General features: G+C 50.9%; 184 protein-coding genes (1 of these 184 cut by a window edge). 90 read left to right on the forward strand and 94 right to left on the reverse strand.

Annotated elements, in window-relative coordinates:
- Positions 1–259: 259 nt before the first annotated feature.
- Positions 260–1,891, reverse strand: coding sequence for an L-glutamate gamma-semialdehyde dehydrogenase (gene pruA / locus ABD852_RS19695; RefSeq protein ID WP_345032059.1), 1,632 nt, complete (start codon positions 1,889–1,891; stop codon positions 260–262).
- A gap of 173 nt (positions 1,892–2,064) precedes the next feature.
- On the opposite strand from pruA, the gene thrC reads away from it, so the two are divergent.
- Entirely contained in the window at positions 2,065–3,363 is a 1,299-nt protein-coding gene (thrC, locus tag ABD852_RS19700) for a threonine synthase (RefSeq protein ID WP_345032060.1), read from the forward strand.
- Between the two features lie 155 nt (positions 3,364–3,518).
- Here thrC and ABD852_RS19705 read toward each other — a convergent pair whose 3' ends face one another.
- Positions 3,519–5,321 carry a tetratricopeptide repeat protein gene (locus ABD852_RS19705; RefSeq protein ID WP_345032061.1) on the reverse strand — a complete coding sequence of 601 codons (1,803 nt, stop codon included), beginning with the start codon at positions 5,319–5,321 and terminating at the stop codon, positions 3,519–3,521.
- Positions 5,322–5,593: 272 nt separating this feature from the next.
- Between ABD852_RS19705 and ABD852_RS19710 the strand changes: the two genes are divergently transcribed.
- On the forward strand, positions 5,594–5,764 hold the full coding sequence (locus ABD852_RS19710; RefSeq protein WP_345032063.1) for a hypothetical protein: 171 nt from the start codon (positions 5,594–5,596) through the stop codon (positions 5,762–5,764).
- Between the two features lie 108 nt (positions 5,765–5,872).
- On the opposite strand, the gene ABD852_RS19715 is transcribed toward ABD852_RS19710, so the two are convergent.
- The 13 genes from ABD852_RS19715 to ABD852_RS19775 form a co-directional block, all read right to left on the reverse strand.
- On the reverse strand, positions 5,873–7,480 hold the full coding sequence (locus ABD852_RS19715) for an Ig-like domain-containing domain (RefSeq protein WP_345032064.1): 1,608 nt from the start codon (positions 7,478–7,480) through the stop codon (positions 5,873–5,875).
- A gap of 21 nt (positions 7,481–7,501) precedes the next feature.
- Positions 7,502–8,302 (reverse strand): class I SAM-dependent methyltransferase, encoded by an 801-nt coding sequence (locus ABD852_RS19720; RefSeq protein ID WP_345032066.1) that lies wholly within the window; start codon positions 8,300–8,302, stop codon positions 7,502–7,504.
- 104 nt (positions 8,303–8,406) lie between these two features.
- Positions 8,407–10,269, reverse strand: coding sequence for a tRNA uridine-5-carboxymethylaminomethyl(34) synthesis enzyme MnmG (gene mnmG / locus ABD852_RS19725; RefSeq protein WP_345032068.1), 1,863 nt, complete (start codon positions 10,267–10,269; stop codon positions 8,407–8,409).
- A 32-nt stretch (positions 10,270–10,301) separates the two neighbouring features.
- A complete protein-coding gene (gene ybeY / locus ABD852_RS19730) occupies positions 10,302–10,718 on the reverse strand; it encodes an rRNA maturation RNase YbeY (protein ID WP_345032069.1) in 417 nt (138 codons plus the stop codon).
- A 218-nt stretch (positions 10,719–10,936) separates the two neighbouring features.
- On the reverse strand, positions 10,937–14,320 hold the full coding sequence (locus tag ABD852_RS19735; protein ID WP_345032070.1) for a DUF4175 family protein: 3,384 nt from the start codon (positions 14,318–14,320) through the stop codon (positions 10,937–10,939).
- Between the two features lie 35 nt (positions 14,321–14,355).
- Positions 14,356–15,162 carry a tryptophan synthase subunit alpha gene (gene trpA / locus ABD852_RS19740; protein ID WP_345032072.1) on the reverse strand — a complete coding sequence of 269 codons (807 nt, stop codon included), beginning with the start codon at positions 15,160–15,162 and terminating at the stop codon, positions 14,356–14,358.
- Positions 15,159–15,461 carry a Dabb family protein gene (locus tag ABD852_RS19745; RefSeq protein WP_345033154.1) on the reverse strand — a complete coding sequence of 101 codons (303 nt, stop codon included), beginning with the start codon at positions 15,459–15,461 and terminating at the stop codon, positions 15,159–15,161. The genes trpA and ABD852_RS19745 overlap by 4 nt, the downstream gene beginning before the upstream one ends.
- Positions 15,462–15,631: 170 nt before the next feature.
- Positions 15,632–15,832 carry a hypothetical protein gene (locus tag ABD852_RS19750; protein ID WP_345032074.1) on the reverse strand — a complete coding sequence of 67 codons (201 nt, stop codon included), beginning with the start codon at positions 15,830–15,832 and terminating at the stop codon, positions 15,632–15,634.
- A 131-nt stretch (positions 15,833–15,963) separates the two neighbouring features.
- Entirely contained in the window at positions 15,964–16,650 is a 687-nt protein-coding gene (gene trmD, locus ABD852_RS19755) for a tRNA (guanosine(37)-N1)-methyltransferase TrmD (protein ID WP_345033156.1), read from the reverse strand.
- Entirely contained in the window at positions 16,640–17,194 is a 555-nt protein-coding gene (gene rimM / locus ABD852_RS19760; protein WP_345032075.1) for a ribosome maturation factor RimM, read from the reverse strand. Before rimM ends, trmD begins: the two co-directional genes overlap by 11 nt.
- Before the next feature lie 143 nt (positions 17,195–17,337).
- Positions 17,338–17,904 (reverse strand): 30S ribosomal protein S16, encoded by a 567-nt coding sequence (locus ABD852_RS19765; RefSeq protein ID WP_345032077.1) that lies wholly within the window; start codon positions 17,902–17,904, stop codon positions 17,338–17,340.
- A 108-nt stretch (positions 17,905–18,012) separates the two neighbouring features.
- Positions 18,013–19,047: a uroporphyrinogen decarboxylase gene (gene hemE, locus ABD852_RS19770; RefSeq protein WP_345032079.1), complete on the reverse strand. Its 1,035-nt coding sequence runs from the start codon at positions 19,045–19,047 to the stop codon at positions 18,013–18,015.
- Between the two features lie 106 nt (positions 19,048–19,153).
- Complete coding sequence (locus ABD852_RS19775; protein WP_345032082.1) at positions 19,154–19,546, reverse strand: DUF1573 domain-containing protein; 393 nt, start codon at positions 19,544–19,546, stop codon at positions 19,154–19,156.
- A 234-nt stretch (positions 19,547–19,780) separates the two neighbouring features.
- Here ABD852_RS19775 and ABD852_RS19780 point away from each other — a divergent pair, with 234 nt between their 5' ends.
- Positions 19,781–22,189, forward strand: a complete 2,409-nt coding sequence (locus ABD852_RS19780; RefSeq protein ID WP_345032084.1) for an alpha-ketoacid dehydrogenase subunit alpha/beta — start codon at positions 19,781–19,783, stop codon at positions 22,187–22,189.
- A gap of 346 nt (positions 22,190–22,535) precedes the next feature.
- On the forward strand, positions 22,536–28,595 hold the full coding sequence (locus ABD852_RS19785) for an alpha-2-macroglobulin family protein (protein WP_345032086.1): 6,060 nt from the start codon (positions 22,536–22,538) through the stop codon (positions 28,593–28,595).
- A 42-nt stretch (positions 28,596–28,637) separates the two neighbouring features.
- On the opposite strand, the gene ABD852_RS19790 is transcribed toward ABD852_RS19785, so the two are convergent.
- From ABD852_RS19790 to ABD852_RS19805, 4 genes are all read right to left on the reverse strand, one after another.
- A complete protein-coding gene (locus ABD852_RS19790) occupies positions 28,638–29,660 on the reverse strand; it encodes an isoaspartyl peptidase/L-asparaginase family protein (RefSeq protein WP_345032088.1) in 1,023 nt (340 codons plus the stop codon).
- 132 nt (positions 29,661–29,792) lie between these two features.
- Positions 29,793–30,401 (reverse strand): hypothetical protein, encoded by a 609-nt coding sequence (locus tag ABD852_RS19795; RefSeq protein ID WP_345032090.1) that lies wholly within the window; start codon positions 30,399–30,401, stop codon positions 29,793–29,795.
- 79 nt (positions 30,402–30,480) lie between these two features.
- Complete coding sequence (ychF, locus tag ABD852_RS19800; RefSeq protein WP_345032093.1) at positions 30,481–31,581, reverse strand: redox-regulated ATPase YchF; 1,101 nt, start codon at positions 31,579–31,581, stop codon at positions 30,481–30,483.
- Between the two features lie 189 nt (positions 31,582–31,770).
- On the reverse strand, positions 31,771–32,094 hold the full coding sequence (locus ABD852_RS19805; protein ID WP_345032095.1) for a DUF3276 family protein: 324 nt from the start codon (positions 32,092–32,094) through the stop codon (positions 31,771–31,773).
- Positions 32,095–32,364: 270 nt separating this feature from the next.
- On the opposite strand from ABD852_RS19805, the gene ABD852_RS19810 reads away from it, so the two are divergent.
- Positions 32,365–32,760 (forward strand): septal ring lytic transglycosylase RlpA family protein, encoded by a 396-nt coding sequence (locus ABD852_RS19810; RefSeq protein ID WP_345032096.1) that lies wholly within the window; start codon positions 32,365–32,367, stop codon positions 32,758–32,760.
- 15 nt (positions 32,761–32,775) lie between these two features.
- Positions 32,776–33,690, forward strand: coding sequence for a DUF58 domain-containing protein (locus tag ABD852_RS19815; RefSeq protein WP_345032097.1), 915 nt, complete (start codon positions 32,776–32,778; stop codon positions 33,688–33,690).
- A gap of 8 nt (positions 33,691–33,698) precedes the next feature.
- On the opposite strand, the gene ABD852_RS19820 is transcribed toward ABD852_RS19815, so the two are convergent.
- Positions 33,699–35,075, reverse strand: coding sequence for a thioredoxin-like domain-containing protein (locus ABD852_RS19820; RefSeq protein ID WP_345032099.1), 1,377 nt, complete (start codon positions 35,073–35,075; stop codon positions 33,699–33,701).
- Positions 35,076–35,148: 73 nt separating this feature from the next.
- On the opposite strand from ABD852_RS19820, the gene ABD852_RS19825 reads away from it, so the two are divergent.
- Positions 35,149–35,925: a YdcF family protein gene (locus ABD852_RS19825; protein ID WP_345032101.1), complete on the forward strand. Its 777-nt coding sequence runs from the start codon at positions 35,149–35,151 to the stop codon at positions 35,923–35,925.
- Here ABD852_RS19825 and pfkA read toward each other — a convergent pair.
- On the reverse strand, positions 35,922–36,899 hold the full coding sequence (pfkA, locus tag ABD852_RS19830; protein ID WP_345032103.1) for a 6-phosphofructokinase: 978 nt from the start codon (positions 36,897–36,899) through the stop codon (positions 35,922–35,924). The genes ABD852_RS19825 and pfkA overlap by 4 nt on opposite strands.
- Positions 36,900–37,182: 283 nt before the next feature.
- Here pfkA and ABD852_RS19835 point away from each other — a divergent pair, with 283 nt between their 5' ends.
- Positions 37,183–39,687: a hypothetical protein gene (locus tag ABD852_RS19835; protein ID WP_345032104.1), complete on the forward strand. Its 2,505-nt coding sequence runs from the start codon at positions 37,183–37,185 to the stop codon at positions 39,685–39,687.
- Here the strand turns inward: ABD852_RS19835 and ABD852_RS19840 are convergent.
- Both ABD852_RS19840 and ABD852_RS19845 read right to left on the reverse strand, forming a co-directional pair.
- The gene (locus ABD852_RS19840; protein ID WP_345032105.1) at positions 39,675–40,757 is read right to left on the reverse strand and encodes an aminotransferase class I/II-fold pyridoxal phosphate-dependent enzyme; all 1,083 of its coding nucleotides are present in this window, start codon (positions 40,755–40,757) and stop codon (positions 39,675–39,677) included. The two genes, ABD852_RS19835 and ABD852_RS19840, sit on opposite strands and share 13 nt — an antisense overlap.
- A gap of 25 nt (positions 40,758–40,782) precedes the next feature.
- Positions 40,783–41,661 carry a diacylglycerol/lipid kinase family protein gene (locus tag ABD852_RS19845; protein WP_345032107.1) on the reverse strand — a complete coding sequence of 293 codons (879 nt, stop codon included), beginning with the start codon at positions 41,659–41,661 and terminating at the stop codon, positions 40,783–40,785.
- Between the two features lie 179 nt (positions 41,662–41,840).
- Between ABD852_RS19845 and ABD852_RS19850 the strand changes: the two genes are divergently transcribed.
- Positions 41,841–42,275: a YybH family protein gene (locus tag ABD852_RS19850; protein ID WP_345032109.1), complete on the forward strand. Its 435-nt coding sequence runs from the start codon at positions 41,841–41,843 to the stop codon at positions 42,273–42,275.
- Between the two features lie 237 nt (positions 42,276–42,512).
- A complete protein-coding gene (locus ABD852_RS19855) occupies positions 42,513–43,544 on the forward strand; it encodes a formylglycine-generating enzyme family protein (protein ID WP_425568826.1) in 1,032 nt (343 codons plus the stop codon).
- 4 nt (positions 43,545–43,548) lie between these two features.
- On the opposite strand, the gene ABD852_RS19860 is transcribed toward ABD852_RS19855, so the two are convergent.
- The 3 genes from ABD852_RS19860 to ABD852_RS19870 form a co-directional block, all read right to left on the reverse strand.
- Positions 43,549–44,247 (reverse strand): hypothetical protein, encoded by a 699-nt coding sequence (locus ABD852_RS19860; RefSeq protein ID WP_345032110.1) that lies wholly within the window; start codon positions 44,245–44,247, stop codon positions 43,549–43,551.
- A gap of 31 nt (positions 44,248–44,278) precedes the next feature.
- Positions 44,279–45,040, reverse strand: coding sequence for an LVIVD repeat-containing protein (locus ABD852_RS19865; RefSeq protein ID WP_345032111.1), 762 nt, complete (start codon positions 45,038–45,040; stop codon positions 44,279–44,281).
- A gap of 94 nt (positions 45,041–45,134) precedes the next feature.
- A complete protein-coding gene (locus tag ABD852_RS19870) occupies positions 45,135–45,668 on the reverse strand; it encodes an LVIVD repeat-containing protein (protein ID WP_345032113.1) in 534 nt (177 codons plus the stop codon).
- A 151-nt stretch (positions 45,669–45,819) separates the two neighbouring features.
- On the opposite strand from ABD852_RS19870, the gene ABD852_RS19875 reads away from it, so the two are divergent.
- Entirely contained in the window at positions 45,820–47,184 is a 1,365-nt protein-coding gene (locus tag ABD852_RS19875; protein ID WP_345032115.1) for a dihydroorotase, read from the forward strand.
- 78 nt (positions 47,185–47,262) lie between these two features.
- Here ABD852_RS19875 and ABD852_RS19880 read toward each other — a convergent pair whose 3' ends face one another.
- The 3 genes from ABD852_RS19880 to rhaM form a co-directional block, all read right to left on the reverse strand.
- Positions 47,263–48,606: an FGGY-family carbohydrate kinase gene (locus tag ABD852_RS19880; RefSeq protein ID WP_345032117.1), complete on the reverse strand. Its 1,344-nt coding sequence runs from the start codon at positions 48,604–48,606 to the stop codon at positions 47,263–47,265.
- A gap of 94 nt (positions 48,607–48,700) precedes the next feature.
- Positions 48,701–49,987, reverse strand: a complete 1,287-nt coding sequence (locus ABD852_RS19885) for a sugar isomerase (RefSeq protein ID WP_345032118.1) — start codon at positions 49,985–49,987, stop codon at positions 48,701–48,703.
- A 44-nt stretch (positions 49,988–50,031) separates the two neighbouring features.
- Positions 50,032–50,325, reverse strand: coding sequence for an L-rhamnose mutarotase (gene rhaM / locus ABD852_RS19890; protein ID WP_345032120.1), 294 nt, complete (start codon positions 50,323–50,325; stop codon positions 50,032–50,034).
- Between the two features lie 214 nt (positions 50,326–50,539).
- Here rhaM and aroB point away from each other — a divergent pair, with 214 nt between their 5' ends.
- Positions 50,540–51,571: a 3-dehydroquinate synthase gene (gene aroB, locus ABD852_RS19895; protein ID WP_345032122.1), complete on the forward strand. Its 1,032-nt coding sequence runs from the start codon at positions 50,540–50,542 to the stop codon at positions 51,569–51,571.
- Between the two features lie 219 nt (positions 51,572–51,790).
- Entirely contained in the window at positions 51,791–52,360 is a 570-nt protein-coding gene (locus ABD852_RS19900; protein WP_345032124.1) for a DUF4136 domain-containing protein, read from the forward strand.
- Positions 52,361–52,387: 27 nt separating this feature from the next.
- Here ABD852_RS19900 and ABD852_RS19905 read toward each other — a convergent pair whose 3' ends face one another.
- The 5 genes from ABD852_RS19905 to ABD852_RS19925 form a co-directional block, all read right to left on the reverse strand.
- Complete coding sequence (locus tag ABD852_RS19905; protein ID WP_345032125.1) at positions 52,388–53,335, reverse strand: N-acetylornithine carbamoyltransferase; 948 nt, start codon at positions 53,333–53,335, stop codon at positions 52,388–52,390.
- A 44-nt stretch (positions 53,336–53,379) separates the two neighbouring features.
- Positions 53,380–54,516 (reverse strand): aspartate aminotransferase family protein, encoded by a 1,137-nt coding sequence (locus ABD852_RS19910; protein ID WP_345032126.1) that lies wholly within the window; start codon positions 54,514–54,516, stop codon positions 53,380–53,382.
- A gap of 12 nt (positions 54,517–54,528) precedes the next feature.
- Positions 54,529–55,533 (reverse strand): N-acetyl-gamma-glutamyl-phosphate reductase, encoded by a 1,005-nt coding sequence (gene argC, locus ABD852_RS19915; RefSeq protein ID WP_345032128.1) that lies wholly within the window; start codon positions 55,531–55,533, stop codon positions 54,529–54,531.
- Positions 55,534–55,572: 39 nt separating this feature from the next.
- Positions 55,573–56,778 carry an argininosuccinate synthase gene (argG, locus tag ABD852_RS19920; protein ID WP_345032129.1) on the reverse strand — a complete coding sequence of 402 codons (1,206 nt, stop codon included), beginning with the start codon at positions 56,776–56,778 and terminating at the stop codon, positions 55,573–55,575.
- Between the two features lie 140 nt (positions 56,779–56,918).
- Positions 56,919–57,626 carry a GNAT family N-acetyltransferase gene (locus ABD852_RS19925; protein WP_345032130.1) on the reverse strand — a complete coding sequence of 236 codons (708 nt, stop codon included), beginning with the start codon at positions 57,624–57,626 and terminating at the stop codon, positions 56,919–56,921.
- Between the two features lie 331 nt (positions 57,627–57,957).
- Between ABD852_RS19925 and aat the strand changes: the two genes are divergently transcribed.
- Positions 57,958–58,566: a leucyl/phenylalanyl-tRNA--protein transferase gene (gene aat, locus ABD852_RS19930; RefSeq protein WP_345032132.1), complete on the forward strand. Its 609-nt coding sequence runs from the start codon at positions 57,958–57,960 to the stop codon at positions 58,564–58,566.
- Positions 58,567–59,105: 539 nt separating this feature from the next.
- Here aat and ABD852_RS19935 read toward each other — a convergent pair.
- Together ABD852_RS19935 and ABD852_RS19940 are read right to left on the reverse strand one after the other, a co-directional pair.
- On the reverse strand, positions 59,106–59,741 hold the full coding sequence (locus tag ABD852_RS19935) for a hypothetical protein (RefSeq protein ID WP_345032133.1): 636 nt from the start codon (positions 59,739–59,741) through the stop codon (positions 59,106–59,108).
- 30 nt (positions 59,742–59,771) lie between these two features.
- Positions 59,772–60,965: a THUMP-like domain-containing protein gene (locus ABD852_RS19940; protein WP_345032134.1), complete on the reverse strand. Its 1,194-nt coding sequence runs from the start codon at positions 60,963–60,965 to the stop codon at positions 59,772–59,774.
- Between the two features lie 195 nt (positions 60,966–61,160).
- Here ABD852_RS19940 and ABD852_RS19945 point away from each other — a divergent pair, with 195 nt between their 5' ends.
- From ABD852_RS19945 to ABD852_RS19960, 4 genes are all read left to right on the forward strand, one after another.
- On the forward strand, positions 61,161–62,672 hold the full coding sequence (locus tag ABD852_RS19945) for an MFS transporter (RefSeq protein WP_345032135.1): 1,512 nt from the start codon (positions 61,161–61,163) through the stop codon (positions 62,670–62,672).
- Between the two features lie 5 nt (positions 62,673–62,677).
- Positions 62,678–62,890 (forward strand): DUF6814 family protein, encoded by a 213-nt coding sequence (locus ABD852_RS19950; RefSeq protein WP_345032136.1) that lies wholly within the window; start codon positions 62,678–62,680, stop codon positions 62,888–62,890.
- 68 nt (positions 62,891–62,958) lie between these two features.
- Positions 62,959–64,848: an acetate--CoA ligase gene (gene acs / locus ABD852_RS19955; RefSeq protein ID WP_345032137.1), complete on the forward strand. Its 1,890-nt coding sequence runs from the start codon at positions 62,959–62,961 to the stop codon at positions 64,846–64,848.
- A 61-nt stretch (positions 64,849–64,909) separates the two neighbouring features.
- Positions 64,910–65,599 (forward strand): 3-keto-disaccharide hydrolase, encoded by a 690-nt coding sequence (locus tag ABD852_RS19960; RefSeq protein WP_345032138.1) that lies wholly within the window; start codon positions 64,910–64,912, stop codon positions 65,597–65,599.
- 3 nt (positions 65,600–65,602) lie between these two features.
- On the opposite strand, the gene ABD852_RS19965 is transcribed toward ABD852_RS19960, so the two are convergent.
- Genes ABD852_RS19965 through ABD852_RS19980 form a run of 4 tightly spaced genes read right to left on the reverse strand, consistent with a single transcriptional unit; the run spans position 65,603 to position 69,847 of the window.
- Positions 65,603–65,992, reverse strand: a complete 390-nt coding sequence (locus tag ABD852_RS19965) for a hypothetical protein (RefSeq protein ID WP_345032140.1) — start codon at positions 65,990–65,992, stop codon at positions 65,603–65,605.
- A gap of 43 nt (positions 65,993–66,035) precedes the next feature.
- Positions 66,036–68,477 carry a penicillin acylase family protein gene (locus tag ABD852_RS19970; protein ID WP_345032141.1) on the reverse strand — a complete coding sequence of 814 codons (2,442 nt, stop codon included), beginning with the start codon at positions 68,475–68,477 and terminating at the stop codon, positions 66,036–66,038.
- A gap of 36 nt (positions 68,478–68,513) precedes the next feature.
- On the reverse strand, positions 68,514–69,413 hold the full coding sequence (locus tag ABD852_RS19975) for a DUF1338 domain-containing protein (RefSeq protein ID WP_345032142.1): 900 nt from the start codon (positions 69,411–69,413) through the stop codon (positions 68,514–68,516).
- An 11-nt stretch (positions 69,414–69,424) separates the two neighbouring features.
- Positions 69,425–69,847 carry a nuclear transport factor 2 family protein gene (locus tag ABD852_RS19980; RefSeq protein WP_345032143.1) on the reverse strand — a complete coding sequence of 141 codons (423 nt, stop codon included), beginning with the start codon at positions 69,845–69,847 and terminating at the stop codon, positions 69,425–69,427.
- Between the two features lie 116 nt (positions 69,848–69,963).
- On the opposite strand from ABD852_RS19980, the gene ABD852_RS19985 reads away from it, so the two are divergent.
- The gene (locus tag ABD852_RS19985; protein WP_345032144.1) at positions 69,964–75,462 is read left to right on the forward strand and encodes an alpha-2-macroglobulin family protein; all 5,499 of its coding nucleotides are present in this window, start codon (positions 69,964–69,966) and stop codon (positions 75,460–75,462) included.
- Between the two features lie 253 nt (positions 75,463–75,715).
- Positions 75,716–76,039 (forward strand): hypothetical protein, encoded by a 324-nt coding sequence (locus ABD852_RS19990; RefSeq protein WP_345032146.1) that lies wholly within the window; start codon positions 75,716–75,718, stop codon positions 76,037–76,039.
- Here ABD852_RS19990 and ABD852_RS19995 read toward each other — a convergent pair.
- Both ABD852_RS19995 and ABD852_RS20000 read right to left on the reverse strand, forming a co-directional pair.
- On the reverse strand, positions 76,036–77,481 hold the full coding sequence (locus tag ABD852_RS19995; protein WP_345032147.1) for a DUF5723 family protein: 1,446 nt from the start codon (positions 77,479–77,481) through the stop codon (positions 76,036–76,038). The genes ABD852_RS19990 and ABD852_RS19995 overlap by 4 nt on opposite strands.
- Positions 77,478–79,397 (reverse strand): RecQ family ATP-dependent DNA helicase, encoded by a 1,920-nt coding sequence (locus ABD852_RS20000; RefSeq protein ID WP_345032149.1) that lies wholly within the window; start codon positions 79,395–79,397, stop codon positions 77,478–77,480. The genes ABD852_RS19995 and ABD852_RS20000 overlap by 4 nt, the downstream gene beginning before the upstream one ends.
- Before the next feature lie 157 nt (positions 79,398–79,554).
- Between ABD852_RS20000 and ABD852_RS20005 the strand changes: the two genes are divergently transcribed.
- Positions 79,555–80,838 carry a D-alanyl-D-alanine carboxypeptidase/D-alanyl-D-alanine-endopeptidase gene (locus tag ABD852_RS20005; protein WP_345032150.1) on the forward strand — a complete coding sequence of 428 codons (1,284 nt, stop codon included), beginning with the start codon at positions 79,555–79,557 and terminating at the stop codon, positions 80,836–80,838.
- A 15-nt stretch (positions 80,839–80,853) separates the two neighbouring features.
- Here ABD852_RS20005 and ABD852_RS20010 read toward each other — a convergent pair whose 3' ends face one another.
- Positions 80,854–81,834 carry a toxin-antitoxin system YwqK family antitoxin gene (locus ABD852_RS20010; RefSeq protein WP_345032152.1) on the reverse strand — a complete coding sequence of 327 codons (981 nt, stop codon included), beginning with the start codon at positions 81,832–81,834 and terminating at the stop codon, positions 80,854–80,856.
- 98 nt (positions 81,835–81,932) lie between these two features.
- Between ABD852_RS20010 and fcl the strand changes: the two genes are divergently transcribed.
- Positions 81,933–82,874 (forward strand): GDP-L-fucose synthase, encoded by a 942-nt coding sequence (gene fcl / locus ABD852_RS20015; RefSeq protein ID WP_345032153.1) that lies wholly within the window; start codon positions 81,933–81,935, stop codon positions 82,872–82,874.
- A gap of 181 nt (positions 82,875–83,055) precedes the next feature.
- The gene (locus tag ABD852_RS20020; protein ID WP_345032156.1) at positions 83,056–83,529 is read left to right on the forward strand and encodes an Lrp/AsnC family transcriptional regulator; all 474 of its coding nucleotides are present in this window, start codon (positions 83,056–83,058) and stop codon (positions 83,527–83,529) included.
- Positions 83,530–83,579: 50 nt separating this feature from the next.
- Here the strand turns inward: ABD852_RS20020 and ABD852_RS20025 are convergent, their stop codons facing one another.
- Positions 83,580–84,803 carry a tetratricopeptide repeat protein gene (locus ABD852_RS20025; protein ID WP_425568832.1) on the reverse strand — a complete coding sequence of 408 codons (1,224 nt, stop codon included), beginning with the start codon at positions 84,801–84,803 and terminating at the stop codon, positions 83,580–83,582.
- 117 nt (positions 84,804–84,920) lie between these two features.
- Here ABD852_RS20025 and hpt point away from each other — a divergent pair, with 117 nt between their 5' ends.
- The gene (gene hpt / locus ABD852_RS20030; protein ID WP_345032161.1) at positions 84,921–85,463 is read left to right on the forward strand and encodes a hypoxanthine phosphoribosyltransferase; all 543 of its coding nucleotides are present in this window, start codon (positions 84,921–84,923) and stop codon (positions 85,461–85,463) included.
- 48 nt (positions 85,464–85,511) lie between these two features.
- The gene (locus tag ABD852_RS20035; protein WP_345032163.1) at positions 85,512–86,909 is read left to right on the forward strand and encodes an MBL fold metallo-hydrolase; all 1,398 of its coding nucleotides are present in this window, start codon (positions 85,512–85,514) and stop codon (positions 86,907–86,909) included.
- 14 nt (positions 86,910–86,923) lie between these two features.
- Here ABD852_RS20035 and ABD852_RS20040 read toward each other — a convergent pair whose 3' ends face one another.
- Positions 86,924–87,637, reverse strand: coding sequence for a response regulator transcription factor (locus ABD852_RS20040; RefSeq protein ID WP_345032164.1), 714 nt, complete (start codon positions 87,635–87,637; stop codon positions 86,924–86,926).
- A gap of 51 nt (positions 87,638–87,688) precedes the next feature.
- Positions 87,689–88,933, reverse strand: coding sequence for a sensor histidine kinase (locus tag ABD852_RS20045; RefSeq protein ID WP_345032165.1), 1,245 nt, complete (start codon positions 88,931–88,933; stop codon positions 87,689–87,691).
- A 301-nt stretch (positions 88,934–89,234) separates the two neighbouring features.
- Here ABD852_RS20045 and ABD852_RS20050 point away from each other — a divergent pair, with 301 nt between their 5' ends.
- Complete coding sequence (locus ABD852_RS20050) at positions 89,235–89,615, forward strand: DUF1573 domain-containing protein (RefSeq protein ID WP_345032167.1); 381 nt, start codon at positions 89,235–89,237, stop codon at positions 89,613–89,615.
- Positions 89,616–89,880: 265 nt separating this feature from the next.
- Here ABD852_RS20050 and ABD852_RS20055 read toward each other — a convergent pair whose 3' ends face one another.
- The 3 genes from ABD852_RS20055 to ABD852_RS20065 form a co-directional block, all read right to left on the reverse strand.
- On the reverse strand, positions 89,881–91,248 hold the full coding sequence (locus tag ABD852_RS20055) for an ATP-binding protein (RefSeq protein WP_345032169.1): 1,368 nt from the start codon (positions 91,246–91,248) through the stop codon (positions 89,881–89,883).
- Positions 91,249–91,260: 12 nt separating this feature from the next.
- Entirely contained in the window at positions 91,261–91,962 is a 702-nt protein-coding gene (locus ABD852_RS20060) for a response regulator transcription factor (RefSeq protein ID WP_345032170.1), read from the reverse strand.
- Positions 91,963–92,138: 176 nt separating this feature from the next.
- A complete protein-coding gene (locus tag ABD852_RS20065; protein WP_345032171.1) occupies positions 92,139–92,525 on the reverse strand; it encodes a hypothetical protein in 387 nt (128 codons plus the stop codon).
- 176 nt (positions 92,526–92,701) lie between these two features.
- Between ABD852_RS20065 and ABD852_RS20070 the strand changes: the two genes are divergently transcribed.
- From ABD852_RS20070 to ABD852_RS20085, 4 genes are read left to right on the forward strand one after another with little or no spacing between them, the layout of a single operon-like run.
- Positions 92,702–93,046 carry a hypothetical protein gene (locus ABD852_RS20070; RefSeq protein WP_345032172.1) on the forward strand — a complete coding sequence of 115 codons (345 nt, stop codon included), beginning with the start codon at positions 92,702–92,704 and terminating at the stop codon, positions 93,044–93,046.
- Between the two features lie 13 nt (positions 93,047–93,059).
- Positions 93,060–93,806 (forward strand): 3-oxoacyl-[acyl-carrier-protein] reductase, encoded by a 747-nt coding sequence (gene fabG / locus ABD852_RS20075; RefSeq protein WP_345032174.1) that lies wholly within the window; start codon positions 93,060–93,062, stop codon positions 93,804–93,806.
- An 11-nt stretch (positions 93,807–93,817) separates the two neighbouring features.
- Positions 93,818–95,896 (forward strand): VWA domain-containing protein, encoded by a 2,079-nt coding sequence (locus ABD852_RS20080; protein ID WP_345032175.1) that lies wholly within the window; start codon positions 93,818–93,820, stop codon positions 95,894–95,896.
- A gap of 50 nt (positions 95,897–95,946) precedes the next feature.
- Positions 95,947–96,795, forward strand: a complete 849-nt coding sequence (locus tag ABD852_RS20085; RefSeq protein ID WP_345032176.1) for a DUF2279 domain-containing protein — start codon at positions 95,947–95,949, stop codon at positions 96,793–96,795.
- Positions 96,796–96,836: 41 nt separating this feature from the next.
- On the opposite strand, the gene ABD852_RS20090 is transcribed toward ABD852_RS20085, so the two are convergent.
- The 3 genes from ABD852_RS20090 to ABD852_RS20100 form a co-directional block, all read right to left on the reverse strand.
- Positions 96,837–97,838 (reverse strand): ThuA domain-containing protein, encoded by a 1,002-nt coding sequence (locus tag ABD852_RS20090; RefSeq protein ID WP_345032177.1) that lies wholly within the window; start codon positions 97,836–97,838, stop codon positions 96,837–96,839.
- Between the two features lie 414 nt (positions 97,839–98,252).
- Entirely contained in the window at positions 98,253–99,863 is a 1,611-nt protein-coding gene (locus ABD852_RS20095) for a glycoside hydrolase family protein (RefSeq protein WP_345032178.1), read from the reverse strand.
- A gap of 120 nt (positions 99,864–99,983) precedes the next feature.
- On the reverse strand, positions 99,984–100,616 hold the full coding sequence (locus ABD852_RS20100; protein WP_345032180.1) for a Crp/Fnr family transcriptional regulator: 633 nt from the start codon (positions 100,614–100,616) through the stop codon (positions 99,984–99,986).
- A 124-nt stretch (positions 100,617–100,740) separates the two neighbouring features.
- Here ABD852_RS20100 and ABD852_RS20105 point away from each other — a divergent pair, with 124 nt between their 5' ends.
- The 27 genes from ABD852_RS20105 to ABD852_RS20235 all read left to right on the forward strand — a co-directional run bounded on the left by ABD852_RS20105 (position 100,741) and on the right by ABD852_RS20235 (position 140,133).
- Positions 100,741–101,337 (forward strand): NifU family protein, encoded by a 597-nt coding sequence (locus ABD852_RS20105; protein ID WP_345032182.1) that lies wholly within the window; start codon positions 100,741–100,743, stop codon positions 101,335–101,337.
- 18 nt (positions 101,338–101,355) lie between these two features.
- On the forward strand, positions 101,356–102,615 hold the full coding sequence (locus ABD852_RS20110; protein WP_345032183.1) for a metallophosphoesterase: 1,260 nt from the start codon (positions 101,356–101,358) through the stop codon (positions 102,613–102,615).
- A gap of 177 nt (positions 102,616–102,792) precedes the next feature.
- Positions 102,793–103,374 (forward strand): RNA polymerase sigma factor, encoded by a 582-nt coding sequence (locus ABD852_RS20115; RefSeq protein ID WP_345032185.1) that lies wholly within the window; start codon positions 102,793–102,795, stop codon positions 103,372–103,374.
- A 343-nt stretch (positions 103,375–103,717) separates the two neighbouring features.
- Complete coding sequence (locus ABD852_RS20120; protein WP_345032187.1) at positions 103,718–107,311, forward strand: TonB-dependent receptor; 3,594 nt, start codon at positions 103,718–103,720, stop codon at positions 107,309–107,311.
- A 12-nt stretch (positions 107,312–107,323) separates the two neighbouring features.
- Positions 107,324–109,042 (forward strand): RagB/SusD family nutrient uptake outer membrane protein, encoded by a 1,719-nt coding sequence (locus ABD852_RS20125; RefSeq protein WP_345032188.1) that lies wholly within the window; start codon positions 107,324–107,326, stop codon positions 109,040–109,042.
- Between the two features lie 118 nt (positions 109,043–109,160).
- Positions 109,161–111,248 (forward strand): outer membrane protein assembly factor BamB family protein, encoded by a 2,088-nt coding sequence (locus ABD852_RS20130; RefSeq protein WP_345032190.1) that lies wholly within the window; start codon positions 109,161–109,163, stop codon positions 111,246–111,248.
- Positions 111,249–111,306: 58 nt separating this feature from the next.
- Positions 111,307–112,380, forward strand: a complete 1,074-nt coding sequence (locus ABD852_RS20135; protein ID WP_345032191.1) for a ThuA domain-containing protein — start codon at positions 111,307–111,309, stop codon at positions 112,378–112,380.
- 91 nt (positions 112,381–112,471) lie between these two features.
- Entirely contained in the window at positions 112,472–113,782 is a 1,311-nt protein-coding gene (locus ABD852_RS20140; RefSeq protein WP_345032193.1) for a FecR family protein, read from the forward strand.
- 227 nt (positions 113,783–114,009) lie between these two features.
- Entirely contained in the window at positions 114,010–117,495 is a 3,486-nt protein-coding gene (locus tag ABD852_RS20145; RefSeq protein ID WP_345032195.1) for a TonB-dependent receptor, read from the forward strand.
- A gap of 19 nt (positions 117,496–117,514) precedes the next feature.
- Complete coding sequence (locus ABD852_RS20150) at positions 117,515–119,134, forward strand: RagB/SusD family nutrient uptake outer membrane protein (protein WP_345032197.1); 1,620 nt, start codon at positions 117,515–117,517, stop codon at positions 119,132–119,134.
- A 79-nt stretch (positions 119,135–119,213) separates the two neighbouring features.
- Positions 119,214–120,314: a formylglycine-generating enzyme family protein gene (locus tag ABD852_RS20155; RefSeq protein WP_345032199.1), complete on the forward strand. Its 1,101-nt coding sequence runs from the start codon at positions 119,214–119,216 to the stop codon at positions 120,312–120,314.
- A gap of 67 nt (positions 120,315–120,381) precedes the next feature.
- A complete protein-coding gene (locus ABD852_RS20160) occupies positions 120,382–121,422 on the forward strand; it encodes a Gfo/Idh/MocA family protein (RefSeq protein ID WP_345032200.1) in 1,041 nt (346 codons plus the stop codon).
- Between the two features lie 35 nt (positions 121,423–121,457).
- Complete coding sequence (locus tag ABD852_RS20165; RefSeq protein WP_345032202.1) at positions 121,458–122,480, forward strand: Gfo/Idh/MocA family protein; 1,023 nt, start codon at positions 121,458–121,460, stop codon at positions 122,478–122,480.
- Positions 122,481–122,483: 3 nt separating this feature from the next.
- Positions 122,484–123,260, forward strand: a complete 777-nt coding sequence (locus ABD852_RS20170) for a PIG-L deacetylase family protein (protein WP_345032205.1) — start codon at positions 122,484–122,486, stop codon at positions 123,258–123,260.
- A gap of 32 nt (positions 123,261–123,292) precedes the next feature.
- Positions 123,293–124,225, forward strand: coding sequence for a sugar phosphate isomerase family (locus ABD852_RS20175; protein WP_345032208.1), 933 nt, complete (start codon positions 123,293–123,295; stop codon positions 124,223–124,225).
- Between the two features lie 39 nt (positions 124,226–124,264).
- Positions 124,265–127,273, forward strand: coding sequence for a PVC-type heme-binding CxxCH protein (locus ABD852_RS20180; protein WP_345032209.1), 3,009 nt, complete (start codon positions 124,265–124,267; stop codon positions 127,271–127,273).
- Positions 127,274–127,366: 93 nt separating this feature from the next.
- Complete coding sequence (locus ABD852_RS20185; RefSeq protein ID WP_345032212.1) at positions 127,367–128,269, forward strand: Gfo/Idh/MocA family protein; 903 nt, start codon at positions 127,367–127,369, stop codon at positions 128,267–128,269.
- A 74-nt stretch (positions 128,270–128,343) separates the two neighbouring features.
- Positions 128,344–129,177, forward strand: a complete 834-nt coding sequence (locus tag ABD852_RS20190; RefSeq protein WP_345032214.1) for a class I fructose-bisphosphate aldolase — start codon at positions 128,344–128,346, stop codon at positions 129,175–129,177.
- Between the two features lie 54 nt (positions 129,178–129,231).
- Positions 129,232–130,362: a Gfo/Idh/MocA family protein gene (locus ABD852_RS20195; protein WP_345032216.1), complete on the forward strand. Its 1,131-nt coding sequence runs from the start codon at positions 129,232–129,234 to the stop codon at positions 130,360–130,362.
- A gap of 31 nt (positions 130,363–130,393) precedes the next feature.
- Positions 130,394–131,425 carry a carbohydrate kinase family protein gene (locus ABD852_RS20200; RefSeq protein ID WP_345032218.1) on the forward strand — a complete coding sequence of 344 codons (1,032 nt, stop codon included), beginning with the start codon at positions 130,394–130,396 and terminating at the stop codon, positions 131,423–131,425.
- Positions 131,426–131,569: 144 nt separating this feature from the next.
- Entirely contained in the window at positions 131,570–133,009 is a 1,440-nt protein-coding gene (locus ABD852_RS20205) for a neutral/alkaline non-lysosomal ceramidase N-terminal domain-containing protein (RefSeq protein WP_345032221.1), read from the forward strand.
- A 150-nt stretch (positions 133,010–133,159) separates the two neighbouring features.
- Positions 133,160–133,915 (forward strand): creatininase family protein, encoded by a 756-nt coding sequence (locus ABD852_RS20210; protein WP_345032224.1) that lies wholly within the window; start codon positions 133,160–133,162, stop codon positions 133,913–133,915.
- A 7-nt stretch (positions 133,916–133,922) separates the two neighbouring features.
- On the forward strand, positions 133,923–135,128 hold the full coding sequence (gene gluP / locus ABD852_RS20215) for a glucose/galactose MFS transporter (protein WP_345032226.1): 1,206 nt from the start codon (positions 133,923–133,925) through the stop codon (positions 135,126–135,128).
- A 10-nt stretch (positions 135,129–135,138) separates the two neighbouring features.
- Positions 135,139–135,435 (forward strand): UxaA family hydrolase, encoded by a 297-nt coding sequence (locus tag ABD852_RS20220; RefSeq protein WP_345032228.1) that lies wholly within the window; start codon positions 135,139–135,141, stop codon positions 135,433–135,435.
- Positions 135,416–136,630 (forward strand): UxaA family hydrolase, encoded by a 1,215-nt coding sequence (locus ABD852_RS20225; RefSeq protein WP_345032230.1) that lies wholly within the window; start codon positions 135,416–135,418, stop codon positions 136,628–136,630. Before ABD852_RS20220 ends, ABD852_RS20225 begins: the two co-directional genes overlap by 20 nt.
- 73 nt (positions 136,631–136,703) lie before the next feature.
- A complete protein-coding gene (locus tag ABD852_RS20230; protein WP_345032232.1) occupies positions 136,704–139,571 on the forward strand; it encodes a hypothetical protein in 2,868 nt (955 codons plus the stop codon).
- 265 nt (positions 139,572–139,836) lie between these two features.
- Complete coding sequence (locus tag ABD852_RS20235) at positions 139,837–140,133, forward strand: hypothetical protein (RefSeq protein ID WP_345032235.1); 297 nt, start codon at positions 139,837–139,839, stop codon at positions 140,131–140,133.
- Positions 140,134–140,195: 62 nt separating this feature from the next.
- Here ABD852_RS20235 and ABD852_RS20240 read toward each other — a convergent pair whose 3' ends face one another.
- The 3 genes from ABD852_RS20240 to ABD852_RS20250 are packed head-to-tail and all read right to left on the reverse strand — an operon-like array spanning position 140,196 to position 145,881.
- Entirely contained in the window at positions 140,196–141,578 is a 1,383-nt protein-coding gene (locus tag ABD852_RS20240; RefSeq protein WP_345032236.1) for a c-type cytochrome domain-containing protein, read from the reverse strand.
- Positions 141,579–141,616: 38 nt separating this feature from the next.
- Positions 141,617–143,122 (reverse strand): DUF1501 domain-containing protein, encoded by a 1,506-nt coding sequence (locus tag ABD852_RS20245; protein ID WP_345032238.1) that lies wholly within the window; start codon positions 143,120–143,122, stop codon positions 141,617–141,619.
- Positions 143,123–143,133: 11 nt separating this feature from the next.
- Positions 143,134–145,881: a DUF1553 domain-containing protein gene (locus ABD852_RS20250; RefSeq protein ID WP_345032239.1), complete on the reverse strand. Its 2,748-nt coding sequence runs from the start codon at positions 145,879–145,881 to the stop codon at positions 143,134–143,136.
- Between the two features lie 268 nt (positions 145,882–146,149).
- Between ABD852_RS20250 and ABD852_RS20255 the strand changes: the two genes are divergently transcribed.
- The 5 genes from ABD852_RS20255 (at position 146,150) to miaA (ending at position 154,452) form a co-directional block, all read left to right on the forward strand.
- Positions 146,150–147,529 (forward strand): Fic family protein, encoded by a 1,380-nt coding sequence (locus tag ABD852_RS20255; RefSeq protein WP_345032241.1) that lies wholly within the window; start codon positions 146,150–146,152, stop codon positions 147,527–147,529.
- 231 nt (positions 147,530–147,760) lie between these two features.
- Complete coding sequence (locus tag ABD852_RS20260; RefSeq protein ID WP_345032242.1) at positions 147,761–148,588, forward strand: amidohydrolase family protein; 828 nt, start codon at positions 147,761–147,763, stop codon at positions 148,586–148,588.
- A gap of 34 nt (positions 148,589–148,622) precedes the next feature.
- Complete coding sequence (locus ABD852_RS20265; RefSeq protein ID WP_345032244.1) at positions 148,623–150,974, forward strand: hypothetical protein; 2,352 nt, start codon at positions 148,623–148,625, stop codon at positions 150,972–150,974.
- A 37-nt stretch (positions 150,975–151,011) separates the two neighbouring features.
- The gene (locus ABD852_RS20270) at positions 151,012–153,396 is read left to right on the forward strand and encodes a hypothetical protein (RefSeq protein ID WP_345032245.1); all 2,385 of its coding nucleotides are present in this window, start codon (positions 151,012–151,014) and stop codon (positions 153,394–153,396) included.
- 147 nt (positions 153,397–153,543) lie between these two features.
- Complete coding sequence (gene miaA, locus ABD852_RS20275) at positions 153,544–154,452, forward strand: tRNA (adenosine(37)-N6)-dimethylallyltransferase MiaA (protein ID WP_345032246.1); 909 nt, start codon at positions 153,544–153,546, stop codon at positions 154,450–154,452.
- Positions 154,453–154,455: 3 nt separating this feature from the next.
- On the opposite strand, the gene ABD852_RS20280 is transcribed toward miaA, so the two are convergent.
- From ABD852_RS20280 to ABD852_RS20300, 5 genes are all read right to left on the reverse strand, one after another.
- Positions 154,456–155,403: an OmpA family protein gene (locus ABD852_RS20280; RefSeq protein WP_345032247.1), complete on the reverse strand. Its 948-nt coding sequence runs from the start codon at positions 155,401–155,403 to the stop codon at positions 154,456–154,458.
- A gap of 166 nt (positions 155,404–155,569) precedes the next feature.
- On the reverse strand, positions 155,570–156,496 hold the full coding sequence (locus ABD852_RS20285; protein WP_345032248.1) for an aspartate carbamoyltransferase catalytic subunit: 927 nt from the start codon (positions 156,494–156,496) through the stop codon (positions 155,570–155,572).
- Between the two features lie 114 nt (positions 156,497–156,610).
- Entirely contained in the window at positions 156,611–158,332 is a 1,722-nt protein-coding gene (locus ABD852_RS20290; protein WP_345032250.1) for a RagB/SusD family nutrient uptake outer membrane protein, read from the reverse strand.
- A 113-nt stretch (positions 158,333–158,445) separates the two neighbouring features.
- Positions 158,446–162,009, reverse strand: a complete 3,564-nt coding sequence (locus ABD852_RS20295; RefSeq protein ID WP_345032252.1) for a SusC/RagA family TonB-linked outer membrane protein — start codon at positions 162,007–162,009, stop codon at positions 158,446–158,448.
- A gap of 27 nt (positions 162,010–162,036) precedes the next feature.
- Positions 162,037–162,975, reverse strand: a complete 939-nt coding sequence (locus tag ABD852_RS20300; RefSeq protein ID WP_345032254.1) for a FecR family protein — start codon at positions 162,973–162,975, stop codon at positions 162,037–162,039.
- 234 nt (positions 162,976–163,209) lie between these two features.
- Here ABD852_RS20300 and ABD852_RS20305 point away from each other — a divergent pair, with 234 nt between their 5' ends.
- The 5 genes from ABD852_RS20305 to ABD852_RS20325 all read left to right on the forward strand — a co-directional run bounded on the left by ABD852_RS20305 (position 163,210) and on the right by ABD852_RS20325 (position 167,672).
- On the forward strand, positions 163,210–163,686 hold the full coding sequence (locus tag ABD852_RS20305; protein WP_345033159.1) for an RNA polymerase sigma factor: 477 nt from the start codon (positions 163,210–163,212) through the stop codon (positions 163,684–163,686).
- A 165-nt stretch (positions 163,687–163,851) separates the two neighbouring features.
- Complete coding sequence (locus ABD852_RS20310) at positions 163,852–165,228, forward strand: high affinity choline transporter 1 (protein WP_345032255.1); 1,377 nt, start codon at positions 163,852–163,854, stop codon at positions 165,226–165,228.
- 53 nt (positions 165,229–165,281) lie between these two features.
- Positions 165,282–165,722: a type II 3-dehydroquinate dehydratase gene (aroQ, locus tag ABD852_RS20315; protein WP_425568827.1), complete on the forward strand. Its 441-nt coding sequence runs from the start codon at positions 165,282–165,284 to the stop codon at positions 165,720–165,722.
- Positions 165,719–166,774, forward strand: a complete 1,056-nt coding sequence (locus ABD852_RS20320; protein ID WP_345032256.1) for a pyridoxal-phosphate-dependent aminotransferase family protein — start codon at positions 165,719–165,721, stop codon at positions 166,772–166,774. Before aroQ ends, ABD852_RS20320 begins: the two co-directional genes overlap by 4 nt.
- A 205-nt stretch (positions 166,775–166,979) precedes the next feature.
- Positions 166,980–167,672 carry an NUDIX hydrolase gene (locus ABD852_RS20325; RefSeq protein ID WP_345033161.1) on the forward strand — a complete coding sequence of 231 codons (693 nt, stop codon included), beginning with the start codon at positions 166,980–166,982 and terminating at the stop codon, positions 167,670–167,672.
- On the opposite strand, the gene ABD852_RS20330 is transcribed toward ABD852_RS20325, so the two are convergent.
- The 3 genes from ABD852_RS20330 to porW are packed head-to-tail and all read right to left on the reverse strand — an operon-like array spanning position 167,659 to position 173,343.
- Positions 167,659–168,807: a glycerate kinase gene (locus tag ABD852_RS20330; protein WP_345032258.1), complete on the reverse strand. Its 1,149-nt coding sequence runs from the start codon at positions 168,805–168,807 to the stop codon at positions 167,659–167,661. The genes ABD852_RS20325 and ABD852_RS20330 overlap by 14 nt on opposite strands.
- 47 nt (positions 168,808–168,854) lie before the next feature.
- The gene (locus ABD852_RS20335; protein WP_345032260.1) at positions 168,855–171,149 is read right to left on the reverse strand and encodes a penicillin-binding protein 1A; all 2,295 of its coding nucleotides are present in this window, start codon (positions 171,147–171,149) and stop codon (positions 168,855–168,857) included.
- 28 nt (positions 171,150–171,177) lie between these two features.
- Positions 171,178–173,343, reverse strand: a complete 2,166-nt coding sequence (porW, locus tag ABD852_RS20340; RefSeq protein WP_345032261.1) for a type IX secretion system periplasmic lipoprotein PorW/SprE — start codon at positions 173,341–173,343, stop codon at positions 171,178–171,180.
- A 476-nt stretch (positions 173,344–173,819) separates the two neighbouring features.
- Between porW and uppS the strand changes: the two genes are divergently transcribed.
- The 6 genes from uppS to ABD852_RS20370 all read left to right on the forward strand — a co-directional run bounded on the left by uppS (position 173,820) and on the right by ABD852_RS20370 (position 181,133).
- Positions 173,820–174,575, forward strand: a complete 756-nt coding sequence (gene uppS, locus ABD852_RS20345; RefSeq protein WP_345032263.1) for an undecaprenyl pyrophosphate synthase — start codon at positions 173,820–173,822, stop codon at positions 174,573–174,575.
- A complete protein-coding gene (gene bamA / locus ABD852_RS20350) occupies positions 174,575–177,181 on the forward strand; it encodes an outer membrane protein assembly factor BamA (RefSeq protein WP_345032264.1) in 2,607 nt (868 codons plus the stop codon). The genes uppS and bamA overlap by 1 nt, the downstream gene beginning before the upstream one ends.
- A 51-nt stretch (positions 177,182–177,232) precedes the next feature.
- Positions 177,233–177,790, forward strand: coding sequence for an OmpH/Skp family outer membrane protein (locus ABD852_RS20355; RefSeq protein WP_345032266.1), 558 nt, complete (start codon positions 177,233–177,235; stop codon positions 177,788–177,790).
- Positions 177,791–177,908: 118 nt separating this feature from the next.
- Positions 177,909–178,529 carry an OmpH/Skp family outer membrane protein gene (locus ABD852_RS20360; protein WP_345032268.1) on the forward strand — a complete coding sequence of 207 codons (621 nt, stop codon included), beginning with the start codon at positions 177,909–177,911 and terminating at the stop codon, positions 178,527–178,529.
- 246 nt (positions 178,530–178,775) lie between these two features.
- Positions 178,776–179,327, forward strand: coding sequence for an OmpH/Skp family outer membrane protein (locus ABD852_RS20365; RefSeq protein WP_345032270.1), 552 nt, complete (start codon positions 178,776–178,778; stop codon positions 179,325–179,327).
- A 189-nt stretch (positions 179,328–179,516) separates the two neighbouring features.
- Positions 179,517–181,133 (forward strand): hypothetical protein, encoded by a 1,617-nt coding sequence (locus tag ABD852_RS20370; RefSeq protein ID WP_345032272.1) that lies wholly within the window; start codon positions 179,517–179,519, stop codon positions 181,131–181,133.
- Between the two features lie 66 nt (positions 181,134–181,199).
- Here the strand turns inward: ABD852_RS20370 and ABD852_RS20375 are convergent, their stop codons facing one another.
- Both ABD852_RS20375 and ABD852_RS20380 read right to left on the reverse strand, forming a co-directional pair.
- A complete protein-coding gene (locus ABD852_RS20375) occupies positions 181,200–181,955 on the reverse strand; it encodes a lipoprotein signal peptidase (protein ID WP_345032274.1) in 756 nt (251 codons plus the stop codon).
- Positions 181,956–181,967: 12 nt separating this feature from the next.
- The gene (locus ABD852_RS20380; protein ID WP_345032276.1) at positions 181,968–183,155 is read right to left on the reverse strand and encodes a proline dehydrogenase family protein; all 1,188 of its coding nucleotides are present in this window, start codon (positions 183,153–183,155) and stop codon (positions 181,968–181,970) included.
- Between the two features lie 441 nt (positions 183,156–183,596).
- Here ABD852_RS20380 and ABD852_RS20385 point away from each other — a divergent pair, with 441 nt between their 5' ends.
- Positions 183,597–184,697, forward strand: coding sequence for a chorismate mutase (locus ABD852_RS20385; protein WP_345032278.1), 1,101 nt, complete (start codon positions 183,597–183,599; stop codon positions 184,695–184,697).
- A 58-nt stretch (positions 184,698–184,755) separates the two neighbouring features.
- Here the strand turns inward: ABD852_RS20385 and ABD852_RS20390 are convergent, their stop codons facing one another.
- The gene (locus tag ABD852_RS20390; protein ID WP_345032279.1) at positions 184,756–185,499 is read right to left on the reverse strand and encodes a polyprenol monophosphomannose synthase; all 744 of its coding nucleotides are present in this window, start codon (positions 185,497–185,499) and stop codon (positions 184,756–184,758) included.
- Between the two features lie 19 nt (positions 185,500–185,518).
- Positions 185,519–185,863 carry a DUF4296 domain-containing protein gene (locus tag ABD852_RS20395; RefSeq protein WP_345032281.1) on the reverse strand — a complete coding sequence of 115 codons (345 nt, stop codon included), beginning with the start codon at positions 185,861–185,863 and terminating at the stop codon, positions 185,519–185,521.
- Positions 185,864–185,937: 74 nt separating this feature from the next.
- On the opposite strand from ABD852_RS20395, the gene ABD852_RS20400 reads away from it, so the two are divergent.
- Genes ABD852_RS20400 through ABD852_RS20415 form a run of 4 tightly spaced genes read left to right on the forward strand, consistent with a single transcriptional unit; the run spans position 185,938 to position 189,366 of the window.
- Positions 185,938–186,828, forward strand: coding sequence for a DUF58 domain-containing protein (locus ABD852_RS20400; RefSeq protein ID WP_345032283.1), 891 nt, complete (start codon positions 185,938–185,940; stop codon positions 186,826–186,828).
- A gap of 3 nt (positions 186,829–186,831) precedes the next feature.
- Positions 186,832–187,791 carry a hypothetical protein gene (locus ABD852_RS20405; RefSeq protein WP_345032286.1) on the forward strand — a complete coding sequence of 320 codons (960 nt, stop codon included), beginning with the start codon at positions 186,832–186,834 and terminating at the stop codon, positions 187,789–187,791.
- A gap of 4 nt (positions 187,792–187,795) precedes the next feature.
- Positions 187,796–188,779, forward strand: coding sequence for a vWA domain-containing protein (locus ABD852_RS20410; protein ID WP_345032288.1), 984 nt, complete (start codon positions 187,796–187,798; stop codon positions 188,777–188,779).
- Complete coding sequence (locus ABD852_RS20415; protein WP_345032290.1) at positions 188,779–189,366, forward strand: ribonuclease HII; 588 nt, start codon at positions 188,779–188,781, stop codon at positions 189,364–189,366. The genes ABD852_RS20410 and ABD852_RS20415 overlap by 1 nt, the downstream gene beginning before the upstream one ends.
- Positions 189,367–189,431: 65 nt before the next feature.
- Here the strand turns inward: ABD852_RS20415 and ABD852_RS20420 are convergent, their stop codons facing one another.
- From ABD852_RS20420 to ABD852_RS20540, 25 genes are all read right to left on the reverse strand, one after another.
- Positions 189,432–189,947: a DUF2480 family protein gene (locus tag ABD852_RS20420; protein ID WP_345032292.1), complete on the reverse strand. Its 516-nt coding sequence runs from the start codon at positions 189,945–189,947 to the stop codon at positions 189,432–189,434.
- 73 nt (positions 189,948–190,020) lie between these two features.
- Complete coding sequence (locus ABD852_RS20425; protein ID WP_345032293.1) at positions 190,021–190,626, reverse strand: IMPACT family protein; 606 nt, start codon at positions 190,624–190,626, stop codon at positions 190,021–190,023.
- A complete protein-coding gene (locus ABD852_RS20430; RefSeq protein ID WP_345032295.1) occupies positions 190,613–191,797 on the reverse strand; it encodes an MFS transporter in 1,185 nt (394 codons plus the stop codon). The genes ABD852_RS20425 and ABD852_RS20430 overlap by 14 nt, the downstream gene beginning before the upstream one ends.
- Positions 191,798–191,879: 82 nt before the next feature.
- Complete coding sequence (locus ABD852_RS20435; protein ID WP_345032297.1) at positions 191,880–193,046, reverse strand: MraY family glycosyltransferase; 1,167 nt, start codon at positions 193,044–193,046, stop codon at positions 191,880–191,882.
- A gap of 167 nt (positions 193,047–193,213) precedes the next feature.
- Positions 193,214–193,960, reverse strand: a complete 747-nt coding sequence (locus ABD852_RS20440) for a glycosyltransferase family 2 protein (RefSeq protein ID WP_345032299.1) — start codon at positions 193,958–193,960, stop codon at positions 193,214–193,216.
- Between the two features lies 1 nt (position 193,961).
- Positions 193,962–194,531, reverse strand: coding sequence for a WcaF family extracellular polysaccharide biosynthesis acetyltransferase (locus ABD852_RS20445; protein ID WP_345032301.1), 570 nt, complete (start codon positions 194,529–194,531; stop codon positions 193,962–193,964).
- A complete protein-coding gene (locus ABD852_RS20450; protein ID WP_345032304.1) occupies positions 194,485–195,417 on the reverse strand; it encodes a glycosyltransferase family 2 protein in 933 nt (310 codons plus the stop codon). The genes ABD852_RS20445 and ABD852_RS20450 overlap by 47 nt, the downstream gene beginning before the upstream one ends.
- Positions 195,418–195,434: 17 nt before the next feature.
- A complete protein-coding gene (locus ABD852_RS20455) occupies positions 195,435–196,595 on the reverse strand; it encodes a glycosyltransferase (protein ID WP_345032307.1) in 1,161 nt (386 codons plus the stop codon).
- Complete coding sequence (locus ABD852_RS20460; protein WP_345032310.1) at positions 196,592–197,743, reverse strand: glycosyltransferase; 1,152 nt, start codon at positions 197,741–197,743, stop codon at positions 196,592–196,594. Before ABD852_RS20460 ends, ABD852_RS20455 begins: the two co-directional genes overlap by 4 nt.
- Positions 197,743–198,708, reverse strand: a complete 966-nt coding sequence (locus ABD852_RS20465; RefSeq protein ID WP_345032313.1) for a hypothetical protein — start codon at positions 198,706–198,708, stop codon at positions 197,743–197,745. Before ABD852_RS20465 ends, ABD852_RS20460 begins: the two co-directional genes overlap by 1 nt.
- A 47-nt stretch (positions 198,709–198,755) precedes the next feature.
- A complete protein-coding gene (locus ABD852_RS20470; RefSeq protein WP_345032316.1) occupies positions 198,756–199,934 on the reverse strand; it encodes an acyltransferase family protein in 1,179 nt (392 codons plus the stop codon).
- A 43-nt stretch (positions 199,935–199,977) separates the two neighbouring features.
- Positions 199,978–201,312, reverse strand: a complete 1,335-nt coding sequence (locus tag ABD852_RS20475; RefSeq protein ID WP_345032318.1) for a hypothetical protein — start codon at positions 201,310–201,312, stop codon at positions 199,978–199,980.
- Complete coding sequence (locus ABD852_RS20480; RefSeq protein WP_345032321.1) at positions 201,309–202,214, reverse strand: glycosyltransferase family 2 protein; 906 nt, start codon at positions 202,212–202,214, stop codon at positions 201,309–201,311. The genes ABD852_RS20475 and ABD852_RS20480 overlap by 4 nt, the downstream gene beginning before the upstream one ends.
- Before the next feature lie 3 nt (positions 202,215–202,217).
- Positions 202,218–203,174 carry a hypothetical protein gene (locus ABD852_RS20485; protein WP_345032324.1) on the reverse strand — a complete coding sequence of 319 codons (957 nt, stop codon included), beginning with the start codon at positions 203,172–203,174 and terminating at the stop codon, positions 202,218–202,220.
- 7 nt (positions 203,175–203,181) lie between these two features.
- A complete protein-coding gene (locus ABD852_RS20490) occupies positions 203,182–203,847 on the reverse strand; it encodes a DUF5672 family protein (RefSeq protein ID WP_345032326.1) in 666 nt (221 codons plus the stop codon).
- The gene (locus ABD852_RS20495) at positions 203,847–204,830 is read right to left on the reverse strand and encodes a glycosyl transferase (RefSeq protein ID WP_345032329.1); all 984 of its coding nucleotides are present in this window, start codon (positions 204,828–204,830) and stop codon (positions 203,847–203,849) included. The genes ABD852_RS20490 and ABD852_RS20495 overlap by 1 nt, the downstream gene beginning before the upstream one ends.
- Positions 204,827–206,047: a glycosyltransferase family 4 protein gene (locus ABD852_RS20500; RefSeq protein WP_345032332.1), complete on the reverse strand. Its 1,221-nt coding sequence runs from the start codon at positions 206,045–206,047 to the stop codon at positions 204,827–204,829. The genes ABD852_RS20495 and ABD852_RS20500 overlap by 4 nt, the downstream gene beginning before the upstream one ends.
- A gap of 52 nt (positions 206,048–206,099) precedes the next feature.
- Entirely contained in the window at positions 206,100–206,759 is a 660-nt protein-coding gene (locus ABD852_RS20505) for an acetyltransferase (protein WP_345032334.1), read from the reverse strand.
- A gap of 75 nt (positions 206,760–206,834) precedes the next feature.
- Positions 206,835–207,533: a WbqC family protein gene (locus tag ABD852_RS20510; RefSeq protein ID WP_345032337.1), complete on the reverse strand. Its 699-nt coding sequence runs from the start codon at positions 207,531–207,533 to the stop codon at positions 206,835–206,837.
- A 20-nt stretch (positions 207,534–207,553) separates the two neighbouring features.
- Positions 207,554–209,581 carry an ArnT family glycosyltransferase gene (locus tag ABD852_RS20515; RefSeq protein ID WP_345032340.1) on the reverse strand — a complete coding sequence of 676 codons (2,028 nt, stop codon included), beginning with the start codon at positions 209,579–209,581 and terminating at the stop codon, positions 207,554–207,556.
- An 11-nt stretch (positions 209,582–209,592) separates the two neighbouring features.
- Positions 209,593–210,684, reverse strand: coding sequence for a DegT/DnrJ/EryC1/StrS family aminotransferase (locus ABD852_RS20520; protein ID WP_345032342.1), 1,092 nt, complete (start codon positions 210,682–210,684; stop codon positions 209,593–209,595).
- Positions 210,677–211,936 (reverse strand): ABC transporter ATP-binding protein, encoded by a 1,260-nt coding sequence (locus ABD852_RS20525; protein WP_345032345.1) that lies wholly within the window; start codon positions 211,934–211,936, stop codon positions 210,677–210,679. The genes ABD852_RS20520 and ABD852_RS20525 overlap by 8 nt, the downstream gene beginning before the upstream one ends.
- A gap of 21 nt (positions 211,937–211,957) precedes the next feature.
- Positions 211,958–212,788: an ABC transporter permease gene (locus tag ABD852_RS20530; RefSeq protein ID WP_345032347.1), complete on the reverse strand. Its 831-nt coding sequence runs from the start codon at positions 212,786–212,788 to the stop codon at positions 211,958–211,960.
- Entirely contained in the window at positions 212,778–213,869 is a 1,092-nt protein-coding gene (locus ABD852_RS20535; RefSeq protein WP_345032351.1) for a hypothetical protein, read from the reverse strand. The genes ABD852_RS20530 and ABD852_RS20535 overlap by 11 nt, the downstream gene beginning before the upstream one ends.
- Before the next feature lie 12 nt (positions 213,870–213,881).
- Complete coding sequence (locus ABD852_RS20540; RefSeq protein ID WP_345032352.1) at positions 213,882–216,359, reverse strand: SLBB domain-containing protein; 2,478 nt, start codon at positions 216,357–216,359, stop codon at positions 213,882–213,884.
- A gap of 273 nt (positions 216,360–216,632) precedes the next feature.
- Between ABD852_RS20540 and ABD852_RS20545 the strand changes: the two genes are divergently transcribed.
- From ABD852_RS20545 to ABD852_RS20555, 3 genes are read left to right on the forward strand one after another with little or no spacing between them, the layout of a single operon-like run.
- Positions 216,633–218,513 carry a DNA topoisomerase IV subunit B gene (locus ABD852_RS20545; RefSeq protein WP_345032353.1) on the forward strand — a complete coding sequence of 627 codons (1,881 nt, stop codon included), beginning with the start codon at positions 216,633–216,635 and terminating at the stop codon, positions 218,511–218,513.
- 56 nt (positions 218,514–218,569) lie between these two features.
- The gene (gene pheA / locus ABD852_RS20550; RefSeq protein ID WP_345032355.1) at positions 218,570–219,643 is read left to right on the forward strand and encodes a chorismate mutase; all 1,074 of its coding nucleotides are present in this window, start codon (positions 218,570–218,572) and stop codon (positions 219,641–219,643) included.
- An 11-nt stretch (positions 219,644–219,654) separates the two neighbouring features.
- On the forward strand, positions 219,655–221,712 hold the full coding sequence (locus ABD852_RS20555) for a TonB-dependent receptor (RefSeq protein ID WP_345032356.1): 2,058 nt from the start codon (positions 219,655–219,657) through the stop codon (positions 221,710–221,712).
- 93 nt (positions 221,713–221,805) lie between these two features.
- Here ABD852_RS20555 and ABD852_RS20560 read toward each other — a convergent pair whose 3' ends face one another.
- Positions 221,806–222,084: a DUF983 domain-containing protein gene (locus ABD852_RS20560; RefSeq protein ID WP_345032358.1), complete on the reverse strand. Its 279-nt coding sequence runs from the start codon at positions 222,082–222,084 to the stop codon at positions 221,806–221,808.
- Between the two features lie 308 nt (positions 222,085–222,392).
- Positions 222,393–223,862 (reverse strand): M48 family metalloprotease, encoded by a 1,470-nt coding sequence (locus tag ABD852_RS20565; protein ID WP_345032359.1) that lies wholly within the window; start codon positions 223,860–223,862, stop codon positions 222,393–222,395.
- Between the two features lie 244 nt (positions 223,863–224,106).
- Between ABD852_RS20565 and ABD852_RS20570 the strand changes: the two genes are divergently transcribed.
- The 9 genes from ABD852_RS20570 to rplV form a co-directional block, all read left to right on the forward strand.
- Positions 224,107–224,904 (forward strand): lysophospholipid acyltransferase family protein, encoded by a 798-nt coding sequence (locus tag ABD852_RS20570; protein ID WP_345032360.1) that lies wholly within the window; start codon positions 224,107–224,109, stop codon positions 224,902–224,904.
- A gap of 140 nt (positions 224,905–225,044) precedes the next feature.
- Positions 225,045–227,165 carry an elongation factor G gene (fusA, locus tag ABD852_RS20575; RefSeq protein WP_345032361.1) on the forward strand — a complete coding sequence of 707 codons (2,121 nt, stop codon included), beginning with the start codon at positions 225,045–225,047 and terminating at the stop codon, positions 227,163–227,165.
- 105 nt (positions 227,166–227,270) lie between these two features.
- Positions 227,271–227,576: a 30S ribosomal protein S10 gene (gene rpsJ, locus ABD852_RS20580; protein ID WP_345032364.1), complete on the forward strand. Its 306-nt coding sequence runs from the start codon at positions 227,271–227,273 to the stop codon at positions 227,574–227,576.
- A 263-nt stretch (positions 227,577–227,839) separates the two neighbouring features.
- A complete protein-coding gene (rplC, locus tag ABD852_RS20585) occupies positions 227,840–228,460 on the forward strand; it encodes a 50S ribosomal protein L3 (RefSeq protein WP_345032366.1) in 621 nt (206 codons plus the stop codon).
- A 5-nt stretch (positions 228,461–228,465) separates the two neighbouring features.
- Complete coding sequence (rplD, locus tag ABD852_RS20590) at positions 228,466–229,101, forward strand: 50S ribosomal protein L4 (protein ID WP_345032368.1); 636 nt, start codon at positions 228,466–228,468, stop codon at positions 229,099–229,101.
- The gene (rplW, locus tag ABD852_RS20595) at positions 229,098–229,385 is read left to right on the forward strand and encodes a 50S ribosomal protein L23 (RefSeq protein ID WP_345032369.1); all 288 of its coding nucleotides are present in this window, start codon (positions 229,098–229,100) and stop codon (positions 229,383–229,385) included. Before rplD ends, rplW begins: the two co-directional genes overlap by 4 nt.
- A 40-nt stretch (positions 229,386–229,425) precedes the next feature.
- Positions 229,426–230,250 carry a 50S ribosomal protein L2 gene (gene rplB / locus ABD852_RS20600; protein ID WP_345032371.1) on the forward strand — a complete coding sequence of 275 codons (825 nt, stop codon included), beginning with the start codon at positions 229,426–229,428 and terminating at the stop codon, positions 230,248–230,250.
- Between the two features lie 7 nt (positions 230,251–230,257).
- Positions 230,258–230,536: a 30S ribosomal protein S19 gene (gene rpsS / locus ABD852_RS20605; protein WP_345032373.1), complete on the forward strand. Its 279-nt coding sequence runs from the start codon at positions 230,258–230,260 to the stop codon at positions 230,534–230,536.
- Positions 230,537–230,578: 42 nt separating this feature from the next.
- Positions 230,579–230,686: the 5' portion of a 50S ribosomal protein L22 gene (rplV, locus tag ABD852_RS20610; protein ID WP_345032375.1), read on the forward strand. The gene runs 255 nt beyond the window's last position; the window shows 108 of its 363 coding nt (coding positions 1–108); the start codon lies at positions 230,579–230,581; the stop codon falls past the right edge of the window.

Here is a 230,686-nt window from a genome sequence, read left to right on the forward strand (position 1 = left end):
CTTGCATGTATTAGGCCTCCCGCTAGCGTTAATCCTGAGCCAGGATCAAACTCTCCGTTGTAAAATGATCTGATATTTGTAGTCCGAAGACTTACAAGGTTCTTACTTATTTGGCTTACTTCATCATTTCAAAGAACTAGCCCGCTTTCGACCGTGTGTCTCAATTGGGAATGCAAAGGTAGGTGCTTTTTTTTAAGTTGCATCATTTCCCCCCAAAAAAATTAATCTTTTTTTTGAGATTTTTTTTAATCACCTGATATCAAGATTCTTGCATAAACGGATATCTGAAGTCTACCGGCGAAACAAAGGTCTCTTTGATCGTTCTGGACGACACCCAACGGAGCAAATTCTGCATCGCACCGGCCTTATCATTCGTTCCGGAAGCCCTCGCTCCGCCGAATGGCTGCTGCCCGACCACCGCACCCGTGGGTTTATCATTGATATAAAAGTTGCCCGCTGCGTTCGATAATCGGTCCGCCGCATGCGCTACCACTTCCCTGTCATTGCAGAATAACGCGCCCGTCAGCGCATAGGGCGAAGTCCGGTCCACCATCGAAATTACCTGCTCGAAATCCGATGGTTCAAATACAAAGACAGTCAGCACCGGACCGAAGATCTCCTCAACCATGGTTCGGTAATAAGGATCTTTTGTCACCAGCACGGTTGGCTCAACAAAGTACCCCGTCGATTTATCCGCATTCCCACCCCAGAGGACTTCCAGGCCGTCTTCTTTTGCCTGCGACAGGTACCCGGCTATTTTATCGAAAGCCCGTTCGTCTATCACAGCATTCACAAAGTTCCTGAAATCTTCAACCGGGCCCATTTTTACCTCCTTCAGCATGGCAACTATTTCTTTCCTTATATCAGGCCACCGATCAGAAGGAATATAGGCGCGGGAAGCCGCAGAGCATTTCTGGCCCTGGTACTCGAAAGCACCCCGTACCAGCGCAGCAGCAACCGGGAGAGGATCGGCCGACGAATGTACCAAAACAAAGTCCTTTCCACCGGTTTCTCCCACTATCCTCGGAAAACTGCGGTACTTCGGGAGATTGTTCCCTATGGTCTTCCAAATCTCCCGGAAAACTGCGGTACTACCCGTAAAATGAAGCCCGGCAAAAGACTCGTGTTCAAAAATAACTTTACCGGCATCCGGACCGTCCACCAATATCATATTAATAACACCATCCGGCAGCCCCGCTTCCCTGAAAATCTGCATAATCAGATTCGCAGCATACAACTGACTAAAGGCTGGCTTCCACACCACCACGTTTCCCATGAGCGCCGGGGCCGCCGGTAAATTCCCGGCAATAGCCGTGAAATTAAAAGGTGTAAGCGCAAAAACGAACCCCTCCAGCGGCCTGTATACCATGCGATTCCAGCAACCTGGCGACGACGACGGCTGATCGGCATAAATCTGCGTCATGAAAGCTACGTTAAAACGTAAAAAGTCGATCAGCTCACAAGCTGAATCTATTTCAGCCTGGTAAGCGTTCTTAGACTGCCCCTGCATGGTGGCGGCATTGAGCTTGTACCGGTACGGCCCGGCTATCAGGTCGGCCGCTTTTAAAAAAATAGCGGCCCGGTGTTCCCAGGACATCGCTGCCCAGGAAGATGATTTTGCCAGCGCGGCATCGATCGCCTTTCTGACATCTTCTTCTGTCCCTATATGGTAGTGTGCCAGCACATGCCGATGGTCGTGCGGCATGGTGACATTTTCTCTCACTCCCGAGAAAACCTGCTCCGAACCTATATATTGCGGTATCTCCGTCACGCTCTCACGTGCCTCCGCCAACGCTCTTTTAAGATTAGCCCTGTCGGCCGACCCCGGCGAATAAGAGCGGACAGGTTCGTTAACCGGAATCGGAGCTTTAAAGAATGCATGAGTTGTCATAAAAATGTTGATGAATGTTTGGTTTGTGATGGTCGCTTACGAGGTAAGTTAGCACTTTTTATCCTAAAAGGCGGCATATCAGGTCCCTCCGGGGAGCAGAATTCACCGGGCTGATGAAGCAACAGCGTTTATTTCACTAATTTTGCAGCCCGGAAATCATTATCTGAATACCCATGCAATTTCACAGTACAAAAAACCAGAATCTAAAAGCTTCTCTGGAGGAGGCAATCTTCAAAAGCCTGCCGGCAGACAACGGGTTGTACATGCCCGACGCTATTCCAAACTTACCGAAGCGTTTTCTGGAGGCTTTGCCTGACCTCTCATTCAATGAGATTGCAGAAGAGGTAACACTAAATCTCCTCGGCGACGATCTTACAAAAGCCGAAGTACAGCAAATTGTAGGGCGCGCCTTTGATTTCTACGCCCCCGTGGTGCCGCTTACAGACGATCTCTATGTACTGGAGCTTTTTCACGGGCCTTCGATGGCCTTTAAGGACTTCGGAGCCAGGTACATGGCGTCGCTCATGTCGCATTTCCTGAGCAAATCCGATAAAGAGATACATATCCTGGTCGCTACCTCCGGTGACACCGGCGGCGCAGTCGCGCAAGGCTTTCATGGTGTGCCCGGCATCAGGGTTACCATCCTCTACCCTTCCGGAAAGGTGAGTGAAATACAGGAAAAACAATTGACCACACTCGGAGGGAACGTAACGGCACTGGAGGTAAACGGTACTTTTGACGACTGCCAGTCTTTGGTAAAACAGGCTTTCCTCGACCAGGAACTTAATCGAAAATTCAACCTTTCCTCGGCAAATTCAATTAACATTTCGCGGCTGATTCCCCAATCCTTCTATTATTTCAGCGCTTATGCCCAGCTCGCCAAGTCGGGAAAACCCGTTGTATTTTCGGTACCTTCGGGAAATTTCGGCAATCTGAGCGCAGGACTTCTTGCGTGGAAAATGGGTTTGCCGGTCGAAAAATTCATCGCCGCAACTAACCTTAACAATGTCGTCCCCAGGTACCTCGACTCCGGCAGCTACCACCCCGAGCCGTCGGTGGCAACCCTGTCAAACGCAATGGACGTAGGTAACCCCAGTAATTTTGTACGCCTCAGCAGACTTTTGAACGATGACCTGCATACGACAAGAAATATGGTAGCCGGTTATTACTTTGACGACCGGCAGACGCAAGCCGCAATGCGGGAAGTTAACGAACTTTTCGATTATGTTGTATGTCCGCACACGGCGGTAGCTTACCTGGGCCTGAAAGATTTTCTTGGAAACCGGGCTGGCCAGGTTAACGGCATATTTTTATCGACCGCTCACCCGGCGAAATTCCTGGAGCTCGTGGAAGACACACTCGGGCAAAAAATCACAATTCCTGAAAATCTGGAGAAATTACTGTCTAAGGAAAAAAAATCTATCAAAATGAGCGCATCCTTCGCGGATTTTAAATCCTGGCTCCTTCAATAGCCCTGTTAAAAAACAACATTATAACTGGCTTATTTAAAGCAGTTTAAATACAAATCAAACGGATTTACGATCATTTTGATGCCGCTTAGAATTGAAAATTCAGCTCTTGTCCGCACCACGGGCCGTTCTGAGCAATTCTAAGCGGCATCTTTTGATCAGTTAATTACGTCACCGCGCAGCATCCGGTAACGCTTTCTCGCATCCGCTACAAAAATACTCGCCGGGTACTTGTCCATGAGCTCCTGGTACAAACGCATTGCATCTTCTTTACGATTCAGCTTACTTTCGTAGAGCTGCGCAAGTTCATACATGGCATTGTCGGCCAGAATGTCATAAGAAAAATCTTTAATTATTTTAAGCAACATCTTCTCGGCTTCTTCATTTCGGTCAAGCCGGATCAGGACAGAGGCCTGCATCCAGAGAATTTCATCGGCGAGCGCATGGTCCTTGTAATCGGTATATAGCACCGAGAGCGAATCAAGCGCCTTATCGTACTGATGTTGAAAAAGCAGCAATTCTGCAGCTGCATACCCGCGCATCGCGTCTTCGGAGCTGTCCATACCGGTATTGTCCAGAATCAACATACTGAGTATACTCGCATCGTTGGCTATCTCGCGGGAAGTTGCCTTCTTCAGCACATTCAATACCGATCGCGCCAGGTCGAACTCACCTTTGAAATAATAGAGGCGGGCATTTCTCAACTTCGCCTCATACCCAAGGGCATTGTCTTTCTGCGATTTTTCGACTTGTGAATATAACAATGAGGCTTCCCAGGGCTCACCGTTCAGCAGGTAAATATCGCCGAGGTCAAGTTTACAGGCATCGGCAAACTGCGGCTGCGTTTTGCCGAGGTCAACTGCTTTGCTAAGCAATGTCACGGCCCTGGCGGGTTCGTTCAGGTAAAACGCGTAGAGCTTGGCCATGTTGCGGATTGCTTCCAGGGCATTGATGTTTGTATCGTAAGCAGCCAGAAACTTTTCATATTCGCCAATCAGCTTGCGTACGTCCTCGAGCCGGACGGGATAAGCGCGCTTGATCTGCTCCTCCTGTACAAGCAATGCCATACGGCGCGCGTAGGGATAAATCTCGGTTTCCTGATATTCCTTTTGCAAATATTCGTACATCTTCAACGCATTGGCATAGTCCTGGTTCTGTACAGCTAGAGTAGCCAGGTTAATGATGCGGGCGCCATTGCTTTTCAAACGCTTATCCAGCGATCTCTCCTGAAGAAAAGCCTTGTAAAAATCCTTTCGCTGAATCTGAAGCCAGACCAGCAGCTCGTTATAATAAACTTCATTAGGCTGGGCCTGAATCTGTTCATAGAGCATACGCTCCAGGATATCCCCGTCTTTTTCGTCTTTCAGAAAGTCCTGTAACAAATTTTGAACGACTTCAGTGCTTCGCACCATTCTTCCGTAGCCGAGGAGTTCTCCAATCATTTTCGTCTTATCACCCATCTCCTGGTAGATCGCCGCAAGTTCCAGCGCATACAGGGCCGGGTTACGCAAGCGTTCCCGGGCGATCTGGATAATTTTCCGGGCATAGTCGGGGTTCCCGGCCTTCCTGAAGTCTTCTATGAACTGCGGGTGTAGATCGGGTCGTTTTTCAAGGATTTGGAGCGTCTCGTCGAATTTCTGGCCTGCCTGGATGTCTTTTCCTTGCTGTGCCAGCAGCGAACCCCATTGAAAAGAGTAGAAGGCGGATCTTTCGGGCTCGGTTCTGATCCTGTTCCTGAAAAATCTGACCGCTGCATCCCCTTTTTTCGCCTTCACAGCGCACGAAGTGTACCTGGACAGTAAATCCTTCGAGAACTGTGCTTCCAGTGCTTTCTCGGCGAAATTTATACCCTTTTCACAATCAGACTGGCGGAAGTATTCAATCGCAAGTTCTGCGTCCGACTGGGCAGACACCAGGCCGGAACCGGATATCAACAGGAAAAAGAAAAGAATAGGTCTCATGCACATGTGCCTTTTCCGGTAATGCTTAATAAGAATATATATTTAAAATTAGTAATTATTATGGTTTATTACTGCTGTTGATATGTGGACAACCTGTCGATGCACATTTCATTCACATTTTTCAACGGTATTTGTGGATAAGTTTTGGAGTGAAAGGCTTCTTTTTGAGTTTGTTAACAGATCAGCTTTTTTTTAATGTGGATAGCTTTGTTAACAGGAGGTTCTGTGGATGAAGCGTGGTTTGGAGTGGGTATAAACCGGTAGTTATCTACATGGAGATTTTTGTGGACAGGTTATGCACGCGATATGGCCACTTATCAACGGGTTATCGTCAGCCCGTCAGATTTTATACACCGGAAATCCGGGTTATCAACACAGTTATCCACAGTGTTGGAGACGGGAGCGGCGGGTTTGACGAACAGGCTGCCGGCGGCGTGAACTGAATTTATGGATGTGGATATCCGGTAGAAAAGCCCGTTGTGTACACCAATTACCCGTACTTCCGGGCCTTCAAACGGCCCGGAAGTACGGGTAATTGGTGTAATTCGTAGTTAGCGCGAGGGAATGGTGAAGTAGTTTTCTTCGTATTCGAAGTTACTTTTGATAATCAGCTCGGACGGGTATACCAGGATTTTTTCCGGCTGCTGTTTCCTTTTGAAATTCCCGGTATCCCAGCGGCCGTTGCGGTTATCGTCGAGAATAAGGCGCATCCGGTAGTTTCCGGGTTTGATGTTCCGGAAAACAAAGGGGGATGTGTTGACTTCTGAAATTACGTTTTTAAAGTCTTTGTCGAGTAGCTCAATGAAGAAGCTACGACCGGAGGGGTTTTGTACGGTCCCGCGGATAATGCCGAAATCGGCTGGTTTAAGGATGTTGTATTTATAGGTGGTAGCGGGAATCGAGTCGTTTTCGATGCTTATGAAAGCGCCTTTCGCTATTCTGATAACGACACTGTCTTTGGCTTCTGTGGCTGCCTTCAGCTTTAGAAGCGTCCGGTCTCTGTTCCACGTAAAGCTGGTATTTTGTTGGGCTACAGTGATCATGCTGTCAGCTGTGATGGTAAGCATAGTACTGTCGAAATTCAGTATAGGTTTGCTGAGTGCCAGTTCCAGGTTCAGAAGGGGCTCTATTGCTTCGCTGGTTGGGGGGGTGTTTTTTATCGACGTGGGAGAAGGTTGTTTTTCCTTGCCGCGCTGTGGAAGGAACATTATTTTCTGGTCGAAGGTGAGCTCGTATCCCAGTGAGTCCCGGACTGTGATGGAGGCGCGTATTGTGTCGGTCTGAGCCGGTATATTGTAGAACTTTAGCTGGGTGGGCGACTCCAGCTGGTAGTGCAGATTGGGGCCCTGATGAAAATCTACTGCGGCGCTGTCCATGCCCTTGTTGAATACCAATGTGTAGTCGTTTACCTTGGGAATGGTCCGTTGGATTTTGGGTTCGGTGACGTCGGAGTGAAAGAGTGAGAGCTGATAGTTATTGGTGTCACTTTTTACCTGGACAATAGTATCGATAAAGGCTATTGACTCATCTTTGGGGTTGTAGAGCAGGTTTTTGTTTTTGTCGGTGAGAGCAATGAGCAGGTAGTTGGCTAGTTGCGTATTTTCAATGCTGAAGCGGCCACTGCTATCCGTTTTAGAGAAGTAGTAGGGTTTGATGCGTTCGGGCGTGAGCGTATCGCTCAGTCGGTAGAGGCCTACCAGTGCATCAAAGACCGGTTGATTTGTGCGTATATCTTTTACCGTTCCATAGACTCTTCCCGAGTCTATGAGGGCTCCGGTGCCGAATACAAGCTTGAGATTCTGGGCCGGATTCCTTTCCGCCTGGTCTTTGATACCGTCGCCGAAGTTGAGTGTGTAGGTGGTTGAATCGGCGAACGGCTTTTTGAATTTAAGGATAACTGTTTCGTTTTTTACCAGTGGTGTATAGGTGTTGTCGGTCTCAGGTGTGATGATTAATTTTTGCATGAGATTGTCGATGACCACGTACTCGTCGAAGGTAAGGGTGATTACATTTTCCTTGAAATTGGTAGCCTTATTAACGGGGTGACTGGCCACCAGCTTCGGTGGAATTTCGTCTTTTTTTCCACCGGTGGGGGCTACTTTTTGTGCGCATTGAAAGCACACCAGTGAGGCGAGAATGAGCGCGGCTAGTCTATTCAAGGCGGTACGGGTAAACCGGTTTTACTTTTTTTGAACGATATAAATTAGACTTGAAGTATTCGCGTTGTGAAGTGCCGTTCCGTAGCCTTTGAGGTTGGAAAGCGTTCCGCGGACCAGGGCCTCTGCGGGTTTGTTTTTTCCGTATTTGTACTTCGTGCTGAGCAGGCTTACATAGTAGGCGTCAAATAGCATACACCGCGTTCCTACAATTGAGAAGCCGTAATGCTGAAGCAGTTTTGCCATGGTGGACCTGGTAAAATGGTACAGATGCCTGGGCACATCGTAGGCAGCCCAGTACTCCCCGTAGGCCGCGGCGTCGTAGGATTCTGGATTTGGTACCGCGATAAAAAGCGCACCTTTGGAATCCAGGTGCTGGTGTATCCAGTTTAGTGTTTCGTCCAGGCGATGCACATGTTCCAGCACATGCCACATGGTCACGCTGGTGAAGTGGTTGTCCCGGAGGGCGGGGTCAAAAACAGATGGGAGAACATTGCCTGCATTCTTTTTCAGCGCAATTTGTCGGGCGTCGGCATCCGGTTCTGTACCCCATGTTTCCCAGTTTTTCTGCTTCACCGCCGAGAGGAAAAAGCCGGTAGCGCATCCTATATCAAGTACTTTTTTTTGTGGGTTTCCATCATACTTGTTGAGCAGGTTTATTTTTTCCCTGACGGCAAAATTCCTGACTGCATTGTATACCTTCGCCAGCGTGGAATCTGGGTTGTCGTGATGCGAAAGATAGGAGTCGTCATCGTAGTATGCGCCTATTTGTGCTTCGTCCGGACGGGGGTTTGTGAAAAGGAATGAACATTTTTCACACCGCACTATCGCAAATGTTCCATGTGAAACACTATGATCTGTGACTTGCAAATGGGGCGAAAAGTGGGTGCCCTTGCAGACGGGGCAAGCAGTTAAAAGTTCTAGTGACATTACCTCCCGAGATGAATAATCAGTACTGAAATATCGGCCGGGCTTACCCCGCTAATGCGGGACGCCTGCCCTATTGTCGACGGTTTTAATTTGGATAGCTTTTGTTTTGCCTCTATAGAAAGCGCCGGAATTTGGTGATAGTTGAATGCTTCCGGAATAGCGTGATCCTCCATCCGTTTCATTTTACCTACCATTAATTTCTCCTTCTCGATATAGCTGGCGTATTTTACTTCTATTTCTGCGTGTTCGCGGCTTTCGTCGGAGAATCCAGAAATAAACGAGGCGAAATTCTCATCCAGTTTTGCCAGTTCTTCTATCCCGAGCTGTGGACGTTTTAAAAGCTGTTCGAGGCTCGTTTTTTCACGAATCTGGGAGAGACCGAATTGTTCCAGGCGGGAATTTACCTGTTCGGGCGCCACTTTTTCTTTCTGAAGCATGGTTACAATTTTCGTTGTAGCTGCTGTCTTTTCTTCCAGGTTTTTCCGTCTTTCTTCGGAGGCGAGTCCAAGTTCGAGGCCTTTTGGCGTGAGGCGTATATCAGCATTGTCCTGGCGGAGAAGTGTGCGGTACTCTGCCCGTGAAGTAAACATCCGGTACGGTTCTTCGGTGCCTTTATTAATGAGATCATCAATAAGGACGCCAATGTAAGCTTCGGATCTTTGCAGGGTAAACGGACTTTTTTCGTGCGCATTCTGATGGGCATTGATACCCGCAATTAATCCTTGTCCGGCAGCTTCTTCATACCCGGTGGTTCCGTTAATCTGCCCGGCGAAAAAGAGGTTTTTTACCAGCGAGGTTTCGAGCGTACTGGTCAGTTGCGTGGGCGGGAAATAGTCGTATTCAATTGCGTATCCGGGCCTGAACATTTTCGCATTTTCAAACCCTGGTATTTTTCGCAATGCCTGGTATTGTACATCCTCCGGGAGTGATGTGGAGAACCCGTTTACGTAGACTTCTACGGTGTCCCATCCTTCGGGCTCCACGAAAATCTGGTGGCGGTCTTTGTCGGCGAACCGGTTGATTTTATCTTCCACCGAAGGACAGTACCGTGGGCCAATGCCCTGTATCCTGCCGGTAAACATCGGCGATTTTTCAAAGCCGGCCCGTAGTATTTCGTGGACGGATTCATTGGTGTAGGTGATCCAGCAGCTCCGTTGTTTGGTAAGATGCGGCGTGTTTGTATAGGAGAATTTGGCAGGATGTTCATCGCCAAGCTGCTCTTCCATCAGGGCGTAGTTGAGCGAGCGCCCGTCAAGTCTGGGCGGGGTACCGGTCTTCATGCGACCCGCTTCAAAGCCGAGTTTGACGAGTTGTTCGGTGATGCCTTTGGCGGCTCGCTCCCCTGCCCTGCCGCCGCCGAAGTTTTTCTCACCGATGTGAATGATCCCGTTAAGAAAGGTGCCATTGGTGAGGACGACGGTTTTAGCTTCTATAGTAATTCCCAGTGAGGTGACTACGCCGGTTACAGTTCCGCCTTCTATTTTGAGGCCGGTTATGGTTTCCTGCCAGAAGTCTACATTGGGGTTGTCCTCCAATGTCTGGCGCCACAGCTGTGCAAATAGCATCCGGTCGCTCTGGCATCTCGGGCTCCACATGGCGGGGCCTTTCGAGCGATTGAGCATCCTGAATTGGATCATTGACCGGTCGCTGATGATACCTGACTGTCCGCCAAGCGCGTCAATTTCCCTTACAATCTGTCCTTTCGCTACTCCGCCCATCGCCGGGTTGCATGACATCTGGGCGATGGTCTGCATATTCATGGTTGCCAGCAGAACCTTGGAACCCATTGTGGCAGCAGCAGAAGCCGCTTCACATCCGGCGTGCCCGGCCCCCACAACAATTACATCGTATTTCGGAAACATCTTATTTTACTTTCGTTCCACGTGGAAACAATTCAATTGAACTTCGATAAATAGTAGTTTTCTTTCTCCCGCATCAAAACCCGGTCGCCGTCTGAGTGGTCATCATAGCCGCATAGATGCAGGACCCCGTGGGCCAATACCCGCCTCAATTCTTCGTCAACAGCCACCGACTGCGCATCCGCATTATCTCTTACCCGGTCTATGCTTATAAAGATGTCACCTTCCAGCTCTTCTTCCGCTTCGCTATTATCGAATGTAATAATGTCGGTGTAATAGTCGTGAGACAAATGGGTACGATTCATTTCAAGCAAATATTCGTCCGAGCAGAAAATATAGTTCAGGTCGCCCAGCACATACCCTTCGCTTTCCGCTATGTCTTTCACCCATTTTTTGGTTTTAACCGGTGAAACGACTTTGTATACTATATCTTCCAAAAAGAATCGAACCATTCTGTTCTGTAATATTTCTTATAAAGAACTGATTTTCAATATTTTATGTTATTTATATACGGGTACAAACTGACAAACTCCCCTGGTTTCACCCAGACTGGCTCCTCCCTTCAATGCCTTCGTATATACGGGAACTATTATTTCGCCGCAAAGGTACGAAACCAATTGTTTACAATAACGAATGTGGTAAAAGGGCGTCTGCCGCTGAAGCCTTATAATTACCTGGATATGGCGCCCTGGAAATACTGGTCAGCCTCCTTCTTGTAAAAAGGCGTGAAGTTGGGCGGTACGGTCCTTAATAGTTCCGTTTGCTGTGATTTGTTCCTGATATATTCCTCCAGCGCCGGAGGGGGCTGCCGCTGAATTTCTCTGGCGGTTTCACCTTTGCGCTCGTTGTCTTCATCTTGCTCGCGCAAAGCTTTTTCAGATTCCAGCAGCCGCGTTACCATCTCTTCGTTGCGCCTGATCAGTTCCGGGTCCACTTTCTTGTTCACAATCTGCGTTTCCGATTTTTCCATTTGCTCCAAAATCTCTTTCAGCTCTTTTCCGTACTGGTCACCGAAGCCGGCCCCTTTCTGCTCATCTAACATCTTGCCTAACATCTCCCTGATTGCAGCCTGTTCGGCGGCCATGCGGGCGAGCTCCTCGGACATGCCCCGCTCACCATTCTTGCCCTTGCCGAGCTGCTTCATTTTTTCATTCAGCATTTGCTGCATCTCTCCCGGGCTAGGCCCCCCTTCTTCGCCCTCGCCGGTACCCGGCATTTTCATGGCGTCGGCCAGCGCCTTCTGCAATTGCGCATACAGGTCGCTGAGCATCAGGGCGAGGTTGTTGACAGAGGTCATAGCGAACTGTTGGTTGGACGCAATATTTGGCAACCGCCGGTCACGAATGTATTTTACGCTTTCATCCATGTAATATTTCATGTTGCCCACTTCGCGGGTGACGAAAGATTTCACTTCGCGAAGCCGGTTGGCGAGGGCATAGAGGCTATCTTCCACTATTTTCGAATCATCCTGCAGCTTAAGTTGTTTTTGTGCAAGCCCCACAAAGCGGGGATCGCTCAGATGTACGCCCCGGAAGTCTTTCATCAGCTGTTCCTGGTCGACAGACAGCGCATGTACATTTTCCAGGATATCCCGGAGCGCGTCCATGTTCTCCATCATTTGCATCTGCTGGCTCTTCTGATTTTGGTCCATCAGTGCCTGCGCAATGTTACGCATGGATTTTGCCGACTTCTTTTGTGACTGCCCGGCCTCCCGGTTCTGCTGTTTACCCAGCTGTTGTTTGCTCTTTTCCTGCGCTTCACGGGCATTTTCCTGTTCAGCCTTCCTCGTATCTGTTTTTTTGCCGATCTCCTCTCCTAGCCGCTCTAAATCGGCCAAACGGTCACGAATTTCTTTGAATTCCTTTCCAATATTGTCCTGTTCCTGCTGCAAACCCGCCTGCCGCTCGTTTTTCTCGGTGGGTTGTTGGTCTGCGGTGCTGTCTTTGTCGTCTTCGGCGCCCTTTTGGCGCGGGTCTTTCTCCGCCGGGTTTTCGGTTTTTTCAGCCAGTTCCTCCTGCTTTTCGGCGAGCTCCTCCAACTCTTTTGCAGACGATTCAATCTTTTGTTCCAGCTGGAGCTGCTTGAAAAGATTAAGCGTGCGTTCCAATTCTTTTTCAGTACCTTTTTCCTTGTTCCGCAGGCGCTCGAGCAATTTTGACATCCGTTCACTTTGCTTTTGCTCCAGCATCTTTTCAAATTCCTCGTAGAGCTTCTGAGAATCATCCTTCATCAGTTCGTCCATCAGCTTCTGAAGCTCGTCCATTTTTTTCTGAAATTCTTCGCTTTGCTGGCTGAACTGCCGGGATTTGTCGTTTGCCCGTTTGTTCTTTTCCTGTATGGATTGAACCTGTCTGATCAGCTCCTCTCTTTTTTTGAGAATCTCTTCAGCCATTTTCTTTTCCTGGAAATCAAGTTCCTGGTTCGATTTCAGCTTATGTTCCAGTTCTTTCAGGTTTTGTTCGAGCTGTTTCGCCTGGCTGATACTTTTTTCGATCTCTTCCCGCGTGTCGTCGCTGGATTTCGAAATCTGCGTCAAAATTTCGTTTTTATCGGGGAGAGCAAAGCTCAGCGACCCGGACCGAGTACTTTTGGGCCCGTTTACACCGTCATTGTCCCACACCTGTGTATAATATTCCAGGCGATCACCCGGGCCCAGGCGCAGGCTGTCGACATACCATTGAAAATAATAGTTCTGGTTATTCACCTGGCGGTTAAACGGGATCGGAATGTATTTGGGCGTGCTGTTTTCCGGTTTGGAGGTTCCGGCCCGGTAAATGTTGTAGAAAAGCTTTAATTGGCTGAATCCATAATCGTCGCGGATGGCGCCCCCCAACGCCAGGTAATTGAAAAGCAGGGTGTCCTGGACGCTCTCCAGTGACATTTCCGGAGCCAGGTCGGGAATGACATTCGCGTAATAACCTACGGGTTTGCCGTCAGGGCTGTCGGAATTTTTCAGGAAGACTTCGTAATCTCCTGATTTTCGCAGCGTTTTCCGGGCTTCATACTGGTGACGCCTGGTCATGATACCTTTCACGGACGCAGAATCTTCCCCAAAACGCAGATTCAGCTGGTCGGTAGCGGCGGTTTTAAATTTCCAGGTCACCCGGGTACCTTCCGGAACGGTCAGGTTACCGACGTTCTGCAGCGATTCGGACGGTTTACCGAGATAAGCGGGATAGTCAAGCTGAACGTCGAAGGAAAGCAGGCCGGGTTTTTCAATAAGCTGTATCTGGTAGTCCCGGGACGGATACCCTGCCGCTTCAAAATGAAATGGGATGTCTTTTTGGAGACTTTTAAAGGTATAGCTGAATGTGCCGGCTACATCGGGCGTCATTTTGAAACGCGTACCCCCTGAAATCAAAAAAACCTGTTGCGGTACGGCCTCGCCTTCAAGCGTGAGCCCGACGGTATAGTCTTCGCCCCGGAAAGATTTTAAAGACCGGTTCTCAAGCACAAACCGAAAGGGCGCGTAATCGAATGTATTATTGAATTTCAGGATTCTTTCGGAGCTCGTCGTCAGGAAGGACGGCTTGAACAGGAGTATGATGGCCAGTACAGCAACCGGGTAGGCGGCATATTTGAGATAGCGGCTGTTCTCGGCAAAATTGACGGCCTCGCTGAACCTGACCATTAACAACTGGCCGGATTTCTGTTGAATGCTTGCTTCTATCAGGTCAGATTGGGCAGTATGCTGACGACCGAGCTGAAGCGTATTCAGCAGCTTGTCGCCTATCGCTGGGAAGAGCAACCCGATCTGCCTGGCGGCTTCCTCGTCGGAAATGGGCTTGGACAGCCCGCTTAACAGCATGACCGGTGTAATGATCCAGCGGTATGAGACATAGCTGAATGCGCCGATATAACCGAACAGCAGTGCCCCCCGGATGAGAGAATTGAACTGGCCGAAGTATTCGATTGTATTGATGGCGAGGAAAATGGAAAGCAGTAAAGCAATGGCAATCAGGCTCCCTTTAAAAAGCTGGTTTTGGTAGTACTTTTTGCGGTACTCCCCTATGCTTTTTAACAGACGGCTAAGTGGAAGTTCCGGGGTCTTCATGCCGAGGTTTTTAACCGTGGTACAAACGGTTTTTACTACGCGTGCTCCACCTGTGTTTTATTCGGCTTAATGCCGGATATGAAGGAAGCTATGTCCTCTTCCAGGTTTCTGCTTTCTTGTAACATGCGGATAAAAGCACTGCCGATGATTGCCCCGCGGCTGTATCGGCTTGCTTTCTGGAAAGATTCACGGTCTTTGATGCCAAACCCGATCATGCGCGGGTTTCGCAGGTTCATCCGGTGTATTCTTTCAAAGTAGGCCTCCATTCCTTCGCTTACGCCTGTTTTGGCGCCGGTAACACTCGCCGAGGATACCATGTAAACAAAACCGGAACCGGCTTTATCCAACTCCAGGATGCGATCCGGCCGGGTTTGAGGCGTAATCAGGAAGATATTTACCAACCCGTTCCGTTCAAACAGGTCTTTGTACGAAGCCACGTAGGCTTCCAGTGGCAAGTCCGGCAGAATCAGGCCGTCGACACCTGCCGCCGCAGCTTCTTCGCAGAACCGCTCGATACCGTACTGGAGAATGGGGTTTATATAGCCCATTAACAGGACCGGGATATGAATTTCGTCACGCATATTGTGAAGCTGCTGCAGGAGCAGTTTCACCGTCATGCCATTGTCAAGCGCAACCTGGTTGCTTTCCTGTATGGTTTCCCCGTCGGCAACCGGGTCGGAATAAGGCATCCCGATTTCAACAAAGTCAGCACCGGCGGATTGGAGCGCGGCCAAAATTCGCCTGGTATCGTTAATTTGCGGATACCCGGCAGTAAAATAGACGTTGAGCAAGCCTTCCGATTCCGGTGTCTGCGCAAATAACTCAGAAATTCTGTTACTCATTTTTCTGCCCAATAATCCACCACAACGGCTTTTTCCAGATGTGGCTTAAGTACTTCGATAAATGCCTTGTGTTTCGGGTGCGGCAGGTAAACTGCCCGGTCTTCCTCGGATGTAAAGCTCACGAAGAATGCATGAGTTAAGCCCTCATTCAGCCCTTCAGGACTGTTGTTCTTGCCCCATTCAAAGTCTTTGATTTCAGGAATCTCGTTTTTCAGATTGCGGAATGCATCTTCCACAGCCTTTACGTCTTCCGGTGTGGAAGCGTCCTTGAATTTAAAAAGTACAATGTGACGGAGCATTTTCTGATCGGTTGATTGAATTGTCCCGGTTGTTTCCTCCTGCTTTTCGGCACAGGAGAATGCGGAGGACAAAAAGATTGAGACCGCGAAATAGAACAGGACCTGTTTCATTTGTCTAAAAGGTTTGAGCGGTGAGGTATAAGGGTTTTGAGCGGGTGGCGCAGGGCATACTAGCCTGAGCAATGCAGGCATTCTTCCTGGTCGCCGCCTTTTGCCCGGTCGAACTCTCCGAGTTTTTCACGGATTGCCAGGATTTCATCTTCCTTGTCGCAGCGGTCAAATAGCGAAAGCGTCCCGGAATTGACCTCATCTTCCAGGGATTTCAGTTTAAGTCGGAGGTCAAAAACCTCCGGTAATGTTAACGTGGACATATTTGTCGCAGGATTGGTGTTTGAAACGTAACTAACAAATATAAACAATATCGGAAGCATATAGTTTCCATCGTGCGGCGATCCGGGTTAATATTTTACGAGTTCGGTTCCTCTGCCGCCACCCGGATTTGTCAGTTATTGTGATCCTTCAGCAAATCAGGGCGCCTTTTTTGGGTATGGAGAAGCGATTGCTCCATGCGCCAGGCTTCTATATGGGCTTCGTGGCCTGAAAGCAGGATTTCCGGTACTTTATGTCCCTCGAATTCGGCCGGCCGGGTATAAACCGGCGGCGCCAGCAGGTTGTCCTGGAAGCTGTCGCTTAGTGCTGAAGTTTCGTCATTGAGCACGCCCGGGATCAGCCGGATAACGCTGTCGGCGACCACCGCGGCCGGGATTTCCCCACCCGACAGCACATAGTCACCGATGCTTATTTCGCGGGTGATAAAGAGATCTCTGACACGCTGGTCAACCCCCTTGTAGTGGCCGCAAAGCAGGATAATATTTTTCAGAAGGGAAAGACGGTTGGCAGTCGGCTGGTCAAAACGCGCACCATCGGGCGTCATGTAAATAATCTCGTCGTAGGACCTTTCGGATTGCAGTTTCCGGATAACAGCGGCAATAGGTTCTATTTTGAGCACCATTCCGGCCCCGCCCCCGAAGGCGTAGTCATCAACCTGTTTGTGTTTATGGGTGGAATAATCGCGGAGGTCATGTACGACCACCTCGGCATAACCTTTCCTGTACGCACGGTCGAGTATCGAGTGCGAAAAAAAGCTGGTCAGCAAAGAAGGCACGCAGGTGATAATGTCAATCCGCATCATCAGGGGATTTATCGTCGTTTTTGTAAATCTCAAGCAGGCCCTCCGGGAGGTTTACATAAATTTCCCGGGATTCGTGGTTGGCTTTGTCCACAATTTCATCGACGATGGGGATCAGAATTTCATTCCCTTCGTAATCCATAGCGATCAGGTCCTGTGCGTTCGGTGTATAGACCGTCCTGACCTGCCCCAATTTCCCTAATGTTTTATCGACAATGGTATATCCCATGATCTGGTGGTAGTAAAAACCACCGTCTTCCAGGTCGTCCAGCACGTCTTCAGGCAGGTAGAGAGATGAACCGACGAGCGTCTGGGCGACGTCGATATTGTCTATTGTTTCGAGTTTGACGATGGCCTTTCCTTTTTGCTGAATATTGATTTTGGTAACAATGTAAGGAATAAGCTGCCCTTTTGTTTCTACGAAAACAGAATCAAGCTCATCGTAGTCCTGGGGATAGTCGACATCCAGGAAAACCGATATTTCACCTTTCAACCCGTGGGTCTTGACCACATAACCCAGCAGGTAACAACTTTCTTTGTCCATTCCGACGCTATTAAATTTGTATTTCTACACGTTCCCTACAAAAGTAAGGGTTTAAACGGGTTGCCCGAAAAGGGTTGCCTGTCAAAAAAGAAAAGTCTGCGAGGTTCCACCGCGCAGACTTTTCAGAAAATTTCGGGCCTTGACTAAGCTTCAGCTTCTCCTTCGGGAGCCGCTGCTTCGGAAGCAGCCGCTTCAGGAGCAGCTTCTTCACCTTCAGCCTGGGCTTCAGCAACAGGTTCCTCAGCCGGAGCCGGCGTATTTTTCTTTGCCAATTCCTCGATTCTTGCCTGGTTGATTTTGCGCTCCGACTCCATTTTCGCCTCTTTCTCGCCGGCTAGTTTGCTGGCAGAAGCCTGGAGAAGTGCGGCATCTTTATCGCCTTTGCTTTTTTGCCACTCTTCAAACTTCGCGTCGGATTGCTCCTGGGTAATGGCACCCTTGTTTACACCGATCTGAAGGTGTTTACGAAGCAACACGCCTTTTTTCTGTATCAGGGTGCGCGCGGTATCAGTCGGCTGAGCCCCGTTAAAAAGCCATTTTACCGCGCTGTCAACGTTCAATACTACGTCCGCGGGATTTGTGTTCGGGTTGTAAGTTCCCAGTTTTTCAATAAAGCGACCATCACGTGGTGCTCTGGCATCAGCTACTACGATGTCATACATCGCTCTTTTTTTGCGTCCACGACGCGCTAATCTGATCTTAACAGCCATTGTTACAGTTTGTTAGGTTGGGATCTCGTCCCGATGTGTTTTTAATTAGGGTGCAAAGGTAATGGATTGTGTCCCAATTATATAGCGACGAGCCCGAAAAATTTGATTTTAAGGTTGGGTAGCCCTGAATTCCCTGACCGTTTCTATGAAACAACGCACTTTGTCCGGATCGGTGTCCGGGTAAACGCCGTGCCCCAGGTTGGCAATGAACGGGTGACTTCCGAACGCTTCCAGCATCGATCGCGTCTGCTTCCGGATTTCATCATAAGAGGCATACAGGACGCATGGATCAAGGTTGCCCTGCAGCGTTTTGCCCGGGATCAGCTGCCTGGATTCAGCGATATCCATATTCCAGTCCAGCCCCACCACCGAGCAATTCAGCTCTCCGATGCTTTTCCTAGCAAAGAAGGCGCCCTTGGCAAAAACGGTAACCGGAACCTCGGTAATGGCGTCACAAATCTGCTTCAGGTAAGGAAGTGAGTAAGCCTGGTAATGTTCCGGTGACAGAACGCCCGCCCACGAGTCGAAAAGTTGAACCAGGTCTACCCCTGCATTTACCTGGGCCTTGAGATAACGGATGGTGCTGTCAGTAATCATCTGGAGCAAATGATGGGCCAGCTCAGGATCGGAATAGAGGATTTTTTTTGCTACCGAAAAAGTCTTGCTCCCCTTCCCTTCCGTCATGTAGCAGAAAATCGTGAACGGCGCCCCGGCGAAACCGATGAGCGGAACCCGCTCCTGCAGCCTTGACTTTGTAATTTTTATCGCATTAAGTACATATGACAGGTCCTTTTCCGGGTCCGCGATCCGCAGCCGTGCCAGGTCGGATTCGGTTTGAATGGTTTCCGGGAAATTGGGCCCCTTTTGCTCAACCATTTCGTACGGCAAACCCATCGCTTCCGGAATTACAAGGATGTCAGAGAAAATGATCGCAGCATCTACCCCGAGAATGTCAACGGGTTGTATGGTTACTTCAGCGGCGAGTTCCGGGTTGCTGACAAGATTGATAAAGCTGCCGGCTTCCTGCCTTACAGCCCTGTATTCCGCAAGAATGCGGCCCGCCTGGCGCATAAGCCAAACAGGAGGTCGACTGGTGGCCTCACCTCTGGCAGCACGCAGTAATAGGTCGTTTTGCAATTTCATGCCGCAAAGGTAGCAAAACCCAAAGAAGAAACCCCGCTTTACCGGCCTTTCCGGTAGAGCGGGGTTTCTTTTATAAAATCTCAAGGGCCGCAGCCCGTATCCGCAATTATTTCGCCGCGGATGCCACTGCTTTTTTCTCTACTTCACCTTTCAGGAAAAGCGTGATGGTAGGGGTTTCAGCGTTGCTGGTAACGGTAATACTTTTGTTGAAAGGGCCCGGCGCAGCAGCGTTGAACACCGCCTTGATGGTTCCGGTTTTTCCCGGAGCTACCGGGGCTTTGGTATATTCAGGTGTCGTGCAACCGCAGGTCGCTTTCACCTCGGAGAGTATAATGGGCGTGCTACCGGTATTGGTAAATACGAAATCGGTAGAAACAGGTGTTCCCTGGGGAATTTTTCCAAAATTGTGGGTTTCCTCCTTGAACTTCATAACTCCCTGTGCAAAACCGGCTCCGATGGCAACAAGGAAGAAAACAGGAATTAAGATAAGTTTTTTCACGGTCTAAAGAAAACGTTTATGATGAAAAGATCGTTTTAACATTTAAAACAGAAAACAATTGGAAATTGTTGCTCCCGAAGGGCGTAAATTTAAATTAAATATTTGGGATACACGCAATTTTCATACGTTTCTGAATTATTTGAGATTTTGAGTGGATATTTTTTTTGGCCATTCACCTTTTTGACCTTAATTTGAAGTTAGTTGGAAGTAAAAATCACCCCTGTTAATAAAAAGATGACCTTCAACGAATCCTTACTCGAAAACGATACCCTGGTGAAGGACAAGGTGTTGCACGATTATCGTGTAGCGGTTGAAAGCCGGGCGGTCGCGGTGCAGGGAAGAAGGGACGTGATGGGAGGAAGGGCGAAATTTGGAATTTTCGGCGACGGAAAGGAAGTGGCGCAGGTGGCCCTGGCCAGCGTTTTTCAGAAAGGCGATTTTCGCTCCGGTTATTACAGAGACCAGACCATAGAGCATTACCTGGGGAATCTTACCTGGCAACAACTGTTTTCGCAGATTTACGCACACACCGACCTGACCTACGAACCGCATACCGGAGGCAGGTCCATGAATGGTCATTTTGCAACCCGGTGGATAGATGATAATGGCAATTGGCTTAAGCAGAATGATTTATATAATTCTGTTTGTGACATCTCCCCTACCGCAGGACAGATTCCGAGGTCGGTAGGACTGGCTTATGCCTCCAAGTTATACCGGGAGAACCCTGCATTGGCTTACCTGGAGAACTTTTCACGCAAAGGAGATGAAATCGTATTCGCCACGATAGGTGACGCTTCTACTTCCCAGGGGATGTTCTGGGAGACCATGAACGCCGCCGGTGTGTTGCAGGTACCCCTGCTGATGTCCGTTTGGGACGATGGTTACGGAATTTCCGTGCCGGTTTCCTACCAGACAACCAAAGGAAGTATTTCCGAAGCGTTATATGGTCTGAAGCGTGAAGAGGGTATTCCCGGCATTGAGATCTTTAAAGTCGCCGGCTGGAATTACCCTGAACTGGTAGAGACTTACAGGCTCGCAGCCCAAATTTGCAGGAAGGAACAAGTGCCCGTACTGGTGCATGTGGATGAGCTTACGCAGCCCTCGGGGCATTCGTCCTCCGGCTCTCATGAGCGATATAAAACCAGGGAGCGCCTGGATTGGGAAGCGAGGTTTGACTGCAATGTCAAATTCAGGACCTGGATTCTTCAGAACGGCTTCGGAACCGAAGAAGAACTGGAGCAGATTGAAAATCAAGCCAAAGAAACGGTAAAGGCCGCGCGCGATACGGCCTGGTCTGCCTACAGGCTTTCTTATAAGGAAGACCAGGAGGCGATAATTTCCCTGCTTAAAACTGCCGTTGGCGAGTCGCGGCACAAGGAGGAACTGAAGGCGATCCTCAAGCAGCTTTCCGCGGTACAATATCCCATCCGGCGGGACTTTCTGCATGCAGCCGTCCGCGCGCTGCAGGTATTGCGGGATGAAAATACGACGGCCCGGAATGAGCTGAAACGTTGGTTGGAGAATGCGAAACGGGCTAACGAAGAGCGGTTCAATACGTTTTTGTATGCGAGTGGTGCGCAGTCGCCGTTAAATGTTGAGGAAGTTCCCCCCGTATATGATGCCGAGCCTGCCAAGGTGGACGGACGCGAAATTATCCGTGACTATTTTGATGCCCTGTTCGCCAGGGATCCGCGGGTGGTCGCGTTGGGAGAGGACATCGGATTGATCGGTGATGTCAACCAGGGATTTGCCGGGCTCCAGGAAAAGCACGGGGAAATCCGGATTACAGATACCGGGATCCGGGAGACTACGATAATAGGCCAGGGAATTGGACTCGCGATGCGCGGTTTACGGCCTGTGGTTGAAATCCAGTATTTTGATTATACTTATTATACTTTAGCTACGCTTACCGACGATCTCGCCTGCCTGAGATACCGGACTGCCGGTGGGCAGCAGGCGCCGTTGATCATCCGTACCAGGGGTCACAGGTTGGAAGGAATCTGGCACTCAGGCTCTCCGGTGGGCACCATGTTGTCCAGTCTCAGGGGCCTGCATGTGGCAGTTCCGCGGAATTTTACGCAGGCTGCGGGTCTGTATAATACGCTTTTTAAAGGTATGGACCCCGCCCTGGTGATAGAACCGCTGAATGCCTACCGTCAAAAGGAGCTGCGACCGGCCAACCTCGGCGACTACTGTCTGCCGCTTGGTAAACCTGAAGTACTGCGCGAAGGGAAGGACCTTACCATTGTGACCTATGGGGCAATGTGCCGGATCGTGCTTGAAGCGGCCGCGCAATTGGCGGAGGTCGGTGTTGACGTCGAGGTAATCGATGTCCAGACTTTGCTGCCATTCGATATTGACCACCGGATCGTTGAATCCGTTAAAAAGACCAACCGGGTTATTTTTGCCGATGAAGACGTGCCCGGAAGCGCAAGTGCCTATATGATGCAGCAGGTGCTGGAGGGACAGAATGCCTATCGCTGGCTGGATGCCGCCCCCCAGACAATCAGCGCCAAAGCACATCGCCCGGCCTATGGATCAGACGGCGACTATTTTTCAAAACCCAACGCCGACGAAATTTTTGAGCGCGCCTATAGCCTCATGCGGGAGTCGGCCCCCGGAAAATTCCCAGCGATATTTTAGCGGGTGCCGACAGGTACAAAACGGCATTTGGTGACTGTTTTTGGGCTTTTGCCCGGTGTCGGAGCCGCAGGTCGGTCGCTGAGCCGTGTGTGGATTTCGTTTTTCAAAAAAGAGAGACGGGCCCGGCCCCATGCCCGTCCCGGTCGCGAAATCAGGACGCTGCCACCCGAAAACAAAGCCGCAAATTTAAACTGCAAAGGGAAATTAAGCTTTTGCCTACAACTTTTGTCAATAGCAGCGAATCTTAGAAACAACGGAGCGTTATTTGTACCTTACAAGGGCCACAAAGCGTTTTGAACAAAAATTTCCGCCGACCGGATCGATCATCAACAGTAACCACAACAAGATGAACCAACACACCCGCATTATTCTCTTTTTTACACTTCTGATTGCGATTATGCCAGCTTTGGGACAGCAATCCATCCGGAACTATGAAACGGAATGGAAGAAAGTAGACAATTTTATAGGCAAGGGCCTGCCACAGTCTGCTTTGACAGAGGTAGACAAAATTTATGCGCTTGCAAAAAAGGAAAAGCAGGACGCGCAGATAATCAAGGCACTGGTAAAACGGCTGAGCCTCCAGGGAGAATTAAGGGAAGATGACCGGCAATACACCGTGCGGTCGCTACAGGAAGAAATAAGTGCCGCCAAAGAGCCGGCGCGGTCTGTTTTGTACGCAATTCTTGCCGATGCTTACCGCAACCAGTACCAGTCCATGCGGTGGCAGATTATGAGCAGGACCAATGTACCGGGAGCACGCTCATCAGATACCGAAACGTGGACAACCGCTGATTTCATGGAGGCGATAGGGGAAAGTTATCTGAAGTCGATAGCAAACGAGACTGTCCTGAAATCGACGAAACTGGAACCCCTGGATGCCATTATCACCAAAGGAAATACCAGAAGCCTCCGCCCTACCCTGTTTGATTTGCTGGCGCACAAAGCGCTTGATTTTTTTGAAAACGATGAGCGTAACGTTACGAAACCCGCATACGCCTTTGAGTTGGGACAGCCGGAAGTATTTGCGGACGCTGCGGCTTTCAGCAACTTTGAATTCCGTACAAAAGATACGCTTTCCCTCGACTACCAGGCTTTGGGGATTTACCAGCGGCTCCTGAAGTTTCATTTGAAAGACGCCAAGCCTGCCGCGCTTTTGGATGCCGACATCCGGCGTTTGGGGTATGTTTACAGGAAGTCGGTACACCCCGACCGGGATGCGCTGTACCAGGAGGCACTCAAAAATATTGCACAAAAATACCGGTCTGAGCCGGGTTCTGCTCAGGCTTCCTACCTCCTGGCGCAATGGTACGTACAGAAAGCCGGGGAGTACCAGCCTTTCGGCGATACGTCACATCGGTTTTCTGCAGTAACGGCCTATAAGATAGCCGATTCCGTGAGTAAGAAGCACCCGGATTCAGAGGGAGGAATTAATCTTTTCAACCTGAAACAGTCTATTGTTATCCCGCAATTGTCGTTCAACGTCGAAAAGGTGAACTTACCTGATCAGCCGATTTTGATGCTGCTGTCCTATAAAAACAGTCAAAAAGCAAATTTCCGACTGGTAAAAGCCACCGGGAGATTGCGGGAAATTGAGCAGAAGGAGGGGCAGGCCAGGCTATGGCAGGTATTGAAATCCGAACCGGCCCTGCGCACCTGGGAACAGGCGCTTCCGGATACGAAAGACTACCAGCACCACCGGGTCGAACTGAAGGTCGATCCGCTTGGAATCGGAACTTATTACCTGACGGCTTCCGGCGGGACGGGCGCGGGTACACCGCAGTCGATAGCGCGGCTTTCCGTATCGAACCTTTCATTTGTTAACCGCGGAGCCGATTATTTTGTGCGCCACCGCGATAGTGGAGCACCCCTGGAAGGAATACAGGTACAGGTCTGGCGGCAGCGCTATGACAACACTACTCATTCCTATAAGCGTGAAAAAGCCGGCACATTCAAAACCGACGCAGACGGTTATTTCAGCCTTCAGCACGATAGCAGCACCTCGGGCGGAGGGACGTTCCTGGAGTTGTCCGGAAAAGGCGATCATTTATTGATTGACGACCAGCAGTACCTCTATACCAACAGGGAGCCTGGGATAAGCAATGATATACAGACGATGTTTTTTTTTACCGACCGCTCCATTTACCGGCCAGGTCAGGAAGTACATTTCAAAGGAATTCTGCTTAACAAAAAAGCCGGGGAGAGCCGGTCGTCCATCGTGGTTTCGAAGCCTGTAACCGTGCAGCTTTTCGACGTAAACGGACAGGTAACTGATACGCTGGACATTACCACCAATGAATTCGGCACGGTTTCGGGAAAGTTTTTATTGCCGGTGACGGGGCTTACCGGCAATTTCAGGATTGAGGCCAAACAGATCGGCGGAGCCGCGGCATTCAGTGTGGAGGACTATAAAAGACCTCGTTACAAGGTTGAGATTGAGAAGCCTGCTATCGGCGTAAAGCTGGCAGAAACCATACCGGTCAGCGGCCAGGCCAAGGCGTTCGCAGGAAACCCGATTGATGGGGCTATAGTCAAATACCGGGTGGAACGTGCGGTACGCTTCCCCTACCCCTGGCGGTTTGCCAAAGGTTGGTGGCCCGTTTCTCCCCCTGTACAGATTACCGGCGGGGAGACGGTTACCGATGCCGAAGGACGTTTTACGATCAGTTTTCAGGCGATTCCTGACAAATCCGTTTCTCCTGATAAGGATCCGGTTTTTGACTATGTGGTCTATGCGGATGTAACCGATGCAGCCGGAGAAACGCGATCTGCCCGGCAGGTAGTATCGGCCGGCTACAAACCAATGGTTCTGAAAGTGAACATTCCAGAAAAAGCAGAACGCGACAGTCTCGCGACGTTGGCTGTTCGTACTGAGAACGCCAACGGTGGATTTCTTCCGGCGAATGTGACGCTGACGGTGCGAAAACTGGTACCCGAAAGCCGGCTGTTGCGTCAGCGACAATGGGAGCGCCCGGATCAGTTTGTACTGGCCAGGGCCGATTTTGTGAAATTGTTCCCGTTGGATGAATATGATGACGAAGCGAATCCGGCAAGCTGGCAAAAAGGGGAAGAAGTGCTGAAAGTAAGCAGGGAAATGAATGAGAGCGGAAAGTGGCCCCTAGCAAATACAGAATTGCCAGCAGCAGGTTTTTATGAGCTGGAATTCGTGACCACCGCCCCGGATGGACAGGAGGTAAAGGATGTAAGGCGAATCGAAGTCGTGGATTCAAAGGAGGAAAAACCGGGCCGGCCGGCTTTTCTCTGGACCAGGGAGAGCAAACCGGTCGCCCCGGGTGGCAATGCTGTAATTCAGTTGGGCACAAGCGCAGAAAAGATATACCTCATTCAACTGGTGGATAAAATGAACGGCAACCGCCGGAAGGGAAGCCGGACTTTCCCGACACAGGAGAAAGGAGTTGAAACTTACCGGTTCCCTGTAACGGAAGATGACCGGGGAGGTTATGGCGTCGATTTTGTATTTGTTAGAAATAACCGGGTGTACCAGCACCACGAGAAGGTTAGTGTTCCAAGTGATGACAAGGAGCTGAAAATAACTTACGGTACCTTCCGCGATAAGACATTGCCGGGAAGCCAGGAGAAATGGACGCTGACCGTTGCGGGAGCGAAGGGTGAACGGGTTGCCGCAGAATTGCTGGCGGCGATGTACGATGCATCGCTGGACGAGTTCCGCGGGCATCAGTGGGAAAAACCCGTCGTCTGGCCGGGGTATTACCCGCTCCAGTTCTGGGCTTTTAACGGGTCATTCGGTACGCGGTTCTCCCAACCGGTTAGCGATGGCGGTCCCCGCTCCTATCGTAATTTCGAAAAACGATACGATGTATTGAACTCCCTGGACGGGTTCGGTGGGGGTATGATGGTCCGGAATATGGTTACCGGCAAGGCTGCACGAGGCGGGGTCATCGCGGAAAGCCGCTCCGAAAGCATGATGGCTGCACCGATGGAACAGGGAATAGCCGCTGATGCGACAAGTAAAAAGGTAGAGTACTCGAAAGATTTCAGCGGGCGGGAGGAAGCGCAAAACCAGGTATCCGGAGACCAGCCCACCCGGAAGGATTTCAGGGAAACCGCATTTTTCTATCCCGATCTGAGGGTGTCTGACGACGGTTCCGTTACCTTTTCCTTTACCATGCCCGAAGCGCTTACCCGTTGGAAATTTCAAGCCTTTGCCCATACGAAGGAGCTTGCCTTCGGGTTAAGCACTAAAGAGATCGTCACACAGAAGGAGTTGATGATACAGCCCAATATACCGCGGTTTCTGCGGGTAGGCGATCAATTGTCTATTGCGGCACGTTTTGTCAACCTTTCGGATAAACCCCTGAGCGGAAAGGCGGAGATCAGTATTCTGGATGCGGCCACGGGGGCTTCTCTCAACGGGAAATTCGGTACAGGAACGAGCGAAACGACGTTTAGCGTTGCAGCAGGTCAAAGCAGCGCTGTTTCCTTTCCGCTGACAGTTCCGGTTGAAAGCACCGAGCCGGTGGTTATCCGGTTGATAGCCGTCGCCGGTGATTTCCAGGACGGCGAGGAACATACGGTTTCCGTCCTCACCAACCAGATGTTGGCTACCGAAACACTGCCGTTGTCAATGCGCGGTACCGGGAGTAAGTCTTATACCTTGGAAAAGCTGGTACGCAGCAAGCCCGGCGGTACGCTGAGAAATCATGCATTGACGGTTGAATACACCGGGAACCCGGTTTGGTATGCGGTGCAGGCACTTCCTTACCTGATGGAGTATCCCTACGACTGCGCCGAACAGACCTGGAACCGCTACTATGCCAACGCTCTCTCCCGGCATCTCGTAACGAGCTCGCCGCGAATTGAGCAAGTGTTCAAGACCTGGCGCGATCTCGATACCAGTGCGTTGCTATCCAATTTACAAAAGAACCAGGAGCTTAAAGCGCTTCTGCTCGAGGAAACACCCTGGGTGCTTGCCGCGAAGAGCGAAGCGGAGCAAAAGCGTAACCTTGCCCTTTTATTTGACCTTGTACGCATGAAATCGGAGGCGGCCGGCGCATTACTCAAGTTGCAGAAAATGCAGCGGCCAGAGGGCAGTTTTCCGTGGTTTGCAGAAGGACCCGATGACCGGTATGTGACGCAATACATACTTTCGGGCATAGGGCACCTGGGCAAGCTGGCAAAACCTTCGGGTGACGACGAGCAGGTTTTAAGCCAGGTAATCGCCCGCGGACTGTCCTACCTCGACAGCCGGATAACCCGGGACTATCGTGAGATGGTGGAGAGAAAGGTGGATTTGAAAAAGTATGTGCCTTCGCCGCTGATTGTGCAGTACCTGTATATGCGCAGCTTCTTCCCACAAGTGGAGTTCGCTTCAGGAACTAAAAAAGCGCATGACTATTTCGTGGAGCGGCTCGCGGCAAGCTGGACGGGACAGGGTAAGTACCTGCAGGCGATGACCGCGCTGGCGCTTTCCAGGACAGGAAATAAAACGGTTGCCGCTGCCATTATGAAATCGCTGAAAGAGACTGCTATCCGTAGCGAGGAGCTTGGGACCTATTGGAAGTCCGCACGTCGCACCTGGTGGTGGCAGGATGCGCCGGTCGAGCAGCATGCCCTGTTGATCGAAGCATTTGAAGAAGTTGCGGCAGACCGGGAAATGGCAGACGGGATCAGAGGCTGGCTACTTGCCAACAAGCGTACCAATAGTTGGGAAAGCACCAAAGCCACTGCCGAGGCATGTTACGCACTGTTACTCGGCGGGAGCGACTGGCTGAACGACAACCCTGTGGTAACAGTTGTAATGGGTGACAGGACCCTCTCTTCCGCCGATGGAAAAGAGGCCGGAACCGGGTATATGAAGACTAGTATCCCAGGTGAGGAGGTGAATGCCGGACAGGGTAATATCAAACTGTCTGTTTCCGGAAGTGAAACGGTCAAGGGGCGCCCCTCCTGGGGCGGTGTTTACTGGCAATATTTCGAAAACCTTGACAAAATCACTTTTTCGGAAACGCCGCTGAAGATGAAAAAGAAGCTGTATACCCGTGAGAACAGCGACCGTGGCCCGGTCTTAAAAGAGCTAGCAGCCGGCAACCGGGTTAAAGTGGGTGACAAGCTGACGGTCAGAATAGAACTTTCGGTGGACCGGGATATGGAGTATGTCCATATGAAAGACATGCGTGGTGCCGGCCTGGAACCGGTAAATGTACTTAGCAGCAACAAATGGCAGGACGGGCTGGCTTACTATGAGTCTACCCGCGATGCAGCTACCCACTTTTTCTTTAGCTACCTGCCCAAAGGGACCTATGTTTTCGAATATCCGCTGACGGTTTCTCACCAGGGCAATTTCAGCAACGGGGTTACCACCATACAGTGCATGTATGCGCCAGAATTCACAGCGCATTCGGAAGGGATAAGGTTGACGGTGGAATAGAAAGCAGAGGGGCGCTGCGGAAACCGAATCGCCGCGGCGTCCCTAAAAATAGCTTTGGGCGTGCCGGAGCGTATTTTCTTCTCCTTCGACAGTTACCGTGTAGCTGAAACCGGGCTGTACGGAAAATGCACCCGTTTCGCCCTTTTTATTGACTGCGATAAAACCCACCTGGAATGATTTGGCACGTGTTTCGTCCCGCCCGACAATTCTTTGGATGGCTTTTTTGCACGCCGTGAGCGGGCTGTCTCCATTCCGCATAAATTCCACTACCAAATGTGCGCCGGCGACCCGGATTACCTCTTCGCCCTGTCCTGAACAGGTAACAGCGCCTACCCGGTTGTCTACGAAAAGACCGGCGCCGATGATAGGGGAATCCCCTACCCGGCCGCGCATTTTGAAGCCCATGCCGCTGGTCGTGCACATGCCCGACAGGTCGCCGTTTTGGTCAATTGCCAGCGTGCCCATGGTGTCGTGGTTAAAATGGCCGTTTTCCAGTTTTTTAGGCGCATCGGCATTTTTTCCCGGCGTGTTTTTTTGGTTTTCGATATTGATAACCGGCTTATATTCGGCTTTTTTCAACCATTTTTTATAGCTTTTTTCCGCCTCTTTGGAGAGGCTTGCCGGTTCAAGGGGAAACCCGCTGGCCACGGCAAACTGCTGTGCACCTGAACCAACCAGCATCACATGCGGCGTGGTTTCCATCACTTTGCGCGCTACGGAAACGGGATGTTTGATGCGCTCCAGGAAGGCAACGGAGCCGATATTGGCCTTCTCATCCATAATACAGGCATCGAGGGTAACAAACCCGTCGCGGTCGGGGTTGCCCCCCAGCCCTACGCAGCAGCTGAGCTCATTTTCAATAGCGATACCGGCCTGCTCGACGGCGTCCAGCGCGCGACCGCCGGCAGTGAGGACCTCCCAGGCCGCAGTATTGGCGGTTTTCCCGGAGTCCCAGGTCGAAATAACGAGCGGCTTTACGGAGTCGGAAGGTGTATTGAGGGATAATCCCGGGAATGAAAAGGCGGACCAGCGAAGGAACGACCGGCGGGAAAACAGGTGCTTCATGCCATTTAGTTTGCTTACTGAACAAAATGTGGAATTTTAAATTTATTTAAAAAGTACACATTTTCCAATATGGCCCAATGGAAATGAAGGGAAACTGCCCGGAAAAGAGGGAAAATGGATGTGAAAAAAGCTTCAATAAGTCTGCAAGACTCTTATTTTATTCTTTTTCCCGAGCTTAATCGAGTGGAAGCTGAATTTGTAGCAGATCAGGCCTGTAGCGACCAGGGCGCCGCTTACAATCAGGGTTTGCGGATCGGTAGTAAAGCGTTTCCCGTCGACTCCCCGGTTAAAGAAGTCGGCTCCCAGGTAAACCAGGCCGGCGAGCGGGAGCATAATGCTACCCTCCGTGACCCATGGGATCCGGTTGGTGGCTTTAATAAGGCGAATGTCATTGAGGGCTACTTCGCGGTGTTCCATTCTTCCAACCGCCTCATTTACAAGTACAAAAGTAAATGTGGTGTCGGTAATGATGCCGATTTGCTCATTGAATTTCGTGGTGGAATTTTTGAGCCTGAACCGGATTTGCTCGCCCGGGAAATAACGGTACCGCTGGTAGCCGCCAAAGAGTGAAAAATGATCGACAATGAGGTATCGTTCTCCGGGTCTTGTGACCAGCCTTGTTCCCTTTTGCTTGATCAGGAGCTCGTCGCTGTCGAGCGCCTCCAGCCGGTTATAGGCGTCTTGTGAAAAAGCGTTGAAACCACTCAGAAGCAGGAGGAGAATGACCAGACGAGGAACCATAGCGGACGGTATTGTGTGTAAGGAAAACGTCCGCCGGGGGCATTATGTTGTCACCGGCGGGCCTGCGTGCCCAAATTGTTCAGACATTGAACCTGAAATGCATAATATCGCCGTCTTCCACTACGTATTCCTTCCCTTCAACCGCCATTTTCCCCGCTTCCTTTACCCCTGCTTCGGTTTTGTACAATTCGTAGTCGGGAAGCTTGATTACCTCGGCCCTGATAAACCCTTTTTCGAAGTCGGTATGGATCACACCCGCGGCCTGCGGCGCTTTCCAGCCCCTGTGGATGGTCCAGGCGCGAACTTCTTTAACACCGGCAGTGAAGTAGGTAATCAGCTGCAGGAGTTGATAGGAAGCGCTGATGAGCCGGTCCAGTCCAGATTTCGTCAATCCGAATTCTTCCAGGAATAGCTGCCTTTCTTCAGGATCATCCATTTCGGCGATCTGAGATTCAATGGCGGCGCAAAGCACAATCACTTCGGCATGTTCAGCGGCGGCAACTTCTCTCAGCTTTTCCGAATACTGGTTACCGGTAAGCATGGAGCCTTCATCTACATTGGCGACGTAAAGAACGGGCTTCACAGTAAGCAGGTGCAGATCCCCGATTGCCGCATCCCTGTCTTTGGGATCAATATTAAGCGAGCGGGCATTTTTTCCGGCTTCCAATGTAGTTTTGTATTGCTTCAGGATATCCAACTCGGCTTTTGCCCGGGCATCTCCTACCCTGGCAGCCTTGTCTATCCGCTGTATTTTCTTGTCGACTGACTCAAGATCTTTCAGCTGGAGCTCTGCGTCGATAATTTCTTTGTCAAAAACAGGATCTACCCTACCCTCGACGTGGACAATATTATCGTCTTCGAAACATCTGATCACATGAACGATGGCGTCTACCTCCCGGATATTGGCCAGGAATTTATTTCCGAGCCCGGCGCCCTGGCTGGCCCCTTTCACCAATCCGGCGATGTCTACAAATTCGATAATGGTAGGCAGAACCCGCTGCGGATTGACCAGTTTGGTAAGTATGTCCAGCCGTTCGTCAGGTACCGTAACCACGCCAACGTTGGGCTCTATGGTACAGAACGGGTAGTTGGCGGCTTCTGCTTTGCCGGTTGAAATAGCATTAAAAAGGGTTGATTTACCAACATTGGGCAGCCCTACTATACCGCATTGTAAACTCATGATCCAGATTGCTGAAGCGTAATTTTATAAATCAGGGTGCAAATTTAGCGATTTTACCTGATAATCCGGTGGCTAACCCGTGAAGTTGTAAAAAGGGCGGGTGGTTGACGCCAGGATCGGCTTCAACCTAAAAAGCCCTCGGGGTTGAGCCGAGGGCAACATGTCAAGCGCAATTGGGATGGCTATGGGTTATTCCCACTTTAGTCCAGTCTCCCCGGACACCTCATCATACTGCTCTTCCGACCGGGCAAACTGCGAAAAGTCAACCTCGGGCATCAACTCGTTTTTAACGTGGTCTACAGTTTCCTGCAATGCCTCCACGAATTTGTCAAAGTCCTCCTTGTACAAAAACATCTTGTGCTTTTCGTACGTGAAGCCTTCACCCTGCTGGTGACGACGACTTTCTGTGATAGTCAAGTAGTAGTCGTTGGAGCGAGTTGAGCGAACATCAAAGAAATAGGTGCGTTTCCCTGCTCTAACCCTTTTGGAGTAGATTTTCTCTCTGTCTTCCACTTAAATTTAAATTTGATGTAAATGCTTTTCCGAATGCTAATTTAGAGAAGTTTACGAAATGCAAAAAATTTATTGCACGAAAACGCCATTAATTTGACTGTAAGGGGTGGCGGAGCGAACCGGGCGAAGGATATTGGGTTGATCCGGGAACTTTTTTGGTATATTTGCCGCGAGTCTGACATTTCTAAAGGAAACTGGAAGCGGGGTGGGCAACGGTAAAAGTCTGAAAATATGATCTACTCAACCATTTTACTTGGTTTTACAACCCTTTTGACCTTATTATCATCTCCCTGGGCGACTACCGCCGAGGTGACCATCCACGGAAAGGCTTCTTATTACTCCCGGCGTTTCGAAGGTAAAAAAACTGCCTTCGGAGAAGTATTCAGAAACCGGCTTTTTACAGCGGCGCACCGTACTTTTCCCCATAATACCTTACTGGAGGTTGTAAACCTCAAAAACGGCCGGAATGTAGTGGTACGGGTGAATGATCGCGGTCCGTGGAAAAAAAGCCACCTGATAGACGTCAGCGAAGCTGCTGCAAAGGAGCTGGGAATGATCCGGAGCGGAGTGGGGGACGTTCAGGTGAGGGTAGTGGGCGCGGAAGGTAAGCTTTTCGAACACGAACGTGAATGCCTCGCCGAGGTGATGCAACCGAACTCACGGTAATAGCCAAACGAAAGAATGTCGAGCCGTAACTGGGATTTAGGGACGATAAGGTCTTATGGTAACCTCGAATTCCTGGCCAAACAGCTTGTTGAAGGATTTATTACAGGCCTGCACAAGTCTCCGTTTCATGGGTTTTCCGTAGAATTTGCGGAACACCGCCTGTATAATACCGGCGAAAGCACACGCCATATCGACTGGAAGGTATTTGGTAAAACGGACAAGCTTTTTGTTAAGCGGTTCGAAGAGGAAACCAATCTGCGCTGCCAGTTGCTGCTGGATGTCTCGTCTTCAATGTATTACCCGCTTGAAGGGTACGGAAAAGTTACCTTCAGCGCGGTAGCGGCCGCGTCGCTCGCAGTGCTGCTCCAGAAGCAGAAAGATGCGGTCAGTCTTTGTACTTTTTCGGACCGGATCGAAACCCAGACACCGGTAAAGTCTACCCCTTCGCACGTTCACAAAATCCTGCTGTCGCTCCAGGCACTGCTTGAGAAGCCGAAGCCGCAGAAGAAAACAGCGGTAGCGACGGTCCTGCACGAAATTGCTGAGAAGATACACAAACGCTCACTGGTGGTACTTTTCTCCGATATGTTCGGGGATATTGAGAATTCCCCGGCCCTGTTTTCTGCGCTGCAGCACCTTCGCCATAATCTCCACGAGGTTTTGCTGTTCCATGTCACCGACCGCAAAACAGAATTGGATTTTTCTTTTGAGGAGCGCCCGTATGAGTTTGTGGATGTGGAGTCCGGGGAGGCAGTAAAGCTCCAGCCGGCGCAGGTCCGTGCCATCTACCGGGAAAGGTTGAATGCCTATTACACCGACCTGAAGCTGAAGTGCGGCCAGTATAAAATCGACCTGATCGAGGCGGATATTTCGGAGGGAATCGAGCCGATTCTTACCAATTACCTGGTGAAACGATCCAAAATGAGGTAGTTTAAGGTCTATTTCCGGCTTCTGCGCTGGTAGAAGCTGAGGAAGTCGTCCAGTTGCTCGACCGGCATCTTACGCGCTATGATGCGCTTGTTTTCATCAAGCACATAAACGGTCGGTGTGGACAGGACATCAAATTTATTCCGGAAGTCAATTTGCCCGCTGAAGTCATAACCGTTGATCAAATCGCCGGTTTTTTGTTCCGCAATAAACTTTTTCCATTCCTCTTCCGAATTTTCAGTAGCGACGGCGAGTACTTTTACCTGCTCGGCTTTTCGTTTCCGGGCAAATTCCAACAGTTTCGGGGCCGATTCCTTACAGTGGCCGCAGGTGGGAGAGTAGAAGAATATTACAAAATATTTGGCGCTCTGGGGACCCAGTGAAAGCGGTTTTTTTTGCGGGTCCCAGACCTGTATTTCGGGGAATACTTTTCCAACCAGTAGTGGTTTCAGCACATTGACACGCTCCCCGATACGCCTGCGCCCGTCTTCGGAAAGTGAAATTTCACCCCCCAGGTAATATTTTTCCGCCATGTGTACGAAAACAGCTTCGGTACCTACGGTTTTCGGATTTTCGTATTCTGCTGCAAAATAACGGATGAGGTAGTGACGGAAATCCTTGTTTTTTGAACGGTTGATCAGCGCTTCCGCCTCTTTTATCAGGGAGTCGGGTGTTTGAACCACCAGGTTTTTGACGTACTGCTCCATTTTAGGCTGTAGAATAGGGGTTCTCAGCAGCCGGTCGTCGTTAAAATCGATTTGATCCCAGTAATGGTTCTTGTAGTAATTAAATACCCAGGTAGAGTCGTCCTTTCCGTTTGGCAGTTTGGGCGCCGGCGGAACCTGGGGCCCTTCAATAGCCTTCAGGAATTTAGAGGCAAGTAGTTCCGGGTGCTTTTGTATGGATTCTTTCCGGTAGGTTTCCATGTCTTCTCTCAGATTTACGGCATCAGGAGCATTTTTATCAGCCATTTTGCCGAGTTTCTCCATCTGCTTGTTGAGGGTTTGCTGAAAAGAGTAAAAAAACTCGTTTTCTTTGGAATTGGCGACAACCATGTGGTCAATGATATCGCTGGTATCCGAGGTCATGGAAAAGCGCGGTTCCTTCCCGGAATAGACCATTTCGGCCCATTTAGCATTGCCCGGAAGCAGGATGAGGTAAATTCCCCCCGGCAGTGACTCACCGGAGAAAACCATTTTCCCGTCTGCATCGACACGGGCGGTATCTTTTGAAATGAACGATGTCCTGCTCTGGTTATAGTGACCCAGCACGCACGTGGTGTCCCGGAGGCCTTTTAATGTAACTGTAATTTCGTACCCGGATTGTGCCCGGGCCGCAATAAGTGAGAGTGACAGCAAACAACTCCCGAAAATCAACCTCAGTTTCATAATTTTGATCATTGGGAACCGGTTTCCCTCTGTAAGGACTAACTGAACCTTTTTCCGTTTAATTCCGAATCCTATGTTTTTTTACCTGTCAAAGTTATTGGATTTCCTGATAATGCCCTATAACGTGCTGCTTTGCATGCTTATTGTGGCGTTTTTTCGCCCGAAAAAACGGGGCACCAGGTGGCTGACAGGGGTTGCTTTCATGGGGATCTACCTGCTTTCGAATAGTTACCTGGTGGCATTGCTGCAGAAAGGGTGGGAATACCCGGTGCGGAGTATCGCCGGCCTCAAGCCGGGCTATGAAGCCGGAATCGTGCTTTCAGGCGGCCTGGTGAACAGTTGCCAGGGGCCGGCGAGTGACTTTTACGATCTTGAAAATAGCTCGGACCGGCTTCTGGCAGGTTTTTTTCTTTACAAGCGTGGCATTTGCAAAAAGCTCATCCTGACCGGCACTGACCATGAACTTCTGACACAGCAAAACCGCGGGGAAGTTCAGCTGGCAAAGTCGCTGCTGGTCGAGTGGGGGGTACCGGCAGAAGATGTTCTCCTGGATACGGAAGCAAGGAATACCCGCGAAAATGCGCTTTTCGTGGCTGAGATGTTAAAAGGCCGCGACAAAAAGGACCGATACCTCCTGGTTACGTCGGCGAGCCACATGCGGCGGGCCAAAGCATGTTTCGACAGAGTGGGCTTGCAGACAGATGCTTTCCCTTCTGATTTCGGGAAGCTACCTGGCTGCATCGCTACTGATAAGAAATTTTTTCCAACGCCGGCCGCTTTTGCAGAATTTCAGCGCCTTTGGCATGAGTGGATCGGTATGGTCGTGTACAAGATCCTGGGTTACTGCTAGGTACTCAGGATACGAACCATTCGGAGGAGGTCGTCATTGATCGGTTTCGGCAACCGGATGGTATCTTCGAACGCGGTGTATACCAATTCGTTGTTGATGATACCGGCCATTACATTTTTTTGCCCGGCGAGAAGCCCTTCCAGTGCGCCCAAACCAAGGCGGCTGGCCAGGATACGGTCATAAGCCGAAGGAGCACCTCCACGTTGGATATGGCCCAATGTGGTGACGCGGAGATCCAGGTCTTCGGAGTCGATCAGGTTCTTGATTTTCTCGCCGATCTGGATGGCACTGCCTTCGTCGTCGCCTTCCGCTACAATAACGATGGACGACGATTTGGATCTTTTCCAGCCTTCTTTAAGGGTATCGACTACCTCCGAAATTGGCGTAAGCACTTCCGGCACCATTACCATTTCGGCCCCGCCACCGATGGCAGCCTGAACCGCGATATAACCGGCATCCCGGCCCATTACTTCGATCAGGAAAACGCGGTCGTGAGAGCCGGCTGTGTCCCGGATACGGTCGATAGCGTCCAGCGCGGTGTTAACGGCCGTATCGAAGCCAATGGTGTAGTCCGTTCCGTACAAATCATTGTCAATGGTTCCCGGTGCTCCTACGGTCGGCAATCCGAATTCTTCAAAAAAAGTAAGTGCCCCCGTAAAGGTTCCGTTCCCCCCGATCGCGACGAGTCCTTCAATTCCATGGCCTATTAACTGGTCATAGGCTTTCCTGCGCCCTTCCGACGTGAGGAAATCCTTGCTTCTTGCCGATTTCAGGATGGTGCCGCCACGTTGAATGATGTTACTGACGGAGTGGGAGTTCATCTGGAAAATATCCCCGGCTATCATTCCGCTGTAGCCTCTTCTGATCCCATAAACTTCAACGCCGTGATAGAGAGCCCCCCTTACTACTGCTCTGATGCAGGCATTCATGCCCGGGGCATCACCACCTGACGTGAACACAGCGATTCTCTTCATATACTGATGGTTATTGCAAAACTAGTCCTCTAACGAGCTTATTGAATAATTTTCCTTTAGCCCGGATAGAACGCAAATTTATTAGGTATTTTGGATTGAAGGCAAAGCAACTTTCGTATTTGGTGGAAATTTCACAATTGTTTACTAAAAATTAATACTTTGTACATGCCCCATTCCTTCTATATTTGTGCGGTAATGCTATATTAGTGTACGGCCGGCGGGTTTTAAGAGACTATGGCCACACCGATATTGCTTTAGCCGGTTAGTTAATTTGCGTCTGTTTATGGTTAAGAATGGTTTGCTTTCCTGGAAGGGCCTGCGCTCCCACGTCCTTTGTATTCTGGGTTTTGTCGTACTTTCACTCGGGTATTTTTCTCCGGTTCTGGAAGGGAAAAAGCTTAATATGCATGACATTACCCAATCTGAAGCGGGGGCTCACGAGCTGAAACAATACCATGAAAAGACCGGGAAGTGGGCAAACTGGACAAACAGCATGTTCAGCGGGATGCCGGCTTATATGGTTGCCACAGATTATCCGGGCAGCTTATCGACGAAAATCGGCCGGGCGGTGTATCACCTTCTCCCGGTTCCCGCCTGCATACTTTTCCTGAGCCTCTTCAGTGCTTATCTCCTGTTGTGGGTGCTTACCGGGTCGGCCGGGCTTTCATTTGCAGGCGCCGTCGCTTTTGCTTTTGCTACTTTTAACCTTATCAGCATAGAAGCCGGTCACTTGTCGAAAGTAATGGCTATTGGTTACGCACCGGGCGTAATTGCCGGTGTGATGCTGGCCTTCCGGAGAAACTGGTTGGGTGGAGCAGCAATCATGGCCCTTTTCCTGTCGCTGGAACTCTACGCGAATCATATCCAGATTACCTATTATTTAGGGCTTGCATTAATCGTTTTCGTGATCCTTGAAAGCGTGGAACTGATTAAAAAGGGAGAAACCGGTAAGCTTGTCAGGATCGGCAGTGCACTCGGGCTTGCCGCAATTATCGCAATCGGGTCTCATACAACCCGCCTCTGGAATGCCTACGACTATTCTAAGGCGACTATTCGCGGCACTTCGGAGCTTTCCGCTCCTGCAGGGTCTAAAACAGAGGCTCCTAAAAACGGGCTTGACAAAGAGTATGCCTTTCATTGGAGCTATGGGGTTGCTGAGACACTCAACCTCTTGATCCCGAATGCGTTTGGCGGCGGCTCGGGAAATAGTGCGTTGTCGGACAACTCGGAAACGTATAAAGTGCTGACGGGTAGGGGAGTAGATGCGGCCAATGCAGGCAATTTCGTAAGACAGCTGCCGGTCCCGCTTTACTGGGGCGACCAACCCGGAACGGGTGGACCTGCGTACGCCGGAGCCATTGTATGCTTCCTGTTTGTGCTGGGGCTTTTTGTAGTTAAAGGACGGGTCAAATGGTGGCTGGCGGTTTTTACCGGTATTTTCATAGTATGGGCCTGGGGAAAGAATTTTTCGTCGGTTAATTACCTCTTTTTCGATTACTTCCCCATGTTTAACAAGTTCAGGGCGGTTACCATGACCCTGGCTTTTTCCCAGCTATTTATGGTTATACTGGGCATTATGGCGGTACATGCTATAGTTGCCGGCAAGCTGACCTGGAACAATTTGCAGCGCCCTTTGCTGATAAGCTTTGCCCTGACGGGCGGACTGGCCCTGATTTTCGCCCTCATGCCCCAGGTTTTCTTCAGCTTCAGAAGTCCGTACGACAGCCAGTTGGTAGACGGGCTGACTCAAAGTGTCCAGGACCGGTCTTTTGCCGAGGAGATTGTCCGGGCAATCGGGAAAGACCGGGCCGGGTTACTGCGTATGGATGCTTTCAGATCTTTCTTTTTTATAGCGATTGTAGTTTTATTGATTTGGTTGTGGACGAAAGGAAAGATGCGGGAAGTTGCGTTTGTAGGGTGTCTCGCCATGTTGATTGTAGCCGATATGATGGGCATCGGCAAAAGGTACCTGAACAATGCCGATTTTGTTTCAAAGGAGCAGGCGGAAGTTGTGTTCCATCCGACGGCGGCAGACGAGCAGATTTTGAAGGATAAAGACCTCAATTTCCGTGTGTTTGACCTTTCGGGAAGTCCTTTTCAGAATGCGGTCACTTCTTATTTTCACAAGTCGATAGGCGGCTATCACGGCGCCAAGCTAAGACGCTACCAGGAGTTGTTCGAGCGGCAGATTGCCCGTGAGGGTGCCAATCCCGGCATTCTTAACATGCTTAACACCAAATATATCGTGACGGCAGGAGAGAACGGTGCGGCCATGGCCAGGCCCAACCCGGACGCGCTCGGGAACGCCTGGTTTGTGGATTCTTTCAGGATTGTGCCGAATGCGGACGCTGAAATGGCTGCATTGGACTCGTTGAAGCCGGGCAAAGAGGCCGTATTGGATCAGAAGTTCGCAAAGGATCTGGAAGGCCTTTCTATCAGGCATGACAGCACCGCGACTATCCGGCTGGTGAGCTATACGCCCGACGAACTGGTGTATGAAAGCAAGGCGTCAATCGAGCAGCTTGCGGTTTTTTCGGAGATATACTACAACGTCCGGAATGAATGGAAGGTAACCATCGACGACACGCCTGTCCCTCTTTTACGTGCGGACTATGTACTTAGATCTGTCCGGGTACCTGCCGGAACCCATACGATTAAGTTCCGCTTCGACCCCGTGTCGGTGTCTGCCGGCGGAAAGATAGATCTTCTGTTTTCTTTATTGCTACTGGCTCTTATTGCTGCAGCTTTAATAGCAGATATCCGCAGGAAGAAGCATCAGGAGGCATAGTACCTGTTGCATGCCCCGGCCAGCCTGTCGATGTCCTCATCGGTGTGAACGGAAGTGATAACCAGGCGGGTCAGCGGGAGGTCGTCGGCTGCAGGATACGGAAAGCTGGAACATAGAATTCCTTTTTCCATGAGACTGCCTGCTAGGCCGGCGTCAGTTGTCGTGAGGACGGGATAATCGGGGAGGTAGTCGAAGCGTTCTTTGCAATCCAGCTTTTGAAAAAAACGGCGGGTATTCTGCATCAATTTCTCATGGATCCCGGCGTACAGTCCGTCGCCGGCCATGCAGGCAAGCGCATGGGCAAACACCGGCGGAAAAGGCGAGGCGCCGGAATAGGTTGCGGTCTTCCTGAACCCGTCGAGCAGGAGACGGCTTCCCAGGATTGCCCCACCGGGGATTCCCAGCGCCTTGTTGAGCGAGGAAACCGCCAGGATATTCAAGATACCTGATTCCGTCAGTTTCCCGAGGCTTCCGGAACCGGAATGGCCTGCTACCCCTATCGCATGGGAATCGTCGACTACAAGCAGCATATTATCCAGGCCTGCGAACCGGCCGAAGGGGAAGGAAACGGGCTTTGGACTACCGATAGCATCGCTGTACAGGATATAAAATACGTCTGCAGCTGCCGAACGGATGGAGCGGGCCGTTGCTTCGGCCCAGGTTTCCCAGGCAGAATTGACCGGTGTTCCTCGCCTGAGGGCAGGGTGAAGCCCGGGGGCTTCTATTTGACTGATTTGAAAACCCGGATTTAAAGCAGCCAGTATATCCGGAAGCGAGGTGCGGATCAGATGTCCGGCCAGCATGCCGGAACTGACAAGCAAGGCGTCTTCTGCGCCCGCAAAGGTTGCCAATGACTGTTCCGCCCGGCTATATGCGCTAATCTGTAACGTGTTGTTCCTGGAGCTGCCGAAATGAGTGCCAAGCACCGGAAGCCCGTCCGAGATAATTTTAAGGTAGGCGGCGTCATAGGCCATACCCAGGTAATCAGTACCGCTGAACCAGAGATAATCTTTGTCGCCTATCCGGACAAAACGCGAAGGGGGCGTATCGGTAATGAGAACCTGGTTCATCGTAATGTTTTGAAAATCAGTCGAGTTAGCAGACCACCGACAGGCTTTTCGGCAGGCATCTTACCTGTATGCGGGTAGTATCGATAGTGACGGGTTCACCATCCGCGTGGGCGAGTACCGGCAGCTGATCGGTATGTACGGTTAGGTCGCGAAAGGTACTGTATGTTGCGTACTGCGATTGGCCGAGACTTTTCGAGAAAAGCCGCGCGCCCAATACCATGGCATACCAATCGGGAAAAGGGCGGATGTGGCACAAATCGAGAGAGCCGTCGGTGACGCTTGCTTTGGGGGCTATCCAGGCATTGTTGCCAAATTGCCCTGCGTTGGCAAATGTAAGCAGGAAAGTCGGGAGATTTTCACCGGTAAAAGCCACGTTTACCGGCAGGTATTTTTTGTAGGTGTCCAGCGAGTACCGGATGTAGGTTTTAAATCCCCGGTCAAGGGAGCTCGCGAAATGATGCGCTACCGCGGCATCAAAGCCGATCCCGGAGGTACAGAAGAAGGGGATGTCATTGATCCTGGCCGAGTCTATCCGGACTTCCGTACCCTCGGTGAGCCGTTTGATAGCGCCTTCAGGGTGCATCGGGATTTGCAGATGCCGTGCGAGCCCGTTTCCCGACCCGGACGGGATAATTCCCAGAGGGACGGGTGTGTGCAGCAGGGCTGATGCCACCTCGTTGATGGTGCCATCGCCCCCGACGGCGACGATAGCCCGCCAGTTCGAAGAATTGACGGCTGTCCGCGTAATTTCGGTGGCGTGATTCTTCGCCTCCGTTATGACGACCTGGGCGACATGACCCAGTGCACGCATCCTGTTTTCAAGAAAATCGGTCAGGTGCGACAGGTTTTTGCCGGCCGAATCACCTGATTTCGGATTGACTATGAACAGGTAGGGAAGCGCCATGACTACCGGATTAAAAGGATACCGATGATGAGAAGGATTATCATGAAAATGTAATACACTCCGTCAACAAATGGGTATTTTTGTTTGTCGAGCTTATTGAATAATCGTTTGAACATGATCGCCCGGGGGATTAATGGTTTTCCAAAAAAAGTTGTTTTGCAACGAAAGTCGCCAAAATTATGAAAAAGGCTTTTTTTCTGCTACTATTTCTCTTTTTATGCCTGGGAGTGACTGCGCAATCCTTGCAGGACAGAAAAGAGATTCTTACTATTTTAAACCGGCAGGAGACCGATTGGAACCGCGGTGACATTGCTTCGTTTATGGTGGGATACTGGGAATCGGACTCCCTGTCTTTCACCGGGGCATCAGGCATTTCATATGGTTATAAGCCGGTCTATGAAAACTATAAAAGGCGATATCCGGACCAAACCTCCATGGGTAAACTGAAATTTGAGGTGATTGTGTTCCGTTTCCTTTCGGACGGTGTTGCACAGATGATCGGAAAGTTTTCGCTGCTGAGGCCGGAAAAAGGAGATTTAACGGGACACTTTACCTTGATATGGCAAAAAATAGATGGGAAATGGGTGATCACAAGTGATCATACGAGTGGCTAAGCGCTAAACGAGCAGGTTGCCTGGCGATGATATTAGGTATTGTCCGCAAAATAAAGACGGAGTGACCGGTCCAATGGTGTATTATTGTGGCGGTTTCAGACAGTCAGTCGTGTGCCCTTGGGGGAAGGGCGGAAGATCTGCAAAATCTTCTGAGGGGGTTCGACTCCCCCCGCGACAACCTTTTTTGCGGATGGATTTTTTTGAAGAATGGGAGAAATTTTCAAAACAAAGACAAGAATGAAGGCAAAAAGAAATTCCGGAGGGCTGGGCTGGCTGGCGATATTGGTCCTTGCAGCTGCGTGCCGGCCATCCGGTTCAACCCAAACGGAGGCGACCGTACCAAGCGCAGACCACCCCGGAAAATCTTTTGACACCACGGGCATGGTGTTGGTAAAGGGCGGCACCTTCCTGATGGGAAATGACGAATTTGTAGATGCGAGACCAGTGCACGAAGTGTCGGTGTCCTCCTTCTACATGGATAAAACAGAGGTGACAAACGATGAGTATGCCCGGTTTGTGGCTGCTACGGGCTATAAAACGGTGGCCGAACGTCCTTTGAACCCCGCCGACTATCCGGGTGTTCCACCCGACAAGCTGGTGCCTGGATCCGGAGTCTTCACGCCGCCAACGCGGGCAGTTTCTTTGGACAACCCGTTGGCATGGTGGACCTATACGCCGGGGGCGAGCTGGAAAACGCCGGAAGGCCCTTCCAGCGACCTGCGCGGAAGGGGAAATCACCCGGTGGTACACATCTCTTATGAAGATGCAGATGCCTATGCCCGATGGGCCGGTAAGCGTTTGCCGACCGAGGCGGAGTGGGAGTGGGCCGCGCAGGGCGGCCGGGGAGGAGACCACCTTTATTATTGGGGAGAGGAATTAAAGCCAGGCGGCAAATGGGCCGCGAATATTTTCCAGGGCCACTTCCCGCACGGCAATACAATAGAGGACGGATTCCTGACCACAGCCCCGGTGAGATCCTTTGCCGCCAATCCGTTCGGGATTTTTGATATGGAAGGAAATGTATGGGAATGGTGCTCGGACTTTTACCGGAACGATTACTTCGTAAAAAGCGAGAAAAATAACCCGAAAGGCCCTTCTGACAGCTTTGACCCCAATGAGCCGGGGTTGGTGAAGCGGGTGCAGAAAGGCGGCTCTTTTTTGTGCAGTGACGAATACTGTATGCGGTACAAAGCGGGTAGTCGCGACAAGGGTGAGGTGACCAGCGCGAGCAATAATCTGGGTTTCCGTTGTGTAGCCGATGTAAGGTAGCGTCTTATTTCCCGAGCCGGAAACAAAGCTGGAACCCTGATGCCAGACTGGGGACAGGACCGTGAAATCCAAAATGTTCGGGTTCCCAGAAAGCGTCATAGTTGTCTTCCCAGGAGATATTGACGTCCGGCGTCAGCGATTTGATAAAGGTCTTTCGCAAGCCAAGCCCGAAGTAAATTTCTATTCCTACCCGGTCGCTCGGCCAGAATTGTGCGCCGAATTTTGCGTGCACGGCGTTTACAATATTCTCGGTTTTATAGGTATACTCCCTGGAGTAGGCGTAATTGCCGCTCTGATAATCATATTGGTTAACCCAGCGGGTTTGGTTGTTTATGGATCTTCTCAGGAAATATTCCCCCGCGAAATAAATTCTGTTTTTTTTCCATTCCTTGACATAGTACCGCAATTGAGACCTGGCCCGGAAATGGTGACGATCCGGCCGGTCTTCCGAATAATTCAGGTACCATAAACTCAAATCGGTGTGGCCGTATCCAAACTCTTGCTGAAAAGTAAGCTGCCGATGCCTGAAAGGGATCTCGGCCCCCACGGTAAGGGTGTTGTAAACATCAAACAGGGTGAGTGGCGCGACTTTTAGTATTACTCCGTTGTGTACTTTATCAATTGCCGTCTGAGACCATACAGGAGCGGCGCAGGACAGAAAAAATAAAAGAGAGATGAGACGTGATTTCAAGGGCGTGTCCATCGGATGAGGTAAGGTTTGGTTATACGGAGCATCAATTCGCCTGAACCGGCAATACGCTCAATTCCGTGAGATCTTTTTTGTCAGGGGAGAATCCGTATTGGTAAAGCCCTTTTTTTCCGGTTACGATAAGTGAACCGGCGTTCCGGACAATTACATCATAGGCAGGGACGTCGGCGTAGGTGCGCACCAGGGCCGGCATTCTCGGGTCTTCCAGGGTGAATAACTTCAGGCCATTGTCACCGTCGCATACGAAAAGGCGATTGCCATACACCCCCAGGCCGTAGGGCGACGTCAACGCCTGGGAGAAAGCTATCTTAGGGTTTTTAAGGTCGGAGATATCCACCACATCCAGCGTACTGACCGGGTTTCCGGTGCGACACGACGTACCGCCCCTCAGAGTAACATAGGCATATTTTCCCTGCACAACTACCGGGTCGCAGGACTGGATGTGCCGGTAATGGGAGAGTAAAACAGGTTGAAGGGGATTCTGGTTGTCATAGATATACATCCCGTCATTGGCGCCGATGAAAAGGTTTTTGCCATGCGGGTAAATGGTTTCTATGCCAATGCCCAGGCGAGCTGAGGCGGTTTTTTTGGGTGCGGCCGGGTTTGCCAGGTCATACACCTCCAGCGACTGAGGGCTGACAATGTAAAGAACATCATCAGTAATCGCGAAGCGGGCCATTGAGCCGCCGACACCCGCCTGGGGAGTCACTGAGCCGGAGCCGTCTTTTGTGCATCCCAGGAAGGTGGCGGCGATAGTAAGCGTGTATAGTGTAAAGAATCGTTTCATTTGGGTATGAGATTTGAGGTGTGAGGTGTGAGGTGTTGGCTTTTGACGGAGGCCATCATGTCTTAAACCTCACGACTCGTGGCTGCCTGTGGTTTTAACGCCGGCATTTGGGCTTGTCCGGCATCGATACCTTCTCCCAACCTACCACAACACCCTTGGCCGGGTCTGCACATTCAAAGTAAACATTTACATGCGGGGGGTAATCGCCCACACTGGGAATAATATTCGGCGTCCGTTTTACCAGCTGCACCTGGGTGGGGTCGGAGATATCAAATGTCAGGAGATCTTTGTAGTTGTCTGCGTAAAGCCAGGTGCCTTTTGCGGCCATGTCGTAATTCCCGGGGATAGAGATGAACGAGATATTCTTGGGTGATTTAGGGTCGGTGTTGTCTATGATGTGAATGCCGCGACCTTTTTCGTTCACGAAAATATAGGGTTCCAGAAGATAGATTTTACCCGGGTCCGCAAGGGGTTCGGCCGGCTTGGTAAGCACCTCCTTCGATTTTTCCTCGGATACATAAATCGGGCGGTAGCCCGTTCCGTCGAATACGATATCCCCGCCTGGCCCATGGTCATCGTAGCATCCGGATATAAGTGGGAAGAATAGCAAGTATAGGTATTTTTTCATCGCAGGCAGTGTTTTCCTCAATGACCTGTTTTAGGGGGAAGAGGTTGGAAATGCCTTATCTTTTTATTTGTTTTTGCAGTTAAAGGCCTGGGATTTTATAAGTTTGCGTTCGCGTTGCCGCTATTCTGTTTACTTATTAAAAATGCGCCTTATGAAGTATCTGCTGCTTAATTGTCGTCTTGTTAACGAGGGAAAAATAGTGCCCGGGGACTTGTTGATAGCAGATGGGCGGATTAGCAGAATCGGGGCGGATTTGCAGCATGTAGCGGCAGACAAAGTGATTGACGCCGGCGGTCGGTTCCTGTTGCCCGGGGTCATTGACGACCAGGTACATTTCAGAGAACCGGGCCTGACCCACAAAGCCACGATTGCTACCGAAGCGCGCGCGGCTGTAGCCGGCGGGACGACTTCTTTCATGGAAATGCCCAATACGGTGCCCAATACACTCACGCAGGAGCTTCTGGAGGACAAATACCGGATTGCAGCCGAATCGTCGGTCGCGAACTACTCCTTTTATATGGGGGCTTCAAATGACAACCTGGCGGAAGTTCTGAAGACGCCCGTCAATGACGTCTGCGGGATCAAAGTATTTATGGGATCTTCGACGGGAAATATGCTGGTGGATGCGCCGGGAGTGCTTGAGCGGCTTTTTGCCGAAGCGCCCATGCTGATAGCGACGCACTGTGAAGATGAAGCGACGGTAAAAGCCAGGATGGCCCTTTACCGCGACCAATATGGTGAAAACGTTCCCTACAATATCCACGCATTGATTCGAAACGAGGAGGCCTGTATAAAATCGTCGTCTTTTGCGGTCGAGCTTGCCAGGCGGAACAATACTAGGCTGCATATTCTTCATATTTCCACCGGGGACGAAACGGGGCTGTTTGAAACAGGCTACCGCCGTGACGGCCGGATCTGTCTTGCCAACGGTGACGAGAAACGCATTACCGCCGAGGCCTGTGTGCATCATCTCTGGTTCGATGCGGAGGATTACCGCCGCCTCGGTAACCTGATCAAATGTAACCCTTCTATCAAAGCAAGGCCGCATAAGGAAAGGATACTGGAAGCCGTGCTGCAGGATCGCATCGACGTGATTGCCACTGACCATGCCCCGCATACCCGTGAGGAAAAGGCGGGACATTACTGGCAGGCACCTTCCGGTCTGCCGTTGGTGCAACATGCGCTACCTGTTATGCTGGAGCTGGCTCACGAAGGCAAGATTTCCCTGGAACGGGTAGTGGAGAAAACCAGCCATGCCGTAGCAGATTGTTTTCAGATCCGGGAACGGGGTTATTTGCGTGAAGGTTACTGGGCAGATCTTGTGCTGGTCGACCTGGATGCGGCTACCAGGGTGGAAGAAAAAGACCTGCAATCGAAATGCGGCTGGTCGCCGTTTACGGGGACGGATTTTCACTCGAAAATTACCCATACCTGGGTGTCCGGTCATCTTGCTTATGCGGACGGACGTTTCGATTTATCCAGGATGGGCCGGAGACTTGCTTTCAACCGAAATTAGCGGACCATTTAATTTGCATCCAAAGATGAGCCGGCCGGAAATGTTTCCGGCCGGCTCATCTTTGCGTGCGCGGGGTTTTTATAGTTCCACCCGGGAAATTTTCCCGGGAAATTCAAACGATTGGGGCCGCGAGATATGAAGCGCAGCGCCGAGCGCGGTGGCCTGCGGCAGCTCAGTTGTATATACTTTGTGATTCGGAAAATTTTTGGCCACAAGCCTGGTGAACACTTCGTTTCTGGCGAAGCCGCCATCTATATAGATCGATTGCACGTCGCTTACCCCGATGAGGCCCAGTGAGATGGAAAGCAGCTCCGTAAGACCTTTCATCAACCCGTGATAAGCTGCTTCCGGGGAATCGTAGGCCGATACTTCCCAAACGCCTGCGGGTTTTTGGGGCCTGGGTCCGTTTCCTTCCATCGTAAGGGGGTAAAAAGGTGTAACTTCACGTTCGGCGAGATCCGGCTTGTAGGCGACTTCCTTATAAAAATCGACCCCTACATTAAAATGCTTTGAAATTCTGTCTACCTGCTCGTCGTGCTCGCGTCCCATGAAAAGGCGTGAAGCTTTTACGCCGCTGCCTTCTGTACTCATAAAATGGAGACAATCGCTGGCGAGCTGGTCGCTGGTAAGCGGACGCGCGTTAAAAGTGTTGAAATTAATACACCAGGTACCCGTAGAGACCAGTATAAAAGGCTCTTTAAACGAGATTTTATACGGCAGGAGAGCCGACGAGCTATCGTGCAGCCCGAAGCCTGACTGAATCATTACCTGGTTCTGCCTGGCAATAAAGGAGGAAGCAGCGATGGTCGGCGGGAATAGTTTGTGAAGCCCCTCTCTCTTGACCCAGTTGTGGTAATCCATCATCTCGAAGCTCCAAAGGGCGGTGTGGCACCCGATCGACGTGAAATCGGTAACTTTCCGCCCGGTCAGCAGGTAAATGATGTATTGAGGCAGGTGAAGCGAAGTCCTGATTTCGCGGAATAGCTCGGGGCGGGCATGTTTCAGCCAGTAAAGCTGCTTCCCGGAGTTCAGAAAGCCGAGAATGGGGGATCCCGTTTGCAGGGCAATTTCTTCAGCACTACCGTAGGTATTGTAAAAAGACTCGCTGAAAGCCGGTGGAAAAGGCTTCAGGTAGGAATACAAAGGACCTACCGTTTTGTGGCTTTCGTTAAGATGAACGAAACTGGCGCCGTATGCCGTAGCATTGACCGCCCGAACGGTATAGTTGGGATTGGCGAGGATTTTCCGCCAGTTACTTTGCACCCATTCGGTCAAAAGAGCCAGATCTTCTGTTGGAAACCCGTCTTCGTCGACCGTTTCCGGCAGCGATTCGGAGAATTCCTCCACGACGCCGAAACTATCGTCAAAGAGGATATACTTTTTATTCGTACGGCCTATGTCGAAAACCACCGTTACATTCATCTCAACTGAGTTTTTGTTAATATTTCAATTGCGGAATCAATATAGGAATATTATTGACTTGAAACCTATAATCCTGATCACAACCCCCGAATACTCAAAGTCCGGTTGCAACAGCGTACCGTCCGCGCTCTTCTATCAGACGACGTCGGATACCGTTTTCCCCGAAGAAAGCGAGTGGATCCAGTGCCCCGCCGGCCTGTAACCGGGACTCGGCAACCAGCGGTCGGACGTCAGTTTCAAAGGCGGCCCGGACGATTTCCTCGGCTTTCACGACTTCGTTGGCCTCCTGGGCTTCAAATAATGCTTCGGTATCGACCAGCAGTGCTTTCGCATAGGCGGTTTTTATGGCCTGGACCGATTGGAGCAGGTCTTCAACGGGGTCTTTGGTATTATGGCTTGCATCGATCATCCAGGCAAGATCCGGATTCCTGACAGCGGGGTCGTCCATACCCTGTACGAGCTCGTTAAAAATCAGGAAGAGCTGGTAGGGTTTGATTGAGCCTGTGGTAAGGTCGTCGTCGCCATACATGGAGCCGTTAAAATGGAAGCCGCCAAGACGGCCGAAATGCATAAGCCTGGCTACAATCTGTTCGATATTGGTATTAGGCAGGTGATGTCCCAGGTCAACCAGAACCTGTGCCCGGTCGCCGGTTTGCTGGCACAGGCTGTAGGAGGTTCCCCAGTCCGGAATAATCATCGAATAGAAATGGGGTTCGTACGGTTTGTACTCGACAAGTGTAGTCCAGTCGGCCGGAATGCCGGCATAGATAGCTTTGAGTGAGTCAAGTGTGCGTTCATAAGCTCTCCTGAAATGGTGTTGACCGGGAAAATTGGAGCCATCTGCCAGCCAGATAGTCAATGTCTTACATTCAGCGCCAAGCCGGGCACCAATTTCCGCAACCCTGATATTGTGGTCGATCGCCTGCTTTCTGACCTCGGGCCGGGTATGACAGAGCGAGCCGAACTTGTAGGAAAACTCCTGGTCTTTCTGGTCCTGGAAAGTATTGGAATTGACCGAATCTATGACAAGCTGATGCGCATTCAGCAGGTCTTTCACGGCCGCCGTGTCGCGGGGGATGTCCCACGGGATATGGAGGGAAATGCTGTTGGAAGACCGGTTTAAGGCATGAATGAGCCCTACGTCGGCTATTTTTTCTTCAAGTGAGCGGGGTTCGCCGCCGGCGGGAAAACGCCCGAACCTGGTTCCGCCGGTACCCAGTGCCCAGCTCGGCACCGCTACCTGGAAACCCGCAATTTTTCTGACCAGTTCATTTACGCTATGCCCCTGTTCCTGCAGTTGCGCGCTCAGGTGATCCCAGCTATGGTTATGCAGCTGTAGTCTGCCGGAATTGTGATCCTGGATTTGTTCGTTGGAAATCATAGTTTAGTTGGTAACATTTCAAAGTCAAGGGAAATCCGTTTCGGTTATTCCAGGTGGAATACCAGCTCAAGGGGCGCGGTTACGGGGGAATTGTCGGGGTTGCTGGCCATTATGTCTTTCATATAGGCCCACCAGCGTTTCATAATCGGGTGGTCTTTCAGCCCGTTCTGTGCTTCCTCGTCGGTTACCTGCATTACACCGAAAAGCGTTAGTGACTCTTTATCAAGAAAAATACTGTAGTCTGAAATCCCGGCCTCCTTAAGCAGGGCCTTTAACTCCGGCCATATTTGCTCGTGGCGCTTCAGGTATTCTTGTTCAAATCCCGGGAACAACTGCATTTTAAAGGCTCGTTTTATCATATACAGGTATAAGAGTTTTGAAAGAAATTATACCAAATTTTATAGTTCTGTTGTTTCCGGTTATCCTGCTCCTCCCTGACCGGGCCCCAAAGTGACAGGAATATAGTTGAAAGGGAATAAAGAAGGGATAAAGCTGTGACTAAATTAGTCTGTTATCTTTACACGAATTTCTTTCCAACCTCTTTATTTGTTTATGCGTTCAGAAGTTTCAATCGGCCCGATAGCAGTGACGCTCCCCTCGTTTTTAGCGGAAATAAGCTACTCTGCGGTAATTGTCGTGGCAGATACAATGACCAGGCGGCACTGTTATCCGTTGATAAAGCCGCTTCTTCCCAGGCACAAGCTCGTGGTAGTACCCGCCGGAGAGGCTTTCAAAACGCTGGAGTCTTGCGAACAGATCTGGAATGCCATGACCGATGCCGGACTCGACAGGCATGCGCTTGCCATCAATATCGGCGGCGGCGTAATTGGCGACATGGGTGGATTCTGTGCTGCGGTCTATAAGCGGGGCATCAGGTTTATCCAGGTGCCTACTACCTTGCTGTCCCAGGTAGATGCCAGCGTGGGCGGAAAGCTGGGGATTGATTTTCATGGATTGAAAAATCACCTCGGGGTATTTACCATGCCTGAAACGGTGTTGATTGATCCCGCCTTCCTGGAAACGCTTCCGGTACATGAGCTGAGATCAGGTTTTGCCGAAATTGTGAAGCACTGCCTGATTGCTGATGCAGAAAAATGGGAGCAGATTCGCAAAATCGATTTCGAGAACCAGGATTTCCCGGACCTGATCGGTCATTCCGTCGGTATAAAATCGAAGATCGTCACGGAAGACCCGAAGGAGAAGGGGCTGCGTAAGATTCTGAATTTCGGTCATACGCTGGGCCATGCCGTTGAAACTCACTTTTTGGGGAAACCCAAAAGATTGTTGCACGGGGAAGCGGTTGCGGTCGGCATGCTGATGGAGGCTTTTTTATCGCTTCAGCGGAAAATGATCACCAAAGCGTTGTTCCTCCAGATAGAGGAGTTCCTGTTTACCGTTTACGGCGTAGTGGAAATTGATGCGGAAGACGTTGAACCGATTGTAGCGCTAACCCGGCAGGACAAGAAAAACCTGGGCCGTGATGTGCGCTTCTCGCTGCTCGACGGGCCGGGAAGCTGTACATTCGACGTTTCGGTGACACCGGCAGAGATGAAAAAGGCGATAGCGTATTACCGCAAGGGGTAATTGGGCCTGCAAAATGATCTTCTGCTTGCGGGTACCTGGATTGGATTGCAGAAAATTTGGTGTTTTTGTTTCTTTTTGTGTCGCCGTTTGGTAAAATAGGCAGAAGTCATAACAATTAATTAAGCTTCAGGATATTGACAATGAAATACCATTTGGTTAGCTTTACTAACTCCGTACTTCACAGTTCTGTATTAGTGCTAACTTTTAATGGTTTTTCTGATGGTAGTTTCACGTTTACTTGTTGCTGCGGCTGTTTTCGTTTCTGTATTGTGGGGGTGTTCCAGCGCCCGGAAAGTGTTTGTAGAGCATGACTACAGTTATGAAACCAATTTCAGGGATTATTCCACCTATACCTTCCTGGAGTGCGAACGTGATACGAACAGCCTCTGTACGGAGATTTATGAGGCAATAAGGCGGCAAATGCAGGCCCGCGGCTATAAGCTCACGGCCGAGGCCCCGACGCTTCTGGTTAATTACGGCATATTCTATGACAACCTGCGTTATCAGGGGTATATGCAGCCCGTTATCAAAACGTGGGTAGATACTGAAAACGACAGCTTCCGGTACGAGCCGGTTAAATACGCGCTCGAAAAGGGGACATTGATTGTGTCGCTTATTGACGCTTCTTCTGACCAGGTGGTTTGGCGCGGCTATGCATCAGGTATCCTGGGGGCGCAGATCAATCCCAACAACTATTACCGGAATGTAGTCAGGAAAATATTTGACCAATATCCCCTGTTCGCGAAGGGATATGACCCAAGGCGTTATACGGAAGATATCGGTCGTTAAAAGAACCGGGCACCCGGTGCGGGGCCGCTAAAGCGAAAGCAGGATCTCCCGCAATACCGCCTGCGCGGACCATTCCCGGTTGGCGGCCTGCTCAATCACCAGTGATTGGGGGCCGTCCAGGACGGAATCGGTTACTTTCAGGTTCCGCCTTACCGGCAGACAATGCATAAAATAGCCGCCGTCGGTTAGCGACATTTTTGCGTCATCTATCATCCAGTCCCGGCCTTCGGTTAATATTTGCCCGTATTGGGAAAAGGAGGACCAGTTTTTTCCGTAAACGAAGTGGGCGCCTTTCAGTGCCTCGTCCTGGTCGTAAATGACAGGCGCGTTACCCGCAAATTCAGGGGCCAGCTCATAACCTTTCGGGTGGGTGATAACGAATTCAACGTCCGATTGATGCATCCATTCGGAAAATGAATTTGCAACCGCCTGGGGAAGTGGTTTGATGTGGGGAAGCCAGGTCAACACTACTTTTGGCCGCTGGGTCTTCTTGAATTCGGCGATAGTAATGCAGTCGGCCAGTGACTGCAGCGGATGCCTCGTGGCCGATTCCAGGTTGACAATAGGTACGCCGGCATATTTTCTGAACTGGTGGAAAACCTGTTCGGCATAGTCGGCCGCCTGGTCCGCCAGGGTTGCGAAAGACCGGATGCCGACTATGTTACAAAATCTGCCGATTACCGCTGCTGCTTCTTTGACATGTTCTGCTTTGGTGCCGTTCATGATCACGCCGTCTTCCATTTCAAGCCCCCAGCTATCGCTCCCGACGTTCAGTGATATTACTTTCAACCCCAGGTTTTCAGCGGCTTTCTGGGTGCTGATCCTGGTTCTGAAGCTCTGGTTAAAAAACATGAGCCCGATAGTCTTGTTCTGACCCAGGTGCTGGTCCGCAAATGGTGTCTTTTTCGCGGCGAGTCCCGCGGAAACAAGGGCATTGAGGTCGTTAACGTCGTGTACGGATAAAAAGTGATTCATGTAAAAAGGCGATCTGGCAGAAAAATGTCGGGAATCAGGAATATTTAAAGTGCTAGGATGCCGATTTCTTTACTGAGCGCTTCGAGGAAGATGTCAGCTTCTTCTTTACGCAAAGCAAGTGACGGCAGCAGGCGAATGGTATTGCTACCCGCCACGCCGGTAAAAATCTTGTGCTCAAAGAGCAGCCGGTTGCGGAGGTCTTTAACGGGAAAGTCATATTCAATCCCGATCATGAGACCGCGCCCGCGGAGCTCTTTGTAGCCGCCGATGCCGGCAATGCCTTCCCAAAGATAGGCGCCTGTTTTCGCAGCGTTCTCAATGAGGTTTTCCTGCTTGATAACATCAAGAACGGCAATACCTGCGGCGCAGGCAAGGTGATTGCCGCCAAAAGTTGTGCCGAGCAGACCGTGAGAGGCTTCAAACTTGGGCGCTATGAGCACGCCGCCGATGGGAAAACCGTTCCCCATTCCTTTGGCCATTGTGATCAGGTCCGGGTCAATGCCGGCATACTGATGCGAGAAAAACTTACCGGACCGGCCATAGCCGCATTGTACACTGTCCAGGATCAGGACTGTCCCGGTTTCGTCACATTTTTTTCGAAGCGCTTTCAGAAAATCTTCGGAGGCTACCTTGATCCCTCCTACGCCCTGTATGCCCTCGATAATTACGGCGGCGGTTTCTTCGGTTATACCGGCTTCTATGGCCTGCAGGTCATTGAACGGCAGAAATGAAACGTGTTTGTTGTAGTTGACCGGGGCTACAATCGACAAATTGTCTGTCGCAGCCACTGCGCCTGCAGTACGGCCATGGAAGGCTTTTTTGAAAGCAACCACTTTCTGGCGCCCGGTATGAAACGAGGCCAGCTTCAACGCATTTTCATTGGCCTCTGCCCCGGAATTAACCAGAAAGAGACGGTAGTCCGGGTAGCCGGAAAGCGCGCCGAGCTTGTCTGCCAGCTCCTCCTGTTGTGGAATCTGTACCGAATTGGAGTAAAAACTGATCGCATTTAACTGCTCGGTCAGCTTGCTGACATAGTGCGGGTGGGTGTGCCCGATGGAGATAACGGCGTGTCCGCCGTAAAGATCCAGGTATTGGACCCCGTTTTTATCCCAGAGATAACTGCCCTTCGCCTTGACAGGCTCAATATTATTCAGCGGGTAAACATCAAACAATTTTGACATAGCTTTCGTCAATTAAAATGCCGGCGCTTTAAGGCGAAGACCGGAGTCTTCAGGCAGGCCGAAGAGGAGATTCATATTCTGAACAGCCTGTCCGGAAGCGCCTTTTGTTAGGTTATCAATAACAGAAGTAATCAGAAGCTGTCCATCGTGCAGCTCAAGGCTTAACAATACTTTGTTGGTATTGACCACTTGCTTGAGATCAACGGGCTGGTCACTGACATGCGTAAACGGGTGCCCGGCATAAAATGACCGGTAAAGGTTCAGCGCATCTTCCAGCGAGCCGGCGAACGATGTATAGACATTCGAGATAATACCGCGCGTAAAGTCTCCACGGTAAGGAATAAACCTGATCGCCTGATCAAAACCCTGTTGCAGCCTTTTGAGATTCATCGTAATCTCTTTCAGGTGCTGGTGTGTGAACGCTTTGTAAACCGAAAGGTTATTATTCCGCCACGAAAAGTGGGTGGTTGCAGATAACGCCTGGCCGGCTCCAGTACTGCCGGTCACCGCACTGATATGAACTTCGTCATTGAGCAGGCCGGCGTTTGCCAGCGGCAGGAGCGTGAGCTGGATTCCTGTAGCAAAACAGCCCGGGTTCGCGATTTTGCCGGCAGTCCTGATACTGTCCCGCTGTAGTTCGGGCAAGCCATAAATGAACCCGTCCGTTTCATCTCTGAAGTCGGTACTGAGGTCGATGATCCGAATGTGCGCAGGTACCGGGTTTTCGGCGAGGAACTTTTTGGAAGCGCCGTGCCCGGAACATAAGAACAGTACCCCGTTGCGGGACAAAAGCGGTGCGAGCTCGGCAAAAGGCTTGTCGCTGAATACCAATTCTGTATCGCCAAGCAGGTCCGTGTGCGTATCATATACCTTTTTGCCGCCCTGGCTGCTGCTGTGGGCAAAGGCAATGTGGGTATCCGGGTGGTTCAGCAGAATCCGGATCAGCTCACCGCCTGTATAACCGGCGGCTCCGATAATGCCCACCTGGATGGGTGGAATGCGATCTGTTGCGGTCATGTAAGAGATTTTTAGAAAATCGTTTGAAAGAGGCCCGGCTTATTTTTGCTCCGCCATTTCTTTGATTTTCTCATAAATTACATTCTGATTGGATGCGACTTTGGAGAAACCTTTTACATCTTCGCCGCTCCATGCATTGTTCATTTCGCCGTAGCTTCCGAAGACCGGTGACATCAGGTCATATGGCGACTCGATTCCTTCCACATGGAACCGGTAAGGCGCCAGGAATACATGTACCTTACCGGTAACATGCGGCTGCGTATCGCGCAGGAACGCTTCAATGTTGCGCATTACCGGCTCGACAAACTGGCCCTTGTGAAGCAAGCTCCCGTATGAATTGGAAAGCTGCTCTTTCCAGTAAAGCTGCTGTTCGGTGAGAACATGTTTTTCGAGCGTATGATGTGCCTTGATCAGGATAAGCGGGGCTGCTGCCTCAAACCCTACCCGGCCTTTGATACCGATAATGGTGTCCCCAACGTGAATATCCCGTCCGATACCAAAAGGCTGGGCAATTTCGGCCAGCTTTTGGATGACAGTTACCGGTGATAAGTTGAGCTCGTCATTGATTCCTGTAACCTCCCCTTTATCAAAAGTAAGCGTAATCCGCTCGGGTTGCGTTTTGGTAACCTGGGTAGGCCATGCTTCTTCCGGCAAATAACCGTGGGAGGTCAGGGTTTCTTTTCCACCGACGGAGGTACCCCAAAGACCTTTGTTAATGCTGTAAACCGATTTATGCCAGGGTCTGTCGACTCCCTTTTTGATAAGGTACTCAATTTCTGCCTCACGGGAAAGTTTCAGATCACGGATGGGCGTAATGATTTCTGCCTCGGGCGCAATGATCCGGAAGGCCATATCAAACCGGACCTGGTCGTTCCCGGCCCCGGTACTTCCGTGCGCAATTGCGTTAGCGCCGATTTCTCTCGCATACTCAGCTACCGCTACCGCCTGGAAGATCCGTTCTGCGCTTACTGACAGCGGGTAAGTATTGTTTTTCAGAATATTGCCGAAAATCAGGTATTTGATGCAGTCGTTGTAATACGAATCGGTTTTGGAGATAGTGGTATGCTGCTTGACGCCGAGGGAATAGGCATTTTTTTCTATTGACTCGAGTTCTTCTTTCGAGAACCCACCGGTGTCGACCAACACGGAATAGACATCAAAACCTCTGTCTTCACTTAAATACTTTACACAAAAAGAGGTGTCAAGACCCCCGCTGAAAGCCAGAACTACTTTAGATTGAGACATTTGATCAAGTTTAAGGACGGGTCTTCCGGAGACCACGTACAAGATTATACTACAAAATTAAAAGACCTCACCGAATTTCTGAAAAAACAGTCGGTGAGGTCTAAATTTTAAACAAACGTTTTTTATTAGATAGCGCTGCGTTAGTGAGCAGTTACCGCCTCCGAGCTGTCTTTGTTTTTTTTAGGATCGTTCCTTCGCAACATCACCCTTTGTTTAATACGCAGCAAACGCTCATATAGTGCCGATTCCCGTAAAAAATCCCAGGTGCTTTTGGGCTTTTCCTCTTCCTTCTTTTCGGGAGCAACGTACATCATGCCGGTACAAAGGCAGTTTTTGCGATTGGTTCTTGTCAGAACATCGTAGTTGACGCAGCTGGCACAGCCTTTCCAGAAGCCTTCTTCAACCGGAAGCTCACTGAAAGTCACCGGCTCATAACCCAGATCGGAGTTGATCTTCATCACGGCCAGGCTGGTGGTAATACCAATGATTTTAGCTTCGGGGTATTTGTACCGCGACAGCTCAAAAGCTTTTGCTTTAATGGCTTTTGCAATACCGCTCTGACGAAAATCGGGATGGACAATCAAGCCCGAGTTGGCCACAAACTTGCCATGCTCCCAGGTTTCGATATAACAGAAGCCTACCCACTCACCCTTCGTGTTGGTAGCAATAATTGCTTTCCCTTCCACCATTTTCTCCATCAGGTAAACAGGAGAGCGCTTGGCGATACCGGTACCCCGTTTCTTGGCGCTTTCTTCCATTTCCGCACAGATGGTCTCGGCGTAATGAAGGTGATCTTCGTTGGCAATCTGAACAATAAATTCAGTGCCGAATTTTTCAGAATTTTTCATGGATTGAAATAAAACAGGATAAAAAACCCCATCCGTAATCCACGGATATCAAGAAATTAATTGAAACTTAAAACAAGGACGAAGAATATTTACCACGGAGGTAAAAGAGATAAGTATGGCCTTACGGCCTGAATCGAAAGGGTGTAGTATGAAAAACGCTATGTGAGCTGTTATTGTTCATTTTTACGATTCAATAGAAGTCGGTACAAATTTCATAAAAAAAACATTACAGTGAGCGCGAATATTAAAAAATTTTTAAGCACTTTAAAAAACGCGTTATTTGCAGGGATCGACTTATTAGCCAATTGCGCGCTGTTCAGGCATTTTATATATGAAAGCGGTTTCCGGGGAGGATTTGATTTACGGATACGTCCACGGTGTTTTTCCGATGGCGGAGAAAGACGGGACTTTATATTGGTATTCGCCGGATCCGAGGGCAATTATTCCAATAGAAACCTACAGGGAGGGCAGATCGTTGCGTCCTGTTTTGCGGAAAAGAACATTTGAGGTGGGTATCGACCACAATTTCGAACGTGTGATGCGGTATTGCGCAGCGCCAAGGGAGAATGAGCCGGAAACCTGGATTTCCGAAGGCCTTATCGCCGGCTACACGGAGCTGCATAAGATGGGGCACGCACATTCAGTGGAGTGTTACCTCGATGGTGAGCTGGTGGGCGGTCTGTACGGGGTCGCCATCGGAGCGGCCTTTTTCGGTGAGTCCATGTTTCATCTTGTGAGCAATGCATCGAAGGTGGCGTTTCATTACCTGATCCAAATTCTGAGAGGCGGTGGCTATACCCTCCTGGACACACAGTTTATAAACCCCAATGTGGCTCGTTACGGCGCAATAGAAATCCCGAGAGAGGAGTATCTGGCGAAGCTCCGGCGGGCGATCACCGAGCCTGCGAAATTTACCAACGTTATGGTTGATTTGGGTTAACGCAAGGTTATGGTGATTTTTTTAACCACGGAGGGCGGGGAGAGCACGGAGTTTTCTTTTTTGGTGATTATTTGCGGCGCCGGGAGCGATTGGAGACCGCAGTGTTGCTCTTTGTGTTCTTTGCGCGCTTTGTGGTTTTTCTTTTAACCACAGAGGGCGGGGAGAGCACGGAGTTTTCTTTTTTGGTGATTATTTGTGGTGCCGGGAGCGATTGGAGACCACAGTGTTGCTCTTTGTGTTCTTTGCGCTCTTTGTGGTTTTTCTTTTAACCACAGAGGGCGGGGAGAGCACGGGGTTTTCTTTTTTGGTGATTATTTGCGGCGCTGGGAGCGATTGGAGATCACAGTGTTGCTCTTTGTGTTCTTTGCGCGCTTGGTGGTTTTTCTTTTAACCACGGAGGGCGCAGAGAGCACGAAGTTTTCTTTCCTGGTGATTATTTGTGGTGCCGGGAGCGAGTAAAGATTACAGCGTTGCTCTTTGTGGTAATAAAAAACCTCCTGTGGTTTGCACAGGAGGTTTTTATATACGGATTGGCGTTTTTATTTGCCGTTTTTGGCTTCTACTTCCTTAAGACCCTTTTGTTTGTTTTCCAGGATGGAGTTGTAGTTGGTCAGCTCGGCGTCTTTTTTAATCAGCTCTTCACGTAGACGTGTTAAGTCCTTTTCCGTTTTTTCGATTTCTTTGGCCAGGCGGTCTTTCTCCTTTACCAGCTTCTTCTGTTCGTCCTGAGTTTTCGTAAAATCAGCCTTCACAAGACGAAGCTCCTCCTGTGCAGTGGCGTAGGTCAAAAATTGTTTCAGGAATTGCTCGGTTTCCAGATAACCGGCGTCGGAAGTGCTGGAGATATAGTTGCCTCCGTCCTGCACGGCCAGGAACAAAGTGGAAATATTTCTGCTACTGGTGATGGCACTGGTAAGATTGAGCGAGTTCTTGGAGATGTCAGTCACATATGCCTTTTCCAGTGAATACGCGCCTTTGCGGCTCTTTACTTTTCCATATTTCGACAGGAAGGAACTCCAGTATTCTTTCAGGTTTTTTTCAGGAATACTCGTGGCCAGATTCAAGCCGGACATTTCTTCTTTTCCAACTATTTGCCGCGCAGGGGAAACGGTCTGAGCAAGCATAGTGGAAACGGAGAAGAAGAGCAACGTTGCTAAGATGGATAAGTTTTTCATTTTCATGATTAATATTTGTTAGATGAATTATTAAACCCGTTCGGTTATGATCACCACTTTTCTGCCTGACGAAAGCGTAGTTGCAAAAAGGTAATCATGTCCACCTTCTTTTAGACGCCATTTTTTTCGAAGGTCATGCGGTTCTGCCGGAAAATTTCGCAAGGTCAGGTTGGCCTTGGGTTCTGTCAGCCACTTTTCCCACGAAAATCCCGAAGCGTTTACTACCCCTTTGATTGCAAACAATCTTCCGGGGAAATCAGTTCTGATTACCGGAGAGGAGTAAAGGTGACTGTTCGGAGCGATTTCGGTCATGTCGAACTGCCGGCCCATAACCCGGAACCCGCCCGCCTTCATCAGCGCCGGGTGCGGCTCATACAGGTAACCCGAAGGGTCGCCATACCCGGGGGCGATAGCGGTTTCCTGCATCCGCGTAAAAGAGAGCTGTTTTTGTACCGAACCGTCGCTGTCCAGTACTACAGCATGAATAACCGGGCGCTCTGCCGGTTTGGCGGTATTAAGTACAAATACTACCTCTTTGCATTCCTTCTGGTAGCCGACAACATGGACCTCCGAAACATACTTTAATTGTTTTACCGCCAGGTCTATGTCAATAATGGGCGAAGCTTTTACAATGATTTGCGGTGACCGCCGAACCCACGCGGGCAGTATTTCAAGCATATTGGGACTACTGTCCTCGAAAGCAACGGTCTTTCTCTTTCTTTCGTCCCGCCTGGAAGGGTCGACGAATACGCAATCCGCGTTTTCCTCTACCGCGCTTTCACCTTTTTCGCTGATTACGGAAATGTGATCAGCTCCCAGTACCCGAAGGTTGTACGCCGTAATTAAAGCCAGCTCAGGGTTTTGTTCGTAACCCGAAACATACTGGAATTTTTTTGACAAATAGAACGTATCCACGCCCATTCCCAGGGTGAGGTCGACCAGTTGTCGCCCCGGGTTCGCCAGGGAAGCCTTATATATTGCTGTTGCCTGGGAAGAGGCTTGTTCGACGGATACCGGCGGGGGGAAGAATAATTCAGGATTGGCGTACCAATCGGGGAGTTTACCTTTTGCCTTTTGCCTGGCCGCTATCTGGGAGATGAGCTTCTGGCCGTCGAAGTCTTTTTTCCGATGTAGTTTTAGGGCGAGTTTCGCAGTGTCTTCCTGGAGGTTGAGCATGACGAACTCCCGTTCCGGATCCGTAAGCGGTTTGAATTCGAGCGGCATAGACAAGAACAGGCCGGTATAAATTGTCGCGGGCGACTAGGTATATCCGGTGTAATATTATGATTTAAAGAGAATATGGAGAATTAGTTGGATAAATTCAGCCGGATTAACAATTTTAACCTCCAAAGAAACATATTTTTGTGGCCAAATCATTTTGCTCAAAGAATAAGCGAACCTAACCTTTAAAATTTGTCGATGCCTAACACGAAGCAGACCGGTATCTGGACGGTCATTACTTCCTCGTCCGTGGGGACCCTAATTGAGTGGTACGATTTTTACATTTTCGGGAGCCTGGCCACCATTCTGTCAGTCCAATTCTTTCCCCAGGATAACCCCACCATTGCTTTCCTGAATACGTTGCTCACTTTCGCGGCCGGCTTTATCGTGAGGCCATTCGGCGCCCTTGTATTCGGCCGTCTCGGTGATATTGTGGGCAGGAAGTACACCTTCCTGGTTACCCTGGTGCTGATGGGCGGCTCAACATTTGTGATCGGACTCATCCCCAGCTTTGCATCCATAGGGTATGCCGCACCCATCCTGGTACTGGTTATGCGGCTTGTCCAGGGCCTGGCGCTGGGCGGGGAGTATGGCGGAGCCGCTACCTATGTTGCCGAACATTCGCCCGCCAACAAGCGCGGCTTTTATACTTCCTGGATTCAGACGACCGCTACCCTCGGCTTGTTTGTTTCCCTGGTGGTAATCCTGCTTACCCGGACGACAATGGGAGAGCAGGCTTTCAGAGACTGGGGCTGGCGGGTGCCTTTCTTATTGTCGTCTGTATTGGTAGGGGTCTCTATTTTCATCCGGATGAAAATGCACGAGTCGCCTGTCTTCGCCAAACTCAAGAAGGAAGGGAAAACTTCTGCGAACCCGTTGAAAGAATCTTTCGGAAGGAAAGAAAACCTCAAAATGGTGTTGCTAGCACTGTTTGGGGCGGCAATGGGCCAGGGTGTCATTTGGTACACCGGCCAGTTTTATGCCATGTCATTTATCCAGAAAACGTGTAACATTGACCAGGTTCAGGTAAACTATATTATCGTTCTGTCGCTTTTATTAGGGACTCCGTTTTTTGTCTTCTTCGGGTGGCTTTCCGACAAGATAGGCCGCAAGTGGATTATGCTCGGCGGGATGCTCCTTGGCGTTCTGGCTTACCGGCCCATTTATACGGAAATGTATGATATAGCCGACTTGGGAAAAAAGACGGAAATTACAGGGATGCACAAAATTGAGCGGGAGATTACAGCTTTTGACGACGAACCATCCAAACAACTGGTTACGATCACCAGCACGCATACCTATTCCGACAGTACGATCGTGAAAGAAGTGACACAGGAAATAGAAGGAAAGCCATACGGAAGCTCGGTTAAAGGAACCGTGTTGAGTACATCCGCATTCTGGAAAATGGTTCTCCTGATATTTGTGCAGGTTTTGTTTGTGACCATGGTGTACGGTCCGATCGCCGCTTTCCTGGTAGAACTTTTCCCGACCAGGATCCGGTACACGTCGATGTCGCTGCCCTACCACGTAGGAAATGGTATTTTCGGGGGATTAACACCGGCCATCGCCACGCGGTTTTTTGAAGATTCCAAAACCGCCGCCAACCCGTCAGGCGATCCGCTGGCGGGCCTCACCTACGTTATTATTGTCGCGGCGGTATGTTTTGTGATCGGAGCGATTTATTTAAAGAACCATTACGACAGCGAATAATCATCATGAAGGCTATCCATAAAATTCTTGGCGTGATCTGGATATTGATCAGTATCCTTACGGCCTATTATATTGTTTCTACGGCGATGGCAGAAATCAGCGCAGGTACTCCCGAAGACGCGACGATTTTCTGGCCCATAATTATTTTTATTTTCCTGCCGATTTTGTTCGGGCTGGCACTGTTTGGTTATTATTCGATAAAAGAGGAGTATAATTAGGCAAAAAAGAGCCGGGCTTCGGAACGGAAGAATAGTGAATAGAGTAAATTTTAATAAATGATTAACCAATGAAAATTTCGAGTTACGAGGAATACAAAGAGGTGTACCAAAAAAGTGTGGATGATCCGGAGGGGTTTTGGGCGGAAGTAGGACAGGAGTTTCAATGGCGTAAACCATGGAAGCGCGTGTTAGATTGGAATTTCGACGAACCAAATGTGAAGTGGTTTGAGGGGGGTAAAATGAATATCACGGAGAACGCCCTGGACCGGCATCTCGAAGAAAATGCAAACAAACCCGCGATTATCTGGGAACCCAACGACCCGTCTGATGAAGCGGTGACCCTGACCTACCAGGTTTTATATGACCGTGTTTGCAGCCTGGCCAACGTGCTTAAAAAGTACGGTATCAAAAAAGGAGACCGCGTTTGTATTTATCTCCCGATGGTACCCGAGCTGGCAATTGCAGTGTTGGCATGTGCGCGCATCGGAGCCATTCATTCCGTAGTTTTCGGCGGTTTCTCTGCCAAGTCCATTTCGGATCGTATTAACGACGCCGGTTGTAAAATGGTGATCACTTCCGACGGGGCATACCGCGGACCCAAGGTAATCCCGATGAAGGAAACAGTGGACCATGCCCTGGAATCATGCCCTTCTGTGGAACGAGTGCTCGTGCTGACCCGCACCCGCACCCCTGTAGCGATGCTGAAAGGCCGGGATCTCTGGTGGGAAGATGAAGTAAAATACGTAGAAGCAAAATGTCCGGCGGAAGAAATGGATTCCGAAGATGTTTTGTTCATTCTCTATACCTCAGGCTCCACCGGCAAACCGAAAGGAGTGGTGCATACCTGCGGCGGGTATATGGTGTATGCCACCTATACTTTCCAGAATGTTTTCCAGTACGAACCGGGAGAAGTACATTTCTGTACGGCTGACATCGGCTGGATTACCGGTCATAGCTACATTGTGTACGGTCCGCTCTGCTCTGGAGCTACCAGCCTGATGTTTGAGGGCGTACCTACCTATCCTGATGCGGGCCGCCTGTGGGACATTGTTGACAAACATAAGGTCAATATTCTTTATACCGCCCCTACAGCTATCAGGTCGCTGATGAGCTTCGGGCTGCAGTACGTTAAAGACCACAGCCTCTCTTCTTTGAAAAAGCTGGGGTCGGTCGGCGAACCCATTAATGAAGAAGCGTGGCATTGGTTCAAGGAGAACATCGGAAAAGGAAGCTGCCCCATTGTCGATACCTGGTGGCAGACCGAAAACGGCGGGATCCTGATCTCTGGCCTTGCCGGCATCACTCCTGAAAAAGCGACTTACGCTACTTTGCCGCTTCCCGGTGTGCAACCTGTTTTGGTGGATGAAAACGGAAACGAACTGGAAGGAACAGGGGTTAGCGGAAACCTTTGTATCAAATTCCCGTGGCCGGGAATTATCCGTACGACTTACGGCGATCACGAACGCTGCAAGCAAACGTATTTTTCCACTTACCCCGGGAAATATTTCACCGGTGATGGTTGTCTGAGAGATGAAAACGGTTTCTACCGTATCACAGGACGTGTAGACGATGTGCTGAACGTTTCCGGTCACCGTATCGGTACTGCGGAGGTAGAAAATGCCATCAACATGCACCTTGGTGTCGTAGAGTCTGCTATTGTGGGTTTCCCCCACGATATCAAGGGCCAGGGAATCTACGCCTTTATTATTACCGAAAGAAAGCCCGCCGAGCCTGAAATGATGCGGAAGGACATCTCGGCAACAGTGGCGCAAATTATCGGGCCAATTGCCAAGCCGGATAAAATTCAATTTGTTTCCGGCTTGCCGAAGACCCGTTCCGGGAAAATCATGCGACGCATTCTGAGAAAAATTGCCGAGGGCGATGTTTCCAATCTCGGCGATACTTCAACTCTGCTGGATCCGTCAGTTGTCGATGAAATAAAAGCCGGTGCTATCTGATAATCTTATGTGGCCAGGTCACTTTTTCCGGACTCTGCTGTTCATAATCCTCCTCGCTTCGGTGGGGAGGGCACAGAGTCCGGAATACCTGTTTAGTTTCGGGGAGCTTGTCCCTTTGCGGACATCCCTGGGATTGGACGACAACAAGGCTCCCGTGCCGATGCGTTGGTTTGACGTGAATACGGGGAAAGCAACCTGGGAGGTTCGTGACAGTATACTGGTATGCAAAGGATTGCCGATAGGCGTGGCGCGGAGTGAATTCCCCTACGAAAATTATGTGCTTCATGTAGAATGGAAGCACATGGAGCCCGGCGGCAATTCCGGTATGTTCATGTGGAGCAATGCAGTGCCGGGGTCAAACCGGTTACCCGATGGGGTTGAAGTCCAGATGCTTGAGCTTGACTGGGTTAAAATTCATGCCGAGAATGGTGTTGAGCAACCCATTGCGTATGTACATGGCGAGCTCTTCGGGACTGGCGGTGTGGAAACCATCCCTGAAAATCCGAGGGGAAAAAGGAGCAAATCTATTGAAAACCGCTGTAAAGGACGCGGAGAGTGGAATACCTACGATGTTGTTTGCGTCGACGGCACCATCAAACTTTCTGTAAACGGAAAATTCGTCAACGGTATTTCCGGCTCCACCCAGCGCAAAGGGTATATGTGCCTGGAATCCGAAGGCGCCGAAATCCATTTTCGTAACCTCAGGGTAATTGAATTGCCCGCCGGATTTGGCAAATTTGAGGGCAAATAATACTTACCTGAATTTTTTCCTGTAATAGTTTTGGTGGTCGTAACGGGGGCGCCCGGATGTCGTCAGGAAGTTGGCGCAGGTGGCGGCCAATCCCCCGCAAATACCACCAATAACACCACTTACCAATACGAGCAACATACTGTTGCCCTGCAAAGGGAGTAAAAACGCTACTCTTCGGGAAAGAATTGATTCATTGGCCATGTCAATCAGGAACGCATATGCGGCCCAGAAAAGAAAGACGCCGGTGAAGCCGATCAAAAAGGCATGCAGCGGGTTCCGGCTCATCAGAAGCGATACCGCGAATGCGGCGACCGCCACCGACCACCAGGGGAGGAACTGTCCCAGGACAAAAGAAAGAGCGGCAACCAGGAATATAGCAACGAATGTTTTCATGTAGGATAGGTTTGAGTAGTGAGGGTAGCTGTCCGCCGGGCCGTTACGGGTTGAGCGTGACCCTCCATTTTTGATTTAATTCCGGGTCGGTTTTTTTCATCACGGAAACCTTATAAAGCTCGCCCTTTACCCAGGTGTCTACAAAATTGTCATAAAATTTACTTCCCGGATTTCCGTTTTGTCCCGCCGGGTAGACCGCGTAGGCTTCCGTCTGGCTGGTGAGATGTACAATCATTCGCCAGCTCGGGCCGTGGCTGACCGTCACCGCGTTGATCGTATTCCCGAATCCTCCAACCGGCAAGTCACGGCGGGCAAAAGAGGGAAGGGCATCTTTAAGCAGGTGATAAATGGCGGGGCTTTTGTATTTTGCCCATTGCAATTTCCCTTCACGTTCAGACTGAGCGAGCCGGTCAGATGCCCGGTTAAGCGCCGTTGTTAGCACGTCTGCCAGGTTTTCCCGAACGGGGGTACTCCTGTCGTCATAGAATACAGAAGCCGTGTCCCTCAGCAGCAATTCGACGGTAAGCTGCTCATCAGGCATGGGCGCCTTGGGTTTTACACGGGTTATGTCGTCCTGCCAGATCGCAGTTTTAAGACTGTCCATCCAGATTTGATAGACGGTTTGTCCTTCAGATTCTGCATTTGCATGTGTATCCCATTTCCTGAAAACCTGGAGGTAGCGCCGGGCGGTTTCACTCAATTGTTTCTCCCGTACGTATTTTTCAAAAACCGGTTTCACGGCACGGGCGGTTATGTTATCGGTATTACTGAGCAATTTGCGCATGTCTTCCACCCCGGCTTTTTGCATCGTGTCAAGTTTTTGCTCAATTGAAATAGACCGGGCTGTAATATAGGACCCCGGAATATAGTACGGGTAGGTGGCGTCTACCGGGCGTTGATTGGCGCTTTCGAGGAAACCGCGTGCCGGGTTTAACGCATGCGGATTTTCTTTTTGGGGAATAAAACCCTGCCATTTGTAACTGTCATCGGCGCCGGGCATCACGTACAACCCCTGTTTCTCCCATCTTGCCGGGAACTTACCTTGCTGCCAGATGGCGATATCCCCCGACTTGGAGGCAAAAATGAAATTCTGGCCGGGACAGGTAAAATGCGCAATTGCGTCTACGTATTCGTCGTAATTTTTCGCCCGGTTAAGTTTGTAAAACGTGAGCCCCTCATTCGAACCGTCATGGCCGGTCCATCGTACGGCCAGATTTTCGGTCGGCAGGCCTTTGTCGGGGAAAGAAGCGTCAAACATTACCGGCCCGAAGGCAGTATAGGCTACGGTGTCCATTACCTTTGCGCCACCCTTGACTTTAATTTCTTCGATTCTCAATTGTGTGGGTTGCCAGGAGCCGTTATATTGCCAGGCGTCCTTTTTACTGTCTTTGAAAGTAATTTGGTAGTAGTCTTTTACATCCCGTTGGGCGTTTGTAATCCCCCAGGCGATGTGATCGTTGAACCCGCTGATTACAAACGGGCTGCCCGGCAGGCTGGCGCCGTAGGAAGTGCCGGAAGGGCCTGTTAATTGAATTTCGAACCAAATTGAAGGAAGTGACAGTTCCAGGTGGGGATCGTTGGCCAGTATCGGCGCTCCGCTTTGCGTTCTGCTTCCCGAAAGCGCCCAGTTGTTGCTGCCGTTTGAGGGGTTAGGCCGGTTGGGCTCCTCGACAACGACCGGTAAGAAGCCGCCCAGATACATACTGTCTGCGGAAGCGGGTTTTACCGGGATTATGCCGGGAGGAGCGAAGGGAGTGCCCCGCGGGATAATCGGTCTCAGCGAGTCGGGGATGACCTGGTAGATACGATCGAATTCCGCACCTGTAAAAATTTTTTTGGCAAGGGTGTAGCCCAGGTCATTGTCGGTTGACCCGGTCAGCATCTTGGCCATCATTTTAAGAAACAGGGCGGTTTTCAGGTTGCTCCATGGTTCGGGCTCAACGTTGAGGAGCTTATACTCCAGGGGCCATTCTTCCGGCGACAGCGACGCGAGGTAGGCATTGACACCACGTGTGTAGGCATCGTACAGCTTTTTGCTCTGAGGATCTTTTTCCATTTCAACCAGCGCATTTTCAGCGGCATATACCATGCCCAGGCGTCGTTGCGATTTGTCAAAATCGACCGCTACCGGTCCCGCGAATTCGCTCGCACGGCCGGCGGCGGCCCGGGTCTGAAGATCCATCTGGAAAAACCGGAACCTGGCGTGCACGTACCCCTGGGCAGCGTAGAGGTCTTCATCGTTTTGGGCGAAAATATGGGGAACCAACCGCTCATCGAGGAAAATCTCAACCCGGTCCTTCAGGCCGTCGATGCGGAATTCACCGTTGAAATCATAGTTGACCGGTTCTGCATTTCTCCAGAAGCCATGCTGGGGGCTCAGAAAGCCGCCTATGGCCATAGGGATCTTTTCGCCAACGGGGTTACTCAGCAAATAAATTAACCCCAGGGTAAGCGACGAGGTAAAAATAAATGGAAGAAGGCGCATAAAATCTTAAACGTAATTGCCAGAGTTGAGAGGCGGTTATCGTTTGGTTTGAGAGGTGTAGGTACTTTCGAAAATTTTGTCGGCGTTTCCCGTTTCAAACCCGTCGCGGCGGTGTTCCCGTCGAATTTCAGAGGCCGGGAGTGAAGCAAATTGCGGCAATACCCTGCGTTCGGCAAACTCGACGTAGGAACCGGAAATGGGGTAGGCTTCGCCGCCGGCGAATTGCGCCTGTATGGTTTGCGCAACGGTGGAGCTTTGGATAAGACCCCCGTCCGGGCTTTCCTTAATTTTACCCCCGGCGTCATTGATCTTAAAGCCATGGCGCTCCAGGAATTCATTGAACCTGACGATCGTATTAAACCTTTCGGGAAGGTTGTGAACGCTGATCGTGAAATGATTCAGATAATACCGGTTATAGATTACCCAGGCGGCATATTCGCTTTCTGCCAGCAGCACTTTGTAATCCGAAAGCGTGGGCGTACGCCAGAGCGGCTTGTGCAGAAATGCATCAATGTCGGCGGCCTGGTCCAGGTTCAGCGCGTCTACGGGATCCGATTTTACTTCGTCAGTATAGGAGCGGATGATTTCCCGGGCGTTGGTGGAAAGGTCTTCAACGCGAAGCTCACTCACGAAAATCCGCGGATGTTTATCGGTAGGCGGGCTGTACCACCATGCGTTGAGTTTCTTGCCTTCAAAAGAATAGAAGTCCCTTCTTGTGTAGCCGAGGTGTATAAAAATCTTTTCAAACGACTTCACACCCAGTTGAGGCACGCCCATGGTGCGGAAAGCAATATGATCGTTTTCAATGTCGTCGAAGGAACCGATGGCTCCTTCTGCCTGCATGGCTTCGAGGATGCCCGTCACGTCGGGAACGCGCTGCCTGTAGCGGCTCATCAATCCTTCGAGAACTTCGTCAAGTATGGGGTAGCGTTTCATAAAGCAACCGGTTACGACGGGGTAAATTGTACCGAAACTACTTTCCAGGCACCGCCCTGCTTTACCATCACGAGCGAGTACGTAAGCCGGTTGTTGAAAGACTGCCCCTGCAAAGCCCCTTTCACGGTCCAGGTGCCCGTGACAATGCCGGTATCCTGGAAGAGGCGGGTATAATTGCCTTGTGAATTTCCCGAGTCAATTACCAGGTAGCCCGAACCCACGGCCTCAAGAAGCGTATTGGCGTCAACGGATTGGCCGTCGAAACTCAACAGGATAAAATCATTGCCCATAAGCGAGCGCAAAGACGCGGTGTTTTCATCTGCGAGCGCCTGGAGGAATTCCCGCCCCGCAGAAGTGGCATCGACAGGTGGGGACTGCGCAAAAACGGGGCCGGCTGCAAAGAGAAGTACGAAAAACAGCAGTTTAATTTTCATAAGTACCGGTAGTTTGTAAACCAGGATATAGTATATTCGATTACATCAAAAATATCAAAAGTTTTTCACATTGAGCCGTGTATATTCGTTTATTATCGGCCAGGAAAAAAACTATTATGAGCCATTCGAACACTTTTCGGAAAGACCGGTTGCCCTTTCTTCTCTATCCCGCAAATGTCGGTTACAGCCGGTGTTTCTATAAAATCCTTGCATGGGTCTGGGTGGCTTTCCTCGGGTATGCCCAGGTAGCCTGCACCGACCGGAAAGAAGTAAAGGTGATCGGCAAAAATTTCGACGGGGAGGTGAAGACCTTGCAAAACCTGGTATTTACATTTAACCGGGAGATCTGGCCCGAAGGCAGGCTGGAAAGCTGGGACTCTACCCGGCTCGTGGTATTTGAACCCGATATCCCGGGACGGTTCCGGTGGTCGGCACCCAACGAGCTCATATTTTCTCCGAGCATTCCCCTCAAATCAGCCGCCGCCTATAAGGCGAAACTGGCGCCCGGCCTGCTAAAGTACGCCGACAGGTCGCAGGACCTCAAAGTAAGCACGGAAGAGATCCTTTTTCATACGCCCTACCTTGCGCTTGAGCATGTCAAAAGCTGGTGGATGCTGTCACCGGAGAGCGGGCGGCCGGAGCCGAGGGCCTTGCTTTCGTTCAACTATCCGGTCGACATGGAATCGCTGAGAAAGCACCTCCGGATACTCCAGGGGGATAAGGCTTTGGAATACAAGATTTTACCGTCGCGCTCGCAAAGTGCTGTGCTCGTTGCGTTGTATCCGCAGGGAAAAATCGAGGCCCCCACGGAATTGAAAGCGGAACTTGGAAAGGGCGTAAAAATAGAAAGCGACGGGTCGGCTGCCGGGCACGAATTAACCGGGTCGTTTGTGCTGCCTTCGCCGCTTGAACTGACTATCGGCGAAATGACCTCCGGGTTCGAGGACAACAGGGGCTATATCAATGTTTATACGTCGCAGGAGCTGGCCGGGGAACCCATCACAGCCAGTATTACCCTGCAGCCGCAAATCCCCTTTACCGCCGAGCCTACTGAAAACGGATTTGTAGTCCGGGCGGACTTTGAGGAGAGCGAAACGTATGTCTTACAGGTGGGAAAAACCCTGAAGGGAGCGCTCGGCCAAACCCTGAAAGAGGAGGTTTCCAGGGACTTCTTTTTTGGAAAAATGCCCGAAACAATACAGTTTGTAACCACGAAAGCGCAATACCTCAGCCCGCGTGGCAGCAGGAATGTAGGACTGAATATTACCAACGTCCCCCGGGTAGAGGTACGCATTTCCAAGATTTACAGCAACAATTTGCTTTTTTATCTGACCAATGGCCGTTATGAGAATTATGCGGAAATAAACGGTGCGTGGGGGCCTGACGGCACCTATAATTATTCCGATGACTACGCGGGACAATACAGCGACCTGCTTGTAAAAAAGAATGTGGCCACCGCCGACCTGCCTGAGGTGAGCGGCGTAAAGGCATTGAATATTTCCATACCCGAGATTCACGGCAATTCCCGCAAAGGAGTGTACCTGGTAAAGGTTGCGTCGGCCGATGTAATGTACCTGTCGGCCCAGAAGCTGGTTTCTGTTTCTGACATCGGCCTGGTAGTAAAGCAGGGGCGCGATGAGGTTTGGGTGTTTGCCAATTCCATTTATGACGCAGCCCCGCTTAAAAATGTGGAAATAAAGTTGATCAGCTCCAATAACCAGGAAATGCATACCATGACGACCGATGCTAACGGTGTCGCTCATGTTGCGGGGTTGTCGGAAAAGGCGCCCGGGTTTCGCCTGGCGCTGGTAACGGCCGGGATGGAAGAGGATTTTAACTATCTCGCTTTGAATGACGCGAGAGTGGAGACTTCGCGGTACGATGTGGAAGGCGCCAGGGCGAACCCGGCGGGCATCCAGGCATTTGTTTATGGTGAACGGGATGTGTACCGGCCCGGAGAAACGCTCCATTTTGTTTCAGTTATCCGGACTGAAGACTGGAAGACTGCAGCCGGTTATCCGGTCAAATTGCGCCTGCTTACGCCCAACGGAAAAGTATATGGGTCGTGGCTGAAAGAGACCGATTCGCAGGGCGGCGCTGAGCTGGCCGTGCAGGTGGATGAAGGGTCTTTGACCGGCGCCTATACGCTGGAAGTGTACAACGCCAACGAGGTATTGCTGACCTCGTCTGTGGTAAATGTTGAAGAGTTTGTTCCTGACCGTATCAAGGTAGACCTGGCCCGGGGCCGCACCCGCTACGAGGTAGGTGAAACCCTTCGTATGGAAGCCACGGCGACCAATCTCTTCGGGCCGCCGGCGGCCAACCGTACCTATGAAATGGAGTTTCAGCTCAAACGCAGGCAGTTCAGCGCTCCGGATTTTGCCGGTTATGAGTTTGAAATACCGGCAGAAGTCAGTTTCGAGCGCATCAGGGTGCAGGGAAAAACGGATGCTGCCGGGAAAGCGACGGGCGATTTCGTGATCCCGACATCCTATCGGGATGTCGGAATGCTGGAAGGCAAGGTTTTCGTCACCGTTTTTGATGAGAATGGGCGGCCGGTAAACCGCGTGAAAACATTTGAGGTGTCTTCGCAGCCGGTCCTTTACGGGATCCGGCTCGCCGACCGGTATGTTGGTTTGAATATCCCCGTCCTGTCAGAGATCGTGGCGGTAGATCCGTCCGGGAAATTGAAAACCGGGGCGACCGCGGCAGTGGAAGTGGTGCGCATTACCTACCAGACGGTAATCGAGAAGCGGCAGGGGCGTATGCAGTATACCTCAAAAAGGAAGGAGGAAAAGGTATATGAACAAACCATAAGTCTTAAAGCCGGGAAAGGGGCGTTCCGATACACGCCGACTGTTTCGGCCGAGTATGAAATCAGGATCAGACGTCCGGGTGCTGACCGGTTTGCAGCTGTTATTTATCATGCCTATGGCTATAACTCGACCCGGTATTCGTCTTTCGAGGTAAGCAGTGAAGGGAATGTACTGATTGAAACGGACAAAGAAAGGTACCATGCGGGGGACAAAGCCAGGGTGCTGTTCAAGGCCCCTTTCGACGGAAGGTTGCTGGTTACCATCGAACAGGGAGAAGTACTGAGCCACCAGGTGGTGCAGACAAAAAATAAAGCGGCCGAGCTGGTATTGCCGGTTACGGTGAGCTATTTGCCCAATGTATATATTTCGGCTACCCTGATAAGGCCTATGAAGGATGAGCAGATTCCTTTGACGGTCGCGCATGGTTTTAAACCGCTCCTGGTGGAAGCGGGGGACCGGAAACTGGACGTGAGGATCACTGCGGCAACACAATCGCGGTCTGCAAACAGGCAAGTTATCCGCGTGAAGACACAGCCGAATGCAGCGGTAACGGTTGCCGTGGTGGACGAGGGGATCCTCCAGATCCGCAACTTTGTCACGCCGGATATTTACGGTCATTTTTATGCCAAACGGGCGCTGGAAGTAGAGGGGAGCGATTTATACGCCCTTCTGTTCCCGGAGCTGGCGCTGGCCGGGAAATCAAGTCCCGGCGGAGACGGTTATAGCCTCGAACGACGGATCAACCCGCTTAGCAATGGAAATAAAGAGCTGGTCAGGTTCTGGAGCGGGGTCCTGAAAGCAAACGGAAAAGGGGAGGTTGCCTACGAGGTAAATTTGCCCGGGTTCAGCGGGTCGCTGCGGGTGATGGCGGTGGCGTTTAAGGACCAGGCTTTCGGTTCCGCATCCCACCAAATGAAAGTCGCCGATCCGATTATCCTCAGTGCCGGAGTCCCCCGGTTTTTGAGCCCCGGGGATGAACTGCTGCTGCCGGTAACGGTTTCGAATACCGAAAACCGGGATGCGAGCGGCAGGATTTCAGTTTATACCGAGGGGGCGCTGGAGCCTCTCGCGTTTGCCGGCCAGGCGATGAACCTGCTGAAAGGGAGCGAAGAACGCTTCCAGTTGAAGATAAAAGCGGGAAAGGGAATTGGCGAGAGCAAAGTGATAGTAAGAGCGGAGGCGTTCGGAGAAAAATTTGAACGGACGTATCAGCTCAGCGTACGTCCTGCATCCCCGCTATTGAAGGTGTCGGGCGCGGGTGTGCTGAACGGCGGCGAAACCACTCAACTGGACTTGAGAAAGGGTTTTATAGCCGGAACTTCCCGCGTGCAATTGGTTATCGGGCGGTCTCCCCTGATCCAGGGGGGCGGTAAGGCTTTTGCTACACTGCTGGGCTACCCGCACGGTTGCCTGGAACAGACGGTTTCCAAAGCTTTCCCGCAGTTGTATTTCGGGGACCTGGCAAAAGGCGTGGCCGCATCGGTTTACGCGCTGCAGTCGGGGAACAGTGATCTTAACCCGGTACACAATGTGCAGCAGGCCATCAGGAAAGTTGAGTCCGGTCAACTGTTTAACGGCGGGTTCGGTATGTGGCCGGGTAGTGTGGAAGACGACTGGTGGGTTTCTGCCTATGCGCTGCAATTCCTGGATGAGGCCCGCAGAGCCGGGTTCGAGGTAAATGGAAAGGCTGTCAGTAACGCCGTTAACTATTTGAACGGCAAGTCGGGAAAGGCGGATACCGAGACGGTTGCCGTAAACAACCCGGACAACAGCAGGGGAGCTAAAAAAATCGCTTCTGCGGAGGCGATCTATTCACTCTATGTACTCGCGTCTACAGGGAATGCGAATCGCGCAATGATGAACTACTACAAACAGCGTCCGCAGCTTCTTACGTCCGAAACAAGGTACCTGCTTGCCGGCGCCTATCATTACATTGGCGATCAAAAGAGTTACCGCGCACTGCTTCCGGAGAAGTATGTGGCTGACAACCGGTTTGCAGGTCAGCCTTATCAGAGTCCGTTGAGCAGTCTCGGTTTGCTGGTGAATATGCTGGTCGACACCGATCCGCAGAATATGCAGATCCCGGTACTTGCCAGGCAGCTCTCGGTTGCCATCTCGGAAAAGGACGCGTTGAATACTCAGGAGGCTGCATTCGCGATACTTGCCCTTGGTAAAATTGCCAGGAAGGCCGCATTGTCCTCTGCTACTGCCGAAGTCGTTCTCGGGAGGAAGAGTATTGGAAAGTACGAAGGGAAAAAGGAGCTCAGTCTCACCAAAGGCCTCCTGGCGGGCCCGGTGACATTAAAGGCAGGCGGCGCCGGAAAGCTTTACTGGTTTTCGGAGACCTCCGGCTTTGACCCGTCAGGCAGGTATACTGAGGAAGATGACGGTTTGCGGGTGCGTAGACAATATCTTGACCGGAATGGGAGACCTTTGAAAGCATTCCGGCTGAATGACCTGGTTGTGGTGAAAATTACCCTGGCCGCTACCAACCGGATCGATGTTCCGAACGTAGTGATTACTGACTTGTTGCCGGCGGGATTCGAGGTAGAAAACCCCCGCCTTACCGAATCGCGGGATTTTCGCTGGATCAAAACAGTTTCAGCGCCTGATTATTTCGATATCCGCGACGACCGGATCCATTATTTCGTCTCGGCCGAACCGCGGGAAAAGGTGTTTTATTACCAGGTACGGGTAACAGCTGACGGCACTTTTAACGTAGGTCCCGTAGCGGCGGATGCCATGTACCAAACTCATCTTAAGAGCTATTCAGGGGGTGGTGTGCTGGTGGTGAAATAAGAATTTTTCAGTTTTTTTCCGCCCGGTGCAACTTTTTACGAAAAAACAGCTCATTAGTGTAACAAATCAGGATAAAAGGCGACTAACCCTGATGAATAGCAAACAGGCGGCCGACGGAAATTTTTTTTAAAAAACAAGGTACTTTGTATTGCATAATACCGTATCAAACCCATATCTTTGTACAGTGAGCGATCAGGCGTCGTCAATCGAAGTCCCGCTGCTCATCAATCACCACTCAAACCTATTTACAAATATGAACGCATTTCGAATCTTAGCGCTGCTGCTTGTACTTGGGATTTCCCAGGCGGGTGCCACCGGCTTTGCCTATAATATGAACAAGGCTCAGAAAATGCTTAAGTGTAAGAAAGAGGGTGAGGCTTGCCGGAAAGCAGTCCGTGTGGAGACGAAGCTAAAGCTGGAGGTTGTCAGAAGCGAGTCCCGGGTTGAAGAATTGATCGAACGGGAAACCCGCACCACCGAAGAACCCGCTTCCGAGCACCTGGTAGACACTTTTACCAACTGGCTTTCACATGTAATGGTGAAGCTGGTCTCGGCAGGACTGGGCATCAGAGGCTAGTTCCAGTTCTGCTTCCATTTGATTTTTTTGCGGTAATCCCGCGTTTTCAGATGGAAAAGAGAAATTCCCAGGTATCCATAAGTAGCTTTTGAGTCGGATTTTCCAATCAAAGCGAGGAAATTACTAAACCCCATCTGCACGGGGCCTATCCGGCCGGTCACACCCACCGAAACCTTTTTCTTCCCATCAATAAAGCTTACAGGAAAAGCGTAATCCGAGTCTTCGTTCTCCCATCTTGGTCCAATGGTAAAGGTGGCAGGCAGGGTGACGGACAGCAACGGGTTATCAGTAGCGGTATTGAGCGGAGCGCTGCGCGCAGCGTAAATAAAGAAGGCTTTAAAAACCTGGAAGTCTGCTTCGAGGTGGTACATGGACGGCAGGCGCCCGGTTCCGCGGAAAGTCCCGATGTCTTCCCCCCCTAATAAACTTCTGATTCCCAGGGGACCCTGGTCCGCAATGGTTTCCATTTCCCGCTGGGTCATTTCCAAGGTTTCGGCCCGGCCGGAAAACTGTGTGGAGGAGGCCGTTTTATAGCCGATCCGGCCCACGTCATTTACTGATGCGCCCACTCTCAAAACATACCCGGGCCGGGAATCCCCCGGGTCATCCCGGTGCCAGTGAGTACCGATTTCATAAGATAAACCGGCATCCAACGCCCAACCCTGGCCATATTTTTGCCGGTCAAGAAGATCGCCCAGGCCGGGTTTGGTAACAGGCTGCGTGTAACCGGCCCGGTAGGCCACCTGGTGCATGGTCAGCTGATTTTCCCCGTTTGCGCTGACCGGCGCATAGGTGTAGTCGCCAATGCTTCCGTCGATGAAACTGGTCCGGCCACCCATGATGTATTTAACTGTAGCACCTACCCGGAATTTCTGAGCGGGAGTATCCAGGAGCTGTACCCCATAAGCGAATGCTACTTCGGTAAAGCTGTGTTGTTTCAGGAAAAAAGGGCCCCAGTTCCCGCTTCCCCCTCCCGGTTTAGGGGTGTCAAGTCGTTTGGTATACAGCATCCTGACGTCATCGGGAATGCCGGCACCCTGCACAAATCCCCTGGAGCGGACCTGGACGGCCACGCCATGAATTTTCCCGAGAGAAATCATAAAAGAAGGCAGGTGAAGCGTGCTGTTCAACTGAATTTCTTCCTGATCGGTGATGGAGCCCATTGTACGGGATTTTCCATACAATTGCGCAGTCGATTTCGAAGCAATCGAAGGATACAGTAGAGAGCTTCTGCCGAAAAACTGGAAGTATCGGCTTGAGATGGTACTGTTGATCGTGCCCAGGTTCAGCTGCCATTTGTACCGGGAACCGCCAAGTACAGATGGGTTATAAGTTGCTCTGTAAAGTCCGCCGTAATTGCTGGCGGAAAGTCCGGTGAGGTCCTGGGAATAAGCCGAAGAAACGGAAAAAAGAACTAGGAAAAGAAAAGAAGTGCCCCTCACTGATTCGATACATTTAATTGAAGATACCCCGTATGGTCATAAATCAACGTTTCTTTTTCAACCAGCAGGTGGAGTGCCGCGCTGAAGTCGCTGAGTTCTGTTTCGGGGAATAGTAGTCTGAGCTCATTCGGACTGGCCTTGCTATGTTTCAACAGGTGTTCCCGGATTGCGGCAGCGATTTGCGGACGGGAATGATCCGGCCCGTTCTTTTTGCGTTGGATGCAGTGGTCGCAAATGCCGCAGTAGGAGACATCCTGTTCGTCAAAGTATTGCAGCAGCATGATGGACCGGCATTGGGCCGGATGCCTCGCATAGTCAACGACCGCATCTATTTTGGCAGTATCTTTCTCTTGTCTTTTTTTTACCGCGTATGCCTGGATGGGCAGGCGGTCGGCTTCATAGCGGGGCGTCAGCAGCTGGATACGCGGCATTTCCTGTTTCATGCGGTAGTCAATAATGTTTCTCGACGACAAAAATTCCAGCCCTTTGTACACATCCGCCACCGGGCATTTGAGCGACCTGGCGAGAGCCTCCTCGGAGAGGTTGACATATTGGGTAAAAATTTCGCCGCCATAGAAACGCATTAGCCGCTTGATGAAGGTATCATAGTGGTAATTTTTCAGCTGAAATTCATAAAGACCCGTTTTGTCGACCAGTAAGATTGCGCGGGAAGAATCATTGAAAGCTTCATTGAGGGCCAGGAAGCCCTCTTGCTCCAGGAACCTGACGGCGTGGAAAGTTTCAGTGCGCGGCAGGTTGTAGGTAGTGCAGAACCGGTCGAGCTCAAAGCCGAAGCTTTCCAGGTTGCCGCCACCGATAGGGATCCGGAAGTAGTTCGCCAGGGCCTGGTAAATCCGTTTGACAAAATCTGTTTCGGGATATTTTTGCTGTACCGATGCCTGGAGGCGCGTGAGGTCATCTTCATAGTAGAGCGCTACGGCGAAGGCCTTGAGACCATCCCTCCCGGCCCTCCCGGCCTCTTGGTAATAGGCCTCCAGTGATTCCGGAAGGTCCCAATGAGCGACTACCCGGACGTTGGCCTTGTCGATCCCCATGCCGAAGGCGTTGGTAGCGACCATCACCCGTACCTGGCCGCTGATCCAGGCTTGCTGGCGGCCGGCACGGTCGGTCGGCGACAGGCCGGCATGGTAGGCGGCCGCAGCGATACCCTGTTTGGTCAGCCATGCAGCGATCAGGCCGGTCCTCTTGCGCGTGCGCACATAGACAATTGCACTCCCGGCAACCCCCGATAAAAGTTTCAACAGTTGCGCTTCTTTCGATTCGGTCTTGAAAACCGAGTAAGAAAGGTTGGGGCGGGCAAAAGTACGGCGAAACACATTCGCCTGGGGTATTCCAAGCTTTTCCAGGATATCGGCCTGCACTTCCCGGGTGGCCGATGCCGTTACGGCCATAACCGGCACGTCAGGGATCAGGCTCCTGAATTCAGGAATTTTGAGATAGGATGGTCGAAAATCGTAGCCCCATTGCGAGATACAATGGGCTTCATCGATCGCCAGCAACCCGATTTTCATTTTTTTAGTACGCTCACGCATCAATTCCGTACCGAGCCGTTCGGGCGAAACATACAGAAAAGACACCTGGCCATAGATGCAGTTGTCGAGAACAACGTCAATTTCCCGGTGGGTGAGCGCGGAATGGAGGGCCGCCGCCCGTATTCCCCGCTTCTTTAACTGATCGACCTGGTCTTTCATGAGGGCGATAAGCGGTGTCACCACAATACAGAGTTTTCCTGAGGCCAGCGCGGGTACCTGGAAGCAAATCGATTTGCCACCGCCGGTAGGCAGCAGCAACAGCGTATCATTGCCAGCAAGAGCTGAACGAATCGGCTCCTCCTGGCCCGGGCGAAATGCTGTATAGCCCCAGTATTGCTGAAGGATTTCGTGGATTCCTGCCATTGATGAAAATAGAGCCAGTAGCAAATTACGCCAATTTTCGGTTACTTTTAAGCCGAAATCATTGCGGCTGCGTATCGCCCGTATGTCGTCGATGAGTCAACCTGCCGGTAGCAGTCCGCCCCAACGCTCACTGCTTATGGCTCAAACTCATAACTAAATGAAACTATTGCAGTTCGCGGCTTTGTTGTCTGTCATTTACCTCATGGCCGGGTGTTCAGCACAAAAACAGGTCAACAGGAAGCTTGGCGAAATGGAGCTACGGAACAAGTACCACCTTGGGGTTTCGGTTGTTGACTCTGAAAGTGGAAAGAAGCTGATCGGATGGCAGGATGCCCGCTACTTTAATCCTGCTTCCAATACCAAAATTTACACATTGTATGCTGCTATGCGTGTCGTGGGAGATTCGTTGCCGGGCCTGCAGTACAGGATAGCAGGCGATAGCCTCTTGTTCCAGGGCACGGGTGATCCATCTTTCCTGCATCCGGAACTCCCGGTCAGCAATGCTTATTTTTTTCTCAAAAACGCACCCCAAAGGCTGGTTTACTACACAGGCGAGGGTTCGGACACCCGTTTCGGGCCAGGCTGGGCCTGGGACGACTACTCCGGTTATTATCAGGCCGAAAAAAGCGTATTTCCCATATATGGCAACGTGGCCCGCTTTACCGGCGACAGCTCAAGTGTTTTGCGAGCGGACCCTCCTTTCTGGTATCCGTCGTTGGTCGGTGGCGCCGAAAAGCCGGGGATTGAGCGGGAGGAATTTACCAATACCTTCCATTTTAAAGGAAGGCCATTGCCGCCGGGCCTGAGACAGGATATCCCGGTAATAACTTCGGACCGTCTTACCGTTTCCCTGCTGAACGCGTCGTTGGGAAAAGAGGTGGAAAGCCGCCCGGGAGTACTGTCAGGGGAGGTCCGGGTGGTCAACAGCATACCGGTAGATACTGCGTTCAAGCTTATGATGTACGAGAGCGATAACCTGCTGGCGGAACACCTGATGTATGCCTATGCCGTGAAAAATAATTTGCGGCTGCACGTGGGTGAGGCAATCCGGCATGCCATTGAGCATCATTTGCGGCAAATGCCCGACTCGCTGGTATGGCGGGACGGGTCGGGGCTTTCCAGGTACAATCTTTTTACCCCCCGGTCGACTACTGAGGTACTGAGCCGAATGCTCAGGGAGTTTCCTGAAAACCGGGTTTTATCTCTGTTCCCGCAGACGGGGAAACAGGGGACCGTAAAGCATTTCCTGCGGAACCGGCCGCTGCGGATCTACGCCAAAAGCGGGAGCTTCAGCAATAATTACAACCTGAGCGGCTATCTCTATTCGAAGAAAGGGAAGCTATTGGTGTTCAGTGTAATGAACAATAATTATGCCGGACCGATCAGGGATCTTCAACGCCTGACCGAAGCGATATTGGAAGAAATATACGAAGCGTTTTAAACGGTTTTCCCGCTTTTAGTCGGTCTCTCCTTGGGCCCTGACATCTTTGCTGTTGTCAAAAAGAAGGGTTCCTTTTTCGTCCCATTCCTTGACTTTGAAAGGCTCAAAGTCTTCCCAGCAGGTTTTGGCGTGCTGGGTTTCGGTTTTCCGCTGGTTCCGGAACTGGTAGTATTCAAACCACCGGCCGATCTTCTTTCCTTTTTCGTATTTGCCGCTTTCCTTAAGTTGACCGCCGTCGTAAAAAGCCAGGTACTCGCCTTCAACTATTCCGAATTGAACCGGTATAACTTCTTTCACTTTGGTCTGCGCTGCGTCATAATAGGTAATCCTGGATTCGGCTGGAAACCCTTTTTCCCAGATTTGCTTGTCAAGCAGGGTATATTTGTTGTCATACCTGACCCATCGGCCGTCCAGCGTACCTTTGTAGTAATAGCCTTCTTCGACCAGGTTACCGGCTACGTACTTTTTGTAGGGACCGTGCAACAGGCGCGCACTTTCCTTGTCTTTAATGACCGATGAGCTGAGAATTTTTTTCTTGAGGTCATACCAGCGGGTTTGCCCCAGCCTGACGTAGGGGTCGGGGGTTTCGACTTGTTTCAAAACATGGAAAATCTCGATATTGGCCCGGTCACCACTCCCGTACTTAACGGAGCGTTCCTCCATCTGAATCCCCTGGTACTCCACTTTTGCCAGTTTGGCCGCCTGTTTTTTCTTTTTTCTGTCGGCCCTGCGGCTTTTAAATTCCTTAACCTTGAGTCCGAGCTCGGGGATGGTCTCGCCCACCAGCGAAGTGAGGGATTCGGACTTACCTTTTCCGCCCGGAAGGTCGATGGAAAGCTTGGGTGAAACACCCGCATCAACGCCGAGGTCGCCAAGCCTTTTCTGAAGGGAATCAGCTTTTGAAAGCGGGTTCTTCTTACCCGTCTTTTCCGTCTGCGCCATGCAGACGTTGAAACAGGCTCCCAAAAAGAACAGGGTTGAAAAAAGCTTAAACATGCCCGAGAAAACGAATTGTCCCTTTTTAACGTTATTTTTGTAAGCTTATTATGAAGCTTTAAGTTAGTTTGGGTGTAAAGATAACAGATTAAAAATCATTGGAAAAGCATAAGAAAGTCTACATAGCCGGTCATCGGGGAATGGTGGGTTCGGCGATCTACAGGAAGCTGAAGAAAGAAGGATTCGAAAACCTTGTTGTAAAAACTTCCGCCGAACTGGACCTGAGAAACCAGGAGGCAGTCAACGCATTTTTCGGAGATGAAAAGCCGGACTATGTCTTTTTGGCTGCGGCAAAGGTGGGCGGTATAATGGCCAACAACCTGTACAGGGCCGAATTCCTGATGGATAACCTGCAAATTCAGAATAATGTAATTGCCGCCGCGCATGACACGGGCGTGGAAAAGCTTTTGTTCCTGGGTTCTTCCTGTATCTATCCCAAACTGGCTCCGCAGCCGCTCCGGGAAGAGTACTTGCTCACCGGGCCGCTTGAACCCACCAATGAGCCCTATGCCATCGCAAAAATTGCCGGCATCAAACTGTGCGAGTCTTACAGGAGCCAGTATGGCGATAATTTTATTTCGGCGATGCCTACCAACCTGTACGGTCCCAATGATAATTATGACCTGAATAATTCACATGTGCTTCCCGCAATGATCCGGAAGTTTCATGAAGCAAAAGAGGAGGGGAAGCCTAAAATGGAGCTTTGGGGAACAGGGGCGCCATTGCGGGAGTTCCTGCACGTCGACGACCTGGCCGATGCCTGTTATTTCCTGATGCAGCAGTATGAGGGCGCCGGCCATGTGAATGTCGGCGTGGGCCATGACCTGACGATCAAGGACCTGGCCGCATTGATCAGCGACGTGGTGGGCTATGAGGGAGAAATTGTTTGGAATACGGACAAGCCCGACGGTACACCCAGAAAGTTGATGGATGTTTCAAAGCTTCACGAGCTGGGATGGAAACATAAGATTGAGTTGGAGGAAGGCATAAGGGCCACTTACCAGGACTTCCTGGCAAAGCGTGAAATATATTCGTTGTAATAATTTGCGTTTTTGTTGTGGTTTGCCTGGTTTGCCTAATGAAAATGAAGCGATTGGCCGGTTTTGCCTATGATAATTTTTTTTTTAGGCCTTTGATCGTAATAATTTATTGAAAATATTTGGCTTTTCTGTCTAATTTTGCCGCCAGACCAATCGTTAAATAATTAGAGGATTCCTTCACATGTCCAGCTTGCTGAAATTAGATCATATAGACAGAAAAGTTCTGGAGAAACTCCAGTCAAACGCAAAAATCACAAACGCCCAGCTTTCAAAGGATATCGGGTTGTCTCCGGCGCCCACGCTTGAGCGTGTCAAGAAACTGGAACAGAGTGGAATCATCAAAAGTTATCACGCACATCTGGACCCGCAGAAAGTGGGGCTGGGCGTGACGACCTTCGTGCAGGTAACCCTTGTGGGGCACCGGAAATCTACTACCGAACAATTTGTTGAGAAAGTCGAACTGATTCCTGAAGTAATTGAATGCCACCACGTCACGGGGAGCGGCGATTTTCTTCTGAAAGTAATATCGAAAGACATCAGCAGCTACCAGAGCCTGATACTGGAAAAAATCAATGAAATCGAAGAAGTGGCCAGCACGCATACCATGGTGATTCTCTCCACCTTTAAAGACAGCAAAGTGTTGCCGATCCCCTGAGTCTAACAGGAAGAGGAAATAAGAAAACAAGTGAGGACCTGTGAAGGCCCTCACTTGTTTTTTCTACGGTTACGCCGCTCTTTCTTGAGGTTGTCAACGGCTTCGCGGGCTTCGGCATATTGACTTGATTTTTTGGCCGCCACATCCATGGCTTCCTTGAAATAGGCGATGGCTTCTTCGGGGTTTTGCTCCTGCTGCGCAATTTTTCCCAGGCCGATCAGGGACGAAATGTAGTATCCGGCCTTGGTGTCGCCGGTTTGCTTCGAAAAATCAATAGCCTTGTGGTAATACGTTTTGGCGGCGCTAAAATTCTTGAAATGGTGGTAGTTGTAATATGCCAGGACATAGGCCGCGTTCCGGCCGCTCACCCCTTCGTAGCCCGCCTTTCCGAGGGCAATTTTCTGCAAAATGCTTTCCGCCGCGGCAATTGCCTCCGGGAACTTCCCTGAAACGTAGGCGGTTCGGCAATAATATCGCTCAAAATAAGGGTTGTCCGGGTAAGTTTTATTCATATACCGGGCAAGGTCAAAAGCCTTTTCATACTGGTTTTCCATGCTGTACATCTGCAGCAGGAAATAGCGGGCTTCAGTTCGCGTATAGAAGGCGTGGGTTGCCACCTGCTCCAGCTGCTTGATACCCAGCGCTTTGTTCCCTTTCGGGAAAAAGGCAAGAATAGGTTTGAGCGCCGGATATTCTTTGGGGATCCATTGCGCGTAATAATTGTAAACACCGTCTCCGAACAGGAGCTCGGGACTAAGCTCTCCTTTTCCTTTGCATTCCTCCAGGTATTTGAGCGCGTTTTTGCCGGCGAAAGTCGCTTTTGCCCACTGCTTGCGCTCTGCGTGAAGCCGACCCTTGAAAGCATAGGAGGCGGCCAGGAAAAAAGCCGGCTCTATCTTGTTTTTGTGGTCAGCATGTAAATTTTTAGCCAGCGAGATAGCCGAGTCAAGGTGCATCAGCATCTGGTCGTCATATATCGTCACATCGGTATTGGGCACGATTTTCCACCATTCGGCGAGTGCCAGAAGAAAGTGGGGCATCGGGTGCCTGGGAAAGCGAAATTTGAGCCAGCGGATTTCACGGTCGGCATCGTGAAAGCGGAAATTGTACAGGGAGTTAATGGCTTCCGTGGACTCTATTTCAACGCTCGGGTTTTTAAGCACCATCTCGTAATTCTTATCGAGCTCGGCCGAAGAATAGAGCTGCGCACCCGCCGGAACCGCGTACAGGGCTGACGTAATCAATAAAGGGAGGATAGCTGTCTTGCGCCACATGGCAATGATTCTCACAGGTTTTCTTTACTAACGGAGCAAATCTAAATTCAGTTTGCCTATTGACTTTTTTCTTTAATCCTTAAATTGCGCGGCGTTGACCTTATCAAACCGGAGCCAGTGGTAAAACAAATTCAGCTTTCTGGAGAAACCTTTGAAACGTTGATCCATAACGATTTGCTTGAGCAGAGAATCTCCGAAATGGCCCGCAAGATAGCAGAAGATTATGAGGGAATATGCCCTGTTCTGGTCGTAGTGTTGAACGGTGCTTTCGTATTTGCCGCTTCGCTGGCGAAGGCGCTGAAAATCCCTTGTGAAATTGAGTTTATCAGGCTTGTGTCCTACGAAGCGAAAACTTCGACGGGGCAGGTTCGTGCCGTATTGGGGCTGGATAAATGCCTGGCAGGACGCGACCTGATCGTGGTGGAGGATATTGTGGACACAGGGCTCAGTATGCGGTTTCTGCTGGACAGGCTAGGTGGCGAAAATCCGCGGTCGGTCCGGGTTGCCAGCCTGCTTTTTAAACCTTCTGCGCTGAAAGAAAAGATTGCGCCGGATTATGTCGGCTTTGAAATTGAGAATCGCTTTGTAGTGGGATATGGTCTTGACTTCAATGGTATCGGCCGGAACTACCCGGACTTGTATGTCAATATCAGGAGCTGACGACAGGTATTCTGTTTTTATTTTGGTTATGTTTAAATATTCTTACCCATGCGCCTACAGTTTTTTGGTGCTGCCCGGGAGGTCACCGGCAGCAAGCATCTGATTACTACCAACAAAGGGACAAAAATTCTGCTTGATTGCGGACTGTTCCAGGGAATTCAAACACACGAGCTCAACCAGGAATTTGGTTTTGACCCCAAAGAAATAGACTGCGTCATTCTTTCTCATGCACATATCGATCATTCCGGGTTGTTGCCCCGACTCGTAAAGAAAGGGTTCAACGGCCCGATTTATGCCACCGGGGCGACTGCTGCGCTGTGCGAGATTATGTTGCTGGATAGCGCCTATATCCAGGAAAAGGATCTTAAGCTTTTGAATGAAAGGCGGATACGCCAGGGGCGGCCTACCCTTGAGCTACTGTATTCGGTGGAAGATGCGCAAAATGCGTTGGCCATGTTTAAGCGGATCCCCTACCAGATGGAAGTGTCGATCAATGACGGCGAAGTGGAGTTTTCCCTGACTGATGCCGGGCACTTGCTGGGCAGCGCCGCCGTTCACCTGAATATTGACAATGGCGGAGAGTATGTCAGGCTTACCTTCACCGGCGATATAGGCCGGCCCGGCGACAATATACTCCGGTCGCCAGAGGCATTCCCCCAGGCTGACTACATTATTTGCGAGTCTACCTACGGGGACCGGCTGCATGAAGCAGAAACCGATATGCTGGGCCACCTGGAAAGAATTGTGACGGAAACCTGCGTCCTGAAGAGAGGAAAGCTTATTGTGCCTGCTTTTGCCGTAGACCGGACACAGGAATTGGTATATGCACTCGACCGCCTGAGCAGTTCCGGACGATTGGCCCGTATCCCGGTTTATATCGACAGCCCGCTTGCGGTGAAAGCCACCCAGATCATGAAGGAAAATGCCGAGTATTTTAACCCTGAAATCCTCGACTATATAGAAAAGGACGGTGATGCGTTTGCGTTTCCCGACCTTCATTATATTTCCAGCGTGGAGGAGTCGAAGGCGCTGAACGACAGGAAGGAACCCTGCATCATTATCTCGGCATCAGGGATGGCCGAAGCCGGCAGGATCAAGCACCATTTATTGAACAACCTGGAAAATGAGCAGAATACTGTTCTGATTGTGGGGTATTGCTCGCCACATACCCTGGGAGCGGCTATCAGGAACGGGGATAGTGTGGTACGTATTTTTGGAAAGGATGTGCGCGTGCTCGCCGATGTTGAAATAATGGATTCTTTCTCTGGTCACGCGGATTACGGCGAGATGCTTGAATTTCTGGCCTGTCAGAATGCAGAAAGGGTAAAAAAAGTTTTTCTGGTCCACGGGGAGTTTGAAAAGCAGATAGCTTTCAAGCACCGGTTGCTGGACAAAGGGTTTAAAGATATCAGGATACCCCTGATGCGGGAATCGGTAGAAATCTAAAACGTGTCGTCCTGTCACCAGGACATCCGGAACCCGATTCCGTGTACGTTGTCAATTTTTACCTGTAAGTCGTCCGTCGCCAGGTATTTCCGGAGTCTGGAGATAAAAACGTCCAGGCTCCGGCCCATATAATAGTCGTCGTCGCCCCAGATGGCTTTCAGTAACTCTTCCCGCCTGACCACTTCATTGCGGTGGCCGGCAAAATATTTCAGTACTTCTCCCTCCCGGAAAGTAAGGGTCTGAACATGTCCCCCGCGGGTAAGCGTCAGCTTTTGGAAATCGAATTCGAAATCGCCGACTACGTAAAGGTTCGGATCTCTGGCGGCTGCCGGTCTGGGTGTGCTTCGTTTCAGAAACACTTCCATTCGCAGGATGAGCTCCTGCATGCTGAATGGTTTGGTAAGATAGTCGTCTGCCCCCAGCTTCAGACCATGAATTTTGTCTTCCTGGAGCGCGCGGGCAGTGAGGAAGAGAATGGGGATTTCTTCGTTGAACTCTCTGACTTTCCTGGCCAGTGTGAAGCCATCCATCTGGGGGAGCATCACATCAAAAATACACAAGTCAAAAGCGTGTGCCTTGAAAACCTTTAACCCTTCCACGCCGTCGAGGCAATGGACCACTTCATAGCCGGCTATTTCCAGGTTATCTTTTGTGGCGAAGGCCAGGTTCGGGTCGTCTTCAACAAAAAGGACCAGGGGCCTGGGGCGGGACACGTCATTTTTTTCCATTCATCGAAAAAGTTAACAGCAACGTACTGCGGGTGGCAAACCTTCCGGCTGCTACCGCAAATTAGCTAAAATTCTGAAGCGGCTTCCTTTTCCCGGGGAGCTGCTAAGCTCAAGTTTCCAGCCGTGCGCGCGCACAATTTCTTTAACGTAGCTGAGGCCGATACCGAAGCCCTTCGCGTTGTGGATGTCACCGGAAGGGACCCGGTAGAATTTGTCGAAAATCTTTTTTTGCTGCTCCGGCGAGATTCCGATCCCCTTATCGGAGATATCTATAGAAAGCTTCTTTCCGATGTTAGTGGTCGAAATGCGCACGTCTGGCTCGGCGCCTGAATATTTAACGGCGTTGTCGACAAGATTGCCGATCATTCCGTGGAAATGATCCCTGTCCGCCAGAATTGTTGCATTGGTGGCCGAAAAATCATGAGAAACCTGCCCCCGGTACCTGACGAGCACAGAGCGTATTTCTTCGTGTGCATCAATGACCTCTTCCCTGATGTCCAGCATATTTCTTTCTGCCTTGGCGGTGGTAAGCACGAGTTCTACCTGGCGCTGAAGCCGGCCGATTTCTTCCTTGACCAGGTTTACGTAGCGGTTATAACGGTCAGGTTGGCTGACGATAGCAGGGTTGGCCAAAACATCGGAAGCAATTCGGATCGACGAAATGGGGGTTTGCAGCTCGTGGGTCATGTTGTTGATGAAATCTTTCTGTTCGTCGGACAGCTGCTTCTGTCTGAGGATGACAAAAAGGGCATAGGCAAAAAATCCCAGGGCGACAATAATCAGGAACGAAGACCACATCCATCCTTCCAGCTCCCAGGGCAGCGATGCCGTCTGGCTGGGAAACCTGATGCCGACATAATAAGGATACTTGTCGGTTTTTAGCCAATGGGCGGTGGTAGTAGGAATTTTGTCCTGGTTTTTAGTGCTGAGCATCATGCCATATTGCATGGCATTGGTGTTGCAATCGTAAATCCCGATCTCGAAATCGGTGACAATATTCTGCTTTGTAAATGCTTCGCGGAGGTAGTGTTCCAGGATGTCAGGCTGGGTGCGCGCGTTTGTATTAATCAGGAAGTAGTCCGGTGATAATTGCTCAACCGGGTTGTTCTGCAGCATCACGTTGCTGACCGAGGCAAGCTCCTCCGCAACATCCTGCAAAGCGACATGCGCCTGTTGACTAAATTCCCTGTTACGGATTTCAACAATCCTTTTCACCCAATAGATCTGGGTAATCAATACGCCTATAATGGAAAGCGCTGAAAAAACTACCAGCCACTGAATGGTTCTTCTCGACACAATTTCAAAGTTTTATAAACCAGTGAGGGGTTTTTGCCGTTAAGCTATTGAAAGAACGACTTGTTTCCTTCCCAAGTTCCTGCGGGCCCTCCGAAAGTTTGCAGATATACCAGTTCCCCGGTCCCGGTGATCCTTTTCCCGGTAGGCCATGTAAAATTGTAGATTTCATTGACAAAATTCAACCAATTAACAGGGTGTTAACAAACGTTTTGGGTTTGTTAACAACGGATTTGACCTGATTGGATTACATTTGTAGTGTTTTGGTCCGAACAACAAATCTGATTTTCATCGCCTGCCAGATATGAAAAAGAGTATTATTCTTACAGTTCTATTAGCCATGGTTACTGTAGCGATGACCGCTGCCCGGTTTGCAGCGGCCAGCTTTAAATGGTCGGAAACCGTTCATGATTTTGGGAGAATCCCCCAGGGTAAGCCGGTGACCGTCAAGTTTGCTTTTACCAATAGCGGTGATGAGCCCCTGATTATCAAAAATGCGACGGGGTCATGCGGGTGCACAAACGTTGCCTACCCCAAGGAGCCGATTCAGCCGGGGCAGTCAGGAGAAGTGCAGGCTACCTTTAATGCGGAGGCAGTAGGTACTTTTACCAAGACGGTTTCTGTAGAATCCAATGCCGCAGAAGGGCTTACCATCCTGACCTTCAAAGGGGAGGTGATGAAGTAAGCTGCAAACGCTTTGTTTAGTTGAGAGAACGGGCCGCGAGGCCCGTTTTTCTTTATAAAAGGTCAATAAAAAAGCCGATGCCTATAAGGCGTCGGCTTTTCGGGTTAATAACACGACTTTTTCAACCACTTTATTTAGTGACTATGCGCGCCTGTACAACAGGACATCGCAAAGTGATCAAATATACCAAATGCCTGATGGTCTAGGGAATACCGTCGATTAGAAATAAATTAGAATAACCGGAAGTGCCTGCAGTGGCTGCTGATTACAAATGGCGAAGCCGGATAAAGAATCGGCTGCCTTGATTTTCGTTGCTTTCAACGAAAATGTTGCCGTTGTGAAGTTCCATTATACGTTGGCAAATGGATAGCCCGATACCCGACCCCTGGTGCGGGACTGCATTGGTGGCGCGGTAAAAAACGTCGAAAATTGCGGGTAGGTCTTTTTCCGGGATTCCAATCCCACGGTCTTCAAAACATACGGTACAATAACGGTCATCTGTCCCGATTTTTACCGTCACGGGCCCGTTGTTCGAGTATTTGGACGCGTTTTCCATCAGGTTGAAGCATACCCGTTTTAAAAGGGCTTCGTTCCCTTCCACCAATGTATGTCGTTCGTCTTCCGGAAGGTTGGCGTAATCAATATCAATTTCACTTTTTTCGTTTGTGACGCGGAGCTCGTTTTTGGCGCTGAAAAGCACGTCTTCAATCCTTACGCGCTCCATTGACACCTGTTCCCGGTCTTCCAGCGACCGGGCCAGGAACAGCAGGCTGTTGGTAATGTTGATCAGTCGCTCCGTATCGGCTGATAAATTGCGCAGCAGCTCATCGGCTTCGGCTTTGTCGACTGTTCTTGTTTGGGCCAGCTGGATCTCCGATTTGAGGGCGGCGAGCGGCGTGCGCAGTTCATGTGAGGCGTGGTACACCAGACTCCGCTGTTTTTCAAAAGCCAGTTCGAGCTTCGCTAGCACAATGTTGAAGTTGGATGCCAGCTGTCCGATTTCATCCGGAGAATGAGATTCGGGTAGTCGCTGCTTGAGGTCTTTGGCCGTAATCGACGAAATCTGCCGGTTTATTTCGGAGATAGGCGCCAGAGAAGCGCCTGCGAAATGTATGCTGAGCAGAACGGTCAGACCGATCCCCACGCCGAGGCACCACCATAAGGTCTGCGCGAGGTTACGCATTTTTTTATGACCGAATTTGTCATTTGCCGACGCAATTACCACGAGCGGCTCCGCACCGTCGTCATATCTGAGGCCTACCAACTGGTATTCGCCCTGGTACATTTCAATTTCATGCTCTTTTCTTATCCGCGCCAGAAGCTCGTAATCGTATTTTACGAAGATGCTGTCGCCGGTCGCGTATACCAATTTATTTTGCGAATCAAAGACCAGCACGTTTTCATCTACGAGGCTGGTGAGCGTGTTTTTGTCAATAATTTTAAGGAGCGTGGCATTGACTTCAGTCACTTTCATGAGCAGCCGGCAGGTGGTGCGCGCTCTGCTGGTAAGGCGGTCGTTGAACTCTTCTTCCCTGAAATTGGAGGATATGCTGTAAACCAAAACCGAGAACATCACCAGGATTGAGGCGACGATCAGCGTAAACTGCAGTGCGATGCGGTTTTTGATTTTCAAGAGTGACGGAGGTTAGCCGGTGATTACATCGTCTACTTGAAGAATATAGCCTAGCCCGGGACGGGTATGGATCATTTTGCGCTCGAAATCGCGATCTACCTTTCGCCTCAGGTAGTTGATATACACTTCTACCACGTTGGTTCCCGGGTCAAAATTCAGGTGCCATACATTTTCTGCGAGGTCCATTTTTGAGACTACCTCCCCCCGGTGCCGCATCAGGTACTCAAGCAGCGAAAACTCCCGGGCCGTGAGCTCTATCTCCTGCTCGCCGCGCCGGACCTGCTTGGTGGAAGTGTTCAGGTATAGGTCCCCTGCCTGTAAATCGGCGTGCGGCCGCTGACCGGGCAGTGAATCGCTTCTTCTCAATACGGACTGAATTCTGGCAATTAGTTCCCTGAAATCGAATGGTTTAACAATGTAGTCGTCTGCGCCAAGGCCAAGGCCTTCGACTTTGTCTTCAATCTCCCCGTAGGCAGTCAGCATAATAACGGGCAAAAGCGGCTTGTAAAGCCGGATTTGCCTGCAGACATCGTAGCCTTTAAGGCCGGGAAGGTTGAGGTCCAGCAATACTAGGTCGAATGTTTTCTCCAATGCCCATTGTTTCCCGGTGATTCCGTCGAAGGCTACCTCTACAGATAATCCCTCCCCCCGGAGTCCTTTCGAGATATTCTGAGCGATGCGGCGATCATCTTCTACCAGGAGCACATGTTTCATAGGTATGAGGTATGAGGTTTAAGGTGTGAGGTGTCGGCGTTTTGCGGTACTCAAACCCCCCACCTCATACCTCAAGGCTAAATATACGATCGAATGCCAAACGGACCCTGTTTTGCAGGTGCTAAAACAAAAAAACCGCGAATGGTCGCGGTTTCTTGCATAAAAGAAGTGTGGTGTCAGAATGAAATTCCTAAAAGATCGGCAAACTGCTCGGGGCTATAGACCCTGTCAGCGGCTTGCGTAGTGTCAGCCGGTTCTACGCTGAACTTACTCTCATTTCCGGGTTCGCGGTTTGTCTGCTCGCGGTCCGGCCAAACACCCATCAGCTTGTTCAGCTGGGTCGGCGTATATTTTTCTGTAAACCCGGCCGCCCGGTACGAAGGGAACGAGGGGGTCTCCTCAGTTGAAACAACGGGCATAAAAGCGGCAACGCCGTGCGTTTTGACTTTCTCCTCATTCTTATCCGCTATATTGAAATAGTTATTTTTTGCTTCCGAAGCGAACGAGGTTAAAAATAGAGCCGCCATCAACGCTGTCGCTACTTTTAATTTTGCATTTTTCATGGCTTTTGGTCTTTATGTGAATGGATGGTTTTTCTTTTATTGTTCGCTACAAAATTACGAATTAATTCCGCATATGTCCAAATAAATACTGTTTGTTCGGAATATTATTGGTTTGATCGGATTCGCAAGTCCATGAGCGGTAAAAGTTGAAAAAGGATATTTATTGTATTTTTTAAATGTTTACTATCTCAACGTACAGATTGGTATCCCTATTGCGGGTGCTTCTTAATGATTTGTTAATTATTGTTAAAATACAAGTTGTTGTTTTTATTGCCGGGTTGGAGAATGGGTATCGGGCCGACTGGTCGGGGAAAAAGATGCCGTTCAGGCCGGAGTATCTGCCTGCCGGTTGCAGGAGTGTGTTTACTTTCATCAGTGCTATCGTTTTCCGGTTGGCTTGGCCAATTAGCACCAAAACATTATTTTTGAGGGATAAGCTTGTGCGATGTGCGGTTTTGCGTGGTGAAATCCGTTACCGGCGAGAACTGCATATGGTGGAAGAAACCAACATTCTCAAATAAACGCGTTTTAAAAGTGTCATTGTTAAAAGACAAAGTTGCGCTCATCACCGGAGCATCGAGGGGTATTGGCAGGGCTATTGCCATCCGGTTCGCCCAGGAAGGAGCAGACGTAGCCTTCACTTACCTGTCCAGTGTTGAAAAAGGAAAGGCTCTTGAGGCTGAATTGGAGGCCTTCGGTGTAAAAGCGAAAGGATATCGTTCGGATGCGTCAGATTTTGCAGCCGCCGAGGAACTGGCGACCCAGGTGCTCAGTGATTTCGGGAAGCTGGACGTACTTGTAAACAACGCCGGGATTACCAATGACGGCTTGTTGCTGAGAATGTCCGAGGAGCAATGGGACCAGGTAATCAGGGTGAACCTTAAGTCGGTTTTCAACCTGACCAAAGCCGTCACGAAAAGTATGATCCGGGCAAAGTCAGGTTCGATTATCAACCTTACGTCGGTCGTGGGGATCAGGGGCAATGCCGGCCAGGCGAATTATGCGGCCTCCAAGGCAGGAATTATCGGCTTTACGAAGTCGGTTGCGCTTGAGCTTGGATCACGGAATGTGCGTTCCAATGCGATCGCCCCGGGGTTCATTGAAACCGAGATGACGGAAGCCATCGACGGGAAAGCCACCGAGGAATGGAAGCAATCCATTCCGATGAAGCGAGGCGGAAAGCCTGATGAAGTGGCCAATGCCTGCGTATTCCTGGCATCGGATTTGTCGGGATATATTACCGGCCAGGTCATTCAGGTGGATGGCGGAATGCTTACTTAGCGGAAAAATCAATGCAGTTCGGGCTCCTCTTCACTACGTCGCCGTGGTTCACGCTTTTATGCGTGGTCGTAGGGGCAATTTACGCCTGGCTGTTTTATAGCCCGCTCCCTTTTTGGAGCCGGCGTGTTAACTGGTGTCTCGCATGTTTACGCGGGACACTCGTTGCGCTCATCTGTTTTATTCTCCTGGCGCCGCGTATCAAAAGCGTGGACACCATTGTTGACAAGGCTAAATTCGTGGTGGCGGTTGACAACTCTGAATCCGTGGGGGCTGCCTCGGATTCTGCAATACGGCGAAAACTGGGGGAATTAACGTCGTCGCTCGTGAATGCCGGGTACGAAACCAGCGTTGTTACGCTGTCCGGCAGCCACCCGGCAGACTCGCTTCGCTTTGATCAAAAGACCACCAACTTATCGGGGTTGCTCCGGAACATCCGTACTGATTTTGAAGGACGGAACCTGACGGATGTAATTTTGCTGACGGACGGGATCGTCAACGAGGGGGCGTCGCCCGTGTCCGGGGTTTACCCTTTTCGCATTCACACGCTGGGCGTAGGAGATACGGTCCCTTCACGTGACATCCGGATCAAGGAGGTCAGGGCGAACCAGGTGGCTTTTTTGGGAAATCAATTTCCGGTTGAGGCTGATATTGCCGCATATGGAATGAAAGGCCAGCAGGCCACGCTGACGCTCCGGCACGGCAGCCGTAAGCTGGCGGCAAAGACGATTTCTATCACCGGCGAGAACCACTTCGAGACCGTTGAATTTCTGGCTGCCGCAACTGAAAAGGGAATGCAGCGTTATGTCCTCGAGCTTGAAACACCGGGAGCAGCACTGACCCGCGGCAGCAACAGGCGGGATGTTTATGTGGAGGTGATTGACGGACGCGAAAATGTGCTGCTGCTCGCGCTTTCACCCCACCCCGATCTGAAAGCCATCCGGAGTATCCTGAGCCGGAACCAGAATTACGAACTGGATGTCCACATGCTAAGCAGGGGGCCGTTGCCGGCAGAAATGGCCGCTAAAAAATATGACTTGTTGATTCTGCATCAACTTCCCGATGCATTGGGGATCGGGAACAGCCAGGTAATGAATACCTTGACTTCAGACCAGACCCCTACCTGGTTTATTTATGGAAGTCAGTCCGCCCCGGTACCATTCAATCAATTGAATCAAAACGTCGTCATCTCCGGGAGCCCCAACCAATATGACCAGGTAACGGGACGGTTCAATAAAGCATTTAATGCGCTGTTGCTGGACGCCGACAGACTGGAGTTGCTTGAGAAACTTCCGCCTATGTCAGTGCCCTTCGGGGACTTCCGCCTGGCTGCCGGTACGGAAGCCATATTGTACCAGCGCATCGGAAGCCTCAATACCCAAAAACCGCTGCTTACAGTAAACCTGAGCGGCGGGAAGAAGAAAACCGCGGCACTTTTAGGCGACGGCTTGTGGCTCTGGCGACAGGAAGAATCGTTTCTGACGGGCGAGACGGCGGTAGTCGATGAGCTGGTCCTGAAGCTCGTACAGCTCCTGGCGATAAAAGAGGATAAGAGAAAATTCAGAGTTACAGCCACCTCGCGGGAGTTCAGCACGGCAGAACCGGTTTCACTGCAGACGGAAGTGTACAACGATGTATACGAGAAGATTTACGGACAGGATATTACGCTGAAGGTGACAGACGAATCCAATGAAACCAGGACCTACACCTATACGAATACAGAAGGTCAGCCTCTCTACCGGCTGAGCGGGTTGAAGGAAGGTGTTTACAGGTTCACTGCTTCTACGAGCCTGAAGGGCAAAACCGAACAGGTGGATGGTCAGTTCCTGGTGCGTGATCAGAACTTTGAGCTGGCTAACCTGACGGCTGATCACGGTATGTTGCGGGAATTGTCTGCCAAAACCGGCGGGACTTTTTTGGTGCCGGACCGTCTGGGGGAATTCGCCGGCGCTCTGAAAGCGAATAAAGTACCGGACCGGCTGGAAAGTACGGAGGAGGTGCTGGAGATTATTCACCTGAAGTGGTTGTTTTTTTTGTTAGTCTTGCTGGCGGCATTGGAATGGGCTACCCGAAAGTACGTTGGTGGTTATTGATTGTGCCGGTTTGCGGTTGTGCAGTGAGTACAACTGCGCAAAATCTCCATGTGAAGCAGGACACAGCAATGGTGTCGGCACCTGATTCCACCGCACCCGACTATCGGAAACTGCACAGAATTTTCGCGGCGCAATCGGCGGTCTACCTGGGTTCGGTCTACGGGTTGAGTAAAAGTTGGTATAAAAATCCGTTGACGAACTTCCATTTTCGCGATGACCGGCAGGTCTGGCTGCAAATGGACAAAGCCGGACATTTGTTTACGGCCTACCAGATCAGTCGCTATACCGCCGAAATTTACCGGTCGGCAGGGATCAGCCGGCGACAGCGGATCTTATATGGCGCGCTGTCGGGCTTTGTGTTTCAAACGCCTATAGAGCTGCTCGACGGTTTCTCCCCTGACTACGGTTTTTCTGTCTCCGACGTTTTGGCCAATCTTGCCGGTTCGGTGCTTTTTGCCGGGCAAATGCTGGCTTGGGATGAGCTTCGCATAGTTCCGAAATTTTCGGGTCATTTTACCGGGTATGCTGAAATGCGGCCCGCGCTCCTGGGACGTTCCGGCGCAGAGCGAATGCTGAAAGATTACAACGGTCAGACGTACTGGCTGTCCGTCAGCCCGCGAAGTTTTCTCAAAGGCTCGCGCTGGCCCGCCTGGCTTTGTATTTCCGTCGGCTACGGAATTGAAAACATGGTAGCCGCCGAGCCCGGGAAAAGCAGGGGGATGGGATACGCCCCTTACCGTCAGTACTATCTGTCGCTGGATGTGGACCTGACGCGTCTTCCTATCCGGAACCGGTTTCTACGAACGATGGCCACCGTGTTTAATTCGGTAAAAATACCGGCGCCCGCAGTGGAGTTTGCCGGCAGAGAAGGTATCAGGTTCAGGCCGTTCTACTTTTAGACACATTAAGAATAAGAAATAGTACCCGGGGGCCAGGCCGGCTACCTGACTTCGAAATCGGCCGGCTTTTTATTCTTTTGATGCTTGCCAAAGCCAAACATGGTAGGCCTGTAGGTGCCTGGAATGGATACGTTCAAATCGGGTGTGATTTTGTTTTCCAGGCCAAGCGACCAGAACGCAGCATTTACGACCAATCGACGCATATCCTCGCGGGTAAACTCAAGCGCTGTTCCGAGTGTAGAGGCGAATATCCTGTTTTTCCGGCCGTTGTCCTGCTGGTATTCCCGGGTCCAGGCGAGGGGCATAACAGATTTTTTGTAGGTTAGCTCTGAGCCCGGCGTCATTCCCAGCGTAACCTGGCCCCAAAGCAGCACCTTGGCATTGTCGGGGAGCTGATTGATGGTATAAACGTCGGTTTCGCCCCAGATGTCGTCAATACCTTGCAGCAAAGGATGTTTGGAGAAAGTACCGTTCAGAAGCGCCCGGGTGCCTTCTTTCCCGTGGTGGCCATGATGGGCAACCCAGGTTTCCCCGAGGACCTGCTTGCCGAAACCGCCGGGCCATTTACCGTCTTTGGCATTCCAGCTATAGTGAGCAAACGGACTGGTTTTGTTTTTGCCGTAACTAAACGCGTGGGTTGAGGTACGCAATGCGACAATAGGCTTTCCGGCTTTGAGATACTCATCGAAATATTTCATATCGGAATCCGGCAATTCACGGAAGCGCATCATCATAATCACGAGATCGGCATTTTTCAGCGTTTCCAGCCCGGAGATATGGTTTTGGTTTTCGGGGTTAACAATGCCGGTTTCCGGGTCCGTAGCAAACAGCACCGTGGTATTGAAACCGTGGTGAGCGGACAACAGCTTTGCAATGAGGGGCAGCGCTTCTTCCGAGCGGTACTCTTCATCACCGCTGATCAGGACGATATTTTTCCCTTTTCCCGGCCCGGCTCCGCCTTGATATACGAGTCGATCAGCCTGTGCCGTCGCGAATTGCGGGATAACCGCTAATACAAAAAGAAGCGTAAAAAGCTTTGCCATGTCCGGTTGTCTTTAGATTGATTGAGACTAAAAATAAAGTTAGGGAATATTCGCCGACACTACTATCGGGTACTATCCGGTTTGCATGTAAACCTTCAGTGAACCCGGTCTGCCGGTTCCGGGGCGCAAACACCGGCGTTCCTCTCTGTGGTTAAGGATAAACCGCAAAGGTACAAAGAACACAAAGGGTGGCTCTGTGCTCTCTGCGTTCCCTGTGGTTTAAGAAATACAACCGCAAAGCTCACAAAGAGCGCAAAGGAAACTCTGTGCTCTCAGTGGTTTTTATTTAACCACAAAGGATACAAAGATAACTCTGCGCTCTCCGTGGTTAAGAAGAAAATAATGAAGTAAAACAAACCATCTGGTGTTTTCGGCATGAAGCTTATGACGGATCAAACCATTGAACACTCTTACCTAGAAAAAGCCATGGGTTTCGACCGGGCCGTATTTCAAAGCCAGTTCTATCCGGTATACTGCGGTTTTTTCCGATGATGAAAACCGGAGGTCATTTTTTCCGCTTCGGATTTTGTCGGCCGGAACAAGGTAGGCCACCACTTTCTGCCCGTCCGACAGACCGAGAAGCTTATCAAAAAGTCCAGGGTAGTCGGGACGGACGTCCTTGAGCTCGTGGCCGTTAATACTAGTGGTAAGATCGCCGGGCGCATCGGTTCGCACGAACAGGATAACCTCCTCCGGTACGCCCTCCGCTACATTATCGCCTATAAAAATGCCGGCCTCTGCGCTTCCCGTAAAATGTAAAGGAAGAGGGCTGTTAGGCGTTAGGTCATAGGAGGTGGCTCCGTCGGAAAGACAAAACACTTTATTTCTCTTACGAAGCGTCTCCAATGATCCGATCTCCTGGAGCAAAAGCGGTGAAATAGTTCTGCTTACGAGCGTTCCGGGAACCTGTACCGACTTTTGGCCGGCATCATTATAAGCGGTAAGAAAATAATTGAACAGGTAGGACCCCGACGCCCCCTGAGCAAGCGCATGGGAGGCCATTCCCCGATACATGCCATGCGAGTAAGTTTCCCTGGGTTTGTACCCGCCGTCGTCAATAGAGGCATATACCGGAAGGTCTGCTCCAAAGTCTTTCTTGAAATCGGCAACCGGCATGGCCGGTTCACCCAGCCAATGTACGCCTAAGGTGAGGAAATCAATCAACCCCAGCTTCGCCCACTCCCGGACATCCAGCCCCTTGGCATCGCAGTCTTTCAGCGTTGCCGGGACACGCGCCGTAAGGAGGATTTTTTTATGATGGATTTTGCCGACCGAATCCACCATTTGCCGGACCGACCGAACGAGCTCCGTCATGAGGGGAGCGTTTTGCACAGCCTCCGCCTTCCTGAAATAGACAATGAAGCGCATAAAATCCAGCTCATAGCCGTCTATGAGGCTGCCGTATTTCAAAAGCTGTTCGCGGATAATGTTCTGCTTAAATTCCCTGACTTCGGGGTGTGCAAAATCCAGTGCATTGCGCGCATTCCAGCCATTGAGGGTACTGTCGCTGGTCCACAGCTGCGGATTAGCCCTCCAGAAGCTGCCATATTGCTGAGGGTAATTTGTGGTGGTATCCGCAAAGTGAAGATCGTTCATCCGGTAGGAAATGAACGCTTCCATTTTCTTATCATGCGCTCTTTTCAAGGTTGCTTCAACAATGTCGGTTCCCTCTTTTTCGAGGGCCAGCGCATTCTCGTAAAAGCGGTTGAGTGCTGCGCCGAGATCCTTGTTGCCGGGACATCCACCGAAAGCGGGATCGCCGATGAGCCCGCCGTATTTGGACCGGTAATAAAAAAAATCGCTTCCCGAGCATATCATGAATGTAGTCACCTGCGAAGCGGCGATATCGTCCACATAGCGGTGTACGTCCGATAGCGTAAGCGGGCGCTTGCCGTACCAGTTGTTACCCAGGATTTCTGTTCCGTCGTTGTTATGAATCAGCCGATGGGCGTTGTTCTTACCGGAGGAATCGGGCCTGCAACTTGAAAGCCCCGCCAGAAGTAAAAGGAAGAATAGGTAACGCATTGTTGCTCAGCAATAAATAAGGTTTATTCCAGGAAAGCATCGAAAAGTGCAGACTTACCCAATCGCTTGCGGAAAATCCCGCAGAGGCAGAAGAAAAAAGAATGAGGAAGGCGCGAAGGATCAGAGTGCCTGTAAAATGGAAATTTTGTTTCGCCCGAGTTTGACTTTCCCTTCTTCTTCAAGTTGTTTTAAAAGTCTCGAAACCACGACTCTTGCCGTTCCCAGCTCGTTGGCCAGTTGTTCATGGGTAACCTGCAGCGTTTGTGAACCGGTCAGCTCGGATTTTTTTCGAAGCAGGATCAATAGCCGGTCGTCTACCTTTTTGAAGGCGATGTCATTGACCATTTCGAGCAACTCTTCAAAACGCTTGTGGTAAAGCCTGAAAATATAATCCAGCCAGTCGGGATATTCCTTAATGAATAGCGGGACTTTGTCGATTGGGAGGAATAAAATCTCAGCATCTTCTTCTACTTCCGCCTTCACTTTACTGGCTTCATTGTGAAGTCCACCCAGAAAAGACATGATGCAGCTTTCTCCGCTTTTGATGTAGTAAAGCAAAATTTCCCGTCCGTCTTCATCCGTACGAATTACACGTATGCTACCCTTTGTGACAATCGGAATGGCTTTGATATAGCCGTTTTCGTTAAGAATGACGCTGCCCGCCGGAGCAGTTTTTTTTATGCTGTACTGGAGCAGTTTTTCTCTGAGCTCGGGTGAGGCATTGAAGTCGGAAATGTTGAGCAAATTTTCCATATCCGTAAATATACCGGTTTTGATCAGTTTTTGGCTTTCATCAGGATGGAACACGAACCGAAAAGACACTTGTTGTGTTACTACTTACGAACTAAAGAAATGCCGGTTAATATCTGATTGAATTATGTTAAAACGCCCCATCTTTATATATACGGAGTTGAGCCCGAATCCAAACTCCATGAAGTTCGTACTTAATTTCGAACTGGTCCCCGACGGGCTTTCTTTCGACTATCCCTCGCAGTCTGCTGCGTTGGAAGAAGGACGGGTTTCTCCCCTTGCTGCCGACCTGTTTCAATTCCCTTTTGTCCAGCGCGTATTCGTGGCAAGCAACTTTGTCACCCTGTCAAAAGATGACGAGACCCAGTGGGAAGATGTGCTCCGGGATGTGAAATCTTTTTTGAAGATTTATTTTGAGGAGGAGCAGCCCGTTTTCGACGATGCGACCATTTCAAAGAATACCGTTGTCGTTTCGGCGGATGAATCCGAAACGGTGCAGAAAATCAAGGCAGTGCTGGACCAGTATGTACGGCCGGCGGTGGAATCGGACGGCGGAGCCATCAATTTCCATTCTTTTGATGAGCAGGACGGGAAGGTAAAAGTGATGCTGCAGGGTTCCTGCAGTGGGTGTCCGTCTGCTACGCTGACCTTGAAAGCAGGGATAGAAAACCTGCTGACGCGCATGGTGCCTGGGGTGAAAGAGGTAGTGGCAGAAGGGGTCTGACCCGGAAATCGAATTGAAATGAACTCATTTTTTGGGATACTGATCCTCGCGCTTTTCATACTTCTGGTCGACCGGTATATCTGGTCGGCTTTAAGATCATTGATTCCTCCTCAAAAAACAGCCCTGCAGCGGATGTCAGCCGTGCTGTTTTGGGGGTATACCGCTATTGTGCTGATGGTATTGGTGCTGTTCGTCGCTTTCCCGGGTGAGAGAATGCCCCACAACCTCCGCACGATCGGTTTCGTCGTGATCGGCGTTCCGCTTGTAGCCAAACTGGTGTCCATATTGGTGCTTTCAGTGGACGATTTGCGGAGAGGTGCCCTTTGGATGCTCAGAACGTCGGGACTCAAACCAGTGAAAAAGGAAAACCGCGCTCCGGATGTTCCGGTGATACCGCGATCGGAATTCCTGACGAAAACGGCCGCCGCCGCCGGGCTGGGAATGGCAGGAACACTCGTTTTCGGCATTGCCTCCGGCGCCTATGACTACCGCGTCAAGCGCATTCGCCTGTCGCTGAAAAACCTGCCCGCAAAATTTGACGGTTTAAAACTCGCCCAGCTCTCTGATATACATACCGGCAGCTTTTATAATAAAAAAGCGGTGATGCGGGGTGTTGAAATGCTGATGAACGAGAAGGCCGATCTCGTGGTTTTTACGGGAGACCTGGTAAACGAACAGACGTCGGAAGCGAAATTGTATGTGCCGGTATTTGAAAAAGTAAAGGCGCCGATGGGGGTTTATTCCGTTCTGGGAAACCATGACTATGGAGATTACCGGCAATGGGCGAGTGTGGCAGCCAAAGAGCAGAATTTCAAGGATATGCTGGCCGCTCACAAAGCTTTGGGATGGAACCTGATGCTGGATGAAAATAAGGCAATCACTGTAGAGGGCGAGTCAATCGGTCTCATCGGGGTGCAGAACTGGGGCGGCGGACGCTTTCCCAAATACGGCAGCCTCGACAAAGCGATGGAAAGAACGGACGATTTCCCCGTAAAAATTTTGCTTTCCCATGACCCCAGCCATTGGGACCTGCAGGTTCGCCAGGAGCACCCCGAAATAGACCTCATGCTGGCGGGCCATACCCACGGCATGCAGTTTGGGATCGAAATCCCCGGCTTTCGCTGGAGTCCTGCTCAATACAACTATAAACGCTGGGCGGGTTTATACCGGGAAAGCGATCAATACCTCTATGTTAACCGGGGATATGGTTTTATCGGATATCCGGGCAGGGTAGGTATTCTTCCGGAAATTACCGTGATCGAATTGGTGAAGGGCTAGTAGTCCGGCCGTAAGCTTCCCGGAAGTGCGGCAGGTCTACCACCGGTAAACAGGTAAAATGCATCTTGAAATTTTAGATTGCATTTTACTTGTTTTATTTATTACATTTGGGTTTTATTGCCAAGTATTAAGCCAAATACCTTAACTCCGGTATCGTGAACTAAACCACTGACTGGGATGGATGTAGCAGAAAAAGAGTTGCTCAAGAAAAGTGCTTTGGGTGACAGATATGCGTTTTCACTCTTGTATACTGCCCATCTGCCTGGTCTGATGAAATATCTTTATCTCTTCAACCCGTCCAGGGATGACAACGAAGAGGTAGTCCAGGACGCTTTTCTGAAAATGTGGGAGAAGAAGGAAAACCTTGCGGAGGTAGAATCTTTCAAAGCGTACGCATTTACCGTTTCAAAAAACCTGCTGCTCGACAAGTTCAGGCGGGCCAAGCTGGAAAGGAAGGTTATGCAGTTGATGGCCCCTGGTACTGAAGACAGCGGCGTGCGCCTCGACGATGAACTTTGTTACGAAGAATACCATTCTGTCGCGGAGCTTGCTATTGACCGCCTTACTGAAAAACGCAGGCATATTTTTGAGCTGCGGACCAAGGAAGGCCTGTCGCTGGATGAAATTGCGGACAAGCTGAAAATTTCCAAATCTGTCGTCAAGAAACAATACTATGCCGCCTCGTCTTCCATTATGGAGTACCTTAGAAATCGGGGGGAAATGACCATCAGTATCGTCTTCTGCCTTATTTTATTCTGACGACTTCTTTTCTCTTAAAATTATTTTTTGTTTAGAGGGGTGCGCGTGCATGGCGTATGCGTCTTTTAATTGTACGTCGGCAAGGGAGACATCTCATCTCTTTCGGGTAGTTTGCCGGTAAAATACCCACAAGCCGAAGACCCTATTCTTAAACCTAAAAATCCTGAATGATATGATTCAACCGGGAAAACTCAAATAAGACAGGCGAACGGTCAGGAGCGTACCATAGAAAAAAGCTGTGTCGGTTAAGGGCCGAAACAGTTAATAGAACGCTATTGCCGGAAGATTGGTCTTATCACATCGCATTATGTAAAACTAACCTTCAATCAAACAGGGTAAAAGTATGCATCACCTCTCACTAAAGCAATTGCCTTTCAGGCAGTTGTGCAGGATCCTCTATGGGTTCTCAAGATTTACCGGGACGGGATTAACGAGAACAGTCGCTATTTTCGCGCTGCTCCTGTGCCTGCTTGCGGGTAGTATTGCGCAGGCTAACGATCGCGTATACACTCAGACCGTTAGAATAAACGTAAAAAACAGCGGGCTGGAAAAAATTTTTATGGAAATCCGCTCGCAGACAGGCTACGATTTCCTTTATAACAGCCGTCTTTTAAAAGGAACAACGCCGGTTACGCTTCATATCGTGGGGGCCTCGCTTGAAGAAATCCTGGATGAGGTGTTTAAAAACCAGCCCATCACCTATTCGATTATCGAAAAAACAATTGTGGTGAAGAAAAAGGCGGGCTGGCGGAAGGAAGATGCCCGCAAAAAGGCGCCCGCGGAGCAAAAAAGACAGCCCGTTGGATTTCCGGCCGGCCCCCAGGCCAATGAAGCCTGGGCAAAACGCATTGAAACCTCCTATCCACAGGCGGATGAGGTGAGTGGAAAAGTGACCGATGAAAAGGGTGAGCCCTTGCCCGGTGTAAGCATTCTTGTCCGCGGTACCCAACAGGGAACTGCTACCGATGAAGCCGGGAAGTATACCATTCAGGTTCCTAATCAACAGGCGGTACTGGTTTTTTCGTTTGTGGGGTACGTCAGCCAGGAAGTGGCTGTAGGCGCCCGGAAGTCGCTGGATATCACCCTTCAGGTAGATGAAAAGGCGTTGGAAGAGGTGGTGGTGGTGGGCTATGGCACACAGAAGAAGGTTAACCTTACCGGTGCTGTCAGCCAGGTGAGCACGGAACGACTGGAAAACAGACCGATTAACAATCTGGATCAGGCGTTGCAGGGTGTGTCGCCCGGCCTCAATATTACAACGAACTCGGTTTCCGGAGGTGAGCCTAACTCCAGGATGGGGATAAACATTCGTGGTATCGGCTCTCTTTCCGGCGGCGCGCCGTGGATTCTCGTTGACGGTACGCCTATGGACATCAATTCAATAAACCCGGCCGACGTGGAGTCTGTTTCGATCCTGAAGGACGCCGCTTCCACCGCAATTTATGGCTCCAGGGCGGCGTATGGCGTTATCCTGATTACTACAAAAACCGGTAAAGGATCCGAAAAAATAAAAACCGACTACAGCAATAACCTTTCCTGGGCGCAGCCCACCAATATGCCCGGCTTTGTCAACTCTCTCCGGTTTGCCCGGGCGATTAATGAAGCGGCAACCAATTCGGGACAAAATGCAATTTTTTCAGATGCTACCATAGAACGTATCATCAAGTACCAGAATGACCCGGAGAACACGCCCTCGATGGTTGCGGACCCGCGAGACCCGAATGGGTGGGGATATTGGAACCAGGGTAACGCCAACACCGACTGGTGGGATGTCCTGTATAAAGATGTGGTGTTTTCACAACGACATAACCTGGGCATCAGCGGAGCTTCGAAAAATGCAAATTACTACGTGGGTCTCGGTTGGCTCGACGACGCCGGGAAGTTCAATTTTGCCCACGAGAAATTCCAGCGTTTTAACCTGGCATCCAACCTCTCTCTGAAAGTTTCGGACAAACTGACCATATTCCTGAAAACAAAGTTCAACCGGAGTTATCAGCGCTACCTGATTTCGCAGGATGTTAATAACCGCTTTGCCAATTATAACATGATGGCCATTTCCTGGCCTACAGACCCGGTTTACACCCCCAACGGTGATTTTGCGCTCGACAAAAACCTGCCCGGGGTACTGCAGAACGGCGGCAGTGACAAACAATATACGACGGACCTGTGGTTCAGCCCGTCGCTTCAGCTGAACCTTACCCGTGACTGGAAAGTAAACGCCGACCTCAGCTATAATTTCTACGGTTATAAAAGAGGGCATCACCGGGCCATTGTGTGGGGCCTTGCTACCGACGGGGTTACACCGATCAAGCATTACAGCCAGAACTGGAACCGGATGCGGCAGGAACTCGTACACAATGAATACATCACCTCTAACGTGTATACCGAATACGCGAAGCAATTTAACCGGCACTACGTGAACCTGCTGTTGGGCGGCCAGGCCGAATTGTCCAACAACATGCTCCTGAATGGCTGGCGCCGCGATTTGGTGACGGAGTCCGTGCCTTCAATCAGTACTGCTATCGGCGCAATGGACCTGCAGGACAATATGTCGCACTGGTCGACTCTGGGTACGTTTATGCGGGTTTCGTACAATTTTGATGAAAAGTACCTGGTTGAACTGAACGGCCGATACGACGGCTCATCCCGGTTCCAGAAAGGTAGGAGATGGGGTTTTTTCCCTTCGGCAGCGGTAGGCTATAACATCTGGAAAGAGGACTTCTGGAAGCCGTTTGCCGATGTGGTCAATACACTGAAATTCAGGGCCTCTTACGGCACTTTAGGGAACCAGAACGTAGCCAATTACCTGCACGAAGAGACCATACCCATTGTGACCAATCTCAATTGGATCATGGGAAGCGCCAGGCCGGTATATGCCACGGTTCCGAATAACAGAAGCCTCGGCCTTACCTGGGAAACGTCCGAGACGGTTAATTTCGGGATCGACGCCGAAGCTTTGGACAACCGGCTGGGCCTGACCCTGGAATGGTACAATCGGACTACCCGGAACATGTTCGGGCCGGGAGAAACGCTGCCGGCTTCCTACGGAGCCAGTGTACCCCTGAAGAATAATGCGACGCTTTCAACAAAAGGAATCGAACTCTCGGTTAGCTGGCGCCAGACCTTGCAGAGCGGTTTCGGGTACAATGTCAACTTTATTTTTTCGGACAACAAAACCACCATCAGAAAGTACAATAACCCTACCCGCCTGATCTCGAATTTTTATGAGGGCCAGACTTACGGTCAGATCTGGGGATTCGAAACAGCAGGCCTCTTCCAGTCCAAACAGGAAGCGCAGGAGTGGGCTGACCAGTCGCAGCTGTACAGCGTCTGGGGCGCCGGCGACGTTAAATACCAGGATCTGAACCAGGACGGTAAAATAACCCGGGGAGACCAGACCGTGGCCAATCCGGGCGATCTGAAAGTGATCGGCAATACTTCGCCCAGGTTCCTATACGGCCTTAACCTGGGACTGAACTACAAGATGTTTGACTTTACCATGTTCTGGCAGGGAGTGGGGAAACGAGATCTCTGGATGGGAAACCAGGTTTTCTTCGGTTTCGGCCCGGCCTGGACAGCTACCGTTCTCCAGGAGCATAGCATTAATTACTGGAGTCCCGAGAACACCGGCGGGTATTTCGCAAGGCCCTACCTGACAGCTGAGAATAACAAAAATCAGCAGGTTCAGAGCCGCTTTCTGCAAAATGCGTCCTACGTGCGGCTGAAAAATGTCCAGTTGGGCTTCAATATCCCTGCGCAGGCCACGCGAAAAATCGGCATCGAAAAGGTACGGGTGTATGTGAGCGGGGAAAATGTTTTCACTTTCTCCAAAATCATGCAGTCGTTTGACCCGGAGGCAAACGTGAGCAACACCGCGTCACCGCTTGTATATCCTTTGTCAAGATCCTATTCACTGGGACTGAATGTTTCATTTTAAACGGGAACCGACATGAAAAATTTATATGTATTTATCTTGTTTGCTGCTGTGTCGGCGCTTTCTTCCTGCAGCGAATTTCTGGATAAAAAGCCCCTTGATGCTATTTCAGGCTCGGATTATTGGAAGACACCGACCGATCTTGAAATGTATGTCAACCAGTACTACACTGTTTTTCCCAACGAAACCCGAAACGACTACACGTTGCTGGAGGGCAACAGCGACAACCTGGTTTTATCCAGTTTCAATGCTACGCTCGCCGGCACGCGGGTAGTGCCGGCATCGGGCGGAAGCTGGAGCAGTGCATGGGCGCAAATCAGGAGTGTGAACTATTTCCTGGAGAACTACAAAACCGTTAACGGTGCAAAAAATCTGTGGGAACATTATGTCGGCGAAGCGTACTTTTTCAGGGCGTATTTCTACTTTGGGCTGCTCCGGGATTTTGGTGCAGTTCCCTGGATCAATAAGCCGCTGAAAGATGACGACGCAGGGTTATACACGGCGAGAGACCCGCGAAACGTAGTGGCGGATTCTATCATTGCCGATCTTGACAGGGCCATCGGGAAGATGAAGGGTAAGGAGACCGCCACGCCCTTCCGGCTCAACCGGCAGATCGCGCAATTGTTCAAATCGCGCGTGTGCCTTTTCGAAGGGACCTGGGAAAAGTACCATGCGGGAACGACCTTCGGAGTATCCGGTTCCGACGGGAAAAAGTACCTTGAACTCGCGAAAGAGGCTGCCGGGCAATTAATCGCCGGCGATCTTTACAGGATCCATATCGGCAGCGACCCTAAAACCAACTACTATTATTTCTTTGGACAGAAAGACTACAGCGCCAACCCGGAAGTGCTGCTTTGGAAGAAATGGGACAACAGCCTCGGGCTCGTCCGCTGGGCCCCCAGCATCTGGGGGAATGATATGGGAATCACTGGCGAGCTGGTAAATTCTTATTTGTGCACGGATGGTTTGCCGATCGCGAAAAGTAAACTTTATGAAGGTGACGGCACCCTTGCCCGGGTGGTGAAAAACAGGGACCCGCGCCTGGCGCAGAGTATTTGGGTGCCGGGCGATGCCGTAAATATCCTGGGAAGCGGAGATACTACCAAGTTTGTCCGGGCGGATATTCACCAGACCGGGTCCTACCGCTGCGTTACCGGGTATCAGCTGAAGAAGTATTCCAATGCGTGGGGCGACAACCTGAAAGCCAACTACTACCAGTCAGAAATCGGCTCTATTATATTCAGGTATGCCGAGGCCCTGTTGAATTTCGCGGAAGCAAAGGCGGAGCTGGGCGAGCTGACCCAGGCCGATGTTGACGTGACGATCAACAAGCTGAGAGACCGCGTAGGTATGCCGCACCTGGTACTAACCAACATTACGCCGGATCCGAACTGGACGTATCCTGCCTTGTCGCCGGTTATCAACGAAGTACGGCGGGAAAGACGGGTGGAGCTCGCATTTGAAGGGCTTCGCCTGTACGACCTGATGCGGTGGCGGGCGCACGAGTCCATCACAGGGAAGCGACCGGCCGGCGCTAAGTTTGTGCAGGCAGACTACCCGGAGATGGTGGTCGGCACCCACGTATTCGTAGACCAGAAAGGATACATAGACGCCTACCAGAAAGCGCTTCCTAACGGATATGGCTTCAAGCCGGGCCGGGATTACCTGAACCCGATACCTGGTGTGGAGCTGACTTTGAACGACCAATACACGCAAAACCCGGACTGGGAGTAACTTTATCCGGGTGGTGAGCTTTAAGGTGTGAGCGGCAACCCTCACACCTTAAAGCTCACACCTCACACCTCACACCTCACACCTGACACCTCACGCCTCACACCCCAAAAAACCTTTTATGAGACTATTAGCGATCCTGATTGCCGGCCATTTCCTGGTATATGCCTGCACCCGAAAGCAAAACCCGAAAGATTGGCCGGAATACCTTGGCGGACCTGAAAGGAGCCATTTTTCAGCCCTGGACCAGATTACCAAAGAGAATATCAAAGACCTGGAGGTAGCCTGGGTGTATAATTCAGGAGACTCGGGAGTATGGCAGTGCAACCCGATCGTAATTGACGGTACGCTTTACAGCCTGACGGCGGCGAGCGAGGCTTTTGCGCTGGAAGCCGCAACCGGAAAGGAGAAGTGGCGGTTTGCCCCATCGGAGAAGAAAAACTTCCTGAAAAACAGGGGGGTGGCTTTTTGGCAGAAAGACGACGACAAGCGGATCCTGTTTAGCTATGACGAATGGTTGTATGCGCTTAATGCAGAGACCGGCGAAGTGATCAGGACCTTTGGAGAAGACGGCAAGGTAAGTCTCAGAACCGGGCTTGGCGAAAACGGCAAGGGTAAATACCTGATGTCCAGAACGCCCGGGACCATATTTGAAGACTTGATTATTATGCCGACGGTCATGATGGAAGAGGCCGGAGCAGCCCCGGGTTTTCTCCAGGCGTTCCACGTTAAAACGGGTGAGCTGGCCTGGGTTTTCCACACAATCCCCCGAAAAGGAGAGTTTGGTGCCGATACCTGGCCGGAAGATGTACATACCAAGGGCGTGGTCGGAGCGGCCAACAACTGGACGGGTATGACCGTGGATTACAAACGCGGAATGATCTATGTGCCGACAGGGTCGGCCGCTCCCGACTTTTTTGGGGGAAGCAGGAAGGGCCAGAATCTTTTCGCCAACACCCTGCTGGCACTGGATGCCCGCACCGGGAAGCGGAAATGGCATTACCAGATTATCAGGCACGATATCTGGGATATGGATTTGCCCTCTCCCCCCAACCTGATGACCATTCGTAAGGATGGCAGGGAGCGGGAGGTAGTCGTGCAGCAAACCAAAAAGGGGTACATTTTTGTCTTTGACCGCGACACGGGCGAGCCGGTTTTTCCTGTAGAGGAGGTGAAGGTTCCGGCTTCGCCCATCGCGGAAGAGGAAGCGTGGCCTACGCAACCCATTCCCAAACTTCCGCTGCCCATTGCCCGGCAGGAAATCCTGGAAAGCGATCTGAATATCCATTCTCCCGATTATGACTCGCTTAAAAAGGTTTATCACTCCTATCGCAAGGGTAAATACCTGCCGGTCGGAGAGGTGCCTACCATGGTGACGCCCGGGCTAATGGGCGGCGCGGAATGGGGTGGGGCCGCCGTTGACTCGGATGGCATGTTGTACGTGAATTCAAATGAAGTCCCCTGGATCCTGACGCTCCGGCCTACGTCGGAGGGAGAAGCACAGTTTTCGGGTGGAGAGCGGGTGTATCGCAACACCTGCTCCACCTGCCACGGTCCCGACCGGCTGGGAAATCCTGCCAGCGGCTTTCCCTCTCTGGTATCGGTTAAAGAGAAGCTTTCGCATGACGACCTGGCCAACCTGATTTCGAGAGGCCGGGGCATGATGCCGGGCTTTCCGCAGTTGTCGGCATCCGACAAAAAAGCGCTGATCGGCTTCCTTTTCGGGGAAAAAGAAGAAGGGTCCGGGGAAGACCCTATTCACGGTCAGACGAGCCCGGCCGATGCGTGGACATTCAAAGGGTACACCAAGTTCCTGGATCGTGAAGGGAGACCGGGAATACTGCCGCCCTGGGGTAGATTTACTGCGATTGACATGAATACAGGGCAGCAGAAATGGCAGGTCCCGCTGGGGGAGATCCCATCCTATAAAGCGCGCGGCATTCCCAATAGCGGGACGGAGAACTATGGGGGGCCTATTCTGACTGCTTCAGGAATCTTGTTTATAGCCGCTACCGAGGACGCCAAATTCCGGGCATTCGATAAGGAAAACGGCGCTTTGTTGTGGGAGACCGACGTGCCGGCGCCGGCTTTTTCCACGCCGAGCACTTTCGAGGTAAACGGGGCGCAGTACGTCGTGCTTTCCTGTGGTGGTACTACTCTTGGAACGAAGAAGGGCGACGCCCTGGTAGCTTTTAAACTGAAGAAATAGGCATGAGGTGCAGGCTGCAAGGAACGCATCATCACATCAATTTTTATACACTTGAAAAATGAGAAGAGATTATTCAGAAGGAATGCCGGATGTTGGCAGGCGCATATCCGGGAGTTTAAAATATTTTCGGAAAAAGATGGCGACCGCGGGAATTGCGATGGCTTTACTGGGACAGGCGATCACCGGAACCGGACAACATCAGAATGCGCTTACTTTTGAGCCGGAGGCCTCTTTAAATAAAAACAAATACATCGTATTGATCGCCGGAGATGAGGCCTACCGGTCTGAAGAGTCCATGCCGATGCTTGCCAAAATTCTGGCAGCCCGCCACGGATTCCGAACGACTGTTTTGTTTTCGATAAATCCGGCTACCGGTTTTGTCGATCCGGACGAGCACCAGTATATGCGTGGAATGGAACAGTTGGAGAAGGCTGACCTGGTGATCCTCGCGACGCGGTTCCGGGAATACCCGGATGACCAGATGGCCTATTTCGATCAATACCTGCAGGCTGGAAAGCCCATTATAGGGATCCGTACCGCGACCCATGCCTTTCGCTATGCCAAAAGACCGGACAGTCGCTATGCCAGGTACGGTTTTACCAGTACCCGGAAGGGGTGGGAAAACGGATTCGGAAAAAAAATCCTGGGGGAGACCTGGGTCAGTCACCACGGGGCAAACGGCAAGGAAGGAACCCGGGCTTTGATCGACGGCACGAAACAGCAAAAGGGGCACCCTGTCCTGAAAGGCATAAAGGAAATCTGGGGGATCACCGATGTCTATGGCATTAAAAATTTGCCGGCAGATGCGGAGATATTGCTGTGGGGCCAGCCGGTTGACGGCATGACCCGGGAGAGCGCGCCGGTATGGGGGAAAACCATGATGCCGCTTGCCTGGACGCGCGAGTATACCGCCGATTCGGGGAAAAAGGGCAAAGCATTTGTAACCACCATGGGCGCGTCGATGGATTTTCTGAACGAGGATTTGCGCCGGTTGCTGGTAAATGCATGCTACTGGGCGGTTGGTAGCGAAAGTAGCCTTCCCGAAAATGCGGACGTTGCCATAGTGGGCGAATACGCCCCGACCATGTTCGGTTTCGGTACCTATCAAAAGGAAAAGAAAGTAGCAGAATAGGGGTGAGGTTTGAGCGGTGAGGTATGAGCCAGCCCCTCACCCCTCACCCCCAAATTTTTTTTCATTTCCGAGGGGTGCGTTTTGAAACCTCATGCGTCTTTCAGAATGTATGAGAAGAGCAGACTATCATCGGTTTTTCGAGAAATACCTTCGCCAGCAGCACAGCGAGGCGGAGCACCGGGCTTTTTTGGCCTGGTTTGCTTCGCTGGATGAAAAGCAGGCTGACGAAGTAATGCGCGACTATCAGGACTTGTCAGCAGAATATGCACCGGAGAAAATGTCTCCTGCAGACCGCTTCCTGGCGTCCAAAATTGAAGGCCGGCTCGATGAGTGGGATCTTCTGCAGGAAAGGGAGAACCGGAAGATCGGCCTGGCGTGGGTATTACCGAGGGTAGCTGCCGCTGCGGTACTGGTATGTGGGTTGTACTTCACGTACGATCGCTTTTACCGGGCGCCCGCACCCGTGCAGGCCGCTCAGTCAGCGGTAGCGACTGACGTTGCCCCGGGTGATAACAAAGCGCTCCTGACTTTGTCTGACGGGGCATCTATCGTTTTATCAGACGCCGGGAACGGCGAGATTGCGAAGCAGTCTTTGGTACAAATCAAGAAAAGCGGTGACGGGCAGCTGGTGTATGATCCAATGGAGAACTATAAAGTCTCGGCTCAGAACCTCCGCAAAGAGTACAACACGGTGGCCACGCCAAGATCGGGCCAATACCAGGTGTTGCTGCCTGATGGAACGAAGGTGCGGCTGAACTCAATGTCCTCCCTGCGTTTTCCGGTAACATTCGACCCTGTGGAGCGTAAGGTTGAGCTTTCGGGCGAGGCCTATTTCGAAGTAGCGCGCGTTATGGTTTCGGGACGACGGATACCTTTCAAAGTGATCAGCAACGGGCAGGCCATTGAAGTGACGGGTACCAAGTTTAACGTGAACACCTTTTCGGACGATTCTTATATTAAAACGACGCTGCTGGAAGGCGGCGTGAATGTAAAAGAGCAGACTACGGGGAATTCGGTGCAGTTGAAACCGGGTGAACAGTCGCTGGTGCGGAATTCTCCGGGTAAGGATGCGGGCGGGAAGGCCGGATCGGGTAAAGGAAAGAAAGATGTGATTTCTGTCCGTAAGGCAGATATCGAAGGCGATCTGGCTTGGACCAACGGCTTTTTCCATTTCAGGGATACCGAACTGAAAGAGGTCATGCAGCAGCTTATCCGATGGTATGATATTGAAGTGGAGTATGTAGGAAGTACTTCAGGCGAGAGATTTAATGGCTATGTGTCCCGCAATAAGTCCTTATCCAATGTGCTGGCCATCCTGCAGCATAGCGGTGAGGTCAGATTCGAGATGGTCGGGAATGCAAAAGTGAAAGTAATAGCGGCGTCGGCATTAGCTTCTCCGTAAAAATTTTGTTTATTCTTAAACCCCTAACCTTTCTATGCATCATGATTAAAACCAGAAGAAAACAGTCCGGTTAGACGACCGGGAACGTAGGGTTTTTCTTGTTTGCGCATAAAAAAACTGCTTCGGTCTAGGCCCCGAAGCAGTAGAATAATATGTTTTCGGCAAGCAGGTAGATCTTATCACGCTGTATCATGTAAAAAAAACCTTCACCAAAACATGGTAAAAGTATGCATTACTTTTCACTAAACCAATTTGTTGTGCCCGGGCGCCTGGGGAGCCGTATATCCCGGGAGATGTACGGCAAGATCCTGAAATCATTACTCATAATGAAGCTGACAGCCTTGATCGTTTTCGTGACGTTGATTCAGGTAAACGCTGCCGTATATTCACAGACCGTTAGGCTGAATGTACGGAATAGCGGCCTGGAAAAGATCTTCATGGAGATCAGGGCACAGACAGGATATGATTTTCTCTATAACAGCCGGCTGCTGAAAGGCACTGTACCGGTTACAATTAATTCTACCGGCGCTCCCTTGACGGAGGTGCTGGACGAAGTGTTTAAAGGCCAGCCGATTACTTATTCTTTTATAGAAAAGACCATCGTGCTTGAAAAACGCGGTTTTGCGCGGAGATTATTCAGAAAGAACGACGAACCGGAATTGAAAAAGGGAGCGGTACCGGCAGGACCGCGTTCCGGCCCGATGACGCACCCGGAGTTACTGGTCCGCCAGATTGAGAGCGTCGTGCCTCTGTTCCGGATGGTGAACGGCCGTGTTACCGATGAAAAAGGTGATCCGTTGCCGGGTGTAAGTATTTTGATCAAAGGGACCCAACAGGGCACCAGCACCGACGGCGGTGGTAATTACGCCATCAATGTGCCGAATGACAATGCAACGCTGGTGTTTTCTTTTGTAGGGTACGTGTCGCAGGAGCTGCAGGTCGGCAGCCGGACTAAAGTGGATGTATCGATGGCGGTAGATGCCAAAGGACTCGAGGAAGTAGTGGTAGTTGGTTTCGGCACGCAAAAGAAAGTCAACCTGACGGGCGCAGTCGGAACGGTAACGGCGGAAGACCTTGAGAAACGCACCGTTACCAGGGCGTCGCAGGCGCTCCAGGGGCAGATGAGTGGTATTTCCGTACGCCAGACTTCGGGTAACCCGGGCGGAAATGCGGCCTCGCTTGTCATTCGCGGGCAGGGGACGTTCAGTGGCGCGGGGGTAAACCCGCTGGTATTGGTCGACGGGATCGAGTCATCGATCGACGCTGTTGATCCCGCGGACATCGAAAGCGTTTCGGTTTTGAAAGATGCGGCTTCGGCCTCTATCTTCGGTTCGAAGGCAGCAAACGGGGTTATCCTGATTGAAACAAAAAAAGGGGTTTCAGGCAAGCCGGTGTTCAGTTACAACATGTATGTGGGTAAGCAAAAGGCGACCATGATGCCGGAAATGGTCAATTCGTGGGAATATGCCGAAATGGTGAACGAGGCCAACGTCAATGCAGGCCAGCAGCCCCGCTATTCGGCCGACGAAATAGCGAAATTCAAAAGCGGCTCAGACCCCGCATACCCTAATTTCGATCACATAGGCTATCTTTTCGGCTCAGGAAGCGGTGTTGAAACCAAGCATGACATTTCAATGCGGGGCGGGAACGACCAGACTCAGTACATGTTCTCAACCGGCTTCTATCGCCAGAACGGTCTGATCATGAAGAACAATGCCAACCGTTACAACATCAGGCTGAACCTTGACACGAAACTTCATGAAAAGCTGAAGCTGAGTGTTCGGCTGGCCGGGATCAAAACCCAAAGCAATGAGCCTTCGGGACCCTATTCCGCAGGGTTAGGCGGTATTGTCGCCGGCGCTATGCGGAATTCGAATGCCCTGGCCTTTAAAACTCCGGACGGCTTTTATACAAGGAATGAAACCATGCACCCGGAGGCAGATCTGAACAGCGCTTCATTTGTAAAGAATGCGGGAATAAATTTTTATGGCAATACGAGCTTGATCTGGAACATCGTGGACGGTCTGAAATTGACCGGACAGATTGGGTATACCCACGCTGCTTCAGAATACAAAGGCTTCATTGCAACTTACCCGATTACCTCGACATATGGAATTACGCTGAACAGTCTTAATAACAGCTGGTCTCAGAGTACCGGTTTGACAATGCAGTCTCTTGCCGAGTATGCCAAGTCGTTCGGTAACCATAACATTTCGCTTCTCGGGGGTTTTATGAGCCAGGCGTTTGAAGGAAGGAATATCAGCGCTTACAGGGATGCTTTCCCGAACAATAGTATCTACGAAATTGACGCAGGCGCCACGACCCGCGGCACACAGGGCGGTAATTCATCGAGAAATACGCTTGCCTCTTATTTCGGAAGGTTCAATTACAACTTCAAAGAAAAGTACCTTTTTGAGGCGAATATCCGGTACGACGGCTCCTCCCGGTTCCCGGTTAATAAGCGCTGGGGAGCTTTCCCGTCTTTCTCCGGCGGCTGGCGTATCTCGCGGGAAGACTTTTTCCAGCAGTCTGTTTCATGGATGTCTGACCTGAAGCTCCGCGCGTCTTGGGGTAAGTTGGGGAACCAGTCTATAGGAAACTATCCTTACCAGGATCTGATCTCTTTGGGCCAGAACTACCCGTTTGCAAACGAATTGCAGCCGGGCGGTGCGGTGACTACGATCGCCAACAAAAATATTACCTGGGAGACGACAACCGTAACCGATTTTGGCGTTGACCTGGCCTTTTTTGGCAACCGGTTGAACTTCTCTGCTGACTACTTTATAAAGAATACGGATGACATTCTTTACAATGTCTCGGTTTCTAACACGCTGGGAGCATCTCCTTCCCCCTCTAATGCAGCTTCGGTACAGAACAAGGGTTGGGATTTTAACTTAAGGTACAGGAGCAGTGCGGGTGCCTTCACCTACGGAGCTTCTGCCGTGTTCTCGGTAGTGAGGAATAAGGTGACCAAGCTGGCGCATTTGCAAAGAGATATCAACAGAGGCCTTTTCGTGGGTGAGCCGATCGGCTCGGCTTACGGTTTCGTGAGCGACGGCTTGTTTGTCGATGCGGCAGAAGTAGCGGAAGCGCCCACTCAGCCCTTTGCATTTCTCGCAGCGCCCGGTGGAATCAAATTCAAGGATCTGAGCGGACCTCAGGGCGTACCCGATGGCGTTGTCGACAATACTTATGACCGCCGCGTGATCGGGATGCCGCTTCCCGTCACTACTTACGGCATTAACCTGAATGCAGGGTACAGGGATTTTGATCTCAGCCTGTTTTTCCAGGGTGAAGGAGGCCGTCGCGACATGATTAACATAGGCCAGTTCTTCTTCCCGCTTGAAAACAACGGCAACGTACAGAGAGACGCTTACGAAAACCATTGGACAACAGCTAACCCGAACCCGAATGCCGCCTACCCGAAAATGGCATTCATGAGCTCAGGTTTTTACGGGACAAACAGAACCGATTTCTGGTACAAGAATGCCACGTTTATCCGGTTGAAAAACGCCCAGATAGGCTATACGTTGCCCAAGTCTCTCTTACAAAAGAGCTTCCTTCAAAACGTGAGAGTGTACGCGAGCGGGGAAAATCTCTTTACCCTGTCGAAGTATTACAAGGGTTGGGATCCGGAAATGGCAACCGGTACCTCCGGCTGGTTCTACCCTTTGACCAAGCTGTATGTGGTGGGCTTAAACGTAAGGTTTTAAAAGATAATCTGTTGGAATCATGAGAAAGTATAAAAATATATGCCTCCGGGGGCTGCTGTTGGCGGGACTGGCGTTGGTATTGCCAGGCTGTTCGGAAACCTGGCTGGATGAACAACCCCTTGCCCAGCTGTCTGAAACGTCGTTCTGGAAGTCAGAAAAGGACGCGATGCTCGCATTGACCGGTATCTACCGGGGTGGAAATGTAGGAAATAATGGCTATAACAACGAGCTGCTCATTATGGCGGGCGCCACCGATGACTCCGGGTATAAGCATGGCAACGTGGGTGTGATTTACAGCGGCTATCTGAATCCGGGCGACGGACAGGTGGTGCAAAGTATCTGGCAAAGGGCCTATACCACGATTTTTAAGGTGAATTATTTCCTTGAAAACGTGAACAAAGTGGCCGGGGCCGACGCTGCAAAAATTGCCCAGTTTTCTGCTGAGGCCCGCTTTCTACGCGCTTACGAGTACTTTATGATGTCGGTGCTATACGGTGGCGTACCTTTGGTAACGAAAGTGCTTACCGTTGCCGAAGCGAATACACAGACGCGCAACACTTACGACGAAGTGGTAAATTTCTGCCTGACCGAGCTGACGGAAGCAGCGAAGGGTTTGCCGGCCACCAGACCTGACAGTGAGCGTGGGCGTATTTTGAAAGCCGCAGCACTTGCCGTAAAAGGTCGCCTTCAGATGATCAACAAGAAATGGGCCGATGCGGCCGTTACGTACAAAGAGGCGATTGACCTCAATGCGCACGTAATCGACCCGCGTTTTAAAGAGCTGTTTGAAGAACAGGGAGAAACAAGTAAGGAGATTGTTCTGGCAACCAATTGCGTAGCGGGGCTGTATGGCAATCCGCAGAATCAATTGAACTACCACCCTGAAGTATTCGGCGGATACCAGGAAGACAACGCTTTCCAGGGGCTCGTCGATGCTTTTACCATGAAAGACGGCCTGCCCATCGAAGAATCGCCTCTATATAATGCGAAAAAACCCTTTGAGAACCGCGATCCGCGCTTGTATGCGACCCTGTTCCTGCCCGGTTACACCGTTTTCAGAGGCAAATCTTACACAGGGAGAGAGGCGAATCTGATTGGCAACACCGGCTACGGGTGGAAGAAATATGTAACGGAAAATTATACTGGAGCCCAGAACTCTTCGGGTGACGACATTATACACATCCGTTACGCGGAGATTCTTTTGAGCTACCTGGAGTCTGTCCTGGAGGCCGGGCAACCGATTACGCAAGCGCTGCTCGACCAGACCATCAATGCGGTAAGAGGAAGAAATGCTGTAAAAATGCCTCCCATTACAGAAACCAATGTCGCCAAACTGCGGGAGCTTGTTCGGAGAGAGAGAAGGGTTGAGTTTGCAGTAGAGCGCCTGATCCGGTACATGGACATCCGCCGGTGGGGTATTTACATGGAGGTGATGAATACCAAATTTTATGGAATGAAGCTGACCGACGACCCGGATAACTATACCGAATTCAAGGTGGAGAAGGTGGGCAAGTACCGTGGGCATTACATCCCGATTGATAAGACAGGGACGATCAAGCCCGAAATGGCCCTGCTTCCAATCCCTCTTTACGAGATCAATATCAATAACAAGATTATCCAAAATCCGGGGTATAACTAAACTGCCACGGTAGTGAAGGCCAGGGAGGTATGTCCCTTCCTGGTCTCCATTTTCCTGAACACCAACCTATTTGACCGATATGAACCAGGGATTTCTCTTGGCCGTCCTGTCCGGGCTTCTCGGACTGTACTGGTCATCGCCGTCAGACAGTAACAATGCGGTTCGTGAACCACGCCACCCGGATCTGGAATCAGCAGCGAAGAACGAAAGTAAAAAGCTCGACCTTGGAAGAAATGTTTCTTTGGAGGTGGTCAAAATCCCCGCCGGGAAATTCTGGATGGGAAGTACCCCGGAAGAGAAAGCCTGGGCCACCGGGATAGAAGGCGGGGCAACCCCCGGGACGGAACGGGAGTCATACGAGGGGGAGAAACCCAGGCTCATGAGTGTTAAAAATGACTACTGGATAGGCCGGACCGAAGTATCGGTAGGCCAGTTCAAGCGTTTTGTCGAGGAAACGGGCTACGTTTCGGATGCCGAGAAACCGGGCGGAAAAACGCAGGTATTTGATCACAACTGGAAAATTACAGCGAAGGCGCCGCCGCATCCCTGGATTTCAGTCTCAGGAAAAAGCTGGCGAGACCCCAATTTCGGGATCCCGATGAAAGACGAATACCCGGTTGTTTGCGTCAGCTGGAACGACGGGAAAGCCTTTTGTGAATGGCTTACCAAAAAGGAAAAGGCTGCCGGCAGGCTCCCGAAAGGCATGGTATACCGCTTGCCCACCGAAGCAGAATGGGAATATGCCTGCCGGGCCAACCAGAAAAGCAACTACTTCTGGTGGGGCGATGACCTGGCCGACGGCGAGGGAAGGCTGAATATATCCGCGATCGACTTTCTGCCCGGCCGCAACAAGACATGGCCGCTGGCGAAAGCGCCCTGGAGCGACGGGTTTGCTTTCGTATCACCGGTGGACCATTTCGGGGAAAAGGGCAGAAATGCTTTCGGGATCGCGGATATGTGTGGCGGTGTCTGGGAAATTGTCCTTGACCATTTTGACCCCAAAGGTGGGCACGAAGAATTGTACCTTACCGACGGACACTATAAGCCGGTTTGCAAAGGCGGGAATTACTTTGACGTACCGGGCAATGCCCGCTGTGCCGTCCGCCTCGGCCTCCATGGCATCGCATATTCCGATTCCAGGGACGGTTTCCGGATTGTACTCGGGAGGGATGAGCTGTGAGGGATGAGTCATGAGCTGCATGCTCACCCCTCATACCTCAAACCTCACCCCCCAACACTAAAAAATTATGACCCGATCAATTAAGCGTAGAAAATTTCTGAAAACCGCGTTGCAGGGAGCAGGTATCGGGCTTGCCGGGGTATATGCGCTGCCTTTACCGGGCAAAGCGCAGGCTGCGGACATCCGGATAGGTGTAGTAGGACTGGCAGTGCATAGTGCGGCTTTTTCGCAAATACTAAATGACCCGCAAAAGGCGGCCGATGTGCAGGGATGTAAAATTGTGGCGTTGTACCACCCACCCGGCAACCCCGATGTGGATTTTACAAAGGAGCAGCTCGCCGGTTTTGAAAAGACCATTCGTGATGCTGGTGTGAAGATTGTTCCTACCATGAATGAAATGCTGGCACTTTGCGACGTGGTCATGATTGAGACCAACGATGGCCGCCCGCATTTCAATGAAGTGATGCCAGCTCTGAAAGCCGGCAAGCCGGTATTTGTCGACAAACCCGTGGCCGAAAATCTCGCGGGGGTTTTGAAAATCTTCGATGCGGCCGCTAAAATGAAGGTGCCCATTTTTACGTCTTCGGCGCTCCGCTATGTGGACAATATCGCTACCATCGATAAATCCAAGGTGCTCGGAGCAGATACCTACAGCCCGGCAGCGTTGGAAAAAAGCCATACTGACCTATTCTGGTATGGTATTCATGCTGTTGAACCCCTGTTCGCCGTTATGGGCGCCGGCTGTACAGAGGTGATGCAGCCCCGGCATTCGGAAAATGAAGACCTGGTTATAGGCTTCTGGGATGACCGGCGCACCGGCGGCCGGCGCACCGGTACGGTAAGAGGGCTCAGAAGCGGGAAGCGCGGATTCGGCGGTACCTTTTTTACCGAGAATAGCATCGTACAAATGGATACGTTTACCGGATACCGTTCGCTTGTAGTGCAGGTTGTTTCGTTTTTTAAAACCAAAATTCCACCGGTGCCGGCGGAGGAAACCATAGAAATTTATGCCTTCATGGAGGCGGCGATGGAGAGCCGGAAGAATGGCGGCAAAAAAGTAAACATAGCCGAAACCATTGCGAAGGCCCGAAAATCAAATCACCAGTAAAAACCGATTACCCAAATAACCTTTATTAGTTCATCATGGAAAAATTAAATGTAGGAATCATTGGTTACGGCTGGGTCGCTACTGCGCATATTGCAGCGATCAATGCCGGGAAAGGAGCAAAAGTAACCGCTATTTACTCGTCGCGCCCACAGAATGACAAGGAGCTGAGTGAAAAGTGGGGAAGCGATATTACCTCCTACACGGATTTAAATGCAATGTTGGCCGACAAGTCAATTGACGCGGTTTCTATCTGCAGCTATACCTACCAGCATAAGGAGCACACCATAGCTGCAGCGAATGCAGGCAAGCACATTATCCTAGAAAAACCAATGGCGTTGTCGTGGGAGGATTGTGTGGAGATAGAAGCGGCTGTCAAAAAAGCAGGCGTGAAATTTTGCATGTGTTTTGAGTGCCGCTGGTCGAACCAGTTTATATCCACCAAGGCGATTATCGACCAGGGATTGGTAGGAGAGCTGCACTACGGCGAGATCGATTACCTGCACGGAATCGGACCGTGGTATGGCCAGTTTGAATGGAATGCCAAGAAAACCGGGGGTGGAAGCTCGCTGCTGACCGCCGGCTGCCATGCGCTCGACGCCTTGCTGCTCTTCATGGGTAGCGATGTGGAGGAAGTGACCAGCTACGATACCAAGACCAAGAGCGAAATTTTCAAACCTTACGAATATACCACCACCAGTGTAACCATCCTGAAGTTCAAAAGCGGTAAAATAGCAAAATGCGCGGCCAGTGTAGACTGCCTGCAGCCTTACTATTTCCATACCCATTTGTTTGGAAGCCAGGGCAGTATCCTCGATAATAAAATCCACTCGGAATTACTGAAGTCCGACAAACACGAATGGAGCGAAATGTCAATGAAGATGCTGGATTCGGGAGACGTTGCCGATCATCCCTACCAATTGCAGTTCGATACTTTCTTTGAATCGATACAAAATGGTACGGAAATGCCGCTCACGGGACTTAAAGAGGCGATAAAGACCCACGAGATTATTTTTGCCGCCGACAAATCGGCAGCTACCGGAAAAAGCATAAGGCTGTAAACCATGGCTAATGTTGCGCTGGCGATAGCTGCCCATCCCGACGACATAGAATTCGTAATGGCCGGTACCCTGTTAAGACTCAGGGATACCGGCTACGAAATTCATTACATGAACCTGTCGACCGGGAATTGCGGAAGTACCGTCTATGATGCGGCTCAGACGACCGCGATACGCCTGGGTGAAGCGCAAAATGCAGCCGCCATTTTAGGGGCATCGTTTCACCCGCCCATCTGCGATGACTTTGAGATCATGTACTCAAAGGAAATGCTGAAGCAGGTGGCAGAAATCATCCGGAAAGTTCGTCCGAATGTGGTGCTGACCCATTCACCGGTGGACTATATGGAAGACCATATGAACACAAGCCGGCTTGCGGTGACTGCGGCGTTTATCAGGGGGATCGCCAATTATCCCACCGAAAACCCGCCGGGCGGGAATTACAACTGCGCGGTTTATCATGCGGTACCCCATGGCCTGAAAGGGCCTTTGGGGCAGCGGGTGATGCCGGAGATTTTTGTGGATACTACCTCGGTCCACGCCCAAAAGCTCGAGGCACTAAGGGCCCACCAAAGCCAGCAGGAATGGCTGGAAAGCAGTCAGAGGATGAACTCCTACCTGCTTGCGATGGAGGATTTCTCGTCTAAACTCGGCGTGATGTCCGGCGAATTCCAGCACGCGGAAGGCTGGCGGAAACATTTTCATCTCGGGTTCTCCGAAGCTGATTATGACCCGCTCCGGGAGCTGGGCCATTATTATCTGGCAAATGCCAGCTATACACCGTAACCTTATTTTATTATTTCTAACCTGAAGACCTCATGAGAAAAGTTAGCTCGATAGCTCCCAGCTGGTGGGATTACACGACATTGGAGCTTGATCCCAAGACAACAGACAAAATAGCCGCGATGACGCCGGAAGACATGATCAAACTGTCGCGGCCCGGCTTCAAAGTTGTGTTTTACGATACTGTAGAAGAGTTTTATGCGGCCGAGGCGCTCGAATATGTCAGCGTATGGCAACAGGCCACGGCAAGCAACCCGGTCGGACTTTGCGGGCCGATTGGTCCCACCGAACAACTGCCAATCGTGGCGCGTATCATCAATGAATTGGGAATTTCTGTGAAGCATGCCCACTTCTGGAGTATGGATGAATGGGTAGTGGATGGAAAAGAGGTTTCTGATACCCACTCTCTTTCCTTCAAAAAAACCTTCAAGGATCTGTGCTACAACCGTATCCGCAAAGATCTGGCGATGCCGGAAGAAAACCTTCACTTTCCGAAAGCAGATACCGCCGAGTTCAAGGAAAGCTGGAAAAAAGCGAAATGCCTGATCATGCAGGGCGGACAGGGTGATGTGAAACACTGGGCATTCAATGAGCCGCCCAAGCGGGAAGGGGAATACAAAGACCGCCCCATGACCGTCGAGGAGTATAAGCAGCTCGAAACCCGCGTGCTCGATTTACATCCCATTACGGTGCAGCAGAACTCCAGGCTGCACTGCGGCGGAAACGTACCTTTGATCCCGACGCAGGCGGTTACAGTAGGGCCGAAAGAAACCTGGGAAACCGAGAAAGTATCGATCTGGCATGCCGGTATGCACGATAACCCCTTCGGGCAACGGTTGACGACCTATATGATTTCGAACCGTATTCCGGATACATCGGTACCCATGTCGGTATTGGCCGACCACCCCAATGTTCAGTTTAACTTCCTGAGAAGCGGTTTGGGCACCTGCTCAATTGAAATGCATTAATTAGTTTACCGGCTTTCGGGTCAGACAAAGTTGAAAAATATGACGAGTATCAGAGCGAAGTTTACAGGTATTTGCGTCGCGACTGTTTTGATCGCACTTTTCTCAAGTTGTGCGGGAAGCAGGAAGGTCGTTTTGGAGAAAGGGGACCATATTGCCGTAATCGGGAATTCGCTTGCGGAACGCTTTCAGCATGACGGATGGATGGAAACTTATATCCAGGCAAGCCGGCCGGAGGATGACCTCACGATCAGAAACCTGGGCTATTCGGGAGACCAGGTCCACTACCGCCCCCGATCACACGAAGGTTTCGGGAGCGCCGACAGCCATTTGTCCCGCATTAAGGCCAATGTTATTTTCTCTTTCTTCGGCTACAATGAATCTTTTGAGGATGATCCCGAGCTGTTCAAGAAACAGCTTGCAGCCTGGATTGATCATACCCGCTCGCAAAAGTACGATGCGAACAAAGCGCCGAGAATCGTCATGTTTTCTCCTATTGCGCATGAAAACCTGAAGTCACCCAACTACCCCGACGGCGTTGAAAATAACCGCCGGCTGCTGGCCTATTCCCAGGCCATGGCGGAGGTGGCCAAAGTAAAGAAGGTAGCGTACGTAGACCTGTTCACGGTAAGCAAAGACATGTATGCGAAAGCATCCTCCCCGCTGACGATCAACGGCATACATTTGAATGAAAATGGTAACCGCCAGATCGCCGGGTACATTGCCAAAACGCTTTTCGGAACCACGGGCTCGCTCCAGGGCGCCCAACTGGATTCACTGAGGTCCGCAGTTATGAACAAGGACTGGCATTGGTTCAAGCGTTACCGGACTACCAGCGGGAACGACGTTTGGGGGACCCGGTCCAGCCAGGACGGCAACAAGGCCACCCTGGGCCGGGAGCTCGTGATGATCGACACGCTGACCGCCAACCGCGACCGCCTGATCTGGGCACGGGCAAAAGGCAAGGACAAAAAGGTGGACGACAGCAATATGCCGGACCCGATTATTGTCGGAACGCACATCACGCGGGATGTCAAATACCTGGACCCGGTAGAAGCCATATCCAAAATGACGGTACCGAAAGACCTGCAGGTCAATCTCTTTGCATCGGAGAAAGAGTTTCCCGAAATAGCCAAGCCGGTGGCCATGCAGGTGGACGCCAAGGGCAGAATCTGGGTGGCATCCTGGGCGGACTACCCGAAATGGGAGCCGGGCAAAAAGCTGAATGACAGGCTGGTCTACCTGACGGACGAAGATGGTGACGGAAAGGCCGACAAAGCGACGACGTTTGCCTATGTCTCTAATCCTACCGGGTTTGAGTTTTGGAACAACGGTGTGATCGTGATTTCCGCGCCCGATGTGCTGTATCTGAAAGATACGGACGGCGATGGCGTTGCGGATTACCAGGAACGGCTTTTCGGCGGCATTGGATCTGACGATACGCACCATACGGCCAACAACCTGATCTACGGTCCGGATGGCAATATTTACTACCAGCGGGGTATTTTCATCCTCGAAAATGTTGAAACCCCCTACAGGAGAAGCGAGGAGTCGGGTACGCCGGGCCTTTACCGGTTCAACCCACGGACTTCGGATTTCTCCTATGTGGTAGAAAACACGCCTAACTCGCACGGTATCAGCTTCGATCGCTGGGGGAACCAGTTCTTGACCGACGGCACCACCGGAAAAGCATTCCAGGTGTACGTGGACCGCAAGGTAACCTCACGGTCCGACGTGTCGGTTTACGCCAAGCGGCCACTGTTTGAACAGACCGTCCGGCCTGTCTGCGCCAATACTTTGCTGGCCAGCTCACACTTTCCGGCTGATTACTGGAACAGCTTTATGCTGCTCAACGTAATCGGGTACCAGGGGATCAAACGCTATTATCTAGATTACAAGCCGGAAGGCGTAATTTCCGGCCGGGAGGCTGAGAATTTCCTGTATACCGGAAACGACCCTGCATTCCGCCCCAACAGCGAGGCCAGCCCGCGGGTAGTAACTGCCGATTACAAGGGTGACCCCAACTTTCGCCCTTCCGACGCCTTGACGGGGCCCGATGGCGCACTCTATTTCAGCGACTGGCACAATGCCGTTATCACGCATTCGCCGTATAACCTCCGGGATGCCAGCCGGGACCAGACGCATGGGCGTATTTACCGGGTTACCGCGAAAAACCGGCCCCTGCTGACTCCCGCGAAAATCGCCGGAGAGCCCATTGAGAGATTGCTCGAGCTTTTTAAAAGCAATGAAGATGAAGTCCGGCACCGTGTCCGGGTAGAGCTGAGCGGCCGTGAGTCGGGCCAGGTAATAGCGGCGGCCGAAAAATGGGTAAAAGGGCTGGACATCAACAAAAAAGAAGATGTTCTGCCCATGTTGGAGATCCTTTGGCTGTATCAGCAGCACAACAGGAAGAACCCTGAACTGCTGCGTTTGATGCTGAAGGCGCCCGAACAGCAGGCCCGGATTGCTGCCCAGAAAGTTGCCTGGGCATGGAGCGACCGCAACACGCATTTTGTAGGCGGGTCAGACAGTAAAATTGTGGGAATGCAGTTCCGGACTTTCTATGAAAGTTTCTGGAAAAATCCGGAGGCCGCTTCGGACCCCGCCGCGCAGCATGCGCATGCCGGGCATACCGCAGAGCAACCTGCTTCAGCCCCCCAGGTGATACTTGACCTTACCAAAGATGCCGTAGCCAAGCTGACTATTGAGCCGGCGATGCTTAAATTTTCCGTCAATCAGTTTGATGTAAAAGCCGGGCAACCGGTAGAGCTGACGCTCAATAATTCGGACCTGATGCTGCACAATCTGCTTATTGTGGAACCTGGCGCAGCCGACGAAGTAGCGGCGCAGGCCATTGACCTCGGCGACAAAGGACAGCAAAAAGCCTGGATACCGGACAGCAAAAAGATACTCCACGCCACTAAGCTATTGGATTCGAAGCAGGTCGAAGTACTCAAGTTTACAGCGCCGTCAAAACCCGGAGACTACCAGTTTATCTGTACGTTTCCCGGACATGGACCTACGATGCGGGGAATTATGAGGGTCAAGTGAGGGCTGAGCTGTTAGGGGTGAGCCATGAGAAAACCGGCTCACCCCTAACCCTCAGCCCTTATCCCTCACCGCTCAAACCTCACCCCTACCCACATGAAACCTGCCATCAGGATCGGAGTGATCGGCCTGTCCGTTCACAGTGACGACTATACCAATATTATCAACGGTACGCCCGGTGGAAACGGGCGTCAGGGCTGTCTTGTGACTGTTCTGTACCATCCGCCGGGGAATCCCGACGTTGAGTTTAAAGAAGAACAGCTTGCCAGGTTTTCGGCGTCGGTCACGAAAAACGGGGTCCGGCTTGTAAATTCCATCGCGGAGATGCTGCCGGAAGTGGACGCTGTAATGCTGCTTACCAACGACGGACGCCCGCATTTAAAGGAAATTATGCCCGTTTTGAAAGCCGGCAAGCCCGTGTACGTTGACAAGCCGATGGCTGAATCATTTGCGAATGTCAAGGCTATTTTCAGGCAAGCGGAAAAATACAAAGTCCCCATTTTTACATCTTCCCCCCTGCGGTATGTCAGGCGGGCACAGCAATTTGCTGCCGGTGAGACGGTAGGAAAGGTGACCGGTGCAGAAACCTATGGCCCCGCTCCCATTCAAAAAAGCCATACAGACCTGTTTTGGGACGGTATTCATGGCGTCGAACTGCTGTATACCGTTATGGGCACAGGTTGCGAATACGTCTCCCGGACGTTTTCTCCTGCGGGCGACCTGGTGACGGGCATATGGAAGGACGGGCGTACCGGCGTTTTTCGCGGGCTGCGTTCGGGCCGTATCGGGTTCGGGGGAACGGTGTTCGGTACCGAAGGAATCGCCGAAATAGGAGGCTTCGACGGCTACCAGGGACTTGTAGATGTGATACTTACCTTTTTTAAAACAGGCCAGCCACCTGTTTCGGCAGCTGAAACGCTGGAAATATATGCTTTTATGGCAGCGGCCGACGTCAGTAAAAAGAAAGAGGGCAGCCTGGTAAAAATATCCATTGCCTAGTTCCCGCCTGATCAGGGCGGGAACGAAAGCGGAGAACCAACAAAAAAGATTTTAAAACGAAACAATATACCATCATGAAATCGAGCAGACTGAACCGGTTGTTCAACAAGAAATCAGGCAAGTGTTTTGATGTAGCAATAGACCACGGATTTTTTTGTGAATATTCTTTTTTATCGGGAATTGAGGACATCCGTACTTCTGTTAAGGTGCTGATAGAGGCCGATCCGGACGCCATTCAGTTAACCGTCGGCCAGGCCAGGCACCTGCAATCAGTACCGGGAAAGGACAAACCGGCCCTTGTGCTCAGAACCGATGTAGCGAATGTATACGGAACCGAGCTGCCGGACGTCCTTTACAGCAGGATGATAGAAGAGCCTGTTTTGCAGGCACTCAGGCTCGACGCTACCTGTGTGGTGGTCAATCTTTTCCGTATACCCGGCGCGCCCGAAGTGACCGACCAATGTATTCAGAACATCCTGAAGCTGAAGCCGCTTTGTGACTACTACTCCATGCCGCTGATGATTGAGCCGCTTGTTTTCAGGCCCAACAGCGAAGCGGGCGGGTATATGGTAGACGGCAATATCAAGCTGATTTCGCCGATGGTCCGGCAGGCCGTAGAGTTGGGAGCGGATCTCATCAAAGCAGACCCGACCGACGATCCGGAGGAATACCACAAAGTAGTGGAGCTCGCCGGCGATGTGCCTATCCTCGTACGCGGTGGCGGCAGAGCACCGGACCGGGAACTGCTCGACCGCACCTACCAGCTCATGCAACAGGGGACCAAAGGAATTGTGTATGGCCGGAATGTGGTCCAGCACAAAGACCCGGGTGGCATGACCCGTGCACTCATGGCAATTGTCCATGAAAACGCCCGTCCGCAGGACGTAATCGGAATGATCAGGAGCTAGTGCCCCTCACGGCTCAAACCTCAAACCTCACACCTCACACCTCAAACCTAAACAATGAAAACAGTCAACGTAGGGATTATAGGCGGCGGTCTTATGGGAAAGGAAGTGGCCAGCGCTTTCGGGCGCTGGTTCGCTCTGAACGATTTCCCGGTGTCGGTCAGACTAAAGGCGGTTTGCGACCTAAACCCGCAGGCCCTGGATTGGTACCGGCAGATTGATTCCGTAGAGCTGCTCACAACCGACTACCGTGAGTTGCTGAAGCAGGAGGATATAGAGGTGGTTTATGTGGCGCTGCCGCACCATCTCCACCTGGAATATTACCTGGATGTGCTTCGCGCCGGGAAGGATCTGCTGGCAGAAAAGCCTTTCGGAATAGACCTTGATGCTGCGGTCCGGATCAGGGATGAGGCCAAAGCGCTCGGCCGTTTTGTAAGATGCAGCTCCGAAATGCCTTTTTTACCGGGCGCACAGCGGGTGATCTCGGAAATTAAATCAGGGCGATTGGGAACGATTCTCGACATCAGGGCCGGCTTTCTCCATTCCAGTGACATGGACCCCGAAAAACCGATTAATTGGAAGAGACAATCAAAATTTTGCGGTGAAATCGGTGTAATGGGCGATCTCGGGATGCACGTGATGCATATTCCGCTTCGCCTGGGATGGGTCCCCGAAAATGTGTTTTCACGGCTTCAGGTAATCGTAACCGAACGTCCGGACGGAAAAGGAGGCAGGGCGGTTTGCGACACCTGGAACAACGCCACGCTGATGACCACCCTAACCACGGCCAGTGGAAAGGTGCCCATGCAGCTGGAAATGAAAAGACTTGCGCCGGGAGAGACCAACACCTGGTTCATAGAAGTAAACGGTACCGAGGGCGGGGTGAAGTACAGCACCAAAGATACCAAGGCCCTTTGGTTATACGAACGCCGGAAAGAGCAGGTCTGGATGCGGACCGACCTGGGTTTCCAGGTGCCTTTTCCTACCGTAACGGGCGGGATTTTTGAAGCGGGTTTCCCCGATTGCTTCATGCAGATGCTGGCCGCCTATTTTGCGGAAAGAGCAGGGGCGCTCGGGGACCGTTTCGCATGCGTGAAACCCGACGAGGCGGTCAATTCGCACCGCTTGTTCCATGCAGCGCTGCAATCGCATGTTACCGACTCGCTAGTTAAGGTCGACTACCCGTAATCGATTTTCAGTGTTTGAACCAACAGGTCCTATGGGTGATATCAGGAAAGGAATTATTACAGGCGGAAATTGGATCATTGACTTTGTAAAGCTGATCGACACGTATCCACAGGAGAACGCGCTCGCCAATATCCTGGAGGAAAAATCCGGGAATGGCGGCGCGCCGTTCAACCTGGTGAAGGCTTTCCATAAGATGCGGGTAACTTTTCCGCTGGAAGGTATCGGGGTGGTAGGTGACGACGAAAAGGGCCGTGACATAGTGCTTGAATGCGAGGAAATGGGGGTGGACTTTTCGCAACTCAGGGTCAGACCAGGCTGCGGAACCTCCTATACCGACGTCATGACCGTTGCGGCTACAGGGAAAAGAACGTTTTTCCATCATCGGGGCGCCAGCGCCCACCTGGCGGCCTCCGATTTTGATTTCTCGCGTACCCGGGCAAAGATTTTTCATCTGGGTTACCTTTTGTTGCTCGATGAGCTGGACCGTATGGACGAGGAAGGCCGGACCGGGGCTTCCAGGGTATTGGAAGCCGCCTCGCAGGCCGGTTTGCTGACTTCCGCTGACATCGTGAGTGAGCAGTCCGACAGGTACCGGAGCATTGTACCGGCATCGCTTCCATTTGTGGATATTCTTTTCCTGAATGAGCTGGAAGCGCGCGGCCTGACTGGAATAGAGATCCTGGATACTGATGGGACAGCCCGTTTCGAAAAAGCAAAAGAGGCCGCCGAATGTATCATGGAACTTGGGGTGAGACAATGGGTGATTTTTCATTTTCCGGTAGGGGCTATTGCTTTCTCGCGGAAAGGTGACGTCTATTCTCAGCCGTGTGTCACTTTCCCGCAGCAATTGATCCGGGGGACTGTAGGCGCCGGCGATGCTTTTGCAGCAGGTGTGCTTGCAGCAGTGCATGATGGGTGGTCAATGGAACAGGCATTGAAATCGGGAGTATGCGTGGCGGCGGTAAGCCTTTTATCACCAGCGGCTTCCGATGGTATTCTGCCCTGGGATCAATGTATGGATTTCGGCGGGAAATGGGGCTTTTCGTCCCGGAGCTTTGAATAGCATTTCCGGCTTCCGCTCCCGGCTTCCGCAAAACGCGGTTCGGGGTTACAGGTAGTCGGGATGAGCGGGCAGCGTGAAAGATTGTATTAGTCTTAACGAATAAAGTAGGGGAAAGACAATGTGCTTCCGGATACCTTTGGAACTATGAAGATCAGCATGCGGGCGGTTGTTTCCCTTTTCTTATGTATTACCTCTTTTTGGGCCGCGTACGGACAAAAAGGAGAAATTTTAGCAGGCGTCACCCAAATTAATATCACCCCGGAAACCGGCTATCCGCATTACCGGAACTACGGTACAGGCGTAGACGATTCACTTTTTGTGAAAGCCATTGTCTTCAGGCAGGGAAACATAAAATGGGGAATTGCCGTCTGCGACCTGCTATGGATCGAACCGGGCTTGTCGGCGGAAGTGCGGACCCGCGTTGCGGAAAAAACCGGGATCCCGTTCGGGAACCTGATGCTTACCGCTACACACACCCATACGGGTCCGGCTTATGAACCGGATATTTATGAGCTCAATGAGCACGTCCGGAAGTCGGGTGTTTCAGCGGAACAGGCTGTTGCAAAAAATGGCTACCCGGCTTTGCTGGTTGAAAAAATAACCGAAGCGCTGGTCTCGGCGCACAACCGGGTCGTTCCCGTCAGGCTCAGGTCGGCGAAAGATTCGGTAGGCGGCTTATCGTTCAACCGGAGGTTCATCCTGAAAGACGGTAAGGTGAAAACCAACCCCGGCCGCGGCAACCGGGACATCGTGCAGGCGGCCGGCCCGGTTGATCCTGCTTTGGATATGGTTTTCGTTGAAAAGCAGTCAGACGGCAGCCTGATGGGCGTGGTCTCCAATTTCGCGGTACATGCCGACACCTATGGCGGCACCGCCTTTTCCGCGGATTATCCCGGCGTCCTTGACAAAAATCTCCGGGAAAAAATAAAGGGGAATTTTGTTTCTCTTTTCCTGCAGGGGGCCAGCGGTGATATCAACCATATCGACGTGAGAAAAAACGGCGTGGTATTGAAAACCGACTCCATAGGGAAGCGGCTGGCCGCCCATATTGCGGCGAAAGCGCCCCGTGCCGGCCTTGCCGGAAGCCCCGCTCTGGGCGCGGTTAACGAATTTGTATACCTACCCCTGCAATCCTACAATGATGACGAAAAAGCCTGGGCCAATGACGGCCAGGCCCTTCCCAAATACGGTGAAACCGGCCTGTTCCAGATGCGTAGGCCCATGAAAATACGTTCCCTGGAGCGCATGCGGGCGCGGGAAGCAGTTCCGCCGACCATAGAAAGCGAACCGTGGGCGCTGCCCCTGCAGGTCCAGGTGTTTAAGCTGACCAATGACCTGGTTATAGTGGGCGTACCGGGCGAAGTATTTGCCGAATTGGGGCTGGCAATCAGGAAGGCTTCTCCCTTCAAAATGACCATGGTAGTTGAGCTTACGAACGTCCACATTGCCTACCTGCCTACCAGCAAGGCATTTTTGCAGGGCGGGTACGAAACGCTCAATTCCCGGCTTGCGCCCGGCGGCGGGGAGCTGCTGGTCGAATCGGCGGTCCGGCAACTGAAGCAATTGAAATCACAGTCAAAATAAGTCAATCCGGGGTTTGGCGACAAGAGGGAGAAGGGATGAATTGTGAGTTTTAAGCAGTTAACCGAATCAGTCAGCCAAAATATTTAGAATCTCCCGACAATAAACATATCCGGTACCCTTGTACCTAAAAACTCAAACTTAATACCTAAAATGCGTTACGAATTATTGTTTCCGCACCAGCTTAGAGACGTTATAGACCGGAATGTTCCGGTAGTGCTGCCGTTGGGCGTATTGGAATACCACGGTGAACACCTCGTGAACGGCGTTGATACCCTGGTAGTGGTACGCGCCCTCGAGATATTGGAAAAAGAGCAAGACTTGGTCATCCTGCCGCCGTTTTACTATGGCGCCAGCAGCTACGCAGTGGAGGGACCGGAACGAAACGGCTCCGTGCATATAGAACCCCAGGTTCTTAACCCGTTTGCCAAAGCGCTGTTCGATAACCTGTTGCGGATCGGCTTCCGGAATATTCATGTTTTTGTGCATCACCAGAGCGAGAATTTTACCGCCGGAATGCCTACCGACCTGAGTTTCAAGCTGGCTGCGCGACAATCCACGTTCGGGTTCCTCGAGAGAGAGCGGGGCGAGGGTTGGTGGGGAAGAGCCGATTCTTCGGATTATTATGAGAGCCATTCCCAGGGGGACAATCCGTTCAACTGGATCCGTATCCACCCTTTTATGAGTGAAAAAATTCAGCAGTCGCACCCGATTGACCATGCCGGCAAGCTGGAAACCGCACTCATGATGGCTTTATGCCCTGAGGGGTCGGATATGGGCTACTTCACCACCGATAAATGGTACACCCAGACTGCGAAAGAGGCGACGCTTGACTACGGCAATACCGTGAAATCGGCTATCCTGGAAAGTCTCAGGGGAATTCTTTTTGCCAATGAATCTTCCAAATAAGTAATTCATGAACAGGCCGGAGCGTACCCCCTTGCTTCCGATGCTGATTATCGGGACGATGTATGTCGTCCTCGGTTTTTCCGTCGGGATTAATGCATTTTTTATACCTTTTGTACAGGAGGCGTTCACCGTATCCACTGCGACGTCTTACCTGATTATGACGGCCACTTTTTCGGCATACGTACTGTTTGGGGTGCCTTCGGGCATGATTATCAAACGGTTCGGCTACAAGGGAGGAATCGCAATAGCCTTCCTGATCATGGCTTTGGGCTTTTCGCTCATCGCTTTTTCTGCTGAAGCAACCAGTTTTGCACTTTTTCTGACAGCCTTGTTTATTATCGGCATGGGGCAAACCCTGCTGACGGGCGCCATTAATTCCTATGTAACCTTATTGGGGCCGGAAGATAGCGCAGCCAGCCGCATTTGCGCTATGGGGATTGCGGATAAGCTCGCGCTTGCCGGGGCGTCTATCGTGCTGGGGATCTTCATGGACCTTGCAGAAGTACGCCTTAGCGATGCGATTACTCCCTTTTACGTCATTACCGGGCTCCTGGTAGTATTGGCTGTTCTGGCCTGGTTTTCCCCGTTGCCGGAGATCCTTGCGCTGGGCGAAGATGAAACCGCGGAGGAGAGCAGCGGGTCGGTTTATGCGAATGCCAAGACCAGTATTTTCCAGTTTCCGCATTTATTGCTGGGCGTCGTAGCCATTTTTTTCGATGTCGGGGTAGAGATCGTAGCGCTGGGCTCCATTGTGGATTATGCAAAATCGCTGGGACTGCCCTCGCCGGAAAACTACGTCTGGTACCCGACGATCGGAATGGTGACGGGCTATCTGCTGGGTTTTCTGCTTATTCCCAAAACCATTTCACAGCGGACCGCGTTGTCAATCTGTGCGGTGCTTGGTGTAATTTCTACGTTGATACTAGTGACGGTTCCGGCCAGGGAGTCGGTTTTCCTGGTGGGGTTCCTGGGGTTTGCCAATTCACTCCTGTGGCCGGCCATTTTTCCGCTTGCGCTCAGTGACCTGGGGAAATTTACCAAAACCGGTTCGTCATTCCTCGTCATGGGGATTATAGGCGGCGCCATCCTGCCGCTTGGCTTCGGCTACCTGGCTGATCACTTCTCGCACCAGCCTGCCTACCTGATTTGTATACCATCTTATCTCTTTATTTTGTATTTTGCTTTGTACGGAAGCAAAATCAGGGTGCGTTGAACAATTGACTATGGAAAAACTAATGCGGATTCATCCCGACGACAATGTACTGGTAGCCAAACGCCGGATTGAAGCGGGGGAGCAGGTGGAGGTAGGGGGTGAAACGGTGATATTTTCAAACCCCATCGGACTCGGGCACAAGATAGCAGCGACGGCCATCGGGAAAGGGGAAAAGGTCATCAAGTTCGGGATCCCCATCGGTTCGGCCACCGAAGCGATTCCGCTCGGCGGGCACGTTCACCTGCACAATTTGAAAAGCGATTACTTACCCACCTATACGCTGGATCATGAGTTTATCGAAAAATAGTAAGATACTGGGCTACCTGCGGGAAGACGGGCGGGTAGGTATCCGGAACGTGGTCGTGATCGCCTACCTGGTAGAATGCGCCCATCACGTTGCCCGGAACATAGCAAAACACTTCCCGGATTCACCCGTGCACATCATTGGGTTCAGCGGTTGTTATCCCAATGCCTATGCCGACAAGATGATGAACGCGCTGTGTACCCACCCGAATGTGGGCGCCGTGCTGTTGGTATCTCTCGGGTGTGAAAGTTTTAACCGCAACCGGCTGCTTGAAAACGTGAAGGCCAGCGGGCGGCCCGCTATGCTGGTCGGGATCCAGGAGACCGGCGGCACCATGCGGTCGGTGGCCGAAGGCAGGGAGTTTATTGCGTCTGCATTGGAAGGGCTGTCGCAGGTTCCCCGGGCGGAATTGCCCTTTGAAGATCTGATCGTAGGCGTGGTTTCAGGCGGAAGCGATGCCACCAGCGGTTTAACGGCCAACCCGGCAGCGGGTAGGGCGTTTGATTTATTGGTGGAACGCGGAGCGACTGCCATTTTCGAGAATACCGGTGAAATGATCGGCCTTGAACAGCACATGGCGGGGCGCGCGGTAACCCCGGAGCTGGGCCGGGAATTGATTGCGACGGTTAATAAAGCCGCACGGTATTATGCCATTATGGGACACGGGAGTTTCGCACCCGGCAATGCCGAAGGCGGGCTTTCCACTCTTGAAGAGAAATCGATGGGAGCGTATTGCAAAAGCGGCGCCGCGCCCATTGTGGGCCTGATCAAACCCGGCGACAGAACTGAAAGAAAGGGTCTCTACCTGATGGATATTGTTCCGGACGGAGAACCACGTTTCGGTTTTCCGAATCCGAACGATATCTGGGAAATGAACGAGCTGATTGCTTCCGGCGCGCATTGTGTGCTGTTCACGACCGGGAGAGGATCTGTGGCGGGATCAGCCATATCCCCGGTGATCAAAATCTGCGCCAACCCCGAGACCTTTAAGCGGATGATCGGCGATATGGACATCAATGCCGGGAAAATTTTATACGACGAAGCTACCATCGACCAGGTGGCCGAAGAAATCCTGGACAAGATTGTAGATGTCGCTCGGGGCGGAACCACCTGTTCGGAGGCGCTGGGCCACCAGGAGTTTGTGCTGGGGTACAAGTCGTTTGAGCCTATCGGGCCGGCGTGCCTTCCGGCCGGGTAAGATGTGAGCCCCCGCGAAAGCGGGTTCCTGGTTTTAGTAAGCATTCAGAAGTTTTGTACACCTGATGGGTACCTTGAAGATTTTAAGATTATTGGCATTGTCCGTGTTGTGGCAATCCGCAATAGGACAATCCCGGAATTACGATCCGTTATCCACCGATCAGATACCGGCACAGCCGTCAAAGCAGTCCTGGCATTTTGTTGAAGACTTAAAGTCTCCGTTCTGGACAAAAATAGAATGGGAGAACAAAAAGAGGGGCCGGAACCAGGTTGATCTTTCGAAGGGGATAAAGCTGGATACTTTGTTCCCCGACTCCAAATTTCGGTTGCAAACCGTATATGAGGACTTGCGTAACTTCTGCCTGGCCGGTAAAATTGCGTACGGCAGCGGCTACCGCGTGAAAATCGTTAAGGATCCGGCTTTAAAGGGTGAGGAGTTCAGAGTGGATATTGCCAGGAAGTCAGGGCAGATTGCGGCAGGTGATCCTGACGGCATAAGAAGAGGGATTTTTTATCTCCAGGATGAAATGATGAAAAACGGGGACCCGTACCTCCCGCTGGGCTCGGTGACGAAAGTCCCGACAGTGAAGCGGAGAATTTCCCGCTGTTTTTTCAGCCCTATCAAACGCCCGGGGAACCAGGCCGGGGTGGGCGACGAGCTGATGGATGACATTGATTACTACCCTGACGGATACCTTAACCGTTTGTCTCATGAAGGCGTAAACGGGCTTTGGGTAACCGTCAGCAGCAAGGACGGGCAGGAGAACAGTGTGGGATTCAGCGACCTGGTATCAACAGAAATTACGCCCAATGCAGGAGCAGGCGGCGAGCGACGGCTTGAAAAATTGAGGCAGATTGTTAACAAATGCCTCCGGTACGGGATCCGCATCTATATCAAGACGATGGAGCCTCATGTGCGTTTCAAGGAAGGGGATCCTATCCTGGCCAAGTACCCCGATTTGACAGGGAGTTTGAGGGGCAATACCTATTTCCTTTGTGCCAGCGGGACTTCCGGGCAAAAGTACCTCTATCAGGCGACGAATAAAATTTTCTCCGCTGTGCCGGAATTGGGCGGCATCATCAATATTTCTCACGGAGAACTGTACACCACCTGCCTGAGCGCTTTACCAGCTACGGGAGGAGGTGAAATTACCTGTCCGAGGTGTTCAAAACTCCCGCCCTGGCAAATTCTCCATCATTCGCTTTCGGCCATGAACAAAGGAATGAAAGACGCCGAACCGGATGCAGAACTGATCAGCTGGCTTTATATGCCCCAGCCGCAGTCCCAGTCAAAGGGGGCGCCTACTACACTGGCAGACTGGGTTTTTGATATTCCTTCTAATACCCCGGAAGGCGTCGTGCTCCAGTTTAATTTTGAGTCCGGGGTGAAAAAGACGGTGTTCGGGAAAGAGCTGATCGGTGGTGACTATTGGCTTTCGGAGCCGGGACCAAGCGACCGTTTCGAAAGAATAGCTAAAAGCGCCGCTGGAAAACACACTCCGGTGTCGGCAAAAATTCAGACGTCTACTTCTCATGAGGTTGCTACGGTGCCTTATTTGCCGGTGCCCTCCCTTATCTACAAAAAGTTTTCAGCGATGCGCCGGCTGGGTGTGTCGCATACCATGTTGAGCTGGATTATGGGCTCCTATCCGGGACTTATGGTAAAAGCAACCGAGCGCTTATCCTTTGAGCCTTACCCTGACGAAGAAGCTTTCCTTAACGAACTGGCCTCTTATTATTGGAGAACAGAGGACGCTAAAAAAGTCGTCGAGGCCTGGAAATATTTTAGCGAAGCCTATGAGAACTATCCGCTGACCAATATTTTTCAATATTTCGGGCCGATGCATGACGGTCCGGTCTGGCCTTTGCTGCTTACCCCCAGAGACGCGCCTCTTTCGCCGACTTATCAGCTTGGTTCAAGAAATACGTTTCTCCCCTGGCCGCCCAGCGGCGATAGAGTCCCTGAGTCTTTTCCGGATATATTGTCGCTCGAAGAAATGATCTCGATGTGCAAGCGCATGAGCGATACCTGGCAGGTAGGGCTCGGTTTGCTGGACGGCTTTAGCGAGAAATATTCCGGGAACCGGGAGCGGGTACTCGACATCGGTGTGGCAAAGGCGCTTGGAATTCAATTTCGCAGCGGGTATAATATTCTCAGGTTTTATCAGCTCCGCGAGAAGCTCTTCCGGATGAAAGGAGAAGGCCGGCGTTTAGTATTGGACGAATTAAAGGAGATCATAGAGGAAGAAATAAAATCGGGCGGCGAACTCGTCAGGCTCTGCCGCGCGGACTCCCGGCTGGGCTTCCATCCGGAAGCAGAAGGTTACAAATACTATCCCGAAAAATTGGAGTGGCGGATCAACCAGTTAATAACGACGCTTGCGCAGGATGTGCCGGCTATTCGCAAGGCGATAGACCGTAACGAAGCGTTGTTTCCCGAATATACGGGCGAATCTCCCCAGGGAGCAGTCGCGTACGCGCTTCCCATTTCGTCGTCAGATCCGTCCGGGTTCTGGAATCGCTTTGAAGGTGAAGCGGCGGGTAGCTTGCGGTGGAAGGCCGATTATAAAGACGAGACGCTGCATATCATGATAGCAGATTTCTCAAAGAAAGGAATAGGAGAAAAAGCCGCATCTGTGAAGTCCGCAGAAGTATGGGTGGAGCCCAAACGGCTCTGGCCTGCCCGGCGGTATCTTATGACGCCGGTTTCTAAAGCCTCGATCAGCACGGAAATAGCCGATGGTACGCTGAAAGCCGAGGTGAAGATCCCATTTTCGGAATTGGAACTGAAAACCGGCAGCCTTACGCCTGTCAGAGTCAATATCAAAGCGTTTTCGGAAGACGGAAAGACTATTGTGTGGCGGGAGGAGCATCCGCTTACGCCCAGGTTGATTCTGGGTACGCAGAATTCCAGGGATTTGGGGTGGTTGATTTTTAAGTGATTCGGATACAAAAGAGTTATTAGGTAAAAAAAGAGATTTCCTAATACGGGGTTCTCTTGTGATAATCTAAAAATATGGTCCTTTTTTGGGAATATCAAAACCATGAGGCCTGAACGTAGCCGTTGGGCACTCCGTCGCTCCTTCCTGTAAAATATCGGTGCTTTTCGATTACGGCATACCGAAATCTAAAAAAGAGAGCCACGAAGGGCACGAATGGGAGTTTTTATTCGTGCATTCTGTACAACAAAGTTACAGATGGCTGATAATGGAACGCATGGCTTCTATTGAATGGGTATCCAAAGATGAGCCTTCGACAGGCTCAGGCGCCGTCCGGATGTGGCGCCGTCCGGATGGCGTCTGCCGGATGGCGTCTGCCGGATGGCGCCTGAGCTCGTCGAAGGCTGTCTACCGGAGGCTACCATCCGGATGGCGGGTGAGCCCGTCGAACCCCTTTAACACAATCTGCCGGATGTCTGATCCTCAACCAGGTCAAAAGCTAAGCGTTGTTTATTTAAATCAAAGCACCAAACGTGCTTCAATGGAATTCGTGGCAAAAACCTAATATCGTCACGGTTTAATACGCTTGGTCAACCTCCCGGAGACACCTGATGCCATTCCCCCTTCTTACTGCAACTTCACCTCCACCGTATCCGTTTCGAAAGTCGGCACCTGATAGCCGCCGGAATCCAGCACGGTTTTTGGAAATGCTGTTTGCAGGCTGGCCCATTTGCTTTTGTCTACAGCAGTCTGGAAAAGATAGATGCTCCGCAGGCTTTGCAGGCCTTTCAGCGCAAGGAGGCCCTGTTCGGTTACCTTGGTATTGACCAGGTTCAAAACCTGCAGCTGTTTTAACGGGCTGAGTTGCGCGAGCCCGGCGTCGGAGATAGCCGTATTGGTGAGATAGAGACGGGTCAGGTTGGGAAATCCCGCTACCAGGCCCAGTGTTTTGTCGCTGATTTTCGCGTCGTCCAGTCTTAGCCAGATCAATTGTTTCCGAATAGGCTCCAGTAGCTTGATCAGCGTGTCGGCACCCGCGCCCGCCGTCACAAAGCTGGCAGACAGGTAGGCTTTGTCCTGCGATACCGGTAATACGATAATCCCGGCCTTCCTGATCGCCTGGATAGCGTTTTCATCCGCTGGAGCGACCTCAGCCTCCGGGATGTCGCTGATTTTGGGTGTCTCCTTGCTCTCCCCTGATTCCAGTGCCGCCAATACCGGCTTGATGGACTCCGTTTGCTTCAGATCCTTTACTTTTTTGGATACTTCGGCGCCCGTATCGACCCACCATTTCAGCACCGCGACCTCGTTTTCAGTAAGCTGCGGTTTCTCCTTAGGCGGCATGTGCTCGTCGTTGGTGAGCGGAAGAAGCAGCCTTTTGATGAGCTCGCTTTCGTCGGCGGCGCCCGCTTTGATCGCGCTGCCGTCTTCACCACCCGTTAGTATATATTGGTGCTCATCCAGCCGGAGTTTCCCTTTCTGTTTGGACGGGCCGTGGCAGCTGTAGCACCGGTTTTTTAGAATCGGCTGAACGACGTCGGTGTACAAAACGGCTTCCTGGATATTGGGTATGGGCGGCAGGCCCGCTTTTGTATTTTCAGAAGAGAGGCTTACCGTCAGGTAATCCTCCCCGTGCGTGAGCGATCCGCCAAGGTGTCCGGTAAGGGTGATAAGCCCGATGCTCGCCAAAGCCATGCTGTCGGCGAGTTTCGGGATAGTCGCCTTGTAGCGGACAATTCCATAAAAAACAAAGGCAAGTACCGCTGTGGCGATTCCCAGCCACTGGTGCCGCCCGGCGAGGATTGTGTCGTAGTCGCCGCTCAGCGAGAGCATATAACCGGTTATGCAGGAAAGAACCGCTCCCAGCGCACCGAAAAGCAGGGTCAGCGGTATAGCAGGCGCTACCGTTGAGAACCTCCTGGAAAGCAGTTGAAAAAGGGCTGCAAGAAGAAGAATCCCTATGGGAAGGTGTACGACTACCGGGTGAAACCGCCCGATAAAATCTGTCACGGACAAAAGCATGTAATAAAACTGGAGTCAGAGGGTGGTTACGCAATAATGTCATGAATGACCTTCCCCGCTACGTCGGTAAGACGGAAGGGCCGTCCCTGGAACGGGAAGGTGAACTCTTCATGGTTGAACCCGAGCTGGTTCAGGATAGTCGCCTGGATATCAAAAGCGTCTACTTTCCCGCTCACGGCCGTGTAGCCGATTTCGTCGGTTTCGCCATAGGTAACCCCGCGTTTTATTCCGCCGCCGGCCATCCAGATGGTAAACGCTTCGGTATGATGATCGCGCCCTTTGTAAGGGTTCTGAACGCCGTTCCGGTTTTCCATCATGGGGGTGCGGCCAAACTCCCCGGCCCAAACGACCAGCGTTTCGTCAAGCAGTCCGCGTTGCTTCAAATCCAGGAGTAATGCGGTTACCGGTTTGTCGACGCTGCGGTATTTGTTGAGCATGCCCACGTTCAGGGCATTGCTTGCGGCATTTCCGTGTGCATCCCATCCCCAATCAAACAACTGGACGAACCTTACGCCTTTTTCTACCAGCTTCCTGGCCAGCAAAACGTTATTGGCAAAGCTTTCTTTACCGGGTTTGGTACCGTACATGTCATGGATGTACTGCGGTTCGTCATTGATATTCATGACTTCCGGCGCGGTAATCTGCATCCGGTAGGCCATTTCATACTGAGAAATACGCGACAATATTTCAGGATCGCGGTAGGTTTCATATTCCTGCCGGTTCGCGTCATTGATGGCGTCAATGGAAGCCTTGCGAAGGTCGCGGCTCATGCCTTCCGGGTCATTGATAAACAGTACAGGGTCGCCCTCGCTACGACATTGCACGCCCTGGTACACTGAGGGCAGAAATCCGCTTCCCCACACACTCTTGCCGGCGTCAGGAAAACTTCCGCCACTGGTGAGCACGACGAAGCCCGGTAAGTTCTGATTCTCGGTACCGAGCCCGTAGGTGGCCCAGCTTCCGATGCTCGGCCTGCCCAGGCGTGCCGACCCGGTATGCAGCAGCAACTGCGCCGGGGCATGATTGAACTGGTCGGTAGTTACCGCTTTCAGGAATGAAATTTCATCGACCACCGTAGACAGGTGCGGGAGGCTTTCGCTGACCCAGGCGCCGCTCTGGCCATATTGTGCAAATTTGGCCTGCGGCCCCAGCATTTTGGGTACACCGGTAATGAATGCGAATTGCTTCCCCTCCAGGAAAGAAGGCGGGCAATCCTGGCCATCCAGCTTGGAGAGCTCCGGCTTGAAATCAAAAGTTTCGAATTGTGAGGGAGCTCCCGCCATATGTAAAAAAATGACGCTTTTGGCCTTCCCCGGGAAAGGGGGCGACTTCGGCAGAAGCGGGTTTGCGGGATCTATGGCGGCGCTCAACTGTTTTGTTTTCTCAGTCTTACACCCAAAAAGAGACCCGAATGCCAGCGCACCCAGTCCCATTGCACTTTCTTTCAGGAAATGACGGCGTGTCTGGTTGAATAAAACCCGGTCTTCCGCCTCTTTTAGCAGCCTTTGGGCATGCAATTCTTGCCGTGTCATGAGTCTTGGGGTTAATTTTTTGTAACTACTTCGTCCAGGTTCAGCATGGCGTTAGCCACTACTACCAGTGCCGCAGATTGAGGTTTGGCCGGGACAGACTTGCTGCCCAGCATTTGCCTTGTTTTCAGCGTGTCGGCCGAAAATTCAGTTACGGCCTTTTGGTACAGCTTTTCAAAAACCTTTTGCTTGTTAGGTTGAAGCGGTTTGAAGAGCATGAGTTGATATCCTTTTCCCAACTGGCCCGCGAGTGTCGCGCCGCCCTCTTTCTCCATTCGATGGGCGAAATGACGAGCCATATCCAGGTAGACAGAGTCATTGAGGGTTACCAGTGCCTGCAGGGGCGTGTTGGTCCTGATGCGTCTGGCGGTGCACAATACGCGCGGAACGCCGTCAAATGTAATCATGGACGGATACGGCGCTGTCCGTTTCCAATAGGTGTAAACTGCGCGGCGGTATTGGTCCTCGCCCTGGCTGTTGATCCATTTGGCGCGGTTATACGGCGAGAGCCAGATACCCTCCGGCTGCCAGGGCATTACGCCCGGCCCGTACATCTTATTGCTCAAAACGCCGCTGATGCTGAGCGCCTGGTCGCGGACCTGTTCGGCGGTCAGGCGGGTCCTCGGACCTCTCGCATACCATTTGTTCGAGGGATCTTTATCCGCAATTTCAGGGCTTAACCTGGAATCCTGGCGGTAGGTGGCGCTCATGACCAGTTGCTTCAAAAGCGTCTTCGTACTCCATTTCTGATCATTCATGAACTCCCAGCTCAGGTGGTCCAGCAGGTCTTTGTGGGTGGGGAGCGTTCCCTGCGTGCCCATGTCTTCCAGCGTTTCCACGATACCCACACCAAACAGCTGTTCCCAGATCCTGTTTACCATGGTTCTGGATACCAATGGGTTGCGTTTGTCTGTGAGCCATTGTGCAAGGCCCAGGCGGTTTTTCGGAGTGCCTTCCGGCATGGAGAAGCTAAGCGAATGCGGAACTTCAGGACTGACCTCCTTGCCCAAAGTCAACCGGTTGCCTCTCTCGAAAACGTGCGTCGGGCGGGCAAGCCAGCCGGGGTTTTCCACCATCACGGGCGTGTTGGTCACTTCGTTGGTGGTGACCAGCTTTTCAAACATCTTTTTGTAATGACCAGCAGTGGATCCGCCGCTTTCGGGCACTGCAGGCAGGAAGCCCATCCAGTCAAAATCAAGCAGGAAGTCGCTGTTGTCTTTTGCAACACTGCGGTTTTCGTAGTGCAGGTATACGTCGTGTATCCCGCTTTGGCGTGGGAAATGAACAAACTCCCTACGCCAGGTATCTTTGGGCTCGATCGCAATTTTTGCGAGAGTGGGCCCGGTTGGTGAATCCAGGGTCAGGGTAAGCGTTCCGCTTTTGAATTTCGAGCGGAAGTTCCAGATCATTTGCCCGGCTCCCTCCAGGTTTACTTTTTTCAATCTCGCACGGCCGTGGTTAGACAATGCCAGGTAGGTATTTTTATTCAGGACTAGCCCGTTGTGGAGGCTGTCGGCGGAAACCATATTGATAGACGGCTGCCAGGTTTTAACGAAGTCCGCAAGCTTCCTGGCGTCTGATTCTGTTCCATGCGCCTTGATCCATTGTGTCAGTTCAGAATAATCGTGGCGAAGCGTATCATTCTTAAACTCCCGGAGCAGCGGGTAGTCGGCCGGTATGTCTTCATCCCTGCTGTTGTTGAAGAAGGCCATAAACTTGTAGTACTCGTCGTGCTTGAACGGGTCGTAGGGGTGGCTGTGGCACTGTACGCAGGCAAAAGTGGTGCTCATCAGCGACTCCCAGGTGGTATTCACCCGGTCCATTACGGCGGCTACCCTGAATTCCTCATTGTCGGTACCGCCTTCGTCGTTGTTCATCGTGTTTCTGCTGAACGCGGTGGCGATATATTGGTCGTCGGTCGGGTTCGGAAGGAGATCGCCGGCAATCTGGTCCGTGATAAAGCGGTCATAAGGCTGATCGGCATTGAATGCATCAATCAGCCAGTCCCGGTAGCGCCAGATGGTGCGGCCGTTGTCGGATTCGTATCCCTTCGTGTCGGCATACCTAGAAATGTCAAGCCAGAGCGAAGCCCATCTTTCACCGAAACGTTTTGATGCAAGCAGGGTATCTACCAGCTCTTCGTAGGCCCTAGCGCTTTTACTCTCCAGGAATTTTTTTGCGACAGCATCAGTCGGGTAGGTCCCGATCAGGTCGAGGCTGACCCGCCGTAGCAGCGTAGCCTTGTCGGCTTCAGGGGAAGGGCGTAACTGGTTATCCTCCAGTTTCCGGAAGATAAACCGGTCGACGTCATTGAGTATCCAGTCGTTGTGGAGATCAGGCGCCGGCGTTTCCTTGACGGGGAGGTAGGCCCAGTGATCGCCCCATTTCGCGCCCTGTTTGATCCATCGCCTCAGAAGGTCGATTTCTTCCTTGTCCAGCGGCTCATGTTTGTAGGGCATGCGGGTCTCCGGATCGTTGGAAACCAGCCGTTTGATCATCTCGCTTCCATCCGGGTCGCCCGGGATAATCGCCGGTTTCCCGGATTCGGTAACGGCAAGCGCCTCGTCCCGGAATAATACACTAAACCCGCCCTGAGCTTTTACCCCGCCGTGACAGGAAATACATTTTTTGTTTAAGACAGGCTTAACTTCCGAACTGAAATCTACAGGTGCCTCCTGGTGAAAGAACTGGTAAAATATGGCGAACACACCCAAAACCACCCCGGTAACCGCCACGGGTTTCAACTGAAAAAACTTTTTCATTGGCGCAATGAAGCAATTCCCTTGCTTAATAAATTATGTCCGGACCGCAGGGCAAACTGCTGGCAATAAAATTACGAAATAATTGTCGGTATTTTTCAATTTTTTCTTGCATTACTGCTGAATGGGTAATCGCCGCCGAAAGAGATTGCAACACTATTGCGACAAATTGGGCGTCATTACGACAATTTTGCGATGAATTTGTCGTAATACTTGCTTTTGCGACAAAAAGATAGTAAAATTGTCGTAAATGAGATTAGAATTGTCGTAAATGAGATATAGAAGATCGGATATTTCGGAAGAGCTGGAGGTTATTGTTAAAGCCTTGGAAGAGGCTGAAGAGGGGCTTTCTATAGAGGAAATAAAGGAAGCGGTCGGGGTGGATATTGAGCTTCGTACTTTGCAAAGACGCTTGGAGAAACTGAGGGAGGGGGGGATGGTGGAGGTCTCCGGAAAAACAAGATCGACTGTCTATAGATTGATAGCCCCAAGGAAAAGAAACTACGACCAGGAAAATCTATTTCCAGATATACCACTTTCAAAAGAAGGAAGAGAAATACTGAGAGCGGTGTCCGAGCCGTTTAATTTTCGCCATCCGGTAGGCTATAACCCGGAATTCTTAACTTCCTATCGTCCGAATACAGATTGCTATCTGACACAGAAAGACCGGGATAAGCTGGCGGAGCTGGGGAAGACAAATAGCCTGGACCAACCGGCGGGAACTTACGCAAAAGAAATCCTGCAACGGTTACTGATTGATCTGTCCTGGAACTCAAGTCGCCTCGAAGGAAATACCTATAGCCTTTTGGATACCCAAAGGCTGATTTCCGAAGGTAAGATGGCGGACAATAAAACGGCTGCAGAGGCTCAAATGATCCTTAACCATAAGGATGCTATTGAATTTATTATCGAGGCCACAGAAGAAATTGGTTTCAACTATTATACGCTTACCAACATACACGCAATGCTGTCAAACAACCTCCTGGCTGATTCCGCAGCTTCCGGCAGACTGCGTACTTTTGGGGTGGGGATAACCAACTCTGTTTTTACACCTTTGGGAATGCCGCAGCTTATCGAAGAGATGTTCAGGGTTATTCTGCTTAAAGCGAAGGAGATTACAGATCCTTTTGAGCAGGCATTCTTTATCATGGTACAATTACCCTACCTCCAACCTTTTGACGATGTGAACAAGCGCGTGTCGCGTCTTGCGGCCAATATCCCTCTGAATAGGCGGAATCTCGCGCCCCTGGCATTTGTGGATGTGCCTGATAGCCTGTATGTTCAGGGCTTGTTGGGGGTTTATGAACTCAACCGGGTAGAGCTCTTTAAAGATGTTTTCATGTGGGCCTATGAGCGGTCGGCGTTGCGTTATGCAGCAATACGTCAGTCTCTCGGCGAACCTGATACTTTCCGCCTTCAATATCGCGAAAACATACGATCGCTGGTGGCAGAAATAATTTCCCGGTCCATGACGAAAGAAGAAGCGGTAAACGCAGTTCAAAAGGCTGCCAATAATTTACCCCGGTCCGTTCAAGCCAGGTTTGTAGAAGTCGTCGAGACGGAGCTCCTGTCCCTACACGAAGGCAACTATGCCCGATACAAGGTTAAGCCTTCGGAATACTCCGCTTGGAGGAAAAAATGGGGGCAATAGCCCCTTGATGCTGCCATTTTTCTCAAACTTCCCAAAAAATTCACCGGAACCTGCCCGGCGCGAAGGGTGCGTTTCGGACATTCATACGTCATAAAATCGCGAGATCCTTATTTTTACGCCAGCAATCTTATTAAATGTAACAGCCGTAAGTTTTGAGAAATGAGCCGACCTGCCCCCGGCGGTTCCCGGGGCTCACCTCTCAAACCTCACACCTCAAATCCCAAAACCAAAATGAAAGTAGACAGCCACCAGCATTTCTGGAAATACCACCCGGTGAAAGACGCATGGATCAATGATGAAATGGCCGTAATTAAAAATGACTTCATGCCGGAAGACCTGGAACCGCTCCTGGAGCAAAGCGGGATCGACGGGTGTGTAGCCGTTCAGGCCGATCAAAGCGAGGCCGAGACGCATTTCCTACTGGACCTGCTTGAAAAACACGATTTTATCAAAGCTGTAGTGGGTTGGATCGACCTGCGGGCCAAAAACCTGGACGAACGCCTGGAGTATTTTTCACAGTTTAAAGCGCTGAAAGGGTTTCGTCATATCGTACAGGCCGAGCCGGAGGTCGATTTTTTGCTGCGCGACGATTTTTGTTCCGGCATCGCCAAGCTGGCAGACTACGGCTATACTTACGATGTATTGATTTACCCCAAGCATATCCGGAATGCCGTGTCGTTCGTAAAGCGCTTTCCCGACCAGCCCTTCGTGGTGGACCACATCGCCAAGCCCTTTATCAAGGCGCAGGTGATTGACGAATGGGCGAAAGACATGCAGGGTTTCAAAGGCCTCGACCATGTAACCTGCAAAATTTCGGGGCTGATCACCGAGGCGGATTGGGTGAACTGGAAATACGACGATTTTAAGAAATACATCGACGTAACCCTCGATATTTTCGGCACAGACCGCGTCATGTTCGGTACCGACTGGCCGGTTTGTCTCGTCGGTGCGTCTTACGCCGAGGTATGCGAAATATTGAGGCGCAACACCCTGCAACTGTCTGCCGAGGAAAACAAGAAACTGTGGGGACAAAATTGTATTGATTTTTATAAGATATAACGCTTTCTATCTCCCAAACCTGTTTGATCTTTTCATGATGAGTAACAAAAAAAATCCGGGGCTGTCCAGGCGCAGCTTTCTTGGTTCCGCAGCATTGGTTTCTTCCGGGTTGCTTTGGGGCGGTAAATCATTTGCCGCCGGCGCGTTGACGGCAAGAAATCTGAAGCTTCCGGTAAGTTTTCCCCATTTCCCGAGCCGTCTGCATGCCTTTGTATGGCGGAACTGGAACCTCGTCCCAACCACAAAACTGGCGCAGGTGACCGGCGCTACGGAGCAGCAAATTCTGGGACTTGGAAAATCAATGGGCCTGGCCTCGCCGACACCCGTTACGGCCGAGCAGTGGAGCCGGAGCTACATCACCATTATAAGGCGGAACTGGCACCTGCTGCCTAAATCACAGTTAAAAGACCTTCTGGGGTGGTCGGAAGAACATCTGGAATTTACGCTCCAGGAGGACGACTTTCTCTACATCAAGCTGGGCAGTATCAAACCCGATTGCGACCCGGTAAAGTGGGAGACGTTATCCGGTGAGCCTGCAAAGAAGGAGCTATGGATCAATAAGATAATAAAAGAAGAGTTCCCGGCTTCGGCAGCCGGTAAAAAAGAACCGCTTTTCCAGTTTGTCAAAGACCTGTCGTCTCCGCCCAAAGAAAAAGTACAACCGCTCCAGTCGGGGTTTGCGCCGCGTTACGGGTACGGGTATTTCACACTTTTCGGCGATCCGCTGCTGGATGCCGAGATCGATCCCTATCCCGACGGCTACCTGGAGCGAATGGCGGCATCGGGCCTTGACGGTACCTGGATGCACATCGTACTGAGCAAACTGACGCCCTTCCCATGGGATCCGGCCTTGAGCAAAGACTGGGAGAAACGTCTCGAAAACCTCCGGAAACTGGTTGAGAAAAGTAAAAAACACGGTATCGGTATTTACCTCTATCTCAATGAGCCAAGGTACCAGCCCCTGGCATTCTACGAAAAATACCCGCAATTCAAAGGGGTTACGCGCGGCAAATATGCTGCGCTTTGTACGAGCGTACCGGAAGTGCAGGACTACCTCGTTGACTCCATCGCCAGGATCGTTTCGGTTGTCCCTGACCTGGCGGGGTTCTTTTCCATTACCGCTTCGGAGAACCCTACCAACTGCTGGTCGCATTTTGAGGGCGCCAAATGCCCCAGGTGTAGCGTCAAAGGACCTGAGAAGGTAATTGCAGAGCTGAATACGCTTTACGACAAAGGCATTAAAAAAGGGGTGGAAATGTACAAAAGTAATGGCCATGCTGGTTACACCGGAAGGGGACCGCGTCTTATTGCCTGGGATTGGGGCTGGAAAGACGGATGGGCTGACGGAATCGTACCCGGCCTTCCTAAAGAAGCCTCCCTGATGAGTGTGAGCGAGTGGGATCTGCCGATCCGGCGTGGCGGGATCGACGGCAAGGTGGGGGAATACTCCATTTCAGCAGTAGGGCCGGGGCCCCGGGCGAAGCGGCACTGGGAGGTGGCCCGGAAGAACGGACTTCGCATCATTGCCAAAATACAGGCCGGCACTACCTGGGAATGCGGAGGGGTACCTTATGTGCCCGCGCTCGAAAACGTGGCTCAGCATGCCGTCAACCTGAGAGGCGAAAAGGTGAGCGGACTCATGACCGGCTGGACGCTGGGCGGTTATCCCGGGTCACCCAACCTGGAAGTCGTTTCGGTAGTAGGAAGCGATGCCGATATTTCGGTAAAGGAGGCTATGACCAAGGTAGCGCTCAGGCGCTACGGAGCGGCGGCCCACGATATGGTGGACGCGTGGTACGGTTTCAGCAAAGCCTACCGCGAATTTCCTTATCACATAGGAGTGGTGTACAACGCGCCTGTCCACTCAGGACCGGCCAACCTGCTTTGGGAGAAACCGACCGGCTATAATTCTACTATGGTGGGTATCGGGTACGATGATCTGGCGCATTGGCGGGCCATTTACCCGGAAGAGATATTTATCAACCAGCTTTATAAAGTTGCCGACGGCTTTGAAGAATCCCTGAAAGTTTTGCGCACGAAGGTGAAAGGAAAGTCGCTGAAGGCGCATGAGAAATATGAGTTGGAGCGTGAAATGCGAATTGCCGAAACGGTAGGCGTCCTGTATAGAAGCGTCGCCAATCAATCGGATTTTATCCGGCATCGTGACCGTCTGCAGACCGGCGAAGACAAAGCATCCGTAAAGGCACGGCTGAAGGAACTGCTTAACGACGAAATTAAGCTCGCCCGCCGTTTGTTTGCGCTACAGTCTGCCGATTCCCGGATTGGCTTTGAAGCCAGCAACCACTATTTCTATGTCCCGGACGATTTAAAAGAAAAGGTGCTGAATTGCAGGCATTTGCTCGAGTTCTGGTTGCCTACCGTATAACGATTACCTATTCCTGACCTTAACCTGAATATTGAAAATGTCTCAACACTTCTCACGAAGGAAATTCCTGCTTTCCACGGGTTTAGGGATTGCCGGTACGACGGCCCTGAATGCCGCACCCGATACGCCGGTTTCCGGTGGCGATCATACAATTGGAAACAAAACGGGTACAGCTCCAGATGACACGCAGACTTTTGCGGCGGAAGTGGAACGCATTCTCCCGAAAGACCAGCCCTACGGGCACCACAAGCGCATTGCCGAGGGGCCGCTGCATGTGCTTTGCCGCGACCGCGGGCAGGCAGGAACCAACGATGAATTTTCACTGGAAGGATGGCAGCTGCAATATATTTCCGGTGGCGACCAGGTAATAGAAACCGCGGTGGAGGATTTCCGCGAGTTTATGAAGGTTTCAATGGATGTGGAGATTCCCGTCCTGAAAATTGAACCGGCCGTCCGGGCAAAGAAGAAGGGAAATCAGATCGTGGTAGGGTTAAAAGAGTACTTCCCGCAATATGCCGCGAATTTGAAAGGCCCCAAAGCCTATGCCCTGATTAAGGAGAAACAGCAATTGCTGGTGATCGGCTATGATCCTGTTGGGGTACTCCAGGGGCTTTTTTGCCTGGAAGCGCAGATGAAATTTCGGGAAGGGCCCTTCCTGGAAAAGAACCTCCGCTGGATCAGGGAGGCCGTCTACGAGCGGCGCATGGTACTTTCCGGTTTGGGGTGGATGGAGTGGCCCGATAACCAGCTCGCGCACATAGCCCACAACGGTTTCGACGGGCTTTTTACCTCTGTTTACGCTAACGCCAACGGCGACCGGACCACCCCTGAAACCTCAACCGATTTCTATGCCCGTTTAATGTACCGCATCAGGCGGCAAAGCCCCGAACGCGTACATGACCTGATCAAAAGGGCCGCCCGCTGGGGGATAAAAGTGTACACCCCGATCATTTACCAGTATACCGGCACCGCCGAAAGCGAGGCCGGGCTGCGGAAACTTGTGAAAGATATTATCAGGGAATTCCCCGAAATGGGCGGCTATGTGCTGCTGACCGAAGGGTTCTGGTACCAGAAATGGGGCGGGCTTCACGGCGCGGATGAGGCGCATGTCAAAAACTGGGCGGACAATTGGGCCAAAGCCGTGGGCATTGTTACGGAGGAATGTCACCGCGTAAATCCCGAAACCCACATACTGGCCTGGGAGTACAACATCGATTTCAGGCCTCAAAACGTGAAACTCAAACGGTACTTTGTTCAGAAATTACCGCAAGATGCGATTCCCTCGCTAACCTGGGAGAATGGCAAAGGATTTGAGCTTGATGGCATGCAGGGCTTTTTAAGGGACTACTCGCTGTCGCAGGTAGGGCCGGCAGAGGTCACGCAGGGGCAAATCGAGGAGGCAAACGCCCGGGGAATGAAAGTTTTTTCAAAGGTAGATACCTTCGCAAGCTGGCAGTTCGGGACCATTCCATACCTGCCTTTCCCCGGCCAATGGCGAAAGCGCTACGATGCCCTGGCAAAGTATGGCGTAAAGGGGACCATCGAAAGCTGGAGCAGCGGGTTTACCCCTAATTTTATTTCCGAGCTCCGGTACTGGACCTGTTGGAACGAATCGCTGTCGTACGAGGACCTGATCGGGAAGATGGCTTCCCGGCTGTTCGGAAAAGAACAGAAGGAGAAAGTGCTGCAAGCATGGGTACATTTTGACCAGGCAATTCGCCAGATACCGGATACCGGTCCCAACATGGGAACCAACAACGCTATAGGTAACCCGCTTTTCTTCCAGGAGCCTCCCTTGCGCACGGCAACCTTCCATAAATCCTGGATGGATCATAACATGTGGATGGGGTACCTCGGTGGCGAGCTTAACCCCTATTGGCCGTTCACCGTGACCAGGATGGTATTTTACCCTGATTTTACCAATAAAACCAACCGCGCGGAACAGTACGCCCGTGGTGCAACGGGTATTGTGGCGGCGCCAGGTACACCGCTTTTACCGGTATTTTTGAAGTATCTCAAAAATGCATCGGCGGAAATGGAGAAAGGACTGAAATTGTACCGGTCTGCGGCCTTGGCCTCCCCGGAGTGGAAGCGTGCGATAGCCGTCCGTGAAGTAGTGGTGGCCGAGCACCTGCACCGCATGATGGACAGCAACGCCGCGGTCCTGGAGTTTGAAAACTACAGGCTCCAGTGGGCAGCAGCCACCGATGCCGGTAAGGCCAACTCCCTGCTGGACCAAATGGAAAAGATCCTGAAAGAAGAAATTGCACGTACCAAACTGTCGCAACTCGCAGTATCGCGCGATTCGCGTTTTGGTTTCCAGTTTGAGCAGGACTATGTGTACACGCCCTATTCGCTCAGCGAAAAAATGAAATTGCTGCAGGAAACCCTGTCGGAGCAATTGCCGGCAGCACGGAGATAGGGCTGAGGTTTAAGGTGTGAGTTGTGAGGGGCGAGCTGTGAGGGAAAAGCTTATACCTCACAACTCAAACCTCACCCCTATTACTTACCTTTGCAACCTTGCGGGACGGGTGGGCTCATACCTCACCCCTCAAACCTCACCCCTGATTTGAAAAACCAACTTATCGTTATCGCGGGGCCCACAGCGGTCGGGAAAACAGAATTTTGCCTCCGGCTGGCCGGGAAGCTGGGCGCGGAAATAGTTTCTGCCGATTCGCGCCAGTTTTTCCGGGAGCTTTCCATCGGTACCGCCAAGCCGACCGAAGCGGAGCTGGCGCGCGTCAAACATCATTTTATTAATACCCACTCCATAGCGGAGCCTTATAGTGCCGGTGATTTCGAGCGTGATGTGCTTGCTTTGCTGCCGCAGTTGTTTGAAAAAAGCCGGTATGTGATTATGACCGGGGGATCAGGATTATACATCAAGGCCGTATGCGAGGGGCTTGACGATCTGCCGCAACCTGCAGCCGGACTGCGCGAAGCCCTTACCGCCAGACTTGATACGGACGGACTGGGAGTTCTCCAGGACGAGCTCCGACGGTCAGACCCGGTGTTTTCCGCTACCGCAGAGGTTCATAACCCGCAACGTGTTGTACGGGCACTCGAAGTTTTCTACACCACGGGAAAACCGATTTCTTCCTATAAACGTAAAAACGTGGAAGAACGCCCCTTCGAACCGTTACTGATCGCACTTGACCGCGACCGTAGCGAGCTGTACAGCAGAATTGAGGCCAGAATGGATCTGATGCTGCAAAACGGGCTCGTTGAAGAAGCCCGCAGCGTGGCTCCCTACCGGCATCACCACGCCTTGCAGACCGTAGGCTACAAAGAAGTATACGGTTACCTTGACGGCCTTTATGACGAAACGGAAATGGTCCGTCTGCTAAAACAGAATACCAGGCGTTACGCCAAGCGTCAGCTTACCTGGTTCCGTCACCAGGGCAATTTTCAATGGTTCAATGCAGACGACGAGGCGGGAGTCCTGCGTTTCGTGGAAAGCAAAAAGCCGGCAGGATAGCACTCACCGTATAACCAGCTCGACGCGCCTGTTCTGTGCGCGGCCTGTTTCGCTGCTATTCGACGCCAATGGTGCTGCCATACCGACGCCTACAGGCGTTAGCCGATCTGCTTTTATACCGGATTCGTTTACCAGTTTCGCCACCACTGCCTGAGCGCGTTTTTCGGAGAGGGCAATATTCTGGGCGAAATCCCCTGTGTTGTCGGTATGGCCGACAATGAGCGCTTTGACCGAGGGGTTGGCCTTCAGATAATCTGCAATTACCTTGAGGGCATCCGACGACTCCGGCTTGACAACTGCACTGGCGGTGGCGAATTGAATTCCGTAGAAAGCGTAACGGCCTTCTTTTTGTAGTCTGTCGGTAACAGCACTTACGTCTACTTTGTCGGTATCCAGTTTTTCCCGCCTTACAAAATTGATTGCGTAACGGGCTGCATTTTCGGTTCCGGCATCGCCGACGACCAGGCTGACCAGGTAGGGATTATTTTGAAATTGTCCCGAAGCAACCAGGTAAGAACCGGCCTCGCCTACCATCGCGTTCCCGATCTCGCTCGAAGAGCCTTTTACGTATTCCCTGACAAAATGCATGGGAAGGCTGCCGCATTGGGAAGTCCTGCATGAAAAAATAATCCTGAAGCCGGCTTTTTCCAGCTGGGTCTGGTAAGTGCGGAATACCTGGGTGGCGGTTACGCCGGCTGGGGCCTGGTATTCTATGAAGGTGAGGGCGCCTTCGGCAAGAGCGGGATTTTTTAATTTATCGTAGTCGACGAGTCCGGCCGCTGCAGGGTAAGTAAAGGCTTCAAACTCCTTCTGGCTGTACCCGACAATGTGAGAACCCTGGAACCTGGAAAGCAATTCATGGTCTTTGGAACCGGGAAGGTCACTTTGCGCAGAGACATGGAGTTGTGCCAGAATGGTAAAGGCAATAGCGAAAATGTGGATTGATTTCATATGTGGAAGAAACGCAGTTGGTATGTAGCCCGGAACAAAGGCCCCGGCTGCGGAAAGTGTGTCAGATTTTTGTTCCCGGTAGCGGCGCCGCATAGCATCCCCGATGAGGTTTTTTGCAACAACCTTTCGCGACCGTTATGGTATTAAAACGAACGTGCCGGAAAAATTAGTTTTGCTGTGCCAGCAGGTACAGGACAGCCATTCTTACGGCAACGCCGTTTTGTACCTGCTCCAGGATGATCGAATGGCCTGAATCTGCGGCATCCGAAGCCAGCTCAACCCCTCGATTGATAGGGCCCGGGTGCATGAGAACAATTTTCCTGTTCAGGTCATCGAGCATTTTCCTCGTGATGCCATAATACAGGGAGTATTCTCTCAACGAAGGAAAATACTTGAGCTGCTGCCGTTCCAGTTGAATGCGGAGCACATTGGCAACGTCGCACCATTGTAGCGCGCTTTTCACATCGTGGCTTACCTTCACGCCCAGGTTCCGGATGTATTTAGGTATCAGCGTGCTCGGACCACATACCATAATTTCGGCTCCCAGTTTCTGAAGGCAGAATATATTGGAAAGCGCTACCCGCGAATGCGTGATGTCGCCGATGATCGCAATTTTTTTGCCGGTAAGATCTCCTCCCAGGTTTTCACGCATGGAAAAGGCATCCAGCAAGCCTTGCGTCGGGTGTTCGTGGGTGCCGTCACCTGCATTTACAATATTGGCGGCAATGCGTTGTGATAAAAAATGCGGTGCTCCGGGGCTGCTGTGCCGCATTACAATCATGTCCACTTTCATCGCCAGGATGTTGTTGACGGTATCCAGCAGGGTTTCTCCTTTTTTTACGGAGCTTCCCGAAGAAGAAAAAGAAATTGTATCGGCTGACAACCGCTTTTCCGCCAGCTCGAAAGAAAGCCTTGTCCGTGTGGAATTTTCGAAAAAAATGTTCGCTATCGTGATGTCGCGCAGGGAAGGGACTTTCTTGATAGGACGGTTAATAACTTCTTTAAACTGAGTTGCTGTTTCTAAAATGGTCTGTATGTCGTTCTCAGAAACGTTTTTGATGCCAAGAAGATGCCTAACCGAAAGTTTTGTCATGCCTGTCCAGTAAAACTCAGCAAAGATACACAGAGATCTTTTTAAATGTTCGGGTCGCGTTTAAAAAGTCTCCCTGGTTGAGAAAAGTCCGGTAAGACTTTTCTCAACAGTATTTTACCATCCCGGGTTTTGGGTGAGGTTTGGGTTCAGCACAATTTCGGAGGTCGGAATTGAAAGGAGATAGTCTCTGTCTAACCTGAACCCGTATCCAGTCGGTATTGCATTTTTGAAAGGATCCAGGAAGCCCTGATCGTCAACAGGGAAAGGATTGCTGCCCTTTATCTGAGATGCTTTAAAACCTTTGGGCCGTTTGCCGACAATCAGCTCATCTGCCGCTGCCCAGCGCGCAATATCATCCCAGCGAAATCCTTCCAGGGCCAGTTCTACCCGCCGCTCCCGTCTCACTTCATTGATAACCGGAGAAAGAGTGGGGAAGTCCCATAGCGGGTCGGTAGCGATGTCGGCAATAACCAGGTTAGGCATTCCAACGCGCTCGCGTAGTTTTTTTATCGAAATATCAATATCCTGCTGTGTAATGGTTCCGAGCTCTGCTTTGGCTTCGGCATAATTGAGGAGCGCCTCGGCATAACGATACAGGATTGATGGTGTTTCCTCGTATTGCTGAACATGATAAACCATGTTGGGGTTATAGCCTTTTTGTATAATGTATCCGCCGGGCGAGTTATAGTCCGCGGTCGAATTCAGGCGGGCATAGGCTTCTTCCCAGTATTGGGTCTTTCCGTCGGCAAAAATTTTCCAGACATCTTCAGGCGGGGCAATCGTCTGAGAGAACCTTGGATCACGGTTTATCACCTCTTTTCTGATATTTTCATATCCTCCGAAGAGGGGACTTGCGGCAATAGGTCTTCCGTCAGTACATAAATAGGCATCTGCAAGCGTCTTGGTAATAGATCTCCCCAGCGGCGCTTCCATCCTGATGTTTCTGTCATTTACAAAGTCTACATCGCCTCTGGAAAGGTCGTTGTCGTATTCCCGCCAGAACATCACCTCTGTATTGGAAGAATAATCCTGAAGAGAAAACAAGTCCTTATAATCCCTGGCGGGTTTGCCGGTTGAATAGACATTGTAAATGCCGGAGCTGATGATTTTGTGCGCAGCTTCTGCAGCCTTGGACAGGTATTTTTCGGGGTTGCCTCCATCCACTCCGAATGGGGTGCCGGCGTGATATTTCTCCCAGGTACCTTCGTACAGTGCGATCCGGCTCTGGATAAGCAAGGCCATCCACTTGTTTATTCTCCCCGCTCCCCGGGTTTTATCCGCAGTTAAATGGATGGCGGCAGAGTCCAGCGAGCTTATGATATAATCGGTGACCAGGTTTCTCGCGTCCCGGGGATTATATAGCTCGGGAGAAGTGGTACCCAATACTTTGGTAATGATCTGGATGTCGCCGTAGGTTTTGAGCAGGTTATAGTAGATCAGCGCCCGGAAGAAATACGCTTCGCCGAGATATTGCTGATATTCACCAAGCTTGTAACCTTCTTCAACCTTTTTGTAGTTCTCAAAAAAGTAGTTGATACTTCTGACATTTCCGAAAGCGATGCTGCCGCTTGTCAATATGGTCCGGCTGCCTTCCAGTCTCCGGTCCGGCGCCGCCGAGATCTGGTTATCACTGTCAAAATCATTTCCATGAACGCCGTATTTTGGAAAAAAAGAATTACTGTAAAACTGGTTTACGTAAGCCTTGAGATCATTCGGGTTCTTGAAGTAGTTCGGAGCCGTCACCGCGTCGAGCGGTGTTCTTTCCAGGAAATCATCATCACACGCAGTCAACATAACCGCGCAGATAAAAGCGATAAGAAGATTCGTTGTTTTCATCTGTATTCAAAGTTGTGAGCGATGAGTTATGAGCGATGAGAAGGGGGACCGACTCGTCTTATTCGCGGGCCGGTTGGTGCCGCTAAAACCTCACAACTCACGCCTCATACCAATTAAAGCGAAAGATTAATTCCAAACGACAGTGTTCTTGAGATCGGATAAATCACACCGCTTGCCAGGTACCCGCCATTGCTCGGGTCTGACGCTATCGCCGTTTCGGGGTCCAGAATTTTGGGAAGCTTTGAGAATAGGAGCAGGTTTTCTCCGGAGAAATAAATTCTGGCTTTCTGAACCGCGATCTTGCTAAGTATCCGCTCGGGGATTGAATATCCTATTTGCAGGTTTCGCAGCCTCAGGTAGGCCGCGTTGAGCAGGTACCTGGATTGCCGCTGACGATTTTTATTGGTCTCCGCCGTGAAATAGGGTTTTGCAAAATAAGCGTCGGTGTTTGGGCCAAGTAAATTGGTCTCATCTGCCGGTCTCCAGTAATCCAGGGTGAGGGAATTTTTGTAGATACCCGACCCTCCCCAGGCAGGTACCATTCCCCAGAACAGAGAGGAGTTAAGGTCGGGATGGTAGTCCTTTTTCCCTACTCCTTGCCAGAACATGTTAAAATCCAGTCCTTTCCATTTTAAACCTCCCGACAGACTGACATTGTACCGTGAAGAGGTATTCCCGATCACAACCAGGTCTCCGTGATCGCCGAGGGTTCTCAGCCCGTCGTTAATTACATGGTCCTGGTTTAAGTCTTTGTATTTCATATCTCCCGGGCCCCATTTGGGATGGTATTTCGACTGGTCGGGCATAGACTCATTGGGTGACTGAATGAGCCCGTCCGTTTCAAATCCCCAGATTTCTCCTACTTTCTTGCCTGCATACCAGGTATCAATCAGGCCTTTTTCGTTCTGGTAGGCAAGAATTTTTGACTGACTGTCGCCCAAACCGAGCTTCAAGTCATAGGAGAGTGAACCCGACAGCCGGTCCTCCCAGCCGATCAGCAACTCAAAACCCTTTGTAGAGAGTTCTGCGTTGTTGCTTTGCGGGGTGGAAGCGCCCAGCAAATAGGGCAGTGTAATAGAAGGGCCAAGCATATCCGTAGACACACGGTTGAACCAGTCAAACGTCAGGCTAAGCCTGTTTTTCAGGAAACCGGCGTCAATACCCAGGTTGAGTGTGGTGATGGCCTCCCAGGTAAGGTCGTCGCTCACCAGGCCTGGGGCCTTGGCAAAAGGAGGCCTTTCTCTGTCCACGATCCACTTAAGTTCGCTGCCTACCGGGATAGTTGACAGGTAGAGGTAGTTGGCTACATTTTGATTGCCAAGTGCGCCGTATGAGCCGCGTACTTTCAGCGTGTTCACGTAAGGTTCCACGTAAGACCAGAACGGTTCTTGCGAGATATTGTAGCCGACCGATGCGGAAGGGAAGAAGCCCCATCTTGAATCGCGCGCAAAACGCGAGGAGCCATTGTACCGCGCGCTGAATTCCAGCAGGTATTTCTCCTTATAGTTGTAGTTAAGTCGTCCGAAGAATCCCCGGGTGGCCCAGTGATAGATCTGGTCATTTACGGTACGGTCTCCCAGGGAAGTGCTGATTGAAGGAATCTCATCGGTGATCAGATTGGTGCCGGTGGCTGAGATCCCCGAAAACTGCCGCAATTCCTGTTCAAAGCCGAACATTGGCTTAAAGTAATGCTGATTGGCAGTAAGCTCATAAGAGGTAGTGGCGTTTATAAGCGTATAAGTGTTTTGAGAAAATGACGCAGTGTAACCGGATGCGGGTTTTCCTATATTGCCGAACTGACCGGTACCCAGTTCAACCAAAACGGGCCGGGGGTTTGTGGCGTTCCGGCTTCCTACGGTATTGTAATTGTAGGAAAAGGTTGTTTTCCAGCCTTTTACGGGTTCCAGTTCAGAGCCTAATGTAATAAAAAAATCATTAATTTCCGTGCGATCGCGCCCGGATCCCTGCGACAGCCTTACAAGAGGACTTTGTATGGTACCATTGATGTTGTAGAAGGGCATCATCGGTGCAAAATGGATGATTTCGTTGAAGAAATGCTCTCTGCCCACCGTCGTTTGCCCCACAGGAAAGTCGGTTTTCCCGTTGGCGTATTTCAGGCTGGAATTGAAATTCAGCCAGTTGGTTATTTTGGAGCTGAAATTCGACATAAAGTTGTATCGCCTGTACGAATCCCTGCCAAACTCATACATTCCATTCTGATTGATATAACCTCCCGACAGATAATACTGCGTTTTCTTATTTCCGCCCGAAACGTTCAGGTTATGCTTTTGGCTGAACGAATAGTCGGCAATAAGGATACGAGGCCAGTCATTGTTGGCGTTACCGTTTCTGCGACCGGCAAATACGTTGTCAATCGGGTTTTCAGGATCATATTCGTAGGGAAACGTACCATTCATGTATTGTCTGATGCGATTCATTTGCTCTTCGCTGTAAACGGGCGTAAGGCCCGCATTCGCGTTGGCCTGGTTAAAAGCGGTCGCCCAGGTTAGTGCGTCTGCATAACTCGGCAGTTTTGTAGGAGAAGCAAAGGAAAGGTTGTTGCTGTATTGAATACTTACTTTTTCGCTGCGATTGCCCTTTTTTGTGGTGATCAGTATCACGCCAAAGGGCGCTCTCGATCCATAGATTGCGGAAGCTGAAGCGTCTTTGAGGACAGAAACGCTTTCTATGGATTCCGGGTCTACGTTCTGAATATTCATTTCCACCCCGTCGACGAGCACAAGCGGCGACCCGCTGCCATGAATAGAACCCGTTCCCCTGATATTCCATGTGCTGGCGGCGCCGGGTTCGCCGCCGCGCATACCCATGGTGATGTTCAGGTTGGGAGAGGCGCCTTTGATCAGGTCGGCTACTGTATTGGCCGGCCGGTTGGCGAGCCGGTCGCCCGAGACTACGTCGACTGCGCCTGTCAGGTTTATCTTTTTCTGCGTACCATACCCTACCACCACCACTTCTTCTAATGATTTCTCGTCTGTTTTCAGCGAAATATCAATCGATATCCTGCTTCCCACTACTGTTTCCTGGCTTAGATAACCTACGAAGGAAAAGATCAGAACAGCTTTTTCATCAGGGACAGAAATTTTGTACCGCCCCTCCGCGTCGGTTACTGCGCCGTGCTGGGTTCCTTTGACTATGATATTCACGCCTGGAAGCCCCTCACCTTTTTCATCCAGTACCTTTCCTTCTACCGATCTATCTATACGAAATTCCGGAACCGCAAGATTTTCCAGCTTGGATACGCCGGCGCCCTTTTGCACCGGACGTTGTTCCTGCTGCTCCCTTTTCTTCTGGTCAATAATTTCCTGTAGTACGCCGATCATTCTCTCCAGCGACTCCATTCCTTTCGGGTCGTCGCGGTAGATGATCACGTATTTCATGTCCAATACCTGGAATTTGAGGTTAGTTTCCCGTAATACGCTACTGAGGGCTTCGTTGATATTTTTATAGGAGCCAGGGTTGTACCGCTTCCTGATCCTGACCTTTTCAACTATTTCGCGATCATACGTGAAATGAACTTTGTACCGCCTGTTCATATCGCTGATGATATTCAGCAGGCTTTCGCTTTGCAGAGTTTCACCGGGATGAGCTGTGGCATAGGCCGGGAAAAGACAGTACAGCACAATCCCGGATAGAATAATCCGGAGATATTTTCTCATAGTAATCCTGGTTTGGGTTTTCTTTTGCTATTTCACGAATATCGTGTCCTGTTTTTCGACAAGTTTTACCTGGAGGGACAGTTCAAGCACTTTCCTGATCAGGTCCCAGTCTGAATAGGGAAGGGAGAGGTCCAGCCGCTTTTCAAGAACGGAGGGGTCTCCGGCCTTGAATTTCTTTCCGTACAATTCTTCCATGCGGTCCAGGATATCTCCGAGCGGGGTATTTTCGAATTCAAGCATTCCTTCGACCCAGGAAGCGCTGCGGTGGAGAGAAGAAGCGGCTTCGATCCGGAGATCTTTTTTCCCGCTGTCGTACAGCGCAGCATTGCCGGGTGTCAGTGCAACGGGTTGCTGCTGCAGCTGAGGGATTTCGAGGTTTACCTTGCCGGATTCCAGGAAGAGGTGTGCGGACCCCTTGCGGCTCCTGAAATTGAAGGTAGTGCCCAGTACACTGATTTTCATGTGGTTGGACCGCACGACAAATTCTATCCCGCTGACCTTCCTGACATCGAAGTAGCCCTCGCCTTCAAGAGTCAGCTCGCGTTTTTTCTTCTTTAGCCAGTCTGTATTCCATACCAGCCGTGAATTGGCATTGAGCAATACCTTGCTGCTGTCAGGCAGCACAACGGTACGGGTTTCTCCGAAACCTGTCTGATAGGACAAGAGCTCGGGTGCACGGTTTTCAGGCCACACCAGAAGAGTCGTGACGAATATTGCGGCTGAGGCGGCGGCACCCCAGAAAAGCCGGGCGATGGCAATGCGTCTTCGCACGGGTTGCCTTTCGTCCGCTCGGATGTCACGCAAAATACGCCTGGATTCTTTCCAATCCTCTTTTGAAACACGATCAATCAGGTCGAAAGTGTCCGGGTCACCCATAAGGCCAAGGAACTCCGCGTATTCTTCGGGCGACAATGTATTGTTCCGGTACTTTTCCAGCAGCCGCGTAATGCGATCGTTGTTATTCACTATTAGAATCCGTTTAAGTCAGGTCCTTTTCTAATGTTTTTGCGCAGTAACATCGTCAGTAGCCCTGGTTCCCCGTTCGGTTTAGAGCATTGACGCGCAACCCGCCGACAAGGACTAGTCGGTACGATATTTTTTTTGAGTAGAAATAATTTGAGATTTTTTATACTTTTGTAAGGCGCAGTTAATACATCTCATAACCCCTGGTTTCACCGGATATGCAATAAATCCGTGAAAATGGAACAGGTATATACAGAGTACAGGGAATTTCTCTACAGCTTTTTTATAAAACACGTTAAGATCCCTTCATTAGCGGAGGATTTGGCCCAGGATGTTTTTATCAAATTCTGGCAGAAGAAAGATTGTGCCGATTCTATAGAAAATATCGATGCATGGTTATATACTCTTGCGCGCAATCACCTGATGGATCATTATCGTAGGCTGGCTTCAGAGAAGAAATACCAGGAAACTGTATGGCTGGAAATGGAACGTCATGCCAATGTTGTTATCGAGGAAATTTATAAGAGAGAGCTGGAAGATCGGGTTGCCTTTCTTTTACAAACACTGCCCAGGCGGCAGAAGGAAGTGTATGAGCTCAGCCGTGAGAAAGGTTTTTCTCTGGAGCAGATAGCCGAGGCGCTGGATATATCTCCGAATACTGCCAAAAATCATCTGGTAGAAAGCCTGAGGTCCATACGGGCCGGATTGAAATAAATTGTGGTATTGAAAAGTGTTGCGCCGTTATACAGGTTGCGATATCGCCTTCCAATAAGTCGGCTGAGTAAAATCGTCCGCTTCCAGGGTTTTTACCAATTGTAGGAAATCTCCCGCAGGAGTTAAGTAACACAGGAAATGCTCGGACTTGCCATTGGCTGTTACATGTTGGTTACCTTGGGCGTGGGCCTCTGGGCTTCCCGGTTTGTGGCAAACACCCGGGATTTCGTACTGGCAGGTCAAAGGCTTCCGCTTATTCTCGCGGCTTCCGCGACTTTCGCTACCTGGTTCGGAGCAGAAAGTATATTGGGGGCACCGGCGGAATTCCTCAAGCATGGCGTGTCGGGTATTATCGAAGATCCGTTCGGCGCAGCAATGTGCCTTTTCCTGGTCGGCGTTTTTTTTGCCCGCCGGTTTTATCAACTGGGCATCCTGACTTTCTGCGACTATTTCCGGATACGGTACGGGAGGGCAGCCGAGATAGGCTCTGCGCTGCTGATCGTGCCCTCTTATATCAGCTGGATTGCCGCGCAGCTGATCGCAATGGGGATACTACTGAAAATTGTTCTGGGCTGGTCTATGCCTGTTGCCGTTGTCAGCAGCACATTGTTTGTTGTGGTGTACACCGTTTGGGGCGGGATGTGGTCCATCACACTGACCGATTTTTTACAAACACTCCTTATTATCGCCGGCCTGGTTACTGTAGCCGGTGTTCTTTACAACAAAACCGCATCAGCCGGTCCGTTGTTTGCATCGCTTCCTGACGGGTTCTTTCATTTTTTCCCGAAAGGAGACTTGCTGGGCTGGGCCAGGTACGGCGCTGCCTGGATAACCATAGGGCTCGGGTCTATTCCCCAGCAGGATGTATTTCAGCGGGTTATGTCAGCCAGGGATGCGGAAACTTCCGTAAAGGCCTGTCTGCTTTCCGCTTTTATGTATTTAACCATTGCTTTACTGCCTTTGTATATCGCGCTGAGCGGAAGGCTTTTGTATCCTGAGCTGGTCGTAGACGGCCAGATGATGATCCCGGATATGGTAATGCGGCACCTTAGTCTGCCCGTACAGGTATTGTTTCTGGGCGCTTTGATGTCGGCTATTATGAGCACTACCAGCAGTGCAATTATGGCGCCGGCCACGATAATTGGAGAGAACATTTACAAATTTTTCAAACCGGTGACCTCTGATAGCGAGCTCCTGGCAGTTATCAGGGCCGGGATCGTCGGAATCGCGGCAGTATCTGTGGTAATGGCGCTCGGGCGCGACAGCATTTTTGAGCTGGTGGCCGAATCGTCGGCCTTTAGCCTGGTTTCACTTTTTGTTCCGTTGACTGCCGGTTTGTATTGGAAAAAAGCTACGCTGGCCGGGTGCCTTCTTTCCATGGGTGGCGGTCTTTCGGTGTGGCTGCTTGCGGTATACTGCGAAACCGTTTATCCGCCGCTCCTCTACGGTTTGTTCGCCGCAGTATTGGGTATGGCTGCGGGAGCTCATCTTCGCCTCGCGTCAAAGGCCGTTTTTGCCCGGGATGAGCAGTCGGGACTATGATCTTTAGTGGAAAAAATGCAATTTCGGACCTTGTATTAAATTAAATCCTGAGCGTGGCAAAAAGACAAATTTTAATCGTAAACGGTCCTAACCTGAATCTTTTGGGAAAAAGACAGCCTGAAATCTATGGCAGCAGCGGCTTTGAGGACTACTTTATAAAACTTACCGAAATGTTCGGCGACGTATCCCTCAACTATTTTCAGTCCAATCACGAGGGAGAGCTGATAGACAAGATACATGAAGTAGGGTTTGATTTTGACGGTATCGTGATCAATGCCGGCGGATATACCCATACCTCGGTTGCACTTGCCGACGCAATCGCTTCGGTAACAACCCCCGCTGTAGAGGTTCATATTTCAAATATTCATGCCCGCGAGGCTTTTCGACACCACAGCTACCTCTCGAAAGTTTGCAAAGGTATGATCTGCGGGCTCGGGCTAAAAGGTTACGAGCTTGCCGTCAGGTATTTATTGGATTTACCCGTAAAATCATGATCACATTTTATCCGGGCCCGTCCAAGCTGTACCCCCAGATCGAAAGTTTTCTGACGGATGCCTACCGCTCGGGCCTGCTTTCGATGAACCACCGTAGCAAACCTTTTATGGAAATGCTGGGGAAGACGATTGCAGTCCTGAAGGAAAAATTGCTGGTACCCGATGCTTATGAGGTTGTATTTACCTCTTCGGCTACTGAATGTTGGGAAATTGTGGCGCAGTCTCTCACCCCGCACAAAAGCTTTCACCTGTACAATGGCGCTTTTGGCGAGAAGTGGAGTGATTATGCGGGTAGAATTCACGGTAGAACGGTCAATATTCCGTACAATCTGAACGAGCAACCCGGTACCGTTTTTCCGGATCACGGTGACCGTGACCTGCTCTGTCTCACCCAAACCGAAACATCCAACGGAACGGCCGTAGATAACCTCTCTTTGCAGGCCGTCCGAAGTACTTTTAAAGGGCTGGTAGCGGTGGATGCCACTTCGGGAATGGCCGGTGTGTCACTTCCGTGGGAAACCGCTGATATATGGTTTGCTTCCGTGCAGAAATGCTTTGGCCTGCCGTCTGGACTGGCCGTGATGATTTTATCTCCGCGAGCCGTTGAGGCTTCGGATGAAGTTGGTGAGAAGTTACATTACAATAGCCTGCCCTTTGTCATTGAAAACTTCAGGAAGTTACAGACGCCTTACACACCGAATATTCTTGGCATTTACCTTTTGAACCGCCTGATGAGTACGCTCGACCCGATAGATCTTGTGTCGCGGAAATTAGAAAACAGGAGTTTAATGCTTTATCAATTTTTAGAGCAACACGGTTTTTCCCCGCTCGTTGAAAACTCCGCAGTAAGATCTCATACGGTAGTGGCGGTTCAGGACAGTAAGGAAAACGTTGCCGCCGTAAAGGCATTTGCCCTGTCGAAGCACATTATGCTCGGAAACGGCTACGGTCAGTGGAAGGAATCGGCGTTCCGGATAGCAAATTTTCCGGCGATAACCGATCCGGAGGTGTCAGCGCTGAAAGAGTGCCTGCTGGCTTTTAAAAATAGTTGAAATACGGCCACGAATTCTCGAATAAAATGGGTCTGTTCGTGAATTCGTCGCAATCATCAAAGGGCGGTGCGCCTGAACCTGCCGTGAAGCATAACAGTAATCGGAATGGTTGGGCCGAACAGTGTCTCACAATTACTTAACGTTAACATACAATACGAAACTTGCCCTATTTATGAACTTAATGAATGGAACTCAAAAAACAAGAATGATTAACCAGTATGAAGATCAGACCAAGTGCCTGGTGGCGCTTGACTCTATTATTTTTGGGTTCGACGGAGAGGTGGTCAAGATTCTGCTCGTAAAAAGAGGTATCGAGGAAACGGCCACCACCTGGTCCCTGATGGGAGGATGGCTGCGCCCGGAAGAAGATCTTGAGAACGCGGCTTCGCGGATTTTAAATGAGCTGACCGGCCTGGAAAATATCTACCTCGAGCAACTGTATGCGTTCGGAGCACCCGACCGGGATAAAATCAGCCGTACCGTGGCGGTGGTATATTTTGCTTTGATTAATGTGAAAGATTACGACGAGCAGGTTTCGGATTCTTACGAGGCGCGTTGGTTTGCTCTCGACGACCTTCCCACCCTGCTTTTTGATCACCAGGAAATGATCAACAAAGGCATAGAGAAGCTGCGGTACAAAGCTGCTCAGCACCCTATCGGCTTTGAATTGCTGCCCGAAAAGTTCACGATTCCCCAGCTTCAGAAATTATACGAGGCTATTTTTAATTCTACCTTCGACAAACGGAATTTCAGCCGGAAATTCCTCTCGACGGGTTTACTTAAGAAGTTGAATGAAAAGCAAAAGGGGCATTCTAAAAAAGGGGCGTTCTATTACCAGGTAGATTCAGACAAATACCAGTCACAATTTAACTCTTTCCTGAATTTTACCCGTTTTTGAATGCTTGCTGCACTGCCAGGAGGCGAACAAGATAAAATACCGTTTCTGTAATTCTTTCCGACGCTTCAGACTGGGCAGTGTCCAGGTCCATGGGGCGGTTCAATACCGAAGCAGCATACGTAATCCCTGCCTCACGGGCCTCTTCAGGAGTAATGGCCAGGGTGCCGCAGACCAGAGCGAGCGGAACACCGGACTCCCGGCATAGTTCAGCCAGTCCTTTGACTACCTTTCCGCTGAGGGTCTGTGCGTCAGCTTTTCCTTCGCCGGTAATTACGAGGTTCATCCCCCGGATTTTTTCCGGGATGCCCAGTTGATCCATCACGATTTTAATCCCTTCGTGAAGCTCTGCCCCTAGAAACCAGATAGCCCCGGCACCAAGTCCTCCCGCCGCTCCGGCTCCCGGCTTTTCCGAAACGTCGGTGCCGAAATGGCCGGACGCTGTTTTCGCAAGGGAACGGAGCCCGCTGTCGAGATGAAGGACCATGGCATCGTCAGCGCCCTTCTGAGGGGCATACACGAAGGCCGCGCCATTTGGGCCGAACAATGGGTTGGTGACATCGCAGGCGACCAGAATTCTGCTCTTCTTTAGCTTCGGGTGGGCATTGTCGCCCTGAATCGCGCTGATTTCGCCCAGGTTTCCACCGACCGGGACAATTTCCAGGCCATTTTTATCCAGGAAGCGAAAACCCAGCGCGCTCGCCATTCCCGTACCTGCGTCGTTGGTTGCGCTGCCGCCGATACCCAGCACGATCGTGGTAACGCCTGACTCCAATGCGTGAGCAATAAGTTCGCCCGTGCCGGCGGTTGATGTAGCCAGGGGATTTTGCTCTTCTTTTTTTAACAGGCTTAACCCGGAGGCCGCCGACATTTCAATATAGGCGGTAGTTCCGTCGCCCGAGACGCCATACGTGGCCGGTATCCGGCGGCCGATCGGGTCGGTTACAATGGTTTGGACGAACCTTCCGCCGGTGTTTCTGGTCAGGATTTGCGCCGTTCCCTCCCCGCCGTCGGCAAGAGGTGCTTTAATAATGGTGGCGCCCGGCAATGCCAGCAATACCCCTTTTTCAGCGGCGTTGCAAACCTCCTCCGCGTCCAGAGAGCCTCTGAATTTATCGGGAGCAATAAGGATATTCATGGTGAATGCCGGCGATTAGGTTACGGAAGACTGGAATTCCTTCAGGTTTAAAAATGGAGCCCTTCGTCTTCCGACCTGATGGTTGGAATGTAGGTGTCCTCACCACTGTAGTCTTCGCCGCCGCAATCCAGGAAGAAATTATCGGGTTTTCGGAAAGCCCCCCGTCCGAAAGCGGTCAGCAGCGGATCTGCATAGACTTTTTGCATATAAATCCCCCAGGCCGGTAGCGCAGTGCGCGCGCCCTGACCCAGCGCGAGTGAGCGGTAATGGATACTACGGTCTTCGCCTCCTACCCAGACACCGGTTACCAGGTTTTGCGTGATCCCCATAAACCAACCGTCCGACTGGTTCTGTGTGGTTCCCGTTTTTGCGGCGATTTCATTGCCCGTAGTTACGCCAAACCGGCCGAGGCTTGAAGAAGTACCGCCTTCAACCGCCCCACGCATCAGGTAAAGCATGTTGTAGGCCATATTGGCGCTGATTTGCTGGTTGGTTTTCGGGAAGAACTCCTGCAGCAGGTTGCCATGCCGGTCCTCGATCCGCAGAATCGCAAGCGGTGTGGTATGATTTCCGCCGTTGGCAAATGTAGAATATGCACCCACCATTTCGTAAACGGAAACGTCGCTGATACCCAGGCAAAGCGAAGGTTTCGCCTCCAGCTGACTCGTAATGCCGACTTTGTGCGCATAATCGACAACCGAGCTTGCGCCGACCTGCTTGATGATAAAAGCAGAAACCGAGTTGACCGAGTTGGCCAACGCCTGCCGGAGCGACAAAGAAGCATACGAAAAGCGGCCATTTGAGTTTTTTGGCGACCAGCCGCCCGGTACTCCGTCGGCAGGGCCAAAAAATATGGGCTCGTCCACCACATGCGAGCAGGGGGTGAGGATGCCGCGGTCAAGTGCGGTCAGGTATACAAAAGGCTTGAAAGTTGACCCCGGTTGACGCTTTCCCTGTTTGACGTGGTCATATTTGAAGTATTTGAAATTCACGCCTCCTGCCCAGGCCTTGATATAGCCGGTATTGGGATCGACGGACATCATGCCTGACCGGAGAAAGCGCTTGTAGTAAGCAATCGAATCGATCGGGCTCATGGTTACCTCTTTTTCCCCGTCATAAGAGAACACCTTCATTTTGTAGGGTGTTTTCATGATTTTCCAGGCTTCGTCCTCCCCGACTGAATTTTTGAGAGCGATAAAATGAGGCGATCTCTTGACTGCACTTTCGAGAAATCCTTTGATTTCATTCCCGTTTTGGTCCACCCACGGATTTTTCCCTTTCCAGTGCTCCTCGAACTTCGCCTGCTGGTCTTTCATGTGGGTGTAGAGAGCATCTTCCATGTGGGACTGGAGCCGCGCATCAATGGTGGTGTAGATTCTTAGCCCGCTGGTATAAAGGTCGTAAGACGTGCCGTGGTCGTCGTTGTATTTTTCCAGCCAGTCGCGCAGTTCAGCTTTCATCACTTCCCTGAAGTACGGGGCCGGCCCCGTAACGTGACTTTCCAGTGTGAAACGCATGCCCAGGGGCTGTTCTTTTGCTTTTTCCAGCCGGGCGTCGTCAAGAAAGCCATATTTGTTCATTTGGGCCAGAACGGTGTTCCTGCGTTGCAGTGCACGTTCGGGGTAACGAAGCGGGTTCCAGAAAGTAGGATTTTGAAGCATTCCGACCAGCAGCGCCGACTCGTTGACATTAATGTCCCAGGTATCTTTGTTAAAATACGTCTTGGCGGCCACTTTGATCCCGTAAGTATTGTTGCCGAAAGATACCGTGTTGAGGTACATCATCATGATCTCCTTCTTGGTATACTTTCTTTCCAATACTACCGACAGGATCCATTCTTTGGTCTTGTTGATCACGGTCTTCACCAGGGGGATCTTTCCGAGAAGGCCCTGGTATTCTTTCGTCCGGGTTTTAAAAAGGTTTTTGGCAACCTGCTGGGTCAGCGTGCTGCCGCCGCCGGAGCTGGTCTGGCCGGTAACAACACCTTTAACGACCCGTATAAGGCTCCGGGCGTCGATACCCGAATGTTTGATGAAACGGGCATCTTCCGTAGCGAGCAAAGCTTCGATAAGGCGCGGTGAAATCTGGTCGTGTTCTACGGGCGCACGGTTTTCAATAAAGTACTTGCCCAGCGACTGGTTGTCTGCCGAGATGAGCTGAGAGGCCTCTTCCGAGCGCGGGTTCTCGAGCGTGACCAGGTCCGGCATTGGCCCGAAGAGCCACAGGAAATTGACGCGTACGGCCAGGATATACAAAATGAGCAGGGCAATACCCCCGATTGCAAACCTCCAGATATTCCGAATAGTTCTTCTGTATTTTCCAGGCAGCAATTCGTTCGTCATGATCTTAATAAGAGTATTTCTGCAATTTCTAATTATTGGGGAGCAGGGCGGCTTGTTCCACCACAGAAAGCATTTCTTTGGTTCTGGGAATATACTCGCTTTCAGGATATACTTTCATAAAGTCCAGAATAGCCTCTTTATAAGCGGCACTGCCTTTTGTTTTTCCCACCATGAAAACGCGAAGAAGCGCAAAACGGTCTATCCCGGCATGATCACGGTACTGTATCAATGCATCATCGAGCTCTTTTAACCCTTCGTCAAGGCGCCCGGAGGTGTAATGGGAATAAATTCTTTCATAAACGGTTTCTGCAGGGCTGTCCGGAGCAGCGGCCGGACCCGAACTCAGCAGCCGTACATAAGTCGAATTCGGGAACTCGGCGACCAGCTTATCTTTCCAGCTTTGTTTGGCAGGATCATCGGCGGGTAAAGCGAGGCACAGGATATAGTAGGCCTCCTGGCGATGCTCTGTTTTGGGGTACTCGTCCATGAGCCTGTTTAATGTTTTAACGGCATTAGCGGGCTCTTTCAGGTTGTTCCAATACATTTTGCCGAGATCAAACAAGGCATTTTCCTTTCTTTTATGGGATGCGGCCATCGCCGAATCGCTTCGTGGTATACTGAGCAGCATGGATTCCCGCTGGGCCACCCACTCTTCCGAGCCTTTTACCATTTCCTTGAAAGCCGTCTCCGTAGCCGTCGCGGCTAAATCGGATCCCGTGGAGTCAGCAGCGGTTTCTCCGGCACGGGCGACCTGGTTGCCGGACTTGGTTTTCCTCCGCCAGTTGTCTTCCAGCGTTCTGTTCCCCCACTTTCGCGAAAAATCGGTTTTCCCCTGGCTCACCCGGGAAGGGTCGTACAGTTCCCATCGCGGGCCGGAGAAAGGACTTGCAGAGGCGTTGGCATCCTGCCTGGCCATCGCGGCCATAGCCGCCTGTTCCTTTTCGTAGGCCAGCTTCTGAGCGGCCTGCCGTTGGGTAATAGCCTCGTCAAGCCGGTCATTTAAAGCTTCAGGCGAGAGCCGGGCCAGTTGCTGCAAAGTATCCTCCGCGTGGATGATCGTAAGGTAGGCTACAAACTGGTCAAGCATTTTCTTCCGGTCGGTCAGCTGCTGAAAGGCCGGGTTGTTCTGCGGTATCAACGACATAGCGCTGTCAAAATATGCTTTGGCAGGCTCAAACTGTGCCAGCTTGTCGGTGTAAATCCGCGCCATTTCCAGGTAGGTATAGGGCACCTGGTCGGTTGCGGCGGTAGAAGCCCTCACCGACTTTCCGAAGTAATCAAGCGCCTCTCTGAATTCTCCTTTCTGCTCCGCAATCTTTCCCATCGTAAAGTAGATCTTGTCCTTAAGATCTGTGTTTTTCCGGTCCCGCAGCATTTTCCTGAACCCGATTTCCTCGATCGGGGCAGTGGGATTCAGCAGGCTTTGGTTCTGGAGCGAATTCATCTTCGCAAAAAACGTCAGATCGTAGTGAGGTTTATTTTTTGGCACCCGCGCGTAGTGTGTATTGGCGAGTGCGGGTTTGCCGAGCCGGTCGTAAAGCTGTCCTGCGATATAATGTAGCCGGGCTTTCCGGGGCGACTTGCCGATCAGGGGCAGGGTCTCTTCCAGGATGGCGACCGAAGTAAGATACTCTTCCGATTTTTGATGAAGATAGGCTTTGGTAAGGTAGAAATCTACGGTGGCGCCGGTCGACAGCGGCTGCTGACGAAGGTATTCGGAGACATTCAGGGCATTGCCGAATTCTTTTCTCTCCACATAAGTGCGCATCAGGAAAGTCAGCGCCTCATTTTTGTCCACGTCTTCCGTACTTTTTGCAAGCACGTACCGAAGCGCTTCGATCCCGTCGTCCAGCTGCCCCAGGTAGATGCGCGCCTTCCCCAGGATGGTATAGCTATTGTCAAGCCATTTGCTGTTTTGGTGCTTTTCGGCAATGATGGAGGCGTTTTTTATCGCCTGGTCCAGGTTTTTCGAAAATTGCTTGGCCTGTATGGAATCGAAAGGAGTAAGGATGGGCAGAAGTAAATTGGGGTTTTCCTTGTAGGTAGCGGCAATACCTAATTCGGCAGAGTCGAGATTGGCCTTCGCAATAAAATAGGCATTGTAGTTAGCAGAAAAGTTATGAAAGGCTACCGATGCAGGTTTCTGGCTGTATTGTGAACAGGAATGGAAAAGCAATCCGAAGAGGATTGCCATCCAGCCGGGTGTGCCAGGAAACAGCGACCGATACTTTTTTTTACTCCCCGAATACAATTGTTTGCCCCTTTTTTTTCAATTCAAAACGTAAAAATAGCTAATTCCGTATTTGGTTGATGGCGGCAGGGGTAAAAAATAGAGCTTCCCGTAAAAAGGGGGCAGGGAGTAATGCCGGGTGAGGTGTGTATTTCCGGCTCCGTCCGGCAGCTTCGCTTCACACGACCGGCGGCCCCCGGAAACCGTGTATTTTACCCGTTTTTTTTGATAATCTGTTTTTCGATACATTTTGATGCAGTGATACTTATTCCTAACTTGCACCACATTTTTCTAACCGTATTCGAAAAGAACAGAAGAAAGAGGCACCGGCTGCCGGAAATCAGCCACCGGAAATCAGCAGGTCGTTGCAACAATTGATCCGGGTGTAACGTATTATGGTTCTCCGGCGCCTGTCCTGCAAGGGTAAGTTAGTCCATTGGATGAAAGAACAAATTGATCAGAAAAATCTGCCGAGGCATATTGCCGTCATCATGGACGGGAATGGCCGGTGGGCACAAAAGCAGGGCGCGGCGCGAATTTTCGGGCACAGGAGCGCCATTACTTCTGTGCGGGAAATAGCAGAGGGCTGTGCGGAACTTGGCATTGAGTATCTGACGCTTTACGCTTTTTCGACCGAGAATTGGGGACGGCCCAAATTTGAGGTCAATGCGCTCATGGAGCTGCTGGTGTATACGATACGCGAGGAAATTCCAACTCTTCAGAAAAACAATATCCGTCTCCATACGATCGGTGATTTCGAAAGCCTGCCGGAGCGGTCCCGGAAGGAACTGACCGAGGGCATGAAAAAGACCGCTGAAAATACCGGGCTGCAGCTGACGCTTGCGCTGGGTTATAGCGGGAAATGGGACATTGTACAGGCGGCCAGGCAGCTTGCACAGGAAGTTTTGGCAGGGTCGACGCAACCCGAAGATATAAATGAGCATCTTTTCGCTGCCAGGTTATCAACCGGTGGCTGGCCGGATGTGGATTTGATGCTGAGAACCGGCGGCGATTTCAGGATCAGTAATTTTATGCTGTGGCAGCTGGCCTACGCAGAACTGTATGTTTACAGCGACCTCTTATGGCCAGACTTCAGAAAACCCCATTTGCACGAAGCAATAATTGCTTTTCAGAGCCGTGAAAGGAGGTTCGGAAAGACAGGTGATCAAGTTAAAGAAATAGTGACAAAAGCATAATGATTGGCTCAAAAGGTAATTTTTACCAGGCGTTTTCCCGAGCGGGCTGGGTGTTGGTATTGGTAGGGGTGGTAACATGTGGTGAGGCTTTCGCACAACGGGTTGGCATCGGATCCATGCGCCAGGCCCAGGTTCCCCAGACCCCGACCTCCACGAATCTGTTTGATTATGCAAACCCCAAGGAGTTTGAGATAGCGGATGTGACCGTTTCCGGTACACAATTCCTGGACCCCAATTCCATGGTTTCGATCTCCGGTCTGCGTACCGGTGACAAAATCAGGCTCCCGGGTATGGGAATTCCTTCTGCCATCAAAAAGATGATGGATTTCGGTACGCTTGATGACGTGGAAATCCAGGCTACCAAGACCGAGGGGAACAAGGTATGGCTGAACATCCATATCAAGGAACGTCCCAGGCTTTACCAGGTGACTTTTTCGGGGATCAAAAAAGGTCAGCGGGAAACACTTAATGATAAGGTGAAGCTGATCAAGGGGCGCGTTATTACGCCTACCGTGATCAAGAATACACAGCTTCTCATCAAGAAGCATTACCAGGACAAAGGATATTACAATACCGCGGTAAAAGTGGTGCAGATTCCCGATACTACCCGGGGACAGGCTACCCTGAATTTCCACGTTGACCGGGGTAAAAAGGTTAGGATTTCGGAAATCGCGATCGAGGGCAATGAATTGTTGTCCGACAAAAAGCTGAAGAAGCGCCTGAAAGGAACTAAAGAAAAGGTGTTTTACCGGTTTTGGGCGCCTTCCAAATATATTCCCAAGAAATATGACGAAGACAAGGATAAGCTGATAGCGTTTTACCGGAAAAATGGTTTCCGCGACGCCACTATCCTTTCCGATTCCGTGGTGAGAGATGAAAATGGAAAGTCGATCCGGGTGGACATCAAAGTCGAGGAAGGACCTAAATACTACTACCGGGATATTTCGTGGACCGGGAATTACCTTTGGCCCAGCAAATATTTGTCGCAAAAACTGGGGATCGAGAAAGGTGAAGTGTACAACCCCGAAGATCTTGAGAAGCGGATCAACGGTATTCCCGGCGGCGACGTAAGCTCGCTTTATATGGACGACGGTTACTTGTATTTCCGTGTAACACCCGTTGAAAAAACGGTGGACGGCGACTCCATTGACATTGAAATGCGCATGTTTGAAGGAAAGCAGGCGACGATTAACCGGATTATCCTGAACGGCAATACCAAAACCAGCGACCGGGTGGTTTTGCGTGAGCTGATGACGCTTCCGGGCCAGAAATTCAGCAAAACGGATTTGATCAATACCCAGCGTCAATTGGCGCAAATGGGGTATTTCGACCCTGAAAAAATCCAGATTAACCCGTTGCCCAACCAGGCCGACGGAACCGTGGACATAGAGTACACAGTAGAAGAAAAGCCTTCCGACCAGATTGAGTTATCAGGTGGTTGGGGTGGTTACATCGGGTTTGTAGGAACTCTTGGCCTGGTGTTCAACAACTTTTCGATCCGCAATATCCCCAACCGGTCCACCTGGCGCCCGCTCCCTTCCGGGGACGGACAAAAGCTGGCCGTTCGGTTCCAGGCAAACGGGCGTCAGTTTCAAACCTACTCGCTGTCGTTCAGCGAACCCTGGCTTGGCGGTAAAAAGCCAATCAACTTCGGTGTTGCACTTACCCGTACGGTTTACCGCATGACAGACTACCGCAACATTATGTTCGGTAACAAGATGAATTACCTGGGAGCGTACCACAACAACGGGATTACTTTCTCGCTCGGCAAACGCCTGAAGGCGCCCGACCGCTTCATGCAGCTTACCCATGCGCTTTCATTGCAACGCTATTCGCTCGACAGCCTTGACTTCTTCAGCATCGGCTACAGCAACGGTAAGTCGAACAACATCACTTTCAATACTACGCTTTCGAGGAATACGCTCAGTGACTTCCAATATCCGCGGAGCGGCTCATCGTTCAGCCTGAGCGCTACGCTGACGCCGCCTTACTCGGCCTTCCGCAAGAAGGAGTTTGCCGATCAGAATGACCGTTTTCAGTGGATTGAGTACCATAAATGGATGTTCGACGCAAGCTGGTTCACTACCATCACAGGCAAACTGGTGTTGAATACGCGCGCTCACATGGGTTTCCTGGGTAACTATAACTCCAAAAACCCGATCAGTCCCTTCGGACGCTTCATTGTCGGTGGGTCAGGCTTGGCCGGGCAGGGAATGTTCGTAATGGCAGACCAGGATATTATCGGTTTGAGGGGGTATGACGACCGGTCGGTAGGGGCACTCACCGGCACTTCCAGTATCGTCCCGAGAGGCGGTGGTGGTGTTGTGTACAACAAGTACGTAATGGAATTACGCTACCCGGTTTCACTGAACCCGCAGGCAACGATTTTCTTGCTGACTTTTGCTGAAGGCGGTAACAACTGGGACAACTATAAAGACTATAACCCGTTTAATATCAAAAGATCTGCGGGTGTCGGCGCCCGTATCTTTATGCCGGCCTTCGGTTTGCTGGGAATCGACTGGGGATACGGTTTCGACAGTATCCAGGGACGGACGGAAAAGAGCGGCGGGCAGTTCCATTTTACAATCGGACAGCAGCTCAGATAATTTCCGGGCCGTTTATTTCGTTGCTAACAACTCCTGTATAAATTGAGAACAATGCTTAGATCACTCTTTATCTGCTTTTTGTTGCTGACGACGGGCGGCCTGGCCTCCGCCCAGAAATTCGGGTACGTGGACATGGAGTTTATAATGAGCAAGCTCCCCGAATATGCAACGGCGCAGGCAGAGATCGATAAGCTTTCGGACAGCTGGGCGAAAGAAATCCAGGATAAGATGGCAGCGGTTGACGCCATGCAGCGCGAATTAATGGCTGAAGAGGTGCTGCTTACCGAGGAGCTGAAAAAGAAGCGCCGGGACCAGATACGCGAAAAAGAGCTGGAAACGCGCGAATACAACAACAAAGTGTTCGGTATGAACGGAATGCTGTTTCAAAAGAAAAAGGAGCTGATGAAGGACGTGATGGACAAGGTTCAGCGCGCGCTTGATAAAGTGGCCGTGCAGCGTAAGCTGGACATGATCATCGACAAATCCAGTGATTTTGTGTTGGTATACACCAATCCGAGACACGATTACACCGACTATGTTTTGGAGGAGTTGGGAATTGATCTTAAACCTAAAGCCGCCAATGCTGTCAAACCGGCTGTCAAACCGTAAAGGCGGGTTATTGAGCAGGCAACTCTTTAATTATTCCGGGAAAGAACGTAACTTTGATGTTTATACGGTAATACGCTTTAATACGGACCAGTAACAAACCATTTTTAGAAAAGAACAAATGAAAAAAGCAGTTTTTGCGTTAGTGGCACTCGTCGCTTCTTTGGTTAACCCTCTTATGGCACAAACGCCAACCAAAATCGGGTATACTGACGTAGAAGTGATCCTGGGCAGGCTTCCGGATGCGAAGAAGATTCAGAGTGAACTCGAAGTTACCCGGGCCCAGTTTGAGAAATCCATCCAGGAAAAGATTAAGGAGTTCCAGGATAAGCTCGATAAGTACCAGAAAAATGCGCAGAACATGAATGAAGTGCTGCGCGCCGACAGCGAACGCGAACTGCAAAATCTTCAGAAGTCTATCGAGGATCTTCAGGCAAATTCGCAGCAGTCGCTGATGCAAAAGCAGCAGACGCTTTTGACCCCGGTTCTGGACAAGATCAGTGCCGCCATCCAGCAGATTGGGAAGGAGCAGGGCTACCTGTATATCATTAACAGCGACACCGGGCAGAACGCTAACCCGATCCTGCTTTACGTGGGCTCTGAAGAGTACAACGTAACAGATCTTGTTCTCACCAAGCTCGGCGTCGATCCTAAGGCGGCTGCCGCAGCAGAAGCCAAGCCTGCAGCAACACCGGCTGCTCCTGCCGCCGGAAGCAAACCTGCCGCGAATAAGCCTAAATAAGTAAGGTGCCGGCAGACTGTATGCGTCTTCAAACTCGAACAAGCTGACAATAAAGCGATGCGGTCTTTCGCCTCGCTTTATTGTTTGTAAAGGTGGGTGGAAAGGAGTAAGCGGAAGTCAGAGATCGGAAATCAGAAATCAGAAATCGGAAATCGGAAATCGGAAACTGAGATCGGAAACGAAAGTGTCTACGCGGCGCGGCCGATTTCTGATTTCTGACCTCCGACAACCAATCAACACATGAACATGAGAAAAATATTTTTGCTTGCCGGATGCCTGAGCATCCTTTCTGTCTTTTGTACCACGCTTTTTGCGCAGGGAAATGTTAAGGTGGGCCACACCAATTCCAATTATATTATAGGATTAATGCCCGAAACCAAAAAGGCGCAGGGTGAGCTTGAAACTATGAAAAAGCAGCTCGAAAAGGTGTTGCAGGAGAAGTCGAAGACATTTGAGGAAAAGGTGGAGCGGTACCAGACCAGTGCGGCATCTATGAGCCAGACCTTGCGTGAGACCACCGAAGCCGAGCTTCAAAAGCTGAGAACGGAACTCCAGGAACTCCAGGGGAAGTCGGAATCAAGTTTTATGGAGAAACAGCAGGCACTGTTTAAGCCGATCGCTGAAAAAGTGAACAAAGCTATCAAGGAGGTCGGAAAAGAAGAAGGGTATCTGTATGTCCTGAACGGTGATACGGGAAATGTAGGCAACCCGGTATTGCTTTATTCCGGCTCTGAGAACTCCGATATTACCAATCTCGTTTTGAAAAAGCTGGGGGTAACTCCTCCTGCGAAACAGTAGCGCCCGGATATTCAACCGTCAGTGCCGGTCAATGGGTCGGGCACTGACGTCTTTGTTTTGTGGTATTTTCAGAACTAACGGTATTTCTTCTTTTTTTTAAGGATAATCTGACGACAAAGTAATTGAACGGACAAAAAAACGTTTATATTGATGTTAAACTGTCCTATGTCACATTTAAGCTGTTTCACTATGAGTGCCGCGAAGGCCACATACGTTTATTGGTTGTGTTTGGTCGGTTGTCTTGGAATAGTCACTAAAACCTTCGGGCAGGAACCTGTCAGGAGCAGAGATTCTTCCTCAACCGAGCCTTTTAAGCTTATTATGCCGTATAACTACGGCTGGAGTACTGTGAAGGAAGGGGAGAGTATTGGCTTCGAGTTAAAAACTACCGGTGGAAAGAGTAAGGAAGTAACCTATTCGATCGTGAATGGAAAGGTCCCTGAAATGAAACTGGATTCAGTAACGGGCGCTTTTTCCTGGACGCCTTCCTATGACGTAGCCGACCGCCTGATTACTTCTGTAGCGGTATCTGTTTTATTTGAAGCCCGTAACAAGGCCGATGAAGTCAATAGCCAGGAGGTTGTATTTAAAGTGGTTCATACCAACCGCCCGCCGGTTGTGGATGAACTGAAGCCGTTTTACGTGCAATTCAAAACGCAGAATACTTACCGGGTCGATCCTGAGAGTGTACGGGACCTGGACAACGATTCTTTTGTGTTTATCCCGATACTGGAGACTATGCCCGAGGGCATGCAAATGTCCGAGGCAGGCCAGATAACCTGGGATCCTTCTATCGCCCAGTTTAATATTCTGAAAGCAGGCCCCCGGTATGTAGAATTTTACGTGGAAGACCAGCCGTTCAAAGCGCGTACCAAAGCGCGGCTGAAGCTGGAGCCCACACAAAAGGACCTTGCGCCGGTGATTACGGTGGTACCGAAGCAGTCTGTTTTCCGGATCAAGGAAAACTCACTGGTGAATATTAAATTTTACCTTTCCGACCCGAATGGTGACGACGATATCGCACGATTTGATTTCGTTTCTCAGAACAAGGAAATTTCCAAGAAGGCCCTTGTAAAAAATACGGAGACGAACTATGAGTTCATCTGGGAACCGGGTTTTGACTTCGTGAAAGAACCCGTGGACTCCGTCCGGTTCAGCATCACCTTCTATGTGATTGACAAGGCGCAAAACAGGGATGAACGGGTCTTCAATTTTGTTGTCGGGAATACGGTAGACGAGGAGAAGCGGAATGAATACTGGTTCAACCTGTATCATGAGGCTATGGTTTCGGCGCGTGATCTCATGGACCAGATGGTAGAGAAAGAGAACGATCTCAAGCGGAATTACAGGAAGGCCAAAAGGGGTAAAAGCCAGCGTTCGGTTTTGAATGCGACCATGGGGGCATCAACCGGTTTGTCACCGGTAATTGCAAAGGATAAGCCCGATCTGAGAAACCAGATGACGGTTATCGGCGGCACTACGGTAGCGACGATCGGCACGCTGGAGGCCACGGAGGTAATCGGTAAGTCGATTAAGGATCTGTTGGACCGTTTTAACTACGTCCTCGAGAAAAAGACAGAGCTCCAGGGTAAGGGCGATGCCTTCGCACGTGAATTTGCTTCCAAAACAGCCCGTGCCCATCCCGATTTTGTGAAAAAGCTCGATGCGTTCAAGTCCAGTATGAGTGTGCGGGGCCTGGTAGCATTGGAGCTCGACGCTAACTGGGTGAGCAAAACCCAGGCGACCACCAAGGAAATCAGGAAGTATTTCAAAGATTATATGCCGCTTAACGAGTCGGCAAACTGAAACCGGCCAAAGCCATAAAAAAGGGTGAAGCATTGCGCTTCACCCTTTTTTATGGCTTTTATCAGCTCAGGCCTGGCGGTCGGGAAGGGTCTGGCCTTCGGTGTCGTCATTATCGGAAGCTCTTTCGGACGCCGCCTCGTTGTTGGCAACGGGCTGGTTTTCGTTGTTTTCCTGCAAATCGGTTTCTTTAAAGCCACCTTCCGGGTCGGTTTCGACGTTGCCTTCCGTATCGTTCTCGATGGGCGTGTAAAAATGCCCCTGGAAGATCAGCACGATACAAACGCCGACGAAAATGCAGGAGTCGGCGACGTTAAAAATGGGGGTTGAATAATATTGTCCGCCGAATACGGGGATCCATTCGGGAAGAAAACCTTCCCAGAAATCAACAAAGATCATGTCGATCACCTGGCCGTGGAACCAGGGAGTAGGAGATCCGACCGGCGCATTTCCCAGCAGGACGCCGTAGAAGGTACTGTCGATCACATTTCCTACCGCACCGGCCAGAATCATGGAAAGCGCCAGAAGAAGGGTGCCGGAAGCTCCCCTGACCGCCAGGCGCACCAGGTACCAGCCAATGACGAACATAGCAACAAGGCGGAACAGGGTGAGCAAGAGCTTGCCGTATTCATGGCCGAGCTGCATCCCGAAAGCCATCCCGGGGTTGAGCACGTAGTGAAGTTTCAGCCAATCGCTGATAAGTACGATCTGCCCCGGGAACCCCGGTTCCATCTTGAAATGGACAAGCATTTTTGTCCCCTGGTCAATGATGATCAGGAGCAGGCTGATCAATAGGTATTTAGTCGCGTTTTTTCTTTCGTTCATAACGACACCGTGTTATCGCCGTTTTCTTCTTTGCAGTTCCTTCTTGATCAGCAGAAATTCCCGGCTGCTTTGACCGGCAATGGCAGTGTTTTCGTTAGCCCGCCGGAACAAGTAAGGCATAACTGCTTCAATTGGCCCGAAAGGTACGTATTTGGCGACATTATAACCAGCCGAAGCCATATTAAAAGAGATGTTGTCGCTCATTCCGAGCAGCTGGGCGAAGAAAATTCGTTTGTCACTTTTTTCAAGGTGCTGCTGCTGCATCGCGTTCATACATCGCCGGCAACTTAATTCGTTGTGAGTGCCGAGGCAAATCGAGAGCGAATCCAGCTTCGTCAGCGAGAAGCGAACTGCTTCGTTATAATCGTCGTCAACGGCTGCTTTTGTGTTATGAATAGGGCTTTTATAACCGAGTTCATCGGCGCGGGCCGCTTCTTTCTCCATGTAAGCGCCTCTCACCAGTTTGGCCCCTATCTTATAGCCTTCATCTTCGGCCCGTTTTATTGCGGCGGCGTAGTTGCCTGACATGTCGGCCCGGTAAAACTGGTAGGTGTTGTAAATAATGGCTTCTTCCCGGTTAAACAGCCGCATCATCTCATATGACAAATCGTCTATGGTATTTTGAATCCAGCTTTCTTCCGCATCAAAGAATATCCGTACCCGCAGGTCATGCGCCTTGCCGCAGAGGGTTAGAATACGGTTCCGGGCCTGGGCGTACTCCGACTTTTCCGCTTCCGAGAGCGGCGTGTTGTTTTGTATTTTCCCGAGTAGAACGCTCCTGACCAAGCCTGTGACTTTAAAAACCGCAAACGGGATATCCTTCGGGTTGAGCGCCGCAGTCTCTACCGTACGGAGCAACTGCGCGAGGGTATGGTCAAAAGACGACGCGCTGTCTTCCCCTTCTACCGAATAGTCCAGGATGGTTCCTACCCCGCTTTTACCCAGTTTTTTTATCGTTCTCTGGCAGGCTTCGATGGTTTCTCCACCGCAAAAATGCTCGAAAACGGTATTCCGGATAATGGGTTTTACGGGTAAGCGGACACGGAGGGCAAATTGGGTAAGCGCACTGCCGATCTTGACTAATGCGGCGCTGTTCATGACTGAAAACAGCCAGTAGGCCTTTCGTAATTCGGCATCTGTCTGGTGCGAAAACGCGGAAGCCGTGTTGTCGAAGTCGACGTTTGGGTGAGCAATGTTCATAAGTGATGAAGTGATGAATGGAAGTCGGAAGTCGGAAATCAGCAATCGGAAATCGGAAATCTGGGATCAGGAATCGGGAATCTGAAATCGGGGGGATTCCGACGGGCAATCCATTTTCGCGGCGGGCTGATTTCCGACTTCCCAAAAAGTGTTCAGTTGCCGCCTCCGATTTCTGACTTCTGATTTCCGACTTCCCAAAAAATGTTCAGTTGCGGTCCCCGATTTCCGATTTCTGATTTCCGATTACCGATTCCCACAAAAGTTAAATCGCAGTTATACGTTTAAACATTCAGATTATTTCATTTTGTTATATTAGAAATAGTTACTTTTGCATTTACAAAGCAAAATACGCAACAAAATTACAGTTATCCTGCGATAGGTGTATTTTTTTGGCAGGATATTGTACTGAAGTAAGGAATCTCAAATAATTTATAAAAGTAAATGAAATCGACGCTTGATATTCTGCCCTTGAATAGTTGGTTGGAAACCAATGGTAAGCCAGTGATCATTGCTGGTCCATGTAGTGCTGAAACGGCGGAGCAGGTGATGGAAACCACTACGCAGATCAAGGCAGAAGGCTTTGCCAATGTGCTGAGAGCTGGAGTTTGGAAACCACGGACCCGTCCCGGAAGTTTTGAAGGTGTTGGAGAGCCGGCTTTGGCGTGGATGCAGGAAGCGCATAAAGAAACGGGGCTTCCGGTTGCAGTTGAAGTAGCGACCCCGCAGCATATTGAACTGGCGCTTAAATACGGTGTAAATATTTTGTGGATTGGCGCCCGTACGACGGTGAACCCTTTCAATGTCCAGGAACTTGCTGACGCCCTTAAAGGTGTTGACGTGCCGGTTCTGGTAAAGAACCCGGTTAACCCTGATCTTCAATTGTGGATCGGAGCGCTGGAGCGTCTGAACCAGGCCGGGATCAAGAAGTTGGGAGCGATTCACAGGGGTTTCTCCAATGCACAGGAAACAAAGTACCGGAACTCCCCGATGTGGCACATTGCGGTGGAATTGAAAACCATGTTCCCCCAGCTGCCGATTATCGGTGATCCAAGCCATATGGCAGGTAAACGTCAGTATTTGTTTGAACTGGCTCAACGCGCGCTGGATTTGAACTATGACGGTCTGATCATTGAATCCCACAGGGATCCGGATAAGGCATGGTCCGATGCTGCGCAGCAGCTTACCCCCAAAGCGCTGGGCGAAATGCTCGAAGCGTTGAGCGTACGCTCGAAGGAATACGGAACCGATTACCAGTCAGAGCTGGAGGTAGTCCGGGCCAAAATTGATAATCTTGACAGAGAGCTCCTGGAAAACCTCGCGGCCCGGATGTCGTTGGTGGAACGCCTGGCTGAATACAAGCGGGATAACAACGTTTCGGCTTACCAGGTAGACCGTTTCCGGGAAATATTGAAAACAAGAGCCGGCTGGGGTAAGAGCATGAATCTGTTCCCTGACCTGGTAGACGAGCTTTTCAAGCTGATCCATATGGAGTCTATCAGGAAACAAACGGAGGTCATGAATCAGCCCAAAGTCTCTGCCTGATACGACATTTGTAATGCGCTATAAGTGTACCGCGTCCTGGTTTCAGGATGCGGTTTTTTTATGCTTTCCGGGTCTGGGGGTAGCGTGAGAACACGCTCCGGAGTTTCATCGCAATAACGCCGAATACGGCTTCCCTGAAAATTCCTTTCGACATCTTGGAATTCCCCTGCGTGCGGTCCGTAAACACAATCGGAACCTCTTTTATCCTGAACCCGAGTTTCCACGTATTGAACTTCATTTCGATCTGGAAGGCGTAGCCTACGAAACGGATGTTATCGAGATCGATGGTCTCCAGCACCTTTTTCCGATAGCAAACGAAACCTGCCGTAGGGTCCATGACAGGCATTGAAGTTATCGCCCGTACGTAGGTCCCCGCGAAATAAGACATCAGGACCCGTTTCATGGGCCAGTTTACGACATTTACGCCGGTTACATAGCGGGAGCCTACCGCAAGGTCATTGCCCTCGGCATGGCAGGCGGTGTGAAGCCTGATGAGGTCTTCGGGGTTGTGCGAAAAATCGGCGTCCATTTCAAAGATGTAATCATATGATTGCTGCAACGCCCATTTAAAGCCGAAAATGTAGGCTGTGCCCAAACCCAGCTTCCCCGCTCTTTCCAACAGGTGCAGGCGGTCGGGGTATTGTTTCTGGAGCTCTTTTACCGCTGTAGCGGTGCCGTCGGGGGAGCCGTCGTCTATGATGAGCAGGTGAAACGGGACCGACAGTCCGAAGACTTTCCTAACAATAGCATGTATGTTTTCTATTTCGTTATAGGTAGGTATAATTACTAATGACCTGCTCATACTCAACGGATTTCAGTGTTTACTTTTTGGGGGCGGCACTCGAATCGCTCTTTGCCAGCGCTTTTGTCACAATTTCATAGACACTTCCCAATTGCTCCGGGTTGGAAGCGTAGTAGGCATAACTCTTGTTGTAAAGGGCCGAGTCGACCTTGTGTTTTGCCCAGATTTCCTGCTGAAGCTTCCTGAATACTACTACGGACGAATCCATGGAACGCAGGTTAAGCTTGGATACTTTGGCTTCGGCAAGATGGATTTCGACGAGCATATCCGCCATTTTTTCCTTATCCAGAATGTCTTTCGGCGGCTTTGTGCCACCCGTGCAGGACAAAAAGATAAGCATGACTGCCCATTGGAATGTTCGCATTGCTCTTGGTTATAGCCTATCTTTGCAGACAGGGTGTACAAAATTGCTAAAATTTTCAGAAAAACCTGTTCCCTATGTTTAGGCAGTTTCTTTCCAAGCTACATAAATATGAGATTCGGATAAGAAAGGCGGTGAACAACCCCAGGCAGGGGAATTTTCAGTCAGTATTTAAGGGGTCCGGGCTCGATTTCTCGGATCTCAGGCAATATCAGTATGGTGATGACATCCGGATGATTGACTGGAATTCATCGGCGAAAGGGCACGGCGTTTATCTGAAGCTTTTCAAGGAAGAGAAAGAGCAAACGGTTTTTTTTCTTTTTGATGTGAGCGGCTCGCAGCTGGTGGGCGCGCCGGGCCGTAACAAGCTGGATGCCTCGCGGGAAATCTGCGGGGTCCTGGCGCTCGCAGCCGTGAAGGAAGCCAGTGTGGTCGGGATGCAGTGCTTTTCCGATCAAAACGAGCGTTACCTGCGGCCGTCGGGCGGAATGAAACAGGCTTATCGCATTATTTCGGCACTGTTTAACCTTGAGCCGGCCTCACTCCGCACCAACCTGAGCCGCAGTATACTCCATGTGCTGGAAATGCTCAACCGGCGTTCGCTGATTTTCCTGGTTTCCGATTTTGTGGACACCAACTATGAATTACCCCTTAAGGCGATGGCCAGGAAACACGATCTGGTCGTAATACAGGTTCACGATAAACAGGAGCAAATGGTGCCCGCTATGGGCATCGTGCCGGTGCAGGATGTAGAAACCGGCCAGCGAAGCTGGGTGAATACTTCGTCTCCTTTTTACCGTAGCGCCGTTGAGGAAGAATTCCTGGAAAGGAGCCGCAACCTGGAACGGATTTGCAAACAGAATAAGGCGGATTATGTTTCTGTAGAGGCATCGGAGGATTTCGTGCCGCTCCTGGTACGGTTGTTCCGGGTGAGGCGCTACCAAAAAGAACGTTCGAGCAGTAAGTAGTATATGCGTAATAGCGGTTTTTCCCCGAAGCGAAACAGGCAGTTGCCCGGCTGGATAGCAGCGGTGCTTTGGGTGCTCATGGTTTTTCCCTCGGCAGGCCAGGAAAGAAAACTTCCCCGGGGCAGGATCAATAAAGACACGGTTAGAACCGGAGAATCGTTTGCCTACAGCCTCAGTTACCGCCATGCACCCGGCGAGGAGGTTTTTTTTCCTGATTCGACCTTTGACTTCAGTCCCTTTGAATTTCGCCGGCAGGAGGTTTTCGGTACCGAAACCGACGAAACGGGTAGCCTCGACAGCGCTGTTTACCATCTTGTGTCGTTTGAAGTTACGTCAGGTATCGGTATCTCGTTGCCGGTTTTTCTTTGGAACGGGAAGGATTGTACCGCGGTATATCCCCCCGTTGACAGCAGTTTCGTCGCACTCCTGGTAGACCGCGCTAAGCTCGACAGCCTGACCCTGGCAAAAAACCTGGAGGTGGTGCCCATCAAGGAACGGTTTGACTATTCTGCCTTTCTGATCGGGTTGTTGATCGCCGCCATAACCGCTTTTCTCATCAACTGGCTTTTCGGGAAGAAAATCCGGCAGCAGTGGAATGTGTTCCGGCTTAAAAGACGGCACCGCGAGTTTTCGAGAGGCTTTAACCGTTATTTTGCAAATGCTAAAAACAGGGGAAGCACGCAAGACGTGGAGAAGGCACTTATATTATGGAAGAATTACCTTGAACGTCTTGAAAGTAAGCCTTTTACGACTTTTACGACCCGTGAAATTTCCGATAATATTTCGGACGATTCCCTGCGGGAGGCGCTCAAAGAAACAGACAAGATTATTTACGGGGTGGCCTCCCAATCAACTGACATAGGCAATTCTCTGCTGATCTTGAATAACGTGGCCCAAACGCTGTATAATAACAAGCGACTGGCGATTATGGGGGTAGATAGGTCGCAAAGGGAAATTCAGTGAAACGATGGAGTGGTTTTCTTTAAATTGGTTCGACTGGTATTGGGTACGGAATCTCCGGTGGGAATACCCGCAATTCCTTTATCTGCTGCCTTTGGTACCCGCTCTCTTCTGGCTCCGCAGCGTGATGCACCGTACGGACAAACAGTATATTAAAGTAAGCGGTGTGCACAGAAGCTATTTTATGAACTGGGTCACTTTGCTCCGATTGGTTCCGCCTACGCTTTCGGCTTTATCACTTGCCCTTGCCCTGGTTGCCGTAGCCCGACCGCAGACTGTTACTACGAAAATTGACCGGTTTTCAGAGGGGATTGACATTATGCTGGCGGTTGATATTTCCGAATCGATGCTGGAACGTGATCTGCAGCCGACACGGCTTGCCGCCGCGAAAAAGGTAGCCCAGCGATTTGTCGAAAACAGGTTACAGGATAGGATTGGTCTTGTAATCTTTGCAGGAGAAGCCTATTCCATTTGTCCCCTGACGACCGACTATGACCTTCTTAAGCAGTATATTGAGGACTTGCAGACAAGCATGATCCCCGAAGCGGGAACCGCGATCGGTAGCGCGCTTGCCGTTGCCATCAATAGAATGCGGGATTCAAACGGCCAGAGCAAAGTGGTTATTCTGCTTAGCGACGGCGATAACACCTCCGGGAACCTGGATCCTTTCACTATGTCGAAGCTCGCCCAGGCTTATGGAATAAGGATTTATACCATAGCGGTCGGACGCGCCGGCGGGGCATCTTCCAATGTATCCGAATCAGTGCTCCAGCGCATTGCCGGGGAAAACCAATTCTTCAGAGCGACCGATAACACCGCCCTGGGGGCAGTTTTCTCTCAGATCAATCAACTGGAAAAGGTTAAATACAAAGATTCAATGTACAGCGAAGTAAAGGACTATTACCGGGTATATCTGATGTGGTCGGTAGTCCTGTTTATTATTTCGCTGGGGTTAAAAAGTACTTTTATGGCAAATGTTCTTGAAGACTAATGCTGAGGGCTTATTATAACGTGTCATGTATAGAGGCGGGTCTCGATGAGGTGGGCCGCGGTTGCCTGGCCGGGCCCGTGGTAGCCGCAGCGGTTATACTGCCGGCCGATTATTCGCACCCGCTGCTTACCGACTCGAAGCAGCTCTCGGAGGTGCAGCGTCTCCGGATCGGAGAAGAGGTTCTGAGGGAAGCAGTGGATTGGGCCGTGGCGGAAGTTTCCAACCAGGAGATTGACCGCATCAATATTCTGCAGGCGAGTTTTCTCGCCATGCACCGCGCTGTTGGCGCCTTGAAAACACTTCCGGAGCACTTGCTGGTAGACGGAAACCGGTTCAGGCCCTACCCGATGATACCCCACACCTGTGTGATCAAAGGTGACTCCCAGTTTTTTTCAATCGCGGCCGCCTCCGTTCTTGCCAAGAATTACCGCGACCGGCTGATGGCAAGACTTGCGGAGGAATTCCCTGAATACGGCTGGGAGCAAAATGTGGGTTACCCAACGCTTCACCACCGTCGTGCCATCAGGATTTTCGGAACTACGCCCCATCACAGGCTCAGCTTCAGGCTGCTGAAAGACGAATCATAGCGTATGACGGCTCGTCGGGCAGGATCCTTTGTCCCGTGTGCCTGAAAGCTTCGCCGGAAACCGGGCTAAGCCCTGGGGCGTTTATAAAGCGGGACGGTGCTGCAGGGTTCTCCGAACATAAGACTTTGTACGACCGGCTTTAGCCGGCGTGTGACTTCTACGTAGGCTGAAGTAGGAACGGCATATTTACTGCAGCCTTTCACTACTACTTTTTTGTCACGGTAGTCCTCCGGGTCAATCCGGTCGAGGGCTGCGTAGAACAGTCTTTCTTCCAGCTTTTCCAGGTCACCGAAAACAATCTGGCCGGCATAGGGCTGTAATTGGAGCGTAAGGAGCATGAAGGCCCAGGTCGGTATAATGGCGTCTTCCGAACAGGTGATGGCGACATGCTTCCCGGAATAAGCCGACCAGTCATGCTCCTTCAGAAAGGCTCTGAAGTCTTTTTCCCGTAAAATCAGTCCCTGGTAAAGATTGTCTTTCAGGTCGTAAACAACCCTTTCGCCCTGGTCGTAGTAGGATTCCAGATCAAGCGAAACCAGTCCGCTGCCTGCTACTTTATTGATGATTTCCTCTGTTTCCATGATAAATTACTTAAAGCTATAACACAGCCTGGAGGCTGTTTGTTCATCAGCGGAAGAATGCTGAACGGGTTGTCTAGTCCGGTATCTGGGTGATGTTTGCGCCTTCCGCCCGGGCGCAGCGGGCCAGGAATTCGGGCGCAAGCGTATTCCTGACTTCTACTTCTATGGAGCACATCAGGTCAAAAACGGGTTTCTGTATTTCCAGGTCCATTTCTTTTACGGCTTTCATTACCGCATTCATGGCATCATAGGGAAAACTGACCAGGTAGGTAGTTTTCAGGAAATCGGTGATCAGCCCGGTCTCATCCAATGCCATTTCCGTGGCTGTTTTGTAAGCGCGGATCAGCCCCGGGACGCCGAGCAGGGTACCGCCAAAGTACCGGACTACTACCACGAGGAGGTTGGTGACCTCGCGCGAGTACAGGACGTTCAGAATGGGCTTGCCTGCGGATCCGGAAGGCTCGCCGTCGTCATTGGCCCGGTAGCGCCCTGGGCCGATCCGGTAAGCATAGCACCAGTGGACGGCCTTGGGGTGAAGCTCTTTCAGTGCAAGTACCCGGTTGCGCACCTCTTCCTCTGACCTGACCGGGTAGGCGAATCCCAGGAATTTACTTCCCCTGTCCTTGAAAAGACTTTCTGAAGGGGCCGAAATGGTTAGAAAAGCGTCATCTGGTATCATAGCCTGGCTTCTTTTTCAGGAGGAAAATGCAGAATAAAACCGCGGCGGAGGCCATGGATGCATTCACAAAAAAAGCCAATTTAAGGTTTTGGAATTGGTTGGCAAAAAGAAAAGCCGACACCCAGGCGCCGACACCGATACCGGCTTCCAGTGAAAGATACATAGTTGAGAGCGCTTTCCCGCGGTTGTTTTCGTTACTTAGATCTACGGTCCAGGCCGAAAGTACGGGAGAAAGAATCCCCATCGAAATACCGTAAAGAAACGCCCCTGAAAGGAAAAGGGATTTGGTTCCGGAGATGGCGGTCAGGATCATGGCCGCCACCATAATGATACTGCCCGCCAGGGCGCCGGGAAGGCGGCCAAACCGGTCGGAGGCTTTCCCGGCAACAAAGCGGCTCAGGAGCGAAGCGAGCGTGCTTACCAGGAAAAAGAGGCCGAGGTTTGAAAACCCCAGGTAGCTGCTGAAATCGGGGGTGAGGGTAGCGACGGCGCCGAAGCTGAAATAATTAAGAAAAATCACGACGGATGGCGCTATAACAGCCGGCTCAAAAAGGTCATTTCGGGTCAGTCGCAGCATTTTTGGGGAAAATTTCTGCGGCGCCGGCAACGTCTCCTTCAGGTTCATGAGTATGGCCACCGACAAAAAGGCCAGCAAGGCCGAAGAGAGGAACATTACCTGGATGGAATAGGTCTGCGTGAGCCAGCTCCCGGCCGCAGGTGATATCGCAGAACCCAGCGAAGCACAAAGGCCGTGGATTCCCAGGGCCTCGCCGCGGCGGTCAGCAGGTACAATATCGGAAATGTAGGCGGCAGTTCCGGTAGGCTTAAACCCTGTGGAAAAACCGTGAACAAGCCTGAGAAGGAGAAAAGGCAGAACGGCGGTGATCAGCGGGTAGAAAAGGCTGCACATGACGCATACCAGCGAGCCGACGGCCATCACGGGTACTCGTCCGACCCGGTCGGTCAAAACCCCGCTGAATGGGCGGGAGAGGCCGGCTGTAATTGTGAAAAGTGCAATAATATACCCTTTGTACTCGGCCCCGCCCATGTTGGAAAGGTGGCGCGGAAGCTCGGGTATGAGCATGTTGAAGCTGGCAAAGAACAAAAACGAACTGGAAGTCAATAACCAAAACCTGGTGGTATAGAATCCCTGGGTACTTTCACCCGGCATGAGCAATTTTATAATAATGGGCTGGCTACCCGGTTTTTACCGGGAAGTGTAGCCGTACACTGCATAACCCGGCGAAAATAAACTACGAAGAAGAACGAACGGTGTTGGGCACTTTTTTGCTCAGGACAATCAAACCACGCCTTTTCAGAATGTAGGCCGCAATCATATAGAAGCCGAAAAGCCCCGTATAGATGAGGATGGACGTGGTGTTGGAAATGTCGCCGTGGTAAATGAAAAACAGGATCACATTGACTACCGTACCCATCCAGAGCAGGAAAGAGGCCTGGAAATGAGTCAGTCCGTTGTCGAGAAGTATATGATGCATGTGATTGCGATCGGCCAGGAAGGGCGATTTGCCTTTTGCAAGCCGGACAATGAACACCCGCAGCGTATCAAAGATAGGCACAATCAGGATCAGGAGCAGGATAATCGGTGCGTTTGAAAACGCATCGGGCTCATGCCGCGCGGCGACATTGATCCTGAGAAATTCCACACTGAACATGGACAAAAGAAAACCGACCACGAGGGAACCGGTGTCACCCATGAAGATCTTGCTGGTTTTGGAGAAATTGAACCTCAGGAACCCGAGCAAGGCGCCGGACATGGAATAGGCCAGGCAGGCGAAAACGTAGTGGGTGCCCATCATGAACCAGGTCCCCAGTATAATGGCGGCGATAAAGGCGATTCCGCCCGCAAGTCCATCGATGCCATCTATAAGATTGACAGCGTTAATCAACGCGATAAATACAAACGTAGTAAGGGGAATGCTGACAAAATCAGGGATGAAATACCAGCCAAAGATGCCGTAAAGGTATTCGATCTTGAAATTCCCGAGTACAACCAGGGTGAGGGAAGCACAAATCTGGATGACCAGTTTTTTCGTGGGATCCAGCGCGAGTATGTCATCTTTAAGGCCGAGGAAAAACAGGATGGTAAGCCCCACGATGGAAAGCCCGACAATATTGGCAGGATTGGTTTCATCGGCGTGGGGCCACAGGAAAAAGGCAATAATCGTTGATGCGTATATGGCAATACCGCCGAGGGTCGGGGTAGCGTTTTCATGGGAGCTCCTGAAGCCTGGCTTCGCGTTCAGATTCAGAAGATTAGATAAATTGATGATTACCGGAATGGCGACAATAGACAAAAAGCAGGCTATAAAGAAGGACAAGATGCATTGATTGACCTTGTGCTTCAGTAGGAAATCTACCGACCCGCCGGAAAAAGCCTCGGAGAGTATACCTAGTTCCATATTAAATATTGTAAAGTCAAAACAGACGTAATGTGGATATAGCTCTTTTTGGAGCACCAAATATCGTATTTTTATGCATCACATAACAACAGATCGGACAAAAACTGATTAAAAGGCAAGCGGTTTCCGGACGCGTCGAAATGTTGTTAAATTTTAACCCGGTTTGTTTATAAAAATTGCGCAATTTTTCGGATGGGCTTGAGCCACAGGGAGAAAAAGTAAGGTCTGAGCCCGTTAACCGTCCAGGCCATGCGGTCATTTCTGTTTGCTTTCAACCGGTTGGTTACACTGGTATTGCTGACACCTCCCGTTTTCATCCTGACCAGTACCCGACGAATGTATGTCGTACTAACCTGGTGTTTATGTAGAACACGCAACATAAATTCGTAGTCTGCGGCGCTTCCGAGGTCGAGCCTGAATTTTCCATATTGTTCATAGACTTCTCTCCTCACAAACAGGGTGGGATGCGGCGGCATCCATCCCCACAGGAACGAGTTCGACTTGAAGGTGCCGGAAATCCATTTCCGGGTAACACGGCCGCCTGTCCGGTGATCATCGACGTAAACCAGGTCTCCGTAACAACTTTGGGCCCCTGAGCGGCCGAGTGTTTCGGCTACATCGGACAATACCCGCTCGTCGGCAAATACATCGTCGGCATTCAGGATTCCGATCACGTCGCCCGTCGCCAGCGCAATGCCCTTATTCATAGCATCGTAAATCCCTTTGTCCGGCTCTGACCGGATCACCTGGACCTGGTCGGAAAACCGGGAAATCACGGACATCGTACCGTCTTTCGACGCGCCGTCGATGATAATGTACTCTTTATTTAAAAAGTCTTGCCCGGAGACTGATCGGATACAATCTGCTATGGTTTTTTCCCCGTTGAAGACAACTGTGATGATCGAAATTTTCAACTTATTCTTCTTTGATCCGTCTCAATTTGATGAATGCTGCGGGGTTTCCCTGGTAAATTCCATAGGCCGACAAATCGCGTGTAGCTACCGATTTTACCGTCAAAACGGCGTGCGTATGGCAAGTGACACCAGGACAGACGATGGCCTGAGCCCCGATCCAGACCCCGTCCCGGAGGTGAATTTGTCCCAAAATAAGGTCAAAGGTGGGCTTCTTATAATTGTGATTACCGGTGAGCAGCATGGCGCCCTGCGAAAGACAAACATTTTCGCCTATCGAAACTTGCGTGAGGTTATCAATCCACACCTTTTCTCCAATCCATGTATTGTTTTCTACAGTTAAAAACCAGGGGTACTTGATATTCACCCTGGGCTTGATGACTACGCCTGTCCCGATTCTGGCGCCGAAAAGCCTGAGTACCGCGCACTTGAGCGTGTTCGGAACAGGAAGGTAGCTATTGATCAGCACCCGGCCGGCGAAGTACCAAAGAATGCGTTTCCACGCCGGACCGGGTCGGTACCAACGGTTATCGTACCGGGCCAGATTGGTTTGGATTTCGGACGTCTTTTCCATATTCCTCTTTGAAATGTCGTATAATGGCAGTTTTCTCTCTTCCCGCCCGTTGGTAGATTTCATAGATCTTGGCGTCGACCAGGAAGCGGTACCAGAGTCCTTGCAGTGAATGCCATATCAGCCCTTTCATGCCGTCCAGAAATCCCAGCTTGAAGAAATACCGGTAAACAAAATAAAGAATGGGCCGCGTAAAAAGCGGCAGCGACGCGTATTTGATTTTAAGGAATCTCGTTCGTTGCTCCTGGGAGCCGAAAAGCGAAGGTACCACCGTAGGTTTCTCGTCAAAATTGTACCTGATGTTCAGCAGGTCAATAATTTCGCGCGTAGCATACAGGTTGTGCTTCTGGGTCCACCAGGTTAGGTTGTTCAGGTTGTGATCAACGATATCGTTCGATAGCTGGAGTGTCCGGCCGTCCGATAGTTTGATATGTTCGTCCATCCAGAGTTCCTCGCAGCGGCCTTTCCCGTTTCTCCAGATGCGGAGCAGCCAGATGGGGTAGTAGCCGCCGCGCCTGATCCATTGATTCATGAAATAAACCCGCCGTTTCACGTAAAATCCGCTGACATCTGGTGCGATCTGGCCGTTAAGCGTCGAAATCAGCTCTTCCCTAAGCTCCGGTGTCAGGTACTCGTCGGCGTCCATCCGCATCACCCATTCCGTTTGAAAGGGATTGTGATCAATGGCATGATTGAATTGGAAAGCGTAAGAGACCCACGGGTTTCGGATCACTTTCGCACCCCTGGCTTCGGCAATCTCGCAGGTGTTGTCGGTAGAAAACGAATCGACTATAAAAATTTTGTCGGTCAGACCGGAAAAACTGTCGATACAACGCCCGATGTGTAAAGATTCGTTATGGGTAAGAATAAGTACCGAAAGTTTTGACATAGCCGCGTTTTCGATTTTTATTGCAATTTCGATGCCACAATGGCTTTCCGGTATACCTCCAGCAGTTGGCGCGCCACGACTTTGATATCGAACAGCTCAGCAACCATTTTATAGGCGTTTTGGGCTTTGGTCTGGCGATATTGTGCGTCTGTCAGTGTCAGCTCTATTTTTTTGGCGAGATCGTCGGAATTTAGTGCGGTGAGTGCCGCGGCGTCAAACTGCCGCGTGTAGTCGCCGAAACCGGTACGGTCCGAGACGATAGCCGGGAGCCGGCTAGCCATGGCTTCGAGGACGGCGATCGAAAATCCTTCCGAATAGGTGGGGAGCACAAATGCCGTAGCATCTGACAATGCGGCCTTTTTTATGTCGCCGGTCAGCATTCCTACAAATTTTACTGCCTCCCTGAGCTGGTGGGTCTCAACAAACCGTTGCGCTTCTGCCTCGTAACCATCGTCCGGCCCCGCGAGGACAAGCAGGGCCCGGGGAGCCTTGGAATGAAAAGCCCGGAAGGCCGGCAGCAGGAGGTCCAGGCCTTTTTTTACATTGAGACGGCCCATAAAAAGCAGCAGCGGGCTGTCGGCCGGGATGTCGAACTGCTTTCTGAAGGTTCCTTTTTCCGGGAGATGCCGATAGTCCTTCATCCGCATGCCGTTAGGGATGATTACCAGGTTGTCTGGTCTGTACCCGAGGTATTGGGTAACATCGCTCTCCTCGTCAGTATTGTTTACCTGAATGGCGGCGGCTTTGGCCAGAAGTTTTTTCTGATAGAGAAAGCTTACCAGGTTCTTTTTCCAGGCATGATGATTTACCGCCCATTGATCGAGCAGGCCGTGTATCGTAATGATCTTTGGCACATTGCTTTTTACCAGGAAAGGCGCGAGGCTGCCGAAATGCCAGATACCGTGGATATGCACAACGTCATAGTCATTGATATGGTGCTGAAGGTACCGCAGGAGTTCCACCGAATATTCCCTGTAAAACCTGCTGATGGGCAGGCTCCTTTTGCAGGGAATCAGCCGGGCGCCCTCGGGGGCAGGGTACAGTTTGTCCCCGGGCGAGCATGGGCTCAAAATGTGCACCTCGTGACCCTCTTCAAGCGCTTCTACGGTATGGTCGTAGATAATACGGGCCGGTCCGCCGATTTCCCAGGTGTAGGCACAAATATTAAGTATCTTCATTTTTTATCCGTATGGCTTCCGAGTTCGGCAAAGGTAGTGACCATCTCCCCGGCTACCTTACCGGACGCAAACTTGTTGACCAGGTTTCTCCCGTTTTGCGAAAAGAGCGCGGTAGTGTCGTCCGAAGCGTCCATGAGGCGAAGCATACAGGCTTCCAGGCGGTCGGAGTCGAGAGGTGAAAAAATGTACCCGTTCCCGCCGTCATGTACCAGGTCTTCCACGCAGCCGCATTGGTCGGAAACAACAACAGGGAGGCCGCAAACCAGTGCTTCGTTTACAACAAGTCCCCATGGCTCCGAAGTGCTCGGGAGCACCAATGCACCCGCTTTTGCCAGCCACTTGGGAACGTCCTGCCAGGAAATGCCCCCCGAAAAAACTACGCTATCCCCAATTTCCCGGTTGGCATACGATTCCAGCTGCTTCCTTTCCGGTCCGTCGCCTACAAGGAGAAGGCCCCAGCTGTCGGGCCGGCCCGCCCGTATTTTGGCGTAGACGCGCAACAATGTCATCAGGTTTTTTTCCGGGGAGAACCGGCCCACGAAAATGAAATTAGACTGTGGCACCGGGTTTTGCCGCCTTGCCTCCATGAAAGTCTGCTTCACGCGCTCGTCGTCGATTACTGCGCCGTGCCGTACCGAAATTTTGTTTTCCGGCACGCCAAGCAATTTCAAATAGGCTACTGAAGTCGTACCAAAACAGAAGTATGCATCCGCCCTGTTGACAATCCATTTTTTGATGGTTTCTTTCACCGGGTTACGTTGGTGGTCGAGAGCCGACGATTCGGACGAAAGCACAATCCGTGTGCCTTTCAGTTTTGCATAGCACATGAGCAAAACCTGGGCCCAGTCATAATAGCCGGTGATGTTCAGTACGGTAGGTTTAAAGTCGTTATATGCCCTGAAAAGTGCACGAACGCGCTGGAGCAGGGTGATCTGGTCCAGGCTTTTCCGGAACAGGACTTCATAGGGGTATTCGTACAAGGCGGCGTCGGATGGCTGCATGCTTGCTCTCGCCGATTCGTACAAACTGATTTGCGCCACTTTAAATACCGCCGACGGGTACCGGGCCAGAAGGTTCCGGTAGATCTCCTCAAAAAGTTTGGACTTATAATGCGCCCAGAGCTGATTATGGACTACGAGAATGCGCATCAGTTCCGTTCTTTCAAATAGGCTTCGAAAATGGGGAAGAGCCGGTCGGCCAGGAATTTCTGGCCATCACGGTTGTAATGAATGACGTCTTTTTCGCGATAGTACGAGAGCGGCGGTGGCTGATCCAGCTCCCGGATAAGGCGAATGCTGTCCTGGCGGGCAAATTCAATTATATCCAGCCCTTGTTCATTGTATTGCCCGGCTTCAATTTCCGATTTCTCGGGGTGCAGGTAGATGAAAAAGGGGATTTCATTATTCCGGGCCATATCGGCCAGTTCCCCGAAGCCCGGGTTAAAATGGTCGCCGCCCTTCCAGATGCCGCGTTGATCTTCCGCTGTACCAACCGAATCTATTTTTGGGGCGTAATAGACGTGATTAAACTTTATGTCCTTGAAATAGATCGGGTAGAGGTACCGGCTCCAGAGTTCTACCAGCGCAATTTTAAATTGTTTGTCCGGAAGATTGGGGTCAATACCCACCTGGTCAGCGTGAGTCATCAGGTCGAAGGCATCATGACTGCTTGCGACGAGACACATAATACTGGCATTAAAGAAACCGTGTTTTCTCAGGTAGGCGGCGCTATTGTCGGGCCCCCAGGACCCGGCGGAGATGTTAAGCACCCGGACGGATTTCCCCAAAGCATCGGAAAGCCGGGCTTCGAGGAGCGTGGACGCCAGATCATCATTGTCGGTGAGGCTTCCGCCGTTTACTACCGAATCGCCTATCAGGAGCACCACCACTGAGTCTTTATCGGAAACCTCAAGGCTTCGCATCGAAAGGGAATTGGTTTTAATCGTATTCCCGAAGCGTTTCACCGTCTGGTTCGGGGCGTAGATGTATTCGTAGTCGGCATCTTTGACGTATAGAGGCGCGCTACAGAAACCGTATCCGAAACGGAGAATCAGCTCGACACAAACGGCCAGGAATAAAATGGAAAGAAAAACCTTTCGGATGGTTGACAGCATGCTGCACTTCGGTAATCAGGGGACAAAGGTACGCTTTTTCGGCTCGGCTAAAAAAAAGACCATTTCTTAAAAGCGGATTTCAGCTTCGCCCATAATTTTTCCGGCCACTCCGGATCCATACAAGGCTTTTCTATGAGCAGGAAAAATACGATACTCCCGAGCATCACCGGTACTGTACAGATAAGCGCCACGATAAGAAACTCAGCCGCATAGGAAGAGAAAAACTGGAACTTGAAGAGTATTTTCATGGTAGCGGACAAAATCGGCTGATGAACCAGGTAGATCGAATAGCACATGCCGCCGATCAGTGAAATCCACCGAAACGCGAAAAGTCTGCCCCAAAAAACATTGGTAAGTACGATATAATAGAACCCGGCAATGGCCAACGGGAATATCATCGCGCAGATTATTTCGGTTTCAGTTTGCATCAGGTGGGTCCGCACATGCGGGAGGAACAATACAACCGCGAACAAAACCGCGCCGGCAAGGGACTGTAGCAGGCTTGTATTTTTTTTGCCCGGCCAGTTCATGTAGAAGTCGGCCAGGAGAATGCCGCTGATAAAGAACTGTATATAATGAATAAGATAGAAGCCCGGTGTCTGGTAGCGGACCTGAATCCAGGGGAGCAAAAGGATGACGGCAACGATACCGGTTCTCCGCCAGAAGGCAGGCAGTTTTAAGACCAGGAAAAGAAGCGGGGCGAGCAGGTAAAAATGAACCTCTAGTTCGAGCGACCAGGCGACCGGAAGGAGGAAAGAAGAAACCTCGTAGAAAAAAACATGACTGTAGACCAATGAAGCCAGCAAACTTTTGAAGGCAAAGAGATAGTCCATCTCGGTGAAAACCGGGAATATAAAAAACATACCAATCATGGCCACCATATAGGGTGGCTCCAGTCGGGTGAGACGGCGCCTGAAGTATTTTTTCAGGGACGGTACCGGGCTTCCTTTTAGGTAGGACCTGGCAAAAGGCAACGCGAGGATAAAACCGCTGATGACAAAAAAGAGGTCCACCCCTTTACGGCTATCGATCAGCCACAGGCGCAGACCTTCAAACCGGTCAATGTCCTTGAATTCTACGGGAGCACTGAATTCGAAAAAGGCGTGAACATGATGAAGGAACACCAGGAAAATTGCCAGGAAACGGAGCCCGTCCAGCTCCGGGATGAGTTTCCCGGTTTGAATATTCCTGGAAAAAAGTTGTTCGATTTTTTTGCTCAGCGTCATGAAGGAAATTGCCCGGCGGTTTTTGCTTCCCGCAGCGTTTTGATCAGGAAGCGAGCGTTGTGCGTCCGCTTAAAGATTGGTTCGGTGAACTAAGATTTTTAGATAGGTATGGCAGGCCTAAAAACCGGGCAAAAAACACATAAGGGAACCAATAGGTAATATCATACGGCCGCCCGGAACTGATTAGCAGCGCGGGAAAATACATGAAAAATGAGGCCGTAAAGATGGCCAGCGAGCTTTTGTTCTGCCGGATGTCCCGTATGGAAAACATCAGGAAAAAGAAGTTGAGCAGGCAAAAGACGAGACAGCCCACGATCCCGTGGTTGGCCAGCATTTCAATTGGCGGCACGTCCATGAATTCGTACTTATATCCGTTGCCGACGATCAGGACTTCCGGATCGTAAATGGCCTCCTTGAGAAAGTCAAAACTGGCAACCCGCCCCATAGCCGAAGCATCCTCGGCTACGTCCTCGCTGGTTTCCAGCTGAAACGCAGTAAAGATTACGTCTTCAAAGCGTCCGGCCAGTACATCCCAGTAGTTGATGATGATGCCGTAGATGTTGTTGTAGCGATGGATCAGGTATCTGAAGAAACCGAGCAGGGCAATCAAAACGACCAGAGACCGGAGTGTAAAAAGCTGCCTGACGCCGGATGCGATACTGGCCGGCCTCAGCCGGAATACGGCATGGGTGGCAATGATAATGCCTGTTCCGAGGAGGCAGGATTTTGATTGCGTCAGGATCATGACGCAGAGGCTGAAAACAAGTGAAACCATCAAAAACGTTTTGATCCACATGTTTTTGAATTCGCGGATGAGCGCATATCCCGACAGAAGACAAACCAGTGCATTCCTGGCGGCCAGGTGCGGATTACCGCCCTGTTGGGCATCCTCGTTGGCAAAGGTCACGGCCGCCCGCATCCCCAGCGTCCAGCTGGGATTGGTAATCAGGGAATAAATAAGCGTCAGGTTATTGACAAACGACATTAAAAAGAGGACGACCAGCAAGGTCTTTTGAATGTCATTCGGAACGTAAAGCAACAGGAAAAAAAAGGCGAATGTGTAGGCGAAATTGACTATATCGGCTACCGCTTTGCCCGAATTATTGATAAAAAAGAAATAGTAGAGCAGGATGCCGAAAAAGAGGGCGGTGAACTGAAAAAGCAGGATATTAGGCTTGAAAGCCACCAATTTGAGTTTTGGCGGCATCATGAGCAACAGCGCGAGGCCGAAAAAAGCGCCTGTGAAAACACTGCTTGCCGGTCCGATTCCCAGCGTATCGCGAACAAAAAAGATAATAGGAAAGCCGTTGATCATCATGGAGATCCCGACCGCGTACCGAAGGTAATTGATGTTCCCTATTAAATTTCCGAAATTCATCCTTTCCTGAAAATCTCCAATCTGTGTCTGAGATAGGCAAAATCCATGTCAGTGAGCAAGTACAGCGCCTTCCTCAGCCGGATACAAAGATATTCGATTTTTGTCGGAACTTGCTGTTTTAGTTTTGCAGCAAAGTCACTCTGAATCTTGTGGTGCTCTTCGCGGCCGATATTGGCTATGGTAGATGATTTGGCGCTTTCATGAACGCGAAGCGCTCCCGCCATTCCGCCGACCCGCTTTGCCACCACTCCTTTTTGCGCGGTATACCGCGTAATAAATTCATAATCGAAAGCAAAACGGTAGGATTCGTCAAAAAGCCCGTAACGATCGGTCAGGCTGCGTTTGAAAAACAGGGATTGGTTGTGGATCTGCATCCCCTCCCACAGTTGGCTTGAAAAGCTGAACGGAATGGTTTTAAGCAATTCGGTGGCCTGGTCGTTCGTGTCGATCATATACAGATCGCCGTACAGGATATCGGCCTCGGAATGACCGGATTGCAGCGCCTGTGCAAAACGGTGCAAAGTGCCGGGGAAATAGACGTCATCGGAGTTTTGAAAGGCAATCCATTGCCCGGTTGCCTTTCTAAGCCCTTTGTTGAGGGCGTCTACCTGGCCTTTATCTTTTTCACTCACCCAATAGGAAAGGTACGGCTCATATTTTTTGATTACCTCCACGCTGTTGTCCGTGGAACCGCCGTCGATAATCATGTATTCAAGATTCGGGTACCCCTGGTTAAGCACGCTGAGTATGGTGCGCTCCAGAAACTCAGCCTGGTTATAGGAAGGCGTAATGATGGTTAACCGTGGCACTTGAAGGCCCGTATAATCGGGCAATTCGCTTTTGGTGAAAAGCCTGTTTACGAAAGTCCTGAGGTTTTGACTGCTCAAATTCAGCGGTTCCATGTGTTAAATCTCTATTTTATCAATCAGGCTTACCACGTGGTTAAGCTCGGACTTAATGGCTCTCCTGAAGTCCCGGAAAGCCGGTACGGATGACGGACGACCGTAATGTGCCTTGTCGGGCCCGGTTTTTTCATAAACAGCGAGCTGCTTTTTGTAATTGCGTAGCAGCCTTTCCCCCGCCGGGTTGCCGCTTAGCACCTGTGTGTGGTCGGACCACACAGGGTGAAAGCCGGTAAGCCCTGCAAAATTGAAGGTAAGAAGCGGTTTCCCGTCTGCTGATGGGGTTTCGCCGCTACTGTTTTCCAGCGCAACCCGGAGCAGGTTATGCAGGCCGACATGCCAGTTGGTGTCCCGGAGAATGGTCCATTCCCGGAGTAATACGGGTACGTAGTTGAGCCAGAGCTGATCGAGGCACATGCCATTGCAGAGGTCGAAGAAAGCCCGGTCTATCGTCCGCGTACGCCACCAGTCAAACAAGGATTTTACTTCGGGTGTTGCCCTGGCCATCCACGCATCGGCGTTGAACATGCCGATGTTCAGTATCCTTTTGTCATCGAGGTTCCGGGACGCGGGCAGCGGCCCTGTCAGGTTGGGGGTAAGCAGGAAGTCGCTGTCATACTTGCCGAGGAAGTCCAGCGGGCTGAAAACCAGAACAGTCGGAGCCAGGAACACCCAGGCAAAGCGGTTTTCCGATTGCTCCAGCAAGTGTTTGGCGAACCAGGGCCGGACTGCATGTACAAATTCATAATCCAGGTAGCGCCCGCTCATTTCCTGCAGGCGCGGGATCTGAAGCGCTGCAATCGGGATAAGTTCCATTCCTGCGGGAACGGCACTCCCGGCGGAGTCATCTGCCAGGCCGATAACATACCGGGCGCCGGGATGAAAGCGCAGCACGCTTTCGCCCAGGGCAATTGCGCCGGGCAGCTGGTATCGGTTACAAACGGTGAAAAATCCTGTCAATGCGATTTTATTCGGTTTTAATTTCAATCGTATTCAGCCATTCCTGGTGCCGGGTGTTTTCCGGGACCAGGCCGGTTATGGCAAAAGGAAGGCTTTCCGCCTTCTCAATAGGTGTGACTGCGTCGATCGGCTGAGAAAAATATTCTGAAACGACAGCCGTCGGGCTTCTGAGCGCGGGCCAGAACCCGCCTGCTTTTTTCTGCCAGAAGGCATGGTCGCTGTCTGCTTTACCAGCCAAAAAATGTTGGATGTCGCGTTGGTTTTTTCGGGCCAGCGACATAAACTTGTCTACATGCCGCAAAGAAAGTCGGCCTGAGCTGTCGCAAATATAGTCATGCCCTTGCTTGCACCAGTAGTGCAGCTCGTTTTTGGTGATGTAAGACCCCGGCTCAAAAAGTAGCAGGAATTCACTCCAACCAAACATTTCATAAAAATCAGGCCTGAGGAGCAACCTGGCATAGCCTTGTTTGTTCTCGAAAAATGCCGGGTCGAACTTGTAAATGGTTGCTTCCGGAAAATCGTTTTTTATTTCCGACATGTCCCGGGGCTCCGGGCCTACAAAGACCAGGGAAAACTCAGGCATTATCTTCCGGGCATGCAATAGCAGGGCAAGCTCAAGCGGATGCCAGCTTCTGCCAAAGACAGGTACCACAATGGTTGCCAGTTCGCGCATTACAGGGAGTCGACAGCTTTTGCCAGATATTGAAGCGGGGCTTTAAGCGCCCTGCGAATCCGCTGGTACCGGTAGACTTTGGCCGGTTTGATATAGGCACACGGAAAATACCGGTAATATTCCTGGCCGTTCGCCTGAAGCCTTTCGCCATATAAGCGGAACAGTTCATGGAGATCGGGGCGGTCGGCGATATCGAAGCGGTCCTGGTACTTCGAGAGCACCGCCGGTTTTGCCGGGTCGTAGCCGCTATAGTGAAAAAAGACCAACGGGTAGGCTTCGTTTACGTAATAGACCGAATCTGCTTGCTGTATGTTCCTTTCGTGCAGGTTCCAGTAAGCTGCGTTGTAGCCCGGACTACGTTCAATGTGAACATTTTCGACGAAAACGGGGAGAAAATTCATCCAGTTTTGATCTACGAAAAGCCCGTCGCATAATGCAATCAGACATTCGTAACGGAGTTTGTCCTCCCACCACTTGACGAAATCAATGGTTTTCTCCGTTTTGCGGAGCGCGACAAAGCCGAGGTTATAGACGCCGGTGTTGAGGTGATGGAGCTCATTCGGCGTTTTCCGGTCTTCGATCGGTGTCAGCATGTGCGGGGTGAGTACGCCCTCGGCTTCATCCAGCCTCCCGAGCAGCTCATGAAGCGGCTGAAAAACGATAATGTCCGGATCAAAATAGATCACCTTCTGAGCGTTGGGGTACCGGTTCCAGAAATAGGTAAAATAAAAAGGTTTGACGGCGGTGTTGAGCTCGGTGATGTTGTACCGTTCACACATATCTTCAAAACCCTCAATCCCGATCTGATGAATTTCGAGCAAGTCGAAATCGGGTTCATGCTCCGCTTCAAATTGAATTTCATCCAGCCTGTCGACCAGTCCGACAAAAAAAATGATGTCGGGGTTGGTGGCAGCAAGCGATTCCCTGAGGGTTTTTGCCTGTGCAAGATAGTTGATGGAGCAAATCGTAAATGCAATCGTCATTGATCCAGCTTTTCGGAAAGGGGGAGTTCGAAGTATTTTTGAATAATCGCCATGATTTTTTCGATACTCAGCCCGGTTTTATGCCTTTCCAATACTTTTATTCGTCCTTTCTGACCCAGTGCCGACCGTTCGCCCGGGTCGAGAATCAGTTGTATGATAGCTTCGGATGCCGCGGGTATGTCCATATAGGGGACGGTCCGACCGGCATCATTTGAGATAAGTTCCGGCGCCCCGCCGGCCCCCTGGAAACAGATCACCGGAGTCTCGTTTAAGGCGGCCTCCATTACCACGAGCGGATAGGGATCTTCGCGCGATGAAAGCAGTAGCAGGTCGAAGCGGCTGATGTAATCGAGCGCGCGGGAAGTGGGCGGTATCAGAATGATCTTGTCCGAAAGCCCCATACGCCGGATGTCCATAGCGATGAGCTCGTAGATGCTGTGCTGTTTACCGGCTCCGACCCAAACAAAATAAACCGGCAACGGGTTGGTTTTGGTAATTACCAGCCGTGCTATCCAGTTAAAAATATCATTGCCTTTTCTCCACTCGGCATTGCCGCAGCCGCCTACGACAATAGCATCCGCCGGGATGCCGTATTCTTTCTCAAGGAGATTCCGCTGTGCTTTCCGGAAATTGGCATCAATATAGTCATGGTCGATCAGCGTCAGGATACTAACGGCATCTTTCGGGAATTGAAAGTCCTCGATGTAATAGTCCGCGACCGCCTGGGCAACGGCAATCAGGTGATCGGTCTTTTTGAGTAAAAATTCAAGCTCGTTCCGTTTCGCGTACATTTTGGCCGACATTTCAAGCTCGTGCGCAAAAAGAACGACCGGAATATGATGTAAAAAACTAAGCTCGTTGTAGTAAATGCCGGCGTTGGCAATAGAATTGATAAATACCAGGCCGATTTCGGAGGGATTGAGGCTCTGTTCCAGCGCCTGTTGTTTTTTACGCCGGGCTTTCCTGGCCAGTGAATCGGTAAACCCCAGTTTACAGAGCAGTTTGTCGCTGAGCCGGCTTACAAAATAGGGATCTGTTTCAGGAAGCCTGGTGGTGGGGACCACCTCTTCAAAATCTTTTGCAACAACGCCGTCCCCGCAAAGCAGAAGTTCCATGGGAATGTTTTTCTGCTTCAATATTTTCAGGAGTTGTAGCAGCAAAAGCTGGCTACCGGCTCTGTTGGCATCATGGCTAATGAATAGGATCTTTTTCTGCATACGCTCTTCGATTTCAGCTGGGGAACGGGCGCGCTGAAACTAAAATGGATGATTAATACGCTTCGTAACTCATTTTGCCCGGCACTCGCTTGGCCGGACTTCCTACATAAATCCCCCATTCTTCTGAATCTTTGTTTAAGGCAGACGCCATTCCGAGCAGTGTTCCCTGCGCGATCCGGGTGTAGTCTTTGATCGTTGCATTCACACCGAAAAAACAATAGGAGTGTACGTGGCAGTGACCTGACAATACAACATGAGAAGTAAAGAAAACGTGGTCGTCGATTCTCCCGTGATGCCCGATATGGTTGCCGCTCCATAGGACGACGTTATTGCCGATCGTGGTAAAGGGCTGTATGGTATTGTCTTCCAGTATAAAACAGTTTTCGCCGATCAGTGAGCGGTCGTAAACGGTTGCCCTGGAGCTGATATAAGAAATCAGGGTGTAGCCTTTGGCTTTGGTTTCGAGGTATACCTTTTCGCGGTTTCTGTTCATGTTCCGCGCGGTCATAGGTACAAAAAAAGCAAACTGAGCAGGCGGGTAAACGGTTTCAACCTCTTCGAACGCCACTACCGGCAACCCTCTGAATTCAGTTTGATCGATATACGCGCGATTTACCGCAAATGCAACGACTTCATGCTCCGAGTCATTTTCGAGATAAAAGTGTGCGAGTTCGGCGGTGTCGAGTACACCAAAAATGATAACCTTGGCCATGGGGGTGGATTCTTTTCAGAAATTCGAAATTATCAAGCAGACAAACTTGGAAAATTTCTACTACAATTGCAATAATTATGCCAGCTCGTAGTGCTGCAGGAGCTCCTGTACCTGCCCCACGTCGTTGAACATCAGTACGTCCAGTATGGAAAGGCCGGGCACAAAGGTATTCCCGAATTGCGGATACGGTGTGAGACGGGCTTTCAAAAAGGATAATTCTACCCCTTTGGCCGCAAATTCGCCTTTTTCATACAGTTCTACCCCGCCCTGCGGGTTGATATAGCGTGTGGCTTTTTCGATGCGGCAGATATCCAGTATTCTTTCTTCTTTCCTGAGCTCAGCATTGTGGTAAATGGTTGAGCTGGGCACGATTTCGGTGTTTATTGAAAGATGTTGCGCAATTTTTACGAGCGCGTAGCGGCAAAAATCTCCAACATTTTCAGGAGTATACCCCATAATGTCCAGGAAAACGGGAAATACCTGTTCAAATTGCGGCGCTTTTTTGTAGGATTGTTCTACCGTCCGGCAAAATTTTTTCTGCCAGGAGTTGTCGTCAGCCAACGCAATTTCACGAATCAGTTTGTTTTGACTCGCCTCTTTTAACGGGATAGAGAACAGGGATGCCTTGCCATTGACCAGGATATTGTTCCGGTTGATATAGCCGCGGTTGATAAAATTGACGTCGTCATAAAGCACAAACCGATCCACCACGTTCAGTAGCTGAAAGTAGCCTATGTACGGCAGAAAGTAAGGTTGCATGATGGCGAGTACCATTATTTTTCCTTTGGGTAGTTTTACTTCAATTTTCTCAGGTAGTAGTCTTCGCCTTTAACAATCATGTCTTTCATGGTCGTATCGGTTCCCAGCCGGATATCGCCGCGTTGGGGCTGAATGACGTTTTTGGAGAAAAACAGATAGTCGGCTTCGGCCGGTATGGGGCGCAGCCCCTGCTCAAACGGATTGATGGAAATGAGTTTCCGGGTAAGTTTCCGCCCGTAAAGCGGGTATTCAAAATCGTCATTGATGGTTCCCAGTGCTACAGTGGCGTCCTGCGGTACCAGTGAATCGAATTTAGCGTACGCAGGGTAAATATCCGGCCGGGCGAAGGTCTGCATCTTGATACGGTCTGCAGTAAAAGCCGATTCGAAGCCGTAAGCGGGAAAAGGAAGCGCCCGGATGTTAAGAAAGACGGTCATGACGGCAGAAACACAGGCCAGCAAAACGACTGCGCCTACGTAGCCTTTCCAGATCCAGCGTTTCGGCCTGAGTATGGAGAGGCTTCGGGTGGAAAACAGCAATAAAAGGAACAACACTCCGAAAAGCCCTGTCTCGATAAAATACCTCCCCTTGAACGGGTCATAGGGCGCCGAATAGGCGAGCGCGAGGAAATGAAGCACAATTGCTATAGAGAGGAACCAGTGAGGCCTGGACCGGATGATCCTCAGGAATACAAGCAGAACAATCGGAAGAATCAGCGCAAAACCCCAAACTCCCCAATACGGGTTGGCATTGTAAAACTCGAATCTGCGCTGAAAGGTAAACGGGACGATCGAGAAGTCGGTTTCTTCGTCGAGCCGCATCCTGAACTTGTCTTCAATCCTGACCAGTGGCTTGCGCATGAACCTGTTCAGGTCGTACCCCCACTGAGCATTCCGAAGACCGTCCAGGTTGGCGAAATCGTACAGGTAACGAACCACATTCCGGCTGCCTTGCTCAAACAAATTGGAGAGAGAGCCTGCCCTTTCCACCGATTGGTGGCGCAATGCCGTGGGCGGGCCGATCGGGTGCCCGAATACCTCCATGTTTTTCAGGTAGCCGGTCGGAAGGGTGTACAGGAGCGCGGCGAGAAAAATGGCGGCGGCAAGCCGAAGGAACCGGTCCCGGAAAGTGCTGAGATCCGGCGACAGAAAGACGGTATACAGCATGACCACGAATACCGGTGGCAATAGCAGGGCAAATGTAATCTTGTGACCGAAGGCTATGGCAAAGGCCATGCCGGCCAGGTAGAGGTATTTGTTTGATCGCGTCGCCTGAAAGGAGAACAGGAAATACAGCAAACAGGAAAGATAGGCCGTGAGCACTACGTCGGTTTCCGTGGTGACAGCCTGCATCAGGAAATCGAGAAAGAGGCAGTAGGCCAATGCGCAAAACAGGCTGGCGGTAAAATTCCGGCCGATTCTCTGGGCGATTCCGAAAACGGCAACCAGTGTGATGTAAAAAGCGGAATGGTGGATCAGGCGAAATGCGTTCTCGATCTTTCCGCTGATCAGGTAGGAAAAAATATGGATGCCGGTGACGCTTTTCGGGTAGGTATCCATGTTCCAGTTGGTGCCTCCGAAGTGGGCCATACTACCATTCTGAATGTACCGAAGCGGGCGGTTAAGATGACCGGTCATGCTGTCCCATTCGTTGGGAACGGTGAACAGTACCAGGGCGAGGTTGGTGACGGCAATTAGTGTGAAGGTACCTATCAGAATGATAAAAAGGACCTTGAGGTAAGGGGATAGCCCCGTAAACCATTCCACGAACCATTGAAACCTGTTCCGGATAAGCGCACGGAGTGAGAACGACGCCGGGGTACATAATTTTCCCCAAAGCCAGTAGTGCAGGCCGATAGCGGCAAAAACACCGGCGATCCAGGCCCAGGTGCTGGCGGTCAGTTCGAGAGGGGAGAGCAGGAATCCTACCGGGATGATACTGCCGGTGAACAGGAGGAACGAGACTACAAAAAATTCGGACAAAGAGGGACCGCTTATCCGTTTGGCTGTTAGACCAATCAAGTAAATGAAAACGAAGAAAGCGAACCAGTAGGCAACAATCATTGCTAAAATTTTTACGAGACCGCCGGACGGACCACACGGTTAAGCGTAGTCGAAATTCGTAACACGTCCGGTTTTTCAAGCCCTACAAACAGGGGCAGCGCCAATACGCGCCCCGCGATATCTTCCGATACCGGGCAGGAAAAAAATTTAGGCACAAACGAAAGTGTGTTGAGCGAAGGGTGAAAATAGCGCCTGCATCCGATGCCCATGGCAAGCAGCTCTTTTTGTGCGTGAAGCAATGCCTGCTCGGATTCGAAGACGATCGGGTAGTATGAATAATTGTATTCCAGCTCGTCGGCCAGGCGCGGCTTTTTAAAATAATCCCAGTCGAGCTCGTTGTCGTACCAGGAGAAAACCTGCCGACGGTATTCGATAATGGACGGGACATGCGGAAGGTTGCACAGTCCCATAGCGGCATGGAACTCCGAATTTTTCCCGTTGATCCCGGCGTAAAAATAATGGTCATCGCCCTTGTGACCGAAAGCCCGCAGCAATTGCAGGTTATGATCCAGCTCGGGGTGAGAGGTAATAATGAGGCCTCCTTCAACCGAGTGAAAAACCTTGGTGGCATGGAGACTGCAGGTGGAGATATCTCCGTTCAGGAAAAGAGATTTTCCCCGGTATTTGACACCGAAAGCATGGGCGGCGTCATAAATTACCTTCAGACCATGCCGTTCGGCAATGGCGGCAATCTTGTCAACGTCGCAGGGATTGCCATATACATGTGTGGCAAGAATGGCGGTTGTCTGCGGTGTAATGGCAGCCTCGATCAGCTCGGGGTCGATATTAAAAGTGTCGGGGTCGATGTCGACAAAAACGGGGACGCAGTTGTTCCAGATGATGGAGTTTGAGGTAGCGCAATACGAAAACGGGGTCGTGATGACATCGCCGGTTACCTCAAGCGCTTTCAGCGCAATTTCCAGCACTACCGTGCCGTTTCCGCAGACGTACAGGTGCTCCGCCCCGGTGTAGTCCCTGAGTTCCCGTTCCAGGCGCTGGAGCAGCGGACCGTTGTTAGTCAGGTGAACACTGTCCCAAATCTGATTGATATATCCAATATATTCCTCTTTATCCGGGAGGAAGGATTTGGTTACGTTAATCATTGGGTACGGGCTCGGTTTGAGAAATGGAAAAATTAAGTTGCGGACGGATGTAGCCGGGCCATTTGCCATACCAGGAGACGCCTTCGCGGTAGTCCTGAATATCAAAAGTGATGGCTTCTTCCAGGGAGAAGAGCACTTCGCTGGTGTTTTTCACCACCATCAGGGAAATAACATAGCTGCCGTCATTCAGGAAGTTCCCCGGAATTTCACAAACCGCTTCCACCAGCCCTTTTGAGAAACTTTTTGCCTTGGTTCCGACATTGAAGATACACTCGCCGGTATAGGCATACAGGTGCATGCTGAGATTGAGGGTGGTGTTGTCTTCGTAGTTCCAGAACTCGCAGGCGAGCCGCATCGGTGTGCGGACATCAATGTGCGAAAGATTGTCCTGGTAGTCGGGCAGTAACCGGAGGCTTTTGAGCCGGACCTCGTTGGTGCCGGGCGCGCGTGAGAGATCATCCCAGACATGTTCCAGGCTTTTCCTGGAGACGCGGCTGAGGTAGGTGCTCACAATATGGGTGGTATCTCCCTGTTCAAGGAGCTGGCCTTTTTCGAAATAGAATGCTTTGTTGCAGAGTGATTGGACGGCGGTCAGGTTGTGGCTTACGAACAGGATGGTCCGTCCGCTTTCCGATACGTCACGCATTTTACCGAGACTCTTTTTCTGGAATTCAGCATCACCCACCGCCAGGACTTCATCCACGATCAGGATTTCAGGTTCGAGGTGGGCGGCAATGGCAAATCCCAGCCGGACATACATTCCCGACGAGTAGCGTTTTACGGGCGTGTCCAGGAACCGTTCCACGCCGGCAAAATCCACGATGGCGTCGAACGACTTTTTAATTTCATGCTGGGTCATACCCAGGACCGCGCCATTCAGATAAATATTTTCACGTCCTGTAAGTTCCGGGTGGAAGCCCGTTCCCACTTCCAGCAAACTGGCCACGCGGCCTGATATATTCACCCGGCCGGTTGTTGGTTCCGTGATGCGGCTTAATACTTTGAGAAGTGTGGATTTCCCGGCTCCGTTATGACCGACAATGCCGACGCGGTCGCCTTGCTCAATTTCGAAATTGACGTCTTTCAGCGCCCAGAATTCTTCTTTTGATTCGAGCAGACGGTCTTTTTTGCCACCTGAAAACAGGCGTTTGCTCGTGTCAGAGAACCAGTCACGGATGGTACCCCCCGACCTTTGGTTTTTGTGGTCAATGATGTACCTCTTACTAATATTTTCTGCTACAATTACAGACATACGAACAATGCTCAGGAATGCTCAGAGATGGTCAACAAACGAGCTTTCTTTCTTTCGAAAATAGGATATTGAAAAAATCATGGCAACTGCCGATACAATAATGGTACTGTAGAGGCTGCGATGATCGAAATAGGCATTATTCCCTAAAAGACACCAGCGGAAGCCATCGACCAGGCTTACTACAGGGTTGAGCAGGTGGTATTTATAGAACCACGTATCGGCTACCATCTGGCTGCTGTAAGCAATCGGGCAGGCGTAAATGCCTACCTGCATTAAGAAAGGAATGAGTTGACCGATGTCCCGGAAACGCACGTTGACCGCAGCGAAAAACAACCCGAAGCCGAACGCGGTGATGAAAGTGAGAATCAGGAAAAACGGCAGGAATACAATATTGCTGCTGGGCAGGTATCCGTATCCGATCACGCTGATCAGCAGGTAAAGGACAAAGGCAATCAGGAAGTCGACAAGGCCGACCGAAACAGCGCTCAGCGGCATAATGAGCCTGGGAAAGTATACTTTGGCAACCAGGTTCGAATTGAGCGTTATGCTGTTGCTGATTTGAACGAACGTATTCGAGAAGAAAGTCCAGATGGTGATTCCCCCGAGTACCATAAGCGGGTACGGAACACCGGTATCCGGTCTCAGACGTGCTACTACACTGAAAGCGATGGTCATCACGATCATCGTGGCCAGCGGCCTGATTACGCTCCATGCCACGCCCAGCAAGGTCTGTTTGTACCTTACCGAGATATCCCGCTTGGAGAGAATCCATAACAACTGCCGGTGCTCCCAGAGATCGAGCCAGTACTCTTTGGCACTGCCACCGGCTTTAATGGTAATATTACGAGCCATTCTGCTTTTGTAATTTCTTTTCCTTCACTGCATCATCATAAGCAGACTTGAAGTAAACATAGATCATTGCGATCAGAAAGCCAATCAGTACCCCGATGTATTTTCGCTTACCGGGATCAAAGGTAAGATCGAGCGGGCGTTTGATCGGTTCGATGATAGTGAACAACGGCGCTTCACGTACGAGCGAAACCCGCGTTTGTTCTGCTCCGGCCAGGGCTTCCAGGTAAAGGCGCTGTACAAACTCAGTGTCCCGGGTCAGCTTTTTCAGCCTTGCGGGAGCCTCTACTTCAACTGAAAAACTACTCTGATCAGCGGCGCGTGCCAGCCTCGATTCCGATCCCGTAAGGATTCGGGAGAGGGAGTCAGCCCTTTTTTCCAACAGGTTCAGCGTTTTCCTGGTTTTTGTCGTCTGGATCTCTGCGTAGAACTCGTCAACTGTTTCGAGCAGTGTAGTGGCCCAAAGCGTCGACAGGTTTTCATTGATTGTCGTTACCTTCAGTTCCATGAACGAAGATTTCTTTTCCAGCTCCTCAATGACGGTAGCGTTTGCCGCATCCTCTATCAGTTCGTTCAGTGCGGAGCGTTCCCGGAGGTTGAAGCTGTCTACTTTCGTGGAAGTGAAACGAAAATCATGCCAGTGCGGTGCTTTTTTCCACCGGTTTTCTTTAATATCACTGGAGTCAATGTAAAGGTTCGCAAGAATCATCTCCTTTCCGTTGACATTTACGTGGCTGAGCAGCGCCCGTTCCATTACCGGGCTGGACTTGGCCCAGATAAAAAAGTTTTCTCCTGTGAAGATATTGGCATCGGTTGCACCGCCCACGCCGAACAAGCTACCCAGGCTGGCGGGCATACCGCTGCTGGACCCGGCTGCGCCCAGGTTAAACGTTACTTCGGCTATATAGGAAGGCGGTTTCTTCAGGTAGAAGTCAAGCCCCCAACCGATGGCAAGCCCCAGCAACACGATCATCAGTACCTGTTTCCAGTTTTTGAGAACCGCGTCCTTTGCCGAGATAAGGCCAAGAATAACGTCTTTAAGCGTGAACTGCTCCTCTGTAACTCCTTGAGGCTGGTTGGACATGGAAGAAGAATGCTAGTTTGAAATGCTACGGAATGCCAGTACTGAAACAATAAAGGTCATCAAAGCAGAGGAAACCTGGATACCCAGGTTCAGCATCTGGAGTGGTGAAAGTTCGTTGCCGGCTTTTTCTGGTACAAAAATCTCCGACCCGGGCTGAACCTTCGGGTATACATTAAATACCAGGAAACGGCGGGTACGGTCTACGGAGCCGTTGGGGTATTTGATCCATGAACTACGCCGGTGAGACGTTTTTGTGAACCCGCCTGATTGTGAAATAAAATCCAGGAAGCTCATTCCGTCGTTGTACTTGACGGTAGTCGGGTACAGGATCTCACCGCTCACCGCCACTGTTTCGAGACGTTTGGGGATTCTGATCACGTCACCGTTCTGTACGATCAAATCCTCTTTCGAACCCTTGTTGCGGAGAATTCTCATCATGTTGATTCCAATGTTCTCCTGCTTGGAAACCCCGTCAATGGCTTCGACTTTACCATCCATGACACCTTTTTCAATGACGTCTTCCGCTTCCTCTTCGTCGAGTTTGTTGGTCTCGGGGAGCACGGAAGTGCGAACCAGGGTAGCTCCGGGTAAGAAGGCGATTTCTGTAAGTCCCCCGGCCCGCTGAACGATGTCGCTGATTTTATCATTGCGGTTTATGATCGGATAAGTACCTTCACGCAACACACCATCCCCTTCTATGCGGACATACTGCTGCTCCTTATAAGCCGGCGAACGGCCAATAATGACCTCGTCAAAGGGCCAGAGCACGATACCGCTTTCTTTCCCGCCAATGCTGAGGTTTTTGTCCAGGCTTACCACGAAAACTTCGGCAATCTGCGCATCGGCAAACTTGGCATCCACATCTCTTTTGCGGCGTGAGACCTGGATATTGTTCAGATCCGCCGATTCTTTGAGACCGTCAGCCTTGATAATAAGATCTTCCAGGGTCATATTGGCCACATAGGGAAACTTGCCCCCGTTGTCACCAAATGAGCGGTTGTTGACTTCGCCGGTAATGCTGACGGTAGCCACTTCGGTCATTTGATAAATGGAAGGCACGGTAACCACATCGAGACGTGTCAGTTCAAGATCCGGCAGGCGGTTGTTGATGATATCGGATAAATTAATCGAGAGGTTCTCGATGCTCTGGTCCGCCCTGGTCCTGCTGACCTGGATCCTCCCCGCAAAAGCGTCTTCCCTTAACCCCTGAGCCGATTCCAGCAATTTTTTCAACGTCGGGTTGGACTCCAGCGAGTATTCGCCTTCCCGCATGACAGCCCCTTCAATCGTAACCATATTTTCGAAGCGGTCGAGGATCGGATCAACGGTTACCACGTCACCGCTTTTCAGTTCAAAGCTGGCAGCTTCACTTTCGGACACATCGACAATTTTTCTTTGCTTGGACGTAAACCGAATGACTTTATATTGAGCACGGTATGCGTCGTCGGTAAAGCCGCCGGCAAACCTGAAAAGGTCTGACAGCTTTTCGTTCGATTTCATTTCATAGATACCCGGTTTCTTGACATTGCCGGTAACCTCCACCCGCGTATCGTAATAACCTACCAGGATCCGGTCGTTGTCTTTTACCAGCACATCCTTATCAAGCTTGCCGGTAAGGAGGTATTCGTAAGTATCGATTTCGGAGATTTCCTTGTTGTCACGAATAACTTTCACGTGGCGGTAAGTACCAATTTCGTTCGGCCCGCCGGCCAGGTAAAGCGCGTTGAAGGCAGTGTGAAGCGAGGTGAGCTCATAGGTGGCCGGGAACATTACCTCTCCGGTAACATATACCTGTACCGCGCGTACTTCCGAGAGTGACACCTGGAGCGTGGATCGTGCCGACGCCCCGCCCTGACCAAGAAGGGACGGGTTGAACTGTGCTAATTTCCCGATCAGGTTTTTTTTGATTTCCTCGATTGTTTTTCCCAATACGTAAATACTTCCCACCCGGTCAAGCAAGATGTACCCGTCGCGGTTGACAATCACCGGCGGGAAATTCTGTTGTGTGCTGCCGTAAACGCTGATGTTCAGCTCGTCACCCGGCCCTACGGTATAGCCTGCCGGCGTAGCGATAGGTTGATTGGACAACGGGTTAAATGTTTTTTGAGAAAATACTTTGTGCCCGAATATTCTATCAAGATAAGCCTGGCGCGCAACGGAAGCCGAATCGGTGGGAGCAGTTGTGGAATCGGAGTCCGTCGCTATCAGCTTGCTTTGGTTAGCGTTCTGGAGCTGGTTGGAAGAACCGGTTTTTTGCTTGGCGTTCGTCTTTTGATTCGCATTGGCGGGCATACCCTGCGCCTTGCCCGCGTCTCCTGCCGAAGGTAGTCCCTGGGCTCCTGCCGGTATATTTCCCTGCGTGCCGGACGGCAATGACTGTCCGGGGGCCGGCGCCGATATCTGCGTAAATCCTGGCGAGGCCAGAAGCATGATCATACAGATAACTCCAAATTTCAATAGGAAGAAATTAAGCTTTTTCAATGCTAACATGATGTCTGATTAGAAACGTATCTAAACAAGTTTCAGAACAAGGTGTGTTATTATATCCCAAAACGACTTTTGCAATTAACGAAATCAAGGAATATACCTGTATATTTGGAACTCAAGCGAGACTTTGATTCGGCAAAGTAAATTAGATTTTTCCTATTTATAAAAGATTGGGGCGATTTCTGGACCGAACGTTTGGCAAAATGTCCGGCAACCAGCTTTGGCCGGATCATTCATAAATGGTAATCAAGGATATTAATTGCAAGTTTCCGGCTTATGACGGCAGAAAGTAAACCTGTACGGTACGATGATGACAGCATCAGGTCATTGGATTGGAAAGAACATATCAGGCTCCGGCCGGGTATGTACATCGGTAAATTGGGAGACGGAGCGTCTGTCGATGATGGTATTTATGTCCTGGTAAAAGAAATTGTCGACAACTCGATCGACGAACATATGATGGGGTATGGCAAGACGGTTGACCTCAAGATTTCCGAACACCGGGTAGAGGTCCGGGACTACGGCCGCGGTATCCCGCTAGGAAAGGTGATCGATTGTGTTTCCAAGATCAATACCGGTGGAAAGTACGATTCCGGAGCCTTCCAGAAGTCAGTCGGGCTGAATGGTGTCGGAACGAAGGCGGTCAATGCGCTTTCCACTTTTTTCAGGGTGCAATCCGTACGCGACGGGCGGATGAAGTGGGCCGAATTTTCGCAGGGCGAGCTCATTCGGGAGTCCGATGAAGAGCCGACGTCGCAGCGTAACGGGACTCAAATGGTGTTTGAGCCGGACAATACCGTTTTCAAAAACTTTAAGTACATCCCGCAGTACCTCCAGAACATGATCTGGAATTACTGCTACCTGAATGCAGGGCTCACCATCAATTTTAACGGGCAGAAGTATTTTTCCCAGAACGGGCTCCTCGATCTTCTGCAGAATAAAACCGACGTTGAAACCATTCGCTACCCTATTATTCATCTGAAAGGTGAGGATATCGAATTGGCGGTAACCCACGGGAACCAGTACGGAGAAGAATACTATTCTTTTGTAAACGGGCAGTACACCACCCAGGGTGGAACCCACCTTACGGCCTTCCGCGAGGCTTTTGTCCGGACCATCCGGGAGCACTTCGGGAAAGATTATGCGCCGGAAGACATCCGGTCGTCTATCGTGGCTGCCATCGCTATCCGGGTGCAGGAACCGGTCTTTGAATCGCAGACGAAAACGAAGCTCGGGTCCAATAACCTTTCGCCCGATCCTTCCAGTCCTACTGTAAGAACGTTTGTCAACGACTTCCTGAAAGAACGGCTTGACAACTACCTGCACATGCATCCGGAGGCACGCGATGCGATCAAAAAAAGGATCGAGCAGTCGGAGCGGGAAAGAAAAGAGCTGGCAGGCATCAAAAAGCTGGCCAACGAGCGGGCCAAAAAAGCAAATCTGCACAACAGGAAGCTCCGGGATTGCCGCGTTCACCTGGTAGATGAGAAAAATGAAGCACATAAGCTGAGCACGCTGTTCCTGACGGAAGGAGACTCTGCGAGCGGATCGATTACCAAGTCGAGGGACGTGGCCACGCAAGCCGTTTTCAGTTTGAGAGGAAAGCCGCTCAACTGCTTCGGGCTCACGAAAAAGATTGTATACGAAAACGAGGAATTCAACCTGCTGCAGCATGCGCTGGATATCGAGAGCGGTATGGATAGCCTGCGTTACAACCGCATCGTGATTGCAACCGATGCCGATGTCGACGGTATGCACATCAGGTTACTGCTCATGACTTTTTTTCTCCAGTTCTTCCCCGACCTCGTCCGGAACGGCCACCTGTTTATCCTGGAAACCCCGTTGTTCCGGGTGAGAAATAAAAAAGAGACGATTTATTGCTACTCAGAGACTGAAAAGGCAGAGGCAATAGCCCGTTTGGGCGGCAAACCCGAAATTACCCGGTTTAAAGGGTTGGGCGAGATCTCTCCCGACGAATTCGGGAAGTTTATCGGCGAAGATATGCGGCTGGAGCCTATTTTCCTGGATAAGGAAGACTCCATTCAGAAGATCCTGACCTACTACATGGGCAAAAATACGCCCGACCGGCAAAAGAATATCATCGAAAACCTGCGGGTGGAGAAGAATATCGAAGACGAAGTCTCCGGCGCCGCGTAAACAAGTATATAAAGCGGCATGGGTGATTTGTTAACTGTAATCAAAGTATAGAAGTAGTGGATTTAAAGGCTATAAGGAACCAGATCGATACCATCGACAACGAATTGCTGGTTTTGCTGAATAAAAGGATGGAGTTGGTTAAGCAGGTAGGGTCATTGAAACGTGCAGAAAAAAGCGTTATCTACCGGCCTGAAAGGGAGCAGGAAATACTCCGGCGCCTGGAAGACCTGAATGACGGACTTCTGACGAAATCGGCCATTGAGGCAATCTACCTGGAGATTTTTGCAGTTTCCCGGAATCTTGAGCTGCCCCAGCGTGTGGCTTTTCTCGGGCCCGAAGGAAGCTTTACCCACCAGGCAGCCGAGAGCCGCTTCGGAGGAATGGGCGAGTACCTGGTGCTTCCCACCATCCGCTCCGTTTTTGACAGTGTTGAAACCGGCAGGGCCGCCTTTGGCGTGGTGCCGGTAGAAAATAACCAGGAAGGAATCGTCCCGGAAACGGTTGATCTGCTGCGCGAAAAGGAGCTTCAGATTGCCGCCGAGCTGTACCTCAGCATCCATTTTACCCTGGTCTCTAAAGCCGACTCGCTGAAAGATATCAAAGTAATATATTCCAAGGACATCGCTTTCCGGCAGTGCAGCGTTTTCCTGAGGGAGTATTTCGACGAGAATGTGGTAGAGTTTATCCCCGTGGACTCTACCTCGAAAGCTGCAAAGCTTGCAGCCGGTGAACCCACCTCTGCAGCGATTTGTTCCAGCATATCCGCGAAATTAACCGGTATACCGGTGTTGTTTGATAATATCGAAAACAGCGACCAGAACCGTACGCGGTTCCTGATCCTGGGCAAGGATTTTAAGAACCAGCCGACCAGCCGCGACAAGACCACCATCATTGCCAATTTGCCTCATACCAATAGCCCGGGCGTTCTTTTTCGTTTTCTGAAGGAGTTCAATGACCGTGGTATCAACCTGACCAAGATTGAAAGCAGGCCGTCACGCAACGGTTCCGATTTCGGGTTCTGGTTCTTCGTAGAGTTTGAAGGGAATAGCAGCGATCCTGCCATCCGGCAAATCATGGACATGCACGAAGGGCACCTGAAGTGGCTCGGCAGCTACGTACGGATGAGCTAATACATGAACGTATGAAATCTTCAAAATTGATCCTGGCCACCGTTTTAGGTGTTTTCGCCTGCTCTGCGGCGTCAATCGGGCAAAGCGATTCGGTGCGGACGAAAGAACTGGATGCCATTACGGTGCATGCTTATGGCAGCAAGCGCTCCCTGCTGGAAAGTACTGCTTCGGTAGGGGTGTTGTCAAAAACGGCACTTGACCGCTTTTCTCCCACTACCTGGACCAACGCAGTCAACACCCTGCCCGGTGTTCGTATGGAGGAGCGCTCACCCGGCAGCTACCGCTTTTCGGTTCGCGGCAGTATGATACGTTCACCCTTCGGGATCCGGAATGTAAAGTTTTATTGGAACGGAATTCCTTTTACAGATGTGAACGGAAACACAGCACTTAACGTCCTTGATTTTGGAGCCGTAGCGAGGATGGAAGTTATTAAAGGGCCGGGGAGCAGCTTATACGGAGCGGGCACAGGCGGCGTGGTCCTCATGTACGGCCCGGCCGGAGAGCCCGGTCACAACCAGGTAACGCAGCACGCAGGCGCCGGCCAGTACGGTTTGAGGCATTATAATACCGAAGTACAGTTGGGAACTACCCGGGTCCAGTTTGCTCACCAGGAGCAGGACGGGTTCAGGCAACAGAGTGCAATGCGGCGCGACGGAGTTACCTTCAGCACGCGCCAGGATTTCGGTGCAAAAGGAACCCTGTCCTTGCTGGGATCCTATTCTGATCTGTGGTACCAGACTCCCGGCGGGCTGAATAAAGCACAGTTTGATGCGGACCAGCGCCAGCCGAGGCCCGCTACCCCAACCCTCCCGGGTAGTGCGGAGCAGAATGCGCGCATCCTTTCAAAGTACCTTTTTGTCGGGGGAAGTCACCAGCTGAAGTTGTCGGAACGGTGGGGGCAGGAACTGTCTTTGTATGTCTCTACCAATAACTTTGCGAACCCCTTTATTTCCAATTACGAAAAGCGGGAAGAGCAGGGACTTGGGGGACGGAATACCTGGCAGTATACGGTGGAGAAAAGCAATAGCCGGTGGGTGTGGACGTCAGGCTTTGAATGGCAGACGGGCCGTTCGGTACAGAGGAATTTTGATAATAAGAGTGGCGCCCCGGGGCCCCAGCAAACTTCTGAAGATATTGGCGCTCAACAGGGATCTGTTTTTTCGCAACTGGAGGCTTCGCTTCCGGGCCAGTTTACGGTGGCCGGTGGTTTGAGCTACTCGATGCTCCGTTATCGTCATGAGGCTTATTTCCCCGGGCCTTACGCGGATCTCCGGAAGACATTTGACGGCGCGTTGATGCCGCGTTTGTCAATGAATAAGATATTTGCAGGCAACTGGTCTGCAACTGCTTCGGTGAGCCGCGGGTTTTCGCCGCCAACGCTCCAGGAGGTGCGTCCTTCCGCGGGCGGGTTCCGCAGGGACCTTGAAGCGGAAACGGGGCTGAACAAGGAGCTGACGCTCCGGTATTTCGGGGGAAGCCTGCTGGCCGAGCTGACTGCCTACAGTTTCGGATTGAACCAGACCATCGTCAGGAAAACTGACGAACAGGGAGCGGAATATTTCGCCAATGCCGGGAAAACCCGTCAGAACGGACTGGAATGGCGCCTGGAATACAACACCGGTTTCCCGGGGACAGGCTGGATAGAGGGGCTGAGGCTATGGCACGCCGGTACTTATGCGCACTACACCTTCCAGGATTACCGGGTAGGGGAAAATGATATTTCCGGGAATCTCCTGCCTGGGATCCCCAGGATCGAGCAAAGCACAGGGGCTGATCTCACTTTCCCCTTCGGGATCAGATTCTTCGGGGTGTACCAGTATGGCGGCAGCTTTTTCCTGAATGATCTTAATACAGTTGAGAATACGCCTTACCACAGGTTTACGGCCCGCGCAGTGTGGAACAAAAGCTGGGGGCGGCATTTGTTTTCGGAGATAAGCGCCTCAGCCGAGCGTGTACATGCAGATATCTATTCACTCGGCTTTGATCTGAATGCTTTCGGCAACCGGTACTACAACGCCGCACCGAAGAAAAACTGGTACGGCGGTCTGAAAATCGGCTGGCGATGGTAGGCAGTTTTCCTGCCATTTCGTCAATTGCTTAAAGAATAAGACACAAAAAAGGAGCGGCCAGGGCCGCTCCTTTTTTGTGTCGCCCGCTAAGGGCTAGACGGAAGTCTTACTTTCCTTTCTGCCGGTGTAAGGCACGAAAATGGTGATCCAGGCGCGCCGGGCCATCCGGAAAAAGATAGGAGTGAGAATGATAAACAGTGGTATCAGCCAGGTAATAAGCTGGGTAATATCAAAATCCAGCCACTTGAGGCCTATTGGCACGGCAATCAGGATCACACCTACATAAAAGGCGTAACTGAGGTACATGGCGCCGTAGTAAAAGCCCGGTTCCGGCATAAAGCTTTCCCCGCAATGCGAACAGCTTTGGTTCATTTTGTCGAACTCGCGCACCGGCCAGTAGGCACTGTCATGTTTGAAAAACTTCCCTTCGTGACATTTAGGACATCTGTTGAAAAGAACGCTATACAATCTAGTTCTCTTGAGCATGGTGCAATCCCGTGAAACGGGCGGTTGATTTTGGAGACAAATGTATAGATTCTAATGCGTCAATGCCATAAAAAGTTCACGGGTTTAATGGTACTATTCAACGATTGTCAAATCTATAGTACTCTCAATAACCCATTTTTCGGCCTCCTGCCCCTGAAGACGCGTCTTCGCCGGTATTCAGGTTTTTAAATATTTTAAATACCTATTGTTTTAATCAGCATTCCGCGGGTGACCTTGTCGTTGGGCTCCATACCATTCAGGATGCCCAGCTCATCAAGCCGGTTTGCCGGCATCTGAAGCGACTGCATGGTCTGCTGGAAAGTCCCGTCGCGGTCTACCGTTTTTATGAGGATCCGCTCCGGCTTACGGTTGAGCTTCGATGGGTCGGAGAGCGATTTGAATCCGCCGGCTACCGATTTGAAAGTGTTGAACTGGCTCTGAAAACCCGATTGGTAGGCCATGCCGTGAAGTACGTACATGGAACCGTTGTACTGGATGATCCAGGTAGCCACCTGGACGACCGTTTTCGGGTCTACCGCCTGTCCCTGTTGTTGCTCGGCCTGTTGTTGGCTGATCATGACAAGGGCGGGGTTCCCGTTAATGGTCTGCCTGGTGTTTTCCAGCACTTTGAAATTGTACTGTTTCACAATATTCTGGGCGGCTTCTTCCAGGGTATTGCCCGACGCGAGCGTCAGAAGCATTAGCGACTTGCCGTCGGACGGAGCCATCTGGAATTGGATCGGCGAGTTTTCATATTGCCAGCCTTTCGGTACCGGGAATTGAAATTTTAATTCGGGGTGGTAAAACGCATTGTTTTCAACAAAACCCTGCCGGGGGTCGTTGCCGTATATAATGCCGTTGATCATGCGCAGATAACCGTCGCGGTTGATGGAATAGTTTCCGGGATGGCCTGCCTGGTAAGATTTCGCAAGCGCCTGTACCTTCGTAAACCGGTCGCCCGGGTCGGGGTGGGTCGACTGGAAAGTCGGGATGGCCTGCCCGCTTTTATCGCTCAGGCGTTTGAGCGTGCCGAAGAACTGCGCCATCTCGTTAGCGTCATAACCGATCTTGCTGGAATAGGTAACACCGATTTCGTCCGATTCGCTTTCGTGCGCGCGGCTGTAGCTCAGCATAAGCATTTGGAGGCCCTGTGCGGCGCTCTCACCCATAGCGCGAACCTGGGGGGAGAGAATCATACCGGCCATCAGGGCGCCTTGCCCCAGGATCTGCGAAGTCTGCTGGCGAGCTGAATGCCGGGCCGTGACGTGCCCTATTTCGTGGCCGAGAACGCCCGCGAATTCCGCCTCGTTGTTGAAGTGCGCCATAATTCCCCTGGTGAAGTAAACGTAGCCGCCCGGTACGGCGAATGCGTTCACGACGGGAGAATCCACAATGTAGAACTGATAAGGAAGGTCGGGCCGGTGCGATATCCTGGCCATCGCCTTTCCTTTGTCGTTGATAAAGTCCTGGAGCTTCTTGTCTTCATAAAGACCCATGGTTGCCACAATGGAGGGGTGGGATTCTGCTCCCAACGCAATTTCTTTCTCCTGTGACATAAAAACGATCTCCTTCTTGCCGGAAACCGGGTTGACCGAACAACTGTAAAGTGCCGTTGCGGCGGCCGCATAAAACAGGGTATGTATACAGCGAATGAGCCTTTTCATCTGCGTTAAATTGGAATGGGTTGGGGTGAAACTACACGTAAAGTTAAACAAGGAACACTTGATCATTGATACGCAGCGCTTTTTAAATAGTAACGGAATCTTATGCGTTAACATTGAAGACACTTTAAGTGGGAAATTGTAGGAAGGCTAAAAACACGTTACCTTAGCGATCCGCTTGAGTGCTTCTTAACCGATTCAACGAGATTGCTTTGCGGATTATTTTCAGATGGGGATAAACGACTTTATGCGAGGAGGGAAAACGGTGTACAGCTACCTGCCTTCGTGGATCAGGAGGCTTGATTTTTTGGGAGTCTTTGAAAAAGATCCCTTTGGTAATTCGCTCCTTCTGAAGCGGATTATGATTTTTATACTGGGTTGGTCTACCTATTACCGGCTGACGGCGGTGAACCGGATCAAGGTGGAAGGTATGGAGCACCTGGCTGCCCTGCCCGATCATGGCGTGTTGTTCCTGTCGAATCACCAGACGTATTTTGCCGACGTAATGGCATTCTACCATATTTTCTGCGCCGCCAAATGGGGCTATGCCAATACCATCTCCCCGCCCTTTTATCTTTTTTCGCCGCGCGCCAGGATGTATTATGTGGCTGCGGCCGAGACCATGAAAGAGGGCGGCATACTGCCCAGGATATTCACGACTGTAGGGGCCATACTGGTGGAACGGTCATGGCGGGCAAGCGGGGAAAATGTGAAACGCGAGCTGGACAACAAGGGGCAGGATAATATAGGACGGGGGCTGGATCACGGCTGGGTGATCAGTTTTCCCCAGGGCACCACCAAGCCTTTTGCGCCCGTACGGAAAGGCACCGCCTACCTGATCAGGGAAAGCAGACCGATTGTGGTACCGATCGTGATCAACGGCTTTCGGCGTGCCTTTGATAAAAAGGGCCTGCGGTTTAAGAAAAGGAATACGCAGCTTTCAGTTCGTATACAGGCGCCCATGCAGTTCGCGGCGGAGGAATCTATAGAGGAAATGGTGGCCCGGATTACCGAAGCAATCGGTCAGGCTCAGCCAGTTGCGTAGTCAAACGGCCGTGTGCAGGGTCCCGATACTTTTTTACAAAAAAATAACAGTAATTGCGCAGGGACTATTTGAAAATGCGCAGGGAAGTGCTACTTTTGCGGTCTGTTTTCTAAAAAACTGAAAAAACAAGCCGAAAATCAATGGCACGTGATCTAAGATTAACAAGAAATATCGGGATTGCCGCTCACATCGATGCGGGAAAGACCACTACTACCGAGCGTATTTTGTATTATTCCGGTGTAAGCCATAAGCTTGGCGAGGTTCATGACGGAGGGGCGACTACTGACTGGATGGAACAGGAGCAGGAACGTGGGATTACCATCACTTCTGCAGCGGTGACTGTAGGATGGGATTATCGGGGAGAGCATTACCATATCAATATTATTGATACTCCCGGTCACGTGGATTTTACGGTGGAAGTAAACCGTTCGCTCCGCGTATTGGATGGCCTGGTGTTTCTTTTCAGTGCAGTTGACGGCGTTGAGCCTCAGTCTGAAACGAACTGGCGCCTTGCAAACAACTATAATGTTGCGAGGATCGGCTTTGTGAATAAAATGGACCGTTCAGGGGCCGACTTTTTAAATGTTTGCCGCCAGGTGAAGGAGATGTTGGGCTCTTATGCAGTGCCCTTGCAGCTGCCTATCGGATCGGAGGAAAACTTTAAGGGGGTGGTTGATTTGATCAACAACCGCGGTATGATCTGGAACGAATCCGATAAAGGAATGACCTATGAGGTTGTGCCTATTCCTGAAGATATGGTTGAGGAAGTTGCGGAATGGCGCGAAAAGTTGCTCGAGGCTGTTGCCGAGTACGACGAAACGCTCATGGAGAAGTACTTTGAAGATCCGAACTCTATCACTGAGGACGAGATACTTGCCGCACTCAGGGCTGCAGTTATCGATATGAAGATTGTTCCGATGGTTTGTGGATCTTCCTTCAAGAACAAAGGCGTTCAAACCATGCTTGACCTGGTAATGGCGCTTCTTCCTTCGCCCCTGGACAGGGAGAACATTATCGGAACAGATCCGCGTACGGGCGAGGAGACTTCCCGTAAACCGTCGGGAGATGCTCCTTTCGCAGCATTAGCGTTCAAAATTGCCACTGACCCCTACGTAGGTCGTTTGTGTTTTGTTCGTTCTTACTCAGGAACACTGGAGTCAGGTTCCTACGTATTGAATAACAGGTCCGGAAACAAGGAGCGTATTTCCCGGATTTTCCAGATGCACGCCAACAAGCAAAACCAGATCGAGCGCCTGGAGGCAGGTGATATCGGCGCGGTGGTAGGTTTTAAGGACATCAAAACCGGGGATACCTTATCGGACGAAAAGAACCCGATCGTTCTGGAATCTATGGAGTTCCCGGATCCTGTAATCGGATACGCGGTTGAACCCAAGAAAACAGCCGATCAGGATAAATTCGGTAATGCAATTGCCAAACTGGTGGAAGAAGATCCTACCCTCGTGGTAAATACGGATCAGGAAACCGGTCAAACCATCCTCCGTGGTATGGGCGAGCTTCACCTTGAGATCATCATCGATCGTCTGCGTCGTGAATTCAAGGTAGAGGTGAACCAGGGTGCACCGCAGGTGGCTTATAAGGAAGCGCTTACCAAGACTTTCGAACACCGCGAGGTTTACAAGAAACAAACCGGTGGCCGTGGTAAATTTGCCGATATCGTTTTCGAAATCGGGCCACGCGACGATCACGAAGAAGGAAAGGAGAAAAACACCGGCCTGCAGTTTGTCAACCAGATCGTGGGTGGGGTTATCCCGAGAGAATTTATTCCTTCTATCCAGAAAGGTTTTGCCGAGGCTATGTCCAACGGTCCGTTGGCGGGCTACCCGGTAGATTCATGCAAAGTGAGATTGTTCCACGGTTCTTTCCACGACGTTGACTCCGATTCATTCTCTTTCGAAATGGCCGGTCGTCTTGGTTTCCGTGAATCTGCCCGCAACGCCGGTGCGAGATTGCTGGAGCCTATCATGGCGGTAGAAGTGGTAAGTCCTGACGAATACACCGGTCCTATCACAGGTGACCTCAACAGAAGAAGAGGGATCATGAAAGGGATGGATACCAAAGCCGGTTCTCAGGTGATCAAGGCCGATGTGCCTTTGTCAGAGCTCTTCGGTTACGTAACGGATCTGCGCACGATCAGCTCCGGACGGGCTACTGCCAACCTTACTTTCTCTCACTACGACTTCCTGCCTGCTAACCTTGCAGAGGCCGTAATTGACAAGGCGAAAGGAAAAGTGAATGCCTAACAGCAGTCAGCGCTTCAGGCGCGACTGTTTTCAAAATATCGGGATGATGGAATAAATGGTCCTTTCATCATCCCGCTAAAAAGTTAAAGGACCAACAAGAGACCGATGAATCAAAAAATCAGAATTAAGCTTAAATCTTTCGACCATAACCTGGTTGACAAGTCAGCCGAGAAAATCGTAAAGGCGGTGAAGGCTACGGGCGCTGTAGTAAGCGGGCCGATTCCTTTGCCTACTCAAAAAGAGAAGTTCACAGTTTTGCGTTCGCCGCACGTGAACAAAAAAGCGAGAGAGCAGTTCCAGCTTTGTACGTACAAGCGTCTGGTTGATATCTTCTCTTCGAGCGCTAAAACGGTTGACGCGCTGATGAAACTCGATCTGCCCAGCGGCGTAGATGTAGAGATCAAGGTTTAGGTAAAACCAGGAATACATAAATCAGGTGAAGGTCCAAAACCGGAAACCACATCTGATCTCCGACCGTAAGAGATAGCTTTACGGTCCTCTAAAAAGGAGATCAGATACCATCTGACCTCCTTTTTTTTGCAAAATGAGGGGTTAAATGAGATAAATGACAAATAGCGAGGAAGATAGATTGAATATTGCGAATTCTTTTTCTAACTTTGCGCTCCAATTTTATATTATAGGTTCATACCTGCTGTTTAAACAATTTTTTTCAAATGTCTGGTTTAATAGGTAAGAAGATCGGGATGACCAGCTTATACAACGCTGACGGGCAGGCTCTGGCGTGTACGGTTATCCAGGCTGGGCCATGTGTGGTTACACAGGTCAAGACCAAAGAAAGCGATGGCTATAACGCCGTCCAACTAGGCTTCGGCGAACGTAAGCTGAAGCACACAACGAAACCTCTTTTGGGTCATTTCCAGAAAGCAGGTACAACTCCCAAGCAAAAGCTGGTTGAGTTCAAGTATTTCGAGCGGCCACTGGAGCTCGGCGCAGAGTTATCTGTGACGGATATCTTCCAGGAGGGCGAATTTGTAGACGTCGTTGGTAAAACCAAAGGACGTGGTTTCCAGGGTGTTGTGAAACGCCACGGATTCGGTGGTGTGGGCGGCCAGACGCACGGTCAGCACAACAGACAACGTCACCCGGGTTCTATCGGTGCCTGTTCATTCCCTTCGAGGGTATTTAAGGGGCTTCGCATGGCCGGTCGTATGGGCGGAAACAGGGTAACTATCCAAAACCTCCGCGTTTTGAAAGTGATCCCCGAGCAAAACATTCTGGTGATCAGCGGTTCCGTACCAGGCGCTAAGAATTCATTTGTAATCATTGAAAAATAATGCCGATGGAACTGTCAGTTTTGAACATAGAAGGTAAAGAGAGCGGTAAGAAAGTGACTTTACCAGCGGAAATATTTGGGATTGAACCCAATGAGCATGTGGTTTACCTGGATGTGAAGCACTACCTGGCCAATCAGCGTCAGGGTACTCACAAAGCCAAGGAAAGGGCTGAGGTAAATTACTCAACCAAGAAAATCAAGCGTCAGAAGGGAACGGGCGGAGCTCGTGCCGGTAGCATCAAATCGCCGGTATTCGTAGGTGGTGGCCGTGTGTTCGGTCCCCGTCCCAGAGACTACGATTTCAAGCTTAACAAGAAGATTAAAGTGTTGGCCAGAAAGTCTGTTCTTTCAGCCAGGGCGAAGGAAAATGCAATTTCCGTACTGGAGGCATTTACTTTCCAACAGCCGAAGACCAAATCTTACCTGGGACTTTTACAGGCATTGTCTCTCAACAATTCCAAAACGCTGCTGATCCTTGACGGTCACGACAGCAATGTGTATTTGTCGAGCCGCAACATCCCGAAAGCGAAAGTCGTTACCGCCGATTCAATCAATACTTATGATTTGATTAATGCTGAGCGGGTACTTATCACAGAAACGGCATTGCCGAAAATTGAAACCTTATTGTCTGCTAAATCATGAGTGTATTAAAAAGACCCATCGTTACTGAAAAGGTGGCTGGTTTGAATAGCCAGGGGAAGTATGCCTTCGAAGTAGATTTGAAGGCCAATAAGATCGAAATCAAAAAGGCAGTTGAGCAGCTTTACGGTGTGAACGTAAAACAGGTTAACACCATGAGGGTGATCGGTAAGTCTAAGACTCGTTCTTCACGGGGACGTTTTGTTACTGGCAGAACTTCTACATACAAAAAAGCAATCGTAACGGTTGCGGAAGGAGAAATCATTGATATATACGGGGAGGCTTAGTCTTTAATGACTTGCACCGTTACGATAGATCATTTATAAAATGGGAATCAAAAAACTCAAACCAACAACACCGAGCCAGCGCTTTAGAGTGGCGCCTGATTTTTCGGCTATCACCGCAAAGAAGCCAGAGAAAAGTTTGTTGGAGCCGCTGAAAAAAACCGGCGGTCGTAATAGCTCCGGTCGCATGACCGTACGTCAGAGAGGAGGTGGACACAAGCGTCTTTACCGTATCATTGACTTCAAACGTAATCGTCTTGACGATCCTGCGTCAGTTCTTACTATCGAATACGATCCGAACCGTTCTGCTCGTATTGCACTGATCCAATATGGTGACGGTACTAAAAGTTACATCATCGCGCCCAGCGGGCTGCAGGTTGGACAGACCATTATCTCAAGCAACAGCGCTGCACCGGAAGTAGGAAACTCTCTTCCTTTGGGCGCGCTGCCGATCGGTACCATTGTGCACAACATCGAGCTTACTCCCGGTAAAGGCGGGCAGTTGGCAAGGAGCGCCGGTACTTACGCACAGCTCGTAGCGAGAGAAGGAAAATACGGGGTGCTGAAATTACCTTCAGGAGAATTGAGAATGGTGCTTTCTTCTGCAAGAGCTACTGTAGGGACTGTTTCTAACAACAGTCACATGAACGTAACAATCGGTAAGGCCGGCCGTAGCCGTTGGCTGGGTCGCCGTCCGAGAGTTCGCGGGGTTGCTATGAACCCGATCGATCACCCGATGGGTGGTGGTGAAGGCCGTGCATCCGGTGGTCAGCCACGTTCAAGAACCGGTCTTTTGGCCAAGGGTAAGAAGACCCGTAACCGGAAGAAGCAATCGGAAAGGTTAATTATCAGTAGACGCAAAAAGTAAGAAGTAGATGTCACGTTCCCTAAAAAAAGGACCATACATAGATTTTAGGCTTTTGGCCAAAATCGAAGCGATGAACAGCGCTGGTAAGAAGTCTGTGATCAAGACCTGGTCGAGACGTTCTATGATTTCGCCTGACTTTATCGGGCATACGTTCGCGGTACACAACGGAAACAAATTCATTCCTGTTTATGTAACCGACAACATGGTAGGCCACAAATTGGGTGAATTCTCCCCAACCAGGAACTTCCGCGGGCACACTGCTAAAAAGGATAAAGGTAAAAAGTAACAACGCTGTTCCGGGCTAGCCCGGTCGCTATAAAGAGATAAAATGGAAGCAAGAGCAATATTACGGAATGTTCCGACCTCTCCTCAGAAGATGAGGTTGGTAGCTGACCTGATTCGCGGTCAGCGGGTAAGCAAGGCCTTGGCAATATTG

The sequence above is a fragment of the Ravibacter arvi genome, from assembly GCF_039540405.1.
GTDB lineage: Bacteria > Bacteroidota > Bacteroidia > Cytophagales > Spirosomataceae > Ravibacter > Ravibacter arvi.

Coding starts and splice junctions, on each gene's coding strand:
- ABD852_RS20190 (WP_345032214.1), top strand. CDS start 128,344: ATGAAATCGAGCAGACTGAACCGGTTGTTCAACAAGAAATCAGGCAAG.
- ABD852_RS20395 (WP_345032281.1), bottom strand. CDS start 185,863: ATGCGAACATTCCAATGGGCAGTCATGCTTATCTTTTTGTCCTGCACG.
- ABD852_RS20025 (WP_425568832.1), bottom strand. CDS start 84,803: ATGTGGCGCAAGACAGCTATCCTCCCTTTATTGATTACGTCAGCCCTG.
- ABD852_RS20295 (WP_345032252.1), bottom strand. CDS start 162,009: ATGAGAAAATATCTCCGGATTATTCTATCCGGGATTGTGCTGTACTGT.
- ABD852_RS20490 (WP_345032326.1), bottom strand. CDS start 203,847: ATGCGCGAACTGGCAACCATTGTGGTACCTGTCTTTGGCAGAAGCTGG.
- ABD852_RS19815 (WP_345032097.1), top strand. CDS start 32,776: ATGTCGAGCCGTAACTGGGATTTAGGGACGATAAGGTCTTATGGTAAC.
- ABD852_RS20415 (WP_345032290.1), top strand. CDS start 188,779: ATGCTGAGGGCTTATTATAACGTGTCATGTATAGAGGCGGGTCTCGAT.
- ABD852_RS20285 (WP_345032248.1), bottom strand. CDS start 156,496: ATGACAAAACTTTCGGTTAGGCATCTTCTTGGCATCAAAAACGTTTCT.
- ABD852_RS20250 (WP_345032239.1), bottom strand. CDS start 145,881: ATGAAAAAGTTTTTTCAGTTGAAACCCGTGGCGGTTACCGGGGTGGTT.
- rplW (WP_345032369.1), top strand. CDS start 229,098: ATGAGTGTATTAAAAAGACCCATCGTTACTGAAAAGGTGGCTGGTTTG.
- ABD852_RS20555 (WP_345032356.1), top strand. CDS start 219,655: ATGAAATCTTCAAAATTGATCCTGGCCACCGTTTTAGGTGTTTTCGCC.
- ABD852_RS19850 (WP_345032109.1), top strand. CDS start 41,841: ATGAAAAAGGCTTTTTTTCTGCTACTATTTCTCTTTTTATGCCTGGGA.
- porW (WP_345032261.1), bottom strand. CDS start 173,343: ATGGCAATCCTCTTCGGATTGCTTTTCCATTCCTGTTCACAATACAGC.
- ABD852_RS20200 (WP_345032218.1), top strand. CDS start 130,394: ATGGGTGATATCAGGAAAGGAATTATTACAGGCGGAAATTGGATCATT.
- ABD852_RS20110 (WP_345032183.1), top strand. CDS start 101,356: ATGAACTCATTTTTTGGGATACTGATCCTCGCGCTTTTCATACTTCTG.
- ABD852_RS19835 (WP_345032104.1), top strand. CDS start 37,183: ATGGTTAAGAATGGTTTGCTTTCCTGGAAGGGCCTGCGCTCCCACGTC.
- ABD852_RS20460 (WP_345032310.1), bottom strand. CDS start 197,743: ATGCGCATTCTCGTAGTCCATAATCAGCTCTGGGCGCATTATAAGTCC.
- trmD (WP_345033156.1), bottom strand. CDS start 16,650: ATGCGGATTGACATTATCACCTGCGTGCCTTCTTTGCTGACCAGCTTT.
- ABD852_RS20210 (WP_345032224.1), top strand. CDS start 133,160: ATGCGTTACGAATTATTGTTTCCGCACCAGCTTAGAGACGTTATAGAC.
- ABD852_RS20065 (WP_345032171.1), bottom strand. CDS start 92,525: ATGAAAAATGCAAAATTAAAAGTAGCGACAGCGTTGATGGCGGCTCTA.
- ABD852_RS19885 (WP_345032118.1), bottom strand. CDS start 49,987: ATGATTTCCAACGAACAAATCCAGGATCACAATTCCGGCAGACTACAG.
- ABD852_RS19785 (WP_345032086.1), top strand. CDS start 22,536: ATGAACCAACACACCCGCATTATTCTCTTTTTTACACTTCTGATTGCG.
- bamA (WP_345032264.1), top strand. CDS start 174,575: ATGATTGGCTCAAAAGGTAATTTTTACCAGGCGTTTTCCCGAGCGGGC.
- ABD852_RS20445 (WP_345032301.1), bottom strand. CDS start 194,531: ATGGAAAAGACGTCCGAAATCCAAACCAATCTGGCCCGGTACGATAAC.
- ychF (WP_345032093.1), bottom strand. CDS start 31,581: ATGAGTTTACAATGCGGTATAGTAGGGCTGCCCAATGTTGGTAAATCA.
- ABD852_RS20540 (WP_345032352.1), bottom strand. CDS start 216,359: ATGTTAGCATTGAAAAAGCTTAATTTCTTCCTATTGAAATTTGGAGTT.
- ABD852_RS20510 (WP_345032337.1), bottom strand. CDS start 207,533: ATGGTACTCGCCATCATGCAACCTTACTTTCTGCCGTACATAGGCTAC.
- ABD852_RS20495 (WP_345032329.1), bottom strand. CDS start 204,830: ATGACGATTGCATTTACGATTTGCTCCATCAACTATCTTGCACAGGCA.
- ABD852_RS19795 (WP_345032090.1), bottom strand. CDS start 30,401: ATGGTTCCTCGTCTGGTCATTCTCCTCCTGCTTCTGAGTGGTTTCAAC.
- ABD852_RS20170 (WP_345032205.1), top strand. CDS start 122,484: ATGGCTAATGTTGCGCTGGCGATAGCTGCCCATCCCGACGACATAGAA.
- ABD852_RS20280 (WP_345032247.1), bottom strand. CDS start 155,403: ATGAAATCAATCCACATTTTCGCTATTGCCTTTACCATTCTGGCACAA.
- ABD852_RS20245 (WP_345032238.1), bottom strand. CDS start 143,122: ATGACACGGCAAGAATTGCATGCCCAAAGGCTGCTAAAAGAGGCGGAA.
- ABD852_RS20465 (WP_345032313.1), bottom strand. CDS start 198,708: ATGCTGTCAACCATCCGAAAGGTTTTTCTTTCCATTTTATTCCTGGCC.
- ABD852_RS19790 (WP_345032088.1), bottom strand. CDS start 29,660: ATGAAGCACCTGTTTTCCCGCCGGTCGTTCCTTCGCTGGTCCGCCTTT.
- ABD852_RS20225 (WP_345032230.1), top strand. CDS start 135,416: ATGAGTTTATCGAAAAATAGTAAGATACTGGGCTACCTGCGGGAAGAC.
- ABD852_RS19965 (WP_345032140.1), bottom strand. CDS start 65,992: ATGAAAACATTCGTTGCTATATTCCTGGTTGCCGCTCTTTCTTTTGTC.
- ABD852_RS20115 (WP_345032185.1), top strand. CDS start 102,793: ATGGATGTAGCAGAAAAAGAGTTGCTCAAGAAAAGTGCTTTGGGTGAC.
- hemE (WP_345032079.1), bottom strand. CDS start 19,047: ATGAAATTGCAAAACGACCTATTACTGCGTGCTGCCAGAGGTGAGGCC.
- ABD852_RS20330 (WP_345032258.1), bottom strand. CDS start 168,807: ATGAATATCCTTATTGCTCCCGATAAATTCAGAGGCTCTCTGGACGCG.
- ABD852_RS20090 (WP_345032177.1), bottom strand. CDS start 97,838: ATGGCAAAGCTTTTTACGCTTCTTTTTGTATTAGCGGTTATCCCGCAA.
- argC (WP_345032128.1), bottom strand. CDS start 55,533: ATGACCGCAACAGATCGCATTCCACCCATCCAGGTGGGCATTATCGGA.
- ABD852_RS20165 (WP_345032202.1), top strand. CDS start 121,458: ATGGAAAAATTAAATGTAGGAATCATTGGTTACGGCTGGGTCGCTACT.
- ABD852_RS20050 (WP_345032167.1), top strand. CDS start 89,235: ATGAAAAAGAGTATTATTCTTACAGTTCTATTAGCCATGGTTACTGTA.
- ABD852_RS20430 (WP_345032295.1), bottom strand. CDS start 191,797: ATGCCGGGTGAAAGTACCCAGGGATTCTATACCACCAGGTTTTGGTTA.
- ABD852_RS19880 (WP_345032117.1), bottom strand. CDS start 48,606: ATGAATGTAACGGTGGTTTTCGACATAGGCCGTACGAATAAAAAGTAT.
- ABD852_RS20265 (WP_345032244.1), top strand. CDS start 148,623: ATGATGAGTAACAAAAAAAATCCGGGGCTGTCCAGGCGCAGCTTTCTT.
- ABD852_RS20570 (WP_345032360.1), top strand. CDS start 224,107: ATGCGAGGAGGGAAAACGGTGTACAGCTACCTGCCTTCGTGGATCAGG.
- ABD852_RS19950 (WP_345032136.1), top strand. CDS start 62,678: ATGAAGGCTATCCATAAAATTCTTGGCGTGATCTGGATATTGATCAGT.
- ABD852_RS20205 (WP_345032221.1), top strand. CDS start 131,570: ATGAAGATCAGCATGCGGGCGGTTGTTTCCCTTTTCTTATGTATTACC.
- rpsJ (WP_345032364.1), top strand. CDS start 227,271: ATGAATCAAAAAATCAGAATTAAGCTTAAATCTTTCGACCATAACCTG.
- ABD852_RS20095 (WP_345032178.1), bottom strand. CDS start 99,863: ATGCGTTACCTATTCTTCCTTTTACTTCTGGCGGGGCTTTCAAGTTGC.
- acs (WP_345032137.1), top strand. CDS start 62,959: ATGAAAATTTCGAGTTACGAGGAATACAAAGAGGTGTACCAAAAAAGT.
- argG (WP_345032129.1), bottom strand. CDS start 56,778: ATGTCTCAATCTAAAGTAGTTCTGGCTTTCAGCGGGGGTCTTGACACC.
- ABD852_RS19820 (WP_345032099.1), bottom strand. CDS start 35,075: ATGAAACTGAGGTTGATTTTCGGGAGTTGTTTGCTGTCACTCTCACTT.
- ABD852_RS20260 (WP_345032242.1), top strand. CDS start 147,761: ATGAAAGTAGACAGCCACCAGCATTTCTGGAAATACCACCCGGTGAAA.
- ABD852_RS20180 (WP_345032209.1), top strand. CDS start 124,265: ATGACGAGTATCAGAGCGAAGTTTACAGGTATTTGCGTCGCGACTGTT.
- ABD852_RS20195 (WP_345032216.1), top strand. CDS start 129,232: ATGAAAACAGTCAACGTAGGGATTATAGGCGGCGGTCTTATGGGAAAG.
- ABD852_RS20040 (WP_345032164.1), bottom strand. CDS start 87,637: ATGGAAAAAAATGACGTGTCCCGCCCCAGGCCCCTGGTCCTTTTTGTT.
- ABD852_RS20480 (WP_345032321.1), bottom strand. CDS start 202,214: ATGGAACCGCTGAATTTGAGCAGTCAAAACCTCAGGACTTTCGTAAAC.
- ABD852_RS20500 (WP_345032332.1), bottom strand. CDS start 206,047: ATGCAGAAAAAGATCCTATTCATTAGCCATGATGCCAACAGAGCCGGT.
- ABD852_RS20145 (WP_345032195.1), top strand. CDS start 114,010: ATGCATTACTTTTCACTAAACCAATTTGTTGTGCCCGGGCGCCTGGGG.
- ABD852_RS19865 (WP_345032111.1), bottom strand. CDS start 45,040: ATGAAACGATTCTTTACACTATACACGCTTACTATCGCCGCCACCTTC.
- aat (WP_345032132.1), top strand. CDS start 57,958: ATGAAAGCGGTTTCCGGGGAGGATTTGATTTACGGATACGTCCACGGT.
- ABD852_RS20535 (WP_345032351.1), bottom strand. CDS start 213,869: ATGTCCAACCAGCCTCAAGGAGTTACAGAGGAGCAGTTCACGCTTAAA.
- ABD852_RS19935 (WP_345032133.1), bottom strand. CDS start 59,741: ATGAAAAACTTATCCATCTTAGCAACGTTGCTCTTCTTCTCCGTTTCC.
- ABD852_RS20290 (WP_345032250.1), bottom strand. CDS start 158,332: ATGAAAACAACGAATCTTCTTATCGCTTTTATCTGCGCGGTTATGTTG.
- ABD852_RS19750 (WP_345032074.1), bottom strand. CDS start 15,832: ATGTCCACGTTAACATTACCGGAGGTTTTTGACCTCCGACTTAAACTG.
- ABD852_RS20325 (WP_345033161.1), top strand. CDS start 166,980: ATGATTAACCAGTATGAAGATCAGACCAAGTGCCTGGTGGCGCTTGAC.
- ABD852_RS20020 (WP_345032156.1), top strand. CDS start 83,056: ATGTCCAGCTTGCTGAAATTAGATCATATAGACAGAAAAGTTCTGGAG.
- ABD852_RS19875 (WP_345032115.1), top strand. CDS start 45,820: ATGAAGTATCTGCTGCTTAATTGTCGTCTTGTTAACGAGGGAAAAATA.
- rimM (WP_345032075.1), bottom strand. CDS start 17,194: ATGGACAAAGAAAGTTGTTACCTGCTGGGTTATGTGGTCAAGACCCAC.
- ABD852_RS20355 (WP_345032266.1), top strand. CDS start 177,233: ATGCTTAGATCACTCTTTATCTGCTTTTTGTTGCTGACGACGGGCGGC.
- ABD852_RS20515 (WP_345032340.1), bottom strand. CDS start 209,581: ATGATTGTTGCCTACTGGTTCGCTTTCTTCGTTTTCATTTACTTGATT.
- ABD852_RS19765 (WP_345032077.1), bottom strand. CDS start 17,904: ATGGCTGTTAAGATCAGATTAGCGCGTCGTGGACGCAAAAAAAGAGCG.
- ABD852_RS19710 (WP_345032063.1), top strand. CDS start 5,594: ATGGAGATTTTTGTGGACAGGTTATGCACGCGATATGGCCACTTATCA.
- ABD852_RS19985 (WP_345032144.1), top strand. CDS start 69,964: ATGAGCCATTCGAACACTTTTCGGAAAGACCGGTTGCCCTTTCTTCTC.
- thrC (WP_345032060.1), top strand. CDS start 2,065: ATGCAATTTCACAGTACAAAAAACCAGAATCTAAAAGCTTCTCTGGAG.
- ABD852_RS20070 (WP_345032172.1), top strand. CDS start 92,702: ATGTTTACTATCTCAACGTACAGATTGGTATCCCTATTGCGGGTGCTT.
- pruA (WP_345032059.1), bottom strand. CDS start 1,891: ATGACAACTCATGCATTCTTTAAAGCTCCGATTCCGGTTAACGAACCT.
- ABD852_RS20150 (WP_345032197.1), top strand. CDS start 117,515: ATGAGAAAGTATAAAAATATATGCCTCCGGGGGCTGCTGTTGGCGGGA.
- ABD852_RS20565 (WP_345032359.1), bottom strand. CDS start 223,862: ATGAAAAGGCTCATTCGCTGTATACATACCCTGTTTTATGCGGCCGCC.
- ABD852_RS20160 (WP_345032200.1), top strand. CDS start 120,382: ATGACCCGATCAATTAAGCGTAGAAAATTTCTGAAAACCGCGTTGCAG.
- gluP (WP_345032226.1), top strand. CDS start 133,923: ATGAACAGGCCGGAGCGTACCCCCTTGCTTCCGATGCTGATTATCGGG.
- ABD852_RS20320 (WP_345032256.1), top strand. CDS start 165,719: ATGATCACATTTTATCCGGGCCCGTCCAAGCTGTACCCCCAGATCGAA.
- rplB (WP_345032371.1), top strand. CDS start 229,426: ATGGGAATCAAAAAACTCAAACCAACAACACCGAGCCAGCGCTTTAGA.
- ABD852_RS20305 (WP_345033159.1), top strand. CDS start 163,210: ATGGAACAGGTATATACAGAGTACAGGGAATTTCTCTACAGCTTTTTT.
- ABD852_RS20390 (WP_345032279.1), bottom strand. CDS start 185,499: ATGAGCAGGTCATTAGTAATTATACCTACCTATAACGAAATAGAAAAC.
- ABD852_RS19870 (WP_345032113.1), bottom strand. CDS start 45,668: ATGAAAAAATACCTATACTTGCTATTCTTCCCACTTATATCCGGATGC.
- ABD852_RS19735 (WP_345032070.1), bottom strand. CDS start 14,320: ATGAAGACCCCGGAACTTCCACTTAGCCGTCTGTTAAAAAGCATAGGG.
- ABD852_RS20525 (WP_345032345.1), bottom strand. CDS start 211,936: ATGTCTGTAATTGTAGCAGAAAATATTAGTAAGAGGTACATCATTGAC.
- ABD852_RS20425 (WP_345032293.1), bottom strand. CDS start 190,626: ATGATACCAGATGACGCTTTTCTAACCATTTCGGCCCCTTCAGAAAGT.
- ABD852_RS20505 (WP_345032334.1), bottom strand. CDS start 206,759: ATGGCCAAGGTTATCATTTTTGGTGTACTCGACACCGCCGAACTCGCA.
- ABD852_RS20000 (WP_345032149.1), bottom strand. CDS start 79,397: ATGGCAGGAATCCACGAAATCCTTCAGCAATACTGGGGCTATACAGCA.
- ABD852_RS20105 (WP_345032182.1), top strand. CDS start 100,741: ATGTTAAAACGCCCCATCTTTATATATACGGAGTTGAGCCCGAATCCA.
- ABD852_RS20385 (WP_345032278.1), top strand. CDS start 183,597: ATGAAATCGACGCTTGATATTCTGCCCTTGAATAGTTGGTTGGAAACC.
- ABD852_RS20100 (WP_345032180.1), bottom strand. CDS start 100,616: ATGGAAAATTTGCTCAACATTTCCGACTTCAATGCCTCACCCGAGCTC.
- ABD852_RS20010 (WP_345032152.1), bottom strand. CDS start 81,834: ATGTTTAAGCTTTTTTCAACCCTGTTCTTTTTGGGAGCCTGTTTCAAC.
- ABD852_RS20255 (WP_345032241.1), top strand. CDS start 146,150: ATGAGATATAGAAGATCGGATATTTCGGAAGAGCTGGAGGTTATTGTT.
- ABD852_RS20360 (WP_345032268.1), top strand. CDS start 177,909: ATGAAAAAAGCAGTTTTTGCGTTAGTGGCACTCGTCGCTTCTTTGGTT.
- ABD852_RS20080 (WP_345032175.1), top strand. CDS start 93,818: ATGCAGTTCGGGCTCCTCTTCACTACGTCGCCGTGGTTCACGCTTTTA.
- rplD (WP_345032368.1), top strand. CDS start 228,466: ATGGAACTGTCAGTTTTGAACATAGAAGGTAAAGAGAGCGGTAAGAAA.
- uppS (WP_345032263.1), top strand. CDS start 173,820: ATGAAAGAACAAATTGATCAGAAAAATCTGCCGAGGCATATTGCCGTC.
- ABD852_RS19925 (WP_345032130.1), bottom strand. CDS start 57,626: ATGAAAAATTCTGAAAAATTCGGCACTGAATTTATTGTTCAGATTGCC.
- ABD852_RS20220 (WP_345032228.1), top strand. CDS start 135,139: ATGGAAAAACTAATGCGGATTCATCCCGACGACAATGTACTGGTAGCC.
- ABD852_RS20380 (WP_345032276.1), bottom strand. CDS start 183,155: ATGAACATTGCTCACCCAAACGTCGACTTCGACAACACGGCTTCCGCG.
- ABD852_RS20405 (WP_345032286.1), top strand. CDS start 186,832: ATGCGTAATAGCGGTTTTTCCCCGAAGCGAAACAGGCAGTTGCCCGGC.
- ABD852_RS19970 (WP_345032141.1), bottom strand. CDS start 68,477: ATGCGCCTTCTTCCATTTATTTTTACCTCGTCGCTTACCCTGGGGTTA.
- ABD852_RS20140 (WP_345032193.1), top strand. CDS start 112,472: ATGCGTCTTTCAGAATGTATGAGAAGAGCAGACTATCATCGGTTTTTC.
- ABD852_RS20530 (WP_345032347.1), bottom strand. CDS start 212,788: ATGGCTCGTAATATTACCATTAAAGCCGGTGGCAGTGCCAAAGAGTAC.
- ABD852_RS19855 (WP_425568826.1), top strand. CDS start 42,513: ATGAAGGCAAAAAGAAATTCCGGAGGGCTGGGCTGGCTGGCGATATTG.
- ABD852_RS19940 (WP_345032134.1), bottom strand. CDS start 60,965: ATGCCGCTCGAATTCAAACCGCTTACGGATCCGGAACGGGAGTTCGTC.
- ABD852_RS20130 (WP_345032190.1), top strand. CDS start 109,161: ATGAGACTATTAGCGATCCTGATTGCCGGCCATTTCCTGGTATATGCC.
- ABD852_RS20060 (WP_345032170.1), bottom strand. CDS start 91,962: ATGAAACATGTGCTCCTGGTAGAAGATGATCGCCGCATCGCTCAGAAT.
- ABD852_RS19745 (WP_345033154.1), bottom strand. CDS start 15,461: ATGCTCCGTCACATTGTACTTTTTAAATTCAAGGACGCTTCCACACCG.
- ABD852_RS20475 (WP_345032318.1), bottom strand. CDS start 201,312: ATGAATTTCGGAAATTTAATAGGGAACATCAATTACCTTCGGTACGCG.
- ABD852_RS20120 (WP_345032187.1), top strand. CDS start 103,718: ATGCATCACCTCTCACTAAAGCAATTGCCTTTCAGGCAGTTGTGCAGG.
- ABD852_RS20175 (WP_345032208.1), top strand. CDS start 123,293: ATGAGAAAAGTTAGCTCGATAGCTCCCAGCTGGTGGGATTACACGACA.
- ABD852_RS19860 (WP_345032110.1), bottom strand. CDS start 44,247: ATGGACACGCCCTTGAAATCACGTCTCATCTCTCTTTTATTTTTTCTG.
- ABD852_RS19990 (WP_345032146.1), top strand. CDS start 75,716: ATGAACGCATTTCGAATCTTAGCGCTGCTGCTTGTACTTGGGATTTCC.
- ABD852_RS19945 (WP_345032135.1), top strand. CDS start 61,161: ATGCCTAACACGAAGCAGACCGGTATCTGGACGGTCATTACTTCCTCG.
- ABD852_RS20135 (WP_345032191.1), top strand. CDS start 111,307: ATGAGAAGAGATTATTCAGAAGGAATGCCGGATGTTGGCAGGCGCATA.
- ABD852_RS20450 (WP_345032304.1), bottom strand. CDS start 195,417: ATGTCAAAACTTTCGGTACTTATTCTTACCCATAACGAATCTTTACAC.
- pfkA (WP_345032103.1), bottom strand. CDS start 36,899: ATGAAGAGAATCGCTGTGTTCACGTCAGGTGGTGATGCCCCGGGCATG.
- trpA (WP_345032072.1), bottom strand. CDS start 15,162: ATGAGTAACAGAATTTCTGAGTTATTTGCGCAGACACCGGAATCGGAA.
- ABD852_RS20400 (WP_345032283.1), top strand. CDS start 185,938: ATGTTTAGGCAGTTTCTTTCCAAGCTACATAAATATGAGATTCGGATA.
- mnmG (WP_345032068.1), bottom strand. CDS start 10,269: ATGTTTCCGAAATACGATGTAATTGTTGTGGGGGCCGGGCACGCCGGA.
- ABD852_RS20185 (WP_345032212.1), top strand. CDS start 127,367: ATGAAACCTGCCATCAGGATCGGAGTGATCGGCCTGTCCGTTCACAGT.
- ABD852_RS19780 (WP_345032084.1), top strand. CDS start 19,781: ATGACCTTCAACGAATCCTTACTCGAAAACGATACCCTGGTGAAGGAC.
- ABD852_RS19845 (WP_345032107.1), bottom strand. CDS start 41,661: ATGGCGCTTCCCTACCTGTTCATAGTCAATCCGAAATCAGGTGATTCG.
- ABD852_RS19910 (WP_345032126.1), bottom strand. CDS start 54,516: ATGTCAAAATTGTTTGATGTTTACCCGCTGAATAATATTGAGCCTGTC.
- ABD852_RS20545 (WP_345032353.1), top strand. CDS start 216,633: ATGACGGCAGAAAGTAAACCTGTACGGTACGATGATGACAGCATCAGG.
- ABD852_RS20420 (WP_345032292.1), bottom strand. CDS start 189,947: ATGGAAACAGAGGAAATCATCAATAAAGTAGCAGGCAGCGGACTGGTT.
- ABD852_RS20520 (WP_345032342.1), bottom strand. CDS start 210,684: ATGATTAACGTAACCAAATCCTTCCTCCCGGATAAAGAGGAATATATT.
- ybeY (WP_345032069.1), bottom strand. CDS start 10,718: ATGGTTCGATTCTTTTTGGAAGATATAGTATACAAAGTCGTTTCACCG.
- ABD852_RS20560 (WP_345032358.1), bottom strand. CDS start 222,084: ATGAACCAAAGCTGTTCGCATTGCGGGGAAAGCTTTATGCCGGAACCG.
- rpsS (WP_345032373.1), top strand. CDS start 230,258: ATGTCACGTTCCCTAAAAAAAGGACCATACATAGATTTTAGGCTTTTG.
- ABD852_RS19905 (WP_345032125.1), bottom strand. CDS start 53,335: ATGAATCACTTTTTATCCGTACACGACGTTAACGACCTCAATGCCCTT.
- rhaM (WP_345032120.1), bottom strand. CDS start 50,325: ATGCAGTTGTTCCCGGGATTTGAACAAGAATACCTGAAGCGCCACGAG.
- ABD852_RS20310 (WP_345032255.1), top strand. CDS start 163,852: ATGTTGGTTACCTTGGGCGTGGGCCTCTGGGCTTCCCGGTTTGTGGCA.
- ABD852_RS20125 (WP_345032188.1), top strand. CDS start 107,324: ATGAAAAATTTATATGTATTTATCTTGTTTGCTGCTGTGTCGGCGCTT.
- ABD852_RS20455 (WP_345032307.1), bottom strand. CDS start 196,595: ATGAAGATACTTAATATTTGTGCCTACACCTGGGAAATCGGCGGACCG.
- fusA (WP_345032361.1), top strand. CDS start 225,045: ATGGCACGTGATCTAAGATTAACAAGAAATATCGGGATTGCCGCTCAC.
- ABD852_RS19705 (WP_345032061.1), bottom strand. CDS start 5,321: ATGAGACCTATTCTTTTCTTTTTCCTGTTGATATCCGGTTCCGGCCTG.
- ABD852_RS19825 (WP_345032101.1), top strand. CDS start 35,149: ATGTTTTTTTACCTGTCAAAGTTATTGGATTTCCTGATAATGCCCTAT.
- ABD852_RS20470 (WP_345032316.1), bottom strand. CDS start 199,934: ATGACGCTGAGCAAAAAAATCGAACAACTTTTTTCCAGGAATATTCAA.
- ABD852_RS20235 (WP_345032235.1), top strand. CDS start 139,837: ATGGAACGCATGGCTTCTATTGAATGGGTATCCAAAGATGAGCCTTCG.
- ABD852_RS20375 (WP_345032274.1), bottom strand. CDS start 181,955: ATGAACGAAAGAAAAAACGCGACTAAATACCTATTGATCAGCCTGCTC.
- ABD852_RS20005 (WP_345032150.1), top strand. CDS start 79,555: ATGAAACTATTGCAGTTCGCGGCTTTGTTGTCTGTCATTTACCTCATG.
- ABD852_RS19975 (WP_345032142.1), bottom strand. CDS start 69,413: ATGAAACGCTACCCCATACTTGACGAAGTTCTCGAAGGATTGATGAGC.
- ABD852_RS20410 (WP_345032288.1), top strand. CDS start 187,796: ATGGAGTGGTTTTCTTTAAATTGGTTCGACTGGTATTGGGTACGGAAT.
- ABD852_RS20155 (WP_345032199.1), top strand. CDS start 119,214: ATGAACCAGGGATTTCTCTTGGCCGTCCTGTCCGGGCTTCTCGGACTG.
- ABD852_RS19840 (WP_345032105.1), bottom strand. CDS start 40,757: ATGAACCAGGTTCTCATTACCGATACGCCCCCTTCGCGTTTTGTCCGG.
- ABD852_RS20435 (WP_345032297.1), bottom strand. CDS start 193,046: ATGGAACTAGGTATACTCTCCGAGGCTTTTTCCGGCGGGTCGGTAGAT.
- rplC (WP_345032366.1), top strand. CDS start 227,840: ATGTCTGGTTTAATAGGTAAGAAGATCGGGATGACCAGCTTATACAAC.
- ABD852_RS20270 (WP_345032245.1), top strand. CDS start 151,012: ATGTCTCAACACTTCTCACGAAGGAAATTCCTGCTTTCCACGGGTTTA.
- ABD852_RS20365 (WP_345032270.1), top strand. CDS start 178,776: ATGAGAAAAATATTTTTGCTTGCCGGATGCCTGAGCATCCTTTCTGTC.
- ABD852_RS20035 (WP_345032163.1), top strand. CDS start 85,512: ATGCGCCTACAGTTTTTTGGTGCTGCCCGGGAGGTCACCGGCAGCAAG.
- ABD852_RS19980 (WP_345032143.1), bottom strand. CDS start 69,847: ATGAAAATTAAACTGCTGTTTTTCGTACTTCTCTTTGCAGCCGGCCCC.
- ABD852_RS20370 (WP_345032272.1), top strand. CDS start 179,517: ATGAGTGCCGCGAAGGCCACATACGTTTATTGGTTGTGTTTGGTCGGT.
- ABD852_RS20335 (WP_345032260.1), bottom strand. CDS start 171,149: ATGACGAACGAATTGCTGCCTGGAAAATACAGAAGAACTATTCGGAAT.
- aroB (WP_345032122.1), top strand. CDS start 50,540: ATGCGTTCAGAAGTTTCAATCGGCCCGATAGCAGTGACGCTCCCCTCG.
- ABD852_RS19900 (WP_345032124.1), top strand. CDS start 51,791: ATGGTAGTTTCACGTTTACTTGTTGCTGCGGCTGTTTTCGTTTCTGTA.